The following is a 195178-nucleotide window of genomic DNA, read 5'->3' as shown; positions in this document are numbered from 1 at the left end:
CCCCAGGGCTGGCCGCAGCCGGGATGGCAGCAGCCGTCCCCGCCGCCGGGGTGGCAGCAGCCGGCGCAGCCGGGCTGGGGCGCGCCGCCGCCGGTCGAGAACAAGCTCGGCAGCGCGACGACCGCGCTCGTGCTCGGCCTGGTCGCCCTGGCCGGCGGCGTCCTGTGCGGCCTGCCGCTGCTGGTCGGGCCCTTCGCCTGGGTCACCGGCGCGCGGGCCCGCAACGAGATCGACCGCTACCCCGGACGGTGGACGAACCGCTCCGAGGCCACGGCGGGCATGGTCATGGGCATCGTCGCGACCGTGCTGGTCGTGCTCGCCGTCCTGCTGCTCGCCCTGGTCCTCGTGATCGGGTTCAGCGGCGGCTTCGACGACCCGGGCACCGGCTACGACGAGGGCGGCTGGGACTCGGTCTGAGCGCTACAGCTCGGCGCCGACGAGCACCGGCTCGTTGACCAGCCGGACGCCGTAGGCGCGCTCGACCCCGTCGCGCACCTCGCGCGCCAGGTCGAGCAGCTCGGCCGTCGTGGCCCCGCCCCGGTTCGTCAGGGCGAGCGGGTGCTTGGTCGACAGCGAGACCGCGCCGGTGCCGTGGCCCTTCGCGAAGCCGGCGTGGTCGATGAGCCAGGCCGCGCTCGTCTTGACCGACCCGTCGGGCTGCGCGAACCGCGGCGCGTCCGCGGGCAGCCGGTCGGCCTGCTCGGGCGTCAGCACCGGGTTGGTGAAGAACGAGCCCGCGCTCCAGGTGTCGTGGTCGGCGGGGTCGAGCACCATGCCCTTGCCCCGGCGCAGGCCCAGGACGGCCTCGCGGACGTCGGCCAGCGGGGCGCGCTCCCCCACCTGCACGCCGAGGGTGCGCGCCAGCTCGGCGTACGCCACCGGCGCCCCCAGGTCGCCCAGGCGCAGCTGGAACGACACCGTGAGCACGACGTGACGGCCGGGCTCGGCCTTGAACCGGCTGTGCCGGTAGGAGAAGTCGAGCCGGTCGGCAAAGAACGTCCGCACGGCCTGCTCCCGGCGGTCGTAGACCCGCACGGCGGAGACGGTCTGGGAGACCTCCTGGCCGTAGGCGCCGACGTTCTGGATCGGTGTCGCGCCGGTGGAGCCCGGGATGCCCGAGAGCGCCTCGACCCCGACCCAGCCCTCGGCGACGGTGCGGGCCACGAGCTCGTCCCACGGCTCGCCGGCCTGGACGTGGATGCTGGCGCCGCTGCACGCGTCGGCGTCGACCGCGACGCCGCGGGTCAGGACCCGCACGACGGTGCCGTCGAAGCCCTCGTCGGCGACCACCAGGTTGCTGCCGCCGCCGACCACCAGCACCGGCTCGCCGGCGTCGTCGGCGGAGCGGACGGCCTCGACCAGCTCGGCCTCGGTCGTGGCGTCGACGACCCGGCGGGCGGGACCGCCGAGACGCAGGGTGGTCAGGTCGGCCAGGCGCATGGCGTCGAGGCTAGCCAACCCGGCCCCGGACGCAGCACGACCCCCGTCCCGCCGGAGCGGATCGGGGGTCGTGCCGGACGCCGAGACGTTCAGCGGGTCTCGCGGTGAAGCGTGTGGCGCTTGTCGCGCGGGCAGTACTTCTTCATCTCGAGGCGATCGGGGTCGTTGCGGCGGTTCTTCTTCGTGATGTAGTTCCGCTCCTTGCACTCGGTGCAGGCCAGGGTGACCTTGGGGCGGACGTCGCTGCTCTTGCTCGCCACGGTGGTGCCTCTTGTTTCTGTCGAAGACGTACGTACGTTGTCGGTAGCGGGGGCGGGACTCGAACCCGCGACACCACGATTATGAGCCGTGTGCTCTAACCACCTGAGCTACCCCGCCACGGGTCGCGATCACTACCGCGTCCCAGAGCCCCTTTACGGAATCGAACCGTAGACCTTTTCCTTACCATGGAAACGCTCTGCCGACTGAGCTAAAGGGGCGAACCGACGGAGACTCTACAGGGTGCTCCCGGCGTTCGCGAAATCGGGGTCCGGGCGGACCCGAAAACGCTGGAACGACGGGCTCTACAGCGTCGCCGCGGCGAGCCGACGGGGCCACAGCGGCCCCTCGTACGCGAAGCCCGTGTAGCCCTGCACGAGGTCGGCGCCGGCGGCCAGCCGGTCGCGGACGTCCTGCGGGGTGGTGACGCCGCCCACGCCCACGAGGGCGAGCCGCTCGCCCACGTGGCCGCGCAGCCGGGCGAGCACCTCGGTCGCCCGTCCGGCGAGCACGGGGCCGGACAGTCCGCCCGCCCCGGCCCGGTCGACCGTCGTCCGGTCGGTGCGCAGGGTCGCCGGACGCTCGATCGTGGTGTTGGTCGCGATGATGCCGTCCAGCCCCACCTCGAGCGCGAGCGCGGCAACGGCGTCCACGTCGTCGTCGGCCAGGTCGGGGGCGATCTTGACCAGCAGCGGGACGTGCGCGCGGGTCATCCGGTCCGCGGTGTCGCGCACCGAGGTCAGCAGCGGACGCAGCGTCTCGACCGCCTGCAGGTCGCGCAGGCCCGGGGTGTTCGGGCTCGAGACGTTGACGACGAGGTAGGACGCGTACGGCGCGAGCAGCCGGGTGCTCTCGACGTAGTCGGCGACGGCCTGGTCGGCGGGCACGACCTTGGTCTTGCCGATGTTGACGCCGATAACGGCCTGCTCGCCGACCTCGGTGCGGCGCAGCCGGTGCAGGCGTCCGGCCACGACGGCGGCGCCCTCGTTGTTGAAGCCCATGCGGTTGACGATGGCGCGGTCCGGTACGAGCCGGTGCAGGCGCGGGCGCAGGTTGCCCGGCTGCGGACGCGCCGTGACGGTGCCGACCTCGACGTGGCCGAAGCCGAGCGCGAGCAGGCCGGGCACGGCCTTGGCGTTCTTGTCGAACCCGGCGGCGAGCCCGAACGCGTTCGGGAACTCCACGCCCATGACGGTGCGCGGGTCGCGCGGCGCCGGGAGGGCGAGCCGGGTGGCGGGGGCGGCGAGCCGGATGGCCTCGAACGCGCGGTGGTGCGCGTCCTCGGGGTCCATGCGGGTCAGGACCTTGTCGAACAGGACGTCGTAGACCACCCGGCCAGGCTAGCGGCCCCACGCCGCCGGGCCTTCAGCGCCGCGCGCCGCGGACCACCCGCCGGACGCCCCTGAGCGCCGCCCAGCCGCCGAGCAGCCACGGCCCGGCGACCACGACCGGGTCGAGCCACTGGTGCTTCACGTCGACCCGACCGGGGCGGCGTCGCGACGAGGCTCCGTACGTCTTCTCGGTCGACAGGCCGGTGCCCATCACGGGGTTGTCGGGGTTCTTGCTGAACCAGGACGCGACGTGGTTCTCCACGACGTCGACCCGGTCGGCCCCCATGAGCAGCAGCCAGTGGGCGGCCCGGCCCTCGCTGTAGCGCGCGTACGCCAGGCGGCGGATCGCACCGGACGCCCCCTTGAGCGGGGCGCTGGTGCCGAAGGCCGGCGTGAGCCGGGCGTGCTCGATCGAGCGCTCGCGCGGACGGAGCTCCGGCTGCTGCGGCGGCAGCTCCCAGTGCGCGCCGGTGACCTCGGGCGCGTAGCGCTCGCGCGGGACGGCCGGGCGGTCGGCCGGGTCACGGTCGGCGCCCCAGCCCGGGATGCGCCGGCGGAGCTCGTCGGCGTCGAAGGCCGCGCTGGGCGTGTTGGCGGTGTACGGCATGGGTCCTCCTCAGGCGTCCGGGACGATGACCGGCTTGACGCAGTCGTCGAGCTTGGCCGAGAACAGGTGGTAGGCCTCCGCGACGTGCTCGAGCGGCACGCGGTGCGTGATGATGTCGCGCGGGCTGAAGTAGCCGTTGCGGATGTGCTCCAGCAGGCGCGGCCACTGACGCTTCACCGGGGCCTGGTTCATGCGCAGGGTGAGCCCCTTGTTCATGGCGTCGCCGAACTTCACGGCGCTGAACAGCGGGCCGTAGGCGCCCATGACCGAGATCGTGCCGCCCTTGCGGACGCCGTCGATCGCCCAGTTGAGCGCGACCGGCGAGCCGCCCTGGAGCTTGAGCTTCGCGGCGGTGACGTGCTGGGTGAAGTTGCCGTCGGCCTCGGCGCCCACGGCGTCGATGACCCGGTCGGCGCCGAGGTAGTCGGTCTGCTTCTTCATCTCCACGACCACGTCGTCGACCTGGCCGAAGTTGATCGTCTCGGCGTGCGCGAACGTGCGCGCCTTCTCCAGCCGGTAGTCGAGGTGGTCGACGACGATGACCCGGGCGGCACCCATGAGCCACGCCGACCGCGCGGCGAACAGGCCGACCGGCCCGGCGCCGAGCACGACCACCGTGTCGCCCTCGACGATGTCGGCCAGCTGGGCGCCGAAGTAGCCGGTCGACAGGGCGTCGGTCATCAGCAGGGCGTCCTCGTCGTGGAGGTCGTCGGGGATGACCGAGGGACCGACGTCGGCGAACGGGACGCGCACGCGCTCGGCCTGCCCGCCGTCGTAGCCGCCGCACGTGTGCGAGTAGCCGTAGATGCCGCCGACCGCCGTGGCGTTGGGGTTGACGTTGTGGCAGTTGGAGTACAGCCCGCGGGCGCAGAACCAGCAGGAGCCGCAATAGATGTTGAACGGCACCATGACCCGGTCGCCGACCTTGACGTTCTGCACGTCCGGGCCGACCTCCTCGACCACGCCGATGAACTCGTGGCCGAACGTCATGCCGACGCGGGTGTCGGGCATCATCCCGTGGTACAGGTGCAGGTCGGACCCGCAGATCGCCGCGCGGACCACCCGCACGATCGCGTCCCCGGGATGCTCGATCACCGGGTCGGGCTTGCTCTCGACGCGGACCTTGTACGGCCCGCGGTAGACCATCGCTCTCACGGTGCGCCTCCGTCTCGTCGTGGGTGTGACGAGGAGGTACCCGGCGACGCCCGTACGTCACACAGCCAGGCCCGCCCCCACGCCGGCGAGGACGAGCAGCGCCTCGCTCACGCGCCGTCGAGCGGGGTGACGAGCCGGCCGGTCTCCAGGAACGCGGCCACGTTGTCGAGCACGAGCTTCGTCATCTGGGTGCGCGTCTCGACGGTGGCCGAGCCGATGTGCGGGGTGAGCACGACGTTGTCGAGCGCCAGCAGGCGTGACGGGACGCGGGGCTCGTCGGCGAAGACGTCCAGGCCGGCGGCCCCCAGGCGTCCGCTCTCGAGCGCCTCGACCAGGGCGGCCTCGTCCACGACGCTGCCGCGGCCGACGTTGACCAGGACGCCCTCGGGGCCGAGCCGGTCGAGCACGTCGGCGTCCACCAGGGGCTCGCCACCGCCCGGCGCGGTCACGACCAGCACCTCGACCGCGTCCGCGAGCTCGGCGACGGAGGCGTGGTAGGCGTACGGGCAGTCGGCCACCGGCCGCCGGTTGTGGTACCCGATCTCGCAGTGGAAGCCCTCGAGCCGCTCGGCGACGGCGGTGCCGATGCGGCCCATGCCGACGATGCCGACCGTGCGGCCGGTGAACTGGCCGGTCAGGCCGAACGTCGCGCCGGCGGCCCAGCGCCCGTCGCGGACGAAGCGGTCGGCGGCCGAGACGCCGCGCACCGCGTCCAGCACCAGGGCCACCGCGGTGTCGGCGACGGCGTCGGTGAGCATGCCCGGGGTCGTCGCGACCCCGATGCCGCGGCGGGCGACCACGTCCAGGTCGATCGCGTCGACGCCGACGCCGAAGCTGACGACCGCGCCGAGCGACGGCACCGCGTCCAGCGACGGGCCGTCGACCCCGTGCCGGGCGGTGGTGACGCCGACGGTGACCTCGTCACCGAGCGCGGCGAGCGCGGCGAGCCGGCCGTCGGCGCCCGGCGGGGGCACGGTCACCGCACCGAAGCGCTCGGCCAGCGCGTCCGCGAGGTCGGTGGGAAGCGGGCCGAGCTGGACGACGCGGGCGGCGGTCATGGGACTCCTTCGAGGGGCGGCACTCGCACGCTAGCGGGCCGCGGACGCCGGTGGGCGCTCCCGCACGGGACAGCGGGGACGTGGTTCGCAGGTGGCATGACGCCATGCCGCGCCGACACCGGCCGCGGAGCTGCGAAGGGCCCCGACCAGGAGGTCGGGGCCCTTCGTCGTGCGGCGTGGCAGGTAGAGGATTCGAACCTCTGAAGGCGAAGCCGTCTGATTTACAGTCAGATCCCTTTGGCCACTCGGGCAACCTGCCGCACGTGTTGCCGGGGCAACGACATGGAACCTTACAGCAGCCCCCTAGGGTGGGAGAAACCAGACCACCCGAAGCAGCGCAGGAGCATCTCCCATGGCCGACGCCTCGTTCGACATCGTCAGCAAGATCGACCGCCAGGAGGCCGACAACGCCCTCCAGCAGGCCGCGAAGGAGATCTCGCAGCGCTACGACTTCAAGAACACCGGCGCCTCGATCGAGTGGAGCGGCGAGCTCGGCATCCTCATCAAGGCCAACGCCGACGAGCGCGCGCTCGCCGTGCTGGACGTGTTCAAGGAGAAGCTGATCAAGCGCGGCATCTCGCTCAAGGCGCTCGAGAGCGAGGAGCCGAAGCAGTCGGGCAAGGAGGTCCGGCTCACCGGCACGTTCCAGTCCGGGCTCAGCCAGGAGCAGGCCAAGCAGGTCTCCAAGATCATCCGCGACGAGGGCCCCAAGGGCGTCAAGGCGCAGGTGCAGGGCGACGAGCTGCGCGTCACCGGCAAGAAGCGCGACGACCTGCAGGAGGTCATCGCGCTGCTCAAGGGCAAGGACCTGGACTTCGCCCTGCAGTTCACCAACTACCGCTGAGCGGGACGCCGCTCAGTAGCTGAGCGGCAGCAGCAGGAGCACGAGCGCGGCCAGCACGACCGTCGTCGTCGCGATCCGGATGGAGACCGGCGGCGACGGGCTCAGCTGCACGGCCTCGGTGGGCCGGGCGACCAGCCCGAGCACCGCCCGCAGCACGGCGACGGCGCCGGCGAGCAGGTAGACGGCCACGGCCGCACCCAGGAACCAGCGGGCGTCCCAGGCGTCCTCGAGCAGCGCCCAGGCGGACGCCGAGGCGGTCCACGACGGGGGCAGGCCCGCCCGGGCCAGCAGCGCGACGACGACCGCCACGCCCATGACCGGCTCGGTGCGCACGAGTCCGCGGAGCCGGTCCGGCTCGACGCTGCCGCGGCGCCGGGCCGCGACGGCGAGCATCCCCACGACGCCCAGCACGGCGAGCACCTGCACGAGCAGCCACAGGCCGGCCTCGTCGCCGCGGTAGCCGGCCATGGCCACCGTGGCCGTGCCGAGCGTCGTCCAGCGCACGAGGCCGAGCAGGTCGGACGCACGCAGCACGCCGACCGCGGCGCCGAGCAGGCACAGGGTGAACAGCAGCTCGGCGGGGAGCAGGTTGGCCTGGCCGCCGACCGCGACCAGGAACGCCAGCAGCTGGCTGACCAGGAGCGCGCCGCTCACGGCCGGGACGGTGGCGAGCAGGGCCACGACCACGGACGCCCGCGGGAAGACCACGACGGGGAAGCGCCCGGGCAGGCCGCCCGCGACGACGAGCGGCAGCACCGCGACCACCGCCACCGCGACGTGGGAACCGCTGGACGAGCCGCCCAGCGGCGCGTACGAGAACCAGCCCATCTCCCCCAGCACGCCACGGCTCAGCACGACCGCCCCGAGCCCGGACTCGACGACCAGCGACGCCGCGAACGAGACGGCGGCGGCTGCGCCCACGACGAGCAGCGCCCGCTGGGCGTCCTCGCGGGCCTCGTGGTCGCCGACGCGCACGGCCGAGACCCCGACGACGGCCGCGGCGGAGACGGCCAGCGCGGCGGTGGCTCCCCCGACGTCCGCGGCGCGCTCGGCCACGACCCCACCGGCCGCGGCGACCAGCACCCCGGCGTGGAACAGCGCCGGCGGCATCGACTCCTCGTAGTTGACGACGTTGGCGACCAGCAGGACGCCGAGCGCACCGACCAGGCTCAGCAGGCCCGGACGGTCCTGGGCCACGACCATGACGAGGGCGACCACGACGGCCGCCGTCGCCGGCAGGCCCGAGCCGAGCCACGTGCGGCGCGGCACCAGCCGGTCGACCAGCACGCCCACCACCAGACCTCCGAGGAGGACGGCGGACGGGCCGAGGACGTCCCAGCTGAAGAAGGTCACGGGCCAGCAGTCTAGGGCGCGCCGGGGCGGGCATACCCTGCGCACGTGGACGAGTCTCGCTCCGGCCTGGCGCTCGGCGTCGGGGCCTACCTGTGCTGGGGGCTGTTCCCCCTCTACTGGCCGCTGCTCGAGCCGGCCGGCGCCCTGGAGGCGCTGAGCCACCGGGTCGTCTGGTCGCTGGGGTTCGTGGCGATCCTGCTCACCGTCACCCGTCGCTGGGATGCCTTCCGCGTCCTGTGGCGCGACCCGGTGCGGCTGCTCTTCCTGGCCCTGGCGTCCGTCGTCATCGCGATCAACTGGGGCGCGTTCATCTGGGGCGTCACCAACGGCCACGTCATCGAGACGTCGCTGGGCTACTTCATCAACCCGCTGGTGACCGTGCTGCTTGCCGTCCTCGTCCTCGGCGAGCGGCTGCGTCCGGTGCAGTGGGTCGCCGTGGGCGTCGGCGCCGTGGCCGTCGTGGTGCTCACCGTCGACTACGGCCGCCTGCCCTACGTGGCCCTGGCCGTCGCGGCGTCGTTCGCGATCTACGGCTTCCTCAAGAAGCGCGCCCAGCTCGGCGCGATCGAGTCGCTGGCCGTCGAGACCGCACTCCTGACGCCCGTCGCGGTGGGCTACCTGGTGTTCCTGCAGCTGACCGGCTCGCTCGTGTTCGGCCACGAGGGCACGGCGAACGCCCTGCTGCTGGCCGGCACCGGCGTCGTCACGGCCGTGCCGCTGCTGCTGTTCGGCGGCGCCGCGACGCGACTGAGCCTCACCAGCCTGGGACTGCTCCAGTACCTCGGACCGATCCTGCAGTTCGTGTTCGGCCTGCTCGTGTTCGGCGAGGAGATGAGCCCCGCCCGGTGGGCCGGCTTCGTGCTGGTCTGGCTGGCCCTCGTGCTGTTCACCGCGGACGCCCTGCGCGCCCGGCGCCGGGTGCTTCGCGAGGCCGCCGAGAACGTCGCCTGCTAGCCGCCCCCGCGGACGCGGACGCTTCGCCGTGCACGGTCGAAAAAGCGGACGTACCTTCGAGAGGCACCGTGTCACTCGTCACAGGAGCAGGCCATGACCGTCATCGCGCGCAGCACCGTCCGGGCACTCGCCTGGGCCGTCCTCGCGTGCGCCGCCTGGGTCGTGCTCGCCCTGACCTCCGCCTCCGGCGCCCACGCCGACGAGCCGCGGGGCGACCACCGCGACCGCCCCGTGACCCAGCTGGTCGACGACCTCGCCGAGCCGCTGACCGGTTCGGTCACCCGTGGCCTGCGCCCCGCCACCGACCCGGTGCTGAAGCCGGTCGAGAAGGCGGTCGCCCCGGTCGTCGAGCCCGTCGCCGAGGTCGTGCGCAAGGTCGCCGAGCCCGTCGTCCGCCCGGTCGTGGAGAAGGTCGCCGAGCCGGTCGCGCCGCTCGACCGCGCTGTCGTCGCCCCGGTCAGCTCGAGCCTGGGCCGCACGCTCGCGCCCGTGACGAAGCCGCTGGAGCCGGCTCTCGAGCCGGTCACCGAGACCACCGACGACGTCGTCGCGCCGCAGCCGCGGCCGGCCGACCGCGTCGCCGTCCCGCCGAGCCCGGCCGCCCTCGACGTCTCCGCCCCGGCCGCTGACGAGGCGCCGACCAGCACCCTCGCCGCGGACGCCTCGGGCCGGGTCGGCGACCGTCACCTCGATCCGGCCGCCGCCCGCCTGGGCGGTCTCCCGGCCGACGTCGATCCGTCCGGCGAGGTCGGCGACACCGCCGCCGGTCCCCGCCCCCTCCAGACCATCGAGCCCGGCCTGACGCTCGTCACGCCGACCCCGTCGGGCACCTCGGCGCCCGGCGCTCCGTTCGGCTCGGCCCCCGCGGCCGGGCCGATCGCGGCGACCTTCGCCGACCTCGTCGTCCTCGCCCGGCCCGAGCCGATCGCGCTCGCCGCGCTGCCGCGGGACGCCGACCACGACTCCCAGCACCACCTGCGCCCCGACGTCTCACCTGGATGAGTGCGCCGTCGCCCGGCCCTGCCGCGGCGACGCCCCCGGACGCTCCGCGCGTCCCTCGCACCCACCACTTCGTGAGACGAAAGGTCTTCTCCCATGCACACCTGGATCAAGCGATCCCTCGGTGTGGCCGCAGTCGCAGGCGGGCTCATGCTCGCCGGCGCCGCGACGGCCCACGCCGACGACGGCTCCCAGCCGTCCCACCGCACGTCCCTCTCGGCACCGGTCTCGATCGGCACGATCGACGTCGGGCTCGGCCGCGAGAGCCACGAGCGGTCCACGGGCCGCACCGGCTGCGGCTGCTCCGGCAGCGGTGACTCCCGCTCGTCCGAGCGTTCCGGCCTCGAGGTCGAGGTCGGACGCACCACCCTCGACCCGGTCGCCACGCTCGGCGGCTCCGGCGGCTCGCACCACGGCGAGCGCGGCGCCACCGTCAAGGCCCCTGTCGACGTCGAGAAGGTGACCGCCGGCCTCGGGTCCACCGAGGAGCGGAGCCGCTCGCACTCGGGCTCGACCACGACCCGCGAGTCCGCGTCCGGGCTCGGCGTGGACGTGCGCGAGGTCGCCGCCGACCCCGCGGCCACCCTGGGCGGTGACCGAGGCCTCGAGGTGGCGGCTCCGGTCGACGTCGAGAAGGTGGCCGCCGGTCTGGGCCGCCAGGAGTCCAGCACCACCACGGGCACCCCCGGCCACACCGGTGGCACCACCGCCGAGCACTCCGAGTCCGGCCTCGGCCTCGACGTCGGCGAGCTCACCACCCACCCCGTCGTCGACCTCGACGACACCACCCACGACACCGACAGCAACCCGCTGATCGACGTCCCGCTCGACCTCGACGGCATCGAGCTCGGCCTCGGCACCCGTGACTCCAGCACCACCACGGGCGCCCCCGGCCACACCGGCGGCACCACCACCGAGCACTCCGAGTCCGGCCTCGGCCTCGACGTCGGCGAGCTCACCACCCACCCCGTCGTCGACCTCGCCGACACCACCCACGACACCGACAGCAACCCGCTGATCGACGTCCCGCTCGACCTCGACGGCATCGAGCTCGGCCTCGGCACCCGTGAGTCCAGCACCACCACGGGCACCCCCGGCCACACCGGTGGCACCACCACCGAGCACTCCGAGGCCGGCCTCGGCCTCGACGTCGGCGAGCTCACCACCCACCCCGTCGTCGACCTCGACGGCCTGCTGACGGTCGAGCTGCCGATCTCGCTCGGCGGCATCGACCTGGGCCTGGGCCGCACCGAGACGTCGACCTCGACCGGTCCTGACGCCCCGGCGCCGGGTGACGGCGGCACGCCGACGACGCCGGTCGCCCCGACCACCCCGGTCGTCCCGACGACGCCCACCCAGCCGGCGACGCCCACCGCGCCGACGGCCCCGGGCGGTGGCCAGCCGTCGACGGACGACGGCTCGACCGGTGGTCAGCCCAGCACCGGCGACACCGACACCCTGCCTGTTCCCGGCACCGAGGCCCCGGGCACCAGCCCGGGCGGCACGCTGCCGGGCCTGGGCGGCGACGGCGGCTCCGGCCTGCCGGACCTCGTCGGTGGCCTGCTCGGCGCCGTCGTGGGCACCGTGACCGGTGGCCTGGAGGACGTGGTCGAGGGCCTGCTCGGGGGCGGCCAGCCGACCACGCCGACGGTGCCGCAGGTCCCGAGCACGGACCCCGGCACGCGTCCGGAGCCGGTGCAGCCGGCCCCGGCGCCCGCGCCGGCCGACCCGGGCACGGAGGGTCCTGACACCGACGGCACCCCGCCGGCCGAGGGACCGGACTGCGGCTGCGCGGGCGGCGACGCCGGCGCGACCGACGACGTGACCGACACCGTCGGCGACGTCGTGGGCAGCACGACCGAGGTCGTGGACGAGGTCGTCGAGACGGTCACCGAGACCGTGTCCGACACGGTCGACACCGTCACCGACGTGGTGGACGGCGTGACCGACGGCCTCACGAGCACGGGCACCACGCAGGTGCCCGCGGAGGACGACGACTGCTGAGTCGTCACCACCGGCCGGTCGTGGCCGGGCTCTCGGGCCCGGCCACGGCCGTCGTCGTGCTCAGGCCAGGCGGTTGGCGACGACGTCGCACAGCGCCCGCAGCGCCTCACGGGCGGGCACGTCGGGCAGCTTGTCGAGCAGGGCACGGGCCGCGTCGGCCTCGGCCTGGACGTGGGCTCGTGCCTCGTCGAGCGCCGGGTGGGCGCGCAGCAGGGCCAGCGCCTCGGCGTGCTCGGCGTCGTCGACCAGCGGCGTCGCGAGCAGCTCGCGCAGCCGGGCGTCCGCGGGATCGGTGGATCCGATCGCGATGAGCGTGGGCAGCGTCAGGACGCCCTCGCGCAGGTCGGTGCCGGGGGTCTTGCCGGACGTCTCGGAGTCGGCGGCCACGTCCAGCACGTCGTCGGCGAGCTGGAAGGCCAGGCCGATGCGCTCGCCGTACTCGCCGAGGGCGGCCTGCACCTCGTCGGACGCGCCCGACTCGCGGGCGCCCATGAGCGCGGACGCCGCGATGAGCGAACCGGTCTTGTCGGCCACGACGTCCAGGTAGTGGCGCAGCGGGTCGGCGCCCTCGGCCGGGCCGAGCGTCTCGTGGATCTGGCCGCGCACCAGGCGCGAGAACGTGCGCGCCTGGATGTGGACGGCCTCGGGGCCGAGGTCGGCCACGATGTCGGAGGCCAGGGCGAACAGGTAGTCGCCGGCCAGGATGGCCAGGGAGTTGTCCCAGCGGGCGTTGGCGCTCTGCGCACCGCGCCGCTTGGGGGCCTCGTCCATGACGTCGTCGTGGTACAGCGTGGCCAGGTGGGTCAGCTCGACCACCGTGGCGGCCTCGACGACCTCGTCGCGGGCCGGGTCGCCGAACTCGGCGGCCAGCAGGGTCAGCAGCGGGCGGAAGCGCTTGCCTCCGGCGTTGAGCAGGTGCGAGGCGATCTCGGCGACGAACCGCTCGTCGCGGGTCACGGCCGCCTGGAGCCGCGTCTCCACCCGGTCGACGCCCGCCTGGACGCGCGCCTCCAGCACGTCGTCGGTGAAGGACACACCGAGGGTCGTGGTCATGGGGCCGCACACACTCCTAGGTCCGGGCCGGGCACGCGGGTCAGCGGACGAACGCGCCTGCCTGCTGCGCCAGATCGAGCACCGGACCCGGCATCACGCCGAGCGCCACCGTCGCCACGGCGGCGACGGTGACCACTACGGTAGTCATGGCGCCGGGCACGGCAAGCAGCGGCCCGTCCGGGCGCGGCTCGTCGAAGAACATCGTCAGCACGACCCGCACGTAGAAGAACGCGGCGACCGCCGAGACCAGCACGCCGAGCACGACCAGCGGCCACAGCCCGCCGGCCCAGGCCGCGCTGAAGACGCCCCACTTGCCGATGAACCCGGCCGTCAGCGGGATGCCGGCGAACGACAGCATGAACAGCGCGAACGCCCCGGCCAGCCACGGCGCGCGCCGGCCCAGACCCGTCCAGGTGTCGAGGTCGGTGGACTCGCCGCTCGCGTCGCGCACCAGCATCACGACCGCGAACGCGCCGATCGTGGCCACGCCGTACGCGGTCAGGTAGAACAGCGCGGACGACACCGACGTGATGCCGTCGCCGCCGGTGGCCCCCACGACGCCGACCAGGATGAACCCGGCGTGCGCGATCGAGGAGTAGGCCAGCATCCGCTTGACGTCGCCCTGCGCGATCGAGCCGACGGCGCCGACCAGCATGGTGAGCGCGGCGACGGCCCAGAACGCCGGCTGCCAGTCCCACTCGGCGCCGCCGAACGCGACCAGCAGCACCCGCGCCAGGGCGACCACCGCGGCCGCCTTGGTGCCGGCCGCCATGAAGGCGGTGACCGGGGTCGGCGCGCCCTGGTAGACGTCCGGGGTCCAGCTGTGGAACGGGACGGCGCCGACCTTGAACAGCAGCCCGACCGCGAGCAGCGCGACACCGGCGAGCAGGAGCGGGCGCTCCTGGGTGCGCGACGCGACGGCGTCCGCGACCTCGGCCAGGCCGAAGCCGCCCGCGTAGCCGTAGACGAGCGCGACGCCGTAGAGGAAGAAGGCCGACGAGAACGCGCCGAGCAGGAAGTACTTGAGCGCCGCCTCCTGGCTCAGCAGCCGGCGCCGGCGGGCCAGGCCGCACAGCACGTACAGCGGCAGGCTCAGCACCTCCAGCGCCACGAACATCATGAGCAGGTCGGTGCTGGCGGCGAACAGCATCATGCCGAGCAGCGCGAACAGCGCGAGCGGGAACACCTCGGTGTGCTCGAGCCGGTGCCGGGTCGCCTCGGCCTCGCCGGACGAGCCCGGCGCGTCCGCGGCCCGGCCGGTGAACGCGCTGAGCCCGCCGCCGAGCCGGCGCTCGGCGAACAGCAGCATCGACAGCAGCGCCAGGACGAGCAGCAGGCCCCAGGTGAACAGGGACGGCCCGTCGACCGACAGCGCCCCCTCGGCGGCGACCTGTCCCCGGGCGAGCACGTCGCCGTCCAGGACGTCGGTGCGGGTGGCGGTCCAGATCGTGGTGCCGAGCGCGGCCACGACGCCGCCGATGGCGACGGACGCCTGGACCACGAACCGCGGACCGCGCGGCACGAACGCCTCGAGCAGCACGCCGACCACGGCGACGGCGCCCAGCACCATGAGCGGCGCGATCAGGTCCCACTCCAGGACCGGTGCGGGGATCTCGTTCATCAGTGCCCCTCCTCCTGCGGCTCGGACTGCGCGACCGGCGCCGGGGTGCGCGGCTCCGGGTCGCCGACGCCGACCACGTGCGACACCTCGTCGACGGCCGGCTCGATGACGTCCAGCAGCGGCTGCGGGTAGAAGCCCAGCGCGAGGATCAGCACGACGAACGGGCTCAGCGCGGCGACCTCCCGGGTGCCGAGGTCGCGCATGCCGCCGACGTCCGGCGACAGCGGCCCGGTCATCGTCCGCCGGTACAGCCGCAGCACGTAGACCGCCGCCAGGACGATGCCGAGCGCGGCGATGGCCCCGATCACCGGCTCGCGGCTGAACGTGCCGACGATGACCAGCAGCTCGGAGACGAACGGCGCCATGCCCGGCAGCGACAGGCTGGACAGGCCGCCGACCAGCAGCATCCCGGACATGATCGGCGCGATCCGCTGGACGCCGCCGAACGCCGCGACGTCGGCCGAGCCGCGCTGGGCGATCATCACGCCGGTCACCAGGAACAGCACGGCGGTCGAGAGGCCGTGGTTGAGCATGTAGAGCACGGACCCGGCCATGGACGTCGTGGTGAGCGCGAAGACGCCCAGCACGATGAAGCCGAAGTGCGACACCGACGTCAGCGCGACGAGCCGGCGCAGGTCGTCCGCCCCGATCGCGAGCAGCGCGCCGTACAGGATGCTGATCACCGCGAGCGTCATGACGACCGGGCTGGCCCACTCCGACGCGCCCGGGAACAGCCCGAGGCAGAAGCGGATCATGCCGAACGTGCCGATCTTGTCGATGACGCTGACCATCAGCACCGACGTGGCCGGCGTCGCCGCGCCGGCCGCGTCCGGCAGCCAGGTGTGCAGGGGCCACAGCGGCGCCTTGATCGCGAAGGCCAGGAAGAAGCCGAGGAACAGCATCCGCTCGGTCCAGACGCCCATCTCCAGGCCCTGCAGGTCGGTGAGCAGGTACGACGGCTCGCCGGCGTCGGCCGAGAGCACGTACAGCCCGACCACCGCGGCCAGCATGACCAGGCCGCCGACCAGGTTGTAGACCAGGAAGCCGATCGCCGCCCGGCCCCGCCCGGCGGTGCCGTAGCTGCCGATGAGGAAGTAGATCGGTACCAGCGTCGCCTCGAACAGCACGTAGAACAGGAACACGTCCGTGGCGCAGAAGACCCCGATGGCCAGGCCCTCGAGCACGAGCATCCAGGCCAGGTAGCCGTTGCTGGCACCCTCGGAGGCGGGCAGCCGGTCGCGCAGCGCGGCGAGGACGACGAACGGCGTCAGCACCGTGGTGAGCAGGACGAGCGTGAGCCCCAGGCCGTCGACGCCGAGCGCGTAGTGGACGCCCATCGGCTCGATCCAGGTGCGCTGCTCGGTGAGCTGCATGCCGCCGGCCTCGACGTCGTACCGCGCGAGCACGGCCAGCGACAGCCCGAGCGTCGCGCCGGTGACGGCGACGGCGAACCAGCGGCCCCAGTCGCCCCGCGGGGCGAGGGCCAGGACGAGGCCGCCGACGATCGGCAGCAGGGCGAGCGCGGTGAGCATCATGCGATCGTCACCGCCAGCAGGGCCGCGGCCAGCGCGGCGGCGCCGCCGAACAGGACGAGCGCGTAGGAGCGGACGAAGCCGGTCTGCAGCCGGCCCAGGCCCTGCGACGCGTCGCGGAACAGCCCGGCCAGGCCGCTGACCGCCCCGGCGACGACGTGCTTGTCGAAGGCGGTGACGCCGCGCACGAGCTGCCCGGTCGGCCGCACGACGAGCGCGTCGTTGACCGCGTTGCCGTACAGCTCGTGCCGGGCCGCCCGCGTCCACCAGCCGACCTCGCGGTCCGTCGGCGCGTCGGCGGCGACCTCGCGGCGTCCGTAGGTGGCCCAGGCCAGGGCGACGCCGGCGGCGACCACCACCAGCACGGACAAGGTCAGGACGATCGCGGGCACGGGCAGCTCCTCGTGGTGGGCCTCGCCGACGACCGGCGCCAGCCAGTCGGTGATCCAGTGGCCGAGCAGCATCACGCCGCCGAGCACCGACAGCGCGGCCAGGACGACCAGCGGCACGGTCATGACGGCGGGCGACTCGTGCGGGTGGACGCCCTCGCGCCACCGCTTGCGGCCCAGGAACGTCATGGCCATGAGCCGGGTCATGTAGAACGCCGTCACCCCGGCGCCGAGCAGCGTGCCGAGCCCGACCCAGACGTTGAAGCCGAACGCGGTCTCGATGATCTTGTCCTTGCTCCAGAAGCCGGACAGGCCCGGGAAGCCGATGATCGCCAGGTAGCCGGCCGCGAACGTGAAGAACGTGACCGGCATGGCGGTGCGCAGCGCCCCGTAGTGCCGCATGTCGACGTCGTCGCCGGTGCCGTGCATGACCGAGCCGGCGCCCAGGAACATGTTCGCCTTGAAGAAGCCGTGGGTGACGAGGTGGAAGATCGCGAACGCGTACCCGGCCGGGCCCAGGCCCGCGGCGAGCGTCATGTACCCGATCTGGCTCATCGTCGAGCCGGCGAGCGCCTTCTTGATGTCGTCCTTCGCGCAGCCGATCGCGGCGCCGGCCAGCAGCGTGACCAGGCCGACCGCGACGACCGCCAGGCGCGCGGCCTCGCTCGCGTCGTAGATCGCGGCCGACCGGACGATGAGGTAGACGCCGGCGGTCACCATGGTCGCGGCGTGGATGAGCGCCGACACCGGGGTGGGGCCCTCCATGGCGTCCAGCAGCCAGGCCTGCAGCGGCACCTGGGCGGACTTGCCGCACGCGCCGAGCAGGAGCAGCAGGCCGAGCCCGGTGACGACGCCGTCCGACAGGGCCGGGACGCCGGTGGCCACGCGAGCGATGTCGGTGGTGCCGAGGTGGGCCAGCATGAGCGCGATGGCGATCACCATGCCCAGGTCGCCCACGCGGTTCATGACGAACGCCTTCTGCGCGGCCGCCGCGGCGGACGGCTTGTGCTGCCAGAACCCGATGAGCAGGTAGGACGCCAGACCGACGCCCTCCCAGCCCAGGAACAGCACGAGGTAGTCGGCGGCCAGGACGAGCGTGAGCATCGCGGCCACGAACAGGTTGAGGAAGGCGAAGAAGCGGCGGCGCCGCGGGTCGTCGGCCATGTACCCGATCGAGTACACGTGGATGAGCGTGCCGACGCCGGTGATGAGCAGCACGAACAGCGCCGACAGCTGGTCGTAGGTGAGCGCCATGTCGACCCTGACGCGTCCGACGTCGAACCAGGTGAACAGCGTCGTGGTGACCGAGCGGTCGTCGGCGTCGCGGCCGGCCAGGGCGACGAACAGGACGGCGCCCCACACGAACGAGGCGGCGGACGCGGCGGTGCCGATCCAGTGCCCGAACCGGTCGCTCTCCTTGCCCCAGGTGAGCAGCAGCAGCGCACCGGCCAGCGGCAGGGCGACCAGCACCCACGCGGTGTCGAGGACGTCGTTCACGACCGGCACCTCACGCCTTCAGCAGGCTCGCGTCGTCGACCGAGGTCGAGCGCCGCGTGCGGTAGATGGACACGATGATGGCCAGGCCGACGACGACCTCGGCGGCGGCGACGACCATGACGAAGAAGGCGGCCAGCTGGCCGTCCAGCTCGCCGTGGCGCCGCGAGAAGGAGACGAGCGCGAGGTTCGCGGCGTTGAGCATGAGCTCGACGCACATGAACACGACGATCGCGTTGCGCCGCACGAGCACGCCGGCGGCACCGATCGTGAACAGCAGCATCGACAGCCCCAGGTACTCGGTCATCGCGGGTCCTCCCCGGGCTCGAGCTCGCGGGCGACGGCGTCGACCTCGGACCGGTCGCCCGGACGCACCTGGTCGCGGGCCCGCAGCGGCGCGGGCACGGACGTCTCGACGACCGAGCCGTCGGGCAGCAGCGCCGGGGTGTCGACCGCGTTGTGCCGGGCGAACACGCCCGGCGTGGGCAGCTGGCCGGGGTGGGTGCCGTGGTGGGCGTAGTCCTGCAGGCGTCCCTCGGCGACCTCGCGCTGGGTCAGACGCCGGCCGAGCCGCTCGCGGTGCGCGAGCACCATGGCGCCGAGCACCGCGGTGATGAGCAGCGCCGCGGTGGCCTCGAAGGCCAGCACGTACGGACCGAACATGAGCGCGGCGAGCCCCTCGACGTTGCCGCCCTCGTTCGCGGCGTCGACGCCGACCACCGCGCCGGTGACCGACTGCGCGACCCCCACGACGCCGAGGGCCCCGAAGACGAGCGCGACGACGACCGCGCCGATGCGCTGGCCCGGGATGGACTCGGCGAGGCTCTCGGCCGACTCGACGCCAACCAGCATGAGCACGAAGAGGAACAGCATCATGATCGCGCCGGTGTAGACGACGATCTGGACGGCGAACAGGAACGGGGCGCCCTGGGCGGCGTAGAGCACGGCCAGCGAGATCATCACGACCGCCAGGCACAGCGCGGCGTGCACCGCCTTGCGGGCGAGCACGAGACCGAGCGCGGCCAGCACCATGAACGGCGCCAGCACCCAGAACGCGGTCATGCGTCCTCCGCCGGCGTCGTGACGGCTCCCGTGTAGTAGTCGTGGTGGTCGTCGGACAGCAGCATGTCGTGCGGCGGCTCGGTCATGCCGGGCAGCAGCGGCGCGAGCAGGTCGGACTTGGTGTAGATCAGCGCGCCGCGGTCGTCGTCGGCCAGCTCGTACTCGTTGGTCATCGTCAGCGCCCGGGTCGGGCAGGCCTCGATGCACAGCCCGCAGAGGATGCAGCGCAGGTAGTTGATCTGGTAGACGCGGCCGTAGCGCTCACCGGGGCTGAACCGCTCGTCCGCGGTGTTCGCCGCCCCCTCGACGTAGATCGCGTCGGCCGGGCAGGCCCAGGCGCACAGCTCGCAGCCGACGCACTTCTCGAGCCCGTCGGGCCAGCGGTTCAGCTGGTGGCGGCCGTGGAAGCGCGGCGCCGTCGGGAGCTTCTCGTAGGGGTACTGCTCGGTGACGGTCTTCCGGAACATCGTCCGGAAGGTGACGCCGAACCCGGCGACCGGGTCCCACAGCGTCTCCTTGAGCGTCCTGCTCGCGTCGTCAGGCATCGGAGTCCTCCTTGTCGCGCGCGTGGTGGGCGATCGCGGTCTGGGTCCACGGCCGGGTCGGGACGTGCGGGGCCTGCGGCGGCGGCACGGGGTAGCCGCCGGCGTAGGCGTCGAAGTCGGGCTCGTCGGCCGGCTCGGACTCGGCCGGCTCGTCGCCGCGGCGTCCGGGCAGCAGCAGCGTCGCCAGCAGGACGACGGCGGCGACGCCGGCGGCCACGAGCAGCGCGGTGCGGTCGAGCTGACCCTCCTGCTGGGCCTTGCGCAGCACGATCACCGCGACGGTCCAGGCGAGCGCGGCCGGGATGAGCACCTTCCAGCCGAAGGTCATGAACTGGTCGTAGCGCAGCCGCGGCAGGGTGCCGCGCAGCCAGATGAACAGGAAGATGAAGCCCAGCGTCTTGCCCAGGAACCACAGCACGGGCCAGTAGCCGTCGTTGGCGCCCTCCCAGACCTGGGCCAGGCCGAACGGGGCGCGCCAGCCGCCGAGGAACAGCGTGGTGGCGATCGCCGAGACGGTGACCATGTTGACGTACTCGGCCAGGAAGAACAGCGCGAACTTCAGCGACGAGTACTCGGTGTGGAAGCCGCCGACGAGCTCGCCCTCGGCCTCGGGCAGGTCGAACGGCGCGCGGTTGGTCTCGCCGACCATGGCCACGACGTAGATGAGGAACGAGGGCACCAGCGGCAGGAAGTACCAGAGATCCTCCTGGGCGGCGACGATCTCCGAGGTGGACATCGAGCCGGCGTACAGGAAGACGGTGACGAAGCTCAGGCCCATCGCGACCTCGTACGAGATCACCTGGGCGCTGGACCGCAGGCCGCCCAGCAGCGCGTACGTCGAGCCGGACGACCAGCCGGCCAGCACGATGCCGTAGACGCCGATCGACGTCACGGCCAGGACGTACAGCACGCCGACGGGCAGGTCGGTCAGCTGCAGCGCGGTGTAGGTGTCGGTGAACGGGATGCGCACCTCGGGCCCGAACGGGATGACCGCCCAGGCCAGGAACGCCGGGATGGTGGCCAGGATCGGCGCGAGGACGTAGACCAGCTTGTCGGCCGCCTTGACGACCAGGTCCTCCTTGAGCGCCAGCTTCACGCCGTCGGCCAGGCTCTGCAGCAGGCCGAACGGCCCGTTGACGTTGGGGCCGACGCGGTGCTGCATGCGGGCCACGACGCGGCGCTCGAACCAGATGTTGAACAGCGTGTAGAGCACCAGGATCACGAAGATCAGCACGGCCTTGAGCACGACCACCCACACCGGGTCGTTCATCGGGCCACCTCCCCACGGACGAGCTCGACGGCCTCGCCGCGGACGGCGTGCAGGTGGACGTCCGCGGTGGCGGGCACCCACACGACGCCGTCGGGCAGGTCGGCCGCCTCGGCCGGATAGGTGACCCGCTCCCCCGCGGCGGTGACGACGGTGGCGGGCGCGCCGGCGGTGAGGCCGGCCGCGGCCAGGGTGGCCAGGCTGGCCCGCACGGCCGGCGGTCGCGCGGTGGCCCGGTAGGTCTCGGCACCGTCCTGCAGGCGTCCGGAGTCGATCAGCTGGCGCCAGGTGTCGAGCACGAGCGGCGCGTCGGACGCGCGCGAGGTGCCGACGGTCGGCGGCGCGGCCCGCTCACCGTCCCAGGGCCCCAGCTCGGTCATCTCGGCCATGGCGCCCTCGGGGGTGCGGAAGCCGAGCGGCGTGCCCAGCTCCTCGGCGATGCCGGCCAGCACCCGGACGTCGGGGAGCGACCCGGCCACGTCCAGCACGCGCGGGAACGGGCGCAGGCGTCCCTCCCAGGTGACGAACGTGCCGGACTTCTCGACCGGCGGGGCGACGGGGAGCACCACGTCGGCGAGCTCGGTGACCGCGGAGGACCGGACCTCGAGGCTCACGACGAACGCCCGCTCGAGCGCGGCCCGGGCCACGGCCGGGTCGGGCAGGTCGTCGAGGTCGACACCGCCGACGAGCAGACCGGCGAGCGAGCCGTCCGCGGCGGCGGCCAGCATCGCGGCGGTGTCCCGGCCGGGCGCGGTGGGCAGGGATGGCACGCCCCAGGCCGCGGCGAGGTCGGCGCGGGCGGCCGGGTCGGAGACCGGACGGGCGCCCGGCAGCAGGCCGGGCAGGCATCCGGCCTCGACCGCCCCCCGGTCGCCGGCCCGACGCGGCACCCAGGCGAGGCGGGCCCCGGAGCCGGCGATCAGCGCGGCGGCCGCGGCCAGGGCGCCCGGTGCGTCGGCCAGCCGCTCGCCGACCAGCAGGACGTCGTCGGGTCCGAGCTCGAGCGCCGCGAGGGCGGCCGCCTCGTCGCCGGGCCGGGTGCGGACGAGCTCGGCGCCGAGCTTGGCCAGGCCGCGGGTGGTGTGCGAGGCGACGGCGACGACCCGCAGGCCGCGGCGCGACGCCTTGCGCAGCCGCAGGAAGAGCGTGGCGGCCTCGTCCTCGGGCTCGAGCCCGGCGAGCACCACGGTGCGCGCCCGCTCCAGCGAGGCGTACGTGACCGACGGGCCGGTCGCGGCGACCCGCGACGCGAGGAACTGCTCCTCCTCGCCACCGGCGAGCGCGGCGCGGGTGCGGAAGTCGACGTCGTGGGCGCCCAGCGCGGTGCGGGCCAGCTTGGCGTACGCGTAGGCGTCCTCGGCGGTCAGGCGTCCGCCCGGCAGCACCCCCACCCCGGCGGCGTCACGGGCGGCGGCCAGGCCCCGGGCGGCGACGGCCAGCGCACCGGGCCACGACATGGGCACGAGCTCGCCGGACTCGTCGCGCACCAGCGGCGTGCGCAGCCGGTCGGCCTGCTGGCTCCAGCGGAACGCGAAGCGGTCCTTGTCGCTGATCCACTCCTCGTTGACCTCGGGGTCGTCGCCGGCCAGGCGGCGCATGACCGTGCCGCGGCGGTGGTCGACCCGGACGGCTGCCCCGCACGCGTCGTGCTCGGACACCGTCGGCGTCGACACCAGGTCGAAGGGACGGGCGCGGAAGCGGTAGTCGGCGCTGGTGAGCGCGCCGACCGGGCAGATCTGGATGGTGTTGCCCGAGAAGTAGGAGTGGAACGGGACGTCCGGCGCCGTGCCGACCTGCTGCCAGGCCCCCCGCTCGACGAGCGCGATGAACGGGTCGCCGGCGATCTCCTCGGAGAAGCGGGTGCACCGCGCGCACAGCACGCAGCGCTCGCGGTCGAGCAGCACCTGGGCCGAGACCGGCAGCGGCTTGGGGTACGTGCGCTTGGTCTCGGTGAACCGGGTCTCGCCCTGGCCGTGGCTCATCGCCTGGTTCTGCAGCGGGCACTCGCCGCCCTTGTCGCAGACCGGGCAGTCGAGCGGGTGGTTGACCAGCAGCAGCTCCATCGTGCCGCGCTGGGCCTTGTCGGCCACGGCGGACGTCAGCTGGGTGCGCACGACCATGCCCGGCGCGACCTCGATCGTGCAGGACGCCTGCGGCTTGGGCAGCCCGCGGCCGTTGCCCGCGTCGGGCACCTCGACCAGGCACTGGCGGCACGCACCCACGGGCTCGAGCAGCGGGTGGTCGCAGAAGCGCGGGATCTCGATGCCGACCAGCTCGGCGGCGCGGATGACCAGCGTCCCCTTCGGCACGCTGACCTCGACGTCGTCGATCGTCAGGGTGACCAGCTCGACCGGCTCGGCGCCGGTGCTGCTGCGCTCGGGCGTCAGGGTCATGCGGGGCTCCCCTCCAGCGGACGGGCCCAGGCGGTCGAGCGCTCCGGCGGGAACAGCTCGCGGCTCGGCGTGTGCATGCCGGCGTCGAACTCGTCACGGAAGTGCTTGATCGCCGACGTGATGGGCGAGGTGGCACCGTCGCCGAGGGCGCAGAACGAGCGGCCGAGGATGTTGTCGCACAGGTCGAGCAGCAGCTCGACGTCGCCCGGGCGGCCCTGTCCCGCGTCGAGCCGCTGCAGCGCCTGGACCAGCCACCACGTGCCCTCGCGGCACGGCGTGCACTTGCCGCACGACTCGTGCTTGTAGAACTCCGTCCAGCGCAGCACGCAGCGCACCACCGACGTCGTCTGGTCGAACACCTGCAGGGCCTTGGTGCCGAGCATCGAGCCGACGGCCGACACGCCCTCGTAGTCGAGCGGGACGTCCAGGTGCTCGGCGGTGAGCAGCGGGGTGGACGAGCCGCCCGGCGTCCAGAACTTCAGCTCCGCGCCCTCGCGCATGCCACCGCCGAGCTCGAGCAGCTGGCGCAGCGTGACCCCGAGCGGCGCCTCGTACTGGCCGGGCCGGCGCACGTGGCCCGACAGCGAGTAGAGGGTGAAGCCCTTGGACTTCTCGGTGCCCATGGACCCGAACCACTCGACGCCGCCGCGGACGATGGCCGGGACGGACGCGATGGACTCGACGTTGTTGATGACCGTCGGGCTGGCGTACAGGCCCTCGACGGCGGGGAACGGCGGACGCAGCCGGGGCTGGCCGCGGCGTCCCTCGAGCGAGTCGAGCAGCGCGGTCTCCTCGCCGCAGATGTAGGCGCCGGCGCCGGCGTGGACCACGAGGTCGACGTTCACCCCCGTGCCCAGGACGTCCGTCCCCAGGTAGCCGGCCTCGTACGCCTCGCGCACCGCGGCCCGCAGCCGGCGGACGACGTGCAGCACCTCGCCGCGCACGTAGATGAACGCGCGCTCGGCCCGGATGGCGTGGGCGGCGAGCACGACGCCCTCGACCAGGGTGTGCGGCGAGGCCATCATGAGCGGGATGTCCTTGCAGGTGCCCGGCTCGGACTCGTCGGCGTTGACCACGAGGTACTTGGGCTTCGGGTTGTCCTGCGGGATGAACGACCACTTCATGCCGGTCGGGAACCCGGCGCCGCCCCGACCGCGCAGCCCGGCGTCCTTGACCAGGGCGGTCAGGTCGGCCGGGCTCATCGCCAGGCCGGCACGCAGCGCCTGGTAGCCGCCCCGGCGCTCGTAGGCCTCCAGCGTCCAGGCCCGGTCGTCGCCCCAGCCCGCCGTCAGCACCGGCGTCAGCACGTCAGTCATCGGAACCACCGCCCTCCACGTCCGCCGGGGACTCGGCGACCTCGGTCTCGCTCTGCGCCCGCGCGGTGTCGGCCTGCGCGGCGGCCCCCCGCGGGTCCGTCTCGGTCCCGGTCCCTGAGCCTGTCGAAGGGGCTTCGACAGGCTCAGCCGTCGGGGTGCGGTCCGCGTCGGGGAACGGCGGGGCCTGCCAGCCGCGCTCGGCGGCGATGCGCAGCCCGGCCAGCGTCGCCTCGCCGGCGGCGGGCCCCTCGTCGACCAGCCCGTCCTCGAACCCGGCCAGGACCCGCTCGGCCTCGCGCCAGCTCGTGATGGTGGCCCCGCGGGTGGCCTGCACGGGCTCGCCGCGACGCAGGCGGTCGACCACCTCGATCGCCGAGTCGGGCGTCTGGCCGTCGAACAGCTCCCAGTTGACCGTCATCACCGGTGCGTAGTCGCACGCGGCGTTGCACTCGATGTGCTCCAGCGAGATGGCGCCGTCGGCGCTGGTCTCGTCGTTGCCGACGTCCAGGTGGGCGCACAGCCGCTGGAAGATCTCGTCACCGCCCATGACGGCGCACAGCGTGTTGGTGCAGACGCCGACGTGGTGCGTGCCCATCGGCCGGCGCTTGTACATCGTGTAGAACGTCGCGACGCCGCTGACCTCGGCCGCGCTCAGCCCGAGCAGGTCGGCGCACGCCCCGATGCCCTCGCTGGTGACGCAGCCCTGCACGGACTGGACGAGGTGGAGCATCGGCAGCAGCGCGCTGCGCGGCTGCGGGTAGCGACCGGCCAGCTCGCGCAGCTCGGCGAGCGTCGTCTCCGGCAGCGGCGGGGCGTCCGTCGGCGGCGCGTCGACCGGCTCGGCCAGCGGACGTCCGGGGTCGCCGGGCAGGTGCGAGGTGGTCATCGGTCGACGCCTCCCATCACGGGGTCGATGGACGCGACGGCGACGATGACGTCGCTGAGCATGCCGCCCTCGCTCATCACCGACGTGCCCTGCAGGTTGACGAAGGACGGGTCGCGGAAGTGGGCCCGGTACGGGCGCGTGCCGCCGTCGGAGACCAGGTGGCAGCCGATCTCGCCGCGGGGCGCCTCGATCGCGGTGTAGACCTGGCCGGCCGGCACCCGGAAGCCCTCGGTGACCAGCTTGAAGTGGTGGATCAGCGCCTCCATCGACTCGCCCATGATGTGCGCGATGTGCTCGGGGCTGTTGCCCTGGCCGTCACCACCCACGCTGAGCTTCGCCGGCCAGGCGATCTTCTTGTCGGCGACCATGACCGGGGCGCCCTCCATGCGGGCCAGGCGGTCGACGCACTGCTCGACGATGCGCAGCGACTGCCACATCTCGTCCTGGCGCACCCGGAAGCGTCCGTACGCGTCGGGCTGCTCCCAGGTGGCGACGTCGAACTCGTAGGTCTCGTAGTCCCAGTAGGGCTGGGTGCGGCGCAGGTCCCAGGCGTAGCCGGTCGAGCGGAGCACCGGCCCGGTGATGCCGAGGGCCAGGCAGCCGGCGAGGTCGAGGTGGCCGACGTCGACGAGCCGCGCCTTGAAGATCGGGTTGGCGTTGCACAGCGCCGCGTACTCGGGCAGCCGCTTCTTGAGCAGCGCGACGGTCTCGCGGACCTTGTCCAGGGTGCCGGGCGGCACGTCCTGCGCGACGCCGCCGGGGCGGAGGTAGGCGTGGTTCATGCGCAGCCCGGTGATCATCTCGAAGACGTCCAGGATGAGCTCGCGGTCGCGGAAGCCGCAGGTCATGACCGTGAGCGCGCCGAGCTCCATGCCGCCGGTGGCGATGCAGACCAGGTGGCTGGAGATGCGGTTGAGCTCGAGCAGCAGGACGCGGAGCACCTTGGCCTTCTCGGGCACGTCGTCCTCGATGCCGAGCAGGCGCTCGACGGCCTGGACGTAGACGGCCTCGTTGGAGAACGGGGCGACGTAGTCCATCCGGGTGCAGAAGGTCACGCCCTGGGTCCAGGTGCGGTACTCCATGTTCTTCTCGATGCCGGTGTGCAGGTAGCCGATGCCGGCGCGGGCGTCGGTGACCGTCTCGCCGTCGATCTCCAGGATGAGCCGCAGCACGCCGTGGGTGCTCGGGTGCTGCGGGCCCATGTTGACCACGAGCCGGTCGCCCTCGACGCCGGCGGCGTCGATGGTGTCCCAGTCCTGGCCGGTGACGGTGAAGACCGGGCCCTCGGTGGTCTCGGTGCTGCTCGCGTACGGATCGCTGGTCACGAGTACGACCTCCGCTCGTCCGGAGGAGGCACGACTGCCTCCTTGTACTCGACGGGCACGCCGCCCAGCAGCGCGCGGAGCTTGCGCAGCGCGCCATCGAGGACAGCGTCCGGGACTGCCCGCTGGGCCCTCACGAGTACGACCTCCGCTCGTCCGGAGGAGGCACGGTCGCGCCCTTGTACTCCACCGGGACGCCGCCCAGCGGGTAGTCCTTGCGTTGAGGGTGGCCGGGCCAGTCGTCGGGCATGAGGATGCGGGTCAGCGCGGGGTGGCCGTCGAAGACGATGCCGAACATGTCCCACGTCTCGCGCTCGTGCCAGTCCGCCGTCGGGTACACGCTCACGACGCTGGGCACGTGCGGGTCGGCGTCCGGGCAGGTGGTCTCGACCCGGACCCGGCGGTTGTGGGTCATCGAGAGCAGGTGGAGCGCGACGTGCAGCTCGGCTCCCTCGTCGCCGGGCAGGTGGACGCCGGACAGGCTGCTGAGCACCTCGAAGCGCAGGCTCGGCTCGTCGCGCAGGTGCTGGGCCGCCTCGCGCAGGTGCTCGCGGCGGACCTGGAAGGTGAGCTCGCCACGGTCGACCACGATGCCCTCGAGCGTCCCGCCGTGGACGCCGCGGACGAACGCCTCGGCGACCTCGTCGAACCAGCCGCCGTACGGGGGCGGGGTCGGGGTGGGGAACGCCACCGGCCGACGCAGGCCGCCGTAGCCGCTCGTGTCGGCGCCGTCGCGCGCGCCGAACATGCCTTCGCGGACGGCGACGACCTTGAGCTCGGTGCGGTCGGCGCGGACCAGCGCCTCGCGGGAGTCGACGCCCTGGTCCTGGGTGCCGCCGGTGGACTCGGTCATCGCAGCAGGCCCTTCTGCAGCTGCGTCGGCAGGGCGGTGAGCGCGACCTGCTCGTCCTGGGCGATCTCCGCGGTCCGGTGGGCACCGAGCTTGGCGTGCTGCACCTTGTCGTGGAGCTTGAAGATCGCGTCGATGAGCATCTCGGGGCGCGGCGGGCAGCCGGGCAGGTACATGTCGACCGGCACGACGTGGTCGACGCCCTGGACGATCGCGTAGTTGTTGAACATGCCGCCGGAGCTGGCGCAGACGCCCATGGCCAGGACGTACTTGGGCTCGGCCATCTGGTCGTAGATCTGGCGCAGGACCGGCGCCATCTTCTGGCTCACCCGGCCGGCCACGATCATGAGGTCGGCCTGGCGCGGCGAGGGCCGGAAGACCTCCATGCCGAAGCGCGAGGAGTCGTAGCGCGGGGCGCCGAAGGTCATCATCTCGATCGCGCAGCAGGCCAGGCCGAACGTCGCCGGCCAGAACGAGGCCTTGCGCATGTAGCCGGCCAGGCCCTCGACCGTGCTCAGCAGGACGCCGCTGGGCAGCTTCTCCTCTAGTCCCATGCCATGCCTCCCCGACGCCACTCGTAGGCGTACGCGACGGTGATGTTGACCAGGAACAGCAGCACCGCGAGGACCGCGAACCAGCTCAGCGCGTCGAAGGCGACCGCGAACGGGTAGAGGAAGACGATCTCGATGTCGAAGACGATGAACATCATCGCGGTGAAGAAGTACTTGACCGGGATGCGTCCGCCGCCCTCGGGCACCGGCGTCGGCTGGATGCCGGACTCGTAACGGTCGAGCTTGGCGCGGTTGTAGCGGCGCGGCCCGGTCAGCGGGGCGATCGCGACGCTGAAGATCGCGAAGCCGGCCGCGATCGCGCCGAGCACCAGGATCGGTGCGTACTCACCCATCGGCCTGCCTCCGCCGGGTCGCACGTCCGCTTGTGAAACAAATCACATGCGCTGTCGAGACTCACCCTAGGCAGCCGAGGGGGTCACTCGTGAGGTAGGTCACACTAAACTTCCGCGACGTCCCAGGCGTCCCAGGACTACCTGGGGCCCCAGGTAGACCGGACGCCCCCAGGTCTGCAGACCTGGGGGCGTCGAGAACACCTGGGGCCCCCGGCGGACCGGGGCGTGATGACTACGGCTTGACGGAACGGTGCAGGGCGACGATGCCGCCGCTGAGGTTGACCCAGTCGACCCGGCCCCAGCCCGCCTCGACCATGCGCAGGGCCAGGCCGCGCTGGTCCGGCCACGCCTGGATCGACTCGGCCAGGTAGACGTACGAGTCGGGGTTCGAGCTCACCGCGCGGGCCACCGGTGGCAGCGCGCGCATGAGGTAGTTCGAGTAGATCGTCGCGAACGGCGCCCACGTGGGGCGGCTGAACTCGCAGACCACGACGCGTCCGCCGCGACGCGTGACCCGGCGCAGCTCGCGCAGGGCCTCGAGCGGGTCCTGGACGTTGCGCAGGCCGAACGAGATCGTCACCGCGTCGAACGAGTCGTCGGCGAAGGGCAGGCGCATGCCGTCGCCGGCCACGAAGGGCAGGTCCGGCTGCTGCTGCTTGCCGACCTCGAGCATGCCGAGCGAGAAGTCGCACGGCACGACCTCGGCGCCGGCGTCGGCGAACGGCTTGCTGGACGTGCCGGTGCCGGCGGCCAGGTCGAGGATGCGCTCGCCCGGCTTCGGGTCGACCAGCTCGACGACGCGGGCCCGCCAGCGGCGGTCCTGGCCGAGCGAGAGGACGTCGTTGGTCAGGTCGTACCGCTTGGCCACCTGGTCGAACATCGCGGCGACCTCGTGCGGCTGCTTCTCCAGGCTGGCTCGGCTCACCCCCCAACCTTCCCACGGGTAGGCTCGCCGCCGTGACGAACCCTGCGCTCGAGGGCGCCCGCGCCCCGCTCGTGGTGCGCACGGTGGCCGTGGACGATCCCGGCTCCCTGGTCGACCTCCTGCCCGACGACCCGCAGCTGCTCGCCTGGGTGCACGGCGAGGACGGGCTGGTCGGGTGGGGCCGCGTGGCCTCGTTCGAGTCCGCGGGACCGAGCCGGTTCGACGACGCGCGCACCTGGTGGCGCGAGCTCGCGCGCACCGCGGTCGTCCGCGACGACGTCGACCGTCCGGGCAGCGGCCTGGTCGCGTTCGGCTCGTTCGCCTTCAGCGACCAGGGCAAGGACAGCCTGCTCGTCGTGCCCGAGGTCGTGGTCGGCCGCCGCGACGGCGTCGCCTGGATGACCGTGGTGGGCACCTCGTTGCGCGGACGTCCCGAGCTCGTCGCCCAGCCCACTCCCCCGGCTCCGGTCGGCACGACGTTCTCCGACGGCGCCGTCGACGGCGCCACCTGGGAGGGCCTGGTCGCCGAGGCCGTCCGCCGCATCACCGCCGGCGACCTCGACAAGGTCGTGCTCGCCCGCGAGGTGGTCGCCGAGACCGCCGAGCCGCTGGACGTCCGCTGGCCGCTGACCCGGCTGGCCGAGACCTACCCGAGCTGCTGGACGTTCCACGTCGACGGCTTCTTCGGCGCGACGCCCGAGATGCTGGTGCGTCTGGAGCGCGGCCTGGTGACCTCGCGCGTCCTGGCCGGCACCGTGCGCCGCACCGGCGACGACGAGCGCGACCTGGCCCTGGCCGCGACCCTGGCCCGGTCCAGCAAGGACCTCGAGGAGCACGAGTACGCCGTGCGCTCGGTCGCCGAGGCACTCGCGCCCCACTGCCAGAGCATGAACGTGCCCGAGTCGCCGTTCGTGCTGCACCTGCCCAACGTCATGCACCTGGCCACCGACGTCACCGGCGTCGTCCGCGAGGGCGACGGCGCGCTGTCGCTGGCCGCGGCGCTCCACCCCTCCGCCGCCGTCGGCGGCACGCCCACCCCGACCGCGGTGGCGCTCATCGACGAGATCGAGGGCTTCGACCGGGGCCGCTACGCCGGGCCGGTCGGCTGGGTGGACGCCCGCGGCGACGGCGAGTGGGGCATCGGCCTGCGCTCGGCCGTGCTCGACTCCCCCACGTCCGTGCGGCTGTTCGCCGGCTGCGGCATCGTCGCGGACTCCGTGCCCGAGTCCGAGCTGGCCGAGACCCAGGCCAAGCTCGTCCCGGTGCGCGACGCCCTCACGCCGCCGGCCTAGCGGGTCGGGCTCCCTTCGACAGGCTCAGGGAGCGGATCAGCGACTCAGGGGGCGGGCCGCCACTCCGAGCGCAGGAGGGCGTACAGATAGCTGTCGGACCACCCGCCGTCCGCGCGCCAGCAGTCCTGCACCCGGTGCCCCTCGCGGCGCATGCCGGCCTTCTCCAGCACCCGGGCGGACGCCGGGTTCTCGGTGAAGCAGATCGCCGTCACGCGGCGCACGCCCAGCTGGTCGAAGGAGACGGCCAGCAGCTCGCGGGCCAGACCGGTGGCGATGCCGCGGCCGGCGTGGGCCGGGTCGACGAGGTAGCCGATGACCGCGTCGGTGCCGGTCGGGGCACCGGGCTGGCCACCGCCGTCCACCACGTCCAGCATGCCCATGGCGACGACCGCGCCGCCGGACTCCACGACGCACGAGAAGTCGGTCGCGCTGTCCGGCGCGCCGAGCCACTCGCGGCGCAGGTCGTCGGCCGGCACGTGGGTGCGGACGGTGTACCGGTTCGCGACCGGGTCGTTGCGCAGCACCAGCAGGCGCTCGAGGTCCGCCTCGACGGCGTCACGCAGGAGCAGGTCGCCGACGCGGCGCGGCCAGGGGGACGTCGTCACGGGGACGTTCTAGCACGCCGGGCGTCAGGCGCGCCGCGGCCAGCCCGTGTAGGCCTCGGCCAGGAACGTCGAGCCGGCCACCGACGAGGTGACCGCCGCGAGCTCGCCCTCCTGACGGCGGACGTCGAACGGCGTCGCGTCCGGCAGCGTGTGCAGCATCGTGGTCATCCAGTACGAGAAGTGCTGGGCCTTCCAGACCCGCTCCAGCGCGCGCCGGCTGTAGTCGGCCAGCGGCGCGAGGCCACCGGCCGCCACGGCCCGTTCGAGCTCCTCGGCCAGCACCCGGACGTCGGCCAGGGCCAGGTTCAGGCCCTTCGCGCCGGTCGGGGGCACGGTGTGGGCGGCGTCGCCGGCGAGCACGAGCCGGCCGTGGTGCATCGGCTCCTGCACGAAGCTGCGGAACGGCAGCACCGAGCGGGACGTGATGGGTCCCTCCTGCAGCGTGTAGCCGTTGGCACCCACGCGGGTCTGCAGCTCGGACCAGATGCGGTCGTCCGACCACGCCTGCGGATCCTCGGACGGGTCGCACTGGAAGTACATGCGCTGGAGCGTCTCGGTGCGCTGGCTGATCAGCGCGAAGCCGTGCTCGGAGTGGCTGTAGATCAGCTCCGGGGCGCTGGGCGGGGCCTCGGTCAGGATGCCGAACCAGGCGAACGGGTACTCACGGAAGTACTGGCGGCGCGAGTCCTCAGGCACCTCGCGACGGCACAGGCTGCGCGAGCCGTCCGCGCCGACCAGGAAGTCCGCGCGCAGCTCGTGCTGAGCGCCGTCGGCGTCGGTGAACCGGACGAACGGGGCGTCGGACTCCAGGTCGCCGACGCTCACGTCGCTGACGCCGAAGCGCACGTCGCCGCCGTCGCGCTCGCGGGCGTCGGCCAGGTCGATGAAGACGTCCGTCTGCGGGTAGAGCTGCGTGGACGCACCGACGAGCCCCTGGAAGTCGATGCGGTGGCTGCCGCCGCCGAAGGCCAGCTCGATGCCGTCGTGGCGGTAGCCGTCGCGGTGCACCCGGTCCGAGACGCCGGTGTCGACGAGCAGGTCGACCGAGTCCTGCTCGAGGATGCCGGCCCGGTGGGTCTGCTCGATCTCCGTCCGCGTCCGCGTGTCGAGCGCGACGCTGTCGATGCCGGCCTGCGCGAGCAGGTGGGTGAGCATGAGGCCGGCGGGACCCGCCCCGACGACGGCCACCTGGGTGCGGGCAGGGGTGTGCGAGGACATGCCAGCATCCTGCCTCGACGTGCCGCAGGTCACCATGGCGGCCTTTCACCCAGCGGAAGAGTCGTCGTGGCCAGCCCCGATAGGGTGCCCGGGTGAGGACGTGGCTGCTGCTGCTCGCCGCCGTCGTGAGCGAGGTGGCGGCGTCGCTGTCGCTCAAGGCGGCGCTCGACGAGCCCGTGCTCTACGCGGTCGTCGCGGTCGGGTACGTCACCGCGTTCGCGCTCCTGGCCGTGGTGCTGGCCCGCGGCATGGCGCTCGGCGTCGCGTACGGCGTGTGGGGCGCGCTCGGCGTCGCGTCCACCGCGCTGCTGTCCGCCGCCGTCTTCGACGAGCCGCTGACTCCCGTCATGGGCGCCGGACTCGCGCTCATCGTCGCCGGCGTCCTCACCATCGAGCTGGGGTCGCAGGCCGCGCGCCGCCGGACGGAGGCCGAGCGGTGACCGCCTGGCTGGCGCTGGCCGGGGCGATCGGGTCGGAGGTCGTCGCGACCCTGTCGCTGCGCGTGGCCGCCCACGGCGCGCGCCGCTGGTACGCGGTCGTCGTGGCCGGGTACCTGGCCGCGTTCGCGCTGCTCTCGGTGTCGCTCGCCCACGGCATGCCGCTCGGCGTGGCCTACGGGGTGTGGACGGCGACGGGCGTGGCCGTGACCGCCGTCGCCTCGCGCCTGCTGTTCGACGAGCCGCTGACCCCGGTCATGGCCGCGGGCATCGCGCTGATCGCCGGCGGCGTGCTGCTCGTCGAGCTCGGCGCCCACTAGGACGCCGGCTCGGTCAGCCGACCGGTGCGAGGACCGGGCGACGCGGGTCGATGAGGTCGCCGGAGGACCTTCCGGTCAGCCGACGCTTGATCCACGGCGCCACGTGGGCGCGCGTCCAGGCCAGGTTCTCGGCCCGGCGCTCGGCGCTCGTGCGCACGGCCAGCGGCGTGAGCGGCAGCGGCTCGAGGTCGTGCTCGACGCCCAGGGCGTCGGCGACGGCGATGGCCATGCGCTGGTGGCCCGCGGCGCTCATGTGCAGCCGGTCGACGTCCCAGAGCCGCTCGTCCTCGTAGTCGCCCAGGCGCCAGAAGTCGACGAGCGTGACCCCTCGCTCGTCGGCCATGTGGCGGACGAGCTCGTTGTAGAGCGCGAAGCGGCCGCGCATGGCGCCGAAGACCGGGGCGCTGCCGGGGTCGGCGGCGGTGAAGACGGCGACGGTGGCGCCGGTGTCGACGAGCCGGCCGACCGCCTCGCTGTAGCGGGCCACGAGGGCGTCGACGTCGACCCGGGGACGCAGCATGTCGTTGCCGCCGGCGTAGATCGTGACGAGGTCGGGCTGCATCGCGACGGCGGGCTCGATCTGCTCGTTGAGGATGCCGGCGAGCTTGCGGCCGCGGATGGCCAGGTTCGCGTACTGCAGGCCCGGCGACACGCGGTCGAGCGCGCCGGCGAGCCGGTCGGCCCACCCCCGCACGCCGTTGGGCAGGTTGGGGTCGGGGTCGCCGACCCCCTCGGTGAACGAGTCGCCCAGGGCGACGAAGCGGGAGAACGGCACGTCGCGATGCTACCCGCGGGTCACCAGGCCCGCGTCAGGCGTCGAGCAGCCCGTCGCGGCGGGCGATCGAGGCGGCCTCCGTGCGCGACGCGGCGCCGAGCTTGGCCAGGATGTTGGACACGTGCACCGACGCGGTCTTGGCGCTGATGAACAGCTGGGCGGCGATCTCGCCGTTGCTGCGCCCGAGCGAGACCAGCCCGAGCACCTCGCGCTCGCGCGGCGTCAGGTCGGACGACGCCTGCCGTGCGGCGCCCGTGCCGTCGAGGTCGTCGAGCTCGGCGAGCAGCGGCCGGGCGCCCAGGCGCTCGGCGGCGGCGCGCGCCTCGGCCACCGCAGCGGCCGCACCGGCGAGGTCGCCCGTGGCCCGCAGCGCCGGGGCTTGGCGGGCCCGGCACCGGGCCGCCTCGTGCACCTGGCCCAGGCGCGCGAAGCCGTCGGCGGCGGCACCCCAGGACGCGGCCAGGGCGACCGGGTCGACCGTCTCCCCGGCCAGCTGGCGCAGGCGGTCGTGCTCGGCCTCGAACCGGCGCAGCCAGGCCTGGCCCTCGGCCCCGAACGGCGGGTTGCGGTCGACGACCTGGCCCACCACGTCGGCGAGCTCGTCGGCCCGGGCCAGGTGCGCCCGGGCCTCCCCCGGCCCGCGGCGGCGGACGTCGGCGGCGAGCTGGCCGAGCAGCAGCGCCGCCGCCCGGACGCGCGAGGGGTGCCGCGGCTCCGCCCACGTGGTGGCCAGGTCGTGCGCGACCCGGTCGTGGACGGCGATCGCCTCGACCACCCGGCCGGCGTCGCCGTGCAGGTCGACCAGCGCCGCGCCGGCGTGGATCGGCACGGTGATGTCGTCGCGCCACACGGACTCGACGTGGGCCAGGTCGGTGGCGTCGGGGACGTCGCCGCGGCCGGCGGCGACGAGCAGCGCCAGGGCGCACATCGAGCCGCGGATCTCGGCCGGGGCGTCGTCGGGGAGGTGGGCCGCCCGCAGGGCGTCGTCCCACCGTCCCTGCAGGACGGCGACCAGCGCCCCGAAGAAGCGGCCGTCGAAGCCGTACGGCGCCCACTGGTGGTCGGTCGCGACGGCCCGGGCGTGCAGCTCGCCGAAGTCGTGCGCGGCGCCGTCGAGGTCGCTGCTGTTGAGCCGCAGGAAGCCGCGGTGGTGCAGCGCGCGCAGCTCGCCCATGACGTCGCCCTCGGCCCGGAAGGCGTCGGCCAGCTCGGTGTAGCGGCCGGCCGCGTCGTCGACCGCGAGGGTGCGCCGGGCCAGGACCCGGGTGGCGGCGGCCCGCGCGTCGGCGCTGGTGGCGGGGTCGTCGAGCCGGTCGCTGAGCGTGACCGCCCGCTCGGCGTGCTCGAGCGCCTCGTCGTCGCGCCACTGGTCGGCCAGGACGCGGGCGCGCAGCACGTGCGCGCGCACCGCGAGCGGGGAGTCGTCGGGCAGGCCGGCCAGCAGCTCGCCGCTGAGCCGCTCGGCGTCGTCGTCACGACCGGCGGTCTGCGACAGCTCGCCCAGCCCGAGCAGCAGCCGGTCGCGGTCGGGGCCCGGCTCGGGGTGCGCGTCGAGGTGCTGGCGGACGAACGACAGCGCGCGGACCAGGCGCCCGGCCAGGCTCAGTGCCCGCCCGGCGCGCAGGACGAGCGCGACGACGTCGACGTCGGCCGGCGCGTGGTCGGTCAGCCGCAGCGCCTGCTCCAGGTGCTGGGCGGCCTCGTCGTGCCCGGCCACGCGCGCGGCGTCGTCGGCCGCGAGCAGGTGGGCGGCGAACGCCGCGGTCGCGTCACCCGCCCCGGCCGCGTGCAGCGCCCGCTCGGCGGCCACGCCCGGCCGGTCGTCGTCGAGGGCGGCGAGGTAGGCGGCGTGGATGCGCCGCCGCTCGGCCGGCAGCAGGTCGTCGCGGACGGCCTCGGCGAGCAGGGCGTGGCGCAGCACGTACGTCTCGCCGGAGCGGGCCACCACGCGGTGGTCGATGGCGCGGCGCAGCGCGGGCTCCAGCTCGTCCGGACCGAGCCCCGTGACGGCGGCGAGCAGGTCGTCGGGCACCGGGGAGCCGGCGCAGGCCAGGGTGCGCACGACCCGGCGGGCGGACTCGTCGAGCTCGTCGAGCCGGACGAGCACGAGGTCGGCCAGCGACTCGGGCACCGCACCGTCGACACGGCCGGCGGCGAGCAGCTCCTCGGCGTAGAAGGCGTTGCCGGCGGCCCGGCGGACGATGTCGTCGACGTCGTGCGCGCCGAGCGCCGACACCGCCCGGGTGCGCAGCAGCGCGTCGACGTCGTGGTCGGGCAGCGGCGACAGGTCCAGGCGGCGGACGCCGGGCAGGCGGACCCACTCGGCCAGCAGCGGCCGCAGCGGATGGCGCCGGTCGAGGTCGTCGCTGCGGAAGCTGACGACCAGCCGCACCCGGTCGGTGCGCCGGCGCGCGAGGACGTACCCGAGCAGGTGCCGGGTGGACGCGTCGGCCCAGTGGGCGTCCTCGACGACGAGCAGCACGGGCGCCGCGGCGGCCAGGGTCTCGAGCCCGTCGACGACGGCGCCGAACAGGCGCCCGCGGTCGGCGGCGTCGCCCCCGCCGACCAGCGGCTCGAGCGCCGGGTGCGCGGCCACGAGCGCGTCGCGCCGGTCGGGGTCCAGCGCCCGCAGCGCCTCCGCGAACGGCTGGTGCGAGATGACCGCGTCGCCCAGGTCGAGGCAGTGCCCCACGAGCACCTGGTGGCCAGCGGTGGACGCCCGCTCGGCCAGCTCACGGAGCAGCCGGGTCTTGCCGATGCCGGCGTCGCCGCCGAGCAGCACCGCGCCCCCCGCCTCGGGGCCGGACACGCCGGCGGCCGCCAGCAGCTCGGCGAGCTCGGCGTGGCGGCCGACCAGCGGCGCGACCGGTGACGTCATGGGCTCATCATGGCGCGAGCCACCGACGGGCGCGCCGGGTCAGCGCTTCAGCGTCTTCTTGCCGCCGTGCAGGACGGTGATGATCTGCGCCAGGCGTCCCTCGGTCACCTTCGTGCGGGCGAACGTCACCAGCTCCAGCGGCGACGAGAACCGCTGCACGGTCACGGCCTTGGCGTAGGTGAACTCCTTGAGCCCCTCGGCGCCGTGGATGCGGCCGAAGCCGGAGTCGCCGACGCCGCCGAACGGCAGCGTGGGCACGCCGGCGAACGAGATGACCGAGTTCACCGAGGTCATGCCCGAGCGGACGCGGCGGGCGATCTCCTCGCCGCGCGACCCGCTGAACACCGCGCCGGCCAGGCCGTAGGCGGTGGCGTTGGTGCGCTCGATCGCCTCGTCCATGTCGCGCACCCTGTTGACCACGAGCGTGGGCCCGAACGTCTCCTCGGTGACGGCCAGCGAGTCCTCGGGGACGTCGGCCAGGATCGTCGGCTGCACGAAGCGCTCGCCGACCGCGTCGGCGCCGCCGAGCAGTGCGCGACCGCCCTTGGCCAGGGCGTCCTCGACGTGGCTGCGGACGACGTCCAGCTGCTTGGGCATGGTCATGGGGCCGTACTTGGCGCCCCCGTCGGCGCCGGCACGCACGTCGAGCTCGCGCGCTCGCGCGGTGATCTCGGTGACGAACTGGTCGTAGACCTTCTCGTGGACGTAGACCCGCTCGGTGCCGATGCAGGTCTGGCCGGCGTTCGACATGCCCGCCCACAGCGCGGCGTCGGCGGCGGCGCTGACGTCGGCGTCCTCGTCGACGATGAGCGAGTCCTTGCCGCCGGCCTCGATGACGACCGGGGTGAGGTTCTGCGCGCACGCGGCCATGACCTTCTTGCCGGTGGCCGTGGAGCCGGTGAACGCGAGCTTGTCGATGTCGGCCAGGCACAGCGCGTTGCCGGTCTCGCCCAGCCCGGTGACGACCTGCAGGACGTCCTTGCCGCCGACCACCTCGCGCAGGGTGTCGACCAGCCACGTGCCGACGCCCGGCGTGTACTCGCTGGGCTTGAACACCACGGTGTTGCCGGCGGCCAGCGCGTACGCCAGCGAGCCGATGGGCGTGAAGACCGGGTAGTTCCACGGGCCGATGACGCCGACGACGCCGAGCGACTTGTGCTCGACGAACGCCTTCTGGTTGGCCATGAGCAGGCCGGGGCTCACCTTGTGCGGGCGGAGCACCTTGCCCGCGTGCTTCGCCGCCCAGGCGATGTGGTCGATGGCGATGGAGATCTCCAGCAGCGCGTCGCCGTGCGGCTTGCCCATCTCGCGGTGCACGAGGTCGGCGAGCTGGTGCATGCGGCGGGTGATGACGCTGCGCCAGGTCAGCAGGATCTCGGCCCGGTCGTCGAACCCGAGGCCGCCCCACCACGCGTACGCGGCGCGGGCCCGCGCGACGGCGGCCTGCACCTCCTCGGCCGAGTGGATCGGGTGGACCCCGACGACGTCGCCGGTGGCCGGGTCGAGCGACTCGAACGTGGGGCGCGGGGCCTGGTCGGCGGTGTCGGGCGTGTCGATCGTGGCGGTCATCGGGACTCCTTGACGAGGTCGGCGGCCTTCTCGCCGACCATGATGGCGGGTGCGTTGGTGTTGCCGCGCGGGACGCGGGGCATGACGGAGGCGTCGGCGACGCGCAGGCCCTCGACGCCGTGGACGCGCAGCTGCGGGTCGACGACGCTGCCCTCGACCGTGCCCATCGCGCAGGTGCCGACCGGGTGGTAGAGGGTCTGGGCCAGCCGGCGCAGGTTCTCGACGAGCTGGTCGTCGGTGGGGTCGGCGACGTCGGGCATGAACGGGCCGGCGACGAGGTCGCGCAGCGGGGCCAGGTGCGAGATCTCGACCGCCTCGCGCAGGCCGGCGAGCATCGCGTCTAGGTCGGCCGGGTCGTCGAAGTAGGCGGGGTCGATCTCGGGGTGCCAGTGCGGGTCGGCCGAGCGCAGGCGCAGGGCGCCGCGGCTCTTGGGGTCGACCAGCGTGGGCGCGATGGTGAGCGACCTGCGGGTCGGCTCGTGGATGCCGTTGTCCCAGAACCCGGTCGGCGCGAAGTGGATCTGCAGGTCGGGGTGCTCGATCGCGGCGTCCGAGGAGAAGAACGCGCCCGCCTCGCCGACGTTGGACGCGAGCATCGTGCGTCCGGTGGCCTTCCAGCGCAGCAGGTTGCCGAGCGTCTGCCCCTCGGCCAGGTCGGTCGTGCCGCGCGAGTGCAGCACGATGCCGGCCGCGGGGTGGTCGTGCAGGTTCTGGCCGACGCCGGGCGAGTCGACGACGACGTCGATGCCGTGCTCGCGCAGGTGGGCGCCCGGCCCGATGCCCGAGAGCATGAGCAGCTGGGGACTGTTGACCGCGCCCCCGCTGAGGATGACCTCGGCGTCGGCGCGGACGTCGTGGGTGGCCCCGCCGGACTCGTAGCGGACGCCGACCGCGCGGGTGCCCTCGAGCAGCACCTTGGTCACGAACGCGTCGGTGCGGACCGTGAGGTTGCGCCGGGCCATGGCCGGGCGGACGTACGCGTCGGCCACCGACCAGCGGCGGCCCTTCCTGTTCGTGACCTGGTAGAGCCCGGCGCCGCGCTGGTCGGCCCCGTTGAAGTCGTCGGTGCGCTTGTGGCCGGCGGCGACCGCCGCGTCGACGAACGCGTGGCTGAGCTCGTGGGTGAAGGCGCGGTCCTCGACCCGCAGCGGGCCGTCGGTGCCGTGCCAGGGCCCGCCGAGGCGCTGGTTGCCCTCGGCCCGCACGAAGTACGGCAGGACGTCGTCGAAGCCCCAGCCCTCGGCGCCGAACGCGTCGCGCCACTCGTCGTAGTCGGCGCGGTTGCCGCGGATGTAGATCATCGCGTTCATCGACGAGCAGCCGCCGAGCCCGCGCATGCGCGGCCAGTCGGCCCGGCGTCCGCCGAGCTGCTTCTGCGCGACCGTCTCGTACTGCCAGTCCCAGGACGTCCGGAACAGCGCGGAGAACGCGAGCGGGATGTGGATCTCGTCGGCGTCGTCGGGCGGGCCGGCCTCGAGCAGCAGCACCGAGACGGTGGGGTCCTCGCTCAGCCGGGCGGCGAGCACGCCGCCGGCGCTGCCCGACCCGACCACCACGTAGTCGAAGCGTTCCTGGGCCATGGGACCTCCTCGGTGACGTGGCTCACAACGTACTGCCGGGCCCCACCGTGACACAACCACTGTCACGTACGTCGCTCGACCGGCGGGCCCCGGCGGGCCGTGCTTGCATGGCTCCATGACGACCACGACCCGGCACATCGACGCCACGCCCGACCAGGTGTGGAAGGTCCTCGAGGACGGCTGGCTCTACCCCCTGTGGGTGGTCGGCGCGTCCCGCATGCGCGCGGTCGACGCGGGCTTCCCCGCCGTCGGCACGCGGCTGCACCACTCCGTCGGCAGCTGGCCGCTGCTCATCGACGACACCACCGAGGTGCTCGCCGTGACGCCCGGCCACAGCATCACGCTCAAGGCGCGCGCGTGGCCCGCCGGCACGGCGGACGTCCAGGTCGTGCTGCACGCCGAGGGCGCGGGCACGCTCGTGGAGATGAAGGAGGTCGCCTCGGGCGGCCCCGCGACCCTCATCCCGAAGCCGGTCGAGGCGGCGAGCCTGCGCTGGCGCAACACCGAGACCCTGCGCCGCCTCGCGCTGCTGGTCGAGGGCCGCGAGGCCTGAGACTCAGCCGACGGCGTCGCGCACCGCGGCGCTGAGCGCGGCGGTCTGCTCGCGGCGCCGGTCGCGGCGCAGCGGCACCTCGACGACCCGCACGCCCGACGCCGGGCGCCCGAGCGCCGCGGCGAGCTCGTCCGCGGTGCGGGCGGTCTCGTGCGCGACGCCGTAGGCCGCGCAGACCGCCGCGATGCTGACGCCCGTCGGCGTGCCGAAGACCCGCTCGAAGTCCTCCGCGTACTCCGGGGCGCCCTGCTCGAGCGTGTGGAAGATGCTGCCGCCGTCGTCGGACGCGACCACGAGGGTGAGGTCCGGACGCGGCTCCGCCGGACCCGCGAGCAGCCCGTTGGCGTCGTGCAGGAAGGTCAGGTCCCCCAGGTACGCCAGCGCCGGCCCGGGACGTCCGAGCGCGGCACCCAGCGCCGTGGAGATCGTGCCGTCGATGCCGGCGAGCCCGCGGTTGGCGAGCACCAGGCGGCGCTCCCCCACCGTGGACGGCGCGGCCATGACGTCGAGGTCGCGGATCGGGTTGGACGAGCCGACGACGAGCAGGCCACGGGGCGGCACGGCCGCGGCGACCGCCCGGGCCACCTCGTACGGGGTCAGCTCCGGGTCGGCGTCCAGCAGCGTGTCGACCGCGGCCCGCGCCCGGGCGTCCGCGGTCCGCCAGTCGTCCAGCCAGTCGGCCGGGTCGGGTCCCTCGACCTCGACGCCCTCGACCAGGCGGACGCGCTCGTCGACCGCGACCGGGAACGTGGCCTCGGTGCCGACGTGCACGACCTCGACGTCCGCGCGGGACAGCAGCCGGGCGACCGGCCGCGACAGCGTCGGGTGGCCGAACGAGACGACCCGCTCGACCTGCTCGGCCAGCGGCGAGTGGGCCAGCAGCAGCCGGTAGGTGGCCAGCGCGTGCGTGCCGGTGCGGGCGCCGGAGCTCGGCTCGGCCAGCAGCGGCCACCCGCCGGCCTCGGCCGCGACCCGGGCGGCCGCGCCGGCGTCGTCGCCGGCCACCACGACCGTGCGGGGACCGGACGCGAGCCGGAACGGGTCGCTCGCGCGCCGGTGCCGCGGCGGCGCGTCGGCGTCCGAGCGCACGTAGCCGCCCTCGGCCGGACCCTGCAGCAGGGGCTCGTCGAGCTCGACGTTGAGCTGTACCGGGCCGGCGGAGCCGTCGAGCCCGGCGACGTCCTCCAGGTAGGGCACGCCCGGGAAGATGTGCCGCTGGTCGGTGGTCTGGTTGGCACCGGTGCCGCGCAGCCGGGCCGGACGGTCGGCGGTGAGCGCGACGAGTCGGACGCCGGTGTGCAGCGCCTCGAGCATCGCCGGGTGCAGGTTGGCCACGGCCGTGCCGGACGTCGTCAGCACCGGCACGGGCCGCCGCGACGCCTTCGACAGGCCCAGCGCCAGGAACCCGGCCGTGCGCTCGTCGAGCCGGACGTGCAGCCGCAGGGCGGCCTCGCGGTCGGCCTGGGCCAGCGCCAGCGCCAGCGGGCCGGAGCGCGAGCCCGGCGCGACGACGGCCTCGCGCACGCCGAGGTCGAGCAGCCGCTGGACGACCGCCCGGGCGGTGCCGGCCGCGCTCATCCCAGCACCTCGCGGACCTCGGCGAGCCGGGCCTGCCAACGCGCGTCGGTCTCGGGGTCGGCCGCGACGGCGGCGAGCCGGGACTCGTCGACATCCTGGCGGCCGACGGGCAGGAAGCCGTCCACCGGCACGAGCGGCTCGGTGACGACGTCGGCGGTGAGCAGCGAGGTCGTGGCCAGGCCGCAGGCGTGCGGCAGCTCGGGCAGGGCGGCGGCGAGCGCGAGCCCGGCGGCCAGCCCGACGGACGTCTCCAGGGCGCTGGACACCACGACGGGGAGACCGATCTGCTCGGCGATCCGCAGGCAGGCGTCGACACCCCCGAGCGGCTGCACCTTGAGCACGGCCACGTCGGCCGCCTCGAGGTCGCGGACGCGGTACGGGTCGTCGGCCCGGCGGATCGACTCGTCGGCGGCCACCGGCACGTCGACGCGGCGCCGGACGCGGGCGAGGTCCTCGACGTCCATGACCGGCTGCTCGACGTACTCCAGCCCGCCGGCGGCACGGTCGAGGGCGGCGATCGCGGCGACCGCCTCGTCCACGTCCCACAGGCCGTTGGCGTCGACCCGGACGTGTCCGTCAGGCCCGAGGGCGTCGCGGACCGCCTCGACCCGGGCGAGGTCGTCGGCCAGCGACTGGCCGCGCTCGGCGACCTTCACCTTGGCGGTGCGGCACCCGCTCACCCGCACGAGCTCCGCCGCCCGGTCGGGTCCGACGGCCGGCACGGTGCAGTTGACCGGCACGCGGTCCCGCAGGGGCTCGGGCCAGGGACGCTCGGCCGCGGCGAGGGCGGCGGCCAGCCACGGCGTGCTCTCACGGGCGTCGTAGTCGAGGAAGGGACTGAACTCGGTCCAGCCGGCCGGGCCCCGGGCCAGCATCCCCTCGCGCCGGGTGATGCCCCGGAAGCGGGTGCGCATCTCGATCGCGTAGGTGTGGAACCGCACCCGTCGACCCTACCGAGGTGCACCGCTGGGTGCCGCGTGCCACGGTGGAACGGAACCCCCGCACCCGTCCCGAAGGAGCCCCATGTCGCGCGTCGCCGTCGTCGGAGGCCACGGAAAGATCGCCCTCCTGCTGCACCCCCTGCTCGTCGAGGCCGGCCACACGCCGGTCGCCCTCGTCCGCAAGGACGACTACCGCGACGAGCTCGAGGCCCTGGGCGCCGAGGTGCGCCTGCTCGACATCGAGAACGACGACGTGGACGCCTACGCGGCCGCGTTCGAGGGGTGCGACGCCGTCGTGTTCGCCGCCGGAGCCGGCGCCGACGGCAAGATCGAGCGCAAGCGCACCGTCGACCTCGAGGGATCGACCAAGTCCGCAGCCGCCGCCCGCCAGGCCGGCATCTCGCGCTTCCTGCAGGTCTCGGCCATGGGCGTGGACGAGCCGCAGCCCGACGACATCGAGCCGGTCTGGGCCGCGTACGTCACGGCCAAGCGCGACGCCGACGCGGCGCTGCGCGAGAGCGGCCTGGACTGGACCATCGTGCGTCCGGGCGGCCTCACCGACGACCAGGGCACCGGACGCGTCGAGCTCGCCCCGAAGGTGGCGCGCTCCAGCGTCCCGCGCGCCGACGTGGCCGCCGTGCTCGCCGCGAGCCTGGACGACGACCGCACGATCGGCTCGCAGTGGGAGCTGATCAGCGGCGACACCCCGATCGCCGACGCCATCAGCAAGGCCGTCCCCCAGGCCTGACCCTCACCCTCCCGCGCCTCCGGCGAGATGTGGACGCGAAAGCACCACGTCGGACCGGAGGCGTGGTGCTTCTGCGTCCACTTCTCGGTGGACACCGGGCCGGGGTGAGGCTCAGGCGCCCGAGGCGAGCTCGCGCAGGCGCATCCGGTCGACCTTGCCGCCGGGCAGCAGCGGCACCGCGTCGAGCCGCAGCACCGAGCGCGGGGCCCAGGCGCGCGGCAGCCCGGCGGCCTCGACCGCGTCGCGCATCGCCGGCAGCCTGACGTCTCCGACCAGGCAGGCCACGACCTTCTCGCCCCACTCGGCGTCGGGGACGCCGACCAGCTCGACCTCGTCGACGCCGTCGAGGTCGCGCAGCACGCTGGTCACGGCCGGCAGCGGGACGTTCACGCCGCCGCTCACCACCACGTCGTCCATGCGGCCGAGCACCCGCAGGCGTCCGTCGTGGGTGAGCTCGCCGAGGTCGCGGGTGTCGAACCAGCCGTCGCGCAGCACCTCCGCGGTGGCCTCGGCGTCGGCGTAGCCGTCCATGAGCACCGGCCCCGCGAGCCGGACGCGCCCGTCCTCGCCGACGTCGACGCGGACGCCGTCCAGCGGCTCCCCGTCGTAGACGCAGCCGCCGCAGGTCTCGCTCATGCCGTAGGTGCGCACGACGTTGACGCCGGCGTCGCGCACGTGGTCGACGAGCCGCGGGCTCACCGCCGCGCCCCCGACCAGCAGCGCGTCCAGGCCGGTCAGCACGCCGACGTCACCGGCCTCGACCAGGCGGTAGAGCTGGGTGGGCACGAGCGAGGCGTAGCGGCGCTCGCCGTCCATGGCCTCGATCGCGGCCGACAGCGACAGGTGCTCGTCGGCCACCACCGCGGACGTGCCGGACAGGATCGAGCGGAACAGCACCTGCAGCCCGGCGACGCCGGTGGGTGGCAGCGCGAGCAGCCACTGCCCCGGCCCGCCGAGCCGCTCGTGGGTCGCGGTCGCCGACGCGGTCATCGCCGCGTGCGACAGCAGGACGTCCTTGGGCGTGCCGGTGCTGCCGGACGTGCGCACGACCAGCGGGCCGGCGTCCGGCCCCCACGTGCGCAGCAGGGCCTCGACCGCGCGGGGCGGCCCGGAGACGGGGGTCAGGGAGGCGGGGGCGTCGACGTCGTGCGGGCTCATCGGTCCCATCGTGGCACCGCCCTCGCGGACGCGCCGCCCGACGTGGTGTCCGGACCGTCGGGCAGACTGACCCCTCGTGACCTCCCTCAGCCTGTGGATCCAGGGTGCCCGCCCGCGCACCCTCCCCGCCGCCGTCGCGCCCGTGCTCGTCGGCACCGGGGCGGCCGTCCTCGTGGACGGGTTCGTGTGGTGGAAGGCGCTGCTCGCGCTGGGCCTCTCGCTCGCGCTGCAGGTGGGCGTCAACTACGCCAACGACTACTCCGACGGCATCAAGGGCACCGACGCCGACCGCGTGGGCCCGCTGCGCCTGGTGGGCTCGGGCAGCGCCTCGGCCGCCGCCGTGAAGCGCGCCGCGCTGCTGTCGCTGGGCGTGGGCGCCGTCTTCGGCCTCGTGCTCGCGGCCACGACGACCTGGTGGTTCCTGCTCGTGGGCGTCGCCGCGCTGGTCGCCGCGTGGACGTACACCGGCGGCCCGAGCCCCTACGGCTACAAGGCGATGGGCGAGATCAGCGTCTTCGTGTTCTTCGGGCTGGTCGCGGTCACCGGCACCACGTACGCGCAGGCCGAGACCATCCCCTCCGCCGCGTGGGCGGGCGCCGTCGGCATCGGCGCGCTGGCCTGCAACATCCTGGTCGCGAACAACCTGCGCGACATCCCCACCGACACGGTCAGCGGCAAGCGGACGCTCGCCGTCGTGCTGGGCGACGCGGGCACCCGCCGGTTCTTCGTGGTGCTGGCGCTGGTCGCCGCCGCCTGCCTGGTGTGGGCCGCGTCCTCGACGCCGTGGGCGCTGCTCGGCGTCGTCGGCCTGCTGCCCCTGGTGAAGGCGGCGCGGGTCGTGCTCGGCGGCGCCACCGGCCCCGCGCTCGTCCCCGCCCTCGCGGTGACCGGCCAGGCCGAGCTGCTCTACGCGATCGGACTGGGTGGCGGGCTCGCGCTCGGCGCGCTCTAGCTACATCCCGAGGTAGCGCCCCGGCCGGTGGTTGAGCGCGATGACGATGTTCATCACGACCGCGCCGACCGCCGAGCACAGCACCAGCGTCGGCGACGCCACGGCGAAGGCGCCGAGCACGACCGCGACGTCCAGGCACATCTGTACGTAGCCGGCGTTGAGCCCGAGCCGCTCCTGGGCCAGCAGGGCCATGACGTTGAAGCCGCCCAGGCTCGATCCGTGGCGGAACAGGATGAGCATGCCGATGCCGCACAGCAGGTTGCCCGCGACGGCCGCGTAGAGCGCGCTGCCGGGGTGCAGGTCGGGAAGGGCGTGCGGGTGCAGCGCCGAGAATGCCGACACCAGGCCGACGCCCAGGACGGTCTTCGCCGCGAACGCCCAGCCCTTGAGGATCCCGCCGAGCAGGAAGAACGGGACGTTCACGAGCAGGAACAGCCACGCGAACGGGATCGGCACGACCTGGTCGATCAGCAGCGACAGGCCGGCCGTGCCGCCGGTGACCAGCTCGGCCGAGCGCAGCAGGTGCAGGCCCAGCGACACGACGAACGTGCCGATGAGCAGCGCCAGGGCGTCCTCGACGCGCGTGTGCGGCGCCGCCGTGTGGACTGCACTCGGCGGCGGGGTGGTGCTGGTCATCAGGCTCCTTGGGGAGAGAAGACGCCGGTGCGGTCGAGCTCGTCGAGCACGGCGGCGTAGGGGGTGGGGTCGAGGTCGTGCTCGGCCAGCCACCCGTCGTCGTAGTAGGTGTGGGCGTAGCGCTCGCCGCCGTCGCACAGCAGCGTCACGACGCTGCCCTGCTCGCCCGCGGCGCGCATGCGCTCGACCACGGTCAGCGCGGCCCACAGGTTGGTGCCGGTCGAGCCGCCGACCGGGCGGCCGAGCCGCCGCGACGCCCAGCGCATGGCCGCGATCGAGGCGGCGTCGGGCACGCGCAGCATGTCGTCGACGACCCCGCCGACGAACGACGGCTCGACCCGCGGACGTCCGATGCCCTCGATGCGCGGACGGCACCCGGTGACGACGTCGGAGGAGTCCTGCTCCCAGCCGTCGTAGAACGCCGAGCCGTCCGGGTCGGCGACCAGCAGCCGCGTGGGCAGCCGGCGGTACCGGACGAAGCGGCCGATGGTGGCCGACGTGCCGCCGGTGCCGGCGCTCACCACGACCCACGCCGGGACGGGGTGGGGCTCGGCGGCCATCTGCTCGTAGATCGACTCGGCGATGTTGTTGTTGCCGCGCCAGTCGGTCGCGCGCTCGGCGAACGTGAACTGGTCCATGTAGTGCCCGTCGCACTCACGCGCGACCCGCGCCGCCTCGGCGTAGACCTCGCCGGCCTCGTCGACGAAGTGGCAGCGTCCGCCGTACCACTCGATGAGCGCGACCTTCTCGGCGCTCGTGGTGCGCGGCATGACCGCGACGAACGGCAGGCCGAGCAGCCGGGCGAAGTACGCCTCCGACACGGCGGTCGAGCCGCTCGACGCCTCGACGACCGTGGTGCCCGGGCCGATCCAGCCGTTGCACAGCGCGTAGAGGAACAGCGAGCGCGCCAGGCGGTGCTTGAGGCTGCCGGTGGGGTGCACCGACTCGTCCTTCAGGTACAGGTGGACGCCGTCGACCGGCAGCTCGAAGGCGTGCAGGTGGGTGTCGGCGCTGCGGTTGGCGTCGGCCTCGACGCGACGGACCGCCTCGTCGATCCAGGCCCGCGCGTCAGTCGACGTCTTCGGCACGCCGCGACTCCTCGATGCGACGGCTCATGTTCGCCGCGCGGTCGGAGACCTGACGGGCGAGGTCGTCGCGCAGTCCGCGCAGGACGAAGAACGAGAGCAGCGCCGAGGTGAGCAGGCCGCCCAGGGCCGCGAGCAGCACGAGGGTCTCGTCGGTCTTGAAGAACAGCGACAGGACGACGAAGAAGACCGCGAAGCAGGCCACGAACAGCCCGAGCCGGGCGAGGGTGTACTTCCAGAACGCGCTCACGCCCCCGAGCCTACTTCCCCGGCCCCGTACGCTGGCCCCATGGGCAAGGCACTCATCGCCGTCGTCGCGGTGGCACTCGCGGTGTACTCGTTGTTCGACGTCATCGCCACACCGCGCCAGGACGTGCGGGTGCTGCCCAAGCCGCTGTGGATCGTGACGGTGCTGATCCTGCCGATCGTCGGCCCGGTCGCCTGGCTGTTCCTCGGCTCGCGCCGTCAGGGACCCGCGTCGCGCGGCCCCGGCCCGCGTCGTCCGCGCCCCCTCGGCCCCGACGACGACCCGGACTACCTCCGCGGCCTCTGAGCCCCTCCTCCCCGAGGACGGGTCACCCGAGCCGCCCTCCGGCGCGATGTGTGACGCCCCGGACGTCCGATCGCGGCCGACCCCGTTCGCGGTGACACACATCGCGGTGGCACCGAGGCCGGGTGGGCCTCCGGGCTAGCGGTCCCAGCGGAAGAGACGGGACGCCACCGCGGTCAGGACGCCCGCGAACGCGAGCAGCATGGCCACGGGCAGCAGCACGGCCGAGACGCCCTGGCCGCGCACCATGACGTCGAGCATCCCCTCGTTCAGCCACTTGAGCGGCAGCACCTCGGCGATGCCCCGCACCCACGCCGGCGCCGCCTCGAGCGAGAAGAACGAGCCGGACAGGAACGCCATCGGCAGCACCACGAAGTTGGCCATGCCGACCGCGCCCTCCTCCGTGCGCGCGACCGACCCGGCCAGCAGGCCGACGGACAGGAACGCGAGCGTTCCGGCGAGCAGGAGCGGCACGACCAGCCACCAGCTGCCGGTCAGCTGCAGCCCGAACGCGGTGACGCCCAGCCCGACGAACACCGCCGCCTGCACCGCGGCCACGAGCAGGCTGACCACGACCCGGGCCAGCACCACCGAGGACGTCCGCACGGGCGCGAGCCGCAGCCGGCGCAGCAGCCCGTTGTGCCGCCACACGACGAGGTTGGTCGCGGCGCCGAACGTGGCGCTCATGGCCACGGCCCAGCCGAGCAGGCCCGGCGTCACGAACTGGATGGTCTCCAGCGACTCGTCCTCGACCCGCTCGGTCGCGAGCTCGTAGGCCGGCGGGCGTCCCGTGGCCTGGACGTTGGCGGACTGCACGATCGACTGGAACAGGCCCTGCACGGTGCCGGCCACGATCGTGTCGGCCTGCGAGAAGTAGACGACGACCCGGTCGCCGTCCTGCACGACCGCGGCCGCGGCGTCGCCCTGGCGGACGTCCTCGAGCGCCACGTCCAGGTCGCCGGCCTTGCGCAGCTCCAGCGACGACTCCACGACGTCGCGCTCCTGGTCGGACACGTCGTCGAGCAGCGGCACCGCGCCGACCTGGACGACCTCGGGACGCGGGGCGTCGTCGCCGCCCAGCAGGCCGCCGAACAGCACCAGGAACATGAGCGGGAAGACGAGCGAGAAGAACACGGCCATGCGGTCGCGCAGGAACCCGCGCGCCATGGCCAGGGCGAGGCTGCGGAAGGCGGTCACGAGCGGTACTCCCGTCCGGTCAGCGACAGGAAGACGTCCTCGAGGCTCGCCCCGCGCACCGCGAGGCCGGCCAGGGCATCGCGCTCGGCGAGGGCGGCCAGCACGCGGGCGGGATCACGCGTCGTCAACTCCAGCCCGGCCGGCGACTCGCGCACGGCGTCCGCCCCCACGAGGGCGACGGCGGCGTCCCGGTCGAGCGTCCCCGGCGCCAGGCTGATGCGCACCGGTGCGTCGAGGTCGCGGACGAGCGCGGCGGGCGTGTCGAGCCGCAGCACCCGGCCGGCGTCCATGATCGCGACCCGGTCGCACAGCGCCTCGGCCTCGTCCATGTAGTGCGTGGTCAGCACGACGGTGCGGCCGGACTCGTTCAGCCCGCGCAGCACGTCCCACAGGTTGCGCCGAGCCTGCGGGTCGAGGGCGGCCGTGGGCTCGTCCAGGAAGACGACCTCGGGGTCGTGCACGAGGGCGCAGGCGATCGACAGCCGCTGCTTCTGGCCGCCGGACAGGTCCTCGGTGCGCACGTCGGCCTTTTCGACCAGGCCGACCTGCTCCAGCAGGGCCAGGCCGCGGCCGGCGGGGACGCCGTACAGCGCGGCGAAGGTGTCGATCTGCTCGCGCACCGTGAGCCGCTCGAAGAACGACGAGGCCTGCAGCTGGACCCCGATGACCCGCTGCAGGTCGGTGTCGCGGCGGCGCGGATCCAGGTCGCCGATGCGGACGCTGCCGGAACCGGGCACCCGCAGGCCCTCCATCATCTCCAGCGTCGTCGTCTTGCCCGCGCCGTTCGGCCCCAGCAGGCCGAAGAACTCCCCCGGCCGCACGCTGAAGCTGACGTCGTCGACGGCGCGCAGGTCGCCGTACGTCATCGTGAGGCCGGCGACCTCGATGCCCAGTCCCATGCGCCGCACCCTAGCGGTGAGCCCCGATGGCCCGGGACGGGTCCGGCGCCCTACGAGCGGATCACGCCGCCCACCTTCGCGACGACCGGCTTGCCGGTCACCGCGAACGGCTGGCACCACACCTCGGGCTGGGTGTCGGCCTCGGGCGGCGCGTAGCACCAGCCGGTGCCGACGGCCCGCCCGTCGGCGTCGCGGAGCTCGAAGCTGACCGAGCTGAGCGCGCTCCTGGCCCTGGTGATCGACACCCGGATGTTCTCCAGCTGCATGGACGCGTCCGTCATCTCCGTGGCCGGCCTGACCGTCCGCAGCTCCCAGCCGGAGGCGATCCGCACGTCGCCGAGGTTCACGGCCTCGCCGAGGTCGGCCCGCTGCGACGTCACACGGACCGGCATGAGAGCGGTGGCCGCGGCCGGGGGCTCGGTGACCCGGGACTCCCGCTCGCGCTCCTCCTCCAGCCGAGCCTCCAGGTCGGTGACCACCGAGCTCGCGTCGTCGGCGGCGCTCTCCGCCCGCCCGATCGCGAGCTCGACCTCGTCGGCGCTCCACCCGTCCTGAGCCGCCGCGGCGTCGTCCACCCGCTGGACGACGACGACGCCGGTCACGATCACGGTCGCGATGATCGCGAGGGTGCAGAGCAGGATGGCGCCGATCAGGCGGTCGTAGCGGTACGCCCACTCGTCCGGCGACGGCGTGGTGGTGCTGGGGGTCTCGGGCTCGCTCATGGACGTCCTTGTCGGTGCGGCGTGGGGTCCGGGGGGGTCCACCACGCCGCGAGCCTAGACGTTCAGCTCTCGCTGAGTGTGACGTTTCGGGGCCGAGATCCACCGATCCACCCGCCGAGACGTCACGCTCACCCACGTGCCGGTTCAGCGGGCGGTCAGCGACAGCCAGGTCAGCGTCGCCATGGTCACCACCGCCAGTCCGGACACGGCCAGCAGCGCCCGCTGCTCACGCATCACCGCGACGAACTCCCGCAGGTAGGCGCTGGGCCAGTAGTACAGCGCGGTCGGCGCACCGACGGCCTGCGCGTCGATGCCCAGCCGTCGCGCGAGCATCGCCGCTCGCGGCGCGTGATAGTCGTTCGTGACCACGAGGTAGGGCGGGCGCACGCCGTGACGCTCGAGCAGCGCGACGCTGAGCAGCAGGTTCTCCCGCGTCGTCCGCGCGCGGTCCTCGACCAGGACGTCCTCGGCACGGACCCCGTGCTCGCCGAGCCAGGCGGCCATCGCCACGCCCTCCGCGACCGGCTCGTCGGCACCGCGTCCACCCGAGGGCACGAGCACGGGGACGCCGTCCCGTCCGCTCCGGTCCCGGGCCGCGGCGACTGCGCGGCGCAGGCGTCCGGCGAGCAGCGGCGGCACCGCGCCCCGGACGAGACCGGAGCCGAGCACGATGACCGCGCGTGCGGGAGCGCGGCGGGCCACGCGGGCGTAGAGGGCCGTGTGCACGGCGAAGACGAGAAACAGCAGGCTCATGCATGCCTGGGCGGTGAGCAGGCCCACGGCCACCGAGCCGGTGACCGGGTTCTCGTGACGCAGCAGGAGCACCAGCACGACGGGCAGCGCCAGCAGCGCGAGCCCGACGAGCAGCGACAGCGCGTTGCCGAGCGTGCGACGCTCCCGCCGCACCATCAGCACCCCGTCGACCAGGAGTAGGAACGGCAGCAGCATCAGCCCGAGGCCCACGACCGCGAGCACCACCAGCCCGACCACGTCGGCGGCCCACTCCAGCGCGGACGACGTGGCGACCAGCACCGCGAGGAGGCCGAGCACGTAGTGCACCGTCAGGAGCAGCAGGAACCCGTTGCGCAACGAGCGCGGGTCGCGCCGCAGCGACCACACGAGCAGCCCGGCGACGACCGCGACGCTGATGACGGCTCCCAGCACCTGACCCAGGACCTGCAGCGTGCCGCTCACGCGCCCGACCCTAGCCAAGCCGGACGGGGACGGGCGCTTCTCGGGCCACGAAGGGGACGGTCAGCGCTCGCGGCGCGGGACCTCGCGCAGGTGCACCCGCGCCCGCCAGCGCTCGAGGTAGACGCGCAGCTCGGGTCGGTCGTCGGCGTCGTACGCTCCGGGGACGTTGCCGTCCTTGAGCTCCTGCCGCAGGATCGCCTCGTCCCAGCACTCCTCGCGCTCGGCGACGCGCCACGCCGCGGCGTAGGCCTGGTACGGGGTGTCGCGCCGGCCGCCACGGTCGAGCAGCCGGCCGAACAGGAGACCGGCCAGGGTCGGCCAGCCGTACTCTCCCGAGAACACCGGCTCACCTCCTGGGTACGGCGACGGCTCCCGCTGAGTGTGACGTTCCGGGGCCGGATCCGGTCGATCCACCCCCGAGACGTCACACTCAGCGTGAAGGCGACGACCCTCGAGAGGTGAGGACCCGGCGCGGGCTACTTGGCGTAGGAGTGCAGGCCGGGGACGAACAGGTTGACGCCGACGAAGTTGAACACGAACGTGGCGAAGCCGACCAGGCACAGGATGGCCGCGGCCTTGCCCTTCCAGCCCGCGGTCGCGCGAGCGTGCAGGTAGCCGGCGTAGACCACCCACGTGATGAACGCCCAGACCTCCTTGGGGTCCCAGCCCCAGTAGCGGCCCCAGGCGTACTGCGCCCAGATCGGGCCCGAGATCAACGCCGCGAACGTCCACACCGGGAAGGCGAAGGCGTTGACCCGGTAGGCGAGCTGGTCCATCCGCGCGGCCGACGGCATCCGCCAGAGCATGCCCGTGCGGGCCTCCTCCGGGGTGCGCTTCTCGGCCCGCGACTTGACCAGGAACAGCGCCGACGCGGCGGCACCGATGACGAACGCGGCGCCGGCGATCATCGCGGCGAGCACGTGCATGACGAGCCAGTAGGAGTGCAGCGCGGGCACGAGCGGACCGGCCGGGACGTACACGAGCATCGAGGCGCCGAGCACGACCGTGCCGATGCCGGTGATGATGCTGCCGACCCAGTCGATGTCCCAGACCTTGACCAGCGCGAGGTAGGCGATCAGCGCGCACATGACGGCGGCGCAGCCGAACTCGTACATGTTGCCCCACGGGACGCGCTCGGCCGCCAGGCCGCGGGTCACCAGGCCGGCGAGCAGCACGAGGGCGGCGAGGGACGTCAGCGAGTAGCCGATGCTGCCGGCCATCGTGAAGCGCGTCTCGGTCTCCTCCGAGGGCGACTCGACGGCGGTGTCGGCGCCACCGGCGGCGACCAGCACGGGCTCGGCCGCGACCTTGCGGGCGACGGCCCACTGGACGAGGTAGGCCAGGAACGCCAGGCCCAGGACGACGGTCGCCGAGGCGATCGCGTAGTTCGAGAACTGGGCGTACTGCTCGAGGCTCACGGCCGCTCCTCCATCAAAAAGCCACGGTACGGACGACCGCCCGTGACAAGCTCGGTAGTGAGCTCGCTTCGCTCGCTCATGCGCGCTCTGCCTTCTCCTTCGGGGCCTCGAGCGCGAGACGCTCGAGGAGGTCGTCCAGGTCACCGGTGACGTCTCCGCGCGGCACGCGGTCGAGAGCGGCGACCTCCACGATCGTACGTGAGCCGTCGCGGCGGGCCCGAATCCACGTGCGCCGGGGCTTGATCGCCAGCGACAGGATGAGGCCGAGAACGCCGACGCTCACGCCGACCAGGGGCACGACCTTGCCCGGGGACGCCGCGATCTGGAGCCGGGCGAACTGACGCAGCTCGACGAACTGGATGGTCGTGCCGTCGGGCAGCTCCTGCTCCTGGCCCGGGCTCAGCGAGATGCGGAAGTTGCTGCCGTCCTCGTTCTTGACCTGCTCCATGCCGTCCTTGTCCAGCACGTAGACCGACTGCGGGACGCCGTCGTCCAGGCCGAGGTCGCCGGTCCAGGCGAACAGGCCGAGGATCGGGTTGGCCGCCGCCGGGAAGACCGAGACGGACGCCTCGTCGTCGCCGGTGGTGACCGCGGTCGGCAGGAAGAAGCCCTGGAAACCGATCTGGTAGGGCTGCGCGTCGGGCACCTTGACGACGCCGCTGGACGTGTACGTCGGGTCCTCGGGCAGGAACGGCACCGGGCCGTCGAACGCGACGTTGCCCTCGGGGTCGGTCACCTTGACGACGGGCGCGTAGCCCTGACCCACCAGGAAGACGTCCGTGCCGTCGACGCTGAGCGGGTGGTTGACCTGGATGTCGAAGTCGCCGGTGTCGCCGTCGGGCGCGGTGTAGCTGCCCTTCGCCCGGAACAGCCGGGGCGCGCCGCGCTGCTCGCCGGTGGTCTGGAAGCGGGCCTCGACGTCGTCCATCTGCAGCGAGAACGGCGGCAGGTCGTCGGGCTCGAACCACGCACCGGAGGAGAACTCGTCGTACTGGGTCAGGCTGTTGGAGAAGCCGGTGCCCTCGACGACGACGGCCGAGCCGCGGTAGCCGAGCAGCGCGCCGGCGGCGACGCCCACGAGCACCACCACCAGGCTCACGTGGAAGACCAGGTTGCCCGCCTCGCGCAGGTAGCCCTTCTCGGCCCGCACCTCCGTGGTGCCGTCGTCGTGGGTGACCACGTCGACGCGGTGGCCGCGCAGCGCCGTGCGGGCGGCCACGACGACGTCCTCGGGGGACGCGTCGGTCTCCAGCGACTCCGACACCGGCAGGCGCAGCAGGTTGCGCGGGGCCCGCGGCGGACGCGCGCGCAGCGCCTTCGCGTAGAGGATGGCGCGCGGGATGATGCAGCCCACGAGCGAGACCATGAGCAGCAGGTAGATCGCGCTGAACCACGGCGACGTGTAGACGCTGAAGAAGCCCAGGTCGTCCAGCACCGGGGCCAGCGTGGGGTTGCGCGCGAAGTACGACTGCACGGCCTGGGCGTCCACGCCGCGCTGCGGGATCAGCGAGCCGGGCACGGCCGCGATCGCCAGCAGCAGCAGCAGGAACAGCGCCGTCCGCATGGACGTCACCTGCCGCCACAGCCACCGCAGCATCTCGCGCCAGCCCAGCTCCGGCGCCAGGCTCGTGCCCTTGCTCTTCTTCGTCTTCTCGCTCACAGGCGTGCCTCCGTGAAGATCGCACGGTACGGACGCACGCCCGTGGATGCCGTCATGGTTCGCTCGCTCCGCTCGCTCACAGGGGAAGCTCCGTTCCGCCGATCCAGCCGCGCATCTCGTCGACCAGCCCGTCCCACAGCCCGCTCACGAGCAGCACGCCCATGACGACGAGCAGCGCGCCACCGACCAGGCCGACGAGGCGCTGGTGACGCTTGAACCAGCGCAGGGCCCGGGTGAAGCGCGAGAACGCGACCGCCGCGAGGACGAACGGGATGCCCAGCCCCAGGCAGTAGACGAACGCCAGCAGCGCGCCTCGGCCGGCGGACGCGTCGTCCGCGCTCACCGCCAGGCCCAGCACGGCGCTCAGCGTCGGGCCGATGCAGGGGGTCCAGCCGAGGCCGAACAGCACGCCGAGCAGCGGCGCCACCGCGACGCCGACCGCGGGGACGGTGTGCACGCGCACGTCGCGCTGCAGCCACGAGACGCCGCCCATGAAGGCCAGGCCGAGCACGATCACCACGATGCCCATGACGACGCTGATCGGTCGCTGGTAGTCCTTGAGCTCCTGGCCCACGGCGCCGAACAGCGTCCCCAGCGAGACGAACACGGCGCTGAAGCCGAGCACGAACAGCACGGCGCCGAGCACGAGCCGCGAGCGGCGCGGGCCGTCCAGCTCGGTGACCGCCATGCCCGAGACGTACGACAGGTAGCCCGGCAGCAGCGGAACCACGCACGGGGAGAAGAAGGAGAGCAGGCCGGCGACGACGGCCAGCGGCACGGCGAGGACGAGCGAGCCGTCCACGACGGTCTCGCCGATGCCGGTGATCACGACCGCGACCCCTGGACGTCCTCGATCAGCCCGCGCAGGGTCGACTCGCTGGTGAACGGGCCGAGGTAGCGCACGGCGACCTTGCCGTCGGCGTCGATGATCCAGGTCGTGGGCGTGGCCATGGTGGGCAGGCTGTCGGCGAACTGGACGGCGTACGTGCCGGCGTCGTCGGCGAAGCTCGGGTACGGCACCTCGCGGGCCCGCTCGAAGGCGCGCGCGCCGGCGACGTCACGGGTGGCGATGCCGACGAACTGCACGTCGTCGTCGGCCAGCTCCCGGGCGACGGCGCTGAGGATCGGCTCCTCCGCCCGGCACGGCGGGCACCACGAGCCCCAGACGTTCACGACGACGACCTTGCCGGCGAACTGCTCGAGCGAGAGCGGCTCGCCCTCGAGGTCCTCGCCCTCCAGCTCGGGGGCGTCCTTGCGGTCGGGTGCGTCGACGACGACGTAGCTGCCGTCGCCGGAGATGTAGCCGCCGCGGGTGCCGTCGGTGCCGTCGGAGCCGCCGCAGGCGGACAGGACGAGGGAGCACAGCGCCACGGCGAGGACGCCGCGGGCGCGTCGAGGAAGGACGTTCATGGGAGCGGCGCCGTCACGCCCCGCCCACGAACTTGCCCTTGAGCGCCTCGGGCAGCAGGTGCCCGGCCGGCTCGGCGTAGGTGAAGCCGACGTAGTCGTCGCCGTCGAAGGTCAGGCTGGTCAGGCTGGCCAGCGAGCACTGGCGGTTGCGCGGGTCGTGGGCGAAGCGGCGCTGCTCGTACGACAGGCGCGAGATCCAGACCGGCAGCTGGTGGGACACGATGACCGCCTCGTGGCCGCGCGCGGCCTCACGGGCGTCGGCGATCGCGGCGCGCATGCGGGCCTCGATCTCGACGTACGGCTCGCCCCACGACGGCGTGAACGGGTTGCGCAGCAGCGGCCAGTTGCGCGGGCTCATGAACGCCTTGGGACCGACGCCGACCGTGCGTCCCTCGAACTTGTTGTCGGCCTCGATGACCCGCTCGTCGGTCGTGATCGACACCTCGAGCAGCTTCGACAGCGGCTCGGCGGTCTGCTGCGCCCGCTCCAGCGGCGACGCGACCAGGTGGACGATCTCGTTCTTGGACAGGAAGTCCGCGGCCGCGGCGGCCATCTGGTGGCCGAGCTCGGAGAGGAAGTACTCCGGCAGGCGTCCGTAGAGGACGCCCTGCGGGTTGTGGACCTCGCCGTGACGCATCAGGTGCACGATCGTGCGCTCGCTCATGGGCTCAGTCCTCCGGGGTGGCTCGGGCGGCGGCGCGGGCCGCGACCGGCAGCGCCTCGGCAATCCTAGAGACCGCCTCCTCGTCGTGGGCCGCCGAGAGGAACCAGGCCTCGAACGCGCTGGGCGGCAGGTGCACGCCGGCGTCGAGCATCGCGTGGAAGAACGCGCGGTAGCGCCAGCCCTCCTGCGCCTGGGCGCCGGCGTAGTCGTCGACCTGCCCGGTGACGCCCCAGAAGACGCTGAACAGGTTGCCCGCGCCCTGGACGTGGTGCGCGACCCCCTCGGCGGTGAGCGCGTCCGACACCAGCGTCTTGAGCCGCTCGGCGGTGGCGTCGACGTGGGCGTAGACCTCGTCGGTGGCCAGGCGGAGGGTCGTCAGGCCCGCGGTGGCCGCGACGGGGTTCCCCGACAGCGTGCCGGCCTGGTAGACCGGGCCGGTCGGCGACAGCTGCTCCATGACGTCGCGGCGGCCGCCGAAGGCCGCGGCCGGGAAGCCGCCGCCCATGACCTTGCCGAACGTCAGCAGGTCCGGCGCCCAGCCCTCGACGGCGCCGTCGCGGCCCCACTGGCCGCTGCGGCTGACCCGGAAGCCGGTCATGACCTCGTCGCTGATGAACAGCGCGCCGTGCGCCCGGCAGGTCTCGGACAGGAACTGGTTGAAGCCGGGCAGCGGCGGGACGGCGCCCATGTTGCCGGCCGCGGCCTCGGTGATGACGCACGCGATGCGGTCGCCGTGCTCGGCGAACGCGGCGCTCACTGCCTCGCGGTCGTTGTAGGGCAGCACGAGGGTGTCGGCCGTGACCACGGCGGGGACGCCCGGCGTGCCCGGCACGGCGAACGTGGCCAGGCCCGAGCCGGCCTCGGCGAGCAGCGAGTCGACGTGGCCGTGGTAGCAGCCGGCGAACTTCACGACGACGTCACGACCGGTGAAGCCACGGGCGAGGCGGATGGCCGACATCGTGGCCTCGGTGCCGGAGCTGACCAGGCGCACCATCTCCACGGGCGTGCGTCCGACGATCTCCTCGGCGAGCAGCACCTCGGGCTCGCTCGGCGTGCCGAACGAGGTGCCGCGGCCGGCGGCGTCCGCCACGGCCGCGATGACCTCGGGGTGGGCGTGGCCCAGGAGCATGGGTCCCCACGAAGCGACGAGGTCGACGTACTCGTTGCCGTCGACGTCGGTCAGGTAGGGGCCGCGGGCCGACGCCATGAAGCGCGGCTGCCCACCGACGGCGCGGAAGGCGCGCACCGGGGAGTTGACACCACCCGGCGAGACGGCGCGGGCGCGGGCGAACAGGTCGGCTGATGCTTGCTGCGGGCTCACCCGGCCATTGTCCCAAACGGGCGGTGACGGTCCCACCACGGCCGTACTGGCGCGTAACCTCGAGTTGCCCGGCTCGTTGTCGTTTGCGAGTCTGTGTGACGTGGCCCACGTCCCGTCCGTGGGTCGGCACGCGCGGGGGGCGCGTGCGGAGAGGGAGCTGTGAACATTCACCACCTGCCCCGATGGCAGCGCACGGCGGCGATCGTGCCGGCCGTGCTGCTGGTCAGCGCCTGGGGCGTCTCGTTGACCGCCGGCGACCTGGCCCGGGCGTCCGACCCGCCGGCCGCACAGGAGCTGCCCGAGGTGCCCACGTCGGCGCTCGACCAGCCCGCCACCGTGCAGGCGACCCCCGGTGGCGTCGACCCGCGCGCCGGTGCGGAGGGCACGCTGTCCACCCTCTCCTCGGCCGGCATCCCCAACGCCGCCCTCACCGCCTACCGCCGCGCCGAGTCGCTGCTCGACAAGGCCGATCCCTCCTGCCGGCTCGACTGGACGCTCGTGGCCGCCATCGGCCGCGTCGAGTCCGACCACGGCCGCTCGGGCGCCAACACGCTCGGCGACGACGGCGTCTCCCGGCCCGGCATCCTCGGCGTCCCGCTCACCGGGCGCGACGGCACGGCCGAGATCCGCGACACCGACGGCGGCAAGCTCGACGACGACGCGGTCTGGGACCGTGCGGTCGGCCCGATGCAGTTCATCCCGTCCACGTGGGAGCTGGTGGCGGTCGACGCCGACGGCGACGACAAGGCCGACCCGCAGGACATCGACGACGCGGCCACGTCCGCCGGCGTCTACCTGTGCGCCGGCTCCGACGACCTGTCCACCCGACCCGGCGCCGCGGCGGCGGTCAAGCGCTACAACGCCTCTGACTCCTACGTCGACCTGGTCCTGCGCATCGCCGAGCGCTACGCGGCCGGTGAGTACACCGCGGCTCCGAACGGCGTCGGCCCCGGCAGCACGCTGACGTCGCGCTCGCAGGACCAGACGCTCACCGACGCGCAGCGTCGCGAGGCCCGTCGTGCCGAGCAGGGCAAGCGCCCGTCGCGCTCGGACCGCGGCTCCACGCCCGGCCGCACGAGCGACCCGAGCGCCCCGTCCACCTCGCAGCCGGGCACCACCCCGAAGCCGGGCACCAGCAAGCCCGCCAAGCCCGACAGCAAGAGCGAGCCCGGCCCCGGCCTGACCGACCTGGTCGACGGCGTGACCGACCCGCTGCTCGGCACCAACCCCGGCACCGACGGCGACGGCCGGGCGCCGCGGCCGCTCGAGGTGGTCGAGGACGTCGTCGAGAACACGCTCACCTGGGCCGAGGCGAAGGTGAAGTGCCTCGCGCAGGGCCTCACCGAGCTCGACCTGCGGGCCCTCACCCGCTGCATCACCTCGCTGCTCAGCTGAGCCGCGCACGACGAAGGGCACCTCCCGGCGGGAGGTGCCCTTCGTCGTGGAGCCGGGTCAGCGCAGGCGTCGCGCGACCTCGGCCGCCCAGTAGGTGAGGATGATGTCCGAGCCGGCCCGGCGCATCGACAGCAGCACCTCGTCGATCGTCCGCTCCCGGTCGATCCAGCCGTTCTGCGCGGCCGCCTCGACCATGGCCATCTCGCCCGACACGTTGTAGGCCGCGACGGGCAGGTCGACGGCCGCCCGCACGTCGGCGATCAGGTCCAGGTACGACAGCGCCGGCTTCACCATGACGATGTCGGCGCCCTCGGCGACGTCGAGCAGGGTCTCGCGCAGCGCCTCACGGGCGTTCGCCGGATCCTGCTGGTAGGTCTTGCGGTCGCCGGTGAGCGAGGAGTCGACGGCCTCGCGGAACGGTCCGTAGAACGCCGAGGCGTACTTCGCCGCGTAGGCCATGACCACGGTCTCGTCGTGTCCGGCACCGTCGAGAGCCGAGCGGATGGCACCGACCTGGCCGTCCATCATGCCGCTGGGCGCCACCACGTGGGCACCGGACTCGGCCTGGACCACGCCCATGCGGGCGTAGATCTCGACCGTGGCGTCGTTGTCGACGCGGCCCTTCGCGTCCAGCACGCCGCAGTGGCCGTGGTCGGTGAACTCGTCCAGGCACAGGTCGCTCATGACCAGCAGGTCGTCGCCGACCTCGGCCCGCGCGTCGGCGATCGCGACGTTGAGGATGCCCTGCGGGTCCAGCGCGCCGGAGCCCTCGGCGTCCTTGTGCTCGGGGACGCCGAACAGCATGACGCCGCCGAGCCCGAGCTCGGCCGCCTCGGCGTAGACCGCCTTGGCCGACTCACGGGTGTGCTGGACGACGCCCGGCATGCTCGCGATCGGACGCGGCTCGGACAGCCCCTCCGCCACGAACATCGGCAGCAGGAGCTGGCCGGGCTGCAGGTACGTCTCGCGCACGAGCCGCCGCATCGCCGGCGACTGGCGCAGGCGACGCGGACGGACGACGGGCGGCTCCCAGTCGCTCACGTCAGGCCTTGCGGCGCGACGACGGACGACGGTACGACGGCTTGGTGACCGGCTCGCCCGCGGCGACCTGGGCCTCGCGGCGCTCGGCGCCGAAGGTGGCCAGCGCGTCGGCCAGCACCTCGACCGAGGGCGACTCGGCGACGACGTCGACGCGCAGGCCGTGCTCCTCGGCGGTCTTCGCCGTGGCCGGGCCGATGCACGCGATGATCGTCGACGTGTGCGGCTTGCCGGCGATGCCGACGAGGTTGCGCACGGTCGAGGACGACGTGAACATCACCGCGTCGAACTTGCCGGTCTTGATCGCCTCACGGGTCGGCGCCGGCGGCGGCGAGGCGCGCACCGTGCGGTAGGCCGTGACGTCGTCGACCTCCCAGCCGAGCTCGACCAGGCCCGCGACGAGCGTCTCGGTGGCGATGTCGGCGCGCGGCAGGAAGACCCGGTTGATCGGGTCGAGCATCTCGTCGTACGGCGGCCAGTCCTCGAGCAGGCCGGCGGCCGACTGCTCGCCGCTGGGGATGAGGTCCGGGCGGATGCCCCACTCGGCGATCGCCTGGGCGGTCTTGTCGCCGACCGCGGCGATCTTCAGGCCCGAGAACGAGCGGGCGTCCAGGCCGTACTCGTCGAACTTCTCACGGACGGCCTTGACCGCGTTGACGCTCGTGAACGCGACCCACTCGTAGCGGCCCTCGACCAGGCCACGGATGGCCTTGTCGACCTGCTGCGGGTTGCGCGGCGGCTCGACCGAGATGGTCGGGACCTCCTCGGAGACCGCGCCGTACATCCGCAGGCGGCTGGACAGGCCCGCGGCCTGCTCCTTGGTGCGGGGCACCAGGATGCGCCAGCCGTACAGCGGCTTGGTCTCGAACCAGGACAGCACCTCGCGCATCTCGACGACCTCGCCGACCACGACGACGGCCGGGCCGGTGACGGCCTTGGCGTCGGTGGCGACGTCGGCCAGCGTCGAGACGACGGTCGACTGCTCGGTCGTGGTGCCCACGCACGTCACCGCGACCGGGGTGGTCGCCGGGCGGCCGGACTCGATGAGGGCCGCCGAGACCTCGCCGAGGCGGCCGAGCGCGTCGAGCAGCACGACCGTGTCGGCACCCTGGTGGGCGCTGAGGTCGATCGCGTTGTCGGCGACGTCCACGACGGCCACGCCGCGCTGGGACTTGGTCGTCAGCGGGACGCCCGCGTACGTCGGGACGGCCGTGGCCGAGGAGACGCCGGGGACGACCTCGAACGGGATGCCGGCCTTGGCGCAGGCCGCGGCCTCCTCCGGCCCGGTGCCGTACGTGAACGGGTCACCGGTCAGCAGCCGGACGACGCGCGCGCCGGTCTTGGCGTGCTTGACGACGAGCTTGGCCCGGGCCGCGTGCGGCATCGGGGCACCGTCGGCGGTGGTGCCGCCCTCGACGACCTCGGCGCCGTTGGTCACCAGGGCGGCCTGCTCGGGCGCCTCGATGATCACGACCTCGGCGGCCTCGAGCAGCTCGGCCGCACGGACCGTCAGCAGGCTGACGTCGCCGGGGCCGGCACCGACGAAGCTCACCTGGCCCTGCGGAGCAGGACGCGAGGCGGGAGCGGCGGTCGGCACCGCGGGCTCGGGCGTGGCGATGGTGCTAGTCACAGTCTTCTCTTCCTGGTCTGCCGGTCTCAGGAGGCGGCCACGAGCGTGGCGGCACCTTCGGCGAGCAGCTCGGCAGCGAGCCGCTCCCCGACCGCGGCGGCGTCGGCGAGCGACCCCGTCGTGGACATGCGGATGGATCGGGTTCCGGTGAGGTCCCCGACGACGGCCCGGAGCCACAGCTCCTCGCCGTCGTCGCCGGAGACCACCTCGGCGAGTGCGCCCACGGGAGCGCTGCAGCCGGCCTCGAGCTCCGCCAGCAGGCGGCGCTCGGCGGTCACGGCCGCGCGGGTGTCGGCGTGGTCGAGCTGCCCGAGCAGCCCTGCCGTGGTCAGGTCGTCGACACGGCACTCGACCGCGAGCGCACCCTGCCCGGGGGCGGGGAGCACCTGGATGGGGTCGAGCACCTCGGTCGCCTCGTCCTCGCGGCCCAGGCGCAGCAGCCCGGCCCGGGCGAGGACGACCGCGTCCAGGTCGCCGTTGGTCACCTTGGCGATGCGGGTGTCGACGTTGCCGCGCACGCCGACGAGCTCGATGCCCAGGCCGAGCGCGGACAGCTGCGCGACGCGGCGCGGCGCGCCGGTGCCGACGCGGGAGCCGGCCGGCAGCTCGCCGAGCGTGAGGCCGTCGCGGGCGACGACGACGTCGCGGACGTCCTCGCGCTCGGGGATGGCCGCCAGCGTCAGGCGCTCGTCGGGGTAGGTCGGGATGTCCTTGAGCGAGTGCACGGCGAAGTCGACCGCGCCGGAGGCGAGCACCTCGCGGAGCTCGGCGACGAAGACGCCCGCGCCACCGGCCTCGACCAGGGGCGTGCGCGTGCGGTCGCCCTCGGTGGAGACGGGGACGACCTCGACGTCGACACCGGTCACCTCGGTCAGCCGGGCCGCGAAGGCACCGGACTGGGCCAGGGCGAGACGGCTCGCACGGGTGCCCATGCGCAGGGTCGTCATGCGCCCTCACCCGCCTTGTCGGACTTGTCGCCCGAGCGCTTGGTCACCGCGGCGATCGCCGCGGGGTCGAGCGCGAACAGGTCGGCCAGCGCGTCGGCGTAGGTCAGGCCGCCGTCGCCGTCGACGAGCTGCTGCACCCGGACGGTGGGCGCGTGCAGGATCTTGTCGGCGACCCGGTTGACGGTGTGCCGCACCTCGGCCAGCACCTCGTCGCTGACGTCGCTGCGGCGCGCGAAGCGGTCCATCTCGGCGCTCACGATCTCGGTGGCCATCGTGCGCAGCGCGACCACCGTCGGCGTCACGCGCGCGGCCGCCTTGGCGGCCAGGAAGGCCTCGACCTCGGCGTCGACGATCGACCGCACGGCGGTGATGTCCTGGGCCGCGGCGGTGTCGGAGCCGCGCTCGGCCAGCAGCGCGATGTCGACGAGCGTGACGCCCTCCATCGCGGCGACCGCGGCGTCGACGTCGCGCGGCAGCGCCATGTCGATGAGCGTCATCGGACGTCCGTCGTGCTGGGCGCGCTCGATGCGCTCGCGGTCGAGCACCAGGCCGCTGGCGCCGGTGCAGGTGATGACCACGTCGGCGTGGTGCAGCTCGTTGTCGAGCGAGCCCCAGCGCACGGCGCCCACGCCGTACGTCTCGACCAGCTCGTAGGCGCGCTGGTACGTGCGGTTGGCGACCATGATGCGGGCGTTGCTGACGCCGGTCTCGACGAGCGTCTTGACCGCCAGGCTCGACATGGTGCCGGCGCCGATGACCAGGAAGCGGGTCTCGGGGTCGTGGACGACCGGGCCGGCGGCGTCCAGCGACGCGGTGACGATCGAGGGGCCGAGCAGGTCGATGCCGGTCTCGGCGTGACCGCGCTTGCCGATGCGCAGGGCCTGCTGGAACAGCGTGTTGAGCGCCGAGCCGACGGTGGACTCGTCCTGGCCCAGCTGCAGCGCGTCGCGCACCTGGCCCAGGATCTGGCTCTCGCCGATGATCATCGAGTCCAGCCCGGCGGCCACCTCGAACAGGTGGGCCACGGCGGCGTCGTCGTAGTGGACGTACGCGTGCCGCACGAAGGCGTCACGGTCGAGGCCGGCGTGCTCGGCCAGCAGCGTCGAGACCTCCTCGACGGCACCGTGGAAGCGCTCGGCCTCGACGTAGACCTCGACCCGGTTGCAGGTCGAGATGACCGCGGCCTCGGAGACGTACGGCGTCTCCAGCGCGCGGTGCGAGAGCTTGACCACGGACTCCGAGTCCAGCGAGACCCGCTCCAGCAGCTCGATCGGCGCCGTCTTGTGGGACAGCCCGACGACCAGGACGCTCATCGGCAGACCTCCGTGAAGATCGCACGGTACGGACGTCCACCGATGACGGCGCCCATCGTTCGCTCGCTGCGCTCGCTCATCGGCGGACCTCCGTGCCCAGGACGAAGCCAGTCACTCGCTCGCTCATACGTTGACCTCCAGCACGTCGAGGGTCGAGCCGGCCTTGCGCTGCTCGTGGTACGCCAGGATCTGCAGCTCGATCGACAGGTCGACCTTGCGCACGTCGACGCCCTCGGGGACGTCGAGCACGACCGGCGCGAAGTTGAGGATGCTCGTGACGCCGGCGGCGACGAGCGCGTCGGCGACGGCCTGCGCGGCCTCGGCCGGGGTGGCGATGATGCCGATGGAGATGCCGCGCTCGGCGACGACCGCCGGCAGGTCGGCCATCGCGCTGACCGTCAGGCCCGCGACCGTGGTGCCCACGCGGGCCGGGTCGGCGTCCACCAGCGCCGCGACGTGGATGCCGCGCGGCGTGAAGCCCTGGTAGTTCGACAGCGCCTGGCCCAGGTTGCCGACGCCGACCAGCACGACGGCCCACTCCTGGGTCTGGCCGATCTCACGGGCGATCTGGTAGCGCAGGTACTCGACCTCGTAGCCGACGCCGCGGGTGCCGTAGGAGCCCAGGTACGACAGGTCCTTGCGCAGCTTGGCCGGGTTGACCCCGGCGGCCAGCGAGAGGTCCTGCGACGAGCAGGTGGCGACGCCCTGGTCGGAGAGCTCGGTGAGGGCACGCAGGTACAGCGGGAGCCGAGCGACCGTCGCGTCGGGGACGCCGCGGTCGGACGCACCTCCGCGGGGGGTTCTCAAGACTGTCACGCTGCTCCTGCTCCGCCTGGTCAAGGGGGCGGCCCGGGGTTCGTCCGGGTCGGACCGGCGGTGTGCCGTGGTCCAGTTTAAGAGCTTGTGAACGCGGGAACAAAATTGACGGATCCCGCCGATCAGCCTACTCAGGCACGCAGGGCGGCCTGCAGGCGGGCGGGGTCGACACGCCAGAAGTCGTGCTGGCGGCCGTCCACGAAGGTCACGGGCACGTGCTCGCCGTGCTCGGCCATGAGGCGAGCGTCACCGGTGATGTCGACCACCTCGTACCCGTCGCCGGTCTCGGCGCAGACCGCGGCGATCGTCTCCTCGGCCAGCTCGCACAGGTGGCAGCCGGGCTTGCCGTACATGAGCACGCGGGCGGTCACGAGGCGTCCTCCCCGGTCTCGCGCCGGGCCCGGCTGCGCAGGCGCGCCTTCAGCACCTTGCCGTCCGGGCCGGTGGGCAGCTCGTCGACGACCAGGACGCGCGCCGGGTGCTTGAAGCGCGCGAGGTTCTGCGCGCAGTGGTCCGCCACCCGCTCGGCCAGGCCCTCGCGGGTGCCCGCCTCGGGGACGACGAAGACGACGACCGCCTCGGTCGTGCGCGGGTCGGGCACGCCGACGACGGCGGCGTGGGCGACGCCCTCGACCTCGGCCGCGACCGTCTCCACCTCGACCGGGTAGACGCTGAAGCCCGAGACCATGACGACCTCGCGCACGCGGTCCAGCACCGTGAGCCGGCCGTCGGCGTCGAGCATCCCGACGTCGCCGGTGCGGAACCAGCCGTCGGCGTCCGGGCCGTCGACGGCGTCGGGCCAGTAGCCCACGAACAGGTTGGCGCCGCGGACGTGGACCTCGCCCGGGTCGTCCGGGCCGGCGTCCTGGCCGGTCACGTCGACGACGCGCAGGTCGACTCCCGGCAGCGCGGGGCCGGCGTCACCGGGACGCGGCACCTCGGGCTCCGCGCCGGTCGTGGCGGTGAGCACCGGTGCGGCCTCGGTCAGCCCGTAGCCCAGCCCCACCGGGTGGCCGCTCGCGCGGACGAACTCCTCGGCCACCTCCGGGTCGAGCAGGGCGCCGCCGCACATGACGGTGCGGACGGTGGCCAGCGACTCGCGCAGTCCGGGCCGCACGGCCCAGTCGGCGACGAGTCGCGGGGACAGCGGCAGCAGCGTGACCGCGTGCTCGCGGACGGCCGCCAGCGCGCCGGCGGCGTCCGCGGGGTCGACGAGCACGCACCGCGTGCCCTGGCGCAGGGCCTGGCCGAGCACGGCGTTGAGGGCGTAGACGTGGAACAGCGGCAGGACCACCAGGCAGGTGTCGTCGTGGGCCATGACGGCCGGCTCGAGCGCGGCGACCTGCTCGACGTTGGCCACGAGCGCGCGGTGCGGCAGCATCGCCGCCCGCGGACGTCCGGTGCTGCCCCCGGTCGCGAGCAGGACCGCGAGCATCTCGGGGTCGCGCGGCGCCACCGGGGCGGGCCCGTCGACGGTGCGCAGGGCGTCCCACGACGTCTCGCCGCGCTTGGCCCGGGCCCCGACGACCACGAGACCGCACTCGCGCTCGAGCTCCTGGTCGCGGGAGAGCGCGTCGCGGACGGTGCGCACGGACGTGTCGTCGGCGACCACGAGCGAGGCGGCCGACTCGGCCAGCGCCCGGTGCAGCGCACCGGCCTCGGCGCGCGGCGACAGCGGCACGGCCACCATGCCCACGCGCAGGACGGCCAGGTAGGCGGCGACCAGCTCGATCCGGTTGGTCATCGCGAGGGCGACGCGCTGTCCGGCGACGAGCCCCCGGGCGCCGAGCCCACGGGCCACCTCGTCGACGAGCGCGTCGAGGCCGGACCAGGTGAGCCGGGCGTCCGCGTGCACCATCGCGACGTCGTCGGGCCAGGCGCGGGAGGCCTGCCGGAGGTGGTCGCTGACGTTCACGGGCACGCCGTCAGTGTTCCACAGCCGCTGAGCCGAGCCGCCCGGTACGGTCGTGCGCATGGGGCGTGAAGCAGCGGCACCGCGCGACCTGCGCGCCCGGTCCGTGCTGGCCGGGTCCGCCTCCGCGGCGGCCGCCGAGGTCGAGGCCGCGCTCGCGCCGACCGACGCCACCGCCGCCGCCTTCTTCGACGTCGACAACACGCTCATGCAGGGCGCCTCGATCTACCACCTCGCGCGCGGCCTGCACGAGCGCGACCTGTTCACCACGCGCCAGATCGTCAGCGCGGCGTGGCAGCAGACCTGGTTCCGCGTCGCCGGCTCCGAGGACCCCGACCACGTGGCGCAGGCCCGGGCGTCCGCGCTCGCCTTCATCGCCGGCCACCGCGCCACCGAGCTGGAGCAGATCGTCGAGGACGTCTTCGACGAGCACATGGCGCACCGCATCTGGCCGGGCACGCGGGCCCTGGCCCAGCAGCACCTCGACCACGGCCAGCGGGTGTGGCTGGTCACGGCGGCACCGGTGGAGATCGCCCGCGTCGTCGCCTCGCGGCTCGGCCTGACCGGGGCGCTCGGCACCGTCGCCGAGCAGCGCGACGGCGTCTACACCGGCCGGCTGGTCGGCGAGATGCTGCACGGCGAGAGCAAGGCCGAGGCCGTCCGCGAGCTCGCCCGCACCGAGGGCCTCGACCTCGCCCGCTGCTCGGCGTACTCGGACTCGGCCAACGACCTGCCGATGCTGTCGCTGGTCGGCCAGCCGTGCGCCATCAACCCCGACCGCCGCCTGCGCCGTCACGCGCGCGCCCACGGATGGCTCGTCCGCGACTACCGGACGGGCCGCAAGCTGGCCGGCACCGGCGTGAAGGTCGCTCTGGTCGGTGCGGCCGGCGGGGCCACCTATCGGGTGGTGCGTGACCTGGTCCGGTCGAACCAGGGTCGCGACGGCTCCTGACCCGTACACTGGACCGCGGTCCGAGGGGGAGGAACGACCGTGAGTGGGTCTGCGCTGCGCCGGGCGCTCGCGCTCGCAGCACAGCTGCCGCGTGACGCCGCGCTGGCGCCTGCCCTCGCCGCCATGACGACCGGTCCCACGGCCCCGGCCCCCGAGGGCGGCGGCACCGCGGCTCCGCCCGACGCCGATCCCGAGCGCGACCGGCTGCGGGCGCTCGTCGAGCTCGCCACCACGGGTGACGCGGAGGCGTTCGGGCAGCTCTACGACCACTACTCCGCCGGCGTCTACCGGTTCGTCCTGTACCGCGTGGGGTCCCGCGCCCTGGCCGAGGACCTCACCAGCGAGACGTTCATGCGGGCCCTGCGCTCGATCCAGAAGTTCACCTGGCAGGGCAAGGACTTCGGCGCCTGGCTCACGACGATCGCGCGCAACCTGGTCACCGACCACTTCAAGTCCGGCCGCTCCCGCCTGGAGATCGTGTCCGACGACGTCCCCGACCGGCGCTCCGTGCTGGCCCAGCCCGAGACGGACGTCCTGGCGCACCTCACCAACGAGGCGCTGTACGCGGCGGTCGCCCGGCTCAGCGACGAGCAGCGCGACTGCATCCTCATGCGCTTCATCCAGGGTCTGTCGATCGCCGAGACGGCGGCCGCGCTGGACCGTTCCGAGGGCGCGATCAAGCAGCTCCAGCTGCGCGCCGTCCGGGCGCTGGCCAAGCTGATCGACCCGGAGGTGCGGTGATGTGCGACACGCCGCGTAACCAGGGGGCACCCCGCGTCGTTGAGCCCGCTGAGACGCCATCACGGCGTCCGACCCCTGCGCACCGAAAGTTCCCGCGATGACCCCGTTCCGCCGCTCGGCCGAGGCCGAGGCCTTCGACGCCGCCCTGCGCGGCGCGGCGCCGGCGTCCGACCACGAGCAGCTGCTCCGCACGGTCGAGACGCTCCAGGCGAGCGCGGTCGAGTCGCCCCGGCCCGACTTCGCGGTCGACCTGCGCAGCCGGCTCATGGCCGAGGCGCAGGAGGTCCTGCAGCCCCGTCCGGCCGTCCCGGTCATGGCCACTCCCCGCGGCACACGACGACGTCTGGCGGGCGTCGTCGCGGCGGCGGTCACGGTCGCCGGTGGTGCCGGCCTGGTCGCGTCGAGCGCCTCCGCCCTCCCCGGCGAGGTGCTCTACCCGGTCAAGCGCGGCACCGAGCAGGTCCAGAAGTCGCTGCGGCTGTCCGACAGCGCGCGCGGCACCTTCGAGCTGCGCCAGGCGACGCGTCGCCTGGCCGAGGTCGAGGCGCTGGCCGACCGTGACGACACCCCGCAGAAGGTCGTCGACGAGGCGCTGGTCGACTTCGAGAAGGTCGCGCGGTCCGGCACCGGCCGTCTGCTCGAGGCCTACGAGGACGACCACGACAAGGCCACGCTGCAGCAGGTCGACCGGTTCGTCGCCGACACCGCGCCCACCCTCAAGGACCTGGCGAGCGGCGCCCCGGCCGAGGACACCGTCGTCGACCGCGTGCAGCGCCTGGTCGACGAGCTGACCGGCACCGTCGACAGCACCTGCCCCACCTGCCTGTCGCGCGAGTCGCGCCGCCTGGCCGACGAGGTGCAGCGCAGCGTCTCGGGCAGCGAGCCCCGTGCGTCCGTCCCGCGCGAGCAGGTCGTGTCGCGCACGCCGGCCGCCCAGCGGCGGTCCAGCGACCGGCACAGACCCGGCGCCCGCGTCGCGATCCCGACGACGAAGGTCCCCAGTGACGGCACGGCCCGCGACGGCCGTGCCGACGCACGTCCGCGACCGACCGCACCCACCACGCGGCCCACGCCGTCGGCGACCCCGACCCCCACGTCCAGCCCGCGCGACCAGGCCCGCCAGCGGGGCGAGGAGCGCCGTGCCGAGCGGGAGCGTCGTCGCGAGGAGGCCCGCACGGAGCGCGAGCAGCGCGCCGAGGAGCGGCGTGCCGAGCGCGAGCGCCGCGAGGCCGAGCGCGAGGCCCGCGCCGAGGAGCGTCGTGACCGGGCGCGCGAGCGCGCCGAGGAGCGTCGCCAGCGCGAGGACGAGCGCCGTCGCGAGCGTCAGCAGCGCTGGAACCTCTGGGTCCCGCGCGGCTAGCAGCCGCAGCCGCTAGAAGAACGCCCCGCCGCGGTCGACCAGCAGCCCGTAGAGCGTCTGCTGGATCGTCTCCCGCACCTGATCGGTGACGTTGAACAGCAGCATCGGGTCGTCGGCCGCCTCGGGCGCGTAGGCGTCGGTGCGCACCGGCTCGCCGAACTCGATGATCCACTTGCTGGGCAGCGGCACGAGGCCGAGCAGGCCCAGCCACGGGAAGAACGGCGTGATCGGCAGGTAGGGCAGGCCGAGCAGCCGTGCGAGCGAGGGCAGGTTGCCCACGAGCGGGTAGATCTCCTCGGCGCCGACGATCGACACCGGGACGATCGGCACCTGGGCGCGCATCGCCGACGACACGAACCCGCCGCGGCCGAACCGCTGCAGCTTGTAGCGCTCGCTGAACGGCTTGCCGACGCCCTTGAAGCCCTCGGGCCAGACGGCGGCGAGCTCGCCGCGGCCGAGCAGCCGCTCGGCGTCCTCGGTGCAGGCCAGCGTCGCGCCGAACTTGCGGGCGGTCTCGCCCACGAACGGCAGCGCGAAGACCAGGTCGGCGGCGAGCGGACGCAGCGTGCGCTGGGCGTACCGGTGCACCGCGTAGCTGGTGATGAGCCCGTCGATCGGCACGGTGCCGGAGTGGTTGCCGACCAGCAGCGCGCCACCCTCGGCCGGGATGTTGTGCACGCCGCGGACCTCGAGCCGGAACCACTTCTCGGCCAGCGGCTCGAGCACCTGCACGAGCAGCTCGGCGACCTCGGGGTCGTGGCCGAAGTCGTCGACCTCGTAGTCGCCCGAGAGCCGGCGGCGCAGCGTGGCCAGCATGCGCGCCAGGCGCGCCTCCCAGTCGTCGCCGAGCACGCGCTGGGCGGCCGCGACGACCGCGGTGAGGACCTCGTCGAGCGGCAGTCCGGTGGGTGGCGGCTCCTGCGGACCGGAGTGGTGCGACGTCGGCGGCGGCTCGGCCGTGGCGTCGTCCGGCACGGCGTGCAGGCGCGGACGCCCGGCGCCGGTGCCTGCGGCGGGCTCACCCGGGCGGCGCGGCGGGCGGGCCGCGCCCCCGGCCAGCGACCGGGCGGCGCTGGACGGCGTGGTGCCGCCCTGCGAGCCGCGTCCGGCTCGTCCGGAGGTGCCGAGCGGCACGTCGCGGTGGTCGTCGGTCACGAGGCTCCCCTCCCGCTGAGCAGGCCGGGCTGCAGCCCGGCCGCGAACATCGAGAACGCCTCGGCGCTGGTGTACGCCGGGGCGTACCCCAGGATCGTGCGCAGCGCCGTCGTGTCGACGACGCGGCCGTGCATGAGCAGGCGGTGCAGGTCGGGCGTGATGTCCGAGCCCATGGCCCGCAGCATGGTGCGTGCCGCGGTGCCGAACCCGACGGGCGGGAACGGCACCGTCGGACGTCCGAGCCGGCGCACCGCCTGGGACAGCATGACCACGCCGTCGCCGGCCACGTTGAACGTGCCCTGGACGCCCTCGTCGACGACGGCGCGGCGCATGACCTCGAGCGCGTCGTGGACGTGCAGGAACTGCAGCCGCGGGTCGTAGCCCGCGACCGTGGGCAGCACCGGGTTGGCGAAGTACGCGGCCAGCGGCGCGCCGGCGTCGAGCACCTGCGCCGAGCGCAGCGTCACGATGCGGACGTCGGGCCGGCGGCGGGCGAACCCGCGGACGTAGCCCTCGACCTCGCAGACGTCCTTGGGGAAGCCCGCGTTCGTGCCGCCGCGCGCCACCGAGGACTCGGTGAACAGGGCAGGACTGCGGGCGGACGTGCCGTAGACGGCCGTCGAGGAGCCCAGGACGAACGTGGTGACGTGCGAGACGCGCTGGCACGCGGCCAGCAGCTGCATCGTCCCGATGACGTTGAGCTCCTTGGCCGCGCCGCGGCCGTGCGAGGGACCGAGGTCGAGGTGGACGACGGTGTCGACGTCCTCGACCGCGATGACCTTCGCGATGACGGGCGTGCGGATGTCGGCCCGGACGAACTTCACGCCGCCGAGGTCCTCCCTCGGCGGCGTGACGTCGACACCGACGACCTTGTCGATCCCGAGCGCGTCCCCCTGGTCAGCGAGCAGCCGCGCGCATCGCAGAGCGATGTCGCGCGAGAGCCCGGTCACCAGGACGACGCGGCCCATGGTCTAGAGGCCCGCCCGGCTCACTTGCCCAGACGGCGGCGCTGCACGCGCGTGCGCTTGAGCATCTTGCGGTGCTTCTTCTTCGACATCCGCTTGCGACGCTTCTTGATGACAGAACCCACGGTCCACCTTCTGACGACTGAGTCAATTGCGAGTCCCCAGCCTACGGGCAGCAGGCCAGGAGCGGAAAGTCAGGCCGTGAGCCGGGGCTCAGCCCGCCTGGAAGTACGAGTTCTTCAGGTAGGTCTCGACCGCGTGCTCGGGCACCCGGAAGGACCGGCCCACGCGGACGGCCTCGAGCTCGCCGGCGTGGACGAGGCGGTACACGGTCATCTTGGACACGCGCATCTGGGAGGCGACCTCCGCCACGGTCATGAAACGCACGGACGAGACCATGGCGCTTCCTCCCTGAGAAGTGAACGGCACGCGCGCACTCCGGCTTCCCCACCGGAGAAGAGCGCGCGTGCCTGAGCAGAGAGTAGTGGTTCGCGAGCCGGCGCGGTAGCCGAAACCGACAACTTCTTCACCGGGTGGTTCAGGGCTGCGGATCGAGCCCCAGCAGCGGGAACGCGGCGGTGCGCGTGGCCATGATCGAGCGGTCCAGCCAGCTCGCCGGGTCGTAGCCCTCGCGCCAGTCGCGGAAGGTCGGCAGGCGCCCGTCGGTCATGCGCGTGGGGGCGTCGCCGCCGCGCAGCTCGGCCACCCGGGCCCGCCAGCGCTCGGGCGTCGGCGTGGCGACGTCGAGCGGCGTGCCGCCCACGACGGCGATGAGGTGGCTCCAGGCACGGGGGACGACGTCCAGCACGGCGTAGCCGCCGCCACCGGTGGAGACCCAGCGGCCGCCGCAGATCTCGTCGGCCAGGTCGCGCAGCGCGAGGTAGGACGCGCGCTGGCCGTCGACGCTCAGCATGAGGTTGGTGAGCGGGTCGTCCATGTGCGAGTCGCAGCCGTGCTGGGTCACCAGCACGTCGGGGGCGAACTCGCGCAGCGCGGCCGGGACGACGGCGTGGAACGCGCGCATCCAGCCGGCGTCGGACGTGGCCGGCGGCAGCGCGACGTTGATCGCCGAGCCCTCGGCGCCCTCGCCGCCGGTCTCGGTGGCGTAGCCGGTGCCGGGGAACAGCGTCTGCGGGCCCTCGTGGATCGAGATGGTCAGCACCCGCGGGTCGTCCCAGAACATCGTCTGGACGCCGTCGCCGTGGTGGGCGTCGACGTCGACGTAGGCGACCTTCTTCGCGCCGTGGTCGAGCAGCCAGGCGATGGCCAGCGCGACGTCGTTGTAGATGCAGAACCCGCTGGCCTTGCCGGGCATGGCGTGGTGGAGGCCGCCGCAGACGCTGACCGCGTGCCGCGCCTGGCCGGTCCAGACCTGGCGGGCCGCCTCGATGCTGGCGCCGGCGATCAGCGCGCTGGCCTCGTGCATGTGGGCGAAGACGGGGTTGTCCTCGGTGCCGAGCCCGAAGCCGGGCTCGGTGTAGACCGGGTGGTCGCTGAGCTTCTGCACCCGCTCGACGTAGGCCGGCGAGTGCAGCCGGAGGAGGTCGTCGTCGGTGGCGGCGGGCGCCCCCACGACGTCCACCTGCTCGAGCACGCCGAGCTCCTCAGCGAGCATCATCGTCAGCTCGACGCGCACCGGCGCCATGGGGTGGTGGGCGCCGAAGTCGTACTGCGTCATCTGGTCGTCGAAGACGACGACCGAGCGGTCCGGGGCCGTCTCCTGCGGCGCGGCGCCCTCGGTCATGCGCCCGGCCCGGACAGCTCGGCGGAGCGGGCGGCGGCCGCGCGGACGCCGTCGGCCACGGCCTGCTTCACGCCGCGGTCGTCGAACGTCGCGATCGCCGCCGCGGTGGTGCCGTTCGGCGAGGTGACCCGGCGGCGCAGCTCGGCGGGCTCGTCGTCGCTGCCGGCCAGCAGCGCGGCCGAGCCCTGGATGGTGGCCACGGCGAGCCGGTGGGCGGTGGCCGGGTCGAGACCGGCCTCGACGCCGCCGGCGATCATCGCCTCGGCCAGGTAGAAGACGTACGCGGGACCGGAGCCGGACACGGCGGTGAGCGCGTCCTGGTCATCCTCGTCGACGACCACCACGGTGCCGCCGGGCTCGAGCAGGTGCTGGACCGCGGCGACCCGCTCGTCGCTGCACGAGGCGCCGGCCGAGACGCCGAAGACGCCCTGGCCGACGAGCGCGGGGGTGTTGGGCATGACGCGCAGGACCTCGACGCCGTCGGGCACCGCCGCCTCGATGGTGGCGGTGCGGACGCCGGCGGCGAAGGACACGACCGCGGCGCCCGGGACGACCAGGGGGCCGGCCTGCTCCAGAACGCCGGGGACGTCCTGCGGCTTGGTCACGAGCAGCACCAGGTCGGCACCGCGCACCGCGTCCTCGAGCCCGGCGACGTCGATGCCGTGGCGCTCGCGGAGCTCGGCGGCTCGCTCGGGACGCTTCTCGACGGCGACGACGCGGCCCGGCTCGACGCCGGCGGCCAGGAGCGTGGACACGAGGGTCTCGCCCATCACGCCGACCCCGATGATGGCTATGCGATCGGTCACACCGCCAGCCTAGGACGTCGGGCCCCGCCGCGCGGACTCCCCTAGGGTCTGCGTGTGCGGCTGCGTCTCGATCCCTTCCTGCTGGCCCTGCTCGGCGTCGCGCTGCTGGGCACGTTCCTGCCGGTCACCGGCGAGGGGCTCGACGTCCTCGACGTGGTGGTGAAGGCGGCCGTCGCGGTGCTGTTCTTCCTGTACGGCGTCCGGCTGTCGCCGGCCGAGACCTGGCACGGGCTGCGCGGCTGGCGCCTGCACCTCTCGATCCTGGCCATGACCTACGTGGCGTTCCCGCTGCTGGGGCTGCTGGCCCGGGCGGTCACCGACCCCGTCCTGCCCGCCGGGCTGGCCACCGGCGTCCTGCTGCTGACGCTGGTGCCGTCCACCGTCCAGTCGTCCGTCGCGTTCACGGCGATCGCCCGCGGCAACGTGGCCGGCGCCGTGGTGGGGGCGTCTCTGTCGAACCTGCTCGGCGTCGCGCTGACCCCGCTGCTCGTCGGCCTGCTGCTCGCCGGGAGCGGCGACGTGACCGTGAGCGGTTCGACGGTGCTGTCGATCGTCCTGCAGCTGCTCGTGCCGTTCGCGCTCGGCACCCTCAGCCGTCCGCTGACCGCCGCGACGGTGCAGCGCTGGCACCCCGTGCTCGGTCGCTACGACCGGCTCACGATCCTGCTGGTGGTCTACGCCGCCTTCAGCAAGGGCGCCGAGGCGGACGTCTGGAGCCACGTGGACGTCGCGTCCGCGCTCGTCGTGGTGGCGGTGTGCGCGACCCTGCTGGCCGCCGCGCTCGGCTTGTGCGTGCTGCTCGGCCGGGTGGTCGGGCTGGCCGAGGCCGACCGGGCGCCCCTGCTGTTCTGCGGCAGCCACAAGAGCCTGGCCGCCGGCCTGCCGATGCTCTCGGTGCTGTTCTCCTCGGACGACTTCGCGCTCGCGGTGCTGCCGCTCATGCTCTTCCACCAGCTGCAGCTCGTGGTCTGCGCGTGGCTCGCCGCCCGCATGGGCCGCCGGGCCGAGGCCGCGGAGGCCCCGGACGCCTGAGGGCTAGGCGCGCTGCTGGGCCGCGAGCCGGATCGGCGCGTTGGTCGCGCCGTAGCCGTCGTAGCCGTCCCGCCGCTCGACGACCTCTAGGAACACCTGGCCGGACGTGCGCGTGTAGAAGTGCACGAACGCGCCGTGCTCGTCACGCTCGTAGAGCAGGTCGAGGTCACGCAGCTCGTCCACGACCTCGTCGGGCAGGCCGTACCGCGCGGCGAGGTCGTCGTAGTAGTTGCGCGGCACCGGCAGGAACGACATGCCGGCCTCGCGGGCCCGGCGGGCCACGGCGACGACGTCGTCGCACGCGAACGCCACGTGCTGCGCGTAGTCGGTCGAGCCGAGCGGGGCGACGTTGAGCGGGATGCGCACCGAGCCGTCCGGCGTCCGCATCACCTGGCTGCGCACGAGCCCCTGCGGTCCGGCGACCTCGGTGCCCGATCCGGCGTCCAGGCCGAGCACGGACGTGTAGAACAGCACCGCCTCGTCGAAGTCGGCCCAGGGCTGGGCGAGGTTGACGTGGTCGACCCGCGTGATCGGGCTGGGCGCAGCGGCGTCGCCGCCCTCGAACTCGGCGACCCAGTCCGGCTCGCCGCCGGCAGCCTCGCCGAGGAACACCTCGGTGCCGTCGGGCGCGGTGAAGGCCTGCAGCGGCACCTCGGAGGCGTACGTGCGCCGGTGCACCGCCGGCGCCATGAGGACGTGCGCCCGCTCGGCCGTCGTGACCGGGTCGTCGACCGCCAGGCCGACCGCGGCCAGGTGCGGACGCTGGTCGCGGGCCTGCTGCTCGTTGAGCACGACCCGCGCGTCGCCGGCCGACCACAGCCGCACCGGCTTGGTGCGGTGCCGCCCGCGGAAGGTGAAGCCGAGCTGGCCGAGCAGCACCTCCACGTCGGCGGTGTCCTCGGCCTTCACCTCGACGAAGTCGTAGCCCTGGGGCGCGGACGTCCGGGGCAGCCGGTGCAGGTCGTCCCGGCCCTCGACCAGGCGACCGGCGGCATCCTCGAGCCAGACCAGCGAGCGCAGCGCGTGACGGGCGGTTCGCCGGACGTCGGTCTGGCGGAACGTGTCGTTGAAGACCTCGAGCGACAGCGGGCCGGTGTAGCCGGCGCGCAGCACACGGGCCAGGAACCCGGCCAGGTCGAAGGACCCCTCCCCCGGGAACAGGCGGTGGTGGCGCGACCACGACAGCACGTCCATCGACAGCGCGGGGGCGTCGGCGAGCTGGAGGAAGAAGATCTTGTCGCCGGGGATCTTCTCGATGTCGCTCGGGTCGTGCCCGCGCGACAGGATGTGGAAGGAGTCCAGGCACACGCCCACGCGCGGGTGGTCGGCCAGCTCGACGATGCGCCAGGCCCGCCGGTAGTCGTCCACGAACCGGCCCCACGCGAGCGCCTCGAAGGCGATGCGGACGTCGTACCGCTCGGCCAGGCCGCCGAGCCGGCGCAGCTGGGCGGCGCTCACCTCGTCGGAGTCGATCGTCGCGGTGGCCACGTTCGAGCACACCAGCACGGTGTCCATGCCGAGCCGCTTCATGAGCGCGAACTTGGCCTCGGCGCGGCGCAGGTTGTCCTCGAGCAGCTCCTCGGTGACGCCCTCGAAGTCGCGGAACGGCTGGAACAGGTCGAGCGTCAGGCCGAGCCGGTCGGCCAGCGCGCGGACCTCCTCGGGCGAGTGGTCGCTCGCGACGAGGTCGGGCTCGAAGACCTCGATGCCGTCGAACCCGGCGTCCGCGCAGGCGTGCATCTTGTCGACGAGACTCCCGCTGAGGCAGACCGTGGCCACCGAGGTGCGCATGAGGACTCCTTCCGTCCGGGCCTCAATGTACGACCTGGTACGTCCGTTGTCAGCCCCGTCACCCACCCGGGGCGGGCTCGCGACCACTAGGCTCGGCGGCGTGACCGAGACCAGGCCCGAGCGCCAGCGCGACGCAGAGCGCACCCGCGCCGAGCTGCTGCGCGTGGCGACCGAGGTGTTCGCCGAGGCCGGCTACTCCGGCGCCCGGGTCGACGAGATCGCCGAGCGCACCAGCACCACGAAGCGGATGATCTACTACTACTTCGGCGGCAAGGAGGGCCTGTACCGGGCCGTCCTGGAGGACGCGTACCTGGGCATCCGGCGCGCCGAGCAGGAGCTCCACGTCGGCGACCTCGAGCCGGTCGACGCCGTCCGCCGCCTGGCCGAGCTGACCTACGACCACCACAACGCGAACCCCGCGTTCATCCGGCTGGTGTCGATCGAGAACATCCACCACGGCTCGTTCATGCAGCAGATCGACTCGCTGCGCGAGCTGGGCAACCCGGCCGTCGCGCTGCTCGAGGACCTGCTCGAGCGCGGCCGCGAGAAGGGCGTCTTCCGCGAGGGCGTCGACGCGGTCGACGTGCACCTGGTCATCAGCGCCTACTGCGTCTTCCAGGTCGCCAACCAGCACACGTTCGGGCACCTGTTCGGCCGCGACCTGCAGGCTCCGGACGAGCAGCAGCACCTGCGCTCGATGATCGGCGAGGTCGTCGTCTCCTGGCTCACCGCCGGCGCCCGCGGCTGACCCGGTCGCCCCGCTCCCCGCTTGACACGTCCTTCGAGGGGCGTGATCTACTTCACGGACGTACCAGTTAGTACATAGATCCGGAGCGTCCATGTCCCACCCGTTCCTCGTCGGCCTCATCGGCGCCGGCGTCGGGCCGTCCCTCACGCCGCCGCTGCACATGGCCGAGGCACGGGCCCTCGGTCTGACGTACGTGTACCGGACGATCGACCTCCCCGCCCTGGGCCTGCCGGCCGAGGCGGTGGGTGACCTGCTGGAGCAGGGACGCCGGCTCGGCTACGACGCGTTCAACGTCACCCACCCGTGCAAGCAGCTGGTGCTGCCGCACCTGGACGTGGTCGACCCCCGCGCCGCCGCGCTGGGTGCGGTCAACACCGTCCTGCTGCGCGACGGCCGCGCGATCGGCCACAACACCGACGTCACCGGCTTCGCCACCGCCTTCACCACCGGCCTGCCCGACGCGTCCACCAAGGACGTCGTCCTGCTCGGCGCCGGCGGTGCGGGCAGCGCCGTGGCCGACGCCCTGCTCGGGCTCGGCACCACGCACCTGACCGTGGTCGACGTCGACGACGCCCGCGCCCAGCACCTGGCCGGCGACCTCGCCGCCCGCCACCCCGACGCCCGCGTCAGCGCCGCCCGCCCCGAAAAGCTCCCGGCGCTGCTCCCCGACGCGTCCGGGCTCGTGCACTGCACGCCCACCGGCATGGCCGACCACCCCGGCCTCCCCCTCGACGACCGACTCCTCCACCCGGGGCTCTGGGTCGCCGACATCGTGTACCGCCCGCTGGAGACCGAGCTGCTGACCGCGGCCCGGGCCGCGGGCTGCCGCACCCTCGACGGAGGCCACATGGCGGTCCACCAGGCCATCGACGCCTTCCGTCTCGTCACGGGCGTCGAGCCCGACCCCGACCGCATGCTCCGTCACTTCCGCGTCCTCGCGGCCGACGAGCCCCGATCCTGAGCAAGGAGCCCCGATGCAGGCCATCGATGCGTCCAAGACCCCGAAGAAGGCGGCGCTCGCCAGCTTCATGGGCAGCGCCGTGGAGTACTACGACTTCTTCGTCTTCGGCTCCGCCGCGGCGCTGATCTTCCCGCACGTGTTCTTCCCCGACGACGACGCCTCCGCGCTCGTCATGTCGTTCGCGACGTTCGGCTTCGCCTACGTCGCCCGGCCCTTCGGCGCCGTCATCCTGGGCCACTTCGGCGACCGGGTCGGACGCCAGAAGGTGCTCATGTTCACCCTCGTGCTCATGGGCCTGTCGACCTTCCTGATCGGCTGCCTGCCCAGCTTCGACGCGATCGGCTGGGCCGCCCCGGTGCTGCTCGTGCTGTGCCGCCTGATGCAGGGCCTGTCGGCCGCCGGGGAGCAGGCCGGCGCCAGCTCGCTGACGCTGGAGCACGCCCCGGACGACCGGCGCTCGTTCTTCACGTCCTGGACGCTGACCGGCACCCAGGGCGGGCAGATCCTCGCCGCGCTGGTGTTCATCCCGGTCGTCTCCCTGCCCGACGACATCAAGTACAGCTGGGGCTGGCGCATCCCGTTCTGGTTCAGCGCGCTCGTGGTCATCGTGGCCTTCTTCATCCGCCGCAGCCTGCACGAGCCGCCGGAGTTCGCGGCCAAGAAGGCGTCCGGCGACGTCGCGCGCATCCCGCTGCTCGACCTGCTGCAGCACCACTGGGCCGACGTGCTGCGCGTGATCTGCTGCGCGTTCATCGCCGCCATCTCGACCGTGTTCGGCAACCTGGCCATCGCGTACGGCAAGGAGGTCGGCGTCGACGAGTCGATCACCCTGTGGCTGGTCGTGGCCGCCAACGTCGTCGCGCTCGGCACCCAGCCGCTGTTCGGCATGCTCGCCGACCGCATCGGCCGCAAGCCGGTGTTCGTCTACGGCGCGCTCTCCAGCGCGGTGCTCATGCCCTTCTACCTGCTCTCGATGAGCCAGGACAACGAGCTGCTGATCTTCGCCCTCGCGGTGCTGACGTTCTCGTGCGGCTACGCGGCGGCGAACGCGGTCTGGCCGTCGTTCTACGCCGAGATGTTCGACGCCCGCGTCCGCTTCTCGGGTCTGGCGATCGGCACCCAGCTCGGCTTCCTCATGGCCGGCTTCGCACCGACGATCGTCACCGCGCTCGGCGGCGTCGAGGAGGGCGGCTGGACGGTCACCGCCGGGTTCACCGCCGTCATCGCGATCGTCGCGTCGATCGCCGCGCTGACCGCGCGCGAGACCAAGGACGTCCCCACGGCCGAGCTCGGCGCCAAGCCGTCGCGCGACCGGGCGGACGAGGCGCTCGCCGGACGCTGACGAGCGCCGTCCCTCGAGGGCCCGCCGGCTTCGCGCCGGCGGGCCCTCGTGCTGTTCTCGGGAGGCCGACCCGGTAGGACCTGCTCACCGCCTAGCCGCTTCGCACAGTCGCGGTCGCTCAGCCCTCCCGGAGGACCGTGCGGAGGGACGTCGCGAGCGCGTCGGCCGAGCCCGGGACGAGCGCGTAGTACGACCAGACACCGCGCTTGCTGCGCGTGAGCAGACCCGCCTCGACGAGGATCTTGAGGTGGTGGGAGACGGTCGGCTGCGACAGACCGACCGGCTCGGTCAGGTCACAGACGCACGCCTCTGCTGACTCCTGGGCCGCGACGATGGACAGGAGCTTCAACCGCGTCGGGTCGGCCAGCGCCTTGAACTGCGCAGCCGCCCGCTGAGCGTTCGCGTCGTCCAGGAAGGACGCAGCGCCCGGAGTACAGCATGCGTCCGTGGCGTTCACCGTCGTGGTCATGCCGTCACGATACCCGAGACATTGACATTCTTCGATGCCTTGCTATCGTCCCGCTCATCGAACTTCTTCGATGGAACAGGAGCCTGATGGACACCGCCGCCGATCTCCGTCCCGCCGACCCCGTCCGGGCTCGGCTCTCGACGCTGGACAGGTACCTGCCGGCATGGATCGGCGTCGCGATGGTCGCGGGTCTGGCACTGGGCGCCGTCGTGCCGGGTCTGGCTGACGCGTTGGACAGCGTGAAGATCGGTTCGGTCTCCGTGCCCATCGCCGTCGGGCTGCTGGTGATGATGTACCCGGTCCTTGCGCGGGTCCGGTACGACGAGCTGAGTCGCGTGACCTCCGACCGCCGGCTCCTCGGTGCCTCGCTGGCCTTGAACTGGCTCGTCGGACCGGCGCTCATGTTCGCGCTCGCGTGGCTGATGCTTCCGGACCTGCCGGAGTACCGCACAGGCCTGGTGATCGTGGGTCTGGCCCGCTGCATCGCCATGGTGCTGATCTGGAACGACCTGGCCTGCGGCGACCGCGAGGCGGCCGCCGTGCTGGTCGCGATCAACTCCGTGTTCCAGGTCGTCGCGTTCGCCGCGCTCGGCTGGTTCTACCTGCAGACGCTGCCCGGCTGGCTGGGCCTGGAGACGACCAGCGCGTCGTTCTCGGTGGGTGCCATCACCGCCAGCGTCCTGGTCTTCCTGGGCATCCCGCTGGTGGCCGGCTACGCGACGCGGCGGCTGGGCGAACGCGCCCGCGGACGCGACTGGTACGAGACCGTCCTGCTCCCCCGACTGGGTCCGTGGGCCCTGTATGGGCTGCTGTTCACGATCGTGCTGCTGTTCGCGCTGCAGGGCGACCGCATCCTCGACCAACCGCTCGACGTCGTCCGCGTCGCCTTGCCACTGCTCGCCTACTTCGCGCTGATGTTCGGCATAGGCATGGTCAGCGGACGCGCACTCGAGCTGCCTTACGACCGGACGGCGACGCTCGCGTTCACCGCGGCCGGCAACAACTTCGAGCTGGCCATCGCCGTGGCGCTCGGCACGTTCGGTGTCACCTCCGGCCAGGCGCTCGCCGGGGTGATCGGCCCGCTCATCGAGGTGCCCGCGCTGGTTGGCCTGGTCTACGTCGCCCTCTGGGCACGCCGCTACTTCCCCACCGCCTCGGACCAGGAGACCCGATGACCAAGCCCACCGTCCTGTTCGTCTGTGTGCACAACGCCGGACGTTCCCAGATGGCAGCCGGATACCTGCAGCACCTCGCCGGCGACCGCATCGACGTGCGCAGCGCCGGCTCGATGCCTGGCGACCAGGTCAACCCCGTCGCCGTCGCCGCGATGGCCGAGCACGGGATCGACATCGCCGGCGAGCAGCCCAAGAAGCTGACCGACGACGCGGTCCGCGAGTCGGACGTCGTCATCACGATGGGCTGCGGCGACGAGTGCCCCTACTTCCCCGGCAAGCGCTATGAGGACTGGGTCCTCACCGACCCCGCCGGACAGGGCATCGAGGTCGTCCGCACGGTCCGCGACGAGATCCACGCCCGCGTCCAGTCCCTCATCACCTCCCTCGACCCCCAGGAGGACCGAGATGCCTGACCTGCCTCTGCCCGTCGTCGTCATCGGCGCCGGCCCGATCGGCCTGGCGACCGCCGCCCACCTGCGAGGTCGCGGACTCGACGTCCTCGTCCTCGAGCGCGGAGAACGTGCCGGCGCTGCGGTGCGCGAGTGGTCCCACGTCCGCCTGTTCTCGCCGTGGTCCGAGCTCGTCGACCCGGCGGCGCGCACCCTTCTGACCGAGGCCGGCTGGATCGAACCCGAGCTCACGGCGTTCCCCACCGGGGGCGACTGGGCCGAGCAGTACCTCCAGCCCCTCGCCGACGCCCTCGGCGACGCCGTCCGGTACGGGCACCAGGTCGTCGGCGTGACCAGGCTCGACCGCGACGTCATGGTCGACTCCGGACGCGACGACGCACCGTTCGTCGTCCACGTCCGCACCCCTGAGGGTGAGAGCCGGCTCCGCGCTCGGACGGTGGTCGACGCCTCGGGCACCTGGAGCGGGCCGAACCCGTTCGGCGGAGACGGACTGCCCGCCGTCGGCGAGTCGGCGCACGCCGACCGCATCGCCTACCGGGTGCCGGACCTCCGCGACGGGGCCACCGCGCAGCTGTACGCCGGCCGGCACACCGTCGTGGCAGGAACCGGCGCCTCGGCCAAGACCGCCCTCGTCGAGCTCACCCGGCTGGCGCGCAGCGCGCCGGGCACCCGAGTGACGTGGATCGTGCGTCGTCCCTCGGTGGGCGACGCCTTCGGCGGCGGGGAGGACGACCAGCTGAGCGAGCGCGGCGCCCTGGGCACGCGCGCCCGCGCAGCCGTGGGCGAGGGACCCGTGGCCACCCGGACCGGCTTCCGCACCGAGTCGGTCACGACCGGCGCGGACGGACGCCTGGTGATCGCCTCCACCGACGGGCAGTCCATCGACGAGGTCGACCGGGTCATCGCCGTGACCGGCTTCCGCCCGGACCTCACGTTCCTCAGCGAGGTCCGGCTCGACCTCGACCCCCGCCTCCAGGCACCGTCGGCACTGGCGCCGTTGATCGATCCGAACGTCCACTCTTGCGGGACGGTCTACCCGCACGGAGCGGCCGAGCTCACGCAGCCCGATCCGGGCTTCTTCCTCGTCGGCATGAAGTCCTACGGACGCGCGCCCTCGTTCCTCGCCCTCACCGGCTACGAGCAAGCACGATCGGTTGCTGCTGCGATCGCCGGCGACCAGGACGCCGCGGCCCGTGTCGAGCTCGTCCTTCCCGAGACCGGCGTGTGCGGCGGCGCCGCGAGCTTCGACGAGGACGCCTCGGGCGGGTGTTGCTCCAGCCCGATCGAGCTCATCGAGCTCGGCCCAGTCCCGACCCCGCGCCACTGACCGCAACGCCTGACGTCTCGGCGGTTCAGGGACGTTCGAGGGTGCGCGTGACGCCCTGGGACGCGACGCGCAGCGCGGCGACCAGGCCGGCGCGGCCGCGTCGGGTGTCGGCGACGACCACCCCGAGCGCGGCCACGACCTCGCCCCCGCGCAGCACCGGCACCGCGATGGAGCCGGCGCCGAGGGTCATCTCCTCCGCGGTCGTCGCGTAGCCCTGCCGGCGCGCCCGCTCGAGCTGCTCGGCCAGGATGCGCGGCTGGGTGATCGTGTACGGCGTCATGCGCACCAGGTGCTCCATCGCCGCGGCCCGCACGGGCTCGGGCGCGTGAGCCAGCAGCACCTTGCCGACGCCGGTGCAGTGCATCGGCAGGCGCGAGCCGACGCGGCTGACGATGGGCAGCGACGCGGTGCCCATGAGCCGGTCGACGTAGAGCACCTCGGTGCCCTCGCGCACCGCCAGGTGGACGGTCGCGCGGGTGGCGGCGTGGACGTCGGACAGGAACGGCGACGCCGCCTCGCGCAGCCCGCTCTGCAGTGGTGCGAGCAGGCCGACGTCCCACAGCCGGCGGCCGACGACGTACGCGCCGTCGGGACGCCGCTCGACCGCGCCCCACTCCTGCAGCTCGCCGACGAGCCGGTGCGCGGTCGACAGCGGGACGTCCGCCCGGGACGCCATCTCGGTGAGGGTGAGGCGACGGTGCTCGGCGTCGAACGAACCCAGCAGCGCCAGCGCCCGCGACGTGACGCTGGGTCCTGCTGGTCGCTCGCTCATCGGGTCCCGTTCCTTCCGTCCACCGGAAGCCTACCCTGGCCGTGACCTGGGCCACGTCCGTACCGTCGGCCCATGAGCACCGTCCCGACCGATCCTGACGCGGCCGCCGCCTCGCAGGCCGAGATCGACGCGGAGATCGCCGCCGTCGCCAAGGACTACGAGGCCTCCGGCGTCGAGGAGACCCAGCCCCGGCTGGACTTCCCGCCGTACCGCAGCAGCCTGCTGCGCCACCCGACGAAGAGCCTGCACCACACCGATCCGGAGGAGATCGAGCTGTGGTCGCCGGCGTTCGGGCACCGCGACGTGAGCCCGCTCGAGTCGGACCTGACGATGCAGCCCAACGGCGAGCCGATCGGTGAGCGCATCACCGTGACCGGACGCGTCGTCGACGGCGACGGACGTCCGGTCGCCGGCCAGCTGGTGGAGATCTGGCAGGCCAACGCGGCCGGACGCTACATCCACAAGCGCGACCAGCACCCCGCGCCGATCGACCCGAACTTCACCGGCGTCGGCCGCTGCCTGACCGGCCCGGACGGCTCGTACCGCTTCCAGACGATCAAGCCCGGCCCGTACCCGTGGAAGAACCACCACAACGCGTGGCGTCCGGCGCACATCCACTTCTCGCTGTTCGGCACCGACTTCACGCAGCGGATGGTCACCCAGATGTACTTCCCGGGCGACCCGCTGTTCTCGCTGGACCCGATCTACCAGTCGATCACCGACCAGAAGGCGCGCGACCGGCTCGTCGCGACCTACGACCACGACGTCACCTCGCACGAGTGGTCCACCGGCTACCGCTGGGACATCGTGCTCACCGGCAGCCACCGCACGTGGATGGAAGAGGAGGAGCAGGCATGAGCAAGCTCGTCGCGACGCCCGGCCAGACGGTCGGACCGTTCTTCCACTACGCGCTGCCCTACGAAGGCTCCGACCTGCTCGTGCCGGTGGGCCGCGAGGGCGCGATCCGGCTGCACGGCACCGTCACCGACGGCGCCGGCGTCCCGATCCCGGACGCGCTGCTCGAGCTGTGGCAGGCCGACCCCCAGGGACGCGTCGTGCAGGAGCCCGGCTCGCTGCACCGCGACCCGTGGACGTTCACCGGCTTCGGCCGCGCCGCCACGGACGCGACCGGCCACTACTCGTTCACGACGCTCGAGCCCGGGCCGACCGAGCCCGGCAAGCCGGCGTTCTTCGCCGTCGCCGTGTACGCCCGCGGTCTGCTGAACCGGCTGTTCACCCGCGCCTACGTGACCGCCGCCGACGGCTCGGTCGCCGACGACGCGCTGCTGACGTCGCTGCCGGACGAGCGTCGCGCGACGCTGCTGACCACCCGCGAGGAGACCGGCTTCCGGTTCGACGTCCGGCTGCAGGGCGACGACGAGACCGTCTTCCTCACGTACCCCGGCCACTGAGCCAGCAGACTGTCCTCATGGCCGACCTGTTCTGGCCCGGTGACGAGCACGCCGGCGACCTGTTCTCCGAGCCCGCCTTCCTGTCCGCCATGGTGCGGGTCGAGGCGGCGTGGCTGGCGACCCTCGTCGAGCACCGGCTCGTGCCGGCCGACGCCGCGGACGACCTCGACGGACTCGTCGGGCCCGACGACGTCGCCGAGGTGGCAGCGGGCGCCGAGTCCGGCGGCAACCCGGTCATCGGGCTGCTGAAGCTGCTGCGCGCGCGGGTCGAGCCGCGCAACACCGCGGCCGCGCGCTGGATGCACCGCGGGCTCACCAGCCAGGACGTGCTCGACACCGCGCTCGTCCTGCTGGCCGGCGACGCGTCCGAGCGGGTGCTGGCCGAGACCCGCGGGCAGGTCGAGGCGCTGGCGACGCTGGTGCGGGAGCACCGGGCGACGCCGGTCGCGGCCCGCACGCTCACCCAGCAGGCCGTCCCCATCACGTTCGGGCTCAAGGCCGCGACCTGGCTCGAGTCGGTCGTGGCCGCGGGCCGCGGACTGGCCGCCGTGGATGCCTCCGCCGCCGTGCAGGTGGGCGGGGCGGCGGGCTCGCTGGCCGCGTCGTCCGAGCTGGCGGCGCTGCAGGACGACCCCGACCCGGCCGGACGCTCGCTCGCGCTGGTCGAGACGTTCGCCGACCGGCTCGGGCTCGTGCCGGTCGCGCCTTGGCACACCAGCCGGGGCCGGGTCACGGCGATCGGCGACGCGCTCGTCACCTGCACGGACGCCTGGGGGCGCATCGCGACCGACGTCGCGACCCTCGCGCGTCCGGAGGTCGGCGAGCTCCACGAGGCCACCGGCGGCGGGTCCTCGACCATGCCGCACAAGCAGAACCCGGTGCTGTCGGTGCTGCTGCGCCGGGCGGCGATCGCCGCTCCCCCGCTGGCCGCGACGCTGCACACCGCGTCCGCGCTGAGCGTCGACGAGCGTCCCGACGGCTCGTGGCACGCGGAGTGGGCGACGCTGCGCACGCTCGCCCGCCGCACCGTCACCGCGTCCGTCCAGGCCCGGACCCTGCTGTCCGGGCTGCGCGTGGACGCCGAGGCCATGGCCGCCAACCTGGCTGAGGCCGGCGACGCGCTGCTCGCCGAGCAGCGCTCGATCGCCGGGCTGCTCGACCGCGACCCCTCCCCCACCTACGCCGGCGCGACCGACCTGCTGGTCGAGCGCGCCCTCGCCACCGCGACCACCTACCTCCAGGAGACCTCGTGACCGACCTGCGCCTGACCGCCGTCCAGCTGAGCGAGCCCGGGTCCGGACCGCTGCTGGTGCTGGGTCCGTCGCTGGGCACGTCGGTCGAGGCGCTGTGGGCCCCGGTCGTCTCGCGCCTGGCCGACTCGTTCCACCTGGTCGGCTGGGACCTGCCGGGCCACGGACGTTCCGAGGCTCCCGCGGGCTCGTTCTCGGTGGCCGACCTGACCGCCGCGGTGCTGGACGTCGTCGACCGCGCCGCCGGTCCCGGCGCCCGGTTCGCCTACGCGGGCGACTCGCTGGGCGGCGCCGTCGGCCTGCAGCTGCTGCTCGACGCCCCGGACCGCGTGACGTCCGCCGCCGCGCTGTGCACCGGCGCGAAGATCGGCACCCAGGAGTCGTGGGCCGAGCGCGCCGAGCAGGTGCGCGCGTCCGGCACCCCGCGCATGGTCGAGGGCTCGGCCAAGCGCTGGTTCGCCCCCGGGTTCATCGAGCGCCAGCCCGAGCGGGCGACGGCCGTGCTGCACTCGCTGCAGGAGGCGGACGCCGAGGGCTACGCACTCGCCTGCGAGGCGCTGGCCGCGTTCGACGTCCGCGACCGGCTCGGCGAGATCGCCGCCCCGGTGCTGGCGGTGGCCGGCGCCCTCGACCAGCCCACCCCGCCCGCGTCCCTGGCCGAGATCGCCGACGGCGTCCAGGCCGGACGCCTCGTCGTGCTCGACGACGTCGCCCACCTGGCCCCGGCCGAGAACCCCGACGCCGTCGCTGCGCTGCTGCAGGTCCACCTGCAGACCACGGACGCGGACCGTCACGCGTCCGGCATGACGGTGCGCCGCGCGGTGCTGGGCGACGCGCACGTCGACCGGGCCAACGCCGGCATCACCGACCTGACGCGCGAGTTCCAGGACATGATCACGCGCTACGCCTGGGGCGAGATCTGGACCCGACCCGGCCTGGAGCGCCGCGACCGCTCGCTCATCACCATGACCGCGCTCGTCGCGCTCGGCCACCACGAGGAGCTGGCGATGCACGTGCGCGCCGCCCGCCGCAACGGCTTGAGCGTGGACGAGATCAAGGAGGTGCTGCTGCAGACCGCGATCTACTGCGGCGTCCCCGCGGCCAACACCGCCTTCCGCATCGCCACCCAGGCCCTCGCCGACGAGGAGTAGGAGCAGCGCGGTCCCGTCCCCGCCGGAACCCGACAGAAGATCATTTTCTGCCTAGGAGAATGCGAGCAGAGGTCGGTACCAATCCGGGACAATCCTTGCTAGAGCCAACGCACTCTCGGCTGGATTGCCATAGCGTGCCGTCCATGATTGAGCTCGATGCACTCGAGAGCTTGCTTGCGCTCGGCCATGAGCAGCGGCGCCTCGAGGTAAAGGGGCCGGGCCTCGTAAGCGACAAGGCGTTCGCTGCGCGAGTCGCGCGGGCGGTTATGGCGATGGGAAACCTTCGGGATGGGGGAGTCGTCTGCATTGGCATCGCCGACGATCAAATCGCCCAGATGATGCCTGGCCTGGACGAGGCGGCGCGGAAGTCCTGGGGTGACTACGACACGGTGAGCGCGGCCCTGGCCCGCTACATCGACCCACCGGCGACGTTCGACCTCCGGGTCGTGGAACTTTCTAACGGAGCGCACGTCGCGGTTCTCGACGTTCATGAGTTCGAGACATCCATCTACGTGTGCAAGAAGACCTTCCCCGACGTCCTCCAGGACGGAGCAACCTATGTACGCACGCGGGGCAAGCCCCAGTCGATACCTGTCCCTTCAGCAGCTGAGATGCGCGAGTTACTAGACCTAGGAGTGGATAAGGGGATTCGCGAGTTCCTCCGGCGCGCCGGCGCAGCTGGCGTGCCATTGCTGGGCACCCCGCCCCCGACGCCGTCGGCCTTGTTCGACGACGAGCGCACACAGGCGTGGGCGGACGGGTCCGTCTTCGATTCGCCGTCAGCAGGGACGTTGGTCGACCCCGACCGCCCAGTCTGCTTCTTCGACGTCGCCATTCGGCCCCTTCCCTACGAGCGGGAGCGCCTACAGGCGGGCGACTTGCTCGAGTTCATCGAACGACGGGCGGTGAGCATGCGCGGCTGGCCCGTCCCATTTATCGACGCTCGCCGTGGGATCGCTCGTCACGACTCGTGGATCGGGCAAGACATTGAGGGTCGCAACGTCCCTCACCTGGAAGCGTGGCGCTTCTTCCAGAGCGGCCAATTCCTGCAGCGGCGTGCGATAGCGACGGACTTACGGAAGCTCGATGACGTCGAGTCGACAGCCCCCGGCGCCACCGGCGTAGTCGCCGTCTGGGATGTCCTCCTCTATTTGGTCGAAGTCGCCGAACTGGGGGCTCGCCTAACGACTAGCTTGGATGTCGAGTCGATCGAGTTCGAGGTCCACCTCGAAGGAGTCGGCGGACGCGAGTTGGTATCGGACTGGAGGCGGCCAATCTTCGGCCCCTACGTCGCCAGCTCGCAGGCGTTCTCCACCCGTCTGACTGTGCCGGCTGCTGAACTCGTCACCTCCCCTCGACAGGCCGGCGTTAACCTGGCGCAGGGAATACTCCAGAAGTTCGGCCTGAACGTTCCTGATCAGGTCTATCTCGACCAACAGGCAGAGATCTTCGGGCCCTGAGCCGAGAACGCTCGTCGCCGAAGGACGCGGCGACAATACTCACGTCGGAACTGCCGTCGCCGCCACCAGTATCGCCCCCGTTGAGTGTGCCGGGCCTAGTCCGCGCTGGGAGTGGGGTGTCCGCCAGTGTCGCCATCGATGTCCGCAAGCATGGTCGGCAGGTCGAGGATCGCGCGACGGATAGCGCGATAGTCCTCATCCGGCACCTCGACATCACCCACAACGGCGGAGAACTCGTCCTCGTCGTCACCCCCGAGCAGGCTCTGGGGTGCGGCATTCGTGCCGAGCAGGTGCACGTAGCAGCCGTAATCGATCTGGAGAACGTCATACCGCTCGCCGGGGTTGTCCTTACCCGACCACCCCCGCTTGATGATGTGCAGAATCCGATCGTCCACCAGCTGCTGCACGAGGGGGTCCTGAGTCTGGTCCTGCTTAATCAGGAACGCTCGCGCCTTTCGACCAGAGATGACGTCGCTCAGAATGCGGTCGAGCAAGGCCCGTGCAATGGGAATGCCATTCAGCTGCGCTGCTTTGGTGGTGGTGTAGAGCTGGGAAGCCGACTCACGAACGTGCGCCACAGCGATCTTGGAGCCGCCGGCGCGAAGTCCCGCCCTACCGACGATGCTGAGCGCGTCACGGGGCACACCCTCAGCCGCTCGGATAACCTCCTGCAGCGAGGTGACCTGGGTGAACAGCGAGCCGATCAGGTCCGCCTCGGACTCGGGCGGCTCTTCGCCCATCCCAACCACGGCAGTCGAGATATGACGGAACAATAAGGCTCGAAAGAACGACAGAGACCTCTGCGCCTGCTCCTCACGGCTCCGGGCGGGGAACACCACGAACTCGTCGAGGTCGAGCAACGGGAACAGTTCGGCCCCGACCTCCGCTCCGATGTAGTCGCCGCGCTCGCCCGCGATGCGCCACTCCGAGCGGTGCGGGATAGCGGCGATGCGCACCGACACCTTTGGAATGCCGAAGAACAACCGACGGAGCATTTCGGCGACGTACGGCTGGAGATCGATGGGGATGCCGCTCCACTCATCGATGAGCAGCCAGAATCGACTGGCATCGTCGGCCTCGATGGCTTGACGCATCGACTGGATGACTCCCCCGAAGTGGATCCGGTGCCGGACCACGCCGGTCTGTCTCGTCCGAACGCCCTCCTCGTGGGCCGTCTCGCGCGTCGCGCCCTCGCCGAGTCTCAACGCCGGCATCCCCCCAGCCCATCGGACCCCGGCGTTGGTCGTGGATCCCCGCGCTGACCGGTCGGTTTGAGTGTCCTCGTGCTCAGTCTCTTGAGCGACCAACACCTCCCGGAAATGGTCCAGCATTCGGTCGAGCACGTCGATCTGCACCCTGATGTCGCCCGCGAATGCGGCTTCGAGCAGTTGAGTATGAACGATGCTCAGCACGTCGACCACGAGCCGGGTCGCCCGTTCGCTGATGCTCAGGTTTGGGTCGGCGTAGCGGCCCTCAGTGGAGCCGACGTCCTGCTCCATGTCTATGAAGACGACCCGGTTGCCCTTCTCGCGCTCCGTTTGGGCGACATACTTCAATGCGTGGGTCTTGCCGGTGCCCCGGCGGCCAAAGATGATGCCGTTGTCCCGCGCGCTTAGTGCAGCGGTCAGCGATTCGACATTGACGTAAGTGGCGAGCACGTCGTCCTCGCTGACCCGCTCGGCGCGCTTCTCGACCTCCTGGAGCGCGCTCAGCAAGATCTTGGTGTCCACAATCGTCCCCCTCGCGATCACGCAGTTCATCCGAACCATCTCACGTCTGTCTGCTCACCCGGCGCTGCTCGACACGTCCCAGGCCCGGCGGTCGGACGGACGTCCGACAAGGCGCCCGCGATCGCCGCGATGCCCGCCCGCTCGGCACCCGGCTAGCGCGCCGGCACCGCCGCCGTGGCGCGGAGCAGCAGGCCCAGCGCCGCCAGCTGCAGGACGCCCAGGACGACCGACAGCGCGGTGGCGTGGTTCGTCACGAGGGCGCCGGCGAGCGTCCCGCCCACGAGGGCGCCGAGGCCCTGCACCGCCGCGAACACGCCGTAGGCCGTCGCTCGGCGGCGGGTCGGCACGAGGTCGGCGACGTACGCCTTGACGGTCGAGTCCTGGATGCCCATCGCGACGCCCCACACCACGATGCCCGCGAGCACGACCGCCAGGCTCCCACCGAGGACGAGCCACGGGACGACAGTGACGAGGACCGGGACGACCAGCAGCGTCCGCCCGCCCCGCCGGTCGAACGCGGCACCGTTGGCCAGGGCCGCCACCGCGGCGACGGCCATCGCCACGGCGTACACGAGGGGCACGGCGGCGACGGACACCAGGTCGTCCTCCACGAGCCGGTACGAGATCACGCCGAACGTCATGAGCCCGGCCGTGGTCAGGGCCGAGGACAGCGAGAACAGGTGGAACGCCCGGGGCAGCTCGCTGCCGAGGACGGCGGCGCGCAGGTCCGCCGCCCGACCCCGTGGCGGGCCGGCGGGGACGTCGTCCACGTCCGTCCCGGCCGTCGTGTGCCGGCGCAGCCAGAGCAGCAGCACCATCGCGGCCGCGCCCGGGACGGCGAGCAGCGCGAAGCCGGGCCAGATTAGGCCCGTCGCGGCCGCCACCGCGGCGAGCAGCAGCGGGCCGCTGAAGGCGCCGACCTGGTCCAGCGCCTTGTGCACGCCGAAGCCCTTGCCCCGGCCACCCTCCGGAGCCATCTGGGCCAGCAGCGCGGACTTCGCCGGGCTCCGCACGGCCTTGCCCGTCCGCTCGAGCAGGATGAGGGTGATGGCCACGCCCAGGCCGGCGGCACCGAGGAAGGGCGTGAGCGCGAGCAGCGGGACGCACACCGCCGTCATCCCGTACCCGACGATCGTGAGCGGCCAGTGCCGGTTCCCGCGGTCGGCCCACGACCCGGTGAACAGGCGGAGCACGAGCGCCAGCGCCTCGCCCGTCCCGGTGACGACGCCGACGACGAGCGCGGACGCACCCAGCGAGCCGAGCAACGGTCCGGCCATGGCGCGCATGCCCTCGTAGGCCATGTCCGCCGCCAGGCTGACCAGGCCGAACACGACCACGCTGCGCCAAGGACTCCAGGTGCCGGGGTGCGGTGACGTCACGAGGCGTGAGTCTGGCACGAGGGGGCACGTGTTCCGGAGACCGCTCCCCGGAGCGAGACCGTCCCGCGTCCATCATGGACTATTATCTGCGCATGAGTGAAGATATGCAGCCGATGCCGTCCGCCGACGAGGTGGACCTCGCGGTCGAGGTGTTCCGGATGCTCTCGGACGGCACCCGCCTGCGACTCCTGTGGTGCCTGACCCAGCGGCCGGAGATGTCGGTCAACGACCTGGCTGCCGCCGTCGACAAGTCGGCGACCTCGGTCTCTCAGCACCTGGCGAAGCTGCGTCTCGCTCGACTCGTCCAGACGCGTCGGGACGGCGTGTCGATCCTGTACCGGCTCGACAGCGACCACGCCCGGCGTCTCGTCGTGGAGGGCGTGCACCACGCCGAGCACCAGGGAGACCGGGTCCCCGCGCACCACGCGGGCGACGCCCCCGCGCATCTCGAGGTCGGGGAACAGCGATGACCGGCGGCCACGCGGGGCACTCGCACGTCCATGCCGACGAGCACCCGCATCCCCACGAGCACGACGGCCACCAGCACCACACCGGGCTCCGCGGACTGGTGGCGTCGATCTTCGCTCCGCACAGCCACGACACCGCCGACTCGATCGACGACGCGCTGGAGTCGAGCCGCGAGGGCATCCGAGCACTGAAGATCAGCCTCGTGGCCCTGGGCCTGACCGCGATCGTGCAGGCCGCCATCGTCGTCCTGACGGGATCGGTGGCCCTGCTGGCCGACACGGTCCACAACTTCTCCGACGCGCTGACCGCAGTCCCGTTGTGGATCGCGTTCGTCCTGGTCCGCCGGCCCGCGACCGCTCGCTACACCTACGGGTTCGGCAAGGCCGAGGACGTGGCGGGCCTGTTCATCGTGCTCATGATCGCGCTGTCGGCCCTTGTCGCCGGGGTCGAGTCGGTCCGTCGGTTGATCGACCCGCAGACCGTGACGCACCCGTGGGTGGTGCTGGCCGCCGGCGTGGTCGGGTTCGCCGGCAACGAGTTCGCGGCGATCTACCGGATCCGGGTGGGCCGCAGGATCGGCTCGGCGGCACTCGTCGCGGACGGGCTCCACGCCCGCACCGACGGCTTCACGTCGCTCGCCGTGGCGGTCGGCGCGATCGGCGTGCTCCTCGGGTTCCCGCTCGCGGACCCGCTGGTGGGCCTGCTCATCACTGTCGCGATCCTCACCGTGCTCCGCTCGGCAGCACGGGACGTGTTCCGGCGCCTGCTCGACGGCGTCGACCCGGTCCTGGTCGAGAGGTCACGCCGGACCCTGCTCGCCGTCGACGGCGTCGCCAAAATCCCCGAGACACGCCTGCGGTGGGTCGGACACCAGCTGTTCGGTGACGCCACGATCACCATCGCCGGCCGTCCGTCCGCCGAGCAGGTCCTCCGGCTCGCGGACGACTGCGAGCACGCCTGGCGTCTGGCCCTGCCCAAGCTCACCGACGCGCGCGTCCGCGTGCAGGCCAGCCCGAGTCGTGCGGAACGGCCCGGCTCCGGCTCGTGACGAACCTGGCCCCGCCGTCGGACCGCGGAGGAGTCGCTCGGGCGCCCCGGCCGATGACGCCGGCCTGACGGGGAGCGCGAGGGCCGTGCTGCACCCGGACGCACCTCGTCCCTCACCACAGGACGATGCCGGTGGCCACCAGGGTGCTGAGCAGGATGGAGCCGACGAGGGCCTGGCTGGCCAGGTCCGTGTCGAGCTCGTGACGGGCCGAGAAGGTCACCACCACGAAGCCGACCGGGGCCGCGCCCAGCAGCACGAGCACGCCGGCGTCCACCCCGTCGAGGCCGAGGGCCAGGACGATCGCGGTCGCCACGACGAGCCCGAGCATGACGCGGACGAGGCCGAGGCGTCCGGCCGCGCCGAGCAGGCGCCGGGTCGGGCGGAACATCACCCCCGCCCCCACCGCGACGAGCATCGGGCTGGCCGACGCGAAGAAGGCCGTCAGGTCGTCCACGGCCCCGGGCAGCTCGCGCCCGGCCAGGCTGAGCCCGATGCCGACGACCGTGGCGTAGAGCGGCGGGGTCTTCAGCACCGCGAGGGTCGCCGACTCCGACCCCCGGGCCGGGCTCGACCGGGCGGCGAGCAGGTGGACGACGGTGAGGACGAGCAGGCTGTGCACCGCGTCGAACGCGGCCAGGCGCGCCACCCCGGCAGCGCCGTACGCCGCGTCGACGAAGGGCAGCGCGAAGGCGGCGTTGACCACCATGAGCGACATGACGACGACGGTCGCCTCGGAGCGGTCACGCCCGCGCGCGGCGACGCGTCCGGCCACGTACCCGAGGGCGACCATGACGACCGCGGCCGCCGGGAACACGACGATGTCGCGGGTCAGCTCGACGTCCGTCAGCGACCGCAGGATGAGTGCGGGCATGCAGACGTAGAGGTTGAGCAGCAGCAGGAAGCGTCCGTCCGCCTCCCGCGCGACGCCGGCCTGCCGCAGCCACCAGCCGCAGAACAGCCCGGCCAGGACCGGGGCCAGCCCGCTCAGCGTCGTCAGCACGCCGAGCCGTCGCCTCCCCGGCTCACGCGGCCGGCTGCGCGGCGTCGTGCAGCGCGCGGATCGCCAGCTCGTAGCCGAGCGGACCGAGCCCGACGACCACGCCGCGCGCGACGCCCGACAGGTACGAGTGGTGGCGGAACTCCTCGCGCGCGTGGACGTTCGTCAGGTGCACCTCGATCATCGGCACCTCGGCGCCGACCACCGCGTCGCGCAGCGCGACGGACGTGTGGGTGTACGCCCCGGCGTTGAGCACCACGCCGACGCTGCGCCCGGCCGCGACCTCGGCCCCGCACTCGTGCAGCCAGGTGACGAGCTCGCCCTCGGAGCTGCTCTGCCGGAAGTCGACCTCGAGCCCGAGCCCGTCGGCGAAGCCGCGGCAGCGCTGCTCGACGTCGGCCAGCGTGGCGTGGCCGTAGACGGCCGGCTCGCGCCGGCCCAGCAGGTTGAGGTTCGGTCCGTTGAGGACGTGGACGACGGTCATGCGGGTCCCTTCCGTGCGGTCAGCCGGCGTCGCCACCGGCGACCAGGTGGTCGAAGTGCTCGTGCATGCGGGCGGCGTCGGGCTCCAGCCCGGTGATGAGCCGGATGCTCTCGACCGCCTGCCCGACGGCCATCGCCCCTCCGTCGAGGGTGGCGAGTCCCCGTGCTCGCGCCTGGCGGACGAGCTCGGTCTCGAGCGGGCGGTAGACGACCTCGGCGAGCCAGGCGTCGTCCGGCAGCAGCGAGACGTCCAGCGCGACGCCGGGGTGCTCGCGCATGCCGACCGGCGTCACGTGGACGACGCCCTCGACCCGGGGCAGCCGGCCGTCGAGGTCGCCCTCGGACGAGCGCAGGCGGCCCGACCCGTCGGCGAACCGCTCGACGAGCCGCTGGGCCGCCGGCTCGCTGCGGTCGTGGACGACCACCTCGGCGAACCCGAGGTCGAGCAGCGCGCACGCGGTGGCGAGCCCGGCCCCGCCGGCGCCGACCTGCAGCACGGTGCCCCGCGGCCGGTCGCCGAGGAATCGCTCGAGCCCGGCCCGGAAGCCGGCGTAGTCGGTGTTGTGCGCGACCCGGCGTCCGCCGGCCAGCAGCACCAGGTTGGCCGCACCGATGCGCCGCACCTCGTCGCTCGCCTCGTCGACGTGGGCCAGGACGTCCTGCTTGAACGGGTGCGTGACGTTGGTGGCGTCGAAGCCGGCCGCCTCGAGCCGCTCCAGCTGCACGCCGAGGTCGACGTCGGGCTCGTCGATGAGGTCGAGGATCTCGTACTCGTAGCCGAGCCCGAGCCGCTCGGCCTCGCGGACGTGCATCGCGGGGGTGAGCGACGGGCCGATGCCGTGGCCGAGCAGCCCGACGCGGAACTGACGCGTCCCCGGCTCGGCGGTCATCGCCGGTCCCCCGCGCCGACCGGCGTCAGCAGCCGGCGGGCGTTGTCGATCATCATCGTGTCCAGGTCCTCCTGACGGACCCCGCGCTCGAGCAGCTGCGGGACGATCCGTCGGCTCAGGTGGTCGTGCGTCCAGTGGGGGGTGTGCTCGCGGCGCCACGACGGCGGCGTCACGCGGCTGAAGTAGGCGCTGTCGTGCGACAGGACGAGCTGGGTCGCGTGCCCGCGGCGCACGAGCTCGACGACCAGGTCGACCCGGGCGTCGTCGCTGCCCATGTGGACCATGCCGAAGCGGTCGACGCCGAGCAGGACGCCGGTGTCGAGCAGCGCGAGCAGGTAGTCCAGGTCGGTGCTGTCGCCGCTGTGCCCGACCACCACGTGCGTGGGGTCGACGTCGCGGTCGAGCAGGAACGAGACCTGGTCCAGGCCGTTGCGCTCGTGCGGGTTGCTGTGGGTCGTGATCGGGACGCCGGTCTCGCGGTGCACCGTGGCCGCGGCGTCCATCACCCGCGCGATGTCGGGGGTGACGCCGGGGGTGTCGGTGACGACCTTGAGCATCCCGGCCCGGACCCCGCTCGTGCCGATGCCCTCCGTGACGTCACGGCGGAACATCTCCACGAGCGGGTCCGGCCCGCCGACGAGCCGGTCGGGCCCGTGCGTGCGGAAGTACGGCGGCAGCACCTCGTCGGCGTACCAGCCGGTCGAGGCGACCAGGTTGACCCGCACCCGCTCGGCCACGCGTCCCACCAGGGACGTGTCGCGGCCGAGCCCGGGCACGGTCAGGTCGACGACGGTCCGGACGCCGAGGTCCCACAGCTCCTCCAAGCCGGCGACGGCCCGCTCGACCGCGAGGTCCGCGTCCCACTCGGGGTGCGGGTACTCGCGGTCGAGCTCGGGGCTCAGCACGAACAGGTGCTCGTGCGTGAGCGTCCAGCCGAGGTCGTCGGCCGGGACGGGTCCCCGGTAGGTGGGGACGACGGCGTCCCGAGAACCGCCGTCGTGGGTCACTTCTGCGAGTCCTTGATCGACTCGTAGACGGCCAGCGAGTCGCCCTTCAGGTTCTCGCGGAACCAGGCGTCGGCCTGGGTCGAGAACGCGTCGCGGTCGACGTCCTCGACGACCTCGGTCTTGCCCTCGCTCTTGAACGTGTCGAGGATCTTCTTCTCGGCCTCCTCGACGCAGCCGGGCATGTCCGCCACGGCCTTGTCGACGGCCTCGGTGATCGCGTCCTTCTGCTCGTCGCTCAGCTCGTCGTACTTCGGGCCGGCGATGACCAGGTTGCTGTTGAGCTGGTGGTCGGAGAGGCTGATGAACTTCTGCACCTCGTCCAGGTTCAGCGAGTCGATGTTGGTCAGCGGGTTCTCCTGGCCGTCGACGACACCCTGCTGCAGCGACAGGTAGAGCTCCTCGTACGCGACCTCGGTCGCCTCCGCGCCGAGCGCCTTGGCGTTCAGCAGGAACTGCGGCGAGCCGGGGAAGCGCATGCGCAGGCCGTCGAGGTCGCCGGGCTCCCGGATCGCCTTGTTGGCGGTGAACTGACGCGCACCGGCCGACCAGGCGCCGACGATGGTGACGCCGCTGGCCGACTTGAAGTCGTCCTTGAGCTTGCTGCCGCCGTCGCCGGTCATGAAGCCGTCGAGCGCCTCGGCGTCCGGGAAGGCGTAGGCGGCGTCGAGGACGCCGACCGGCTCGTGCACCGCGGCGAGCGCCGAGGCGCCTTGGATGTCGAGGTCGATGTCGCCGGACTGCACCGAGGCGATGCGGTCGGCGTCGCCGCCGAGCTGGCTGGACGGGTAGATCTCGACCGTGAGGCCGACGTCCGCACCCTCGGCCTCCTCCTTGATGGTGGCCGCACCGCAGGCGTGCTGCGGCTGCTGCTCGGTGTAGCTGTGCGCCAGCTTCAGCGTGACGTCGCTGCCGGAGCCGCCTCCGGACGAGTCGTCGCCGCCGCACGCGGCGAGCGCGAGCGGGAGGCACAGGACCGAGGCGACGGCGATCCGCCGGGTGGGGTTGAGCTTCATGGTTCTTCCTTCCTGGGGCGACCGGAGTCGGCGATGGGGTGGTGACGAGCGGGTGGAACGGCTAGAGCCCGAGCCTCTGGGGGAGGTAGAGGATCGCGTCGGGCCAGAAGATGATGGCCAGGCACAGCGCGACCAGCGGGGCCAGGAACGGCAGCGACCCCTTGAAGACCTCGGTCATGGTGGCGCCGGTGATCGACTGCAGCACGAAGATCACCGTCCCGACCGGCGGGGTGAGCAGGCCGATCATCTGCGACAGGATCATGAGGACGCCGAGCGCGATCGGGTCGACGTCGTAGGCGGCGCTGAGCGGCAGCAGGATCGGCACGGTCAGCGTCAGCACGGCGATCGCGTCCAGCGCGGTGCCGAGCACGAACGACAGCAGGAGCACCAGCAGCAGGAAGACCGTCGGGTTGTCGGTCAGCCCCAGCACCCACTCCGAGACCCGCTGCGGCACCTGCTCGAGGGCGAAGATGTAGCCCAGCAGGTTGGCCGAGGCGACGATCAGCATGATCGCGCCGCTGGTCAGCACCGTCTCGGAGATGACCTTCGGCAGGTCGCGGACGTGCAGCGAGCGCGTCACGAAGCCCAGGATGCCGATGTAGAGGGCACCCACGGCGGCCGCCTCCGTCGGCGTGAAGAACCCGCCGAGGATGCCGCCCAGGATGATGATCGGCGCGAACAGCGGCAGGATCACCCGGCGTCCGGTCTGGCGGACGCGGACCCAGCTGAACTCGGCCTTCTGGACGTTCGGGTTGCGACGCACCAGCAGGAACACGACCAGGCACAGGCCGACGGCCATGAGGATCGCCGGGCCGACCGAGGCCGCGAACAACGCGCCGGTCGAGACGCTGGCCAGGCCGGCGTAGATGACCGCGGGGATGCTCGGCGGCATCACCGGGGCGATGAGCGAGGACGATCCGGTCAGGCCCAGGGCGAACGGCCGGGTGTAGCCCGCCCGCAGCATGGCCGGGATCTGCACCTTGCCCAGCGCGGCGGCGTCGGCGACGGCCGAGCCGCTCATCCAGGAGAAGCCGACGCTCACGCCGACCGCGACGTAGCCGAGGCTGCCGCGGACGCGTCCGAGCAGGGCCAGGGCGAAGTCGAACAGGCGGTCGGCGATGCCGGCGTGGTTGGCCAGCGCGCCCATGAGGATGAACAGGGGCACCGCGAGCAGCGGGAAGCTGGCCGTGCTCTGCGCGACGAGGCGCAGCGGCAGGCCGAGCGACTGCTCGTTGCTGAGCAGGTAGACCAGCGACGGGCCGATGAAGGCGAAGGCGATCGGGACCCGGATGACGAGCAGGGCCGTGATCAGCAGGCAGACGACGAGGAGGCTCATTCGGTCGCCACCCGGGTCGCGTCGGCGAAGGCGTCCTCGACGGTCCGCTCCGGCACGCCGAGGACGGCGAACCGGACGGAGGCGACGGCGGCGCGGATCGTCGTGCTGACGAAGCCGATGAGCGAGATCGCGTAGAACCACGACATCGGCATCCGCAGCGCGGGCGACGTGATGATGCCCTGAGTCTGCACGAGGTCCCAGCAGGCGGCGGTGAGACCGACGCCGACCGCGGCGACGATGGCCGCCGACACGGACCGGGCGATGCGCACGATCGTCGGGTTCGGGATGGCGTCGACCATCTCGATCGAGACGTGAGCGTCGCGCGTCACCAGCACGCCGGCGACGACGAACGTCAGCCAGACGAGCGAGAAGCGGGCCAGCTCGCCGGTCCAGGCCCAGCCGTCGATCGGCAGGTAGCGCTGGCCGGCCTGGAGCAGGACGAGCACGAAGATGAGCAGCACGAAGACGGCGCCGAGCGCCATCTCCACGAACGTGGCCGTCCTCGTGAAGGCCGCCAGCCAGCGTGGCGGCTCCTCGAGGAAGCGGGCGACGGGTCCCGGCCGGTCGGCCGTCCCGGATGTGGTCTGAGTCACAGCACGTGACCGTAGTCAGGGTTCCCGCAACCTGGCAATCGGTTGCCAAAGTTGCCATTCCTGTGGCTTGATGAGCGCGTGCAGCAGCCGACCATCTACGACGTGGCCCGCCTGGCCGGCGTCGCGCCCTCCACCGTCTCGCGGACGTTCGGGCGTCCGGACCGGGTCGGCGCGGCCACGCGTGAGCGGGTGCAGGCGGCCGCGGACGAGCTCGGCTACGTGCCCAACCCGCACGCGCGGGCGCTGCAGACCGGGCGGCACAAGACGATCGCGATGGTCATCTCCGACATCGCGAACCCGCACTTCTTCGAGCTCATCCGCGGTGCCGAGCAGCGCGCGAAGGCGGCCGAGAACACGCTCGTCATCGTCAACGCCGAGGAGTCGCCGACCATCGAGCGCGACCAGGTGCGCGGGCTGAGCCGCTCGGTCGACGGGTTCATCCTGGCCGCCAGCCGCCTGCCCGACCAGGAGCTGCGTGACCTGTCGGCGCAGCACCACGTCGTGCTCGTCGACCGCGAGCTGGACTCGATCCCGAGCGTCGTCATGGACACCGCGGCCGGCTGCCGGCAGATCCTCGAGCACCTCGAGTCGCTGGGCCACCGCGAGTTCACGTACTGCGCCGGTCCCCCGGGCTCGTGGATGGGCGCCGCGCGCTGGGCCGCCCTGCGCACCGGGGCCGAGGAGCACGGTCTGCGCGCCCGCCGGGTCGGGCCGTACACGCCGACGGTCGCGAACGGCGGCGTCGCCGCCGACGGCGCCCTGCGGTCGGGCACGACCGCGCTCGTGGCGCACAACGACCTGCTGGCCATCGGCATCATGCGCCGCCTCGCCGACCGCGGCGTCCGCGTGCCCGAGGACATCAGCGTCATCGGCTTCGACGACATCTTCGCCGCCGAGCTCGTCCAGCCGCCGCTCACCACGCTCGGAGGTCCGGACGCCCACGCCGGACGCCTCGCGGTCGAGATGCTGCTCGAGCTGCTGAAGGGCCCCCGCGGCGGGTCGTCCCGGGACGACGCCGAGCCGCTGCACCACCAGCGGCTGCCGACCAGCCTCGTCCTGCGCGACTCCTCCGGCCCCGCGAAGGGATAGGCGGGCCGGACGCCGTCCGGGCCCAGCGTCAGCGAGCCGTCGCGACCCAGGAACGTCAGGCCGCGCTCGTCGAACGTGGCCGTCCGCAGACGCAGGGTCACGCGGGGCCGGCGTCGGCGTGCAGCCGGACGAACGCCAGCGACTCCAGCAGGTCGGTCTCGCGGTTCGCGTCGCTGCCCGCCTTGCGGGTGCTGATCTCGACGACGAGGTCGCCGTCGAAGCCGGCCGCGACGACCTGCGACAGGAAGTCCGCGCACGGCTGCGAGCCGCGTCCGGGCACGAGGTGCTCGTCCTTCGCCCCGGTGCCGCTGCCATCGGCGACGTGGACGTGGCGCAGGCGGGGACCGAGGTCCTTGGCCATGGCCAGCGGGTCGCTGTGCGACGTCGCGGTGTGCGACAGGTCGATCGTGACGTGCGCGTAGTCCTGCTCGCGCGGGTCCCAGCCGGGGACGTACGCCTGCAGCTCGCGCTTGCCGGTGCGCCAGGGGTACATGTTCTCGACCGCGAAGTCGATGCCGGTGCGCTGCTCGAGGTCGGCGACGCCCTCGACGAAGCGGCGTCCGTAGTCGCGCTGCCAGCGGAACGGCGGGTGCACGACGACGACGTCGGCGTCGAGCGCGTGGGCCATCTCGGCGCTGCGCTCGAGCTTGGCCCACGGGTCGGTGCCCCACACCCGCTGGGTGATCAGTAGGCAGGGCGCATGGACCGACGTCACCGGGACGCCGTGGTAGTCACGCAGACCGCGGACGGCGTTGATGTCGGCGCTGACGTCGTCGATGCCGACCATCACCTCGACGCCGTCGTAGCCGAGCCGGCCCGCGACCTCGAAGGCGCTCGCGGTCGTGCCCGGGTAGACCGAGGACGTCGACAGCGTGACGCGCGGGGCGGACGGAGCGGTCACAGGTGGTCCAGGTGCTCGAGGATGACGCCCTCGCGCAGCGCCCACGGGCAGATCTCGAGCGTCTCGAGCTCGTAGATGTCCATGACGGCGTCGGCGACGACGGCGCCCGCCAGCATCTGGTGGGCGCGGTCGGCCGAGACGCCGGGCATCGTGGCGACCTCGGCGGTCGTCATCGACGCCAGCTCGCCGAGGAGCGGGACGAGCCGCGAGCGCTCGAGCGCCCGGCGCGCGTACATGCCCTCGGACGACGGCACGGCCCCGCACATCCGGGCGAGCGACCGGAAGGTCTTGGACGTGGCGACGGCGCGGTCGAACCGGCCGCCGCGCAGCACCTCGCCGGCACCGTCGGCGATGGTGGCCCGGACGTGACGCTGCAGCTCGCGCAGGTCGCCGCCGGAGTCGATCCAGCCGCGGGTCAGGCGGCCGGCGCCGAGCGGCTGGGACTGCGCGACGTCCGGCGTCTCGTCGGTGCCCGCGGCGACCTCGAGCGAGCCGCCACCGATGTCGAAGACGCCGAGGCGTCCGGCCGACCAGCCGAACCAGCGGCGCACGGCCAGGAAGGTCAGCCGCGCCTCGTCCTCGCCGGACAGGATCTCCAGATCGACCCCGGTCTCGTCACGCACCCGCTCGAGCACGGCGTCGGCGTTGACCGCGTCGCGCACCGCGGACGTGGCGAACGGCAGCAGGGTCTTGCAGCCCTTCTGCTCGGCCAGGTCGCGCGCCGCGGCGACGTACTTGACCAGCCGCTCCACCCCGGCGCCGGTGACGGCGTTGTCGAGGTCGAGGTGCTCGGCGAGGCGCAACGGCTCCTTGTAGGAGTGAGCCGGCACCGGGGGCCCGCCGCGGTGTGCGTCCACCACCAGCAGGTGCCCGGTGTTCGACCCGATGTCGAGGACGCCCATGCGCATGACGTCCATTGTTCCACCGTGCACCAGTCGGGCGCGCTGGAAGCCCGTCAGCAGCAGCGTCCCTGCGGGTTCTCGTCCTGCCAGCGGTGGTAGTCGCGCCAGAACTCGCGGCGGCTCATCGGCTCGCCGCAGCCGTGCGCGCGGTGGTGCTCGAGGTAGTGCTCGTACCGGTCGGCCCCGAGCACCCCTCGCATGAACGCGCCCACCGCGCGCACGCGCTCAACCACGTCCGGCCACCTCCCGGGAGCGGTGCTCGGCCCACTGCTCCTCCAGCTCGCGCTCGGGTCGCGTCGCGATGAGCCCGGCCGGCGCGTAGATGTGCGACTCGACCCGCTCGTCCTCGGTCGACGGTCCGCCGCCGGCCCGCACGGCCTGGACCGTGCGCAGCACCGACGTGGCGATGACGATGATCGCCAGCACCACGAACAGCACCGACAGGCTGCCCTGGACGTACGTGTTGCGGATGACCGCGTCCATCGCCTCGGGCGTCGCGGCGTTGCCGAAGCTCGTCTCGCCGGCGTCACGTGCCTCGCGGAAGGCCTGGTTCTGCGCGAAGTACCCGATGGCCGGGACGTCGGAGAAGATCTTGAGGATCGAGCCGTAGACGGTGACCACGGTGACGAAGGCCAGCGGCACGATGATGATCCACAGCGCCTTCACCGCCCCGCGCTTGGCCGCGATGGTCAGGCAGATCGCCAGCGCGATCGCCGCCAGCAGCTGGTTGGCGATGCCGAACAGCGGGAACAGGGTGTTGATGCCGCCCAACGGGTCGGTGACGCCCATGATCAGGATCGCGCCCCACGCGGCGACCATCACCGCTGTCGTCCCCCAGGCGCCCACGCGCCAGGACGGGTCACGGAAGCGCGGCCACACGTTGCCGAGCGAGTCCGAGAGCATGAAGCGGGCGACGCGCGTGCCGGCGTCCACCGCGGTGAGGATGAACAGCGCCTCGAACATGATCGCGAAGTGGTACCAGAAGCTCATCAGAGCCGAGCCGCCGATCAGCTGGTGCAGCAGGGTGGCCAGGCCGACCGCGAGGGTCGGGGCGCCGCCGGTGCGCGACACGATCGTCTCCTCGCCGACATCGTTGGCGACGCTCTGCAGCGTGTCCGGGCTGACGTTCACGCCGGTCAGGCCGAGGCTGTTGACGAACTGGGCGGCACCGTCGACCGTCCCACCGGTGGCCGAGGGGGCGGCGTTCATCGCGTAGTAGATGCCCTGGTCGATGGTGATCGCGGCGACCAGCGCCATGATCGCCACGAACGACTCCATGAGCATGCCGCCGTAGCCGATGAAGCGCGTCTGGCGCTCCTTCTCGACCAGCTTCGGGGTCGTGCCGGACGCGATGAGGGCGTGGAAGCCGGACAGCGCGCCGCACGCGATCGTCACGAACAGGAACGGGAACAGCTCGCCGGCAAAGACCGGGCCGTCGCCGGTGCGGGCGAAGTCGCTGACCGCGGGCGCCTCGACCGAGGGACGGACGACGACGATCGCGATCGCCAGCAGCACGACCACGCCGATCTTCATGAACGTCGACAGGTAGTCGCGCGGAGCGAGCAGCAGCCAGACCGGCAGCACGGCGGCGACGAAGCCGTAGACGATGACCGCCCAGGCGATGGTGGTGCGGTCGAGCGTGAAGACGTCCGCGAGGTCGGGCTGGTCCGAGACCCAGCCACCGGCGACGATGGCGGCCATCAGCAGCACGAAGCCGATGATCGAGACCTCCATGACCGCACCGGGGCGGATGTAGCGCAGGTACACGCCCATGAACAGGGCGATCGGGATGGTCATGGAGACCGAGAAGACGCCCCACGGAGACTCGCCCAGGGCGTTGACGACGACCAGCGCGAGGATCGCGGTGATGATCACCATGATCGTCAGCGTCGCGACGATGGCCGCGATGCCGCCGACGCGGCCGAGGTCCTCGCGGGCCATCTGGCCCAGCGAGCGTCCGCCACGGCGCATCGAGAAGAACAGCACCAGGTAGTCCTGCACCGCGCCGGCGAAGATGACGCCGACGATGATCCAGATCGTGCCCGGCAGGTAGCCCATCTGCGCCGCGAGCACGGGGCCGACCAGCGGGCCGGCGCCGGCGATGGCGGCGAAGTGGTGGCCGTACAGCACCCGGCGGTCGGTGGCGACGTAGTCGCGTCCGTTCGCCTTGTACTCGGCCGGCGTGGCCCGGGTGTCGTCCGGACGCACCAGGCGGGCCTCGACGAAGCGCGAGTAGAAGCGGTACGCGATGAGGTAGGAGCACACCGCGGCGAACACGAACCAGATCGCGTTGACGCTCTCGCCGCGGACGATCGCCAGCATCACCCAGCCGAGCGCGCCGAGCAGCGCGATCGCGCCCCAGACCGCGATCTTGACCGGCGTCCAGCGGCCCTCGTGCTCGTCGAGGAGCTCCGGGTCCACCGCCGCCGGCGGCCTGCTCTCGTCGATCGTTGACATGTTCTTCGACACCCCCGAGATGTGCGACGGCCGGTTTGCCGCCGTCCTGCCAGCATCCTCCGGGACGGGGTCAGCCGCCCGGCCGCCGGGGGTGGCTCGCACCCTTGCTATTCCGGGCCGCAGGGCCCATGGTGGGGAGCAGATAACGGCATCGCACGCCTGGCGCCCGCTTCCTCGGTGCCACCAGCGCCGTTCTTTCGCCAGAGCTGAGTGCGCCTGCCGGCCGGAGGTTCCCATGGCTCTCGCCATCGTTCTCGACCACACCCCGCAGTCCTCCACGGTCGCCGTCGCCGGCGACCTCGACATCGCCTCGTCCGACCCGCTCGCCGCGTTCCTCACCGCCGAGGTCGGCCAGTCCGGACGCGACATGGTCATCGACCTGCGTCAGCTCACGTTCCTGGACGCCGCCGGCCTGCGCGTCTTCGTCTCGGTGTCCCAGCTGCTCGCCTCGGGCGGCCGCGTCCTGTCCATCGTCGGCTCCGAGCCGCGCGTCCTGCGGGTCTTCCTGCTCACCGGGCTGCAGCAGACGCTCAACGTCCACGTCCCGGCCATGGGCAGCGAGCCGGACCCCGAGCCGGTCGCCGCCTGACCCGCTCGCCCGCGCGGCGCGCGTCGGTGCGCCGCGCCTAGGCTCGTCCCATGCCCGAGATCGACCTGGTGGTCCCCCGCGCCTGGGTCGACTTCGTGAACCCCGACGACGCCGACGAGGTCTTCCACTGCGACCTCACGTGGCTGACCTCGCGCTGGACCTGCATCTTCGGCGGCGGCTGCCACGGCATCTACCGCTCGTCCCCCTCGACCGGCTGCTGCACGCTCGGCGCGCACTTCTCCGGCGACGAGGACCACGAGCGCGTCGCCGGCCACGTGGCCCGGCTGACCGACGACCTGTGGCAGCGACGCCCGTTCTTCGAGGGCGGCTGGACCGAGCTGGACGACGAGGGCGACCTCAAGACCCGCGTGGCCGACGGCGCCTGCGTGTTCCACAACGACGCCGACTTCCCCGGCGGGTACGGCTGCGCGCTGCACCACCTGGCCGTGGCCGAGGGACGCTCGTTCGTCGAGACCAAGCCGGACGTGTGCTGGCAGCTGCCGCTGCGACGCCAGTTCCGCGAGGTCGACCGCGGCGACGGGTCGACGTACACCGAGACGTCCATCGGCGAGTACACGCGCGCCGGCTGGGGTCCGGGCGGCGCCGACCTGGACTGGTACTGCTCGTCCAACACCGAGGCGCACGTCTCGCCGGTGCCGGTCTACCTGGCCAGCCGCGACGAGCTCGTGGCGATGATGGGCGAGGCGGGCTACGCCGAGCTCGTCCGGCACTGCGATGCCTTCGTCGAGGCCGGCCGCCCGCAGCCCCACCCCGCCGACTGAGCCCTCCTCACCGGGGGCCCTCACCCCGGGTGCTGGCTCCCCTTCGCGCTGAGTGTGACGTTTCGGGCCTCAATCAGCTGATCTCACCCCCGAAACGTCACACTCAGCGGGAACGGGACCACCCGACGGTGGAGGGCTGGACGCGCGAAGGACGCCTGCCCCGAGAGGCAGGCGTCCTTCGTGGGACCGAGGTCAGTTGCCGGCGGTGCCGGTCGAACGGTGGTCGCCGTGGTGCTCGGTGGCGTGCGTCGTGCCCCGGGCGTCGACGTGGGTGTCGACGTGCGTGCGCTCGATGTCACCCTCCGGCTCCTTGGCCAGCAGGAACGAGCCGATGGCCCAGACCAGGGCCCCGACCAGACCGACGTACACGCCGATCTCGGTGTCGAAGCCGGCCTTGCGCTCGGCTCCGCCGGGAACCTCGAACAGGTAGGACAGGGCCAGGCCCGTGGCGGCGATGCCGGCCGCCATCGAGGACAGCGAGAGCCCGCGGTGCTGGCGACGCGTCGCACGCTTGGCGGCGTACAGCAGGGCGGCGGCGAAGCCGATGCCCAGGTACGCGGTGAACGGGATGACGGTATCGGCCTCGTAGCCGCTGAAGCTCTTGTCGTCGGTCTGGATCCAGGCCAGGAAGGTGGCGATCAGGAAGATCAGCGCGCCGACGGTGGTGACGTAAGCCCCCATCGGGTTGGCGCGCCTCGTGTCGTGGTCGTGCCGGGTGGTGTTTCCGTGGTTGCTCATACCGGACTAACGAAAAACTTCCTGAGAAGTCACGTAGATGTCTTGACTAGTCTCGGAACCTTTTGGTATTGCACATCTCCCCAGCCGTGGTAAACCAGTCCCTCAGTCAGGGACGTGCTCGAGGATGTCGCCGGGCTGGCAGTCCAGGACGCGGCAGATCGCCTCGAGCGTGCTGAACCGGACGGCCTTGGCACGTCCGTTCTTGAGCACCGCGACGTTGGCCGGCGTCAGTCCGACCGCGTCGGCGAACTCGCCCACGCTCATCTTGCGCTTCGCCAGCTCGACGTCGAGCCGCACGACGATCGCCATCAGATCACCGCGTCCATGTCCGAGCGCAGCGTCGTCGCCTGGCACAGCAGGGCCCGCATCACGACGAGCAGCAGCACCACGCCACCGGACGCGACCGACAGCCCGCCGAGCAGCAGCGGCAGCCCCGGGTCACGCAGCTCCGGCGTGACGTACAGGAAGACGCCCACGGTGCCGGCGATGGTCACCATGCACAGCCAGCCACCGACCGCAGCCCACACGATCGCGTCGACCCAGCGGAAGGCGTCGCGGCTGAAGATCCGGTCGGCCTGCACCATCGACAGCAGCCGCCAGGTGCACACGACGATCACCATGAGGCACAGGACGCCGACCTCGAGCGCCAGGAACACCGGCCAGCGCACCGGGCTCAGGTCGCCGTCGTCCGGGCCGCCGAAGATCTGGCCGGGCACGGACATCACCAGCCCGAGCACGAGGCCGACGAGGGTGAGCGCGAGCAGCACGCGCAGGGCGAGCACCACGAAGCGAGGCAAGAACGTCATGTATCGAGTTTCGATAGATTCCTACCGAATGTCAAGACAAGGCGGACCTGAGTTCCGGAACCCGGATGACGCAGGTCACCATGTCTGCATGCGCCTGGACCACCTGTCGTTCGCCGCCGGACCCGACGGACTCGCCGCCACCACGGCCCGCCTTGCCGAGCAGCTCGGCGTGACGTTCGTCGACGGCGGCGTCCACCCCCGCTTCGGCACCCGCAACGCGATCCTCCCGCTGGCCCACGGCCACTACGTGGAGGTCGTGGAGGTGCTCGACCACCCCGCGTCCGACAAGGCGCCGTTCGGGCAGGCCGTGCGGGCCCGCTCCGAGGCCGGCGGCGGCTGGCTCGGCTGGGTCGTCGCGGTCGACGACATCAAGCCGGTCGAGCAGCGCATCGGACGTCACGCGGTGCCCGGCAACCGGCACCGTCCGGACGGCTACAACCTGCAGTGGCAGCAGATCGGCGTCCGCGGCACCACCGCCGACCCGCAGCTGCCGTTCGTCGTGAGCTGGGAGAGCCCGGCCGACGAGCACCCCTCGCGCGACGGCCAGCCGCAGGCCGAGCTGCTCGCGCTCGAGATCGCCGGCTCCCCCGAGCGCGTCACCGGCTGGCTCGGCGAGCCGGCGCTGGACGCGCTCGAGGAGATCGCCGTCGAGTGGGTGGCGCCGAACGGGCTGCCCGGCATCCAGGCAGCCCGCCTGCGCACCCCCTCGGGCGAGGTGCGGCTCTAGCCGTCCAGCCCGGCCTTCTCGGCGCCGATCGTCGTGTCGTCGCCGTGGCCGGTGTGCACCACCGTGTCGTCCGGCAGCACGAACAGGCTGGCGCGGATGGACGCCTCGAGCGTGGACCGGTCCGAGAACGAGCGGCCGGTCGCACCCGGGCCGCCCTGGAACAGGGTGTCTCCGGTGAGCACGCAGCCGAGGTCGGGCGCGTAGAGGCACACCGCGCCCGGTGCGTGGCCCGGCGTGTGCAGCACCTGCAGGCGGGTGCCGGCGATCTCGAGCACCTGCCCGTCGACCAGGTCGGCGTCCCACGCGACGTCGGTGCCGTGGGTCAGCTCCCACAGCGGACGCTCGTCGGGGTGCAGCAGGATCGGCGCCCCGGTGCGCTCGCGCAGCGCCGGAGCCACACGCACGTGGTCGTCGTGGGCGTGGGTGCAGACGATCGCCCGCACGGCCCGGTCGCCGACGACCGCCATGATCGCGTCGACGTCGTGCGGGGCGTCGACGACCACGCACTCGGCGTCGTCACCGACCACCCAGACGTTGTTGTCGACGTCGAACGTCTCGCCGTCCAGGCTGAACGTGCCCGAGACGACGCCGTGGTCGAGGCGCGCCGCCATCAGAGCACCACCACCGAGCGCAGCACGTCGCCGTGGTGCATCCGCTCGAACGACGCCTCGACGTCGTCCAGGCCGACCTCCTCGGTGACGAACGCGTCCAGGTCGAGCCGGCCCTGGCGGTACAGGTCGACCAGCATCGGGAAGTCGCGCGACGGCAGGCAGTCGCCGTACCAGCTGGACTTGAGCGCCCCGCCGCGTCCGAAGACGTCGATGAGCGGGATCTCGGGCACGGCCATGTCCGGCGTCGGGACGCCCACGAGCACGAGGACGCCGGCCAGGTCGCGCGCGTAGAACGCCTGCTTCCAGGTCTCGGGACGTCCGACCGCCTCGATCACGACGTCCGCGCCCTCGGCGCCCTCGTACGTCTCGGCGCAGATGCGCTTGATCGCCTCGACCGGATCCTCCTGCGAGGAGTCGACGACGTGGGTGGCGCCCAGCTCGCGGGCCTTCTCGAGCTTCTTGGCGTCGATGTCGACCGCGATGACCGGGCTCGCGCCCGCCAGCGCCGCGCCCGCCACCGCGGCCACGCCGACGCCGCCGCAGCCGATCACCGCCGCGCTGCGTCCGCGGGTGAGCGCACCAGTGTTGATCGCCGCGCCGATGCCGGCCATGACGCCGCAGCCGAGCAGGCCGACGGCGGCCGCGCGGGCCTCGGGGTCGACCTTCGTGCACTGGCCGGCGGCGACGAGGGTCTTCTCGGCGAAGGCGCCGATGCCTAGGGCGGGCGTGAGCTCGGTGCCGTCCTCGAGCGTCATCCGCTGCGTCGCGTTGTGGGTGTTGAAGCAGTACTGCAGGTCGCCGCGCCTGCACGCCCGGCACTCGCCGCACACCGCGCGCCAGTTGAGGACGACGAAGTCACCCGGCGCGACGCCGGTGACGTCCGGACCGACCGCCTCGACGACGCCCGCGGCCTCGTGGCCGAGCAGGAACGGGAACTCGTCGTTGATGCCGCCCTGCTTGTAGTGCAGGTCGGTGTGGCACACCCCGCAGGTCTGGATCTTCACCACCGCTTCGCCCGGGCCCGGGTCCGGGACGTTGATCGTGACGAGCTCCACGGGGGCGTCCTTGCGCTTGACCACGACGGCCTTGACCTGCTGCATGCTGCTGCCTCGTTCCTGTCGGCGGGTCGGGGGCGGTGCTCCTCCCCCGCTTGCCAGGCTAACGACGAGCCCGGCGCGCAGCACGGTGCCGGTCCTGTCGGTGCGACGACCTAGGGTGGCGCCCATGGCCAAGACCGCTCGACCGACCTACGTCTGCGCCGAGTGCGGGTGGACGACGCCCAAGTGGGTCGGCCGCTGCGGCGAGTGCCAGGCCTGGGGCACGGTCGACGTCCAGGGCGCCCAGCCGGCCGTCCGCACCAAGGCCGCCCCGGTGAGCAGCCCGGCCCGGCCGATCTCGCAGATCGACGTCGAGGCGTCCGCGGCGGTCACCACCGGCCTCACCGAGCTCGACCGCGTGCTCGGCGGCGGCATGGTGCCCGGCGCGGTGCTGCTGCTGGCCGGCGAGCCCGGCGTCGGCAAGTCCACGCTGCTGCTCGAGACGGCGGCTCGCTGGGCCCGCACCGGCGAGCGCGTCCTGTACGTCTCGGGCGAGGAGTCCGCGGCCCAGGTGCGGCTGCGCGCCGAGCGCACCGGCGCGGTGCACGACGAGCTCTACCTGGCCGCCGAGACCGACCTCGGGGCGCTGCTGACCCACGTCGAGCAGGTCGGCCCGACGCTGCTCATCGTCGACTCGGTGCAGACCATCGGCTCGTCCGACGTCGAGGGCGTGCCCGGTGGCGTCACCCAGGTGCGCGAGGTCGCGTCCGCGGTCATCCAGCTGGCCAAGCGCGAGAACATCGGCACCCTGCTCGTCGGCCACGTCACCAAGGACGGCTCGGTCGCCGGTCCGCGCGTGCTCGAGCACCTGGTCGACGTCGTGCTGCAGTTCGAGGGCGACCGGCACTCGCGCCTGCGCCTGCTGCGCGCGATCAAGAACCGGTTCGGCCCGGTCGACGAGATCGGCTGCTTCGACCTCGGCGACGGCGGTCTGGTCGAGGTGCCCGACCCCACCGGGCTGTTCGTGTCGCGGCACGCCCAGCCCGTGCCGGGCACCTGCGTCACGGTGACGCTCGAGGGACGCCGCGCGCTGCTCGCCGAGGTGCAGGCGCTCACCGTCGAGACGAACGCGCCGTCGCCGCGGCGCACGACGTCCGGCGTCGACTCCTCGCGCATGGCGATGATCCTGGCCGTCCTCACCAAGCACTGCGGCATGCCGCTGGGCAAGCAGGACTTCTACGCCGCCACGGTCGGCGGCGCCCGGCTCGCCGAGCCGGCCGTCGACCTCGCGCTCGCCCTCGCGGCGGCCTCCGGCGTCAGCGGCCTCACCGTCCCCTCGGACGTCGTCGTGCTCGGCGAGGTCGGCCTGGCCGGCGAGGTCCGACCGGTCGCCAGCCTCGAGACGCGGCTGCGCGAGGCGGCCCGCATCGGCTTCCGGCGAGCGGTCGTCCCGGCCGGCGGGCTGCGTCCCGACGTGCCCGGCATGACCACCCTCACGGTGAGCTCGGTGGAGCAGGCTCTCGGAGTTCTCGCTACGGCACCGGCGCCGAGGCTGCGCGCCCTAGACTGACCCCGACCGACCCACGCACGTCAGCAAAGGCCCCGCCCATGGCAACCCTTGACCGCACCGGCGACGCCACCGAGGCCCGCCTGCGCGCCACCCTCGCCGCCGTCGCCCCCGGCACCGCGCTGCGCGAGGGGCTGGAGCGCATCCTGCGTGGTCGCACCGGTGCGCTCGTGGTCGTGGGCGGCGACCGCCAGGTCGAGGCGCTGTCCACCGGTGGGTTCGCGCTCGACGTGCCGTTCACCGCCACCGGCCTGCGCGAGCTGGCCAAGATGGACGGCGCGATCATCCTCGACAAGGACGCCAGCCGCATCATCCGGGCCGCCGTGCACCTCATGCCCGACCCGTCGATCCCCACCGAGGAGTCCGGCACGCGTCACCGCACCGCCGACCGCGTGGCCCGTCAGACGGGCGTCCCGGTCATCTCGGTGTCGGCCTCGATGCACATCATCGCGCTCTACCTCGACGACACCCGCTACGTGCTCGAGGACGCCAGCGTCGTCATCGCCCGGGCCAACCAGGCCCTGGCCACGCTCGAGCGCTACCGCACCCGCCTCGACGAGGTCACCGACGCGCTGTCCGCGCTCGAGATCGAGGACCTCGTCACCGTCCGCGACGTCGCCGCGGTCGCCCAGCGCCTGGAGATGGTCAGCCGCATCGCCGGCGAGATCGACACGTACGTGCTGGAGCTCGGCACCGACGGCCGCCTGCTCGCCCTGCAGCTCGAGGAGCTCATCAGTGGCGTCGACACCGAGCGCGAGCTGCTCGTGCGCGACTACCAGCCGAGCGGACGCCGCAGCCGCAGCACCGAGGACGTGCTGACCGAGATGGCGGCCATCGACTCCAGCGCCCTGGTCGACCTGGGCAAGGTCGCCCGCGCCATGCGCATCGGCACCGAGGACTCGCTCGACAACGCGCTCGCGCCACGCGGCTTCCGCCTGCTCGCGCGCGTCCCGCGCCTGCCCGGCACCGTCGTCGACCGCCTGGTCGACCACTTCGGCTCCCTGCAGAAGCTGCTGGCGGCCAGCATGGAGGACCTGCAGATCGTCGAGGGCGTCGGCGACCTGCGGGCCCGCAGCGTCCGCGAGGGGCTGTCCCGCCTGGCGGAGTCCAGCATCCTCGAGCGGTACGTCTGAGGCTCAGCCCGCCGGCGGGGTGACGCTCGGCGTCGCCTGGGCGGCCCGACGACGCTCCTCCGCGATGCGCTTCGCCTCCTGCTCGGCCTTCTTCTGCTCGGCCCGCGCCTTGCGGCGCTCCTCCTTGGCCTTCTTCTCCGCCAGCGCCTTCTTGCGCGCCTCGGCCCGGGCCTTCGCGTCGGCCTGGGCCTTCGTCAGGCCGCCGAGCCGGAAGGTCGCCTCGGACGGCTCGCCGCCGAGCAGCGCCGCCCGCACCTGGAACGTGCCGGCGTAGCGGAAGCCGTAGCCGCGCGCGCACGCGCTCTCGGAGAGGTTGCCGGCGGCGCCGCGGGCCAGGGTGACCCAGCCCGGCGACAGCCGGACGGGCGCGGCGATGACGGCGCTCGAGCAGACGCTGGAGTCCCACACGGTGGAGTCGCCGGAGCTGACCACGACGAGCGTCTGGCGCTCCTTGGCCTTCAGGGTGCACGGCTTCTCGGCGGTCGTGCTGACCGCGAAGTCGACCCGGAGCTGCTCGCCGGCCTGCTGCCCGCGGGGCACGCTGGGCTGGATGCGCACGGTCGACGGGTCGCACTCCTCGTCCGCCGAGCTCACGCTCACCTGGGCGGCGGTGTCCAGCGACGGGGACGGCGCGGTGTCGGGCGTGGCCGAGGTGGCGGGCGTCTGCGGCGCGTCCGAGGTCGCGGGGGCGGACGGCTGCGGCGCGGGGGCGGCGGACTCGGTGTCGTCGCCCTGGACGAGGGTGCTGACCACCCAGCCGAGCAGGAACACCGCCGCCAGCACCAGCAGACGCCGGCGCCAGTAGATGGCAGGCGACAGACGACTCACGACCGTACGGTAACCGCTGGGACCGGCGTGACAGACTCGACGCGCCATGACCGCCGCCGCGTTCCCCGCCTCCCTCGTCACAGAGCTGCACGAACGGCTCGCCGACTGGTTCGCGCACGCCGCGCGCGACCTGCCGTGGCGCCGCGACGACGCGACCGCGTGGCACGTCATGATCTCCGAGCTGATGCTGCAGCAGACGCCCGTCGTCCGCGTCCTGCCGGTCTACGAGCAGTGGGTCCGCCGCTGGCCGGAGCCCGCCGACCTCGCGGCCGAGCCGGCCGGTGAGGCGGTGCGCGCGTGGGGACGCCTGGGGTACCCGCGGCGGGCGCTGCGCCTGCACGCCGCGGCCCAGGCGATCGTCGAGCGTCACGACGGTGTGGTGCCGCGCGACCTCGACGCGCTGCTCGCCCTGCCCGGGGTGGGCGCGTACACCGCGGCCGCGGTCGCGTCCTTCGCCTACGGCGGCCGGCACGCCGTGCTCGACACGAACGTCCGGCGCGTCCTCACCCGCGTCGTCGGCGGCGAGCAGTACCCGCCGGCGTCCGTCACCGCGGCGGAGCGCCGCCGGGCCGAGCAGCTGCTCCCTCAGGACGGGGCACCGGTGTGGGCGGCCTCGACGATGGAGCTCGGCGCGATCGTCTGCACCGCCGCGTCGCCGACGTGCGCCGCCTGCCCGGTCGCCGACCTGTGCCGCTGGCGCGCGAGCGGCTACCCCGAGCACGACGGCCCGGCCCGCCGGACGCAGACGTGGGAGGGCACCGACCGTCAGTGCCGTGGGCGACTGCTCGCCGTCCTGCGCGACGCCCCGGGTCCGGTCGACAAGGCACGCCTGGACGAGGTGTGGCCCGACGACGCCCAGCGCGAGCGGGCGCTGGACGGCCTGGTGGCGGACGGCCTGGTGGAGCCGGTCACCGACACCCTGTTCGCGCTCCCCCGCTGACCGACCGAAGTCAGCCGCGGCGGCCGCGGACCGCGTCCCGGGCCCGCCGCGTGGGGTCGGAACGAGGCACCCCGCGTCCCGGACGTCCACGGCCCCAGGAATGCTCGACCGCCCCAGGTCTGCAGACCTGGGGCGGTGGGGTTTACCTGGGGCCCCAGGTAAACCCGGCCCCCGCAGAACGACCCCACACGCGACGACGCCCCGCCCGGGGGACCCGGGCGGGGCGTCGTGCGGCGGGACTCAGTCCGAGCTGCTGGTGCCGGACTCGACGGCCGGCGGCACCTCGGGGAGCTCCAGGTCGGCCTTCGGCGTGCCACGGAAGGTGAACGTCGCGGTCGGGCCCTCGCCCTCCACGTCGACGAGCACGATCTGCCCGGCGCGCACCTCGCCGAAGAGCATCTTCTCGGCCAGGACGTCCTCGATCTCGCGCTGGACGGTGCGGCGCAGCGGTCGCGCACCCAGCACCGGGTCGAAGCCACGAGCGGCCAGGAGGTCCTTCGCCGCGGTGGTGAGCTCGATGCCCATGTCCTTGTCCTTGAGCCGGTCCTCGAGCGAGCCGACCATGAGGTCGACCATCGCGATGATCTGCTCCTTGGTCAGCGGCGGGAACACCACGACCTCGTCGACACGGTTGAGGAACTCCGGACGGAAGTGCTGCTTGAGCTCCTCGGACACCTTCGCCTTCATGCGCTCGTACGAGCCGGCGACGTCGCTGGCCTGGGAGAAGCCCAGGTTCACGCCCTTGCCGATGTCCCGCGAACCGAGGTTCGTGGTCATGATGATGACGGTGTTCTTGAAGTCGACCATGCGGCCCTGGGAGTCGGTCAGGCGACCTTCCTCCAGGATCTGCAGCAGCGAGTTGAAGATGTCCGGGTGGGCCTTCTCGACCTCGTCGAACAGCACGACCGAGAACGGCTTGCGGCGCACCTTCTCGGTGAGCTGGCCGCCCTCCTCGTAGCCGACGTAGCCGGGAGGAGCACCGAACAGACGGGCGACCGTGTGCTTCTCGGAGTACTCGCTCATGTCGAGCTGGATGAGCGCCTCCTCGTCACCGAACAGGAAGTTCGCCAGCGCCTTGGACAGGTGGGTCTTTCCGACGCCGGACGGGCCGGCGAAGATGAACGATCCACCCGGACGACGCGGGTCCTTGAGCCCGGCCCGCGTGCGACGGATCGCGCGCGAGATGGCCTTGACCGCCTCGTCCTGGCCGATGACCCGCTTGTGGAGCTCGTCCTCCATGTTGAGCAGGCGGCTGGACTCCTCCTCGGTCAGCTTGACGATCGGGATGCCGGTCGCCAGGGCCAGGACCTCGGCGACGAGCTCCTCGTCGACCACGGCCACCGAGTCCATGTCGCCGGACTTCCACTGACGCTCACGCTCGGCCTTGGCCGCGATGAGCTTCTTCTCCTCGTCGCGCAGGGACGCAGCAGCCTCGAAGTCCTGGCTGTCGATCGCGCCCTCCTTGCGGCGGCGGACGTCGGCGATCTTCTCGTCGTACTCCTTGAGGTCCGGCGGAGCCGTCATCCGACGGATGCGGAGCCTGGAACCGGCCTCGTCGATCAGGTCGATCGCCTTGTCGGGCAGGAAACGGTCCGACACGTAGCGGTCGGCGAGCGTCGCCGCCGCGACGAGCGCCTCGTCGGTGATCGTCACGCGGTGGTGCGCCTCGTAGCGGTCGCGCAGGCCCTTGAGCATCTCGATCGTGTGGGCGATCGACGGCTCGGCGACCTGGATCGGCTGGAAGCGACGCTCGAGCGCGGCGTCCTTCTCGAAGTGCTTGCGGAACTCGTCGAGCGTCGTGGCGCCGATGGTCTGCAGCTCGCCGCGGGCCAGCATCGGCTTGAGGATGCTGGCGGCGTCGATCGCGCCCTCGGCGGCACCCGCACCCACGAGGGTGTGGATCTCGTCGATGAACAGGATGATGTCGCCGCGGGTGCGGATCTCCTTGAGCACCTTCTTGAGGCGCTCCTCGAAGTCACCGCGGTAGCGCGAGCCGGCCACCAGGGCGCCCAGGTCGAGCGTGTAGATCTGCTTGTCCTTGAGCGTCTCGGGCACGTCGCCACGGACGATGTCCTGGGCCAGGCCCTCGACGACCGTCGTCTTGCCGACGCCGGGCTCGCCGATGAGCACCGGGTTGTTCTTGGTGCGCCGGCTCAGCACCTGCATGACGCGCTCGATCTCCTTCTCGCGACCGATGACCGGGTCGAGCTTGGACTCGCGCGCCGCCTGCGTGAGGTTGCGGCCGAACTGGTCGAGCACCGCGGACGTGGCCGGGGCGTTCTCGGCGGGGGCACCGGAGGTCTCGGCCTCCTTGCCCTGGAAGCCGCTGACCAGCTGGATGACCTGCTGGCGGACGCGGTTGAGGTCGGCGCCCAGCTTCACGAGGACCTGGGCGGCGACGCCCTCGCCCTCGCGGATGAGGCCGAGCAGGATGTGCTCGGTGCCGATGTAGTTGTGGCCGAGCTGCAGGGCCTCGCGCAGGCTCAGCTCGAGCACCTTCTTGGCGCGCGGCGTGAACGGGATGTGACCGCTCGGCGCCTGCTGGCCCTGGCCGATGATGTCCTCGACCTGGCCCCGGACCGCCTCGAGCGAGATGTCGAGGCTCTCGAGCGCCTTGGCGGCGACTCCTTCGCCCTCGTGGATCAGGCCGAGGAGGATGTGCTCGGTGCCGATGTAGTTGTGGCTGAGCATGCGGGCTTCTTCTTGCGCCAGCACGACGACCCGGCGGGCCCGGTCGGTAAATCGCTCGAACATGCGTCCCCCTCTGGGTGGGCTTGTCTCGTCAGTCTATGGGTGGCGTTCCAGAGCCGCCCCTGGTGCCCGCCTATGTCACCCAACTGTCACCGAGGGGCCGGTGTTCCGGCGTTCGCTGTGGGCGTACGCGGGTCCGCGGTGGCCCGCTAGAGGTGCCAGAACGCGTCGAGCCGGCTGCCCTCGACCGGGCCCCAGCGGTTCGCCGCCGCCGCGCACAGGGCGAGCGTCCCGGACGCCACCATGGCGCCGACGGCCACGACGGCGCAGGACGTGCCGAGGTCGGTGTCGTCGACGGCCCCGACGATCAGCGGCACGGCGGGCGGGAGGGTCAGCGGCACCGACATCCACCAGCGCCACCGGGACGCCCACAGGTGCACCAGCAGCACGATCAGCAGGATGCCGAGCACCCATCCGTCCGCCGTGTCCTCGCTCATCTGGTCGCGCGACGCCGCCACCCCGGCGGAGACGGCCGCCAGCGCCAGGGCGCCGAGCAGCGCGACGCGCCAGACGCTGCGGCGTCCCGCGTCCACCTCGGTGACCGCGGCAGGGACGTCGTCGCCGCGGTAGTCGCGATCCATGGGCACGACGTCATCATGCTCAGCCGGGCCGTGCGCCGCACCATCGGCGCCGGCCGGGCTAGAAGGCGTGGTGCGTCCCGAAGGTCCGCTGCCAGTAGGTCAGCGGCGCCTGCTCCCCCGCCGCCGCGTGCACGACGTCCACGAGCACGACGACGTGGTCGCCGCCCTCGACCAGCCGGGCGACCCGGCCGGCGATCCAGGCGTGGCGGTCGTCCAGGGCCGGCGCCCCGTGGTCGGACGACCAGCCGACGTCCGCGAACCGGTCATGGCCCTTCGTCGCGAACCGCAGGGCGACCTGGTCCTGGTGGGCGGCCAGCACGTTGACGCCCAGGGGGCTGCCCACCCCCAGCCGGTCGAGCAGGGACGAGCGGACGTCCAGGGCGACGAGCACCATGGGCGGCTCGATCGACAGCGAGGTGAAGGCGCTCACCGTGGTGCCGTGCGGGCCCCGCTCGTCCTGCGTGGTGGCCACGACGACGCCGCCGGCGACGTTGCCCATCGCAGCCCGGAAGTCCTGCTGGAGCCGGGTGTCGGGGGTGTGCTGGACGGTCGCCGTCATGATGCCTCCGGTCCCGCGTCGGGCTCGAGCTCGCCGTTCGCGTAGGGGTTGAACTCGTTGGTGAAGAGCTCCTTCACGTCGACGTCGTCGTTCTCCAGCTGGCCGGTCCGCTGGAGCCAGTCGGCCCAGATGCTGATCTCGTCCTCCTGGATGACGCCGCCGGGCACGGGGATGCCCGAGCTCTTGTAGAAGTCGGCGATCGACGGGTCCTCACCGGCTCGGCCCCGCTCGGTGATGATCTTCTTGTAGCGCGCGACGACCTCCTCGCGCGGCGTGACCTGGGCCCAGCGGATGGCGCGGGCGACGCCCTGGGTGAAGTCCTTCACCGCCTCGGGGTTCTTCTTCAGCAGGTCGTCGCGGACGACGTAGGTGCCGTAGCTGAACGTGTCGTACAGGTCCTTGTCGGCGTACAGCTGGCGCAGCCCGCCGCGGGAGAGCGCCTGGTCGCGGAACAGCCCGCCCAGCGCGGCGACGTCGATCTGCCCCTTGCGCAGCGCCTGCTCGGTGTTGACCGGCGGCACGACGGTGAGCTCGACCTTCTCGATCTCGGCCTCGCTCAGACCCTGCTGGGACAGCCACTCGCGGGTGATCGACTCGTGGTGGGCGCCGAGCGTGTTCATGCCGACCTTCTTGCCGATGAGGTCCTCGGCCGTCCGGATGTCCGACGACTCCAGCGAGTAGTAGCCGGTGAACGTCTCGTCGTCCGCGCCGTAGCTGTCGACCACCGCGGTGATCGGGGCGCCGGCGTCGGCCAGCTTGACCACGGCGCCGTTGAAGGCCGAGCCGAAGTCGCTCTGGCCCGTGGCGACGTTCTGGATGCTGGTGGGTCCGCTCGTGGTGTCGGACGTCCACTCCAGCTCGACCTTCTCGAAGTAGCCGAGGTCCGCGGCCAGCTCGGGGAACTGCACGGCGCTGGGCGTGCCTTGGTAGCGCAGCGTGGTGGAGCCGTCGGCCGCGGTGGCGCCGGCACCACCGCCGCAGGCCGCGAGGGCTCCGAGCAGCAGGACGGACGCGGCGGCGGCCGCGGGCCTGGTCAGGGATCGCAGGGACATGGTGTCTCTCCTCGTGGGTTTCAGGACTCGGGGACGACCGGCACGGGCCGGTCGAGGGGTCGGTGACGGACAGGGGTGACCGCGTAGCGCGGGATGTAGCGGGCCATGAGCACCGCGCCGCCCCCGGCGACGGCGGCCATGCTCAGCGGCGCCGCCAGGAGCGGGGCGGTCGCGGCCGCACCGGCGATGCCGAGCGGCCCGGCGAGGAAGCCGAGGTCGTGGGTGAGTCGCCAGGCGGCCAGGAACTCGGCCCGGGTGCCCGGCGGCGCGGTGTCGGCGCCGAGCGTCATGATCACGCCGTTGCCGAGGCCGTTCCCGACGCCGAGCACGAGGGCCGCGACGACGAACCCGGTCAGCCCGGTCGCGAGCGGCAGCCCGAGGTAGGCCACGGCCATGAGGACGAGCGAGGGCACCGCGACCCAGGCGCGTCCGTGCCGGTCCATCAACCAGCCGGCCGGGTAGGAGCACACGACGTCCACGAGGGCGCCGAGGCCGAACACCAGGCTGACCGTGGCCGCCTCCAGGCCGAGGTGGTCGCCCCACAGCGGCAGCACGGCGTCGCGGGCCGCCCGGGCCGCGCCCATGAGCAACGACCCGGTGCCCAGCGTCACCAGCAGGCGCCGGTGCTGGGCGACGACCTGCCCGAGCCGCTGCACGGCGTCGACGGACACAGCGCGGCGGCTCGGCGGGTCCGGGAGCCGCGCCATGAGGGCGCCCGACATGACGATCGCGACGAGCTGGACGACGAAGCCGCCCTGCGTGCCGACCGCGACGATCACGGCCGCCCCGAGCAGCGGGCCGACGAAGAAACCCAGACGCATGGCGCCACCGAACAGCGACATCGCCTGCGCCCGGCGGGCCAGCGGCACCGCCTCGGACAGGTAGCTCATCCGCGCCAGGCCCCACACGGCGTTCGCCAGGCCGGTCAGCACGAGGCCGACCGCGAGCACGCCGACATGCGGCGCGACGAGGGCCAGCAGCACGCCCACGCCGCCGACGACGCTGGCGGCGACGATGGCGATCCGCTCGCCGACCCGTCCGACGAACCGACCGGCGGGCAGGTCGCCGAGCACCTGGCCCAGGCCCCACAACGCGACCATGAGGCCGGCGAGCGGGACGGACGCCCCCAGGTCGCGCGCCGTCAGCGCGATGACCGGGGCGGCCGCGCCCTGCCCCAGCCCGTAGACCGCGGCCGGCACGTAGACCGTCGGCGCGAGCGAGCGCAACGAGACGACCTCAGGCGACGACGGCACGCTCGTCCTGCTCGGCGGGCTCCAGCAGGCCGTAGTGGCCACGCAGCGTGGTCGCCTCGTACTCGGTGCGGAAGTAGCCGCGCTCCTGCAGGATCGGGACGACCTCGTCGACGAAGACCTCCAGGCCGCCGGGCAGGTAGGGCGCCATGACGTTGAATCCGTCGGCGGCGCCGCCCTCGACCCAGGCGACCAGGTCGTCGGCGACCTGCTCGGGCGTGCCGGCGAACGTCCGGTGCCCGCGGCCGCCGCCGAGCTTGGCCACGACCTCACGCACCGTGGTGCGTCCGTCGGCGCCGAGCGCCTTCACCAGCTCGAAGCGGCTCTTGTTGGTCTCGATGCTGGACACGTCCGGCAGCGCCGGCAGCGGGCCGTCCAGGTCGGCCTCGCTCAGCTCGACGCCGAGCATCTGCGAGAGCTGGCTGAGCGCGTAGGCCGGCGAGATGAGCCGGGTGAACTCCTCCTCCAGCTCGCGCGCCTCGGCCTCGGTGGCGGCGATGAACGGGACGATGCCGGGCAGCACCTTGAGCTCGTCGGCGGAGCGGCCGTGCGCGGCGAGCCGGGCCTTGAGGTCGCGGTAGAAGTCGCGGCCCTCCTCGATCGTGCGCTGCGCGGTGAACACGGCCTCGGCGTACCGGGCGGCGAACTCCTTGCCGGCCTCGGACGAGCCGGCCTGGACGAGCAGCGGACGGCCCTGCGGGCTCCGCGGCACGTTGAGCGGTCCGGCGACCCGGAAGTGCTCCCCCTCGTGGGCGACCTCGTGGACGCTGTCGGGCCGGGTGAACCAGCCGCCCTCCTCGTCCAGCACGACGGCGTCGGCGTCCCAGGACTCCCAGAGCCGCTCGACGACCTCGACGAACTCGTCGGCACGGGCGTACCGCTTGGCGTGCTCGGGCGTGCCGTCGAGCCCGTAGTTGGCCGCCTCGGCCGCACCAGCGGACGTGACGATGTTCCAGCCGCCCCGGCCGGCGGAGAGGTGGTCGAGCGAGGCGAACTTGCGGGCCAGCGTGTACGGGTCGTTGTAGCTGGTCGACGCCGTGGCGATGAGCCCGATGCGGTCGGTCACGGCGGAGATGGCCGACAGAAGGGTGATCGGCTCGAAGACCTGCTGGACGTTGTGGGCCACACGCGGCCCGACGGCCAGCCCGTCGGCGAAGAAGATCGAGTCCAGGCGGCCGCGCTCGGCGACCTGCGCGAGGCGCTGGAAGTGGCGCACGTCCAGCACGTCCGCGGCGTTCGTGCGCGGGTGGCGCCAGGCGGCCTCGTGGTGGCCGACGCCCATGAGGAAGGCGTTGAGGTGGAAGGGCTTGGGCATGGGAGTGCTCCTCGTCGAGGTGGGAAGAAGGGGTCAGGCGCGCCAGCGCGAGAACCGGCGCTCGGCGGCCAGGAGGACGTAGTTCACGACGATCCCGATGACCGAGATCGTGAGGATCCCGGCGTACATCTCGGGGATCTGGAAGTTCAGCTGGGCGGCGTTGATCAGATAGCCGAGCCCGGCCTGGGCGCCGATCATCTCGGCGGCGACCAGCACCAGCACCGACGCGGCGCCGGCCATGCGCAGGCCCGTGAAGATGGTCGGGACGGCCGACGGCAGGATCACCTTCTGGAACAGCCGCAGCGGGGAGAGCCCGAGCGAGCGGGCCGACCGCACGAGCAACGGGTCGACGGTGCGGACGCCGGAGATCGTGTTCAGCAGGATCGGGAAGAACGACGCGAACGCGACCAACGCGATCTTGGACGTCTCGCCGATGCCGAGCACCAGCACGAACACCGGCAGCAGCGCCAGGGCGGCCGTGTTCCGGAACGCCTCCAGGATCGGGCTCAGGACGGTGGAGACCGTCCGGTACCAGCCGATGAGCAGGCCGAGCGGGATGGCCGCGACCACCGCGATGCCGAAGCCGCTGCCGGCGCGGACCAGGCTGGCCCGCACGTGCTCGCCGAGCTGGCCCGACGCCGCGAGGTCGCGGGTGGTGGCGAGCACCTCGCTGAGCGGCGGGAGGAAGACCGGGTCCACCAGCCCGATCCGCGGCGCGACCTCCCACAGCAGCAGGAAGGCGACGACCGCGACCGACCGCAGGCCGACGGCGACCGCGAGGCGTCCGGCCCGGCGGACGGCGTGGGCGGCCCGCGGCGGGACGAGCACGGCCGGCTCGGCCGGAGCCTCGGCGGGACGGGCGTGGGCGCGCTGGCGCAGGAGCAGGTCAGACATGGGCGAGGTCCTCTCGAGGGGCGAGCTCGTGCTGCTGGGCGCGGACGACCTCGTCCTGCAGCAGGCTCCAGATCCGGTGGCGGTAGGCGCCGAAGGCGTCGGTGGAGCGGACGTCGGGGGCGGAGACGTCCAGGTCGACGTCCACCACCGCCTTGATGCGGCCGGGCCGCGACGTCATGACGGCCACGCGCTGGCCGAGGTACACGGCCTCGTCGATGCCGTGGGTGATGAAGACGATCGTGGCGCCGGTGGCGCGCCAGATCCGGAGCAGCTCGTCCTGCAGCGACTCGCGGGTCTGGGCGTCGAGCGCGGCGAACGGCTCGTCCATGAGCAGGACGTCCGGCTCGAAGGCCAGGCTGCGGGCGATGGCCACCCGCTGCTTCATGCCACCGGACAGCTCGTGCGGGTACCGGTCGGCGAAGCCGCCGAGCCCGACGAGGTCGAGGAAGCGGCGCGCTGTCTCGCGACGCTCGGCGCGCGGCAGGCCCTTCGCCTCGAGGCCGAGCTCGACGTTGCCCTGCGCGGTGCGCCACGGCAGCAGCGCGTACTGCTGGAACACGATGCCGCGGTCCAGGCCCGGGCCGGTGACCGGTCGGCCGTCCAGCAGGATCTCGCCGGACGACGGGGTGGTCAGTCCGCCGAGCAGGTCCAGCAGCGTGGACTTGCCGCAGCCGCTGGGCCCGACCACGGCGAGCAGCTCGCCGGGGCGGACGTCGAGGGTGGCGTCGGCGAGGGCGACGAAGGTGTCGCCGCGGTGGGCGAACTCCTTGCGGACCTCGCGCAGCCGGAGCTTGGGCTGGGACATCGGTGGCTCCTGGTTCGAGTCGGCTCTGCGGACTCGTCGAACGTAGGAAGCCGGCAGCGTCCGCCGCGGCCTGCTCGTCGCGTGAGACGGGCTGGACGACGCCGGGGGCGGGGCGTAGTCGCGCGGGCCCGCGTGGATAGCGCCCGGAGCCTTCCCACTGGCGCCGTCTCACGCAGCGAGCGGTCGTCGGCGCACCCGGCCGGGCCCGGACGGTGGAGCCATCCCATCGATCCGACCGGAGGTGTCCCGCATGACCATCACCGAGACCCGACCCACGACGTCCGGCTACGAGCACGTCGCCGTCCACCGCACCGGCGAGCGCATCGGCGCCCGCATCGAGGGCGTCCGCCTCGGCGGCGACCTCGCTCCGGAGGTGGTCGCGGAGGTGCGCCGGGCCCTGCTCGAGCACAAGGTCGTCTTCCTGAGCGGTCAGGACCACCTCGACGACGCCGGCCAGCACGCGTTCGCCAGCCTGCTGGGGACGCCCACGGCGCCGCACCCGACGGTGCGAGGCGAGGCCGGGGCCGTCCTGCCCATCGACTCCGAGCACGGCAAGGCCAACAGCTGGCACTCCGACGTCACGTTCGTCGACCGCATCCCGGCGATCAGCATCCTGCGCGCGATCGAGCTGCCCCCGTACGGCGGCAGCACCGTCTGGGCCAACACGGCCACCGCGTACTCCGGCCTGCACCCGGCGCTCAAGGCGCTCGTCGAGCGGCTGTGGGCCGTGCACACCAACCTCTACGACTACGTGGCCGAGCGCGACGAGCAGCGCATCGGCGGCGTCGACGTCAAGGAGCAGGCCTACCGGGACGAGTTCCGCTCGCAGGTCTTCGAGACCGAGCACCCGGTCGTGCGCATCCACCCCGAGACCGGCGAGCGCGTGCTCGTGCTCGGGCACTTCGTCAAGCGGCTAGTCGGGCTGAGCAGCCGCGACTCCGACGCGCTGTTCGAGCTGCTGCAGCGGGCGGTCACCCAGCTGGAGAACACCGTGCGCTGGAGCTGGTCGCCGGGCGACGTGGCGATCTGGGACAACCGCGCCACGCAGCACTACGGCGTCGCCGACTACGGCGACCAGAAGCGCCTGCTGCACCGCATCACGATCGCCGGGGACGTGCCGGCCAGCGTCGACGGCATCCCGTCCAGCACTCGCCAGGGCGACGCGTCGCACTTCTCCGACGTCGCCTGACCCATCGAGCCGGCCGGACCTCCTGGGGGGAGGTCCGGCCGCGTCGCGTGCGGGTCGTCCACGGGAGGTCCCTACCGGAGGCGGTCCGGGTCGACCGGCAGGACGGACGTGCGGCGGACCCGCCACGTCCGGCCGTCGTCCGCCGCGCCCACGAGCTCGGCACCGTCCAGCCGGAACGTCGTCGGGACCGGCCACGGGCAGCCGATCAGGGTCGTGATCGCGTCGTCGGCGAGGACGAGCGTGCCGTCCGAGTGCAGCCGCCAAGACGACGAGCGGGTGGTGTTGCAGCCGTCGAGGACGGTCGCGGGCCCGGCGGGATCGAGCACGGCCGCGAGCGCGCCGCGAGCCCGCGGGCCGGTCGGGTCGCCCCAGGTGCCGGCCGCGTCGGACCGGGTGGGGGTGAGCGCCCGGGTCACCGGGTCGGACCGACCGTCCGCCCTACCGCCCGGCCCGGAGCAGCCGGTCACCACCATCACCGCCACGACCAGGACCCCGAGGCCCGGACGACGTCCGACCGGCATGGGCACCTCCCCCTCCGGCGGACGGGTGCCGCCGCCTGCTCATGTAGGCAGGCGGCGCACCGTCTCGCTAGCGGGGCTTGACCGCCGCGACCGGCACCTCGAGGTCGAGGATGAGCCGCTGGGCGACGCTGCCCATGAGCATCTTGCCCACGGGCGTGCGGTGGCGGACGCCGAGCACCAGGAGGCCCGCGTGCCGGTCGTCGACCAGCTGCTGCACGGCCCCGGCGACGTCGCGGTCGCGCAGCGGCACCAGCTCGGCGGCGACGCCCTGCTCGTCGAGCTGGCGGACGGCCTCGACGAGGTCGTCCTCGGCCACGGTGCGGGCGTCGGTGTCACCGCTGTCGACGTGGGCGAGCAGCAGGCGCCGGCCCGAGCGGGTCGCCTCCTGCGCCGCGTACGCCAGGGCGGCGCGACCGGGCTCGTCGTCGCGGTACGCCACGACGACCGGCGCGTCCGCCGCCGCGGCGGGCGGCGACGAGACGGCGAGCACCGGGACGTCCGCGTCGAGCAGCACCGACTGCGTGACGCTGCCCAGCAGCATCTTGCCGACCGGGCTGCGGTGCCGGACGCCCACGACGAGCAGGTCGGTACCGCGGGCGACCTCGACCAGTCCGCCGGCGACGTCCGTGACGATGTCCTGGCGGACCTCGGCGTCGACGCCGGTGTCGGCCAGGCGCTGGCGCAGCTCGGCCATCGCCTCCTCGGAGGCGAACTGCTTGTCGACGTACGCGTCACCGCGCGTCACGTTCACCACGAGCAGCCGGGTGCCGCGCTCGCGGGCCTGCACGAGCCCGTGCTCGAGCGCCACCCGTCCCAGCTCGTCGGCGCTGTAGGCCACGACGACCGTCATGCGTCCACCTCCTCCTTCTCGGGCGCGGCGCTGCCGCGCGTCCGGACCGCGTTGACCGCCAGGGCGACGGCCACGACGGCGATGAGCACGTAGACCACCACGGCCACCGGCTCGCTCCACAGCGTGCTGACGTCGCCCTGCGAGATGGCGAGCGCCTCGGTCAGCTGCGCCTCGACGCGGGGGCCGAGGATGACACCGATGATCAGCGGCAGCACCGGGATGCCGAAGCGGCGCATCGCCAGGCCCAGCAGGCCGAACGCCAGCAACAGCACCAGGTCGAACGCCTGGAAGTTGACGCTGTAGGCGCCGAGCGAGGCGAAGAACAGGATGCCGGCGTACAGGTACGGACGCGGCGTCTGCAGCAGCTTCGCCCAGATGGGGGCCATGGGCAGGTTGATGACGAGCAGCAGCAGGTTGGCCACGAACAGGCTGGCCAGCAGCGCCCAGACCAGCTCGGGCTCGTTGTCGAACAGCTGGGGGCCGGGCTGGATGCCGTAGCTCTGCATCGCGAGCAGGATGATCGCCGCCGTCGCCGTCGTCGGCAGGCCGATCGCCAGCAGCGGCACGAGGGTGCCGGCGGCCGACGCGTTGTTGGCCGCCTCCGGGCCGGCGACGCCCTCGATGGCGCCGTGGCCGAACTCCTCGGGGTGCTTGGAGAGCCGCTTCTCGGTCAGGTACGACAGCGCGGTCGGCACCTCGGCGCCGCCCGCGGGCAGCGCGCCGAACGGGAAGCCGTACGCGGTGCCGCGCAGCCACGGCTTCCACGAGCGTCCCCAGTCCTTCTTGCTCATCCAGGGCTGGCCGACCGGGATGATCTCCAGCGGCCGGCGGCGCAGGTGGGCCGCGACCCACAGCGCCTCGCCGAGGGCGAAGATCGCCACGGCGACCACGACGACGTCGATGCCGTCGGCGAGCAGCGGCTGGCCGAACGTCAGCCGAGCCTCGCCGGTCGACGCGCCGACCAGGCCGATGGCCAGGCCGAGGAACAGCGCGATGAACCCGCGCAGCTTCGACGAGCCGAGCACCGTGGTGACGGCCAGCAGGGAGGCGAGCATGATCGCGAAGTACGACGGCGCGCCGAGCTGGACGACCAGGTCGGCGACGGTCGGCGCGAGCAGGACGAGCAGGACCGTGCCGATCGTGCCGGCGATGAACGAGCCGACGGCGGCGGTCGCCAGGGCCTGCGCGGCCCGTCCGGCCTTCGCCATCTTGTTGCCCTCGATGGCCGTGACCACCGACGACGACTCGCCGGGGGTGTTGAGCAGGATCGACGTCGTCGAGCCGCCGTACATGCCGCCGTAGTAGATGCCGGCGAACATGATGAGCGCGCTGTCGGGCGACACGTTGTAGGTGACCGGCAGCAGCAGCGCGACGGTCATGGCCGGGCCGATGCCAGGCAGCACGCCGACGGCGGTGCCGAGCAGCACGCCGAGCACGGCGTAGAGCAGGTTCGTGGGCGTCAGGGCGGTCTGGAAGCCCTCCAGGAGCAGGTCCATCAGAGCACTCCGTCCAGGATGCCGGCCGGGATCGGGATGTTGAGCCCGACGTAGAAGCCGTACCAGGTGAGCAGGGACAGGGCCGCGCCGATCGCGATGTCACGGACGTAGGTGCGGCTGCCCAGCGCCCAGGCCGAGCCGGCGAACAGCACGGCGCCGGTGATCGCCCAGCCGAGCCAGCCGACGAAGGCGACGTTGAAGGCGAAGACCGCGACGAGCTTGGCGACGGTGACCCAGTCGCTGCCGCCCTCGAGGTCGACGTCCTCTCCCTCCTCGGCCTCGGGCACGTCACCGCGGGCGGTGGCGACGGCGAGAAGCACGCCGAGCACGAGCAGGACGCCGCCGACCAGGTAGGGCACGGCGTACGGCTGCACCGGCTGGTCGGCGAAGCCCTTGTCGAGCGTCGTGGCGTCGTGGACGACCACGGCGCCCACGACGACGAGGAACGCGGCGAATCCGTACTGGGCGGTGTCGACCGCCCGGCGGCGGACCGGCGACGTCGCGGTGTCGGTGGTGGTCATGCGAGTCCCAGCTCCTTCAGGGTCGTGCGGACGCGCTCGTCCTGCTCTTCGAGGAACGCGGCGAAGTCGTCGCCGGTGGCGAAGTTGTCGCTCCAGCCGTTGCGCTCGAGCGCGTCCTGCCACTCCTTCGTCCCGTGCATCTCGGTGAGGAGGTCGATGTAGTACTGCTTCGTCTCCTCCGAGATACCGGGCGGGGCGAGGATGCCGCGCCAGTTGGTGAAGACCAGGTCGACACCGGACTCGGTGAGCGTGGGGGCGTCGACGGTGTCGAGCCGCTCCTCGCCGGAGACGGCCAGGACGCGCAGCTCGCCGGCCTCGATCTGGCCCTCGAACTCGCCGAGGCCGGACATGCCGACGTCGATCTTGGAGCCGAGCAGGGCCGTGGTGAGCGGGCCGCCGCCGTCGTAGGTGATGAAGTTGACGTCCTTCGGGTCGACCCCGATCGTCTTGGCCAGCTGCATCGGGAACAGGTGGTCCGGGCCGCCGGGCGACGAGCCGCCGCCGACGACGAGGCCGCGCGGGTCCTTCTTCCAGGCCTCGACCAGGTCGTCGACGCTGCGCAGCGGCGAGTCGGCGGGCACGAGGATGCCCTCCTGCTCCTCGACCACCGAGGCGATCGGCGTCGCCTTGGCGACCGTGGCGTCCGAGCCGTTGGTGTAGACGGCACCGACGACGCCCAGGCCCATGGTCATGAGCAGGTCGTCCGCGCCCTCCTCGTTGATGAGCCGCTGCATCGCCACGGTGCCGCTGGCCCCGAGCACGTTGCTGACCTCGAAGCGTCCGGTCAGGTCGTTGGACTGCATGACGTCGGCCGCGGCGCGGCCCGTCAGGTCGTAGCCGCCACCCGGGCTGTTCGGGATCATCATCCGCAGCCGCCGGTTGGACGGGTCGTCGTCGCCGCGGGTCACGCCGCAGGACGTCAGGACGAGCACGCCGGCCAGGGCCAGCACACCCACCCGCAGCGCCCGGCGGGCGCGTGTGGTCGCACGCATGAGAACCTCCTGTGTCCGGGCGATCCTCACGCACAATGTGTCCTGGGTCACGCTTGCGCACGAAACGGAGGTTGTGGTCGTTGTGGTCACGAGGCGCACGGCGCCCGACGCTCGCCGGACAGCTGCTCCTGCTGCAGCTGGCCGTCATCGCCGTGGTCCTGGCGATCGTCGCGGTGATCTCGCTGCGCCAGTCCACGGCGTCCTTCGCCGACGACCGCGGCTCGCGGATGCGCTCGGTCGCGGAGTACCTGGCCAACGTCGCGGTGGTGCGCAGCGAGGTCGGTGACAGCGGGGCCCGGCGCACCCTGGCCCCGGCGATCGACCGCGCCCTGCGGCTGTCCGGCGCGACGACCGTGAGCATCGCCGACCCCGACGGCATCGTCGTCGCGTCGTCCGACCCCGGCGACGTGGGACGCCCGGCCGTGCTCGAGGAGAGCCGGGTGCGCGAGGGCCGCGGCTGGAGCGGCGACGTCACCGTCGACGGCGAGCGGGCCGTGGCGGCGCACGCACCCATCCTGGACGACCGGGGGGAGCTCGTCGGGCTCTCCATCGCCGAGCAGGACTACCCCTCCACCTGGGCCCGGCTGACCGACGCGGCGTCCGACCTCGCGCTGTTCCTGGGCGTGGGCGCCGCGCTCGGCGTCGCCGGCTCGTACCTGGTGTCGCGCATCGTCCGCCGGCGCACCCGCGGGCTCGGCCCGCGCGAGATCGCCACCCTCGCCGACCACCGCGAGGCGCTGCTGCACAGCATCCGCGAGGGCGTCGTGGCGGTCAGCGGCGAGGGACGCGTGACGCTGCTCAACGACGGCGCCCGGTCCCTGCTGGGACTCGACGAGGACGCCGTCGGACGTCCGGTCGACGCCCTCGGGCTCGACCCCGACGTGGTGGCGCTGCTGACCGGCGAGACCGAGACCCGCGACGCCGTCGCGCTCGTGCGCGGGCGGGTGCTCGTGATGAACCACCGGCCGGCGTCCAGCCGCGGCGAGGGCATCGGCTCGGTCACCACCATGCGCGACCGCACCGAGGTCGCCGCCGTGCAGAACCAGCTCAGCTCCAACCTCTCCATCACCGACACCCTGCGGGCCCAGACCCACGAGTTCGCCAACCAGCTGCACACCATCTCCGGGCTCGTCCAGCTCGGCGAGTACGACGAGGTGCGCTCGCTGGTCGGCACGCTCAGCCGTCGCCGCGCCGAGACGGACGCCGCGGTCGCCGAGCGCGTGCGCGACCCCGCGGTGGCGGCGCTGCTGGTGGCCAAGTCGAGCGTCGCCGCGGAGGCCGGGGTGACGCTGCGGCTCGACGAGACGTCCTCGCTGCCGGCGCTCGAGCCGGTCGACTCGGCGGACCTCACGACCGTCCTGGGCAACCTGGTCGACAACGCCGTCGACGCCTGCCGGGGCCGCGGCGACGCCACCGTCACCGTGCACCTGGACGCGTCCGACGCCCAGGTGACGCTGACGGTCAGCGACGACGGGCCCGGCGTGCCCACCGAGCTGCGCGAGTCGGTGTTCTCCCGCGGGTTCAGCACCAAGCCCGACGTGCCCGGCGGCCGCGGCATCGGCCTGGCCCTGGTGCGCATGATCTGCACCGAGCGCGGCGGCGACGTCACCCTCTCCAGCGACGGGGACGGCCGCGACGGCGCTACCTTCAGGGTGCAGCTGCCGCGCGAGGCGGCCCGAGACCAGGAGCACTGATGGACGTCCTCGTCGTCGACGACGACTTCATGGTGGCGCGCGTCCACGCGATGTTCGTGGAGCGCACCGAGGGCTTCCGCGTCGTCGGTGTCGCCCGCACCGGCGAGGAGGCGCTGCGGCTGGCCGGCGAGCACCACCCCGACCTGGTCCTGCTGGACGTCCACCTGCCCGACCTGTCCGGCGTCGAGGTGCTGCGCCGGCTGCGGGCCGAGGGCATCGGCGCCGGCGTCGTCATGGTCACCGCCGAGCGCGACGCCGAGGTGGTGCGCGAGGCGCTGCAGGGCGGCGCGATGCAGTACCTGGTGAAGCCGTTCGAGTACGAGGACCTCGCCCGTCGTCTGGTCAGCGTCCGCGACGCGATCGCGGCCCTGCGCGGCGGCCCGGTCGACCAGCGCACCATCGACCGCGCGTTCGTCGCGTCCGCCCCGACCCCCGTCCAGCCGTCGCGACGGCTCAGCCCGGAGACCACCGAGCTCGTGCTGGGTGCGCTGGCCCGGCACGAGGACGTGTCGGCGTCCGAGTGCGGCGAGGAGATCGGCATCTCGCGGGTCAGCGCCCGGCGCTACCTCGAGCAGCTGGTGGCCGAGGGCCGCGCCGCGGTGCGGCTGGCCTACGGCGGCGCCGGACGTCCCGAGCGCCGCTACTCCCGCGCCCGCTAGCGGGTCGCGGTCGCAGCCGCGTCCGGCACCACGAACTCGTCCGACTCCGTGTGGGTCGTCGTGGTGAAAGCGAGGGACGCGATCATCGACACGATGGACACGAGCACGGCCACCACGGGCAGCGCCGCGCGCTGGACGTGGTGAGCCTGCAGCCGGGTGAACGTGCCGATCAGGGCGATCGCGAGGCCGAAGATCGAGAAGACGAACGACACCACCACGACCATCACCCACCACAGGGCGATCTCGGCCGGTCCGCGACGGACGTGTGGCTCGGTGGTCGTCGTCATGCGGGAATCGTCCCAGGACGACGGGCCGCGCGAGTCCCGAACGGCCAGAATGGGTCGTCGCCCTCAGGAGGAACGTTGAACGGACTCGAGATCACCGTCGTGCTGGGCGCGGCGGTGCTGGCCGGGACGGTGCTCGCCACCCGGCTGCGCGTGCCGACGCCGCTGCTGCTGCTCACCCTCGGCCTGCTGCTCGGTCTCGTGCCGGAGCTGCGCGAGGTCGAGCTGCCGCCGGACGTCGTGCTGCTGCTGTTCCTGCCGGTGATGCTGTTCTGGGAGAGCCTGACGACGTCGCTGCGGGCGATCCGGAGGGCGTTCCGCGGCATCGTCATCATGAGCACGCTCATGGTGGTGGCCACCGCCCTCGGCGTCGCGGCGCTCGCGCACTGGATGGGCATGCCGTGGGACGCCGCGCTGGTGCTCGGCGCCGCCGTCGCTCCCCCGGACGCCACCGCGGTCGCCGCCCTGGGCCGCACGCTGCCGCGGCGGCACTTCATGATCCTCAAGGCCGAGAGCCTCACGAACGACGGCACGGCGCTGGTGGTCTATGCGGTCGCGGTGGGCCTGGCGTCCGGCGGCCACTACTCGACCCTCGACGTCACCGAGGTCGTGCTGCGCTCGTACCTCGGCGGCCTCCTGGCCGGCGCGATCGTCGCCGCCGCCGGGTACGCGATCATGCGCTCGGTGCGCGACACGCTGTCGCTGAACCTCACGCTGCTGCTGGTGCCGTTCGCGGCCTACCTGCTGGCCGAGACGTTCCACGCGTCCGGCGTGCTGGCCGTCGTCGTGGCTGGCCTGACCATCGCGTACGTGTCGAGCCGCATCAGCACCCCGGCCTCCCGCCGTCAGACCGAGTGGACGTGGCCACTGGGCTCGTACGTCCTGAACTCGGCCCTGTTCGTGCTGGTCGGGCTCGAGGTGCAGGTCGTCGTCCACGACGCCGAGATGGACCACGTCGCCCGCCTGCTGGCCACGATCGTCGTCGTGTGGGCGGGCATGCTCGTCATCCGGTTCGGCTTCCAGACGCTGACGATCATGATCATCCGGGTGCTGGACCGCCGTCCGTCCCAGCGGCTGCGCCGCACGACGTTCCGCGGTCGCGTGGTGACGGCGGTCGCCGGCTTCCGCGGCGCGGTGTCGCTGGCCATCGCCCTGTCGGTGCCGGCGACGCTCGACGACGGCACGCCGTTCCCGGGCCGCGAGGACATCGTCATCATGACCGCGGGCGTCATCCTGCTGACGCTGCTCGTGCAGGGCCCGTTGCTGCCCGTGGTCGTGCGGTGGGCCCGGCTCCCCGAGGACACGTCGCCCGCGGAGGAGCGTCGCCTCGCCGAGCGCGCCCTCAGCGAGGCGGCCGGCGACGCCCTGGAGGGCCTCGTCGAGGAGCTGGGCACCAGCCCCGCGACCCACGAGCGCGTCAAGCGCGAGCACGCCGACCACCTGGCCTCGGTCGACACCCTCGACCCGGACGCCGACCACGCCCTGTTCGGCGAGCCGGACGACTACGCCCGCCTGCGCCTGGCCCTGATCGAGCGCAAGCGCGACGCCCTGTGGCAGCTGCGCGCGGAGGGCACGGTGGACGACGAGGTGGTGCGTGAGATCCGCACCCGCCTGGACATCGAGGAGCTGCGGCTCACGGGCATCGAGCCGCTCGAGTAGGAGCCTTCGACATCGGCGCCGCTCCTCGAGCCTGTCGAAAGGAGGCTTCGACAGGCTCAGGGATCGGGAATCAGGCGGGTTCCAGCGCTCTCGGTCGGTGCTTGACGTGGCGGGCGTGGCGTAGGGGTCGTTGTTGTGGGTCGATCCGGGGTGGCGGGATGACTTCGACGACGCCGTCGTGGCTGAGTCGGGCTTGCCAGTCGGAGTCGTGGAGCAGGTGGTGGTGGAAGAAGCAGAACAGGGCGCCGTTGTCGACGGACGTGTCGCCGCCGTGTGACCACGGGACGAGGTGGTGAGCTTCGCACCAGCCCGGTGGTCGGTCGCAGCCCTTCCAGGAGCAGCCGCCGTCTCGCTTGGTGAGGGCGGCTCGTTGGTGCTGGTCGTGGAGTCGCTTGCGCCGGCCCACGTCCATCGGCTGGCTCGCGCCGTCGAGAACCATGGGGATGATTCCGGCGTTGCAGGCCAGCCGCCGCGCCTGCGAGGCGGAGAGCCCGGTGTCGGTGGACAGCATCGCTCGTCCGAGGTCGCGGACCAGGTCGTCGTGCTTCATCGAGATGGTCACGGTCGCCGCGACACCGCCGGCCTGCGGGAAGCAGTCGCTCGGGAGGTGCTCAACGAGCTCGCAGAGGGCGAGTCCCATGCGACGGGCGTGGTCGAGGCGGCCGATCTCGGCGTCGGAGTGGTCGCCGTCGACGTCCCGGAAGACCGCCCCGTCGCGTCGGGGTGAGGCGAGGCCTTCGAGGACGGTCTTGAGCATGTCGGCCTGGACGTCCGGCAGGACCCCGCGGATGCTCGACCTTCCCTTACCCATGCGGGTGATGGTCAGGTGCGTCTCGTCCCACGCCTGCTTCTCCTGCCGCTCCAGCTGGGCACCAATGATCTCGTCCGCACTGTCAGGATCGACCACTTCCACGATCCGGTTCGCGAGCCGGCGCAAGTCGTCCGCACCGAACTCGGACGCATGCTCCAAGAGGGTGGCTTCGGCGTCATCGTGCTGCTCGTCCACGAACCACTCCGGCAGGGCATCGAGAGCCTTCAGGATGATGTGCGCCTGCTCGGTAGTCAGCCGTCCGGTGCTCCACCGCTCACGGGTCACAGCCCCGCGGGTCGGATCGAGTCGGGTCAGCGAGACCAGCTTCGACGCCTCACGACGAGAGACGTTCGTGGTGCTCGCTAGCCAGGCAGTCGGCGACGTACAACCGTCCTCACGCGGCAAGCCGCGGTCTTCCGCCGCAGCGGTGAGCCGGACGGTTAGCGCCTGGAGCGCGGACGCGGCCTGAGCAGCAGCCTGCAGCTCCGCACGGATCTCCCGGTCCGTCAGCGTCCAGGGCTCGAGCGTGCTGGACTCCTCCAGCAGTGCTGCCACCTGGTCGCTGATCATCCGAAACCCCCGTGTCGAACGTTTGTTCTATCCTACCTCGAGGCACTGACAGGAACAACGCGATATCCACTGGAATCTCAGATGTTTTCGGGGCTTCGACAAGCTCAGCGCGTGGCTCGGGCGAGCCGATGAAGCAAGGAGAGCACCCGCCCAACCGCCTCGTCCCCAGCCCCTCGGGCGACCACGCACCGAGGCTCCTTTCGACAAGCTCAAGGAGCGGGACGCAGGCGAGCCGACAAGCCGACCCGCGCACGCACCCCACGGCCTCGTCTTAAGCCCCTCGGGCGCCCCCGCACCCAGGCTCCTTTCGACAAGCTCAAGGAGCGGTCGCGGAGCAGGCCTTGTAAGCGTCGTGTCAGGCCTGCGCAAGCCTGCTCGTCCACCGTGGGTCCCGAGAACCCCACGACCCGAGAAGGACCTCCCATGAACCCGCGCCCCCGCCGCGCCGCTCTCGCCCTCGCCAGCACCGCGCTCGCCCTCACCGGCTTCCTGTCGGCCTGCGCAGGAGACTCCGAGAACACCGCCACCCCGCCCATCGGTGCCGAGGAGGCGAAGGACGACCTGAACGACATCGCGGCGGACTCCGGCGTCCCCGAGGAGTGCGCCGAGGCCTTCCCCCTGGCGCTCACCAAGCCCGACCCGGCGTCCGTGAAGCTGACGCCGACCTCGTGGCCCGAGCCGCCTGTCGACGCAGTCCTGTGCTCGACCAGCGAGATCATGGACGGCGGCCAGGAGGCGATGGGCTACGCCAGCGACGCCTCGGCCGACGAGGTCCTGGACGCGTACGAGTCGGCCCTGGCCTCCTTCGACCCCACGATCGAGGACAAGGGCGCGGGGACGTCGCTGTTCGGCGAGGCCGACGGCACGTCCTTCCAGGTCACGCCGCAGGACGGCGGGTTCACGGTCTTCTTCGCCACCAGCTGACGCACCGCGGAACCACGGACGGCCGGGACCCGACAGGGTCCCGGCCGTCCGCACACGTCTTCAGCTCACTCGCGACGCTGGATCGGGAAGAGGATCGCCTCGCGGATGCCGACGCCCTGGAGCAGCATCACCAGGCGGTCGACGCCGAGGCCCAGGCCACCGGCGGGCGGCATGCCGAACTCGAGCGCGCGCAGGAAGTCCTCGTCGACGTCCATGGCCTCGGGGTCGCCGGCGGCGGCCATGCGCGCCTGCTCCTCGAGCCGCTCGCGCTGGATGACCGGGTCGTTGAGCTCGGAGTAGGCCGGGGCCAGCTCCACGCCGTTGATGATGAGGTCCCACGCTTCGACCAGGCCGGGCTTCGTGCGGTGCTTCTTGGCCAGCGGGCGCACCGACTCGGGGTAGTCGCGCACGAACGTGGGCTGCACGAGCGTGTGCTCGACGAGCTTCTCGTACAGCTCCAGCACGATCTCGCCGGCGTCCCAGCCCTCGCGCAGCGCGACCTCGTGCTCGGCGGCCAGCGCGACGAGCGTGTCGACCGGGGTCTCGACGTCGACCGTCTGGCCCACGGCCTCCGAGACGAGCTCGTGCACGGTGGCGTGGCGCCACTCGGCCTCGAGGTCGATCTGCGAGCCGTCGCGGCCCGGCACGACCGTCCTCCCGACCGCGCGGGCGGCGTTCAGCACCAGGTCGCGGGTCAGCTCGGCCATCGTGTCGTAGGAGCCGTACGCCTCGTACGCCTCGAGCATCATGAACTCGGGGTTGTGCGTGTTGTCGACGCCCTCGTTGCGGAAGGTCTTGCCGATCTCGTAGACCCGGTCGACACCGCCGACGAGCGCGCGCTTGAGGTGCAGCTCCAGCGCGATGCGCAGCAGGGCGTCCTCGTCGTAGGCGTTCACGTGGGTCTCGAACGGACGCGCCGCGGCACCGCCGTTGGTGTGCTGCAGCACGGGCGTCTCGACCTCGACGTAGTCGCGGCCGTCGAGCGTGGCGCGCAGCGACTGCAGCACCTTCGCCTTGGCGCGGACGTTGTCGCGGGCCTCGGGCCGGACGATGAGGTCGACGTACCGCATGCGGGCCCGGGCCTCGTCCGACAGCGGCTTGTGCTCGACCGGCAGCGGGCGCATGGTCTTGGCCGCGATCTGCCACGACGTGGCGGCGACGCTCAGCTCGCCGCGGCGGCTGGTGATGACCTCGCCGGTGACGGCCAGGTGGTCGCCGATGTCGACGAGCGCCTTGAAGTCGGCCAGCGACTCCTCGCCCACGTCGGCCAGCGACAGCATGGCCTGCAGCTCGGTGCCGTCACCCTCGCGCAGCCGGACGAAGCAGAGCTTGCCGGTGTTGCGCAGGAAGATGACGCGGCCGGCGACCGAGACGGTCTCGCCGGTGCGGACGTCCGCGCCCAGCGCCTCGGCGTCGTGGGTGGCGACGACCTCGCGCAGGGTGTGGGTGCGGCCGACCGTCACGGGGTACGGGTCGACGCCGGAGTCCAGCAGGCGCTGGCGCTTCTCGCGCCGGATGCGGATCTGCTCGGGAAGGTCGTCCTCGTCGGGCACGGTCGTCGCGTCGCTCACGAGGCCCGAGTCTAGTGGCGCGGCGCCGGACGCCGTGCCGCGCGGGTCAGCGTCCGTTGAGGTCGCGCAGGCGCACCTGCTGCGCGAACAGCATGCGGCGCAGGCGGGCGGCCTCGGACTCGGGGATCTCGAAGTGGACGACCAGCTCGGTGCGGTCCTCGACCTCGCGCACGGGAGCGCTGTCGGAGACCCGCGCGGGCAGGTCGAAGGAGTCCTCGCCGATGGTGAACGTGGCCTGCAGCTTCGCGTGCGGCTTGAGGTCCTCGTAGCGGACGGTCGGCACCGAGACGCAGGCCGCGGCCTCGCTGAGGTCGACCAGCCAGCCGCTGATGTCGGCGACGTCCGGGTTCGGGTCGATCGGACGCTCGGCGACGAACGCCAGGGCGACGCCGGCCGAGACGGGCACGCGGACGAAGGCCCGGCGCTGCTGGCGCGACGCGGGGCCGGTGATGGACAGCTCCCACATGTCGAGGTTGTTGTCGGAGCGACGCTCGTTGAGCTTGACCGGCAGGCTCATGACGCCGCGGTCGGCGGGCCACATGACGGTGAGGCCCTCGGGGCGAAGGCCGATGCCGGACTCGCCGTCGACGGGGCGGGGCACGACCAGCACGCTGCCGGTCAGGTCCTCGATGCGCGTCGGCAGCTCCTTGCCGGACAGGTCACGGACCGTGACCAGCTGGTTCACCTCGGGCATGGGCGATCCGTCGACCACTGCGGGCTCCTTCGTCAAAGCGGCATCCTGCCTCCGCCGGCGCGAGCTGCACCGACGCCACCATCATTGCTAACACGTATCGGCACCTCCCGTCCCGGGATGCGTGAAAGTGTCGCCAACCCGACACGGCCGTCGGTGCGAGGTCCGGCGGCGTGGACCCGATCCCTAGGCTTGGCCCGTGAACCGGCTCCTGGACGCCTTCCGCGGACGCGACAAGGCCTCGGCCGCCCTGCTCCTGCTCGCCACGCTGGCTGCGATCGCGTGGGCCAACTCCCCCGCGGGCGACTCCTACACGTCCTTCTGGCACACCGAGGTCGGCCTCGTGGTCGGGGACTGGTCGCTCGGCCTGGACCTGCACGCGCTGGTGAACGACGCCCTCATGGCGGTCTTCTTCTTCGTCGTCGGGCTCGAGGTCAAGCGCGAGCTGACGATCGGCGAGCTGACCGAGCGGAGCCGGGCGATCGTCCCGATCATCGCCGCGGTGGCCGGCCTCGTCGTGCCGGCGTTGCTGTTCTGGGCGGTGAACGCCGGCACCGACGCCGCGCACGCGTGGGGCGTGGTGATCTCCACCGACACCGCGTTCCTGCTCGGCGCGCTGGCCATCATCGGCCCGAAGCACCCGGCCCGCCTGCGCCTGTTCCTGCTGACGCTCGCCGTGGTGGACGACATCGGCGCGCTGGCCGCGATCGCGCTGTTCTACGGCGACGACCTGCACGTCGGCGCCCTGGTCGTCGCCGCGGTGCTGCTCGTGGCGCTCGTGCTCGTGCGCCGCCTGCCGGTCGACCACGGGCCGCTCTACCTCGCCGGTGGCGTCGCGCTGTGGTTCGCGCTGCACGAGGGCGGCGTCCACGCGACGCTCGCCGGTGTCGCGCTCGCGCTGGTCATCCCCGTCGCCGCGCCGCGTCGCGGCGACGTCGAGCAGGTGGCCGACCTGACCCGCGCCTTCCGCCAGTCGCCCAGCCCGGCGTACGCGGCTGCGGCCCGGCGCGGCATCCGGCGCTCGATCTCGATCAACGAGCGCCTCGACGACGCGATCGGTCCGTACGTCGCCTACCTCGTCCTGCCGGTGTTCGCGCTCGCGAACGCGGGCGTCCGGCTGGACGGACCGACGCTGGAGGCCGCGGCCACGTCCCGGCTCACCTGGGGCATCGTGCTCGGCCTGGTGGTCGGCAAGCTCGTCGGCATCACCGCCGCGGCCGCGCTCGTGCCGCGCCTGGGCTGGGGCCGGCTCGCCCCGGGCCTGGGCATCGGACGCGTGGCCGGCGGTGCCGCGCTGTCGGGCATCGGGTTCACGATCTCGCTGCTCATCGTCTCGCTCGCCCTCGACGACCCCCGCCAGCAGGACGAGGCCCGCGTGGGCGTGCTGCTCGCCTCGGTGCTCGCCTTCGCGCTGGGCTGGATCGTGCTGGACATGCTCGACCGGGTCCGCCCGAACGAGGCGGTCGGCGCGCACCTGGTGCGGCCGTTCGACCCCGAGCGCGACCACTACGTCGGACGTCCGGACGCCCCGCTCGTGCTCGTGGAGTACCTGGACTTCGAGTGCCCCTTCTGCAGCCGCGCCACCGGGTCGGTCGACGAGGTGCGCGAGCAGCTGGGCGACGACCTGGTCTGGGTCTACCGCCACTTCCCGCTCGACCGCGTCCACCCGCACGCCCGCGAGGCCGCGCACGCCTTCGAGGCGGCCGAGCGCCAGGGCCACGGCCTCGAGCTCGGACGCCGCATGTTCGCCCACCAGGACGCGCTCGAGCGCGAGGACCTGCTCGCGCACGCGGCCGAGATGGGCCTGGACCTGGACCGCTTCGAGCACGACCTCGACAAGGCCGCCGTCGCCCGCCGGGTGAACGACGACGCGGACGACGCCGAGCTCATGGACCTGTCGGGCACCCCGACCTTCTTCGTGGGCGAGTCCCGGCACCGCGGTCCGTTCGACGCCGCCACGCTGGTCGCGGCCCTGGAGGCCTCCCGCCAGGAGCAGGACGCCCAGGCCTAGCGACGCGACCGACGGGACCGGACCGCGACGACGACCCCGCCGAGGACGAGCAGCACCCCGACGCCCTGCAGCCCGGGCGAGTCGTCGCCCTCGCCCAGCACCACGGCGGCAGCGCCCAGCAGCACCAGCAGGCCGACCAGGACGAGGGACGAGGGACGCATACGTCCATCCTCGACGCCGCGTCGGTGCGTGTCGCGCGTCCGGCCCGTGTAGCTCGCGGGACGGCGGGTACGGAGGGGCCATGACCCAGCAGCACGAGCCCGACGACCCGACGCAGCCGCCGGCCGACCCCACGGGCGAGACGCCCGCCGTCGACCCGCTCCCCGGCGCCGACCAGACCGCCGAGGAGGAGGCGGAGGTCCAGCAGGACGAGCAGGGCGCTCCCCCGCCCCCGGACTGAGCGAATCGGGTCCGCGGACGCGCGACGAGCCCTAGGCTCGCGCCGTGCGTCCGTCCCTCGTGCTCGTCCCGCTGGCGCTCGGCCTCGTGTCCGGGTGCAGCGTCCTGCCCGATCGGGCCACCGAGACCTTCGACCCGATCCCCGGCACCGAGCGCGTGCTCGCGCTCGTCCAGGAGGAGGGCGGGGCGACCCGCCAGGTCGACCTGGCGCCGGGCACGCGCCGCGCCGCCGTCCGGCTCGACTGCCTCGGCGACCCCGACGAGGGCATCACGGTGGTGGTCGAGCACGCGGGCGAGGCCTGGAGCCCCTGCCGCTCGGGCTCGGAGCCGGCGGACACGGCCGGCGCGATCACCATCACGACCCCGTCCGACCTGCCGTCGCGGGTGTCGGTGCGCGTGCAGGCGCCCCGCGGGTCGGAGTGGTCGGTCGCCCTGGACGCCGGACCGGCCCTCGCCCGTCCCTGACGCTCAGCCGAAGTTGCGCTCGTGCACGAGGCGCAGGCCCTGCAGCGTCAGCCACGGGTCGCGCGTCGTGATGGACGAGCACGCGTCGAGCACCGCCTCCGGGTAGGAGCCCGTCGCGATCACCGCGACGTCGTCGGCGTCGTCCAGCTCGTCCAGCATGCGCTCGACGATGCCGTCGACGAGCCCGGCGAAGCCCAGCACGACGCCGGACTGGATGGCCTCGACGGTGTTCTTGCCGATGACGCCGCGCGGCTCGCCGAGCTCGACGCTGCGCAGCTGCGCGCCACGCCGGGCCAGGGCGTCCAGCGACAGCTCGACGCCGGGGGCGATGGCGCCGCCGACGTAGCGGCCCTTCTCGTCGACGACGTCGAAGATCGTCGCGGTGCCGTTGAGGTCGACGACGATGGCCGGGCCGCCGTACAGCTCGGCGGCCGCGAGCGCGTTGACGATGCGGTCGGCACCGACCTCCCGCGGGTTGTCGGTGTGGATCGGCACGCCCGTCTTCACGCCTGGCCCGACGATGCAGACCGGTGCGCCCTCGAAGTAACGCTCGACCAGGTGGCGGAACTCGACCAGCACCGAGGGCACGGTGCAGCACAGGCTCAGCGCCTCGGGCACCTCGAGCCCGGCCCGGACGATCAGCCCCGAGATCAGCAGCTGCCACTCGTCAGACGTGCGGTGCTCGACCGTCGACAGGCGCCAGTGCGCGACCAGCTCGTCGTCCTCGAAGATGCCGATCAGCGTGTGGCTGTTGCTGATGTCGAGGCAGAGCAGGCTCATGGCTACCGGGCCGCGACGAGGTCGCCGCGCTCCAGGCCGTGGCCGGGCGGCACGTCGGCCGGGTCGTCGGTGAGCTGGACGATGCCGTTGCCGGCGTCCACGAACACGACGCTCGGCTCGAACGCCCGCGCCTCCGCGTCGTCCATCTGGGCGTAGGCGATGAGGATGACGAGGTCGCCGGGGTGGACGAGGTGGGCCGCGGCGCCGTTGATGCCGATGACGCCGCTGCCGCGCTCGCCGGCGATCGTGTAGGTCTCCAGGCGCGCGCCGTTGGAGACGTCGACGATGTGGACGAGCTCGCCGGGCAGGATGTCGGCGGCGTCGAGCAGGTCCTGGTCGACGGTGACCGAGCCGACGTAGTGCAGGTCGGCCTGCGTCACCGTGGCGCGGTGGATCTTGGACTTCATCATCGTGCGCAGCATCAGGCACCTTCCCGGCCGACGTGCAGGCCGTGGTTGTCGAGGAGTCGGGTCGTGCCCACGCGGGCGGCCACGAGCAGACGGGCGTCGCCGGCGAAGGAGCCGTCGACGGGGTTGAGGAACGGGTCGGTCAGGACGAGGTAGTCGGTGTCGACGCCGGGCTCGGCGTCCAGCACCGTCCGGGCGGCCGCGAGCACCGCGTCGACACCCTCGGCGGACGCCGCGACGCCCGCCTCGAGCGCGCGGGACAGGGCGAGCGCCTGCTCGTGCTGCTCGGCGCCGAGGTAGACGTTGCGCGAGCTCATGGCCAGGCCGTCGGCCTCGCGGACGATCGGATGCCCCTCGACGCGGACCTCGAGGCCGAGGTCGCGCACCATGCGCCGGATCAGCGCGAGCTGCTGGAAGTCCTTCTCGCCGAACACGGCGACGTCGGGCCGGACGGCCGCGAACAGCTTCGCCACGACGGTCAGGACCCCGCGGAAGTGGGTGGGACGCGCGGCCCCCTCGAGCACGGCGCCGAGCGCTCCCGGGTCGACCATCACCGAGGCGTCCGGGCCGTCCGGGTACATCTCGGCGACGTCCGGCATCCACACCACGTCGACACCGGCGGCCTCGCACACGGCCAGGTCCGCGTCGGGCGTGCGCGGGTAGGCGTCGTAGTCCTCCCCGGGGCCGAACTGGGTCGGATTCACGAAGATCGAGACGACGAGCGCGTCGGCCATCGGGCGGGCCAGGCGCATGAGGCTCTCGTGCCCGCCGTGCAGGGCGCCCATGGTCGGGACGAGGGCGACCGTGCCGCGTCCGGCCAGCACCTCACGCAGCTCGGCCTTCGTGCGCACGACCCGCACGCCGGTGGTGCTGCTGGTGGTGGTCATCGCGGACGGCCTTCCGTGAGAAGAGCACGGTACGGAAGTCCGCCCGCGACATCCTCGACCGTTCGCTCGCTGCGCTCGCTCATCGGGCCTGCTCGACCGACGCGGCGAGCGAGTCCCACTCGGCCTCGTCGAGCGCCTGGCGGACGTCCGCGGACGTGCGGGCGTCGATGCGTCCGTCGTCCTCGGCGCGGTGGGCCGTGGCGCGGGCGAGCTCGCGGTAGGTGGACGCCGTGGAGGCGTCGGCACCGGCGAGCGCGTCCAGGTGGGCACGCACCGTGCTGACGTCGCCGCGGGCGACCGGACCGGTGAGCGCGGCGTCGCCGAAGCTGAGCGCGTTGTCGAGCGAGGCGGTCAGCAGCGGGCGCAGCACGGCGGCCACGTCGGCGTCGGGACCGGCGACCGAGCGCAGCAGCTCCATCGCCTGGTTGACCACGGTGACCAGGTGGTTCGAGCCGTGGGCCAGCGCCGCGTGGTAGGTCGCGCGGTCGTCCTCGGCGATCCAGACCGGCGTGCCGCCGAGGTCGGCGACCAGGCGCTCGGCCAGCCCACGCTCGTCCGGACCGGCGGTGAGCCCGAAGACGCAGGTGCGGTCGAGGTCGAGCTCGGTGCCGGTGAACGTCATGGCCGGGTGGAACGCGATCGTCCGCGCGCCCTGGCGGGCGAGCGAGGCCAGCGCCTCGAGCCCGTGGCGGCCGCTGGTGTGCAGCACGACCTGGCCCGGACGGGCGGCGAGGTGCTCGGCGACGGCGACCAGGTGGTCGTCCGGCACGGCGAGCACGAGGACGTCCGCCGCAGCGGCGACCTGGTCGGGGGTGGTGACGTGGACGCCCGGCAGGAGGGTGTCGATGCGCAGCCGGGACGCCGGGGAGGCGCCGCTGACGGCGACGAGGTCGTGACCCGCGGCGCGCAGGCGCGCGGCGAGCACGGATCCGACGCGTCCGGCGCCGACGACGCCGACGCGCAGGCGGACAGGCATGCCCTGGTGCATGAGTGGTGCCTTTCGTTCCAGTCCCGCGGGCGGGTACCAGACAAAGTGACGCCGTCATCGTACGCCCGCGGGGCTCCGGGCCCAACCGGAGCCGGCCCGACGCACCACGGCGCGGGACCCGCCGGTGAGGGCGGGTCCCGCGCCGTGCGGGCCGGCCGGACGTCAGCGCGAGGCCACGCGGTGCAGCGTGATGCTCTGCACCCAGCTGCCGGACTTGCTCGTCGTGACGCCGTCGCGCTCGAACTCGTTCTTGAACAGGCCCTCGGTGCTGACCTTGAACGGCTTGGTGCCGAGCAGGGTCGCGACGGGCACCTTCACGGTGCGCGACGACAGCGGGATCTGCTGGCTGTTGTCCTGCAGCTCCTTCACGCGGCACCGCGAGTCCCAGGCGCCGGGGTAGCCGAGGTTCTTGCCGCGCGGCGGGAAGAACACGACCTCGCCGGTCGAGGCGCCCTTGGCGATGCGGACATTCACGGTGATCCGGTCGGTCGGGTGCTGCGCGCTGTCGTCCACGTCCATCTCGCACGGCTGGACGTCGGCCGGCGGGGCGGCCGACTCGCACCCCTCGAGGTGGTCGACGTAGGTCGAGCTGACGTCCGGGTAGATGTCGACCTCGCGGTTGCCGTTGAAGGCCAGCCCCTCGCGCCACACGCGGGGCGAGTCGGCGGTGGGGCGCGAGGACGTGGTCTGGCGGGTGACCTCGCTGGAGATCTCGCCGCACGTCGTGTCGCTCTGGACACCGCGCTCGATGGTCTTGGAGCCGAGCGCGACGACCTCGTAGGCGATGACGTCCGAGGCGCCAGGGGCGACGGTCATGCGGCTGACCGGCGAGCCGGCGGCGGCCGCCCCGCGGAACGAGCCGGCGACGGCCCGCAGGTTCCACTGCCCCATGGCGGGTGCCTTCGCGGTGATCGAGGTGTTGCCCCGGGCCGGGGCGGCGACCGTCTTGAGCGTCCGCCAAGCGCCGCCGTTGCTCACCTGGATGCTGATCGGCCGACCGGCGCGGTGCGGCGAGGTGCGGACGACGGCGCGCAGGACGCCACCGCTCGTGACGTTCGTGTCGAAGCTGAACCGCACCTGCTGGGCGACCGGACGCACCGTGCCCACGCCCGACCGGCGGGCCGGCAGCGTGCGGCCGTTCTTGCGGGCCTTCGGCGCGACGACGCGGTACTTCGCCGTCTTCGCCGGCACCCGCAGGGTGAGCCGGTAGGCGCCCTTGCTGGTGGTGCGTCCCTTGGCGACCGTCCGCCAGCTGCGGCCGGCCTGCAGCTGCAGCTGGACGGCCCGGCGGGCGTCCTTGCGGGAGAACGTGCCGCTGACGGAGGTCGTCTCGCCGGCGATGCCGCTGCGGACGGCGCTGCCGGCGGCCTGGGTCTGGTGGTCGGCGGCGTGCGCCTGGGCGGGCAGGGCGGCCGCGACCAGGGCGGTGACGGCGACGGCGCCGAGGATCCTTCTCATGCCGAGCTTCTCTCGTGTGCGGGCCGGGACACCGGCCTCTCGGGGGTGACCTCCGGACCGTAGGCGCGCCGGACCTCGCCCCACATCCCGTGCCCCTGGGGGTGGCGTTCTCGTCCCGCCCGCGAGGGCGCTGTGCCACAGTTCGACCGGTGAGGACCCTGGCATGGATCGCCGCCTTCGTCGTCGGCACGGCGGTCGGGATCACGGCAACCCTCGGCGCCGTCGCCCTCCACCGCGATGCATGGCGTTCCATCCCGCTCAGCTCGGACGACCTGCCCAGGTGCCGCGACGTCGGCACGGTCTTCGCCACGCAGATGTCCGGGGCGCTCTACCTGCAGGACTGCGACCCGAGGGGGCTGACGGTGGAGTTCCCCGACGGCACGCAGATGCGAGCGGCGCGGATCGGCGAGGGCTACGGGCTCGAGTCGAGCGCTCGCCCCGGCCTCTACTACGCCGTCACCAGCTGGGGCCCGGGGCTCAGCGCCTCGGTGCGCGGCAGCGGAACCGTCCAGGCCTGGGGCAGCACGGACGACGCGCTCCAGCGCGAGCTCGCGTCGGTCCGTGAGGAGGCCGGTGCGGGCTGAGCCGAGGCCTCGTCCACGGCCTAGCCTGGGGCCATGCCTGAGAACCGCGAGCCCACCGCCCTCGACCGCGTCGCCGAGGACTGGGTCGACACCGTGCTCGACCTGCAGCCCGAGACGGCCGTCGAGCTCGGCCGCCCCGGCTACGAGGGCCGCTACGGCGACCTCTCGCCCGAGGGACACGAGGCCTTCGCCGAGGCCGCCCGCGCCACCCTCGCGACCGTGCGCGAGACGCCGGTGGCCGACGCGGTGGACGAGGTCACCCGCCTGGAGATGGTGCGCTCGCTCGAGCTCTCCCTCGAGCAGCACGAGGCGGGCCTGCGGCAGCGCGACCTCAACGTCATCGCGTCCCCCGCGCAGGGCGTCCGTGACGTCTTCGACCTCATGCCGTCCGAGACGGAGCAGGACTGGGAGCAGATCGGGCAGCGCCTGCGTGCCGTGCCCGGCGCGCTCGAGGGCTACATCGCCTCCCTGCGCGCCGGCATCGCGGCCGGCAACGTCCCGGCCGAGCGCCAGGTGCGCGCCGTGCTCGCCCAGGCCGAGCGTCACGCGTCCGCCGACGGCTTCTTCGCCCGCCTCGCCTCGTCGCCGTCCGCTCCGGCGGCCATGGGTGCCGACCTGGACGCCGGGGCCCGCGCCGCCGCCGACGCCTACGCGTCGCTCGGGCGCTTCCTGGCCGACGAGCTCGCCGCCGTCGCCCCGGCGCAGGACGCCGTCGGTCGCGACGTCTACGCCCTGCAGTCGCGCTACTTCCTCGGCGCGAAGGTCGACCTCGACGAGACGTACGAGTGGGGCCGTGAGGAGCTCGCCCGCACCGTCGCCGAGCAGGAGGCCGTCGCCCGCCAGATCGTCCCGGACGCCACCGGCGACCCGGTGCAGGCCGCCGTCGCGTTCCTGGACGCCGACCCGTCGCGCCAGCTGCACGGCACCGCCGCGCTCCAGGCGTGGATGCAGCGCACGTCCGACGCCGCCGTCGAGGAGCTCGGCCGGACGCACTTCGACGTGCCCGAGCCGGTCCGCGCGCTGGAGTGCATGATCGCCCCGACCCAGGAGGGCGGCATCTACTACACCGGCCCGACCGAGGACTTCTCCCGGCCCGGCCGCATGTGGTGGAGCGTCCCCGAGGGCGTCGAGACGTTCGGCACCTGGCGCGAGCTCACGACCGTCTACCACGAGGGCGTCCCGGGCCACCATCTCCAGATCGGCGTCGCGACCTACCAGGCGTCCACCCTCAACAGCTGGCGGCGCATGAGCTGGACGTCCGGCCACGGCGAGGGCTGGGCGCTCTACGCCGAGCGGCTCATGGACGAGCTGGGCTACCTGGCCGACCCGGCCGACCGGCTCGGCATGCTGGACGCGCAGCGGATGCGTGCCGCCCGCGTCGTGCTCGACATCGGCGTCCACCTGGGCAAGCCCCACCCCGACGGCGGCACCTGGGACGCGGCCAAGGCGCTGGCGTTCATGCGCCAGCACGTCAACATGGACGACGCGTTCATCCGGTTCGAGGTCGACCGCTACCTCGGCTGGCCGGGCCAGGCCCCGTCGTACAAGGTGGGACAGCGCATCTGGGAGCAGGTGCGCGACGAGGTGGCCCGCCGCGAGGGCGCCGACTTCGACGTCAAGGCGTTCCACCGCCGCGCGCTGGAGCTCGGCGGGCTCGGCCTGGACACGCTGCGCGCCGTCCTCGTCCCGTGAGCCACGACCGCACCGGAGGAACCATGGAGACCCGCACCCTCGGACGCACCGGACGACCCGTCTCGGTCGTCGGCCTCGGCACCTGGCAGCTGGGCGCCGACTGGGGCGAGGTGCGCGAGGACGACGCGCTCGCCGTGCTCGACGCCGCCTACGAGGGCGGCGTGCGCTTCTACGACACCGCGGACGTCTACGGCGACGGCCGCAGCGAGCAGCTGATTGGCCGCTGGCTGCGCTCGCGCGGCATCGACGACGTCACCGTGGCCACCAAGATGGGCCGTCGGGCCGACCCGCACGTGCCCGAGGCCTACACGCTGGACGCCTTCCGGGCCTGGAACGACCGCTCGCGCGAGAACCTCGGCGTCGACACGCTCGACCTGGTCCAGCTGCACTGCCCGCCGACGCCGGTCTACGACCGCGACGAGACCTACGACGCGCTCGACACCCTCGTGGCCGAGGGCCGCGTCGCCTCGTACGGCGTCAGCGTCGAGACCCGCGCCGAGGCGCTGGCCGCCCTCGCCCGTCCGCACGTCGCGACCGTGCAGATCATCCTCAACATGCTGCGCCTCGCCCCGCTGGACGACGTCCTGCCGGCCGCGCAGGACGCCGGCGTGGGGATCATCGTGCGCGTGCCGCTGGCCAGCGGCCTGCTCTCGGGCAAGTACGACGAGAGCACGACCTTCGACGCGTCCGACCACCGCAGCTACAACCGCGACGGCTCGGCGTTCGACGTCGGCGAGACGTTCTCCGGCGTGCCGTTCGAGCTCGGCCTGGAGGCCGTGCGCCGGCTCGCCCCGCTCGTGCCCGAGGGCGCGACGATGGCCCAGACCGCGCTGCGCTGGGTGATCGACCAGCCGGGCGTCTCCACGGTCATCCCCGGCGCCCGCAACCCCGAGCAGGCCCGCGGCAACGTCGCCGCGGCCGACCTCGCCCCGCTGCCGGCCGAGACGCTGGACGCCGTCCGCGCCGTCTACGACGAGCTCGTCGCCCCCGAGGTCGCCCACCGCTGGTAGGTCGTTCGCTCGCTGAGCCTGTCGAAGCGTCCCTTCGACAGGCTCAGGGAACGGGGTGCCTGGCCCAGGGACCGGGGCAGCGCTCAGGGAACGGGGCCGCGCTCAGGCGTGGGCGCGGAGGAAGCCGCGGACGGTGGGGGTGACCACGTCGGCGAACTCCTCGAAGAACCCGTGCCGCCCCTTCTCGTGGACGAGCACGTGCGCGCCCGGGATGCGCTCCCCCAGCAGGTGGGCGTTCTCGGCCGGGGCCATGCGATCGTCCGCGCCGTGCAGGACGAGCGTGGGCACGTCCAGCCGCGGCAGCTCGTCCCAGGCGTCGTGCCGGCGGCTCACGCGGCGGTGCATGCGCGCCTCCTCGGACGTCATCGTCGGGTCGCCGAGCAGGCGGCTCTCGCGCACGTCGTGCGGCCAGTCCGAGGTGTAGAACAGGTCGCGCAGCGAGGCCAGGCGCACGGCGTCGTCGGGCTCGGACAGCCGGCGCCGGACGTCGCCGTCCCACTCGCGGGCGTGCGGCCCGCCCGGGGACGTGCACGCGAGCACGAGCGACGAGACGAGCTCGGGGTGCCGCAGCGCCAGCATCTGCGCCACGCGCCCGCCCATGGACGTGCCGTAGACCGCGGCCGGGGCCCCGCCCAGCGCCCGCAGGACGTCGGCGGCGTCGTCGGCGAACGAGGCGGTGCTCCACTCCCCGACCTCGCCGCGGCTCTCGCCGGTGCCCCGCCAGTCGAAGGTGATCGTGCGCCAGCGGTCCTCGAACCCGTCGCGGATGCCGTCCCACCAGCGGTGCGCGTTGGCCTGACCGGCCAGCAGCAGGACGACGTGGGTGCGCTTGGGACCACCCGACTGGGTGGCCAGCTCGAAGCCGTCGCGGGTGGTGACGGTGCTCCGCCGCAGCGCGCTCACGCGGGCGTCGCGTCCGGAGCCGGGGCCTTGCCCTGGTCGTCCTCGTCGTCGCCGGGCACCTGCAGCGCCCGCTCGAGCAGCAGCGCGGCCACCACGAGCAGCACGGCACCGATCGCGGCGAACCCACTGTGCAGGACGCGGTCGCGGCCCAGCGGGGTCTGCCACGCGTCGGCGAAGGCGAGCGCGTACCCGGCGTAGCCGCCGGCGACGATCGCCCCGACCAGGCTGCTGGCCTTGGCCAGCGCGAGCAGCTTGATGCCGTGGTCGGACGTCATCCGCTCGTGCCGCTTGTGCAGGCTCTGCCAGGTGCTCCAGGCGAGCACGCCCAGCACGCCGGCGCCCACGACGAGCGCGACCGCCGGCGCCCAGCCCACCTGCGGCGGGTGGACGTCCAGGCGGTCGAGCAGGCTCGGCAGCAGGCGTCCGACGACCAGGAGCACCGCACCGACCGCCGCCAGGACGGCGACGGAGGTCCGGGGAACCGGGCCGGTGCTCACGTCAGAGCAGGATCTCGAGGTCCTCGCGCCGCACGACACCAGCGGTGTCGACGTCGCCGATGAGGTCGGCCACGAACCCCTTGCCGGGGATCTCGCCCTCGGGGTCGATCTCCAGCCACGGGGCCAGCACGAACGCGCGCTCGTGGGCGCGCGGGTGCGGCAGCGTCAGCTGCTCGTCGTCGGCCACGCGGTCGCCGACGACGATGAGGTCGACGTCGAGGGTGCGCGGACCGTTGGTCTCGGCGCGCTCACGACCGAAGGCGTCCTCGATTGCCAGCGCGCGGTCCAGCAGCGTGTGGACGGTGAGGGTGGTGTCGATCAGGACGACTGCGTTCAGGAAGGACGGCGAGCCGTCGGGCGCACCCACGGGCTCGGTCTCGTACACGGAGGACACGGCCACGAGGGTGACCTCGGGCGTGTCCTCGAGCGCGGAGACGGCCCCCTGCAGGCGTCCGAGACGATCACCCAGGTTCGACCCGATCGCGAGCACGGCCTGACGGATGGGACGCATCCCACCAGTCATCGTGTCCGCGTCAAGGACGTACGGGGTGGGCGATTCGGTCACGTTCTGCTCCGCTCCATGGTCACGGCGACGTCGGTGAACGCCACCTCGATCGGTGCCTCGGGCTTGTGCACCGTCACGCTAGCCCATCGCACCTGCTCGTGCTCCAGGCACGTGTCCAGCATACGAAGGGCCACTGTCTCGATGAGGTCCGTGGGGTCGTCGACCAGCGCCGCGTGCAGCTGCTCGGCGAGCTCGCCGTAGTGCACGGACGCACTGAGGTCGCCGGTACGGGCCGCGGTCTGCAGGTCCAGGCCGATGCTCGCGTCCACGACGAAGGTCTGCCCGTCGCGCCGCTCGAAGTCGAACAGGCCGTGGTGGGCGTGCGCCCGGATGCCGACCAGGTCGATCCGGTCCAGCCCCTCGGGGATGCTCACGGGCGCTCCTCCAGCCGCTCGCTCATGACGCCTCCGTGGGGACCAGGGTGGACGTGTGCCGGCTCCACAACCGCCAGCCGGTGCTGACCTTGACCAGCACGTGCGTGGCGACGGCGGACGAGCCGGAGAAGCCGTCGGCCTGGCGCGCCGAGCCGTCCGACAGCATGTTCTCGGTGCAGGTGACGATCGCGACCTCGGCCAGGTCGGGGTCGGCCGGCCGGGTCGAGATGGTCATGTCGGTGAGGAAGAACTGCACGTAGTCGACGTTGGCCATGAGCACGGCCCACGACTTGAGGATGGCGTCGGTCCCCCGCAGCGGCGCGCCGCCCGGGTGGACGCAGACGGTGCCGGGGCTGTCGAGCCACAGCGCGCGCATGAGGTCCAGGTCGCCGGACTCGATGCTGTCGTAGAACCCCCGGTGGGCGGCCACGACGGCGGCGTGGGCCGGCTCCATCAGTCGGCCGCCAGCTCGTCGAGGAGCCGGGCGGCCACGCGCACGGCGGAGGCGGACGACTTGGCGTCGTGCACGCGCACGGCCCAGGCCCCGGCCAGCGCCGAGTACGTCGAGATGGCCGCGGTGGCGTCGTCGCGGTCGCGCGGACGCGGCGGCGTGCCCCCCTCGGCGAGCAGCTCGCCCAGGAACCCCTTGCGGCTGGCGGCGACGAGCAGCGGCAGGTCGAGGTCGACGAACGCGTCGAGGTGGCCGAGCAGCTCCCAGTTCTGGGCGCCGGTCTTGGAGAACCCCAGGCCCGGGTCGATCACGACCTGCTCGAGCGCCACGCCGGCGGCCACGGCGGCGTCGACCTGCTGGTTCAGCTCGGCGACGACGTCGGCGACGAGGTCGTCGTAGTCGGTGTGCTTCTGCATGGACGCCGAGTGCTGGCGCCAGTGCATGATCACCACGGGCACGCCGGCGTCGGCGGCCAGACGCAGCATGTCGGGCTCCGCGCGCCCGCCGGACACGTCGTTGACCAGCTGGGCGCCCGCCTCCAGGGCCCGCTCGGCCACGCGGACGCGGGTGGTGTCGACCGAGACGACGTGCCCGGCGTCGGCGAGCTCGCGGACGACCGGGACGACCCGGCGCAGCTCCTCGTCCTCGGGCACGCGGTCGGCGCCCGGACGCGTCGACTCGCCGCCGACGTCGACCAGGTCGGCGCCGTCCTCGACGAGGGTGCGCCCGCGACCGATGGCTCGCGAGTGGTCGAAGAACCGCCCGCCGTCGGAGAACGAGTCGGGCGTGACGTTGACGACGCCCATGACGAGCGTCCGGTCGGCGGGGAGCTGGGGCAGGACCACGGTGCTACCGACCGGTGATGAGGCCCATGGCCTCGGCTCGGGTGGCGGGGTCGCGCAGCTGGCCGCGGACGGCGCTGGTGATCGTCTTCGCGCCGCCCTTGCGCACCCCGCGCATGGTCATGCACAGGTGCTCGGCCTCGATGACGACGATGACGCCGCGCGGCTTGAGGTTGTCGACGATCGCGTCGGCGATCTGCGTGGTGAGCCGCTCCTGCACCTGGGGGCGACGCGCGAACACGTCGACCAGACGCGCGAACTTCGACAGTCCGGTGACCTGGCCGCCCTCGCGCGGGATGTAGCCGACGTGGGCCGTGCCGAAGAACGGGACGAGGTGGTGCTCGCACATCGACCACATCTCGATGTCCTTCACCAGGATGAGCTCCTCGTGCGCCACGTCGAACGTGCGCACGAGGACGTCCTCGGCGTTCTGGTCCAGGCCCGAGACGAGCTCGGCGTAGGAGCGCGCCACGCGGGCCGGGGTGTCCTTGAGACCGTCGCGGTCGGGGTCCTCCCCGATCGCGATGAGCAGCTCGCGGATCGCCGCCTCCGCGCGCGGCTGGTCCACGGTCATGCCCCGGCCTCCGTGAGGAAGGAACGGTACGCAGACCCGGGCATGACGAGGCTCATGGCTCCCTCGCTCCGCTCGGTCATGCCCGGACCTCCGTGAGGAAAGGAACGGTACGCAGGCCCGGGCATGACGAGACTCATGGCTCCCTCGCTCCGCTCGGTCACCGAAGCTCCTCGGGCTCGCCGCCCTCGCGGGCGACGCCCGGGTCGCCGGTGGGGGCGTCCGGGCCGGTGTCCGGACCGACGACGACCGCGCCGGCCGGCTGCGAGCCGTTGACCGCGGGGATGTCGACCGGCGGACGCGTGTCGGGCGTGCGCGAGTCCGAGCCGGTCCATGCCGGGCGCGACGCGCGGCGGCGCAGCGGCTCGAAGATGCGGGCGACCTCGGCCTTGTCGAGCGTCTCCTTCTCCATGAGCTCGAGCACCAGCGCGTCCAGGACGTCGCGGTTGTCGGCCAGGACGTCGAACGCCTCCTGGTGCGCGACGCGGATCAGCTCGTTGATCTCCTCGTCGACGATCGCGGCGATCGACTCCGAGTAGTTGCGCGTGTGCCCGAGGTCGCGGCCCAGGAAGGGCTGGCTGTTGTCGTCGCCGTAGCGGACGGCGCCGAGCCGGTCGCTCATGCCGTACTGGGTCACCATCGCGCGGGCCAGGTTGGTGGCCTTCTCGATGTCGTTGCCGGCGCCCGTGGTCGGGTTGTGGAAGACGAGCTCCTCGGCCGCGCGGCCGCCCAGCATGTAGGCCAGCTTGTCCTGCAGCTCGGCGCGGGTCTGGGAGTACTTGTCCTCGTCGGGCAGCACCATCGTGTAGCCCAGGGCCCGGCCGCGGGGCAGGATCGTGATCTTGTGCACCGGGTCGGACGCGGGCATCGCCGCGGCGACCAGGGCGTGGCCACCCTCGTGGTACGCCGTGACCAGGCGCTCGTGGTCGTTCATGAGGCGCGTGCGCTTCTGCGGCCCCGCCATGACGCGGTCGATCGCCTCGTCGAGCGCGGCGTCGTCGATCGTCTTGCGGTTGCTGCGCGCGGTGAGCAGCGCGGCCTCGTTCAGCACGTTGGCCAGGTCGGCGCCGGAGAACCCGGGCGTGCGGCGTGCGACGGACTGCAGGTCGACGCCGGGCTCGAGCGGCTTGCCCCGCGCGTGCACCTTGAGGATCGTCTCGCGGCCCTTGAGGTCGGGGGCCTCGACGCCGATCTGGCGGTCGAAGCGGCCCGGACGCAGCAGGGCGGGGTCGAGCACGTCGGGACGGTTGGTCGCGGCGATGAGGATGACGCCGCCGCGCACGTCGAAGCCGTCCATCTCGACGAGCAGCTGGTTCAGCGTCTGCTCGCGCTCGTCGTGGCCGCCGCCCATGCCGGTGCCGCGGTGACGTCCGACGGCGTCGATCTCGTCGATGAAGACGATCGCCGGAGCGTTCTCCTTGGCCTGCTCGAACAGGTCGCGGACGCGCGAGGCACCGACGCCGACGAACATCTCGACGAAGTCCGAGCCGGAGATCGAGTAGAAGGGGACGCCGGCCTCGCCGGCGACGGCGCGCGCGAGCAGCGTCTTGCCGGTGCCGGGCGGGCCGTAGAGCAGGACGCCCTTGGGGATCTTGGCGCCGACGGCCTGGAACTTGGCCGGCTCCTGGAGGAACTCCTTGATCTCGCCGAGCTCCTCGATCGCCTCGTCGCAGCCCGCGACGTCGGCGAAGGTGGTCTTGGGCGTGTCCTTGCTGATCAGCTTCGCGCGGGACTTGGCGAACTGCATGACGCGTCCGCCGCCGCCCTGGATGTTGTTCATCAGGAAGAAGAAGATCGCCAGGATGATGATGAACGGCAGGATCGCGCCGAGCATCGAGCCCAGGAAGCTGGGCTGCGGCACCTCGACGTCGTAGGACTTCAGCGTCTTGTCGGCGACGGACTTCTGCGCCGCCTCGACCAGGCGGCTGCCCTGGTCGCCCAGCCAGTGGGCGCGGACCTTCTCGCCGCCGTCGAGCGTCGCCTCGATCTGCTGGTCGCCCTCGATGAAGGTGACGTCCTCGACCTTGCCGTCCTCGAGGTAGCTGACCATCGTGGCGGTCTTGACCTCACGGAACCCGCCGCTGGGGGTGACGAGCTGCAGCACGACGACCACGGCGATCGCCGACAGGATGATCCAGAACCAGGGGCCCTTGAAGAGACGTTTGGCATTCATACGGGACGGGGCGGAGCCCACTCCTCACTGACGTTCTCGACGGGTAGTCAGACGGTACACGCATCGCCGACACCCGACTCAACGACGAGCAGGGGTCGCTCGTTCCCGTGTTCGCCGGGGGCGAACCGGCCGCGCGCTCAGCTGTAGACGTGCGGGGCGAGCGTCGCGATGCCGCTCAGGTTGCGGTACTTCTCGGCGTAGTCGAGCCCGTAGCCGACGACGAACGCGTTGGGGATGTCGAAGCCGACGTACCGCACGTCGACCTCCATCTGCTGGGCCTCGGGCTTGCGCAGCAGCGTGGCGATCTCGACCGAGGCCGGACGGCGCGAGCGCAGGTTGGCCACGAGCCACGACAGCGTCAGGCCGGTGTCGATGATGTCCTCGACGATGAGCACGTGACGGCCCTCGAGGTCGGTGTCGAGGTCCTTGAGGATGCGCACGACGCCGGAGCTCTGCGTGCCCGAGCCGTAGGAGGAGACGGCCATCCAGTCCATCTCGACGTGGCGGTCCAGCGCGCGGGCCAGGTCGGCCATGACCATGACGGCCCCCTTGAGGACGCCGACGAGCAGGATGTCCTTGCCCTCGTAGTCGGCCTCGATCTGCCGGGCCATCTCCGCGAGACGATCGCGGATCTGGTCCTCGGTGAAGAGGGTCTGGTCGGGGGCGAGGTCGTTCTCCACGTGCTGAAGATCCACGGGTTCAGCGTGCCACAGGCGTGGGGACGAAGCGCAGTCGCGTCCCCTCGCGCACGGCGGCCACCTGGCCGGGCAGCTCGACCCGCGCCTGGCCCCGCCACGCGGTCACCAGGGCGTCCAGCGCGGCCACGTGCCCGGCCGACATCCGGCCCGCGTCCGCCCCGGCCCCGACGGCGGCCTGGCGGAGGGCGCGCGAGCGCAGCGCGGCGGGCTCGGCCGCGAGCGCGAGGACGTCCAGCGGGTCGGGCAGGCGCTCGGCGGCGAGCGCGTCGAGCAGGTCGGCGTCGGCGCGGGACAGGGAGGCGGTGCGGGCGAGCGCCTCGGCGACCCCGCCGCCCAGGACGTCCTCGAGCAGCGGCAGCACCTCGTGCCGGACGCGGACGCGACGGAAGCGGGGGTCGTCGTTGTGCGGGTCGTGCCACGGGTCGAGTCCGAGGGCCCGGCAGACCTGCTCGGTGGTGGCGCGGCGCAGGCCCAGGAACGGGCGGCGGTGGCGACCGGCGACCGGCGCCATTCCGGCGAGCGACCGCGGTCCCGACCCGCGGCCGAGCCCGAGCAGCACGGTCTCGGCCTGGTCGTCCAGCGTGTGCCCGAGCAGCACGGCCTCGACGTCGAGCGCGTCCAGCACGGCGTAGCGGGCGCGGCGGGCGGCCGCCTCCGTCCCGCCGTCCGTGCCGACGTCCACGCGGACGACCGTCGCCGGCACTCCCAGCGACCCGACCTGCTCGGCGGCGCGACGCGCGACCTCGGCCGAGCCGTCCTGCAGCCCGTGGTCGACGACGACCGCCTCCAGGGCGAGGCGTCCGTCACGTCCGACGAACGCCGCGGCGGCGGCCAGGGCCAGCGAGTCGGCCCCGCCGGACACCGCGAGGGCGACCCGGGCGCCGGGGTCGAGGTCGGCGATCGCGCCTGTGACGGCGAGGCGAGCGTCGGCGACGGCGGGGTCGAGCCGTCCTCGTGCGGCGGTCACGGGGGCTCCTCTCGTCCGGTGCGTCCCGGAGGGTCCGCGTAGTCTCGGTGGTCGAGACGCGTCAGCGGCTCCGCCCCGGGTCTGCGACAACTGTGCCCGACGCGGACGCCCTCCGGCGCCGTCGCCCGATCGAGAGGACCCCGATGAGCCAGACCTCCGGCAACGCGCCGATCTCCAACCGTCCCGGCGAGGGACCGGCGCAGAAGCGCTCCCGCACCGGACTGGTGGTCGGCGTCGTCGTCGCCCTGGTCGTGGTCGCGCTCGTCGTGTTCTTCCTGACCCGTGACGGCGACGACGCCTCCGACGAGGGCTACCAGCTCGTCGACGACGGCGTCCTCACCGTCGCCACCGAGGGCACCTACCGCCCCTTCACCTTCCACGAGCAGGGCGGCGACCTGGTCGGCTACGACGTCGAGGTCATCGAGGCGATCGCGAAGAAGCTGGACCTGAAGATCAAGTTCCAGGAGACGCAGTTCGACGCCATCTTCGCCGGCCTCGACGGTGGTCGCTTCGACCTCATCGCGAACCAGATCTCGATCAACCCCGAGCGTGAGGCCAAGTACCTCATGTCCGAGCCGTACACGATCTCGCCCGGCGTGCTGATCGTCCCGGCAGACAACACCGACATCCAGGGCTTCGACGACCTGAAGGGCCGCACGACGGCGCAGTCGCTGACCAGCAACTGGTTCGAGGTCGCCAAGAGCTTCGGCGCCGAGGTCGAGGCCGTCGAGGGCTGGGCCCAGTCGGTCGCCCTGATCAAGGACGGCCGCGTGGACGCGACGGTCAACGACAAGCTGACGCTGCTGGACTACCAGAAGCAGCAGGGCGGCGACGCCGGCCTCAAGGTCGTCGCCGAGACCGACGACCCGTCGCGCAGCGCCTTCGTCGTCACCAAGGACAACGCCGAGCTCATGGACGACGTCGACGACGCCCTCGAGGAGCTGCGCGAGGACGGCACCCTGGCGGAGATCGGCGAGAAGTACTTCGGCCAGGACGTCTCTCGGTGACACCCGACACCTGGGACCTCGTGCAGGAGGCCTTCTGGCCGCTCCTGCGCGGGACCCTGGTGGGCACGATCCCGCTGGCGCTCATCTCGATGGCGCTGGCGCTGAACCTCGCGCTGGGCGTGGCGATGGCCCGGCTCTACGGCCCCCGGCCTGTGCAGTGGCTGGCCCGCGCGTACGTCTCGATCATCCGCGGCACGCCGCTGCTGGTGCAGCTGTTCATCGTCTTCTACGGCCTGCCGTCCATCGGCATCCGGATCGACCCGTGGCCGAGCGCGGTCATCGCACTGTCGCTGAACGTCGCCGGCTACGCCGCCGAGATCATCCGCGCCGCCGTCCAGTCCGTCCCGAAGGGACAGTGGGAGGCGGCGTACACGGTGGGCATGAACCGCCGGCTCACGCTGCAGCGCATCATCCTGCCGCAGGCCGTGCGGGTGTCGGTGCCGCCGCTGTCGAACTCCTTCATCTCCCTGGTGAAGGACACCTCGCTGACCTCGCTCATCCTGGTCACCGAGATGTTCCGCGAGGCCCAGGAGGTGGCGGCCGCGTCGGGCGAGTTCATGACGCTCTACGTGATGGCCGCCGTCTACTACTGGGTGGTCTGCCTCGCGCTGTCCGCCGGCCAGAGCCGGCTCGAGACCCGGCTGGAGCGCCATGTCGCACACTGACCCGTCCGCCCCGGTCGTCCTGCAGGCCACCGGGCTGCGCAAGAGCTTCGGCGACCTGGAGGTCCTGCGCTCGATCGACCTGACCGTCCGCAAGGGCGAGGTCGTCGCGCTCATCGGACCGTCCGGCTCGGGCAAGACCACCGTGCTGCGCTCGCTCAACGGGCTCGAGGTGCCCGACGGCGGCACGATCGCGGTCGGCGAGGACCTCGAGCTGGACTTCTCCCACCCGGTCGCGGACGTCCACCGGTACGCCCTGCGCGACCGCTCGGCGATGGTGTTCCAGGCGCACAACCTGTTCCCGCACAAGACCGTGCTGCAGAACGTCGTCGAGGGCCCCACCGTCGTGCAGAAGGTGCCGCGCGACCAGGCCGTCGCCGAGGCCCGCGCGCTGCTCGAGCGCGTCGGCCTGGCCGACAAGGAGGACGTCCACCCGCACCAGCTGTCGGGCGGCCAGCAGCAGCGCGTGGGCATCGTCCGCGCCCTGGCGCTCAAGCCCGAGCTGCTGCTGTTCGACGAGCCGACGAGTGCGCTCGACCCCGAGCTGGTCGGCGAGGTGCTGGGCGTCATGAAGCAGCTGGCGACCGAGGGCTGGACGATGGTCGTCGTCACCCACGAGCTGCAGTTCGCCCGCCAGGTCGCCGACGAGGTCGTGTTCATGGACGGCGGCGTCATCGTCGAGCGCGGCGCCCCGGCGGCGTTCTTCACCGCACCGGCGCACGAACGCACCCGCCAGTTCCTGGACCGCCTGCTCAACCCGCTGGGCTGAGCCTGGCCGGCGTCCGGCTCAGCCGTGGACGCGCGCCAGCCAGGCGGCGGGGTCCTTGATCTCGGCCAGCGACGGCAGGTTCTCCGGACCGCTCCAGACGGCGTCGAACGCGTCCTGCCCGCCCGTGCGGGTGACCCGCCGGACGAACGTGGCGCCGTCGCGGTACTGCGCCAGCTTCGCGTCCAGGCCGAGCAGCCGGCGGACGACCGCGTCCAGGCCGCCCTTGCCCTTGCGCCGCTGGTCGAACTTGCGCCGGATGACCTTCACGCTCGAGACGATCGAGGGCCCGACGCCGTCCATGACGACGTCCGCGTGCCCCTCGAGCAGCGACATGACGCCGGTGACCTGCTCGACGATCTCGCGCTGGCGGTCGGTCTGGAACAGGTCGGCCAGGCTCGCGGTGGAGTCCGAGCGGCCGAGCTCGCCGAGCCGCGAGAGCGCGTTGCCGAGCGTCTCGGCCATCGCCTCGGGATCGGTGCGGCTCTCCTCGAGCAGCTCGGCCACGAGCGCCCGCAGGTGGTCGGCCATCCACGGGACGGCCGTGAACTGCACCCGGTGGGTCTCCTCGTGCAGGCAGACCCACAGCCGGAAGTCGTGCGGGTCGACCTTGAGCTGCCGCTCGACCTGGACGACGTTCGGCGCCACCAGCAGCAGGCGCCCCTGGTCGCCGCCCCCGGTCCAGAACGGGTCGAACTGGCCGAGCACGCGTCCGGACAGGAACGACAGCACGGCACCGACCTGCACGCCGTTGACCCGGTCGCCGACGGCCCGGCCCAGCGGGCCGACCTTCGTCTGCGCGGCCAGGCGCCGGCTGAGTGGGTCGAGCAGCACCTCGAAGCTCTCCAGGTTGGCCGCGGCCCACGTCGGCCGGTCGACCACCAGGACGGGCGCCGTGCCCGACCCGGCGGTCAGCCCGGTGAACTCGCGCACCGGACCCTCGGCCCGGTAGGCGCCCTGGCGCAGCTCCTCGACCGCCTCGGCCACCTCGGCCGGCGACATCTCGGGGCCGGGCTTGGCGAAGCGGGCGGCGGTCCGCCGGGCGGTCTGCCAGTCGATCATGCCGCCACAGTACGGGCGCCGCCCACGCCCGGCAGGTCAGTCGCCGGCGGTCGCCACGGCCGTCACGACCGCGTCCAGCGCGGCCTGGACGTCGGCCGGCGCGGCGGTGGCCCGGTCGGCCATGACGGCGACGGCGAGCGGACGGCCGCTCGGGTCGCGGACCACGCCGGCCAGCGCGTGGACGCCGGTGAGCGTCCCGGTCTTGGCCCGCACGAGACCGACGACGTCGCGGGACGAGCCCGCGTCGAAGCGGTCGGCCAGCGTGCCGTCGAAGCCCGCCACCGGGAGCCCGGCGAGCAGCGCGGACGTCCGCGGGTCGCGGGCGGCGGCCTCGAGCGCCCCGGTGAGCGTGGCCGGGGCGATGAGGTTGCCGCGGGCGAGGCCGCTGCCGTCGCCGAGCACGAGCCCCGAGACGTCCACGCCGGCGTCGCTCAGCGCCTGCTCGACGCCCTGGGTTCCGCCGGCGAAGCTGGCCGGCTGGCCGCTCGCCCGGCCGACGTGGCGGAGCAGCACCTCGGCGCCCTCGTTGTCGCTGCGCCGGAGCACGACCTCGACCAGCTGGCGGACGGTCGCGCTGGTCACCCGGGCCACCTCGTCGCCGGACGCCGTCGCGGCGGAGGGCGAGCCGACGACGTCCACCCCGGCCTGGCGCAGCTCCCGGGCGAGCACGGCGGCGGCCGCGGCGGCCGGGTCGGCCACGGTCGCCCCCGAGGGACCGGTGCCCCGGTCGACCCAGAGCGCGCTCACCGGCGCGACGATGCCCGCCCGGACGTAGCCGTTGGCCGCCCAGGCGGGGCTGGCTGACGGGCCCTCGAACAGCGAGGCGTCGTAGCCGAGGCGGACCCGGTCGACGCCCCGGGTCGCGAGCTCGCGGGCGGTGCGCTTCGCGAGGGTGCGCAGGTCGGCCCGCTCGCCGTACCCGGCGGGCCGCTCCGGCTCCGACAGCAGGAACGGGTCGCCGCCACCGACCAGGACGAGCCGGTCGCCGTCCAGGACGGTGCGCGTCGCGAGCCGCGCGTCGGGGTCCAGGGTGGCCAGCGCCGCGAAGCCGGTGAGGACCTTGGTGGTCGAGGCCGGGGTGAACGCGCCGTCGCCGTGCTCGGCCAGCACGCGTCCGGTCGCCAGGTCGGTGACCCGGACGCCGACGTGCGGGCCGAGGGCCGGCGCCCGGACCGCCGCGTCGACCACGGCCTGCAGGGACGTCGGGTCGGGGTCGGCGCCCGTCGCGGGCTCGACCGCCGGCGCGGTGCCGTCGTCGCCCTCGAGGGCCAGGCCGTCGGGGGCGGACACCGCGGACGGGCCGCAGTCGCCGCCGCAGATCAGGGAGTTGAGCCGCCCGTCGGCGTGCGCCGCGCGCAGCCAGAGGCCGGCGCCGGCCACGAGGGCGACCACGACGAGAGCGGCGAGCAGACGCGTCCCGATCCTCCGACCCGGACGCCCGCTCATGCCCCCGAGGGTATCTGTGGGACGATGGCCCTCTGTCTCAGCCCGTCTTTGCCGGAGGAACCGTGATTTTCGACGTCACCGTGGAGATCCCCAAGGGGAACCGCAACAAGTACGAGGTGGACCACAAGACCCACCGCATCCGCCTCGACCGGACGCTCTTCACCGCGACGCAGTACCCCGCGGACTACGGCTTCATCGACGACACGCTCGGCCAGGACGGCGACCCGCTGGACGCGCTCGTCCTGCTCGACGTCCCCACGTTCCCCGGCTGCGTCATCACCTGCCGCGCGATCGGCATGTTCCGCATGACCGACGAGGCCGGCGGCGACGACAAGGTCCTGTGCGTCCCCGCGACGGACCCGCGCCACGAGCACATGCGCGACATCCACCACGTGCCGGAGTTCGACCGTCTCGAGATCCAGCACTTCTTCGAGGTCTACAAGGACCTCGAGCCCGGCAAGTCGGTCGAGGGTGCCTCGTGGGTCGGCCGCGCGGCCGCCGAGGTCGAGATCGAGGCCTCGTTCCAGCGCTTCAAGGACAACGGCGGCTACTGAGCCCCGCTGATCCGTCGACGACGGGCCGTCCCCACCCGGGGGCGGCCCGTCAGTCGTCCTGCGGCCGGGTCGCGCCGGCGAGCAGGGCGCGCATCGCGGTGCCGAACAGCTCCACGTCCACCTCGTAGTCGATCGAGCGCAGGGCGCCCAGGCCGACGCCCAGGCTGAGCAGCACGGTGGCCGCCTCCTCGTAGGAGTAGGACAGCCGCAGCCCCTCCCCCTCGACGACGGCCCGGATGAGGCCGGCCGTCGCCGTGCGGATCTCGCGGTGGCGCCGCCGCAGCTCCTCGGCCACGTACGCGCTGTGCCGGGCCGCGACCGCCAGCTCGACCTCCAGGGCCATGGCCCGCGGACGTCCGACGTTGGCCCGGGCCCACCGGGCGAAGGCGTCGATGCGCGAGTCGAGGTCGCCCTCGCCGCTGAACGCCGAGACCACGCCCTCGACCTGGCGCTCGTGCAGGGAGTCCAGCACCGCCAGGCACAGCTCCTCCTTGCCGGAGAAGTTGGAGTAGACCGCGCCCTTGGAGTAGCCGGCCTCGACCGCCACCTTGTCCAGCGACGTGGCGGCGTACCCGTCGTCGAGGAACATCCGGCGGGCGACGTCGATGAGCCGCCGCCGGGTCTCGGCCTGCCGGGCGGCACGGCTGCGGGCGGTCTGGGATGCGGTCTCGGCCACGGAGCCTCCTGGTCGTCTGCGAGCAGTATTCCCCGTACCGCCGGTATCCGGAACCGGTGGGCGGCGGACTAAGCGATTGCTCACCTGTCTGCTCTAGGCTCCCGACATGCGTGCCGTCCAGATCACCTCGCTCACCGGTCCCGACGACGTCGTCGTCGCGGACGTTCCCGCCCCCACCGTCGCGGACGGTCAGGTGCTGATCGACGTGCGCGCCGCGGGCGTCGCCTTCCCCGAGGTGCTGCTGACCCGCGGGCAGTACCAGATGAAGCCCGACCTCCCGTTCGTCCCGGGCGCCGAGGTCGCGGGCGTCGTGGCCAGCGCCCCCGAGGGCTCGGGCCTGACGGTCGGTGACCGCGTCGCCGCGCTGCCGCTGCTCGGCGGCTTCGCCGAGCAGGTCGCCGCACCCGCCGACCTGGTCTTCCCGCTGCCGGACTCGATGAGCTTCGAGCAGGGCGCGTCGGTCATCTTCAACTACGGCACGGCGTACTTCGCGCTGGTCGAGCGCGGACGCCTCGCCGCGGGCGAGCGCGTGCTCGTGCACGGCGCCGCGGGCGGCATCGGCACGGCCTCCATCCAGGTCGCGAAGGCGTTCGGCGCCTCGGACGTCGTGGCGGTCGTCTCCACCGACGAGAAGGGCGAGGTCGCCCTCGCCGCCGGCGCCGACGCGTACGTGCTGGTCGACGGCTTCCGCGACGCGGTCAAGGAGCGCGGCGGCGTCGACCTCGTCGTGGACCCCGTGGGCGGCGACCGGTTCACCGACTCGCTGCGCTGCCTGCGCGAGGACGGGCGCCTGCTCGTCATCGGGTTCACCGGCGGCTCGATCCCCGAGGTCAAGGTCAACCGGCTGCTGCTCAACAACATCGAGGTCACCGGCGTCGGCTGGGGCGCGTACGTCCTGGGCCGTCCGGGCCACGTCCGCCGCGAGTGGGACGCGATGCTGCCGCACCTGGAGTCCGGCGCGCTCGCTCCCGTGGTCGGCGCGACCTACCCGCTGGACGACGTGGCGAAGGCCCTGCACGACATCGACGAGCGCCGCGCGACCGGGAAGATCGTCCTGCTCCCCTGACGCGCGGCTCGGCGTCCGGTCCCGCGCGGCAGCACCTGTCTAGACTGACGCCGTGATCTTCAAGCGCGTGAACCCCGGGCGTCCCTACCCGGACCACGGCTTGACCGCGGCCCAGTGGGCCGACGTGCCGCCGACCCAGGTGCGCCTGGACGAGCTGGTGGCCACCAAGACCGAGCTCGACCTCGAGACCCTGCTCGACGAGGACTCCACCTACTTCGGCGACCTGTTCGCCCACGTCGTGCGCTGGCGCGGCGAGCTCTACCTCGAGGACGGCCTGCACCGCGCGCTGCGCGCCGCCCTCCAGCAGCGGACGATGCTGCACGCCCGCGTCCACGACCTCCAGGAGGCCTCCGCGTGAGCCGACGCCGCATCACGTCCGCCCTCACCCTCGTCCTCGCCGCCGTCGTGCTGGTCGGCGGCGCCGCCTACGGCGCGACGCTGCTCCTCGCGGACGCCGACACCACCGTCGAGGGCCCCACGTGCACCGACACCGTGGTGAAGCGGGGCGAGAAGCTGACCTCGAACCTGGTGACGGTGCACGTGCGCAACGCCAGCCAGAAGAGCGGCCTGGCCAACCGGGCGTCGCTGCAGCTGCAGCGACGCGGGTTCCTGGCCGGCAGCGTCGGCAACGCCCCCGAGGGCGTGAAGGTCGAGCGCGTGACGATCCTGGCGCCGGACGCGAACGACGACATGGTCAAGCTCGTCGCCCAGCAGCTGCGCGGCAAGGTGCGCATCGAGAAGCCGCCGGTCGGCGCGGCGCTGCCCGCGGGCGGCGTCACGGTCGTCGTCGGACAGGACTACGCCGGGCTCAAGCGGGCCCAGCCGGCCGTCACCGCGACGCAGGACGTCACCGTGTGCGTGCCCAACGAGTCCGCGGTCGAGTAGTCAGTCCTCCGGGTCCCACCCGGCCAGGCGGCCGTGGCGGGCCACCGCCCGCAGCCGGGCCTCCGTGCGCAGCCGCAGCCGTCGCGGCACCACCACGAGCATGTCGTCCTCGACCCGGATCCGGGTCGTGCGGTGCGGCACCACGCTCTCGCCGTCGCGCACCACGAGGGTGACGCTGGCCCCGACCGGCAGGCGCAGCTCGCCGATCTCGACGCCGGCCAGGCGCGAGCCGGCCGGCACGTGCACCAGCAGCAGGTCAGCCGAGATCCGCTCCAGCGGCGCGGCCTCCACGTCCATGTCGCGCGCGCCGTCGTCCAGCACCCCCGCCCGGGCGGCCATCCAGCCCAGCGGGAGCGCCTGGGCGAGCGTCGACCCGATGACGAAGACCAGCACGATGTTGAACAGGTCGTGCGCGCCCGGGACGTCCGCCGCGAGCGGGATGGTGGCCAGGATGACCGGCACGGCGCCGCGCAGGCCGGCCCACGACACGAACAGCTGCTCACCCACCGGCCGCCGGAACCACACCGCGCACACCGCCACCGAGAGCGGCCGCGCCACGAAGGTCAGGATCGCCCACGCCCCCAGCGCCGTGCCGGCGTGCCACCACTCGATGGTGAGCGGGTCGGCGAGCAGGCCGAGCATGACGAACAGGCCGATCTGGGCGAGCCAGCCCACGCCCTCGGCGAACGACCGGGTCGCCGCCCGGTGCGGGAGCTCGGTGTTGCCCAGCACGAGCGCGGCGACGTAGACCGCGGCGAACCCGCTGCCGTGCACCGACGCGGCCAGCCCGTACGCCATGACGGTGAAGGCCAGCACGGCCAGCGGGTAGAGGCCCGACGACGGCAGGGCGATGCCACGCAGCAGCCGTCCGCCGGCCCAGCCGACCGCCAGGCCGAGCACGGCGCCCAGCACGAGCTCGCCGGCGATGATCGCCCCGGTGAGCAGCGCCGGCTGGTCGGCGAGGTCGCCGGCCGACAGCGCCACGACGAGGACGACGATGGGGGCGTCGTTCAGGCCCGACTCGGCCTCGAGCACGCCCGCGACGCGGGAGCGGAGCGGCACCGAGCGCAGCACCGAGAACACCGCGGCCGCGTCCGTCGGGCTGGCGACGGCGGCGAGCAGGAGGGCGAGCTGCCAGTCGAGCCCGAGCAGGTGGTGGGCGGCCAGGGCCACGACGAGCACGCTGACGGTCACGCCGAGCGTCGCCAGCAGGAGGCCCAGGCCCATCGCCGGGCGGACGTGCTCCCAGCGGGTCGTGAGACCGCCCTCGGCCAGGATCAGCACCAGGGCGGCGAGCCCGAGGGCGAGGGCCAGGTCGGCGTCGTGGAAGTGGCCGTAGAGGCCGGTCTCGTCGAGCAGCAGGCCGATGCCGAGGTAGACCAGGAGGCTGGGCAGGCCGAGCCGGTGGGAGAACCGCACCGCGACGATGGCCAGGATCAGGACGGCCGACCCCACCAGGAGCACCACGTCGAGCGCGACCTCGTGCACGGCGTCTCCTCAGGGTCGGCGGAGTGCCGCCATGCTAACGGCCGGTCTCCCCGTCCCCGCGGGCCGCTGCCTCGCGGTGGTGGCGCGCCTTGCGGGTGTACATCCGCTCGTCGGCCAGCTCCAGGACCTTGCTGAAGTCGTCGCCCGGCTGGGCCGACGCCACGCCCCACGACCAGCCGGCCGGGGACGTCTCGTGCAGCCCGGCCATGCGCGACTCGGCCTCGTCCTCGTCGGTGTCGGGCAGCAGCACGACGAACTCGTCGCCGCCGGTGCGGCCGAGCACGTCGTTGCCGCGCAGGTGGCCGCGCCAGTGGTCGCAGACCGACTCCAGCAGGACGTCGCCGGCGGCGTGCCCGTACGTGTTGTTGATGACGCGCAGGTCGTCCAGGTCGACCACGACGACGGCCAGCGGCTTGCCGTAGCGCCCGGCCCGGCGGAGCAGCCGCTGCGCCTCGTCGCGGACGCCGCGCAGGTTGAGGGCGCCGGTCAGCGCGTCCGTCACCGAGAGCGCCTCGAGCCGGCGGCGCAGCCGGCGCAGCACCTCCACGGCGACGAGCGACTCCAGCAGCACCGTGACGGCGAGGCCGGCCAGCCCCTCGTCGCGCATCACGATGGCGACGAACCAGGTGGCCACGCCGACGAGGTGGATCGTCCGCGGCAGGCGGCCGGGCACGAACCAGACCGTGTACGCGCCCACGACCGGGAGCACGAGGCCGTTGCCGAGCGCCGCGACGGGCAGGTCGGTCGTCACGGTCAGCACCGTCACCGCCGCCATGAGCGGGACGAGCAGCACGGTCGCCTCGGCCCGGGTGAAGCGCGGTCCGCGGACGGCGGCGTAGGCCGCGCAGGCGAGCGACAGCACGGCGAGCGTGCCCAGCACCTCGGGCGGGTTGGTGCCGTCGACGGGGATCAGCACGTTCGTGCCCAGCGCCAGGCCACCGCAGCCGAACAGCAGGGCGGTCACGAACGGGAGCTGCGGCGCCTCGCGCAGACGGTCGGTCGTCGGGGCGACCGGCCGGTTCCTCATGCCCGGCCCCGGCCCGACAGATCCCCGACGATCGCGCGCGCCGCGGCGACCAGCTTGCTGGCCTCCGGGACGGTCGCGGAGTAGACCACCTCGCCGTCCTGGCGTCGCGACGCGACGAGCCCCGCACGGCGCAGCACGGCGAGCTGGTGGGAGAGGTTGCTGGGCTCGGCGTCGAGCGCCTCGAGCATCTCGTGGACGGCGTGGTCGCGGACGGCGAGCAGCTCCAGGATGCGCATCCGGGTGGGATGACCGAGGGTGCGGAAGAAGTCCGCTGCCCGCTGGTGCTCGGGGTCGTGCACGGGTCGCTCCTCATGAGGGAAGTGCGATCTGTGCCACTCTGCGAGAGACCGCTTCTGTGCCACCCTGACTGCCAGGGCAGTGCTTGACGGTACTGTCACTTGCACGGTTCTTCAATCAAGGACCGTGCAAGCGCGTTCGCGTGACCGCAGCGAGAGGAAGAATACGATGACTGACGTGGAGTCGGTGCTCGACGAGGCCGGGCTGACCAATCCGCACGTGCGCGAGTACGTGCAGTACTGGGCGGCACTGACGGGGGCCGAGCGGGTCGAGGTGGTCGACGCGTCCGACGACGCGCGCCTGGTCCAGGAGTCGCTGGACGCCGGCGAGCTGCTGCCGGCGGGCGAGGGCCTGTACTACTCGCGCAGCTACCACAAGGACACCGCGCGCTCCGAGGAGCGCACGATCGTGGCCACGAGCAACCCCGACGACGCCGGCGCCTACAACAACTGGCGTCCGTCCTCGGAGATGAAGCCGCTGCTCGAGAGCAAGATGAAGGGCGCGTCGCAGGGCAAGACGATGTACGTCGTCCCCTACCTGATGGCGCCGCAGGGCTCGCCGCTGGAGAAGTACGCCGCGGGCGTGGAGCTCACCGACACGCGCACCGTCGTGCTGCACATGATCCGCATGGCGCGCGTGGGCGTGAAGTACATCAACGAGCTGGCGGAGCCGGACCACTTCGTCCGCGCCGTGCACGTGACGGGCGACCTGGAGACGCTCGGCCACGGCACCGCGGACGACCAGCGGTACTTCGTCACCGTCGCCGACGAGCGCACGATCCTGCACTTCGGCTCGTCGTACGGCGGCAACGCGCTGCTCGGCAAGATCGCCCACGGCCTGCGCCAGGCCGCCTACGACGGCTACGCGTCCGGCGAGTTCCTGGCCGAGCAGTTCATGCTGCTGGGCATTACCGACAAGGAGACCGGGAAGAAGTACCACATCTGTGGCGGCTTCCCGAGCGCGTCGGGCAAGACGAACCTGGCCATGACGCTGGCGCCGGACGCCCTGGGCGACCGGTACTACGTCGAGTTCTACGGCGACGACATCGCCTGGCTGTGGGTCGGCGAGGACGGCCGCCTGTACGGCATGAACCCCGAGAACGGCGTCTTCGGCGTCGCGAAGGACACCAACGAGGTCACCAACCCCGGTGCCCTGCACTCGGTCGACGCGGGCACGGGCGCGATCTTCACCAACATCGCCTACAACGAGAAGACCCAGGAGGTCTGGTGGGAGGGCAAGACGCCCGAGCACCCGGCCGACCTGGACGGCTGGCTGGACTGGAAGGGCGACCGCATCGCCGACCGGGCCGAGGGTGCCGACGCTCCGTGGGCGCACCCGAACAGCCGCTTCACCACGACGCTGGCGAACGTCCCGAACATCGCCGGTGACTTCGAGGACCCGCAGGGCGTGCCGATCGACGCGATCATCTTCGGTGGCCGCACGCGCGACCGCGAGCCGCTGGTGCGCGCCATCCACGACCTGGCCGAGGGCGTCTACGACGGCCTGACGCTCGGTGCCGAGGCCACGTTCGCGGCCGAGGGCGTCGAGGGCCAGCTGCGCTACGACCCGATGTCGATGCGTCCGTTCATGTCGTACCCGGAGGGTCCGTACGCGGCGCACTGGCTCAAGATCGTCGGCGCGGCCAGCGAGCAGCCGCTGTTCGCGCACGTCAACTGGTTCCAGCGTGACCCCGAGGACGGCCACTTCCTGTGGCACGGCTACCGCGACAACCTGCGCGCGCTGCTGTGGCTCATGGAGTACAAGAACGGCGAGGTCACCGGTCGCGAGACCCCGGTGGGCGTCCTGCCGCTCAAGGAGGAGCTCAAGCTCGAGGGCATGGACATCACCGAGAAGGACCTCGAGACGATCCTGTCGATCGACGTGGACCGCTGGAAGCAGGAGATGGGCTTCCGCGAGGAGCACCTGAAGGCGTTCGCGAACCTGCCCGAGGAGATCTGGGAGGCCCACCGCCGCGTGGCCGCCGCCCTCGACCAGGCCTGAGCCGCACGCACGACCCGGAGCCCCACGGACCGTATGGTTCGTGGGGCTCCGTCGTCTCCGGGAGGGACATGACCACCACCGTGCCGCCGGCCGAGGACGCGCGACCGCGCCTGCTCGCCGTCGCCTTCCGCATGCTCGGCGACGCGGGCGAGGCCGAGGACGCCGTCCAGGAGGCCTACGCCCGCTGGTTCCGGCTGACCGACGCCGAGCGCGCCGACGTCCGCGAGCCCGCCGCGTGGCTGACGACGGTGACGTCGCGCATCTGCCTGGACGTGCTGGGGTCGGCCCGGCACCGCCGCGAGACGTACGTCGGGCCGTGGCTGCCCGAGCCGCTGCCGGCCCACTCCCCCGTCGTCGCGCCCGACCCGGCCGACCTGGCCGTGCTCGGTGAGTCGGTGGACCTCGCCGTGCTGGTGGCGCTCGAGGCGCTCACCCCGGCCCAGCGGGTCGCGTGGGTGCTGCACGACGTCTTCGCGGTGCCGTTCGACCAGGTGGCCGAGGCGGTCGGGCGCACCCCACAGGCCTGCCGGGCCCTCGCGGCCGCCGCCCGGCGCGCCCTGAGGTCGGACCGGCGGGTCGCGGCGTCCCGCGACGAGCACGCCCGGGCGGTCGCCGCCTTCCAGGCCGCCTGCCTGACCGGTGACGTGAACGCACTCGTCGCCGTCCTCGACCCGAGCGTCGTCCTGACGTCCGACGGCGGCGGTCTCGTCAGCGCCGCCCGGCGTCCGGTGCGCGGCGCCGACGCCGTGGCCCGCTTCCTGCTCGGGCTGCTCGCCCGTCACCCGCGCTTCGAGGTGCGTCCGGCCGAGGTCGGCGGCCGACTCGTCGCGGTCGTCGCCGAGGACGACGCCGTCGACTCGGTGCTGGCGCTGGGCGTCACGGACGGCGTCGTCACCGACGTGTGGATCGTGCGCAACCCGCACAAGCTCACCGCCTGGTCCTGAGCCCTCACGTTCCGGAGGGCTGCGTCGTCAGAGGGACATGGACGAGAACCAGAGCAGGAAGGTCGCCGTCGCGGGCGGCACGGGAACGGTCGGACGCCACGTGGTGGCGGCGCTGGAGGCGTCGGGCCACGACGCGGTGGTGCTGAGCCGGGGCACCGGGGTGGACCTGGTCGACGGCACCGGGCTGGACGCCGCGCTGGCCGGGGTCGACGCCGTCGTGGACGTCACGTCGGTCCCGAGTATGTCGTCGCGGACGTCCCGCGACTTCTTCACGGCGGTCACGAGCCGTCTGCTCGCCGCCGGGCAGCGGGCGGGCGTCGGGCACCACGTTGCGCTCTCGATCGTGGGCGTCGACCGGGGACGCACGGGTCACTACGCCGGCAAGCTCGCGCAGGAGGACCTCGTCGAGCACGGTCCGGTGCCGTGGACGATCCTGCGGGCCACGCAGTTCCACGAGTTCGCCATGCAGATGCACCAGGCGATGAAGGCCGGACCCTGGCACCTCTCCCCGCGCATGCGCACGCAGCCGGTGGCCGCCGCCGAGGTGGGACGCCGGCTCGCGGACCTCGCCGTGGGTGAACCCGCCGGCCGGGCCCGCGAGCTGGCCGGCCCGCGGGAGGAGTGGCTGCCCGACCTGGTGCGGCAGTGGGACGTGGCCGGCGGCGGGAGCGGACGGGTCGTCGGGGTCCCGCTGCCGGGACCGCTCGGGCGCGCGATGCGCAGCGGGACGCTGCTGCCCGGCCCGGACGCAGCCGACCTGGTGGGCCCGACGTTCGCGGACTGGCTCGCCGGGCAGCGCCCCTGACCTCAGGCCAGGATCGCCCGGGTGGCCTGCGACTGGTCGGCCAGCACCGCGCCGATCGTCTCCTGCGTCTCGTTGACCCGCTCGACGGACGTGCGCAGGCCCTCCAGGGCGCTGACCACGTCGGAGACCTGCTGCTGGATCGACGTCACCTGCTCGTCGACCTGCTTGGTCGCGTCGGCGGTGGCGACCGCGAGCTCCTTGACCTCGCTGGCCACGACGGCGAAGCCCTTGCCGGCCTCGCCGGCGCGGGCTGCCTCGATGGTCGCGTTCAGCGCGAGCAGGTTGGTCTGCGCGGCGATCTTGCGGATCGTGCCGACGACGTCACCGATCTCGGCGCTGGAGCGACCCAGGCCGGTGACGAGCTCGGACGCCTCGTGGGTGACGCGGCGGCCCTCCTCGGCGACCGAGGACGCCACCGCGACGTTCTCCTCGACGGTGCGGATCGAGCCCTGGATCGTCTCGCCGGCGCGCTGCAGGCGCTGGCCGACGGCGAGCCGCTCGAGCGCCTGGCTCACCAGGAACGCGGTGTTGCGCAGGGCCTCCTCGCGGCTGCGCTGCAGCGTGAGGGTCTCGGTCGCGAAGAAGTCCATGGTGCCGACGACCTCGCCGCCGACGATGATCGGCAGGCACACGCCGGACTTCACGCCGGCCGCCTGCGCGACGGGCGCGCGGACGCAGTCGACCATCTCGCCCAGGTCGCTGACGAAGACCATGTCGCGACGGGCCCACGTACGTCCGGACAGGCCGACACCCGGTGCGAAGGTCGAACGGAGCGTGACCTCGCGGAAGGCGGGCCCGGCGTCACCGGACTCGACCGCGAACCGGAGCACGCCGGCGTCCGGGTCGACGGCCCAGAACGAGCCGTACGCCCAGCCGAAGCCGACGCGGATGCCGTCGAGGGCGAGGCGCAGCGCCTCGTCGCGCGAGGACGACTCCGACACCTGGCGCAGGATGCGGCCCATCGTGTCGAGGTCGAGGTCGACCTCGGCGGCGCGGGCGTTCGCGCGCCAGCGGTCGAGGGTGGTGGCGAGCGTCGAGGCCAGCACGCGCTCGAGGGGGGTGGCGACGTCGGCGGGGCCGTCGACCTCGACGCGCAGGTCCTGGTCGTCGACCCCGTCGAGCCGGACGTCGATGCCGTCCAGGCGGTTCGACAGGCTGCGCAGCGCGCGCTCGAGACCGGCGCGATCCGCGGCGCCGGCGAGCTCGTCGACGGCGTCGGCGAGGGTCGCGGGATCCACGACGGGGGTGTGGACGATGGGGGCGGCGGCGTGGCGTCGCCGACCGAGCAGTGCGGGCATCCGTGCTCCTTCGACCCGGCGACCTCGTTGTCACCGGCTGGGTGCTGATCGGCGCAGGTGTCGAAGCGGGGGAGCCTGAGCCGGCCCGATCAGTGCTGGTAGCGGGGAACGTACCAGCGGGTAGTGAACATCGCGCGGCGAAAGAGAACGTTCGTTCTCGTCACTCGCCAAATCGGTTGCGTCGCGCGCCGTCCGAGCGTCTGCCGAGGACCGGGCCCGGCACGCCGATCCCGTCCGGCGCGGGCGGCGGAATCCCCGGGAACGCGGGCACTGCGGGCACCACGAGGCGGCTGGGCCGGCCGGACGACCGGCCCCCGAGAGGCGCCTCGGACCGACGGGAAGCACGGAGGATCGACGTGTCGAACGTCACAGACCGGGCGGGCGACCTCGGGGTAGCCGGGCGGCTCCGCTCAGCGGTCGAGCCGGAGCACCAGCAGGGCGATGTCGTCGTCCTCGCTGGTGGTCACGTGCGCCAGCAGGTGCTCGGCGAGCTGCTCGGCGTCCAGGCCGTCGCGACCCTCGAGCGTCCGGGTCAGGCGCCCGATGCTCTCGGTCAGCGACCGGTCACGTCGTTCGACCAGGCCGTCGCTGTACAGGACGACGCTGGCGCCGGGCTCGAGCGTCACGCGGTGGTCGTGACGGTCGGACGTCTCGTCGACGCCGAGCATGAGGTCCGCCGGCGGGTCGAGCAGCTCGGCGCGCCCGTCCGCGTGCACGAGCACCGGCGGCAGGCTTCCGGCGTTGGTCCAGGACAGCGTCCAGGCGCCCGAGTCGTCGCGCTCGGCGCGGGCGAGCATCGCGGTGGCCAGCACGCCGAGGCCGAGGCCGTCGAGGGCCTCGTCCAGGGCGGTCATGACCCGCGAGGGCGGCTCCTTCATCGTGTACGCCAGGCCGCGCAGCACGTTGCGGACCTGCGCCATGCCGGCCGCGGCCGTGCGGTCGTGCCCCGACACGTCGCCGACCGTGAGCGTCAGCACGCCGTCCGCGGCGACGAAGGCGTCGTACCAGTCGCCTCCGACCTCGGCCTGCTCGGCGCTGGCGCGGTAGCGCACCGCGACGTGCGCGCCCGGTACCTGCGCGGGCGGGGTCAGCAGGCTGTGCTGCAGCGCCTCGGACAGCTTGCGCTCGCTCAGCGCGATGCGGCGCTCGACCTCGCGGGCCTCGAGCCGGTTGCGCGTCTGGGTGACCGCGGTGCTGACCAGGTTGAGGAAGCTGAGGTAGTCGTGGTCGGGCTTGAGGCCGGGGTTCAGGCCGACGACCAGCACCGGCGGGTCGGCCGGGTCGACACCGGCGGAACGGATCGGCATCCAGGCCACGTGCCGGTCGCCGGCGTCCTCGAGCAGCAGGTCGGTGCCGCGCAGCGAGCGCGGCGGCTGGACCGGGAGCCGCGAGCCGTCGACGCGCGAGGACGAGGGCCGGTACTCCAGCACCGGCAGGTCGGGGCGGTCACCGCCCAGCACCCCCGTCACGACGGACGCCAGGTCGTCCACGCCCTCCACCTCGGCCAGCTGCGTGCGCAGCTCGGCGAGGAGGGCGAGCCGGCGCAGCGCCACGACCTCGCGGGTCTTCTCCGAGACGATGTCGATGACGCCCTCGACGGTGCCGTCGAGGCTGCGCACGGGCGAGTAGGAGTAGGTGAAGTAGCTGTCCTGCAGGAATCCGTCGCGCACGAGGGGCACGAGCTGGTCCTCGAAGTAGAACGAGCCCTTGCCGTCGAGGACGGCCTGCATCGTGTCGCCGATGAGGTGCCAGGCCTCGGGGAAGACCTCCTGGCAGGGACGCCCGAGGGCCCAGGGGTGCTTGTCGCCCAGGATCGGGACGTACGCCTCGTTGTAGACCAGCACGAACTCCGGGCCCCACAGCAGCGTCGCGGCGTACTCGGTGTTGACGACGAGGTCGACGGCCTGGCGCAGCGGGTCCGACCAGGTCTCGACCGGGCCGAGCGGGGTGGTCGCCCAGTCGACGTCCGCGAAGCCGGGGCCGCGCTCCCACGTGCGCTCGGGCACGGCACCTCCTGGACGTCCACGGGCCGGCGGGTCCGGCGTCGGCGCAAGCATCCCATCCCCTGGCACGCCTGGCGATTCATGAGGTCGTCCGGTCAGGGGGCGGCTGCCGCCATCCGTTCTCCGAGGATCCGCGCGGCCCGCCCGAAGGCGCCCGGGTCGGGACCGGCGAACCCCAGACGCAGGTACGCCCCGGTCGGCTCCGCGACGAACCAGCCGGAGCCCGGCGCGACCAGCAGGCCGTGCGCCTCGCAGTCCCGGGCCAGAGCCGCCACGTCGGTGCCGTCGGGGAGCCTGACCCAGGCGTGCAGGCCGCCCGCCGGAACGGACTCGACCTCGACCGCCGGCGCGTGCTGGGCCAGGCTGGCCAGCAGCAGGTCGCGTCGCTCGCGCAGCCGCTGACGCAGCGCACGCCGGTGCGCCGTCCACCCGGGCTGCGTCACGACGTCGAGCGCCGCCGCCTGCAGCAGCCCGCTCACGTAGAGGTTCTCCGCCCCGGCTACTGCCCGGACGCGCTCCTGCACCGGCCCGCGCGCCACGACCGCCGCGACCCGGACCGACGGCGACACGCTCTTGGTCAACGACCTCAGGTAGACGACCCGCCCGTCGCCGTCCAGGGAGGCCAACGGTCGGGGGTCGTCGTCGATGCCGAAGTCGTGCGCCCAGTCGTCCTCGACCAGGAAGGCACCGTGCTTCGCCACCACGTCCAGGACGGCCTGACCGACGGTGGGCGACCACTGCGCGCCGGTCGGGTTGGCGAAGGTCGGCTGGCCGTAGAACGCACGAGCCCCTGTCTCGGCGAAGGCCCGGGCCAGCGCGTCGACGTCGGGACCCTCCGGACCGTGAGGCACCGGCACCGCTCGGACGCCGGCCTGCTTCGCGGCCAGGATGGCCCCCCAGTACGTGGGCGACTCCATGAGCAGCACGCCCCCGACCGGCACCAGCGAGCGGAAGACGGCGACCAGGCCGCTCTGCGAGCCCGGCACCACGAGGACGTCCTTGAACGTCGGAGGTGCGACCCCGTCCGGTGCGGTGGCGGCCAGCTCGGCGGCGAACCACGCCCGCAGCTCGGACAGGCCGGTGGCGTCGGGACGTTGCAGGGCCGCCTCCTGACGGGCAGCCCTGGCGAAGGCGGACCGCACGAGTCGCTCGGGGAGCAGGCCGGGGTCCGGGTAGCCCGAGTGCAGCGCGATGGCGTCCGGAGCGCCGGTGCGCATGGTCGCCGGGAGGGACCCGAGGTCCGTACGAGGGGCCCCGAGCGCGGCGATCTGCCAGCTGTAGTCCACGGCTCGCGGCGCGTGCCGCGGCCGCACGAACGTCCCCACGCCCGGGCGGCTCTCGACGAGACCGCGGCCGGCCAGCGCTCGCAGTGCCTGCTGCACCGTGGCCGGACCGACGCCGTGCTCGGCAACCAGCGAGCGGGTGGAAGGCAGTCGTGCCCCTGCCGGAGCGTCACGCACCCACGCAGTCAGCACCTCGACCAAGCGGCCGCTGCTACTGTTTGTCATGACAGACAATAGTAGCGCTACCGTCTCTCGGCCCGCGCCGCTTCTACCGGAGACGAGCGGGCTGCGCTGGGGCGCGCTGGGCGTGCTCGGCTTCTCCCTGACCGTCCCGCTGACCCGTGTCGCCGTCGAGTCGCTGTCGCCGCTGTTCGTCAGCGCCGCTCGCGGCATCGTGGCGGCGTTCCTCGCCGCGATAGCGCTCGCCTGGACCCGGCAGCGGCGCCCGCGGGGCGTCCAGTGGGCCCGGCTGGCCGTCGTGGGCGGCGGCGTGGTCGTGGGCTTCCCCGTCCTCACGTCCTTCGCCCTGCGCACCGCTCCGGCCAGCCACGGCGCCATGGTGGTGGCGTTGTTGCCAGCCGCGACAGCCGTCGCGGTGGTGCTGCGCACCGGCGAGCGTCCGCGACCTGCGTTCTGGCTCGCGGCCGGGTCCGGCGCCGCGGCCGCTGTCGTCTTCGCGTCGTTGCAGGGCGACGGCCTGGGGGCGCTGCACCGAGCCGACGTCCTGCTGCTCGCGGCCGTCGCGGCGGCCGCGGTGGGGTATGCGGAGGGCGGACTGCTCGCCCGCGAGCTCGGGGCGTGGCAGACCGTGTCGTGGGCGCTGGTGACGTGCGCGCCCGTGATGGCCGGGCTGACCGTCCTGGCCCTGGCGGACGGGCGGCCCGCGGCGGGCGCCGCCGAGTGGGGTGCGTTCGCCTACCTGTCGGTCGTCAGCATGTTCCTGGCGTTCTTCGCCTGGTACCGCGGGCTGGGGCTCGGACCGATGGCCCAGGTCAGCCAGGTCCAGCTCGTCCAGCCGGTGCTGAGCATCGGCTGGGCCGTCCTGCTGCTGGGCGAGGACGTCGCGGCCACCACGCTGCTGGGCGCCGGGGCGGTCGTCGCGTGTGCGGCCCTCGCCGTGCGCACTCGGCGCTGACCCCATGACGCACGAGAGCCCCGGTCCCTGACGGGACCGGGGCTCTGCTGGCGGTGGCGGTGGGATTTGAACCCACGGTGGGCTGTTAACCCACACACGCTTTCGAGGCGTGCTCCTTAGGCCACTCGGACACGCCACCGCGGAAGACCTTACTAGAGGGACGGGGTGTCCTCGAAATCGGGGCCGGGCCAGGCGTCCGGGTCGATCGCGTAGACCCAGCGGCGGTGCGGCCACTCGGTCAGCGTCCACAGCTGGTGGCGCTCGGGCCAGTACGTGATGTCCTCGGCGCCGGTGGCCAGGACGCCGGCGTGCTTGCGCCAGCGTCCGGGCGCGCCGGCCCAGAGCGCTCCCGCCTTGCCCTCCCCCGCGCTGGCCGTGACGAACCAGGTCGAGCCGACCTGGCAGGTGCCCTGCATCCGGTGCGGCTGGTCGTCGAACCACTCCGGGTCGGCGGACGCCGGCAGCCCGAGGTCGTCCAGTGCGTGGCGCACCATGCGGTGCCGGGCGGCGGCCTTGGTGCCGTACTCGCCGGCGACCAGGCGCGGGGTGTCGCCGCTGCGGTCGAAGGTGAGGAACGACCAGGTCATCTCCGAGCGGTCGCGGCGCGGACGCGTGCGGTGGGCCGAGTGCAGCGGCAGGACGTACCGGTAGCCGCGGCCGCGCCAGCGCGCGACCCGCTCCACGTCGTCGAGGTCGAAGACGCGGAACCCGAACGGGCCGGCCGCGACGTACAGCCGCGTGCCCTCCCAGGCCAGGCCGCCGGCGTGGACGCGGACGGTCAGCATCGGGCGCAACGGGCCGAGCCAGCGGGGGCCGGGCCGGTGGACGAGCCGCACGTGCCGGTAGCGGGGCCGCTCGCCGGCCGGGTCGATCACGGTGACGCGGGAACCCAGGCCGAGCAGCCCGAGCAGGCCCTTGGCGTACCAGCTGGCGATCATCACCGGGCGTCCGCTCCAGCGGCCGTGGGCGGACGTCGTCAGGCCCTGCGGCCACCAGCGACGAGTCGCCCGGTCACGGGCGTCCCAGGTGAACCCGTCGACCGCGGCCCTCGCGGGCACGTCGACGCGGACGCCCTCGCGGTCGAGGTCGTCCAGGACGGCAGTGAGTCCGACGCGCATCCCGCCACGGTAGGGCGACCCGGCCGCGGGCTCACCTCGAGCGGTCGAGCTGCCCGGCAGCGGAGTCGAGCAGGACGCCCAGCACCATCGGGTACGCGCTGTGCGGCATCCGGGCGGCGAGCAGGTGCGCGGTCGCGGCGATGTGCGGGTACTCGCCGGCGGGCAGGCGGGCGTAGGTGGACGTCCACATCGCCTCGTCGGCCTCGCGGGCGTCGTCACCGAGCGTGAGCGCCCCGGCGTCGAGCGCGGCGAAGGCGAGGGTCAGGTCGATGAACGCGTGGAACAGCCGCACCGCGCCGGCGTCGGGGAACCCGGCCTCGCGCAGCAGGCCGAGGATCGCCTCGTCGACCGCGATCTCACGCGGACGTCCGGTGACGCGGCTGGCGGTCAGCACCGCCGCGTGCGGGTGCTCCAGGTAGGACGCGTGGACGGCCAGCCCGAGGTCACGCAGGTCGGTCCGCCACTCGCCGGTGGGACGCCACGTCTCGCGGGCGCGGCCGACGAGCTCCTCGCCGATCGCGCGCACGAGGTCGTCCATGCCGGCGAAGTAGCGGTACAGCGTGCTGGGGTCGGCACCGAGCGCCGCGCCCAGCCGGCGTGCGGTCAGCCCGCCGGCTCCGTGCTCGTGCAGGACGCGGAGGGCGGTGGTGACGATGAGCTCCTCGGACAGCACGGCGCCCGACCGTGTCGGCCGGCGACGGCGCCGCTGCGCCTCGGTGACGACCTGCTTCGCCATGTCCCCTCCTCGTCCGTCGTCCAGGGTCATCGTGGACCGCGCCCGCCCGTCACCCGAGCACCGACCCCAGCACGTCGAGCCGGCGCGTCGCGTCCTCGCCACGCGGCCACAGGACGGCGACCGTGCCGGCCCCGAGCTCGCCGTAGCGCCCGAGGGCGTCGCGGAGCGCCTCCTCCGACGCGAGCGGACGCTCGCACCCGTAGCCCAGCACGACCAGCCGGGCCAGGGTCGACGGATCGCGCCCGGCCGCCCGGGACGTCTCGTCGAGCAGCCGCAGCTGGCGCTCGACCTCGGCCTGCGCGGTGCCGGCGTAGACCCGCGGGTCCTGCGAGACGTCCTGGGTGATCCAGAGGTCGGCGTGCTCGACCGCCACCCGCATGCCGCGGGCTCCCGTGGCCGCGACGGCCAGCGGCGGACGTCCGGACGCACCGCGGGTGACGACGGTCGAACGGACGGTCGTGAACCGTCCCTCGACGTCCACGGGCCCGCCGTCGAGCAGCCGCGACAGCGCGCCGGTCCACTCGGCGAAGCGGCTCATCCGGTCACGCCGGTCGAGCACCGGCCCGCCGAGCGCGTCCGAGTCGGCGCCGGGACCACCGGCACCGACGCCGAGGACGAAGCGGCCGCCCGAGACGTCGTGGAGCGTGGTCGCCGCCTTCGCGCTGGGAGCGGGATGACGGAAGTTCGGGGTCATCACCATCGTGCCGACGCCGATGCGGCGGGTCGTGGCGGCGACGGCGGCCAGGTGGGTCGTGGCCTCGTGCCAGCGCTCGTGCTGCGGCTGCAGGTTGAGGTGGTCGTAGACCCAGCCCCGGCCGATCCCGATCTCCTCGGCCAGGCGCCACTCGGCGGCGCTGCTCGCCCAGGACCGGTCCGGCCACATGACGGCGTCGACGGTGGGCGTGGACGACATGAGGGCTCCTCTCCTCGCACCGGCGGCCGGTGCCCGAGGACCGTAGGACGTCCGCCACCGCCAGCACCTCCCACGACTCCGGGGGCTTACGCCAACACCGTTGACCTCCATCGCGTCCGGCCGGTTCCATCGAGGCACCGAGGCGATCGCCTCACCGACGAAAGGTTCGACATGCGAGTGCTGCTCGTGGGCGCCGGCGGCGTGGGATCCGCCGTGGTGCGCATCGCCGCCCGGCGCGACTTCCTGACCCACATGGTCGTGGCCGACTACGACCTGGCCCGCGCCGAGGCGGCCGTCGCGGCCGTGGACGACGCCCGCTTCACCGCCGCCCGCCTGGACGCCACGGACGAGGACGCCGTCCGCGCCGCACTGGAGTCCGAGCGCTGCGACGTGCTGCTGAACGCCACCGACCCGCGCTTCGTCATGCCGCTGTTCCGGGCCGCGCTCGCCGCCGGCACGCACTACCTCGACATGGCGATGTCGCTGTCCGTCCCGCACCCCGAGCGTCCGCACGAGGAGGTCGGGGTCAAGCTCGGCGACGAGCAGTTCGAGCTCGCCCGGCAGTGGGAGGCGTCCGGGCGCCTGGCGCTCGTGGGCATGGGCATCGAGCCCGGCCTCGCGGACGTCTTCGCCCGCTACGCCGCCGACGAGCTGTTCGACGAGATCGACGAGATCGGCGTCCGTGACGGCGCGAACCTCAGCGTCGAGGGCTACGACTTCGCCCCGTCCTTCAGCATCTGGACGACGATCGAGGAGTGCCTCAACCCGCCGGTCGTCTACGAGCGCGACCGCGGCTGGTTCACGACGCCGCCGTTCAGCGAGCCCGAGGTGTTCGACTTCCCCGAGGGCATCGGACCGGTCGAGTGCGTCAACGTCGAGCACGAGGAGGTGCTGCTCGTGCCGCGCTGGGTGGACGCCCGCCGCGTCACCTTCAAGTACGGCCTCGGCGACGACTTCATCGCCAAGCTCAAGACCCTGCACGAGCTGGGCCTGGACTCGACCGAGCCGGTCACGGTGCCCAGCGCGGACGGACCCGTGCAGGTCTCGCCGCGCGACGTCGTGGCCGCCTGCCTGCCGGACCCGGCGACGCTGGGCGAGCGCATGTCGGGCAAGACCTGCGCCGGCACCTGGGTCACCGGCACGAAGGACGGCCGGCCCCGCGAGGTGTACCTCTACCACGTGGTCGACAACGAGTGGTCGATGCGCGAGTACGGCAGTCAGGCCGTGGTGTGGCAGACCGCGATCAACCCGGTCGTCGCGCTCGAGCTCCTGGCGACGGGCGCCTGGCAGGGAACCGGCGTGCTCGGCCCCGAGGCGCTCGAGCCGAAGCCGTTCCTGGACCTGCTCACCGCGTACGGCTCGCCCTGGGGCCTGCGCGAGTCCGACTGACCCCACGTTCGTGGGATGGCCCGCCGCACGCTGACGGACCATGCTCGACCCGGCGGCCCCCTCGTCCCCCAAGACCTCGAGGGGGCCGCCGTCGTGCGTCCGGACGGGCCGGCAGATCGGCGATTCCGCCGCGGAGGACGGTGTCGCGCCGCTACCGTGCGCGCGGGGGCCCCACGACACGAGGAGACGCCGATGACGGCACGCAGCCGACTCGCCGCCCTGTCCATCGCGACCGCCCTGGCTGCCGGGGTGCTCGCCGCGACGCCGGCCACGGCGCAGCAGCGGAGCTACACCAACCCGATGGCGACGCCGGACCGCACCGACGCCGGCATCGTGTCGGTCGGGGTCGACGCGACGCCGACGACGGTCAGCGTCCGTCTGCGGACCGAGAACCTGCCCGGCGACTTCCGCGTCTCGGCCTACCTGACCCAGCACCGCTACGCGGACCACGGCGGTCTGCTGATCCTCGACGCGGGCGTCGAGGGCGGCGTGCTCCGAGGCACGTCCGGCACGTCCGTGGCGAACGTGTTCCAGGGAGGCTCCACCGAGCTCCCGGCCGGGACGGTGCGCTACGCCCGTCAGGGTGCCGACGTCGTGCTCTCCGTCGACACCCGCCACCTGACCTGGAGCGGCCCGCTGCACGCCGGCGGCAACCTGCAGTCAATGGTCGGCGGTGGCATGGCCGCGGTCTCCTACGACCCCGGGACGGACGACGCCCCGACGTTCTTCGGGCCGATCACCACGGCTGCCGACGCGACGACGACCACGCTGGGCCGGTCGGCGGCCCGGCAGGTCTACGGCCAGGCCCGGCCGACCGTCGTCACCGCGAAGGTGCCCGCGGCGGTCGCCGGCTCGGTCGTGTTCCGCGACGGCGCCACGCCCCTCGGCACCGTCAAGCCGGCCGGGGGCGTCGCCCGGCTCAGCCTGCCGCGCACCCTGCGCGCCGGCATGCACACGGTGACCGCCACGTTCGTCCCCACCGACCGCGTCCGGTACTCCACCAGCACCGCCAGCACCTCGCTCAGCGTGACGGCCCAGGCGACGAGGACGACCGTCCGCCTGTCCAGCGGCAGGCAGACGTACCGGGGCGAGCCGGTACGGGTCACCGTCACCGTCTCCGGCCGTCCGACCGGCACCGTGACCGTCCTCGACGGCCGCCGGAGGCTGAAGACCGTCCGCGTGAAGGACGGCCGTGCCACGTACACGCTCCCCCGCACCCTCGCGGCCGGCAAGCACCGCATCAAGGCCACGTTCCGTCCCGCGACTGCCGGCACCTTCCGCGCGTCCACGTCCGCCTCCCGCACCCTCACCGTCCGCCGCTGACCCCACCAGGAGCACCGTCATGACCCCACGCACCCGGATCGTCGCCGCCACCCTCGGCGCCGCCCTGCTGGGAGGCGCCCTCGTCGCCTCCCCCGCGACCGCCCAGCAGCGCGACTTCACCAACGGCCTGGCCACCCACGGCGTGCCGACCGACACCGACGTCCCGCGCGTCTCGGTCGACGCGAACCGCTCGACGGTGCAGATGACGATGCGCACCGAGAACCTGGGTGACGACTTCGACGCCGAGGTCTACCTCGCTCAGCGGAAGGTCCCCGATGGCGGTCACGGCCTCATGATGCGCGCCGAGGTCCGCGACGGGGTGCTGACCTCGCTGCACGGCTCCTCGATGCCCGACGTCACGGAGGAGGTCAACGTGACCCAGCTCCCCGCGGACGCACTGGCCTTCAGCCGCCGCGGCGCGGACGTCACGCTCGGGGTGCGCACGTCGCTCCTGCCCTGGACCGGGGCGATCCACGTCGGCGGCCAGCTCGACGACCGCGCAGGAAGCACTCGCTTCATCGCCGAGTCGGCCCCGACAGGCTTCGGGGTGTTCCCGACCTTCCTCGGACCGGTCACCACGGCCGCCGACCCGACGACGACCGCCCTCAGCCTGTCGGCGCCCTGGCAGGTCTACGGCCAGGCTCGCGCCACCGTCCTCACGGCCACGGTGCCCGCCGGCGCCGCCGGCTCGGTGACGTTCCGCGACGGCGCCACGACCCTCGGCACCGTCAAGCAGGTCGGCGGCGTCGCCCGCCTCAGCCTGCCGCGCGCGCTGCGCGCCGGCGTCCACACGCTCACCGCGACCTTCGCCCCCACCGACCGCGTCCGGTACTCCCCCAGCACCGCGGCCACGTGGCTGACCGTGTCCGCGCAGCCGACCACGACGACCGTCCGCGTCTCCAAGAGCAAGCAGAAGTACCGGGGCAAGCCCGCGCGCCTGGCCGTGACCGTCTCCGGACGCGCGTCCGGCACCGTGACCATCCTCGACGGACGACGCCGGCTGAAGGTCGTCCGCGTGAACGACGGCCGCGCCACGTACACGCTCCCCCGCACGCTCAAGGCGGGCAAGCACCGCATCACGGCGGTCTTCCGGCCCGCCATCGCCGGCACGTACGCCGGCTCGACCTCGCGACCGGCGCGGCTCACCGTCACCCGCTGACGTCCGGACGCACGAAGGGCCGGGACCTCGTGGTCCCGGCCCTTCGTCATGCGTGCGTCACTGCGGTGGACGGCTCGCCGCCAGGAACGTGTCGCTGAACAGGTCGAAGTCGTCGCTCGGCCCGCGGCCGCTGCCGCCCCCGCCGAGGATGCTCGCGAGCTCGCCGACCGCGCGGTCGATGCGCGAGGTCAGCGCGCCCTTGCCCTCGCTGCCCCAGTCGTGCGGGCTGGCGAAGATGCCGGTCGGGACGACCAGCGCCTGCAGGTAGGCGAACAGCGGACGCAGCGCGAAGTCGATCGCCAGCGAGTGCCGCGCCGTGCCGCCGGTGGCGGCCAGCAGGACGGGCTTGCCGGTGAGGGCGTCCGGCTCCAGGCCGTCCAGGAACGACTTGAACAGGCCCGGGTAGGACGCCTTGAAGATCGGCGTGACGACGACGAGCGCGTCCGCGCCGGTCACCGCGTCGACGACCGGGCGCAGGTTCCCGTTCGGGAAGCCGGTCAGCATCGCGTCCGTGACGTCGTGGGCGTAGGCCCGCAGCGAGTGGATCTCGGTCTCCGCGTCCGGGATCTGCGCCCGGACGGCGGCGAGCACCTGCTCGCCGAGCATGGTCGAGCTGGACGGCTCGCTGAGCCCGCTGGTGAGGGCGACGACCTTGGTCATGCGTGCACCTCCTCGGTGCTGGTGTCCTCGGCGGCCTTCGCGTCGGCGACCATCTTGGCCGCGACGCGCGAGGCGTGGTCGGGGGTGTCGGGCACGTCCGCCGGACGGCGGGCGGCGAACTCGGCGCGCAGCGTGGGCAGCACCTCGCCGAGCAGGTCGAGCTGGTTCAGGACGGTCTTCAGCGGCAGGCCGGCGTGGTCGACCAGGAACAGCTGGCGCTGGTAGTCACCGAAGTAGTCCGCGAAGGTGAGCGTCTTCTCGACGAACTCCTGCGGGCTGCCGACGGTCAGCGGCGTCTGCTCGGTGAAGTCCTCCAGGCTCGGGCCGTGGCCGTAGACCGGCGCGTTGTCGAAGTACGGACGGAACTCCTTCACCGCGTCCTGGCTGTTGCGCGCCAGGTAGAACTGGCCACCCAGGCCGACGATCGCCTGGTGCGGGTCGCCGTGGCCGTAGTGCGCGTAGCGCTGGCGGTAGAAGTTGATCAGCCGGATGTAGTGCTCCTTCGGCCAGAAGATGTTGTTCGCGAAGTAGCCGTCGCCGTAGAACGCGGCCAGCTCGGCGACCTCCGGCGTCCGGATCGAGCCGTGCCACACGAACGGCGCGACGCCGTCGAGCGGGCGCGGGGCGAGCGTGAAGCCCTGCAGCGGCGAGCGGAACTCACCGCTCCAGTTCACGACCTCCTCGTCCCAGAGCTTGCGCAGCAGGTGGTAGTGCTCGACGGTCAGCTCGACCGCCTTGCGGCCGTCGTAGCCGAACCACGGGTAGACCGGCGCGGTGTTGCCACGGCCGAGCATGAGGTCCATGCGGCCGTCGACCAGGTGCTGCAGGTTCGAGTAGTCCTCGGCGATCTTGACCGGGTCGTTGGTCGTGATCAGCGTGGTGGACGTCGAGAGCTTGATGCGCTCGGTCAGCGCGCCGATGTGGGCCAGCAGGGTCGTGGGGCTGGAGGGGTGGAACGGCGGGTTGTGGTGCTCGCCGGTCGAGAACACGTCCAGGCCCACCTCCTCGGCCTTGCGCGCGATCGCGACGGTCGCCTTGATGCGCTCGTGCTCGGTGGGCGTGATCCCCGTGGTGGGGTCCTCGGTGACGTCCCCGACCGTGAAGATCCCGAACTCCATGCCAGCCATGGCCTGCTCCTCAGCTCGTCCAACGTTCTTGTTGAATCTTCAACCACCATACGGGCACAGATGTTCCCGGGACAAGAGGAGGTGCGTCACAGCCCGCTAGAAGGCGTCGACGACGTCGCGCAGGGCGGCCACGGCGCAGCCGACCTGCCACGGTCCGTCCTGGCCGGCGAGGGTGGCGTGCTCGGGGTGCTTCTCCCAGGTCGTGGCCTGCACGCGCACGGCCAGCCGGTCGTCGATCATCGCGGCGTCGCGACGGACGACCTCGGGATCGGTGAACACGGCCGGCAGGTCCGAGCGGCCCTCGACGTCCTGGGCGCGGTACCCGGCGATGGTCGTCGCGTGGTGCAGGCGCCAGACCTCGAGCTGCGCGTCGTCGCAACGGTCGTCCCCGTAGGCGCGGGACGCGGCGGCCGGATCGACGCCCAGGGCCGCGCACAGCGCCTCGGCGTAGGCCTCGACGATGGCGCTGGTGGAGGGCGTCTCGCTGGTGGTCGTCACGCGCCGAGCCTAGAAAACGTTTGGCAGCCGCGCACCGCCGGGTCCCCCGGGACGGGTCCGCGGGCGCCGCTCAGGCGTCCCGCGGCGCCGGCGGGACGGCCGCCATGATCCCGCGGACGGCCGCCTCGACCCGCGCGACGGCGTGCGGGTCCGTCAGGCGTCCGCCGCGGAGCAGCAGCCCGGTCGGGACGTCCACCACGCAGGCACGGACCGCGTCGACGGCCAGGGCGTCGTCGCGGCCGAGGGCGAGCCCGGCCAGCCGGGTCAGGACCGTGCCCACCTGCCGCCGCAGTCCGCGGAGCCGCTCGCGCAGGTCGTCCGGGACGTCCTCCTCGAGCAGCTCGTCCAGCCGGACCAGGAGCAGGAACGACGCGCTGGTGGGCGACCGCTCGGCCACGACGCTCGCCGCCTGGGCAGCCGCGACGACGGGGCCGAACGCATCGTCCGGGTCCCGCTCGACCGCCTCCTCGACCACCTCCTGCTGGACGACCAGGAAGCGTTCGGCCTCGCGCAGGTACGCCCGTGCGACCAGCCCGGCCCGGGAGCCGAACGCGTGGTAGATGGCCCCGTTGGACGCCCCCGACTCCCGCGCCAGCTCGCGCAGGGTCAGTCCGTGGACGCCGCGCTCGACCATGAGCGCGGTCGCCCGGTCGATCAGCGCGTCGAGGTCGTGCTCGCGCGGCCGGCCCACCGGTTCAGCCCTGCGGCTCGCGCAGCGCGGCGACGGCCGTGGCGAACATCGTGGCCTTGATCGCGCCGAGCGTGGTGCGGTCCTTGCCGGCCAGGTCGCGCACCCGGGCCGCGGCCGCCTCGCGCAGCTCCTCCAGCGGGGCGTGGACGTCGACGAGCCCCGCCTCGACCGCCTCGGCGCCGCCGTAGCGGCGACCCGTCGTCATCGCCTCGACGGCGGTGCCGGCGCTCGTCTTGGCCTGGATGAGCGCGGCCATGCCCGGCGTGAACGGGATGTGGATGTCGACCTCGGGGAAGCAGAAGTAGCCGCGGTCGGTGCGCATGGCCCGGAAGTCGTGCGCGGTCGCGAGCATCGCGCCGGCCCCGAACGCGTGGCCGTTCACCGCCGCGACGGTCGGGACGGGGAGCGTCAGCATCGTCGCGAGCACGCCCTGCACCCGCTCGACGTAGGCGCCCAGCTGCTCGGGGTGCGCACCGAGGTGGTCCAGGTCCAGGCCGTTGGAGTAGAAGCGTCCGGACCCGGTGGTCACGACGACCGCGGGCTCGGTCGAGCCGGCCACCTCGGCGAGCACGTCCTCCATCGCGGTCAGCCAGGACGGGCTGAAGCGGTTCTCGTCGTCACCGAGGTCGATCGTCCAGACCGGACCGTCGACGGTCACGCCGGGCGTGCGTGTCTGCGTCATGGCGCCATAGTAGAGCGGCTGCTCTATTACGTCCACAGGCCGCGTCCCGGGAAACCTCACCGGGCCGGACGCTCAGCGGTGGGCGGCGAAGAACGTCCGGAGCAGGGTCGCGGACTCCTCGGCCAGGACGCCCGACGCCACCTCCGGACGGTGCGGGAGCCGGCGGTCGCGGACGACGTCCCACAGCGAGCCGACGGCGCCGGCCTTCTCGTCGAAGGCGCCGAACACGAGCCGCGCCACGCGGGCCTGGACGAGCGCCCCGGCGCACATGGTGCACGGCTCCAGCGTCACGACCAGGGTGCAGCCGTCGAGCCGCCACGAGCCGAGCGCCTGCGCCGCCTCGCGCAGCGCGACGACCTCGGCGTGGGCCAGCGGGTCGGCGTCGACCTCGCGCAGGTTGCGACCCTCGCCGACGACGGCACCGGCCGGGTCGAGCACGACGGCGCCCACCGGCACGTCGGAGTCGGCCGCGGCCCGCTCCGCGAGCGCCAGCGCGCGGCGCATCGCCTCGGCGTCGTTCACCCGACCAGGGCGTTGAGCTCGTCGCCGAACCCGAGCCGCTCGGCGATCTCCAGCAGCGTCTCGTCGGGGTAGGCGTCGGGGTCGCAGAGCAGGTCGAGCTCGCTGCCGGACAGGCCCAGGTCGCTGACGATGTCGAGGTCGCCGGCGGGGTCGGCGTCGGCGTCCGGCGCCGGGTCGGCCAGGTCGAGCTGGTCGGCGACGTCGGCGGCCAGGTCGTAGTCGGTCACGGCCGTGACGTCGGAGAGCATGAACCGCGTGTAGGGGCCCGAGACGCGCACGAGGACGAAGAACTCCTCGTCGACCGCGACCATGCCGAGCACGCCCACGTCCGACGGGAAGCGCCGCAGCGCCTCCACCAGGTCGCCGACGTCCTGGGTGACGCCCGTCTTGAGCTCGGCGACCTGCCAGACGCCCTGGTCGCGGTACGCGGCTACTGCGAAGTCGACGTCGTCGTCGGCCATGTCACACCCTCTCCTGGTCCTGCGTCGAGGATGTCAGAGTGCGCACCGGGCCGCCAGGGTGACGACGGCCTCGCGGTCAGCCGGCGAGGCCGCGCTCGCGGTAGGTGCGCGGCGGCACGCCGAGGGCGCGGCTGAACACCCGGCTGAAGTGGGCCGGATCCTCGAAGCCGCACAGCTGGGCGACGTCCGCGACGGAGAGGTACGACCGCTCGGCGTCCAGCAGCAGGGAGCACGCCCGGTCGATGCGACGAGCGCGCACGTAGCGCGCGACCGGACCGACCTCGGCGGCGAAGGCGTCGTAGAGCCGGCGGCGCGAGACGCCGACGACGACCGCCACGCGCGACGGCTCGAGCTCGGGGTCGTCGAGGTGCTCCTCGATGTAGGCGCGGGCCTGCTCGACGATGACGGCGTGCTCGGTGCTGGCCGGGAGCCGGTGGCGGGGCGTGTCGGCGACGACGCGCGACGCCAGGTCGGCCAGCTGGGCGACGGACATGAGCGGACGCCCGCGCGACTCGGCCACCATCGCGGCCCGCAGCTGGTCGAGCGCCGGGCTGCGCAGGGCCGTCGCCGCGGTCGCCGCGATCTGGTCGTGCGAGACGGTCAGGGCGTCGCGCGGCACCAGGGTCACGAGGATGCCGAACGGCATCGCGCTGCCGACGTCGTAGGGGTCGGACGTGTCGTAGAGCGCGATGTCGCCGCGCTGCAGCATGGCCAGCCGGCCGTGCTGGCGCAGGCCGATGTGGCCGCCCAGGTTGAGCGCGAACTTCACCTTGTCGCGGCCGAACCCGGACGCCAGCTCCGGCGTGCGGCGGGCGACGTGGGCCGTCGCGTGCAGCGCGCAGAACCGCGCCTCGTCCCGCTGGTGCATCGTCATGTTGCCCTGCACGACGCTCTGGGCGCCGGTGATGCGCAGCGGCACCAGCATCCGCGAGCTGGCCTCGGCCCAGGACCGCAGGGTCTTGGGCACGGGTGAGCGGCGCGTGTCGAACTCGTCGTAGGCCAGGACGGACTGCGCAGTCATGGTCACGACCTCCCTTCGCAGCAGCACCCCCGATGTGACGTGGATCATAGCCCGGTCGCCCGTGTCCGGACTTGGACATCCGTGCGGGCGGAACGCTCAGCCGAGCCGGCTCGCGACGCCCTCCAGCACGTCCTCGGCGCCCGGGCGCGCCACGAGCTGGACGCCGACCGGCAGCCCGTCGCGCGGCACCGGCACGCTCACCGACGGGGCGCCCAGGACGTTGGCGATCGAGGTCTCGCGGGTCAGCACCGGCTCGACCGGCCACCGGCGTCCGGCCAGCTCGACCTCGTGCTCGCCGATGCGCGGCGCGGTGACCGGCACGGTGGCGCCGAGCAGGACGTCGGCGTCGCGCCAGACGTCCGCCACCCAGGCGACGGCGCGTGCCGCGACCGCGTCCGCCCGGGCCGCCTCGGCGTCCGTGACCGGCCCGAGGTCCATGAGCGCGGCGACGTCGGCACCGAAGCCGCCCGGCTCGCGCGCGTACGCGTCCCGGTGGACCCGCTCGGCCTCCCGGCGGACACGGGTCAGCACCGCCATGGCCCGCTCGGCGGCCGGCGGCTCCGGCGTCACGCGGCGGACGTCCAGCCCCGCGTCGGCCAGCACCCTCGCGGCACGCTCCACGCCCTCGGCGACGGCCGGGTCCCAGGCGTCCGCGTCGTCCACGAGCGCGACGCGCCCGAGCGGGGGGCCGGCGGTCCCGGTCCCCCGCCCCCCGAGCAGCGCGGCGCGCGCCACGGAGACGTCGGCCACGGTGCGCCCGAGCAGGCCGACGTGGTCGAGCGACGCCGCCAGCGGCATGACGCCGGTCATCGGCAGCCAGTCGCGGGACGGCTTGTAGCCCACGCACCCGCTGAGCGCGGCGGGGATGCGAGCGCTGCCGGCGGTGTCGGTGCCGATCGCCAGCAGGCAGCTGCGGACGACGACGGACGCCGCCCCGCCCCCGGACGAGCCGCCCGGCACCCGGTCGGCGTCGTGCGGGTTGCGGGTGGGCCCGAAGTGCGCGCTGTCGGTGCGACCGCCCCAGGCGAGCTCGTGCGTCGCCTGCTTGCCCAGCACCACCGCCCCGCACGCGCGCAACCGCTCCACGACGGCGGCGTCGCGCGACGGCACGTGGCGCTCGAAGCGCGGGCTGCCGTACGTCGTCCGCAGGCCGGCGGTGTCGACGAGGTCCTTCACCCCGACCGGGATGCCGTGCAGCGGGCCACGACGTTCACCCCGGCTCAGCGCGGCCTGCGCAGCCCGGGCCTGGGCGAGCGCCCCGTCGGCGTCCACCGTCGTCCAGGCGTGCACCCTGGGCTCGGTCCGCTCGACCTGCGCCAGGTAGGCCTCGGTGAGCTCGACCGCCCCCACGTCGCCGCGCTCCAGGGCGGCCGCCGCCGCGACCAGGTCGAGGTCGACCAGGTCGCTCACGTGCGCACCGCCGGACACGGCTCGGCCGCCGGAGCGCGGGTCACCCGGTAGTCGACCGGGAAGAGCGAGAGGCCCCAGCGGTCGTGCACGGTGCCCCACAGCCCACGCGGCAGTCGCGTCGCGACCAGGATCGCCACGCAGCCCAGCAGCACCAGGTACCAGGAGCCGGCGTCGGCCAGCACCTGCTGGAGCAGGAAGTAGACGATCGCCCCGACGATCGGTCCCTCGAGGTAGCCGATGCCGCCGATCACGACGATGAAGATCATCGACGCCGACCACTGGACGCTGAAGATGGCGTTCGGCTGGACGCTCAGCGCGTCGACCACGAGCACGCCACCGGCCGCGCCGCAGCCGGCCGCCGAGACGAGGTACATGACCCGCTTGGCCCGGGTGACGTCCACGCCGCTCGCCCGGGCCGCGACCTCGTCGTCGCGCACGGCGGTCAGGGCGAGCCCGATGCGTCCGCGCAGGAGCCAGAAGCAGGTCGCCACCGACACCACCGCCACGCCGAGCGCCAGCCAGTAGGTGAACGCGGCCCGCATGGTGGCGTCGACGTCGTTCATGCCGGTCAGCGAGCGACCGCTGGGGCCGCCGAGCGAGTCGATCTTGACCAGCACGAGTCGGTAGACCTCGGCGATCACCCAGGTGCCGACGGCGAAGTAGTCGCCGCGCAGGCGGAAGGCCAGGAACGAGGTCGGCAGGGCCAGGGCCGCGGCGGTCACCGCCGCCATGAGGACGCCCAGGTACGGGGGCACCCCGGCGTCCGCCAGCGCCACGACCGTGTACGCCCCGACGCCGATGAACGCCTGCTGGCCGACCGACACCAGTCCGCCGAAGCCGGCGAGCAGGTTCCACATGCTGGCGATGACGATCAGCACGAACAGCGAGACCAGCGAGCTCGTGACGTCCTCGTAGACCAGGAACGGCAGGGCGACGAGCACGAGCAGCAGCACGGCGCCGACCACGGAGGTGGGCCGGGTCGAGCGGCCGGACCGGCTGACCGCCGGCACCCCGGCACTCACGAGGCCCTCGCCGGGACGAGGCCCTGCGGGCGGAACGCGAGCACGAGCAGGAACAGCAGGTGGCCGGCCAGCACCGAGCTGGACGGGTCGGCGACCGCGACGAGGCTCTGGACGACACCGAGGGCCAGGCCGCCGAGCAGCGTCCCCCACAGCGACCCCAGGCCGCCGATGACCACGGCCTCGAACGCGAACAGCAGCTGGGCCGGGCCGAGCGACGGGTCGAACGACGAGCGGATAGCCATGACGATGCCGGCCATCGCCACGGTGGCGAACGCGATCGCCGACGCGATGCCGTAGACCCGGCGGGCGTCGGCACCGACGAGCGCCGCGGTCTGCGGGTCGTCGGAGGTGGCGCGCATGATGCGGCCGCTGGACGTCCGGCTCAGGAACAGCTGGATCGCGACGATCGACCCGACGGCCAGCACCAGCCCCGTGATGCCCACGTACGACAGCGACACGTCGCCGACCTCGAGGGCGGACGTCGCGAACGAGCCGGCGTCCAGCGTGCGGGTGTCGGCCGAGAACAGCTCGAGCAGCAGGTTCTGGATGACGACGGACAGGCCGAACGTCACCAGCAGCGTGGCGAGCGGGCCGGACTGCAGGCTGCGCTGCAGCAGCAGCCGCTGCGTCAGG

Annotated in this window: 199 protein-coding genes and 4 tRNA genes (1 of these 203 only partly in view); 62 read left to right on the top strand and 141 right to left on the bottom strand. The window is 73.2% G+C overall.

What is annotated here, in order from left to right; all coding sequences use genetic code 11:
• Positions 1–417, top strand: a 417-nt coding sequence (locus E0W78_RS16395; protein ID WP_165570370.1) for a DUF4190 domain-containing protein, incomplete at its 5' end; no start/stop codon positions are given.
• 3 nt (positions 418–420) lie between these two features.
• Here the strand turns inward: E0W78_RS16395 and E0W78_RS02085 are convergent.
• The 9 genes from E0W78_RS02085 to E0W78_RS02045 all read right to left on the bottom strand — a co-directional run bounded on the left by E0W78_RS02085 (position 421) and on the right by E0W78_RS02045 (position 6108).
• Complete coding sequence (locus E0W78_RS02085; protein ID WP_278249410.1) at positions 421–1458, bottom strand: UDP-N-acetylmuramate dehydrogenase; 1038 nt, start codon at positions 1456–1458, stop codon at positions 421–423.
• A gap of 71 nt (positions 1459–1529) precedes the next feature.
• Positions 1530–1700 (bottom strand): 50S ribosomal protein L33, encoded by a 171-nt coding sequence (gene rpmG, locus E0W78_RS02080; protein ID WP_019143692.1) that lies wholly within the window; start codon positions 1698–1700, stop codon positions 1530–1532.
• Positions 1701–1744: 44 nt separating this feature from the next.
• Positions 1745–1818 (bottom strand) — tRNA-Met (locus tag E0W78_RS02075).
• Between the two features lie 28 nt (positions 1819–1846).
• Positions 1847–1919, bottom strand: a tRNA-Thr gene (locus E0W78_RS02070).
• An 84-nt stretch (positions 1920–2003) separates the two neighbouring features.
• Positions 2004–3029, bottom strand: coding sequence for a quinone-dependent dihydroorotate dehydrogenase (locus E0W78_RS02065; protein ID WP_242686180.1), 1026 nt, complete (start codon positions 3027–3029; stop codon positions 2004–2006).
• Positions 3030–3063: 34 nt separating this feature from the next.
• Entirely contained in the window at positions 3064–3636 is a 573-nt protein-coding gene (locus tag E0W78_RS02060; protein ID WP_131402172.1) for a hypothetical protein, read from the bottom strand.
• A gap of 9 nt (positions 3637–3645) precedes the next feature.
• Entirely contained in the window at positions 3646–4782 is a 1137-nt protein-coding gene (locus tag E0W78_RS02055; RefSeq protein ID WP_242686187.1) for a zinc-dependent alcohol dehydrogenase, read from the bottom strand.
• Positions 4783–4898: 116 nt separating this feature from the next.
• Positions 4899–5849, bottom strand: a complete 951-nt coding sequence (locus tag E0W78_RS02050; RefSeq protein ID WP_131402170.1) for a 2-hydroxyacid dehydrogenase — start codon at positions 5847–5849, stop codon at positions 4899–4901.
• Positions 5850–6026: 177 nt separating this feature from the next.
• A tRNA-Tyr gene (locus E0W78_RS02045) sits at positions 6027–6108 on the bottom strand.
• A gap of 93 nt (positions 6109–6201) precedes the next feature.
• Between E0W78_RS02045 and E0W78_RS02040 the strand changes: the two genes are divergently transcribed.
• A complete protein-coding gene (locus E0W78_RS02040) occupies positions 6202–6693 on the top strand; it encodes a YajQ family cyclic di-GMP-binding protein (RefSeq protein WP_131402169.1) in 492 nt (163 codons plus the stop codon).
• Between the two features lie 12 nt (positions 6694–6705).
• Here the strand turns inward: E0W78_RS02040 and E0W78_RS02035 are convergent, their stop codons facing one another.
• Positions 6706–8046, bottom strand: coding sequence for a proton-conducting transporter membrane subunit (locus E0W78_RS02035; RefSeq protein ID WP_131402168.1), 1341 nt, complete (start codon positions 8044–8046; stop codon positions 6706–6708).
• Positions 8047–8091: 45 nt separating this feature from the next.
• On the opposite strand from E0W78_RS02035, the gene rarD reads away from it, so the two are divergent.
• The 3 genes from rarD to E0W78_RS02020 all read left to right on the top strand — a co-directional run bounded on the left by rarD (position 8092) and on the right by E0W78_RS02020 (position 12003).
• A complete protein-coding gene (rarD, locus tag E0W78_RS02030) occupies positions 8092–9000 on the top strand; it encodes an EamA family transporter RarD (RefSeq protein ID WP_131402167.1) in 909 nt (302 codons plus the stop codon).
• Positions 9001–9093: 93 nt separating this feature from the next.
• A complete protein-coding gene (locus E0W78_RS02025; protein WP_131402166.1) occupies positions 9094–10002 on the top strand; it encodes a hypothetical protein in 909 nt (302 codons plus the stop codon).
• Positions 10003–10095: 93 nt separating this feature from the next.
• The gene (locus tag E0W78_RS02020; RefSeq protein WP_131402165.1) at positions 10096–12003 is read left to right on the top strand and encodes a hypothetical protein; all 1908 of its coding nucleotides are present in this window, start codon (positions 10096–10098) and stop codon (positions 12001–12003) included.
• 60 nt (positions 12004–12063) lie between these two features.
• On the opposite strand, the gene E0W78_RS02015 is transcribed toward E0W78_RS02020, so the two are convergent.
• From E0W78_RS02015 to E0W78_RS01940, 16 genes are all read right to left on the bottom strand, one after another.
• On the bottom strand, positions 12064–13056 hold the full coding sequence (locus tag E0W78_RS02015; RefSeq protein WP_131402164.1) for a polyprenyl synthetase family protein: 993 nt from the start codon (positions 13054–13056) through the stop codon (positions 12064–12066).
• A gap of 40 nt (positions 13057–13096) precedes the next feature.
• Positions 13097–14677, bottom strand: coding sequence for an NADH-quinone oxidoreductase subunit NuoN (gene nuoN / locus E0W78_RS02010; protein WP_131402163.1), 1581 nt, complete (start codon positions 14675–14677; stop codon positions 13097–13099).
• Positions 14677–16209, bottom strand: a complete 1533-nt coding sequence (locus tag E0W78_RS02005) for an NADH-quinone oxidoreductase subunit M (protein WP_347559414.1) — start codon at positions 16207–16209, stop codon at positions 14677–14679. The genes nuoN and E0W78_RS02005 overlap by 1 nt, the downstream gene beginning before the upstream one ends.
• Positions 16209–18095: an NADH-quinone oxidoreductase subunit L gene (nuoL, locus tag E0W78_RS02000; protein ID WP_131402161.1), complete on the bottom strand. Its 1887-nt coding sequence runs from the start codon at positions 18093–18095 to the stop codon at positions 16209–16211. The genes E0W78_RS02005 and nuoL overlap by 1 nt, the downstream gene beginning before the upstream one ends.
• A gap of 10 nt (positions 18096–18105) precedes the next feature.
• Entirely contained in the window at positions 18106–18399 is a 294-nt protein-coding gene (gene nuoK, locus E0W78_RS01995) for an NADH-quinone oxidoreductase subunit NuoK (RefSeq protein ID WP_131402160.1), read from the bottom strand.
• Entirely contained in the window at positions 18396–19154 is a 759-nt protein-coding gene (locus E0W78_RS01990) for an NADH-quinone oxidoreductase subunit J (RefSeq protein WP_131402159.1), read from the bottom strand. The genes nuoK and E0W78_RS01990 overlap by 4 nt, the downstream gene beginning before the upstream one ends.
• The gene (gene nuoI, locus E0W78_RS01985) at positions 19151–19699 is read right to left on the bottom strand and encodes an NADH-quinone oxidoreductase subunit NuoI (RefSeq protein ID WP_131402158.1); all 549 of its coding nucleotides are present in this window, start codon (positions 19697–19699) and stop codon (positions 19151–19153) included. Before nuoI ends, E0W78_RS01990 begins: the two co-directional genes overlap by 4 nt.
• Positions 19692–20969 carry an NADH-quinone oxidoreductase subunit NuoH gene (nuoH, locus tag E0W78_RS01980; RefSeq protein ID WP_131402157.1) on the bottom strand — a complete coding sequence of 426 codons (1278 nt, stop codon included), beginning with the start codon at positions 20967–20969 and terminating at the stop codon, positions 19692–19694. Before nuoH ends, nuoI begins: the two co-directional genes overlap by 8 nt.
• Entirely contained in the window at positions 20966–23359 is a 2394-nt protein-coding gene (locus E0W78_RS01975; protein ID WP_131402156.1) for an NADH-quinone oxidoreductase subunit G, read from the bottom strand. Before E0W78_RS01975 ends, nuoH begins: the two co-directional genes overlap by 4 nt.
• Positions 23356–24675 (bottom strand): NADH-quinone oxidoreductase subunit NuoF, encoded by a 1320-nt coding sequence (nuoF, locus tag E0W78_RS01970; protein ID WP_131402155.1) that lies wholly within the window; start codon positions 24673–24675, stop codon positions 23356–23358. Before nuoF ends, E0W78_RS01975 begins: the two co-directional genes overlap by 4 nt.
• Positions 24668–25561 carry an NADH-quinone oxidoreductase subunit NuoE gene (gene nuoE, locus E0W78_RS01965; RefSeq protein ID WP_131402154.1) on the bottom strand — a complete coding sequence of 298 codons (894 nt, stop codon included), beginning with the start codon at positions 25559–25561 and terminating at the stop codon, positions 24668–24670. Before nuoE ends, nuoF begins: the two co-directional genes overlap by 8 nt.
• On the bottom strand, positions 25558–26886 hold the full coding sequence (locus E0W78_RS01960; protein ID WP_131402153.1) for an NADH-quinone oxidoreductase subunit D: 1329 nt from the start codon (positions 26884–26886) through the stop codon (positions 25558–25560). Before E0W78_RS01960 ends, nuoE begins: the two co-directional genes overlap by 4 nt.
• Positions 26887–27016: 130 nt before the next feature.
• Positions 27017–27736 carry an NADH-quinone oxidoreductase subunit C gene (locus E0W78_RS01955; protein ID WP_131402152.1) on the bottom strand — a complete coding sequence of 240 codons (720 nt, stop codon included), beginning with the start codon at positions 27734–27736 and terminating at the stop codon, positions 27017–27019.
• Positions 27733–28287: an NADH-quinone oxidoreductase subunit B gene (locus E0W78_RS01950; protein ID WP_131402151.1), complete on the bottom strand. Its 555-nt coding sequence runs from the start codon at positions 28285–28287 to the stop codon at positions 27733–27735. Before E0W78_RS01950 ends, E0W78_RS01955 begins: the two co-directional genes overlap by 4 nt.
• Complete coding sequence (locus E0W78_RS01945) at positions 28278–28637, bottom strand: NADH-quinone oxidoreductase subunit A (RefSeq protein ID WP_019143714.1); 360 nt, start codon at positions 28635–28637, stop codon at positions 28278–28280. The genes E0W78_RS01950 and E0W78_RS01945 overlap by 10 nt, the downstream gene beginning before the upstream one ends.
• Before the next feature lie 232 nt (positions 28638–28869).
• Positions 28870–29562 (bottom strand): demethylmenaquinone methyltransferase, encoded by a 693-nt coding sequence (locus tag E0W78_RS01940; RefSeq protein ID WP_131402150.1) that lies wholly within the window; start codon positions 29560–29562, stop codon positions 28870–28872.
• Between the two features lie 32 nt (positions 29563–29594).
• On the opposite strand from E0W78_RS01940, the gene E0W78_RS01935 reads away from it, so the two are divergent.
• A complete protein-coding gene (locus E0W78_RS01935) occupies positions 29595–30854 on the top strand; it encodes an isochorismate synthase (RefSeq protein WP_131402149.1) in 1260 nt (419 codons plus the stop codon).
• A gap of 44 nt (positions 30855–30898) precedes the next feature.
• On the opposite strand, the gene E0W78_RS01930 is transcribed toward E0W78_RS01935, so the two are convergent.
• Together E0W78_RS01930 and E0W78_RS01925 are read right to left on the bottom strand one after the other, a co-directional pair.
• The gene (locus E0W78_RS01930; protein ID WP_131402148.1) at positions 30899–31459 is read right to left on the bottom strand and encodes a GNAT family protein; all 561 of its coding nucleotides are present in this window, start codon (positions 31457–31459) and stop codon (positions 30899–30901) included.
• Positions 31460–31483: 24 nt separating this feature from the next.
• Positions 31484–32677 (bottom strand): 4-hydroxybenzoate 3-monooxygenase, encoded by a 1194-nt coding sequence (locus E0W78_RS01925; RefSeq protein ID WP_131402147.1) that lies wholly within the window; start codon positions 32675–32677, stop codon positions 31484–31486.
• 92 nt (positions 32678–32769) lie between these two features.
• On the opposite strand from E0W78_RS01925, the gene E0W78_RS01920 reads away from it, so the two are divergent.
• Positions 32770–33117 (top strand): SMR family transporter, encoded by a 348-nt coding sequence (locus E0W78_RS01920; RefSeq protein ID WP_131402146.1) that lies wholly within the window; start codon positions 32770–32772, stop codon positions 33115–33117.
• On the top strand, positions 33114–33434 hold the full coding sequence (locus tag E0W78_RS01915) for an SMR family transporter (protein WP_131402145.1): 321 nt from the start codon (positions 33114–33116) through the stop codon (positions 33432–33434). The genes E0W78_RS01920 and E0W78_RS01915 overlap by 4 nt, the downstream gene beginning before the upstream one ends.
• Before the next feature lie 13 nt (positions 33435–33447).
• Here E0W78_RS01915 and E0W78_RS01910 read toward each other — a convergent pair whose 3' ends face one another.
• The 4 genes from E0W78_RS01910 to E0W78_RS01895 are packed head-to-tail and all read right to left on the bottom strand — an operon-like array spanning position 33448 to position 40236.
• On the bottom strand, positions 33448–34209 hold the full coding sequence (locus tag E0W78_RS01910; protein WP_131402144.1) for an SGNH/GDSL hydrolase family protein: 762 nt from the start codon (positions 34207–34209) through the stop codon (positions 33448–33450).
• Between the two features lie 34 nt (positions 34210–34243).
• Positions 34244–37087: a helix-turn-helix transcriptional regulator gene (locus E0W78_RS16940; RefSeq protein WP_131402143.1), complete on the bottom strand. Its 2844-nt coding sequence runs from the start codon at positions 37085–37087 to the stop codon at positions 34244–34246.
• A gap of 39 nt (positions 37088–37126) precedes the next feature.
• Positions 37127–38656, bottom strand: a complete 1530-nt coding sequence (locus tag E0W78_RS01900; protein WP_131402142.1) for an aldehyde dehydrogenase family protein — start codon at positions 38654–38656, stop codon at positions 37127–37129.
• Complete coding sequence (locus tag E0W78_RS01895; RefSeq protein ID WP_131402141.1) at positions 38653–40236, bottom strand: GMC family oxidoreductase N-terminal domain-containing protein; 1584 nt, start codon at positions 40234–40236, stop codon at positions 38653–38655. The genes E0W78_RS01900 and E0W78_RS01895 overlap by 4 nt, the downstream gene beginning before the upstream one ends.
• Before the next feature lie 115 nt (positions 40237–40351).
• Here E0W78_RS01895 and E0W78_RS01890 point away from each other — a divergent pair, with 115 nt between their 5' ends.
• Positions 40352–40789 carry an SRPBCC family protein gene (locus E0W78_RS01890; RefSeq protein ID WP_131402140.1) on the top strand — a complete coding sequence of 146 codons (438 nt, stop codon included), beginning with the start codon at positions 40352–40354 and terminating at the stop codon, positions 40787–40789.
• A gap of 3 nt (positions 40790–40792) precedes the next feature.
• Here E0W78_RS01890 and E0W78_RS01885 read toward each other — a convergent pair whose 3' ends face one another.
• Together E0W78_RS01885 and E0W78_RS01880 are read right to left on the bottom strand one after the other, a co-directional pair.
• Positions 40793–42367 carry a thiamine pyrophosphate-binding protein gene (locus tag E0W78_RS01885; protein WP_131402139.1) on the bottom strand — a complete coding sequence of 525 codons (1575 nt, stop codon included), beginning with the start codon at positions 42365–42367 and terminating at the stop codon, positions 40793–40795.
• Positions 42364–43308 (bottom strand): o-succinylbenzoate synthase, encoded by a 945-nt coding sequence (locus E0W78_RS01880; RefSeq protein ID WP_131402138.1) that lies wholly within the window; start codon positions 43306–43308, stop codon positions 42364–42366. The genes E0W78_RS01885 and E0W78_RS01880 overlap by 4 nt, the downstream gene beginning before the upstream one ends.
• A gap of 82 nt (positions 43309–43390) precedes the next feature.
• Between E0W78_RS01880 and E0W78_RS01875 the strand changes: the two genes are divergently transcribed.
• The gene (locus E0W78_RS01875; RefSeq protein WP_131402137.1) at positions 43391–44056 is read left to right on the top strand and encodes an SDR family oxidoreductase; all 666 of its coding nucleotides are present in this window, start codon (positions 43391–43393) and stop codon (positions 44054–44056) included.
• Positions 44057–44167: 111 nt separating this feature from the next.
• Here the strand turns inward: E0W78_RS01875 and E0W78_RS01870 are convergent, their stop codons facing one another.
• Positions 44168–45214 (bottom strand): AMP-binding protein, encoded by a 1047-nt coding sequence (locus tag E0W78_RS01870; RefSeq protein ID WP_131402136.1) that lies wholly within the window; start codon positions 45212–45214, stop codon positions 44168–44170.
• Positions 45215–45290: 76 nt separating this feature from the next.
• On the opposite strand from E0W78_RS01870, the gene E0W78_RS01865 reads away from it, so the two are divergent.
• Positions 45291–46166, top strand: coding sequence for a 1,4-dihydroxy-2-naphthoate polyprenyltransferase (locus E0W78_RS01865; RefSeq protein ID WP_131402135.1), 876 nt, complete (start codon positions 45291–45293; stop codon positions 46164–46166).
• Here E0W78_RS01865 and E0W78_RS01860 read toward each other — a convergent pair whose 3' ends face one another.
• The 3 genes from E0W78_RS01860 to E0W78_RS01850 are packed head-to-tail and all read right to left on the bottom strand — an operon-like array spanning position 46167 to position 48137.
• A complete protein-coding gene (locus E0W78_RS01860) occupies positions 46167–46802 on the bottom strand; it encodes a YitT family protein (protein WP_131402134.1) in 636 nt (211 codons plus the stop codon).
• Positions 46802–47890 (bottom strand): PLP-dependent cysteine synthase family protein, encoded by a 1089-nt coding sequence (locus tag E0W78_RS01855; protein WP_131402133.1) that lies wholly within the window; start codon positions 47888–47890, stop codon positions 46802–46804. The genes E0W78_RS01860 and E0W78_RS01855 overlap by 1 nt, the downstream gene beginning before the upstream one ends.
• Positions 47871–48137, bottom strand: a complete 267-nt coding sequence (locus E0W78_RS01850) for a DUF4229 domain-containing protein (protein ID WP_131402132.1) — start codon at positions 48135–48137, stop codon at positions 47871–47873. The genes E0W78_RS01855 and E0W78_RS01850 overlap by 20 nt, the downstream gene beginning before the upstream one ends.
• A gap of 39 nt (positions 48138–48176) precedes the next feature.
• Here E0W78_RS01850 and E0W78_RS01845 point away from each other — a divergent pair, with 39 nt between their 5' ends.
• Positions 48177–48440, top strand: coding sequence for a PLD nuclease N-terminal domain-containing protein (locus tag E0W78_RS01845; RefSeq protein WP_131402131.1), 264 nt, complete (start codon positions 48177–48179; stop codon positions 48438–48440).
• Between the two features lie 135 nt (positions 48441–48575).
• On the opposite strand, the gene E0W78_RS01840 is transcribed toward E0W78_RS01845, so the two are convergent.
• The 11 genes from E0W78_RS01840 to hemL all read right to left on the bottom strand — a co-directional run bounded on the left by E0W78_RS01840 (position 48576) and on the right by hemL (position 58922).
• On the bottom strand, positions 48576–49634 hold the full coding sequence (locus E0W78_RS01840; protein ID WP_207392573.1) for an ABC transporter permease: 1059 nt from the start codon (positions 49632–49634) through the stop codon (positions 48576–48578).
• The gene (locus E0W78_RS01835; RefSeq protein WP_131402130.1) at positions 49631–50533 is read right to left on the bottom strand and encodes an ABC transporter ATP-binding protein; all 903 of its coding nucleotides are present in this window, start codon (positions 50531–50533) and stop codon (positions 49631–49633) included. Before E0W78_RS01835 ends, E0W78_RS01840 begins: the two co-directional genes overlap by 4 nt.
• Positions 50534–50583: 50 nt before the next feature.
• Positions 50584–51255 (bottom strand): hypothetical protein, encoded by a 672-nt coding sequence (locus E0W78_RS01830; RefSeq protein WP_131402129.1) that lies wholly within the window; start codon positions 51253–51255, stop codon positions 50584–50586.
• A gap of 144 nt (positions 51256–51399) precedes the next feature.
• Entirely contained in the window at positions 51400–52449 is a 1050-nt protein-coding gene (locus E0W78_RS01825) for a YdcF family protein (RefSeq protein WP_131402128.1), read from the bottom strand.
• A gap of 60 nt (positions 52450–52509) precedes the next feature.
• Positions 52510–52791, bottom strand: coding sequence for a hypothetical protein (locus E0W78_RS01820; RefSeq protein WP_131402127.1), 282 nt, complete (start codon positions 52789–52791; stop codon positions 52510–52512).
• Between the two features lie 134 nt (positions 52792–52925).
• On the bottom strand, positions 52926–53867 hold the full coding sequence (gene ccsB / locus E0W78_RS01815; RefSeq protein WP_131402126.1) for a c-type cytochrome biogenesis protein CcsB: 942 nt from the start codon (positions 53865–53867) through the stop codon (positions 52926–52928).
• A gap of 76 nt (positions 53868–53943) precedes the next feature.
• A complete protein-coding gene (locus E0W78_RS01810) occupies positions 53944–55527 on the bottom strand; it encodes a cytochrome c biogenesis protein ResB (protein WP_131402125.1) in 1584 nt (527 codons plus the stop codon).
• A 76-nt stretch (positions 55528–55603) separates the two neighbouring features.
• Positions 55604–56356, bottom strand: coding sequence for a cytochrome c biogenesis protein CcdA (locus E0W78_RS01805; protein ID WP_019143739.1), 753 nt, complete (start codon positions 56354–56356; stop codon positions 55604–55606).
• A complete protein-coding gene (locus E0W78_RS01800; protein WP_131402124.1) occupies positions 56353–56937 on the bottom strand; it encodes a TlpA disulfide reductase family protein in 585 nt (194 codons plus the stop codon). The genes E0W78_RS01805 and E0W78_RS01800 overlap by 4 nt, the downstream gene beginning before the upstream one ends.
• 13 nt (positions 56938–56950) lie before the next feature.
• Positions 56951–57601, bottom strand: coding sequence for a histidine phosphatase family protein (locus E0W78_RS01795; protein WP_131402123.1), 651 nt, complete (start codon positions 57599–57601; stop codon positions 56951–56953).
• 4 nt (positions 57602–57605) lie between these two features.
• Positions 57606–58922 (bottom strand): glutamate-1-semialdehyde 2,1-aminomutase, encoded by a 1317-nt coding sequence (gene hemL, locus E0W78_RS01790; protein ID WP_131402122.1) that lies wholly within the window; start codon positions 58920–58922, stop codon positions 57606–57608.
• Between the two features lie 159 nt (positions 58923–59081).
• On the opposite strand from hemL, the gene E0W78_RS01785 reads away from it, so the two are divergent.
• Positions 59082–60317: a lytic transglycosylase domain-containing protein gene (locus E0W78_RS01785; RefSeq protein ID WP_131402121.1), complete on the top strand. Its 1236-nt coding sequence runs from the start codon at positions 59082–59084 to the stop codon at positions 60315–60317.
• Positions 60318–60374: 57 nt separating this feature from the next.
• Here E0W78_RS01785 and hemB read toward each other — a convergent pair whose 3' ends face one another.
• The 7 genes from hemB to E0W78_RS01750 form a co-directional block, all read right to left on the bottom strand.
• Positions 60375–61358, bottom strand: coding sequence for a porphobilinogen synthase (gene hemB / locus E0W78_RS01780; RefSeq protein ID WP_131402120.1), 984 nt, complete (start codon positions 61356–61358; stop codon positions 60375–60377).
• A gap of 1 nt (position 61359) precedes the next feature.
• The gene (locus tag E0W78_RS01775; protein WP_207392586.1) at positions 61360–62973 is read right to left on the bottom strand and encodes a uroporphyrinogen-III synthase; all 1614 of its coding nucleotides are present in this window, start codon (positions 62971–62973) and stop codon (positions 61360–61362) included.
• Positions 62974–63011: 38 nt separating this feature from the next.
• Positions 63012–63932 (bottom strand): hydroxymethylbilane synthase, encoded by a 921-nt coding sequence (gene hemC / locus E0W78_RS01770; RefSeq protein ID WP_131402119.1) that lies wholly within the window; start codon positions 63930–63932, stop codon positions 63012–63014.
• Entirely contained in the window at positions 63929–65245 is a 1317-nt protein-coding gene (locus E0W78_RS01765; protein WP_131402118.1) for a glutamyl-tRNA reductase, read from the bottom strand. The genes hemC and E0W78_RS01765 overlap by 4 nt, the downstream gene beginning before the upstream one ends.
• A 123-nt stretch (positions 65246–65368) precedes the next feature.
• On the bottom strand, positions 65369–66061 hold the full coding sequence (locus E0W78_RS01760; RefSeq protein WP_131402117.1) for a redox-sensing transcriptional repressor Rex: 693 nt from the start codon (positions 66059–66061) through the stop codon (positions 65369–65371).
• 131 nt (positions 66062–66192) lie between these two features.
• Complete coding sequence (locus tag E0W78_RS01755; protein WP_242686179.1) at positions 66193–66432, bottom strand: glutaredoxin family protein; 240 nt, start codon at positions 66430–66432, stop codon at positions 66193–66195.
• Positions 66429–67982, bottom strand: a complete 1554-nt coding sequence (locus E0W78_RS01750) for a class I adenylate-forming enzyme family protein (RefSeq protein WP_131402116.1) — start codon at positions 67980–67982, stop codon at positions 66429–66431. The genes E0W78_RS01755 and E0W78_RS01750 overlap by 4 nt, the downstream gene beginning before the upstream one ends.
• Before the next feature lie 52 nt (positions 67983–68034).
• Here E0W78_RS01750 and E0W78_RS01745 point away from each other — a divergent pair, with 52 nt between their 5' ends.
• The 3 genes from E0W78_RS01745 (at position 68035) to E0W78_RS01735 (ending at position 71026) form a co-directional block, all read left to right on the top strand.
• Positions 68035–68925, top strand: coding sequence for an HAD-IB family hydrolase (locus tag E0W78_RS01745; RefSeq protein ID WP_131402115.1), 891 nt, complete (start codon positions 68035–68037; stop codon positions 68923–68925).
• Between the two features lie 39 nt (positions 68926–68964).
• Positions 68965–69666, top strand: a complete 702-nt coding sequence (locus E0W78_RS01740; RefSeq protein ID WP_242686178.1) for a sigma-70 family RNA polymerase sigma factor — start codon at positions 68965–68967, stop codon at positions 69664–69666.
• A 97-nt stretch (positions 69667–69763) separates the two neighbouring features.
• Positions 69764–71026, top strand: a complete 1263-nt coding sequence (locus tag E0W78_RS01735) for a DUF5667 domain-containing protein (RefSeq protein WP_131402114.1) — start codon at positions 69764–69766, stop codon at positions 71024–71026.
• 12 nt (positions 71027–71038) lie between these two features.
• Here the strand turns inward: E0W78_RS01735 and E0W78_RS01730 are convergent, their stop codons facing one another.
• From E0W78_RS01730 to proC, 6 genes are all read right to left on the bottom strand, one after another.
• Positions 71039–72181 (bottom strand): lysophospholipid acyltransferase family protein, encoded by a 1143-nt coding sequence (locus E0W78_RS01730; protein ID WP_242686177.1) that lies wholly within the window; start codon positions 72179–72181, stop codon positions 71039–71041.
• Positions 72178–73149 (bottom strand): NAD-dependent epimerase/dehydratase family protein, encoded by a 972-nt coding sequence (locus tag E0W78_RS01725; protein ID WP_131402113.1) that lies wholly within the window; start codon positions 73147–73149, stop codon positions 72178–72180. The genes E0W78_RS01730 and E0W78_RS01725 overlap by 4 nt, the downstream gene beginning before the upstream one ends.
• A gap of 20 nt (positions 73150–73169) precedes the next feature.
• Positions 73170–73271 carry an AURKAIP1/COX24 domain-containing protein gene (locus tag E0W78_RS01720; RefSeq protein WP_019143756.1) on the bottom strand — a complete coding sequence of 34 codons (102 nt, stop codon included), beginning with the start codon at positions 73269–73271 and terminating at the stop codon, positions 73170–73172.
• Positions 73272–73359: 88 nt separating this feature from the next.
• Positions 73360–73524 carry a helix-turn-helix domain-containing protein gene (locus E0W78_RS01715; protein ID WP_278249414.1) on the bottom strand — a complete coding sequence of 55 codons (165 nt, stop codon included), beginning with the start codon at positions 73522–73524 and terminating at the stop codon, positions 73360–73362.
• A 160-nt stretch (positions 73525–73684) separates the two neighbouring features.
• Positions 73685–74890 (bottom strand): acetoin utilization protein AcuC, encoded by a 1206-nt coding sequence (locus tag E0W78_RS01710; protein ID WP_131402112.1) that lies wholly within the window; start codon positions 74888–74890, stop codon positions 73685–73687.
• Entirely contained in the window at positions 74887–75696 is an 810-nt protein-coding gene (proC, locus tag E0W78_RS01705; RefSeq protein WP_131402111.1) for a pyrroline-5-carboxylate reductase, read from the bottom strand. The genes E0W78_RS01710 and proC overlap by 4 nt, the downstream gene beginning before the upstream one ends.
• A 54-nt stretch (positions 75697–75750) precedes the next feature.
• Here proC and E0W78_RS01700 point away from each other — a divergent pair, with 54 nt between their 5' ends.
• Complete coding sequence (locus tag E0W78_RS01700; protein ID WP_207392572.1) at positions 75751–76728, top strand: bile acid:sodium symporter family protein; 978 nt, start codon at positions 75751–75753, stop codon at positions 76726–76728.
• 3 nt (positions 76729–76731) lie between these two features.
• Here E0W78_RS01700 and E0W78_RS01695 read toward each other — a convergent pair whose 3' ends face one another.
• A complete protein-coding gene (locus E0W78_RS01695; protein ID WP_131402109.1) occupies positions 76732–78519 on the bottom strand; it encodes a sugar phosphate isomerase/epimerase and 4-hydroxyphenylpyruvate domain-containing protein in 1788 nt (595 codons plus the stop codon).
• Positions 78520–78619: 100 nt separating this feature from the next.
• Between E0W78_RS01695 and E0W78_RS01690 the strand changes: the two genes are divergently transcribed.
• From E0W78_RS01690 to E0W78_RS01680, 3 genes are all read left to right on the top strand, one after another.
• A complete protein-coding gene (locus E0W78_RS01690; protein ID WP_242686176.1) occupies positions 78620–79267 on the top strand; it encodes a TetR/AcrR family transcriptional regulator in 648 nt (215 codons plus the stop codon).
• Positions 79268–79358: 91 nt separating this feature from the next.
• Positions 79359–80228 (top strand): shikimate dehydrogenase, encoded by an 870-nt coding sequence (locus tag E0W78_RS01685; protein WP_131402107.1) that lies wholly within the window; start codon positions 79359–79361, stop codon positions 80226–80228.
• A gap of 13 nt (positions 80229–80241) precedes the next feature.
• The gene (locus tag E0W78_RS01680) at positions 80242–81570 is read left to right on the top strand and encodes an MFS transporter (protein ID WP_131402106.1); all 1329 of its coding nucleotides are present in this window, start codon (positions 80242–80244) and stop codon (positions 81568–81570) included.
• Between the two features lie 118 nt (positions 81571–81688).
• Here the strand turns inward: E0W78_RS01680 and E0W78_RS01675 are convergent, their stop codons facing one another.
• Positions 81689–82039, bottom strand: coding sequence for a metalloregulator ArsR/SmtB family transcription factor (locus tag E0W78_RS01675; protein ID WP_131402105.1), 351 nt, complete (start codon positions 82037–82039; stop codon positions 81689–81691).
• 86 nt (positions 82040–82125) lie between these two features.
• Between E0W78_RS01675 and arsB the strand changes: the two genes are divergently transcribed.
• Genes arsB through E0W78_RS01660 form a run of 3 tightly spaced genes read left to right on the top strand, consistent with a single transcriptional unit; the run spans position 82126 to position 84951 of the window.
• The gene (gene arsB, locus E0W78_RS01670; protein ID WP_131402104.1) at positions 82126–83214 is read left to right on the top strand and encodes an ACR3 family arsenite efflux transporter; all 1089 of its coding nucleotides are present in this window, start codon (positions 82126–82128) and stop codon (positions 83212–83214) included.
• Positions 83211–83627 carry an arsenate reductase ArsC gene (locus E0W78_RS01665; protein ID WP_131402103.1) on the top strand — a complete coding sequence of 139 codons (417 nt, stop codon included), beginning with the start codon at positions 83211–83213 and terminating at the stop codon, positions 83625–83627. Before arsB ends, E0W78_RS01665 begins: the two co-directional genes overlap by 4 nt.
• Positions 83620–84951, top strand: a complete 1332-nt coding sequence (locus E0W78_RS01660; protein WP_131402102.1) for an FAD-dependent oxidoreductase — start codon at positions 83620–83622, stop codon at positions 84949–84951. The genes E0W78_RS01665 and E0W78_RS01660 overlap by 8 nt, the downstream gene beginning before the upstream one ends.
• 25 nt (positions 84952–84976) lie before the next feature.
• Here E0W78_RS01660 and E0W78_RS01655 read toward each other — a convergent pair whose 3' ends face one another.
• A complete protein-coding gene (locus tag E0W78_RS01655) occupies positions 84977–85723 on the bottom strand; it encodes an IclR family transcriptional regulator (protein ID WP_131402101.1) in 747 nt (248 codons plus the stop codon).
• A 72-nt stretch (positions 85724–85795) separates the two neighbouring features.
• Between E0W78_RS01655 and pcaH the strand changes: the two genes are divergently transcribed.
• The 5 genes from pcaH to E0W78_RS01630 all read left to right on the top strand — a co-directional run bounded on the left by pcaH (position 85796) and on the right by E0W78_RS01630 (position 90996).
• Positions 85796–86581: a protocatechuate 3,4-dioxygenase subunit beta gene (gene pcaH, locus E0W78_RS01650; RefSeq protein WP_131402100.1), complete on the top strand. Its 786-nt coding sequence runs from the start codon at positions 85796–85798 to the stop codon at positions 86579–86581.
• Positions 86578–87135, top strand: coding sequence for a protocatechuate 3,4-dioxygenase subunit alpha (pcaG, locus tag E0W78_RS01645; RefSeq protein ID WP_131402099.1), 558 nt, complete (start codon positions 86578–86580; stop codon positions 87133–87135). The genes pcaH and pcaG overlap by 4 nt, the downstream gene beginning before the upstream one ends.
• Positions 87136–87152: 17 nt before the next feature.
• Positions 87153–88388 carry a lyase family protein gene (locus tag E0W78_RS01640; protein ID WP_131402098.1) on the top strand — a complete coding sequence of 412 codons (1236 nt, stop codon included), beginning with the start codon at positions 87153–87155 and terminating at the stop codon, positions 88386–88388.
• Positions 88385–89536, top strand: coding sequence for a 4-carboxymuconolactone decarboxylase (gene pcaC, locus E0W78_RS01635; RefSeq protein ID WP_131402097.1), 1152 nt, complete (start codon positions 88385–88387; stop codon positions 89534–89536). Before E0W78_RS01640 ends, pcaC begins: the two co-directional genes overlap by 4 nt.
• A gap of 143 nt (positions 89537–89679) precedes the next feature.
• A complete protein-coding gene (locus tag E0W78_RS01630; RefSeq protein WP_131402096.1) occupies positions 89680–90996 on the top strand; it encodes an RNA-binding domain-containing protein in 1317 nt (438 codons plus the stop codon).
• Between the two features lie 95 nt (positions 90997–91091).
• On the opposite strand, the gene E0W78_RS01625 is transcribed toward E0W78_RS01630, so the two are convergent.
• On the bottom strand, positions 91092–92726 hold the full coding sequence (locus E0W78_RS01625) for a hypothetical protein (protein WP_131402095.1): 1635 nt from the start codon (positions 92724–92726) through the stop codon (positions 91092–91094).
• Between the two features lie 152 nt (positions 92727–92878).
• Positions 92879–94105 (bottom strand): MFS transporter, encoded by a 1227-nt coding sequence (locus E0W78_RS01620; RefSeq protein WP_242686175.1) that lies wholly within the window; start codon positions 94103–94105, stop codon positions 92879–92881.
• Positions 94106–94197: 92 nt separating this feature from the next.
• Here E0W78_RS01620 and E0W78_RS01615 point away from each other — a divergent pair, with 92 nt between their 5' ends.
• Both E0W78_RS01615 and E0W78_RS01610 read left to right on the top strand, forming a co-directional pair.
• Positions 94198–94575 carry a metalloregulator ArsR/SmtB family transcription factor gene (locus E0W78_RS01615; RefSeq protein ID WP_207392571.1) on the top strand — a complete coding sequence of 126 codons (378 nt, stop codon included), beginning with the start codon at positions 94198–94200 and terminating at the stop codon, positions 94573–94575.
• Positions 94572–95621, top strand: coding sequence for a cation diffusion facilitator family transporter (locus tag E0W78_RS01610; protein WP_131402094.1), 1050 nt, complete (start codon positions 94572–94574; stop codon positions 95619–95621). The genes E0W78_RS01615 and E0W78_RS01610 overlap by 4 nt, the downstream gene beginning before the upstream one ends.
• A 112-nt stretch (positions 95622–95733) precedes the next feature.
• On the opposite strand, the gene E0W78_RS01605 is transcribed toward E0W78_RS01610, so the two are convergent.
• The 7 genes from E0W78_RS01605 to E0W78_RS01575 form a co-directional block, all read right to left on the bottom strand.
• Positions 95734–96621: an AEC family transporter gene (locus E0W78_RS01605; RefSeq protein ID WP_131402093.1), complete on the bottom strand. Its 888-nt coding sequence runs from the start codon at positions 96619–96621 to the stop codon at positions 95734–95736.
• A gap of 22 nt (positions 96622–96643) precedes the next feature.
• The gene (gene aroQ, locus E0W78_RS01600) at positions 96644–97102 is read right to left on the bottom strand and encodes a type II 3-dehydroquinate dehydratase (RefSeq protein WP_131402092.1); all 459 of its coding nucleotides are present in this window, start codon (positions 97100–97102) and stop codon (positions 96644–96646) included.
• A 19-nt stretch (positions 97103–97121) separates the two neighbouring features.
• Positions 97122–97991, bottom strand: coding sequence for a shikimate dehydrogenase (locus E0W78_RS01595; RefSeq protein WP_131402091.1), 870 nt, complete (start codon positions 97989–97991; stop codon positions 97122–97124).
• On the bottom strand, positions 97988–98998 hold the full coding sequence (locus E0W78_RS01590) for a phosphotriesterase-related protein (RefSeq protein ID WP_165570369.1): 1011 nt from the start codon (positions 98996–98998) through the stop codon (positions 97988–97990). The genes E0W78_RS01595 and E0W78_RS01590 overlap by 4 nt, the downstream gene beginning before the upstream one ends.
• On the bottom strand, positions 98995–100011 hold the full coding sequence (locus tag E0W78_RS01585) for a DctP family TRAP transporter solute-binding subunit (protein WP_131402090.1): 1017 nt from the start codon (positions 100009–100011) through the stop codon (positions 98995–98997). Before E0W78_RS01585 ends, E0W78_RS01590 begins: the two co-directional genes overlap by 4 nt.
• Before the next feature lie 61 nt (positions 100012–100072).
• A complete protein-coding gene (locus E0W78_RS01580) occupies positions 100073–101347 on the bottom strand; it encodes a TRAP transporter large permease (protein WP_131402089.1) in 1275 nt (424 codons plus the stop codon).
• On the bottom strand, positions 101344–101940 hold the full coding sequence (locus E0W78_RS01575; RefSeq protein ID WP_131402088.1) for a TRAP transporter small permease subunit: 597 nt from the start codon (positions 101938–101940) through the stop codon (positions 101344–101346). Before E0W78_RS01575 ends, E0W78_RS01580 begins: the two co-directional genes overlap by 4 nt.
• 78 nt (positions 101941–102018) lie before the next feature.
• On the opposite strand from E0W78_RS01575, the gene E0W78_RS01570 reads away from it, so the two are divergent.
• Positions 102019–103029, top strand: coding sequence for a LacI family DNA-binding transcriptional regulator (locus E0W78_RS01570; RefSeq protein ID WP_131402087.1), 1011 nt, complete (start codon positions 102019–102021; stop codon positions 103027–103029).
• A gap of 97 nt (positions 103030–103126) precedes the next feature.
• Here E0W78_RS01570 and E0W78_RS01565 read toward each other — a convergent pair whose 3' ends face one another.
• The 4 genes from E0W78_RS01565 to E0W78_RS01550 are packed head-to-tail and all read right to left on the bottom strand — an operon-like array spanning position 103127 to position 107289.
• A complete protein-coding gene (locus tag E0W78_RS01565) occupies positions 103127–103930 on the bottom strand; it encodes a sugar phosphate isomerase/epimerase (RefSeq protein ID WP_131402086.1) in 804 nt (267 codons plus the stop codon).
• A complete protein-coding gene (locus E0W78_RS01560; RefSeq protein WP_347559413.1) occupies positions 103927–104847 on the bottom strand; it encodes a Ppx/GppA phosphatase family protein in 921 nt (306 codons plus the stop codon). The genes E0W78_RS01565 and E0W78_RS01560 overlap by 4 nt, the downstream gene beginning before the upstream one ends.
• A 38-nt stretch (positions 104848–104885) precedes the next feature.
• Positions 104886–105065 (bottom strand): YbdD/YjiX family protein, encoded by a 180-nt coding sequence (locus tag E0W78_RS01555; protein ID WP_242686174.1) that lies wholly within the window; start codon positions 105063–105065, stop codon positions 104886–104888.
• Positions 105058–107289 carry a carbon starvation CstA family protein gene (locus E0W78_RS01550; protein WP_131402085.1) on the bottom strand — a complete coding sequence of 744 codons (2232 nt, stop codon included), beginning with the start codon at positions 107287–107289 and terminating at the stop codon, positions 105058–105060. Before E0W78_RS01550 ends, E0W78_RS01555 begins: the two co-directional genes overlap by 8 nt.
• 235 nt (positions 107290–107524) lie before the next feature.
• On the opposite strand from E0W78_RS01550, the gene E0W78_RS16390 reads away from it, so the two are divergent.
• On the top strand, positions 107525–107878 hold the full coding sequence (locus E0W78_RS16390) for an STAS domain-containing protein (protein WP_165570368.1): 354 nt from the start codon (positions 107525–107527) through the stop codon (positions 107876–107878).
• 50 nt (positions 107879–107928) lie between these two features.
• Positions 107929–108660 (top strand): hypothetical protein, encoded by a 732-nt coding sequence (locus E0W78_RS01540; RefSeq protein ID WP_131402083.1) that lies wholly within the window; start codon positions 107929–107931, stop codon positions 108658–108660.
• Between the two features lie 192 nt (positions 108661–108852).
• On the opposite strand, the gene E0W78_RS01535 is transcribed toward E0W78_RS01540, so the two are convergent.
• From E0W78_RS01535 to E0W78_RS01525, 3 genes are all read right to left on the bottom strand, one after another.
• On the bottom strand, positions 108853–109398 hold the full coding sequence (locus E0W78_RS01535; RefSeq protein WP_131402082.1) for a hypothetical protein: 546 nt from the start codon (positions 109396–109398) through the stop codon (positions 108853–108855).
• 102 nt (positions 109399–109500) lie between these two features.
• Entirely contained in the window at positions 109501–109707 is a 207-nt protein-coding gene (locus E0W78_RS01530; protein WP_131402081.1) for a helix-turn-helix transcriptional regulator, read from the bottom strand.
• Positions 109707–110204, bottom strand: a complete 498-nt coding sequence (locus E0W78_RS01525; protein ID WP_207392570.1) for a DUF2975 domain-containing protein — start codon at positions 110202–110204, stop codon at positions 109707–109709. Before E0W78_RS01525 ends, E0W78_RS01530 begins: the two co-directional genes overlap by 1 nt.
• 88 nt (positions 110205–110292) lie before the next feature.
• Between E0W78_RS01525 and E0W78_RS01520 the strand changes: the two genes are divergently transcribed.
• Positions 110293–110931, top strand: a complete 639-nt coding sequence (locus tag E0W78_RS01520) for a VOC family protein (protein ID WP_131402080.1) — start codon at positions 110293–110295, stop codon at positions 110929–110931.
• Here E0W78_RS01520 and E0W78_RS01515 read toward each other — a convergent pair.
• Positions 110928–111542, bottom strand: a complete 615-nt coding sequence (locus tag E0W78_RS01515; RefSeq protein WP_131402079.1) for an MBL fold metallo-hydrolase — start codon at positions 111540–111542, stop codon at positions 110928–110930. The two genes, E0W78_RS01520 and E0W78_RS01515, sit on opposite strands and share 4 nt — an antisense overlap.
• Positions 111542–112642 (bottom strand): S-(hydroxymethyl)mycothiol dehydrogenase, encoded by a 1101-nt coding sequence (locus E0W78_RS01510; protein WP_131402078.1) that lies wholly within the window; start codon positions 112640–112642, stop codon positions 111542–111544. Before E0W78_RS01510 ends, E0W78_RS01515 begins: the two co-directional genes overlap by 1 nt.
• Before the next feature lie 124 nt (positions 112643–112766).
• Here E0W78_RS01510 and radA point away from each other — a divergent pair, with 124 nt between their 5' ends.
• Both radA and disA read left to right on the top strand, forming a co-directional pair.
• Complete coding sequence (gene radA, locus E0W78_RS01505; RefSeq protein WP_131402077.1) at positions 112767–114149, top strand: DNA repair protein RadA; 1383 nt, start codon at positions 112767–112769, stop codon at positions 114147–114149.
• 38 nt (positions 114150–114187) lie between these two features.
• Entirely contained in the window at positions 114188–115279 is a 1092-nt protein-coding gene (gene disA, locus E0W78_RS01500) for a DNA integrity scanning diadenylate cyclase DisA (protein ID WP_131402076.1), read from the top strand.
• Between the two features lie 3 nt (positions 115280–115282).
• Here disA and E0W78_RS16385 read toward each other — a convergent pair whose 3' ends face one another.
• Complete coding sequence (locus E0W78_RS16385; protein WP_165570367.1) at positions 115283–116107, bottom strand: hypothetical protein; 825 nt, start codon at positions 116105–116107, stop codon at positions 115283–115285.
• A 46-nt stretch (positions 116108–116153) separates the two neighbouring features.
• Here E0W78_RS16385 and E0W78_RS01490 point away from each other — a divergent pair, with 46 nt between their 5' ends.
• Positions 116154–117047 carry an A/G-specific adenine glycosylase gene (locus E0W78_RS01490; protein ID WP_131402075.1) on the top strand — a complete coding sequence of 298 codons (894 nt, stop codon included), beginning with the start codon at positions 116154–116156 and terminating at the stop codon, positions 117045–117047.
• A gap of 240 nt (positions 117048–117287) precedes the next feature.
• Here the strand turns inward: E0W78_RS01490 and E0W78_RS01485 are convergent, their stop codons facing one another.
• The 8 genes from E0W78_RS01485 to E0W78_RS01450 all read right to left on the bottom strand — a co-directional run bounded on the left by E0W78_RS01485 (position 117288) and on the right by E0W78_RS01450 (position 126254).
• The gene (locus tag E0W78_RS01485) at positions 117288–119801 is read right to left on the bottom strand and encodes an ATP-dependent Clp protease ATP-binding subunit (RefSeq protein ID WP_131402074.1); all 2514 of its coding nucleotides are present in this window, start codon (positions 119799–119801) and stop codon (positions 117288–117290) included.
• A 146-nt stretch (positions 119802–119947) separates the two neighbouring features.
• On the bottom strand, positions 119948–120385 hold the full coding sequence (locus tag E0W78_RS01480; RefSeq protein WP_131402073.1) for a hypothetical protein: 438 nt from the start codon (positions 120383–120385) through the stop codon (positions 119948–119950).
• A 52-nt stretch (positions 120386–120437) separates the two neighbouring features.
• Positions 120438–120938 carry a flavin reductase family protein gene (locus E0W78_RS01475; RefSeq protein ID WP_131402072.1) on the bottom strand — a complete coding sequence of 167 codons (501 nt, stop codon included), beginning with the start codon at positions 120936–120938 and terminating at the stop codon, positions 120438–120440.
• Positions 120935–121990 (bottom strand): ABC transporter substrate-binding protein, encoded by a 1056-nt coding sequence (locus tag E0W78_RS01470; RefSeq protein WP_131402071.1) that lies wholly within the window; start codon positions 121988–121990, stop codon positions 120935–120937. The genes E0W78_RS01475 and E0W78_RS01470 overlap by 4 nt, the downstream gene beginning before the upstream one ends.
• 20 nt (positions 121991–122010) lie before the next feature.
• Positions 122011–123243 (bottom strand): MFS transporter, encoded by a 1233-nt coding sequence (locus E0W78_RS01465; protein WP_207392569.1) that lies wholly within the window; start codon positions 123241–123243, stop codon positions 122011–122013.
• Complete coding sequence (locus E0W78_RS01460; RefSeq protein WP_131402070.1) at positions 123227–124555, bottom strand: LLM class flavin-dependent oxidoreductase; 1329 nt, start codon at positions 124553–124555, stop codon at positions 123227–123229. The genes E0W78_RS01465 and E0W78_RS01460 overlap by 17 nt, the downstream gene beginning before the upstream one ends.
• Before the next feature lie 33 nt (positions 124556–124588).
• Positions 124589–125449, bottom strand: coding sequence for an ABC transporter permease (locus E0W78_RS01455; protein WP_131402069.1), 861 nt, complete (start codon positions 125447–125449; stop codon positions 124589–124591).
• Positions 125442–126254 (bottom strand): ABC transporter ATP-binding protein, encoded by an 813-nt coding sequence (locus E0W78_RS01450; RefSeq protein ID WP_131402068.1) that lies wholly within the window; start codon positions 126252–126254, stop codon positions 125442–125444. Before E0W78_RS01450 ends, E0W78_RS01455 begins: the two co-directional genes overlap by 8 nt.
• Positions 126255–126504: 250 nt before the next feature.
• On the opposite strand from E0W78_RS01450, the gene E0W78_RS01445 reads away from it, so the two are divergent.
• On the top strand, positions 126505–127443 hold the full coding sequence (locus tag E0W78_RS01445) for a TauD/TfdA family dioxygenase (RefSeq protein WP_131402067.1): 939 nt from the start codon (positions 126505–126507) through the stop codon (positions 127441–127443).
• Between the two features lie 71 nt (positions 127444–127514).
• On the opposite strand, the gene E0W78_RS01440 is transcribed toward E0W78_RS01445, so the two are convergent.
• The 5 genes from E0W78_RS01440 to E0W78_RS01420 form a co-directional block, all read right to left on the bottom strand.
• Positions 127515–127964, bottom strand: coding sequence for a hypothetical protein (locus tag E0W78_RS01440; protein ID WP_131402066.1), 450 nt, complete (start codon positions 127962–127964; stop codon positions 127515–127517).
• Between the two features lie 67 nt (positions 127965–128031).
• Positions 128032–128814, bottom strand: coding sequence for a universal stress protein (locus E0W78_RS16380; RefSeq protein ID WP_165570366.1), 783 nt, complete (start codon positions 128812–128814; stop codon positions 128032–128034).
• Positions 128811–130310, bottom strand: coding sequence for a tripartite tricarboxylate transporter permease (locus E0W78_RS01430; RefSeq protein WP_131402065.1), 1500 nt, complete (start codon positions 130308–130310; stop codon positions 128811–128813). Before E0W78_RS01430 ends, E0W78_RS16380 begins: the two co-directional genes overlap by 4 nt.
• Positions 130310–130831 carry a tripartite tricarboxylate transporter TctB family protein gene (locus E0W78_RS01425; protein WP_131402064.1) on the bottom strand — a complete coding sequence of 174 codons (522 nt, stop codon included), beginning with the start codon at positions 130829–130831 and terminating at the stop codon, positions 130310–130312. The genes E0W78_RS01430 and E0W78_RS01425 overlap by 1 nt, the downstream gene beginning before the upstream one ends.
• Positions 130828–131823 (bottom strand): tripartite tricarboxylate transporter substrate-binding protein, encoded by a 996-nt coding sequence (locus E0W78_RS01420; protein ID WP_131402063.1) that lies wholly within the window; start codon positions 131821–131823, stop codon positions 130828–130830. The genes E0W78_RS01425 and E0W78_RS01420 overlap by 4 nt, the downstream gene beginning before the upstream one ends.
• Positions 131824–131903: 80 nt before the next feature.
• Here E0W78_RS01420 and E0W78_RS01415 point away from each other — a divergent pair, with 80 nt between their 5' ends.
• Together E0W78_RS01415 and E0W78_RS01410 are read left to right on the top strand one after the other, a co-directional pair.
• Positions 131904–133517: a sensor histidine kinase gene (locus E0W78_RS01415; protein ID WP_207392568.1), complete on the top strand. Its 1614-nt coding sequence runs from the start codon at positions 131904–131906 to the stop codon at positions 133515–133517.
• Positions 133517–134176 carry a response regulator gene (locus E0W78_RS01410; RefSeq protein WP_242686173.1) on the top strand — a complete coding sequence of 220 codons (660 nt, stop codon included), beginning with the start codon at positions 133517–133519 and terminating at the stop codon, positions 134174–134176. Before E0W78_RS01415 ends, E0W78_RS01410 begins: the two co-directional genes overlap by 1 nt.
• On the opposite strand, the gene E0W78_RS01405 is transcribed toward E0W78_RS01410, so the two are convergent.
• Positions 134173–134463, bottom strand: a complete 291-nt coding sequence (locus E0W78_RS01405) for a hypothetical protein (RefSeq protein WP_131402060.1) — start codon at positions 134461–134463, stop codon at positions 134173–134175. The genes E0W78_RS01410 and E0W78_RS01405 overlap by 4 nt on opposite strands.
• Before the next feature lie 75 nt (positions 134464–134538).
• Here E0W78_RS01405 and E0W78_RS01400 point away from each other — a divergent pair, with 75 nt between their 5' ends.
• The gene (locus tag E0W78_RS01400; protein WP_131402059.1) at positions 134539–136119 is read left to right on the top strand and encodes a Na+/H+ antiporter; all 1581 of its coding nucleotides are present in this window, start codon (positions 134539–134541) and stop codon (positions 136117–136119) included.
• A gap of 70 nt (positions 136120–136189) precedes the next feature.
• On the opposite strand, the gene E0W78_RS01395 is transcribed toward E0W78_RS01400, so the two are convergent.
• Positions 136190–137500: an HNH endonuclease signature motif containing protein gene (locus tag E0W78_RS01395; protein WP_131402058.1), complete on the bottom strand. Its 1311-nt coding sequence runs from the start codon at positions 137498–137500 to the stop codon at positions 136190–136192.
• 423 nt (positions 137501–137923) lie between these two features.
• On the opposite strand from E0W78_RS01395, the gene E0W78_RS01390 reads away from it, so the two are divergent.
• Positions 137924–138424 (top strand): hypothetical protein, encoded by a 501-nt coding sequence (locus tag E0W78_RS01390; RefSeq protein ID WP_131402057.1) that lies wholly within the window; start codon positions 137924–137926, stop codon positions 138422–138424.
• A gap of 65 nt (positions 138425–138489) precedes the next feature.
• Here the strand turns inward: E0W78_RS01390 and lysS are convergent, their stop codons facing one another.
• Complete coding sequence (lysS, locus tag E0W78_RS01385; protein ID WP_131402056.1) at positions 138490–139995, bottom strand: lysine--tRNA ligase; 1506 nt, start codon at positions 139993–139995, stop codon at positions 138490–138492.
• Between the two features lie 46 nt (positions 139996–140041).
• Positions 140042–140707: a PilZ domain-containing protein gene (locus E0W78_RS01380; protein WP_131402055.1), complete on the bottom strand. Its 666-nt coding sequence runs from the start codon at positions 140705–140707 to the stop codon at positions 140042–140044.
• Between the two features lie 178 nt (positions 140708–140885).
• Here E0W78_RS01380 and nhaA point away from each other — a divergent pair, with 178 nt between their 5' ends.
• Positions 140886–142697: a Na+/H+ antiporter NhaA gene (gene nhaA / locus E0W78_RS01375; RefSeq protein WP_131402054.1), complete on the top strand. Its 1812-nt coding sequence runs from the start codon at positions 140886–140888 to the stop codon at positions 142695–142697.
• Here nhaA and E0W78_RS16375 read toward each other — a convergent pair.
• Entirely contained in the window at positions 142694–142858 is a 165-nt protein-coding gene (locus E0W78_RS16375) for a hypothetical protein (RefSeq protein WP_165570365.1), read from the bottom strand. The two genes, nhaA and E0W78_RS16375, sit on opposite strands and share 4 nt — an antisense overlap.
• An 80-nt stretch (positions 142859–142938) precedes the next feature.
• Here E0W78_RS16375 and E0W78_RS16370 point away from each other — a divergent pair, with 80 nt between their 5' ends.
• Together E0W78_RS16370 and E0W78_RS01370 are read left to right on the top strand one after the other, a co-directional pair.
• Positions 142939–143097, top strand: coding sequence for a hypothetical protein (locus E0W78_RS16370; RefSeq protein ID WP_165570364.1), 159 nt, complete (start codon positions 142939–142941; stop codon positions 143095–143097).
• A 44-nt stretch (positions 143098–143141) separates the two neighbouring features.
• Positions 143142–143561 carry a hypothetical protein gene (locus E0W78_RS01370; RefSeq protein WP_131402053.1) on the top strand — a complete coding sequence of 140 codons (420 nt, stop codon included), beginning with the start codon at positions 143142–143144 and terminating at the stop codon, positions 143559–143561.
• A 3-nt stretch (positions 143562–143564) separates the two neighbouring features.
• Here E0W78_RS01370 and E0W78_RS01365 read toward each other — a convergent pair whose 3' ends face one another.
• From E0W78_RS01365 to E0W78_RS01345, 5 genes are all read right to left on the bottom strand, one after another.
• On the bottom strand, positions 143565–144341 hold the full coding sequence (locus E0W78_RS01365) for a type III pantothenate kinase (RefSeq protein WP_131402052.1): 777 nt from the start codon (positions 144339–144341) through the stop codon (positions 143565–143567).
• Between the two features lie 2 nt (positions 144342–144343).
• Positions 144344–144763: an aspartate 1-decarboxylase gene (gene panD / locus E0W78_RS01360; protein ID WP_131402051.1), complete on the bottom strand. Its 420-nt coding sequence runs from the start codon at positions 144761–144763 to the stop codon at positions 144344–144346.
• Positions 144763–145635 carry a pantoate--beta-alanine ligase gene (panC, locus tag E0W78_RS01355; protein WP_131402050.1) on the bottom strand — a complete coding sequence of 291 codons (873 nt, stop codon included), beginning with the start codon at positions 145633–145635 and terminating at the stop codon, positions 144763–144765. Before panC ends, panD begins: the two co-directional genes overlap by 1 nt.
• A 79-nt stretch (positions 145636–145714) precedes the next feature.
• Positions 145715–146611, bottom strand: a complete 897-nt coding sequence (locus E0W78_RS01350; protein WP_207392567.1) for a Rossmann-like and DUF2520 domain-containing protein — start codon at positions 146609–146611, stop codon at positions 145715–145717.
• Positions 146612–146785: 174 nt separating this feature from the next.
• Positions 146786–148081 carry a hypothetical protein gene (locus E0W78_RS01345; protein ID WP_131402048.1) on the bottom strand — a complete coding sequence of 432 codons (1296 nt, stop codon included), beginning with the start codon at positions 148079–148081 and terminating at the stop codon, positions 146786–146788.
• A 149-nt stretch (positions 148082–148230) separates the two neighbouring features.
• Between E0W78_RS01345 and E0W78_RS01340 the strand changes: the two genes are divergently transcribed.
• Genes E0W78_RS01340 through E0W78_RS01330 form a run of 3 tightly spaced genes read left to right on the top strand, consistent with a single transcriptional unit; the run spans position 148231 to position 151367 of the window.
• Positions 148231–148665, top strand: a complete 435-nt coding sequence (locus tag E0W78_RS01340) for a hypothetical protein (RefSeq protein WP_131402047.1) — start codon at positions 148231–148233, stop codon at positions 148663–148665.
• A 33-nt stretch (positions 148666–148698) separates the two neighbouring features.
• A complete protein-coding gene (locus E0W78_RS01335) occupies positions 148699–150357 on the top strand; it encodes a DUF885 domain-containing protein (protein WP_131402046.1) in 1659 nt (552 codons plus the stop codon).
• Between the two features lie 23 nt (positions 150358–150380).
• Positions 150381–151367 (top strand): aldo/keto reductase, encoded by a 987-nt coding sequence (locus E0W78_RS01330; RefSeq protein ID WP_131402045.1) that lies wholly within the window; start codon positions 150381–150383, stop codon positions 151365–151367.
• Positions 151368–151469: 102 nt separating this feature from the next.
• Here the strand turns inward: E0W78_RS01330 and E0W78_RS01325 are convergent, their stop codons facing one another.
• From E0W78_RS01325 to tilS, 10 genes are all read right to left on the bottom strand, one after another.
• On the bottom strand, positions 151470–152270 hold the full coding sequence (locus tag E0W78_RS01325) for an alpha/beta hydrolase (RefSeq protein ID WP_242686172.1): 801 nt from the start codon (positions 152268–152270) through the stop codon (positions 151470–151472).
• The gene (locus E0W78_RS01320; protein ID WP_165570363.1) at positions 152267–152767 is read right to left on the bottom strand and encodes a DUF3180 domain-containing protein; all 501 of its coding nucleotides are present in this window, start codon (positions 152765–152767) and stop codon (positions 152267–152269) included. Before E0W78_RS01320 ends, E0W78_RS01325 begins: the two co-directional genes overlap by 4 nt.
• Position 152768: 1 nt before the next feature.
• On the bottom strand, positions 152769–153332 hold the full coding sequence (folK, locus tag E0W78_RS01315; RefSeq protein ID WP_131402043.1) for a 2-amino-4-hydroxy-6-hydroxymethyldihydropteridine diphosphokinase: 564 nt from the start codon (positions 153330–153332) through the stop codon (positions 152769–152771).
• Positions 153329–153706: a dihydroneopterin aldolase gene (gene folB / locus E0W78_RS01310; protein ID WP_131402042.1), complete on the bottom strand. Its 378-nt coding sequence runs from the start codon at positions 153704–153706 to the stop codon at positions 153329–153331. Before folB ends, folK begins: the two co-directional genes overlap by 4 nt.
• 22 nt (positions 153707–153728) lie before the next feature.
• Positions 153729–154160: a nuclear transport factor 2 family protein gene (locus tag E0W78_RS01305; protein ID WP_131402041.1), complete on the bottom strand. Its 432-nt coding sequence runs from the start codon at positions 154158–154160 to the stop codon at positions 153729–153731.
• Entirely contained in the window at positions 154160–154963 is an 804-nt protein-coding gene (gene folP, locus E0W78_RS01300; RefSeq protein WP_131402194.1) for a dihydropteroate synthase, read from the bottom strand. The genes E0W78_RS01305 and folP overlap by 1 nt, the downstream gene beginning before the upstream one ends.
• A gap of 43 nt (positions 154964–155006) precedes the next feature.
• Entirely contained in the window at positions 155007–155573 is a 567-nt protein-coding gene (folE, locus tag E0W78_RS01295) for a GTP cyclohydrolase I FolE (RefSeq protein ID WP_131402040.1), read from the bottom strand.
• 157 nt (positions 155574–155730) lie between these two features.
• Positions 155731–157743 (bottom strand): ATP-dependent zinc metalloprotease FtsH, encoded by a 2013-nt coding sequence (ftsH, locus tag E0W78_RS01290; protein ID WP_131402039.1) that lies wholly within the window; start codon positions 157741–157743, stop codon positions 155731–155733.
• A gap of 137 nt (positions 157744–157880) precedes the next feature.
• The gene (gene hpt / locus E0W78_RS01285) at positions 157881–158438 is read right to left on the bottom strand and encodes a hypoxanthine phosphoribosyltransferase (RefSeq protein WP_038951492.1); all 558 of its coding nucleotides are present in this window, start codon (positions 158436–158438) and stop codon (positions 157881–157883) included.
• Between the two features lie 4 nt (positions 158439–158442).
• Positions 158443–159408, bottom strand: coding sequence for a tRNA lysidine(34) synthetase TilS (gene tilS, locus E0W78_RS01280; protein WP_131402038.1), 966 nt, complete (start codon positions 159406–159408; stop codon positions 158443–158445).
• A gap of 143 nt (positions 159409–159551) precedes the next feature.
• Between tilS and E0W78_RS01275 the strand changes: the two genes are divergently transcribed.
• From E0W78_RS01275 to E0W78_RS01265, 3 genes are read left to right on the top strand one after another with little or no spacing between them, the layout of a single operon-like run.
• Positions 159552–160415, top strand: coding sequence for an amino acid ABC transporter substrate-binding protein (locus E0W78_RS01275; RefSeq protein ID WP_131402037.1), 864 nt, complete (start codon positions 159552–159554; stop codon positions 160413–160415).
• Positions 160412–161080 (top strand): amino acid ABC transporter permease, encoded by a 669-nt coding sequence (locus E0W78_RS01270; RefSeq protein ID WP_131402036.1) that lies wholly within the window; start codon positions 160412–160414, stop codon positions 161078–161080. Before E0W78_RS01275 ends, E0W78_RS01270 begins: the two co-directional genes overlap by 4 nt.
• Positions 161067–161846 (top strand): amino acid ABC transporter ATP-binding protein, encoded by a 780-nt coding sequence (locus E0W78_RS01265; RefSeq protein ID WP_131402035.1) that lies wholly within the window; start codon positions 161067–161069, stop codon positions 161844–161846. The genes E0W78_RS01270 and E0W78_RS01265 overlap by 14 nt, the downstream gene beginning before the upstream one ends.
• Positions 161847–161864: 18 nt before the next feature.
• Here E0W78_RS01265 and E0W78_RS01260 read toward each other — a convergent pair whose 3' ends face one another.
• Together E0W78_RS01260 and dacB are read right to left on the bottom strand one after the other, a co-directional pair.
• On the bottom strand, positions 161865–162905 hold the full coding sequence (locus E0W78_RS01260; protein ID WP_131402034.1) for a zinc-dependent metalloprotease: 1041 nt from the start codon (positions 162903–162905) through the stop codon (positions 161865–161867).
• A 36-nt stretch (positions 162906–162941) separates the two neighbouring features.
• Entirely contained in the window at positions 162942–164351 is a 1410-nt protein-coding gene (dacB, locus tag E0W78_RS01255) for a D-alanyl-D-alanine carboxypeptidase/D-alanyl-D-alanine-endopeptidase (RefSeq protein ID WP_131402033.1), read from the bottom strand.
• 62 nt (positions 164352–164413) lie between these two features.
• On the opposite strand from dacB, the gene E0W78_RS01250 reads away from it, so the two are divergent.
• Positions 164414–164905 carry an inorganic diphosphatase gene (locus E0W78_RS01250; RefSeq protein WP_131402032.1) on the top strand — a complete coding sequence of 164 codons (492 nt, stop codon included), beginning with the start codon at positions 164414–164416 and terminating at the stop codon, positions 164903–164905.
• A 49-nt stretch (positions 164906–164954) separates the two neighbouring features.
• Here the strand turns inward: E0W78_RS01250 and E0W78_RS01245 are convergent, their stop codons facing one another.
• On the bottom strand, positions 164955–165581 hold the full coding sequence (locus E0W78_RS01245) for a TetR/AcrR family transcriptional regulator (RefSeq protein ID WP_242686171.1): 627 nt from the start codon (positions 165579–165581) through the stop codon (positions 164955–164957).
• Between the two features lie 106 nt (positions 165582–165687).
• On the opposite strand from E0W78_RS01245, the gene E0W78_RS01240 reads away from it, so the two are divergent.
• Genes E0W78_RS01240 through E0W78_RS01230 form a run of 3 tightly spaced genes read left to right on the top strand, consistent with a single transcriptional unit; the run spans position 165688 to position 167532 of the window.
• The gene (locus tag E0W78_RS01240) at positions 165688–166647 is read left to right on the top strand and encodes an NADPH:quinone oxidoreductase family protein (RefSeq protein WP_131402031.1); all 960 of its coding nucleotides are present in this window, start codon (positions 165688–165690) and stop codon (positions 166645–166647) included.
• A 52-nt stretch (positions 166648–166699) separates the two neighbouring features.
• Positions 166700–167005 (top strand): type II toxin-antitoxin system VapB family antitoxin, encoded by a 306-nt coding sequence (locus tag E0W78_RS01235; protein ID WP_019143854.1) that lies wholly within the window; start codon positions 166700–166702, stop codon positions 167003–167005.
• Positions 167002–167532: a LytR C-terminal domain-containing protein gene (locus tag E0W78_RS01230; RefSeq protein ID WP_165570362.1), complete on the top strand. Its 531-nt coding sequence runs from the start codon at positions 167002–167004 to the stop codon at positions 167530–167532. Before E0W78_RS01235 ends, E0W78_RS01230 begins: the two co-directional genes overlap by 4 nt.
• Here the strand turns inward: E0W78_RS01230 and E0W78_RS01225 are convergent, their stop codons facing one another.
• The 3 genes from E0W78_RS01225 to E0W78_RS01215 are packed head-to-tail and all read right to left on the bottom strand — an operon-like array spanning position 167533 to position 170346.
• A complete protein-coding gene (locus E0W78_RS01225; RefSeq protein ID WP_131402030.1) occupies positions 167533–169020 on the bottom strand; it encodes a potassium/proton antiporter in 1488 nt (495 codons plus the stop codon). It abuts the gene before it with no gap.
• Positions 169021–169054: 34 nt separating this feature from the next.
• The gene (locus tag E0W78_RS01220) at positions 169055–170047 is read right to left on the bottom strand and encodes a GGDEF domain-containing protein (protein WP_131402029.1); all 993 of its coding nucleotides are present in this window, start codon (positions 170045–170047) and stop codon (positions 169055–169057) included.
• The gene (locus tag E0W78_RS01215) at positions 170044–170346 is read right to left on the bottom strand and encodes a metalloregulator ArsR/SmtB family transcription factor (RefSeq protein WP_131402028.1); all 303 of its coding nucleotides are present in this window, start codon (positions 170344–170346) and stop codon (positions 170044–170046) included. The genes E0W78_RS01220 and E0W78_RS01215 overlap by 4 nt, the downstream gene beginning before the upstream one ends.
• A 166-nt stretch (positions 170347–170512) precedes the next feature.
• Here E0W78_RS01215 and E0W78_RS01210 point away from each other — a divergent pair, with 166 nt between their 5' ends.
• The 3 genes from E0W78_RS01210 to E0W78_RS01200 all read left to right on the top strand — a co-directional run bounded on the left by E0W78_RS01210 (position 170513) and on the right by E0W78_RS01200 (position 174094).
• Entirely contained in the window at positions 170513–172345 is a 1833-nt protein-coding gene (locus tag E0W78_RS01210) for a phosphoenolpyruvate carboxykinase (GTP) (protein WP_131402027.1), read from the top strand.
• 68 nt (positions 172346–172413) lie between these two features.
• Positions 172414–173289: an RNA polymerase sigma factor SigJ gene (gene sigJ, locus E0W78_RS01205; RefSeq protein ID WP_131402026.1), complete on the top strand. Its 876-nt coding sequence runs from the start codon at positions 172414–172416 to the stop codon at positions 173287–173289.
• Positions 173290–173326: 37 nt separating this feature from the next.
• A complete protein-coding gene (locus tag E0W78_RS01200) occupies positions 173327–174094 on the top strand; it encodes an NAD(P)H-binding protein (protein ID WP_131402025.1) in 768 nt (255 codons plus the stop codon).
• A 2-nt stretch (positions 174095–174096) separates the two neighbouring features.
• On the opposite strand, the gene E0W78_RS16990 is transcribed toward E0W78_RS01200, so the two are convergent.
• The 3 genes from E0W78_RS16990 to E0W78_RS01185 all read right to left on the bottom strand — a co-directional run bounded on the left by E0W78_RS16990 (position 174097) and on the right by E0W78_RS01185 (position 178903).
• Positions 174097–175392 (bottom strand): methyl-accepting chemotaxis protein, encoded by a 1296-nt coding sequence (locus E0W78_RS16990; RefSeq protein WP_347559412.1) that lies wholly within the window; start codon positions 175390–175392, stop codon positions 174097–174099.
• Positions 175393–175802: 410 nt separating this feature from the next.
• Positions 175803–177398: a PP2C family protein-serine/threonine phosphatase gene (locus E0W78_RS01190; protein ID WP_131402024.1), complete on the bottom strand. Its 1596-nt coding sequence runs from the start codon at positions 177396–177398 to the stop codon at positions 175803–175805.
• A 92-nt stretch (positions 177399–177490) separates the two neighbouring features.
• On the bottom strand, positions 177491–178903 hold the full coding sequence (locus E0W78_RS01185; protein ID WP_131402023.1) for a PLP-dependent aminotransferase family protein: 1413 nt from the start codon (positions 178901–178903) through the stop codon (positions 177491–177493).
• Here E0W78_RS01185 and E0W78_RS01180 point away from each other — a divergent pair.
• On the top strand, positions 178902–179813 hold the full coding sequence (locus E0W78_RS01180; protein ID WP_131402022.1) for a DMT family transporter: 912 nt from the start codon (positions 178902–178904) through the stop codon (positions 179811–179813). The two genes, E0W78_RS01185 and E0W78_RS01180, sit on opposite strands and share 2 nt — an antisense overlap.
• A 48-nt stretch (positions 179814–179861) precedes the next feature.
• Here E0W78_RS01180 and E0W78_RS01175 read toward each other — a convergent pair.
• The 4 genes from E0W78_RS01175 to E0W78_RS01160 form a co-directional block, all read right to left on the bottom strand.
• A tRNA-Ser gene (locus tag E0W78_RS01175) sits at positions 179862–179952 on the bottom strand.
• Between the two features lie 13 nt (positions 179953–179965).
• Positions 179966–180931 (bottom strand): hypothetical protein, encoded by a 966-nt coding sequence (locus E0W78_RS01170; protein WP_131402021.1) that lies wholly within the window; start codon positions 180929–180931, stop codon positions 179966–179968.
• Positions 180932–180962: 31 nt separating this feature from the next.
• Positions 180963–181667, bottom strand: a complete 705-nt coding sequence (locus E0W78_RS01165; RefSeq protein ID WP_131402020.1) for a TetR/AcrR family transcriptional regulator — start codon at positions 181665–181667, stop codon at positions 180963–180965.
• A 49-nt stretch (positions 181668–181716) separates the two neighbouring features.
• Positions 181717–182580: an LLM class flavin-dependent oxidoreductase gene (locus E0W78_RS01160; protein ID WP_165570361.1), complete on the bottom strand. Its 864-nt coding sequence runs from the start codon at positions 182578–182580 to the stop codon at positions 181717–181719.
• Between the two features lie 171 nt (positions 182581–182751).
• On the opposite strand from E0W78_RS01160, the gene E0W78_RS01155 reads away from it, so the two are divergent.
• The 3 genes from E0W78_RS01155 to E0W78_RS01145 all read left to right on the top strand — a co-directional run bounded on the left by E0W78_RS01155 (position 182752) and on the right by E0W78_RS01145 (position 186451).
• Complete coding sequence (locus tag E0W78_RS01155) at positions 182752–183969, top strand: saccharopine dehydrogenase C-terminal domain-containing protein (RefSeq protein WP_131402018.1); 1218 nt, start codon at positions 182752–182754, stop codon at positions 183967–183969.
• 192 nt (positions 183970–184161) lie between these two features.
• Positions 184162–185292 carry an Ig-like domain-containing protein gene (locus tag E0W78_RS16935; protein WP_165570360.1) on the top strand — a complete coding sequence of 377 codons (1131 nt, stop codon included), beginning with the start codon at positions 184162–184164 and terminating at the stop codon, positions 185290–185292.
• Between the two features lie 19 nt (positions 185293–185311).
• On the top strand, positions 185312–186451 hold the full coding sequence (locus E0W78_RS01145) for an Ig-like domain-containing protein (protein ID WP_131402016.1): 1140 nt from the start codon (positions 185312–185314) through the stop codon (positions 186449–186451).
• 57 nt (positions 186452–186508) lie between these two features.
• Here E0W78_RS01145 and E0W78_RS01140 read toward each other — a convergent pair whose 3' ends face one another.
• The 11 genes from E0W78_RS01140 to E0W78_RS01090 form a co-directional block, all read right to left on the bottom strand.
• On the bottom strand, positions 186509–187111 hold the full coding sequence (locus tag E0W78_RS01140; protein ID WP_131402015.1) for a CE1759 family FMN reductase: 603 nt from the start codon (positions 187109–187111) through the stop codon (positions 186509–186511).
• The gene (locus tag E0W78_RS01135) at positions 187108–188229 is read right to left on the bottom strand and encodes an LLM class flavin-dependent oxidoreductase (protein WP_131402190.1); all 1122 of its coding nucleotides are present in this window, start codon (positions 188227–188229) and stop codon (positions 187108–187110) included. The genes E0W78_RS01140 and E0W78_RS01135 overlap by 4 nt, the downstream gene beginning before the upstream one ends.
• A gap of 105 nt (positions 188230–188334) precedes the next feature.
• On the bottom strand, positions 188335–188736 hold the full coding sequence (locus E0W78_RS01130) for a hypothetical protein (protein WP_131402014.1): 402 nt from the start codon (positions 188734–188736) through the stop codon (positions 188335–188337).
• A 70-nt stretch (positions 188737–188806) separates the two neighbouring features.
• A complete protein-coding gene (locus E0W78_RS01125) occupies positions 188807–189427 on the bottom strand; it encodes a helix-turn-helix domain-containing protein (protein WP_131402013.1) in 621 nt (206 codons plus the stop codon).
• A gap of 4 nt (positions 189428–189431) precedes the next feature.
• A complete protein-coding gene (locus tag E0W78_RS01120) occupies positions 189432–190109 on the bottom strand; it encodes an enoyl-CoA hydratase/isomerase family protein (protein WP_131402012.1) in 678 nt (225 codons plus the stop codon).
• A 72-nt stretch (positions 190110–190181) separates the two neighbouring features.
• Positions 190182–190631: a tRNA adenosine(34) deaminase TadA gene (gene tadA, locus E0W78_RS01115; protein WP_278249409.1), complete on the bottom strand. Its 450-nt coding sequence runs from the start codon at positions 190629–190631 to the stop codon at positions 190182–190184.
• On the bottom strand, positions 190628–191092 hold the full coding sequence (locus E0W78_RS01110; protein WP_131402011.1) for a tRNA adenosine deaminase-associated protein: 465 nt from the start codon (positions 191090–191092) through the stop codon (positions 190628–190630). The genes tadA and E0W78_RS01110 overlap by 4 nt, the downstream gene beginning before the upstream one ends.
• A 76-nt stretch (positions 191093–191168) precedes the next feature.
• Entirely contained in the window at positions 191169–192113 is a 945-nt protein-coding gene (locus tag E0W78_RS01105) for a helix-turn-helix domain-containing protein (RefSeq protein ID WP_165570359.1), read from the bottom strand.
• 96 nt (positions 192114–192209) lie between these two features.
• Positions 192210–193523 carry an amidase gene (locus E0W78_RS01100; protein WP_165570358.1) on the bottom strand — a complete coding sequence of 438 codons (1314 nt, stop codon included), beginning with the start codon at positions 193521–193523 and terminating at the stop codon, positions 192210–192212.
• Entirely contained in the window at positions 193520–194545 is a 1026-nt protein-coding gene (locus tag E0W78_RS01095; protein ID WP_131402008.1) for a branched-chain amino acid ABC transporter permease, read from the bottom strand. The genes E0W78_RS01100 and E0W78_RS01095 overlap by 4 nt, the downstream gene beginning before the upstream one ends.
• Positions 194542–195178: the 3' portion of a branched-chain amino acid ABC transporter permease gene (locus E0W78_RS01090; RefSeq protein ID WP_131402007.1), read on the bottom strand. The gene runs 227 nt beyond the window's last position; 637 of the gene's 864 nt are visible here — the last part of the coding sequence; its start codon lies beyond the right edge, outside the window; it ends in the stop codon at positions 194542–194544. The genes E0W78_RS01095 and E0W78_RS01090 overlap by 4 nt, the downstream gene beginning before the upstream one ends.

Origin of the sequence: Aeromicrobium sp. IC_218, from assembly GCF_004336805.1 — a bacterium.
Classification (GTDB): domain Bacteria; phylum Actinomycetota; class Actinomycetes; order Propionibacteriales; family Nocardioidaceae; genus Aeromicrobium.
The sequence above is the reverse complement of the archived record's forward strand: the minus strand, read 5'-3'. Positions and strand labels throughout refer to the sequence as shown.

Excerpts from the sequence above, each read along its gene's own strand:
- E0W78_RS02060 (WP_131402172.1), bottom strand. The coding sequence starts at position 3,636 with ATGCCGTACACCGCCAACACGCCCAGCGCGGCCTTCGACGCCGACGAG.
- E0W78_RS02055 (WP_242686187.1), bottom strand. The coding sequence starts at position 4,782 with ATGGTCTACCGCGGGCCGTACAAGGTCCGCGTCGAGAGCAAGCCCGAC.
- E0W78_RS02050 (WP_131402170.1), bottom strand. The coding sequence starts at position 5,849 with ATGACCGCCGCCCGCGTCGTCCAGCTCGGCCCGCTTCCCACCGACCTC.
- E0W78_RS02040 (WP_131402169.1), top strand. The coding sequence starts at position 6,202 with ATGGCCGACGCCTCGTTCGACATCGTCAGCAAGATCGACCGCCAGGAG.
- E0W78_RS02025 (WP_131402166.1), top strand. The coding sequence starts at position 9,094 with ATGACCGTCATCGCGCGCAGCACCGTCCGGGCACTCGCCTGGGCCGTC.
- E0W78_RS02020 (WP_131402165.1), top strand. The coding sequence starts at position 10,096 with ATGCACACCTGGATCAAGCGATCCCTCGGTGTGGCCGCAGTCGCAGGC.
- E0W78_RS02015 (WP_131402164.1), bottom strand. The coding sequence starts at position 13,056 with ATGACCACGACCCTCGGTGTGTCCTTCACCGACGACGTGCTGGAGGCG.
- nuoN (WP_131402163.1), bottom strand. The coding sequence starts at position 14,677 with ATGAACGAGATCCCCGCACCGGTCCTGGAGTGGGACCTGATCGCGCCG.
- E0W78_RS02005 (WP_347559414.1), bottom strand. The coding sequence starts at position 16,209 with ATGCTCACCGCGCTCGCCCTGCTGCCGATCGTCGGCGGCCTCGTCCTG.
- nuoK (WP_131402160.1), bottom strand. The coding sequence starts at position 18,399 with ATGACCGAGTACCTGGGGCTGTCGATGCTGCTGTTCACGATCGGTGCC.
- E0W78_RS01990 (WP_131402159.1), bottom strand. The coding sequence starts at position 19,154 with ATGACCGCGTTCTGGGTGCTGGCGCCGTTCATGGTGCTGGCCGCGCTC.
- nuoI (WP_131402158.1), bottom strand. The coding sequence starts at position 19,699 with ATGCCTGACGACGCGAGCAGGACGCTCAAGGAGACGCTGTGGGACCCG.
- nuoH (WP_131402157.1), bottom strand. The coding sequence starts at position 20,969 with ATGAACGACCCGGTGTGGGTGGTCGTGCTCAAGGCCGTGCTGATCTTC.
- E0W78_RS01975 (WP_131402156.1), bottom strand. The coding sequence starts at position 23,359 with ATGACCCTGACGCCCGAGCGCAGCAGCACCGGCGCCGAGCCGGTCGAG.
- nuoF (WP_131402155.1), bottom strand. The coding sequence starts at position 24,675 with ATGACTGACGTGCTGACGCCGGTGCTGACGGCGGGCTGGGGCGACGAC.
- nuoE (WP_131402154.1), bottom strand. The coding sequence starts at position 25,561 with ATGACCACCTCGCACCTGCCCGGCGACCCCGGACGTCCGCTGGCCGAG.
- E0W78_RS01955 (WP_131402152.1), bottom strand. The coding sequence starts at position 27,736 with ATGACCGAGTCCACCGGCGGCACCCAGGACCAGGGCGTCGACTCCCGC.
- E0W78_RS01950 (WP_131402151.1), bottom strand. The coding sequence starts at position 28,287 with ATGGGACTAGAGGAGAAGCTGCCCAGCGGCGTCCTGCTGAGCACGGTC.
- E0W78_RS01945 (WP_019143714.1), bottom strand. The coding sequence starts at position 28,637 with ATGGGTGAGTACGCACCGATCCTGGTGCTCGGCGCGATCGCGGCCGGC.
- E0W78_RS01925 (WP_131402147.1), bottom strand. The coding sequence starts at position 32,677 with ATGTCCTCGCACACCCCTGCCCGCACCCAGGTGGCCGTCGTCGGGGCG.
- E0W78_RS16940 (WP_131402143.1), bottom strand. The coding sequence starts at position 37,087 with ATGACGTCACCGGTCGCGCCGCTGGTCGGCCGCCACGCCGAGCTCGCC.
- E0W78_RS01900 (WP_131402142.1), bottom strand. The coding sequence starts at position 38,656 with ATGACCGCCACGATCGACACGCCCGACACCGCCGACCAGGCCCCGCGC.
- E0W78_RS01895 (WP_131402141.1), bottom strand. The coding sequence starts at position 40,236 with ATGGCCCAGGAACGCTTCGACTACGTGGTGGTCGGGTCGGGCAGCGCC.
- E0W78_RS01890 (WP_131402140.1), top strand. The coding sequence starts at position 40,352 with ATGACGACCACGACCCGGCACATCGACGCCACGCCCGACCAGGTGTGG.
- E0W78_RS01885 (WP_131402139.1), bottom strand. The coding sequence starts at position 42,367 with ATGAGCGCGGCCGGCACCGCCCGGGCGGTCGTCCAGCGGCTGCTCGAC.
- E0W78_RS01875 (WP_131402137.1), top strand. The coding sequence starts at position 43,391 with ATGTCGCGCGTCGCCGTCGTCGGAGGCCACGGAAAGATCGCCCTCCTG.
- E0W78_RS01870 (WP_131402136.1), bottom strand. The coding sequence starts at position 45,214 with ATGAGCCCGCACGACGTCGACGCCCCCGCCTCCCTGACCCCCGTCTCC.
- E0W78_RS01860 (WP_131402134.1), bottom strand. The coding sequence starts at position 46,802 with ATGACCAGCACCACCCCGCCGCCGAGTGCAGTCCACACGGCGGCGCCG.
- E0W78_RS01845 (WP_131402131.1), top strand. The coding sequence starts at position 48,177 with ATGGGCAAGGCACTCATCGCCGTCGTCGCGGTGGCACTCGCGGTGTAC.
- E0W78_RS01835 (WP_131402130.1), bottom strand. The coding sequence starts at position 50,533 with ATGGGACTGGGCATCGAGGTCGCCGGCCTCACGATGACGTACGGCGAC.
- E0W78_RS01830 (WP_131402129.1), bottom strand. The coding sequence starts at position 51,255 with ATGAGCGAGCCCGAGACCCCCAGCACCACCACGCCGTCGCCGGACGAG.
- E0W78_RS01800 (WP_131402124.1), bottom strand. The coding sequence starts at position 56,937 with ATGAACGTCCTTCCTCGACGCGCCCGCGGCGTCCTCGCCGTGGCGCTG.
- E0W78_RS01795 (WP_131402123.1), bottom strand. The coding sequence starts at position 57,601 with ATGAGCGAGCGCACGATCGTGCACCTGATGCGTCACGGCGAGGTCCAC.
- hemC (WP_131402119.1), bottom strand. The coding sequence starts at position 63,932 with ATGACGACCCTGCGCATGGGCACCCGTGCGAGCCGTCTCGCCCTGGCC.
- E0W78_RS01765 (WP_131402118.1), bottom strand. The coding sequence starts at position 65,245 with ATGAGCGTCCTGGTCGTCGGGCTGTCCCACAAGACGGCGCCGATCGAG.
- E0W78_RS01745 (WP_131402115.1), top strand. The coding sequence starts at position 68,035 with ATGGGGCGTGAAGCAGCGGCACCGCGCGACCTGCGCGCCCGGTCCGTG.
- E0W78_RS01735 (WP_131402114.1), top strand. The coding sequence starts at position 69,764 with ATGACCCCGTTCCGCCGCTCGGCCGAGGCCGAGGCCTTCGACGCCGCC.
- E0W78_RS01725 (WP_131402113.1), bottom strand. The coding sequence starts at position 73,149 with ATGGGCCGCGTCGTCCTGGTGACCGGGCTCTCGCGCGACATCGCTCTG.
- E0W78_RS01715 (WP_278249414.1), bottom strand. The coding sequence starts at position 73,524 with ATGACCGTGGCGGAGGTCGCCTCCCAGATGCGCGTGTCCAAGATGACC.
- E0W78_RS01710 (WP_131402112.1), bottom strand. The coding sequence starts at position 74,890 with ATGACCGAGGGCGCCGCGCCGCAGGAGACGGCCCCGGACCGCTCGGTC.
- E0W78_RS01695 (WP_131402109.1), bottom strand. The coding sequence starts at position 78,519 with ATGCGCACCTCGGTGGCCACGGTCTGCCTCAGCGGGAGTCTCGTCGAC.
- E0W78_RS01685 (WP_131402107.1), top strand. The coding sequence starts at position 79,359 with ATGTCCCACCCGTTCCTCGTCGGCCTCATCGGCGCCGGCGTCGGGCCG.
- E0W78_RS01680 (WP_131402106.1), top strand. The coding sequence starts at position 80,242 with ATGCAGGCCATCGATGCGTCCAAGACCCCGAAGAAGGCGGCGCTCGCC.
- E0W78_RS01675 (WP_131402105.1), bottom strand. The coding sequence starts at position 82,039 with ATGACCACGACGGTGAACGCCACGGACGCATGCTGTACTCCGGGCGCT.
- arsB (WP_131402104.1), top strand. The coding sequence starts at position 82,126 with ATGGACACCGCCGCCGATCTCCGTCCCGCCGACCCCGTCCGGGCTCGG.
- E0W78_RS01665 (WP_131402103.1), top strand. The coding sequence starts at position 83,211 with ATGACCAAGCCCACCGTCCTGTTCGTCTGTGTGCACAACGCCGGACGT.
- E0W78_RS01660 (WP_131402102.1), top strand. The coding sequence starts at position 83,620 with ATGCCTGACCTGCCTCTGCCCGTCGTCGTCATCGGCGCCGGCCCGATC.
- E0W78_RS01655 (WP_131402101.1), bottom strand. The coding sequence starts at position 85,723 with ATGAGCGAGCGACCAGCAGGACCCAGCGTCACGTCGCGGGCGCTGGCG.
- pcaH (WP_131402100.1), top strand. The coding sequence starts at position 85,796 with ATGAGCACCGTCCCGACCGATCCTGACGCGGCCGCCGCCTCGCAGGCC.
- pcaG (WP_131402099.1), top strand. The coding sequence starts at position 86,578 with ATGAGCAAGCTCGTCGCGACGCCCGGCCAGACGGTCGGACCGTTCTTC.
- E0W78_RS01640 (WP_131402098.1), top strand. The coding sequence starts at position 87,153 with ATGGCCGACCTGTTCTGGCCCGGTGACGAGCACGCCGGCGACCTGTTC.
- E0W78_RS01630 (WP_131402096.1), top strand. The coding sequence starts at position 89,680 with ATGATTGAGCTCGATGCACTCGAGAGCTTGCTTGCGCTCGGCCATGAG.
- E0W78_RS01615 (WP_207392571.1), top strand. The coding sequence starts at position 94,198 with ATGAGTGAAGATATGCAGCCGATGCCGTCCGCCGACGAGGTGGACCTC.
- E0W78_RS01610 (WP_131402094.1), top strand. The coding sequence starts at position 94,572 with ATGACCGGCGGCCACGCGGGGCACTCGCACGTCCATGCCGACGAGCAC.
- aroQ (WP_131402092.1), bottom strand. The coding sequence starts at position 97,102 with ATGACCGTCGTCCACGTCCTCAACGGACCGAACCTCAACCTGCTGGGC.
- E0W78_RS01595 (WP_131402091.1), bottom strand. The coding sequence starts at position 97,991 with ATGACCGCCGAGCCGGGGACGCGTCAGTTCCGCGTCGGGCTGCTCGGC.
- E0W78_RS01585 (WP_131402090.1), bottom strand. The coding sequence starts at position 100,011 with ATGAAGCTCAACCCCACCCGGCGGATCGCCGTCGCCTCGGTCCTGTGC.
- E0W78_RS01580 (WP_131402089.1), bottom strand. The coding sequence starts at position 101,347 with ATGAGCCTCCTCGTCGTCTGCCTGCTGATCACGGCCCTGCTCGTCATC.
- E0W78_RS01560 (WP_347559413.1), bottom strand. The coding sequence starts at position 104,847 with ATGGACGTCATGCGCATGGGCGTCCTCGACATCGGGTCGAACACCGGG.
- E0W78_RS01550 (WP_131402085.1), bottom strand. The coding sequence starts at position 107,289 with ATGTCAACGATCGACGAGAGCAGGCCGCCGGCGGCGGTGGACCCGGAG.
- E0W78_RS16390 (WP_165570368.1), top strand. The coding sequence starts at position 107,525 with ATGGCTCTCGCCATCGTTCTCGACCACACCCCGCAGTCCTCCACGGTC.
- E0W78_RS01540 (WP_131402083.1), top strand. The coding sequence starts at position 107,929 with ATGCCCGAGATCGACCTGGTGGTCCCCCGCGCCTGGGTCGACTTCGTG.
- E0W78_RS01535 (WP_131402082.1), bottom strand. The coding sequence starts at position 109,398 with ATGAGCAACCACGGAAACACCACCCGGCACGACCACGACACGAGGCGC.
- E0W78_RS01530 (WP_131402081.1), bottom strand. The coding sequence starts at position 109,707 with ATGGCGATCGTCGTGCGGCTCGACGTCGAGCTGGCGAAGCGCAAGATG.
- E0W78_RS01525 (WP_207392570.1), bottom strand. The coding sequence starts at position 110,204 with ATGACGTTCTTGCCTCGCTTCGTGGTGCTCGCCCTGCGCGTGCTGCTC.
- E0W78_RS01520 (WP_131402080.1), top strand. The coding sequence starts at position 110,293 with ATGCGCCTGGACCACCTGTCGTTCGCCGCCGGACCCGACGGACTCGCC.
- E0W78_RS01515 (WP_131402079.1), bottom strand. The coding sequence starts at position 111,542 with ATGGCGGCGCGCCTCGACCACGGCGTCGTCTCGGGCACGTTCAGCCTG.
- E0W78_RS01510 (WP_131402078.1), bottom strand. The coding sequence starts at position 112,642 with ATGCAGCAGGTCAAGGCCGTCGTGGTCAAGCGCAAGGACGCCCCCGTG.
- radA (WP_131402077.1), top strand. The coding sequence starts at position 112,767 with ATGGCCAAGACCGCTCGACCGACCTACGTCTGCGCCGAGTGCGGGTGG.
- disA (WP_131402076.1), top strand. The coding sequence starts at position 114,188 with ATGGCAACCCTTGACCGCACCGGCGACGCCACCGAGGCCCGCCTGCGC.
- E0W78_RS01490 (WP_131402075.1), top strand. The coding sequence starts at position 116,154 with ATGACCGCCGCCGCGTTCCCCGCCTCCCTCGTCACAGAGCTGCACGAA.
- E0W78_RS01485 (WP_131402074.1), bottom strand. The coding sequence starts at position 119,801 with ATGTTCGAGCGATTTACCGACCGGGCCCGCCGGGTCGTCGTGCTGGCG.
- E0W78_RS01475 (WP_131402072.1), bottom strand. The coding sequence starts at position 120,938 with ATGACGGCGACCGTCCAGCACACCCCCGACACCCGGCTCCAGCAGGAC.
- E0W78_RS01470 (WP_131402071.1), bottom strand. The coding sequence starts at position 121,990 with ATGTCCCTGCGATCCCTGACCAGGCCCGCGGCCGCCGCCGCGTCCGTC.
- E0W78_RS01460 (WP_131402070.1), bottom strand. The coding sequence starts at position 124,555 with ATGCCCAAGCCCTTCCACCTCAACGCCTTCCTCATGGGCGTCGGCCAC.
- E0W78_RS01455 (WP_131402069.1), bottom strand. The coding sequence starts at position 125,449 with ATGTCTGACCTGCTCCTGCGCCAGCGCGCCCACGCCCGTCCCGCCGAG.
- E0W78_RS01450 (WP_131402068.1), bottom strand. The coding sequence starts at position 126,254 with ATGTCCCAGCCCAAGCTCCGGCTGCGCGAGGTCCGCAAGGAGTTCGCC.
- E0W78_RS01445 (WP_131402067.1), top strand. The coding sequence starts at position 126,505 with ATGACCATCACCGAGACCCGACCCACGACGTCCGGCTACGAGCACGTC.
- E0W78_RS01440 (WP_131402066.1), bottom strand. The coding sequence starts at position 127,964 with ATGCCGGTCGGACGTCGTCCGGGCCTCGGGGTCCTGGTCGTGGCGGTG.
- E0W78_RS16380 (WP_165570366.1), bottom strand. The coding sequence starts at position 128,814 with ATGACGGTCGTCGTGGCCTACAGCGCCGACGAGCTGGGACGGGTGGCG.
- E0W78_RS01430 (WP_131402065.1), bottom strand. The coding sequence starts at position 130,310 with ATGGACCTGCTCCTGGAGGGCTTCCAGACCGCCCTGACGCCCACGAAC.
- E0W78_RS01425 (WP_131402064.1), bottom strand. The coding sequence starts at position 130,831 with ATGACCACCACCGACACCGCGACGTCGCCGGTCCGCCGCCGGGCGGTC.
- E0W78_RS01420 (WP_131402063.1), bottom strand. The coding sequence starts at position 131,823 with ATGCGTGCGACCACACGCGCCCGCCGGGCGCTGCGGGTGGGTGTGCTG.
- E0W78_RS01410 (WP_242686173.1), top strand. The coding sequence starts at position 133,517 with ATGGACGTCCTCGTCGTCGACGACGACTTCATGGTGGCGCGCGTCCAC.
- E0W78_RS01405 (WP_131402060.1), bottom strand. The coding sequence starts at position 134,463 with ATGACGACGACCACCGAGCCACACGTCCGTCGCGGACCGGCCGAGATC.
- E0W78_RS01395 (WP_131402058.1), bottom strand. The coding sequence starts at position 137,500 with ATGATCAGCGACCAGGTGGCAGCACTGCTGGAGGAGTCCAGCACGCTC.
- E0W78_RS01390 (WP_131402057.1), top strand. The coding sequence starts at position 137,924 with ATGAACCCGCGCCCCCGCCGCGCCGCTCTCGCCCTCGCCAGCACCGCG.
- E0W78_RS16375 (WP_165570365.1), bottom strand. The coding sequence starts at position 142,858 with ATGCGTCCCTCGTCCCTCGTCCTGGTCGGCCTGCTGGTGCTGCTGGGC.
- E0W78_RS16370 (WP_165570364.1), top strand. The coding sequence starts at position 142,939 with ATGACCCAGCAGCACGAGCCCGACGACCCGACGCAGCCGCCGGCCGAC.
- E0W78_RS01365 (WP_131402052.1), bottom strand. The coding sequence starts at position 144,341 with ATGAGCCTGCTCTGCCTCGACATCAGCAACAGCCACACGCTGATCGGC.
- panD (WP_131402051.1), bottom strand. The coding sequence starts at position 144,763 with ATGCTGCGCACGATGATGAAGTCCAAGATCCACCGCGCCACGGTGACG.
- panC (WP_131402050.1), bottom strand. The coding sequence starts at position 145,635 with ATGACCACCACCAGCAGCACCACCGGCGTGCGGGTCGTGCGCACGAAG.
- E0W78_RS01350 (WP_207392567.1), bottom strand. The coding sequence starts at position 146,611 with ATGCCTGTCCGCCTGCGCGTCGGCGTCGTCGGCGCCGGACGCGTCGGA.
- E0W78_RS01345 (WP_131402048.1), bottom strand. The coding sequence starts at position 148,081 with ATGAGAAGGATCCTCGGCGCCGTCGCCGTCACCGCCCTGGTCGCGGCC.
- E0W78_RS01335 (WP_131402046.1), top strand. The coding sequence starts at position 148,699 with ATGCCTGAGAACCGCGAGCCCACCGCCCTCGACCGCGTCGCCGAGGAC.
- E0W78_RS01330 (WP_131402045.1), top strand. The coding sequence starts at position 150,381 with ATGGAGACCCGCACCCTCGGACGCACCGGACGACCCGTCTCGGTCGTC.
- E0W78_RS01305 (WP_131402041.1), bottom strand. The coding sequence starts at position 154,160 with ATGGAGCCGGCCCACGCCGCCGTCGTGGCCGCCCACCGGGGGTTCTAC.
- folP (WP_131402194.1), bottom strand. The coding sequence starts at position 154,963 with ATGGGCGTCGTCAACGTCACGCCCGACTCGTTCTCCGACGGCGGGCGG.
- folE (WP_131402040.1), bottom strand. The coding sequence starts at position 155,573 with ATGACCGTGGACCAGCCGCGCGCGGAGGCGGCGATCCGCGAGCTGCTC.
- ftsH (WP_131402039.1), bottom strand. The coding sequence starts at position 157,743 with ATGAATGCCAAACGTCTCTTCAAGGGCCCCTGGTTCTGGATCATCCTG.
- E0W78_RS01275 (WP_131402037.1), top strand. The coding sequence starts at position 159,552 with ATGAGCCAGACCTCCGGCAACGCGCCGATCTCCAACCGTCCCGGCGAG.
- E0W78_RS01265 (WP_131402035.1), top strand. The coding sequence starts at position 161,067 with ATGTCGCACACTGACCCGTCCGCCCCGGTCGTCCTGCAGGCCACCGGG.
- E0W78_RS01260 (WP_131402034.1), bottom strand. The coding sequence starts at position 162,905 with ATGATCGACTGGCAGACCGCCCGGCGGACCGCCGCCCGCTTCGCCAAG.
- dacB (WP_131402033.1), bottom strand. The coding sequence starts at position 164,351 with ATGAGCGGGCGTCCGGGTCGGAGGATCGGGACGCGTCTGCTCGCCGCT.
- E0W78_RS01240 (WP_131402031.1), top strand. The coding sequence starts at position 165,688 with ATGCGTGCCGTCCAGATCACCTCGCTCACCGGTCCCGACGACGTCGTC.
- E0W78_RS01220 (WP_131402029.1), bottom strand. The coding sequence starts at position 170,047 with ATGAGGAACCGGCCGGTCGCCCCGACGACCGACCGTCTGCGCGAGGCG.
- E0W78_RS01210 (WP_131402027.1), top strand. The coding sequence starts at position 170,513 with ATGACTGACGTGGAGTCGGTGCTCGACGAGGCCGGGCTGACCAATCCG.
- sigJ (WP_131402026.1), top strand. The coding sequence starts at position 172,414 with ATGACCACCACCGTGCCGCCGGCCGAGGACGCGCGACCGCGCCTGCTC.
- E0W78_RS01200 (WP_131402025.1), top strand. The coding sequence starts at position 173,327 with ATGGACGAGAACCAGAGCAGGAAGGTCGCCGTCGCGGGCGGCACGGGA.
- E0W78_RS16990 (WP_347559412.1), bottom strand. The coding sequence starts at position 175,392 with ATGCCCGCACTGCTCGGTCGGCGACGCCACGCCGCCGCCCCCATCGTC.
- E0W78_RS01180 (WP_131402022.1), top strand. The coding sequence starts at position 178,902 with ATGACAGACAATAGTAGCGCTACCGTCTCTCGGCCCGCGCCGCTTCTA.
- E0W78_RS01185 (WP_131402023.1), bottom strand. The coding sequence starts at position 178,903 with ATGACAAACAGTAGCAGCGGCCGCTTGGTCGAGGTGCTGACTGCGTGG.
- E0W78_RS01170 (WP_131402021.1), bottom strand. The coding sequence starts at position 180,931 with ATGCGCGTCGGACTCACTGCCGTCCTGGACGACCTCGACCGCGAGGGC.
- E0W78_RS01165 (WP_131402020.1), bottom strand. The coding sequence starts at position 181,667 with ATGGCGAAGCAGGTCGTCACCGAGGCGCAGCGGCGCCGTCGCCGGCCG.
- E0W78_RS01160 (WP_165570361.1), bottom strand. The coding sequence starts at position 182,580 with ATGTCGTCCACGCCCACCGTCGACGCCGTCATGTGGCCGGACCGGTCC.
- E0W78_RS01155 (WP_131402018.1), top strand. The coding sequence starts at position 182,752 with ATGCGAGTGCTGCTCGTGGGCGCCGGCGGCGTGGGATCCGCCGTGGTG.
- E0W78_RS16935 (WP_165570360.1), top strand. The coding sequence starts at position 184,162 with ATGACGGCACGCAGCCGACTCGCCGCCCTGTCCATCGCGACCGCCCTG.
- E0W78_RS01145 (WP_131402016.1), top strand. The coding sequence starts at position 185,312 with ATGACCCCACGCACCCGGATCGTCGCCGCCACCCTCGGCGCCGCCCTG.
- E0W78_RS01140 (WP_131402015.1), bottom strand. The coding sequence starts at position 187,111 with ATGACCAAGGTCGTCGCCCTCACCAGCGGGCTCAGCGAGCCGTCCAGC.
- E0W78_RS01135 (WP_131402190.1), bottom strand. The coding sequence starts at position 188,229 with ATGGAGTTCGGGATCTTCACGGTCGGGGACGTCACCGAGGACCCCACC.
- E0W78_RS01120 (WP_131402012.1), bottom strand. The coding sequence starts at position 190,109 with ATGACGCAGACACGCACGCCCGGCGTGACCGTCGACGGTCCGGTCTGG.
- E0W78_RS01110 (WP_131402011.1), bottom strand. The coding sequence starts at position 191,092 with ATGGCCGACGACGACGTCGACTTCGCAGTAGCCGCGTACCGCGACCAG.
- E0W78_RS01105 (WP_165570359.1), bottom strand. The coding sequence starts at position 192,113 with ATGACTGCGCAGTCCGTCCTGGCCTACGACGAGTTCGACACGCGCCGC.